Raw genomic sequence first — 223442 nt, 5'->3', positions numbered from 1 at the left:
CAGTCAGTCGCCGGCGCCTCCAGGTAGGCGTCGAGCACGTGCAGGGTGATGGCGTTGAAGGCCGCACCCACCTCCTGGTTGGTCAGCACCACCACGCCCAGGTCGAGCTCCGGCACGAGCGTCAGGCGCGAAACCATGCCCGGCCAGCCGCCGGTGTGCCAGACCAGCCTGCGGCCGCGGTAGTCGCTCAGGCTCCAGGCCTCGCCGTAGCCGGCGAAGTTGGGCTTCGTGGCCGCAAGCTCCGGTACCGCGGGCTCGCGAATCGGGATCGGCGTCACCAGTGACCACATCGCCTCGTGGCGCTTCGCGCTGAACAGGCGCTTCGCCCCCTCGCCCTCACCTTCAAGCACGCCGCCGTCGAGCTGCACGCGCATCCACTTCGCCATGTCGTTGACGCTGGAATAGATGCCGCCGGCGGCGGTGTTGTTCGACCACGACATCGCCGGCACCGGCTCCGGATCGCCGGTGAAGCCGGCGCGGGCATGGCCGGTGGCGACGTTGGTGTCGGTGGGGCGCAGCGCCTTGCTGTCGATGCGGGTGGCGGCCATGCCCACCGGCGTGAACAGGCGTTCGCGCACGAAGTCGGCATAGGCCTGCCCCGAAGCCTCTTCGATCACCAGCTGGGCCACGGCGTAGAGCACGTTGTCGTAGGCGTAGCGGTCGCGGAAGCCGCCCGAGATCGGCACGTTCGCGAGGCGCTCGACCACGTCGCGGGTGCTGTAGTCCGAGGGCGGCCAGAACAGCAGGTCGCCCGCGCCCAGGCCGAGGCCGCTGCGGTGCACCAGCAGGTCGCGGATGCGCATCTCGCGGGTGATGTAGGCATCGTCCATGCGGAACCAGGGCAGGTGGTCGATCACGCGGTCGTCCATCTTCAACTTGCCCTCGTCGGCCAGGATCGACAGCGAGGCCGACGTGAAGGCCTTGGTGATCGACGCGATCGAGAACAGGGTGTCGGCGTCCACCGCCTCGGGCCTGCCGACCTCGCGCTGGCCCCAGCCACCGGCGTACACCACCTCGCCGTCCTTCACCACGGCCACGGCGATGCCGGGCACCTTGAAGGCCTCGCGCACCGATTCGACCTGTGCGTCGAGGCCGGCCAGCGGCGGCGGCAGGTCCTGCGCAGCGGCGGCGAACGGCACCAGGGCCATGGGGGACAGCATGAGGGCGATGGCAGCAACGGTCGGCTTGCGCATGCAGGGGCACCTTCGGGGACAGCGGCCAGTATCGGTGCCAGCGGCGAGTGCGCCAAGCGTGCGCGCCGCCGGCTTGCCCGGCCGGCGCATTCACCGCTCCCGCGCGCGGATGCCGCGCCGCCGAAATGACGTCCGTCATGGCGCCGTGGTGGCCACTGTGCGAAGCTTGGCCAGACCCTCACGCATCCTTGGCCCACGCTCGCCAGGTGCCTGCCTGGCGAACCCGTTCCAGCAGGAGGATCCGCCATGACGTCACGACGAGAGTTCCTGTCCGTCGCCTCGCTCGCCGCCACCGGGATCGTGCTTTCGCCGCTGGTCGCATGCAGCCGCGAGGCCCCAACCACCGGCGCTGCAACCACCGCCACAGCCACGCCCGCACCCGCTACGGGCCCGATGCTGACCCGCCCCATACCCTCGACCGGCGAACAGCTGCCGGTGATCGGTGCCGGCACCTCGGGCAGCTACGAGGTCGCACTGGATTCGCAGGAATACCAGACGCTGAAGGACGTGGCGCGGATCTTCTTCGAAGGCGGTGGCAGCGTCATCGACACCTCGCCCAACTACAGCAACGCCGAGGACGTGGTCGGCGCCCTGCTCGATGAAGGCGGTTGGCGCGAACGCTGCTTCCTCGCCACCAAGCTCGCCGCCGACAGCCGCGCCGAACTGGAAGCACAGTGGGCCGACTCGCTGCGCCGCCTGCGCACCGATCGCGTGGAGCTGCTGGCCGTGCACAACCTGCGCAACCTGACCGAGGCCATGCCCTTCGCCCGCGAACTCAAGGAGCAGGGCCTGGTGAAGTACATCGGCCTGACCCACTACCTGACCAGCGCCCACGGCGAACTGCTGCAGGCGATGCAGGACGAGCAGCCGGACTTCATCCAGGTCAACTACTCGGTGAACTCGCCGGCCGCGGCCTCGCGACTGCTGCCGGCCGCGGCCGACCAGGGCGTGGCGGTGATGATCAACCGCGCCTTCGACGACGGCCGGCTGTTCGCCCGCGTCGGCGGGCGCGCACTGCCAGGCTGGGCGGCGGAGGCCGGCGTCACCTCCTGGTCGCAGATGTTCCTGAAGTTCGCGATCAGCCATCCTGCGGTGACCGTGGTCATCCCTGCCACCGGCAAATCGGACCGCCAGGCCGACCAGCTCAACGCCGGCCACGGCGAACTGCTGACCGCGGCGCAGCAGGAGGAACTGGTCGGGATGTTCAGCTGAATGATGGCGAACGGCATCCAGCGCTGGCTGCAGCGCGCGTTCAACGTGGAGGAAGACGAAGCCGGCGCAGTGGTCGCCGGCTTCGTCATGTTCTTCCTGCTGTTCGCGGGCTACTTCATGCTGCGGCCGGTCCGCGAGACCATGGGCATCGCCGGCGGCGTGCGCAACCTGCAGTGGCTGTTCACCGGCACCTTCGTGGCGACGCTGGCGGCGATGCCGCTGTTCGGCTGGATCGCCGGCCGCGTGCGCCGGCGGCACATCCTGTACTGGGTCTACGCCTTCTTCGTCGCCAACCTGCTGGCGTTCGCCGCCTGCTTCGCGCTGAAGCCCGGCGATCCCTGGATCGCACGCACGTTCTACATCTGGCTGTCGGTGTTCAACCTGATCGCGATCTCGGTGGCCTGGAGCGTGCTGGTGGACGTGTTCACCACGGCGCAGTCGAAGCGGCTGTTCGCGCTGATGGCCGGCGGCGCCAGCCTGGGTGGCCTGGTCGGGCCGATGCTGGGCGTGTTCCTGGTCGGCCCCCTGGGCTATACGGGGCTGTCGGTGCTGTCCGCGGCACTGCTGGCCGCGGCCGCGGTCGCGGCCAGGCGCGTCCACGCCTGGCGCGACGCACGCCCGCTACCCGCGGGCGCGGACATGCCCAGCCAGCGCCCGCTGGGCGGCAGCCCCTTTGCCGGCGCGGTCGACGTGCTGAAGTCGCCCTACCTGCTTGGCATCGGCGTCTTCGTGCTGCTGCTGGCCAGCGTCACCACCTTCCTCTATTTCGAGCAGGCGGCCCTGGTGGAGGCACGCTTCCCCGACCCCAAGGACCAGACCCGCGTCTTCGGCATCATCGACACCGTGGTGCAGACGCTGGCGATCGTGTCGCAGCTGTTCATCACCGGCCGCGTCGCGCGCAGCCTGGGCGTGGGCGTGCTGCTGGTGGCGGTACCGCTGGTGGTCGCGGGCGGCTTCCTGTGGCTGGCGTTCGCGCCCGTGTTCGCGGTGCTGGCGGTGGTGATGGTGGTGCGTCGCGCCGGCGAATACGCCTTCGTGCGCCCGGGCCGCGAGATGCTGTACACCGTGGTCGCGCCGGAAGCGAAGTACAAGGCCAAGAACTTCAACGACACCGTGGTCTACCGCGGCGCGGATGCGGTCAGCGGCTGGGTCAAGGCGGGCATCGACATGGTCGCGCAGCAGCCGGCGGTGGCGATGGTGATCGGCTCGGGCATCGCCCTGGTGTGGGCGGCGAACGGCGCCTGGCTGGCCCGTGCCCAGCGCCGACTTTCCTCCTGAAGGGCGGATGGGGCGGAACTTGCGGGGAAGAAGGTCGGCGGATCCGGGATAATCACGCTCCCGTCCACGGCGCCACGCCATGACCCCGACTGCCAAGGCCCAGCTGCAGATCCACCTCTGCGTCCTGCTCTGGGGCTTCACCGCCATCCTCGGCAAGCTGATCACGCTGCCGGCGCTGCCACTGGTGTGGTGGCGGATGCTCCTGGTGGCCGCGGCGCTGGCCCTGCTGCCGCGGGTCTGGCGCGGGCTGCGCGCGCTGCCGCGGAGGCTGCTGCTGTCCTACGCCGGCATCGGCGTGCTGGTGGCCCTGCACTGGCTGACCTTCTACGGCTCGGTGAAGCTGGCCAACGCCTCGGTGGCGGCGACCTGCATGGCGCTGGCCACGGTGTTCGTGGCGATGATCGAGCCGAAGCTCGCGAAGCGGCGTTTCTCGCGTGCCGAACTGGCGCTGGGGATCGGCGTACTCCCCGGCGTGGCCCTGGTGGTCGGCGGCATTCCCGACGGCATGCGCATCGGCGTGGCCGTCGGCGCGCTGTCGGCGCTGTTCGTGGCCCTGTTCGGTTCGCTCAACAAGCGCCTGGTCGAACACGCCGACCCGCTGGTGGTGACGGCGGTGGAGCTGGGCGCCGGCGCCATCGCGCTGACCCTGCTCGCGCCGCTGATGCCCTACCTGTTCCCGGCCCTGGCCGGGCCGCTGTTCGTGCTGCCCGGCGCGGCGGATGCCGGCTACCTGCTGCTGCTCGCCTTCGCCTGCACCCTGTTTCCGTTCGCGTTGTCGCTGGTGGCACTGCGGCACATGAGCGCGTTCTCGGCGCAGCTCGCGGTCAATCTGGAGCCGATCTACGCCATCGTGCTGGCGATCGTGCTGCTGTCCGAGCAGCAGGAGCTGAGCCTGCCCTTCTACCTGGGCGTGGCGATCATCCTCGGCGCGGTGCTGCTGCACCCGGTGCTGGCGCGGCCGCGACGGATCACGCACCCGGAAGCCCTGGCCGTCGGCGAGTCGCGCGACGTGACAGACTGAGCGCATGTACCTCGGGCACTACGGGCTCGCCGAGCCGCCGTTCTCGATCACGCCGGACCCGCGCTTCGTCTTCCTCGGCGAACGCCACCGCGACGCGCTCGCGCACCTGCTGTTCGGCATCACCCAGGGCGGCGGCGGCGGTTTCGTGCAGCTGACCGGCGAGGTCGGCACCGGCAAGACCACGCTCAGCCGGCTGCTGCTGGGCCAGCTGCCGGACAACGCGCGCGTGGCCCTGGTGCTCAACCCTCGCCAGGATCCGGTGCAGCTGCTGGAAACGGTGTGCGAGGAGCTGCACATCGACATCGACGGCCGCCGCGGCAACGCCAAGGCCCTGGTCGATGCGCTCAACGCCCACCTGCTCGAGGCCTACGCCCAGGGCCTGCGCGTGGTGCTGGTGATCGACGAGGCGCAGGCGCTGCCGGTGGAGACGCTGGAACAGGTGCGCCTGCTGACCAATCTCGAAACCGACACCCAGAAGCTGCTGCAGATCATCCTGGTCGGGCAGCCCGAGCTGCGCGACATGCTCGCCGAGCCGGGACTGCGGCAGCTGGCGCAGCGCATCACCGCGCGCTTCCACCTGACACCGCTCGACGTTGCCGGCACCACCGCCTACCTGCGCCACCGCTTCCGCGTGGCCGGCGGCCAGCATTTCCCCTTCGACGACGGCGCGGTGCAGCGCATCCACCTGCGCAGCGGCGGCATCCCGCGGCTGGTGAACGTGATCGCCGAACGCAGCCTGCTCGCCGGCTACGCGCGCGATCGCGCCGGCATCGACGCGGCGCTCGTCGAGGAAGCCGCGCGCGAGGCGCTGCCGCCCTCGGCGGCCACGGGCGCACGCGGACGGCGCTGGCTGCCGGTGGCCGCGGGGCTCGGGATCACGGCCGCGCTGGCGGTGGGTCTTGCCGCACTCCTGTCTCCGCCGAACGGCAGCGATGACCACGCCGACGGCGAAACAATGCCCGCGCCTGCGGAATCTGACGCCGCCCGGGCGGCTGCGGCCGCTGGCGGTGGCGGTGGCGTCGCAGACGCTGACGGCCACACATCCGGGACCATGCCCGAGGCAGGCGCCGCGACAGCATCGGCGCCCTCGCTCCCGGTCGATCCCGAGGGTTTCGACGTACGTATCCGTGCCGCCACCCACCCAGCGGCCAGCGAAGCCGCCTGGCAGGCGATGCTTGCCGCCTGGGGCCTGCCGCAGACGCCCGACGATGCACGGGCCGCCAGCGCCTGCTCGCCGGTGCTCGCCGCCGGCACCTACTGCGTCCGCGGCACGGCGCACCTGGATCGGCTGCTGGCGATCGGCCGCCCCGCCCTGCTGGAGCTTTCGGCGGATGGCGAAAGCGCACGCGCCCTGCTGCTGGGCAGCGACGGCCGCAGCGTGCGCCTGCTGCTCGACCACTCACTGATCGACGTCGAGCGCGCGAGCCTGCAGCGCGCGTGGAACGGACGCTACGCCGCGGTCTGGCGCGCCTCGACCGATCTGGTGCCACCGCCCGCCCGCGGCTCGCATGGCGAGGCCATCGACTGGCTGCGCGAGCGCCTGGTGCGCGAGGGCGTCGCCAGCCCCATGCCTGCGGGTACGCCCTTCGACGCTGCCCTGGCCGACTCGGTGCGCCGCTTCCAGCGCGCGCGCGGCCTCACCGTGGACGGCGTGGTCGGCCCCGAGACCCTGTTCGCGCTGGCCGCCGGCGACGCCGGCCCGCGCCTGGCCCGACGCCTGGACTGAGGCCCGCGCATGTCCCTGATCCTCGAAGCCCTGCGCAAGTCCGAAGCCGAGCGACGTCGCGGCGACGCACCCGACCTGCGCGTGGAACTGCCGCCAGCCGCGGTGCCGAAGCGCCGCACCCTGCCGGCGCTGGCCTGGATCACCGGCGTCGCGCTGCTGGCGCTGTTCGTGCTGGCTTTCCTGTGGCCGCGTGACGGCGGCGAAAGCGGCGCCGATGCACCCGTCGACAGCGCCCCCCGCATCGCGGAAGCCCCCAACGCCTCCGCGGCCGGAGTACCGGACGGCGCGCCCGCCATCGATGCCGACGCCTTCCCGCGCGTCGACCGCATCCAGCCGTACGACGACACGCCTCCCGCCCCACCGCCCACCGCCGTGCGCACCGAGGCCGGCGCGGCTGCCGAAGCCGAAGACGAGGCCGGAACCACGCCGCTGGCCGGATCGCCCCAGGCCGTGCCCCCTGCCGCCGCGCCCACGCCGGCACCGGAAACCGTGGCTCCCCTGCCCGCTCCCGCACCCGGCACTGAACCCGGGCCCGCCACTCCCGCTCCGCCACCGCGGACCACCACCATCCCGCGCATCGCCGAACTCGTCCCCAGCCAGCGCCAGCGCCTGCCGGCGATGAAGCTCAGCATGCACATGTGGAACGAGGACCCATCGCGCCGCTTCGCCGTGGTCGACGGCCAGCGCAAGGTGGAGGGCGACCGCGTCGGTGACGCCACCATCACCGCCATCGACCGCGAGGGCCTGCTGCTGGACCTCGACGGGCAGGCCGTCCGCGTCCCGATGCCCTGATCCGGCCGACACCACGCCATTGCACCCGCTGCGCTACGCTTCCAGCTGGACAGTCCACGGAACCTGCATGCACGCCATCGATTTCGAGCTGGAAGGCGACTACGTCGAACTCAATCAGTTGCTCAAGCTCGCCGGCCTGTGCGACAGCGGCGGCGCCGGCAAGGCGCTGGTCGCCTCGGGCGCGGTGCGCGTGGACGGCGTGGTGGAGTCGCGGAAGACGGCCAAGATCCGCGCCGGCCAGGTGGTAGTGCTGGGCGATGCCGAGGTGCGCGTCCACGCGGAGGCCGCGACGTGACCGCCCTGCTGGTCGCGGCGCTGCTGCTGGCTGCGCTGGTCGCCTGGGCGGTGGTTGCCTACAACCGCCTGGTACGGCTGCGCAACCAGGTCGCCACCGCCTGGTCGGACATCGACGTGCAGCTGCAGCGCCGGCATGACCTGGTGCCGCAGCTGGTCGCCGCGGTGAAGGGCTATGCCGCGCACGAGAGTGCGGTGCTGGAGGCGGTGACAGCGCTGCGCAGCCGCGCGCTGGGCCTGCAGGACCCGGCCGAGCTGGGCCAGGTGGAGGCCGAACTGGAGCAGGCGCTCGGCCGCCTGCTGCTGCTGCGCGAGGCCTATCCCGACCTCAAGGCCAACGAGAACTTCGCCCGCCTGCAGGCCGACCTGGGGGACGTCGAGGAACACCTGCAGTACGCGCGCCGCTTCTACAACGGCGCCGTGCGCGACCTCAACGACGGCGTGCAGCGGGTGCCCGACGTGCTGGTGGCACGCAGCTTCGGCTTCCGCGAGGCCGCCTTCTTCCAGGCCGCGGCCGACAGCCGGGCGGCGCCCGTCGTGGAACTGCAGCGATGAGGCGCGCGGCCACGACCTGCCTGGCGTGGCTGCTTGCCGTGGCGCTGCTGGCGCTGCCTGCGCTGGCCGCCGCCAGCGAACGGATCCTTTCCTACGACATCACCGTCGACATCCAGGCCGACGGTTCGATCGACGTCACCGAACACATCCGCGTGCGTGCCGAAGGCCGCAACGTCCGCCGCGGCATCTACCGTGATTTTCCGACCCGCTATCGGGACGCCCGGGGCAACAACATCGTGGTCGGCTTCAAGGTGGTCGGCGTCGAACGCGACGGCCGCCCCGAACCCTGGTTCACCGAGGGCCGGCACAACGGTGTGCGGATCAACACCGGCAATGACGACCTGCTGCCGGTGCCTGTCGACACCACCTACACCCTGCGCTACCGCACCACCCGCCAGCTGGGCTTTTTCGAAGACCACGACCAGCTGTACTGGAACGCCATCGGCCAGGGCTGGGACTTCGTGATCGATTCCGGCAGCGTCGAAGTGCGCCTGCCGCAGCCGGTGCCTGCGGACCAGTTGGCGAGCGACGGCTACTCGGGGCGCTATGGCACGCGCGGGCGCGACTTCGAGGCCCGCGTCACCGGACCGGGCGTGGCGCGCTGGACACTCACCCACCCGCTGCAGGCGCGCGAAGGCCTGACCGTCGTGCTGTCCTTTCCCAAGGGGATCGTCACCCCGCCCACGCAGGCGGAGAAGATCGCATGGCTGCTGCGCGACAACCTCTCGCTGCTGGCCGCGCTGGCCGGCCTGCTCGCGCTGCTTGCGTACACGATCGTGCGCTGGCGGGCCGTCGGGCGCGACCCCGCGCCGGGCGTGGTCATCGCCCGCTACGAGCCGCCACGCGACGAATCACCGGCGGCCCTGCGCTACATGGTGCGACGCAGCTACGACACCACCTGCATGTCCGCGGACCTGCTGGCCTGTGCGGTGAAGGGCGCGCTCTCGATCGAGCACAGCGAACGCGCCCTGCTCGGCGACCGCTGGACCCTGCGCCGCAGCGGCGTGCCGGCCTCGGCCATCGGCAACGACGACGAGCGCCGCCTGCTCGAGGCCCTGCTGCCGCCCTCGCGCGCGCGCCTGGAGCTGGACAAGGACAACGCCAGCCACATGCAGGCGGCGATCGGCAAACACAGCCGGGGCCTGTCGAAGCGCTTCAAGCCGGCAATGTTCCGCCACAACGGCGGCAGCATCGCGGTGGCGGCGGCGATCTTCATCGTAACGTTCCTGGCGACCCTGCTGATGGCCGCGGCGAGCAACGGCGGCGGCATGCCCTGGGCGATCGCGCCGCTGGCGCTGTCGCTGGTGGTGCTGATCGTGTTCGCGCTGCTGATCGGCGCGCCGACGCCCGAGGGGCGCCGGCTGCTGGACGAGATCGAAGGCTTCAAGCGCTACCTGTCGGTGGCCGAGCAGGACGACCTCGCACGACTCGAAGGCCCGTCCGGTGACCGCCCGCCGCCGCTGGACGCGGCGCGCTTCGAGGCCCTGCTGCCCTATGCGGTCGCTCTCGGCGTGGAGAAGGCCTGGACCGCGAAGTTCACCGCCGCCGTGGGCACCGCCGCAGCGGCCGCGGCCACCGCGGGCATCGCCTGGTACCACGGTGGCAGCGGGCGGATGACCGACATCGGGCGCTTCACCAACTCGATCGGCAGCACGCTGAGCTCGCAGATTTCCTCCTCGTCCACGCCGCCGGGCAGCAGTTCCGGCTCGGGCGGTGGCGGCTTTTCCGGCGGCGGTGGCGGCGGTGGAGGTGGCGGTGGCCGCTGAGGACCCGCGACGCCGCGGCCTGTTCGGCTGGTTCGAGTCGCGCCTGGAGCCCTTCCCCGACGCGCCGCCGCGGCAGCCGCCGCAGGGCCTGGTCGCGTTCTGCCTGCACTACACCCGCGGCGCCGGCGGCTGGCTGGCGCTGATGGCGGTGCTCGGCGCGCTGATCGCGGTCGCCGAGCTGGGGCTGTACGTCTACCTCGGCGCCATCGTCGACCGCCTGGGCGAACACACCCCGGCCACCTTCCTGGCAGCCGAAGGCACGCGCCTGGCGTGGATGGCGCTGCTGGTCGCCGTCGGCCTGCCGCTGCTGGTGTTCGTCGACAACCTGGTCCAGCTGCAGGTGCTGCTGGGCAACTTCCCGATGCGCATCCGCTGGAACGTGCACCGCTACCTGCTGCGGCAGTCGATGGGCTATTTCCAGGACGAGTTTGCCGGCCGCATCTCCACCAAGCTGATGCAGACCTCGCTGGCGGTGCGCGAGACCGTGATCAAGCTGCTCGACGTCGGCGTGTACATCTGCGTCTACGTCTTCGGCGCGATGGTCGCGGTGGCCGCCGCGGACTGGCGGCTGATGCTGCCCTTCGCCGGTTGGGCGATCGGCTATGCGCTGCTGATGTACTACTTCGTGCCGCGCATGGAGCGCGTCTCGCGCGAACAGGCCGACGCCCGCTCGGACATGACCGGGCGCATCGTCGACAGCTACACCAACATCGCCACCGTGAAGCTGTTCTCGCACTCGCGGCGCGAGCAGGCCTACGCGCGCGAGGCCATGGACGGCTTCCTCGGCACCGTCTACCGGCAGATGCGCCTGGCCACGCGCGTGGGCGCGGGCAACTACGCGCTCAACATGGCGCTGGTGTTCGCGGTCGCCGGCATCGGCCTGTGGCTGTGGATGGACGGCGCCATCGGTGCCGGCGCGGTGGCGGTGGGCGTCGCGCTGGCGCTGCGCCTGGTCGGCATGAGCCAGTGGATCATGTGGGAGCTGTCGGCGCTGTTCGAGAACATCGGCACCGTGCAGGACGGCATCAACTCGATCTCGCTGCCGCCGACCGTGGACGATGCGCCGGGCGCACCGGAGCTTCCCGCAGTGTCGGGCGACATCCGCTTCGAGGGCGTGGGCTTCCACTACGGCAAGGGTTCGGGCGTGATCGAACGCCTGGACCTGCACGTGCGCCCGGGCGAGCGCATCGGCGTGATCGGCCGCTCCGGCGCGGGCAAGTCGACGCTGGTGAACCTGCTGCTGCGCTTCCACGACGTCGAGAGCGGGCGGATCCTGGTCGACGGCATCGACATCGCCAGCGTGCAGCAGGACAGCCTGCGCGCGCGCATCGGCGTGGTCACCCAGGACACTTCGCTGCTGCACCGCTCGGTGCGCGAGAACATCCTCTACGGCCGGCCGGACGCGGACGAAGCCGAACTGGTCGAGGCCGCGCGCCAGGCCGAGGCCCACGACTTCATCCAGGAACTGGTGGATTCGAAGGGCCGGCGCGGCTACGACGCCCAGGTCGGCGAGCGCGGCGTGAAGCTGTCCGGCGGCCAGCGCCAGCGCATCGCCATCGCCCGCGTGCTGCTCAAGGACGCGCCGATCCTGGTGCTGGACGAGGCGACCTCGGCGCTGGATTCCGAAGTCGAGGCCGCGATCCAGGGCAACCTGTACCGGCTGATGGAAGGCAAGACGGTGATCGCCATCGCCCACCGCCTGTCGACGATCGCGGCGATGGACCGGCTGGTGGTGATGGACCGCGGCGCGATCGTCGAACAGGGCACGCACGAGGAACTCGTGGCGCAGGGCGGCATCTACGCGCAGCTGTGGCGGCGGCAGTCGGGCGGATTCCTGGCCGATTCGGATCCCGGCTGAGTCTGGATCCTGGCGACGTCAGTGCGTGCCGCTGGCCGCGGCGGCCGGCAGCTCCGTGGCCGGCAACGCGACGGCGCTGCTGTCCACCGACACCGCATCCCCGCCCACCGGCGCCTCGGCCTCGGGCGCCGGCGCGCGGCGCTGGAAGAACGCGCTGCGCACCGCGTCGAACTCGCTCATCGGGCTGTCGTCGGGGCAGGTCCCGTCCGGGAAGCCGAACTGCTCACGCAGCGCCAGGCCGCAGTCGTTGAGCTCCTCGAGCTCGCGGTCGGGCATCTTGCACTGGCGGTCGAAGCTGCGCTGGAAGGCATCGCGGCGGCGCACGAAGTCCTCGCCACACTTGCGCATCAGCTGCAGCCGGTCGAGGTCGTCCTGCGCAGGATTGGTGCCGTCCAGGCCATATTCCAGCAATTCTTCGGCCGTGAGCAGGCGCAGGTTGCGGTTGGGCACCGCCATCATCATGTCGGCCACCGCCACCGCCACGCCGTTGCGCGCCAGGTACTCCTTGACCCGTCCGTAGACGGCCTGAAGCTCCTCGTTGAGCTGCGCGCGCGAGGTCGCCGTGGAGCTCATGCGGATGATGCGGTGGATGCCGACCGGCCCCGAGATCATGCGCACGTCGCCGGCGCCGAGGATCAGGACGCAAGCGCTGTGGCAGCTCGCGCCCTCGCGCACCCAGATCGTCCAGCCCGAGGCGCCGATGGCGTCGCCGGCCTTGATCGCGTCCTCCACCTGGCCGCCGCTGGAATCGATGTCGAGCACGCGCTTGCCGATCTCCATGCGGTCGGCGATCGCGGCCACGCGCTCGACCAGCGCGTGGAAGCCGGCGTTGATCTTGCCCTGGTAGCGCAGGCGCAGCAGGCCGACCTCCTGGCAGGGCTTGAGCGCATCGGCGACGCTGAGGAAGGACAGGTTGGTGAGCGCCTCGCCGTCGCCCGCGCTGGCGTAGTCGAGCTCGCAGCTGATCGCGGCGCTGCCGTCGGCCAGCGCGGCTTCGGGCCAGTCGGTGCCCTTGCGCACGTCATAGGGCCTGGGCGCGGCCTCGACCGGGGCGGAGATGAACTCACCGGCGCCATTGGCCTCTGTGACCTCCGCCTCCACCGGCGCTGCAGGCGGCTCGGGCGGCTGCGCGGTGCAGCCGGCCAGCAGAACGCACAGGACGATGGCGCGGAGCGGGAGCGGCATGGACGGTGACGGCACGGGCATGGCCCCACAGTCTATGGCCTGTCCGGCACCGCGAAACCAACGCCGCGTGAACCCCTGTCCCGGCGCAGCGCTCCCGGCGGCATGCTCCCGCGCCTCAGTGGAAATCCCGGGATTCCGCACGCAGGCCGCCCAGCAGCGGCGACAGGTCCTCCAGGTGCGCGGCCACCAGGTGGTCCACGCCGTCCACCCGCTCCCAGCGGCCGCGCACGGCCAGCAGGGTCGAACCCAGCAGCGCCCTGCGCCCGCGCTCGGCCACCCGCGGCCAGACGATCACGTTCACCATGCCGGCCTCGTCCTCCAGGGTGACGAAAATGGTGCCACTGGCGGTCTGCGGCCGCTGCCGCTGGGTGACCAGGCCTGCGATGGCGACGTGGCTGCCGTGGCGGCGGTCGCGCAGGGTCTGCGAATCGAGGAGCCGGCGCGCACGCAGCTGCCCGCGCAGCAGGGCCAGCGGATGCTGGCGCAGGCTCAGGCCGAGCGCGCGGTAGTCGGACAGCACGTCCTCGCCGCTGGAAGGTGCCGGCAGCGCGACCGCATCCTCCTCCGGGCTGCCCGGCAGCAGCGGCCGCTGGCGCTCGATGCCGGCCACGATCCAGCGCACCTCGTTGCGATGACCGGCAAGTGACTGCAGCGCGCCGGCTTCGGCGAGCGCGGTGCGGGATTTTTCGTCGAGGCCGGCGCGGCGGCAGAGGTCGGGGATGTCGCGGAAGGGGGATTGGGCGCGGGCGGCGAGGACGGCCTGGGCGGCGGCTTCGGAGAGGCCCTGAATCATGCGCAGGCCGAGGCGGAGGGAGAGGGGGAAGGTGCCCGAAGGGCGGATGGGGGCAAGCCCGCGGGAAATCTCCAGCGTGCAATCCCACCCGCTGCAGGCCACATCCACCGGCCGCACCTCCACGCCCGGCCGCGCGGCCTTGCCGCGGCGCGCGTCCTGCACGATCTGGCTGGGCGAATAGAACCCCATCGGCTGCGAGTTCAGCAGCGCGCAGGCGAACGCCGCCGGCTCGTGGCGCTTCAGCCAGCAGCTGGCGTAGACCAGCACCGCGAACGAGGCGGCGTGGCTCTGCGGGAAGCCGTAGGAACCGAAGCCCTTGATCTGCTCGAAGATCTGGTCGATGAACTCCGAGGCGTAGCCCTGCTTCTCCATCAGCTCGCGGATGCGCTGGCGGTGCGGTTCCATGTCGCCGCCGTGGCGCCACGCGGCCATCGAACGGCGTAGGCCGTCGGCTTCCTCGGGCGAGTAGCCGGCGTGGATCACCAGCTCCATCACCTGCTCCTGGAACAGCGGCACGCCCAGCGTGGGCCCGAGGATCTCCCTGATGCCCGGCGAGGGGTACACCACCGGCTCCTGGCCCATGCGCCGGCGCAGGTAGGGATGCACCATGTCGCCCTGGATCGGGCCCGGGCGCACGATGGCCACTTCCACCACCAGGTCGTAGAAGGTCGCAGGCTTCAGCCGCGGCAGCATCGCCATCTGCGCGCGCGATTCGATCTGGAACACGCCGACGGTGTCGGCGCGCTGGATCATGGCGTAGGTCGGGGTGTCCTCCTTCGGGATCGTGGCCAGTTCCAGCGCGCGGCCGCGGTGCACGCGCACCAGGTCCAGCGCCTTGCGGATGCAGGTCAGCATGCCCAGTGCCAGGCAGTCGACCTTGAGCAGGCCCAGGGCTTCGAGGTCGTCCTTCTCCCACTGGATGATGGTGCGGTCGGCCATGGCCGCATTCTCCACCGGCACCAGGTTCCACAGCGGCGCGTCGGAGATCACGAAGCCGCCAACGTGCTGCGACAGGTGCCGCGGCTTGCCGCGCAGCATCGTGGTTACCGCGAGGATGCGTGCGACGAGCGGGTTGTCGATGTCGAAGCCGGCATCGGCCAGGCGCGTCTCCATCGGCGTCTCGCCGTTGCCCCAGCCGAAGCAGCCGGCCAGCAGCGCCACCTGGTCGGGCGGCAGGCCGAAGGCCTTGGCCACGTCGCGCACCGCGCTTTTTCCCCGGTAGCGGATCACGGTCGCGGCCAGCGCGGCGCGCTCGCGGCCGTACTTGGCGTAGACGTACTGCATCACCTCCTCGCGCCGCTCGTGCTCGAAGTCGACGTCGATGTCCGGCGGCTCCTTGCGCTCCTTCGACAGGAAGCGCGCCATCAGCAGCCGGCTTTCGGCGGGATCCACCGCGGTGATGCCGAGCGCGTAGCAGACCGCCGAGTTGGCCGAGGAGCCGCGCCCCTGGCAGAGGATGTTCCGGCTGCGCGCGAAGCGGACGATGTCTTCCACGGTGAGGAAGAAGGCTTCGTATCCCAGCTCGGCGATCAGGGCGAGCTCCTCCTCGATCTGCGCCACGACCTTCGGCGGCGTGCCCCCGGGCCAGCGCTGCGCCATGCCGGCCCGGGTGAGCGCGCGCAGGTGGCTGGCCGGCGTCTCGCCCGGCGGCACCAGCTCGGCCGGATAGGTGTAGCGCACTTCGGCCATCGAGAACCGGCAGCGCCGCGCCAGCGCGGCGGCGTTGTCCAGCAGCACGCGCGGGAAGATGTTGCCCAGCGTGTAGCGGTGGCGCAGGTGGCGCTCGCCGTTGCGGAACAGGTGGGCCCCGGCCTCGGCCAGCGGCAGGCCGTGGCGGATCGCGGTCACGGTGTCCTGCAGCACGCGCTGGCGGCGGGTGGCCATGTGCACGTCGCCGGCGGCGAGCGGCACGAGGTCGAGCGCTTCGGCCAGCGCGAGCAGGCGCGCGAGGCGCGCGGCATCGTCGTCCTCGCGGTGCAGCTCGACGGCGAGATGCGCGCGTTCGCCGAAGACGCGGCGCAGCCAGGCGCCCTCGGCCGGGTCGGGATCACGGCCGGGCAGCCAGAGCGCGAAGAGTCCGCAGGGGGATTCCGCGCCTGTTGTGCCCGCTGCGTCTGATGCATCGGCGGCCCCTGCAGGAGCGGCGGCGGTGGCGGCGGAAAGCGCGGCTTCGACGTCGGGGCGGGAGAGACGGTACTCACCCTTCGGCGCCGCGCGGCGCGCGATCGTGATCAAGCGGCACAGCTGCGCGTAGCCCGCGGCGTCCTCCACCAGCAGCACCAGGCGCAGGCCGTCGTCGAGCCGGAACTCCGCGCCCACCACCAGCCTCACCCCGGTGATCTTCGCCGCCTCGTGCGCGCGCACGATGCCGGCCAGCGAACACTCGTCGGTGATCGCCAGCGCCTCGTAGCCGCACTGCGCGGCGCGGGTGAACAGTTCCTCGGCGCTGGCCGCGCCGCGCAGGAAGCTGAAGTCGGACAGGCAGTGGAGTTCGGCGTAGGACGGCAGTTCCTGCGTCGTCCTTGCAGGAGCGGCTATGGCCGCGAAGCTTTTGGCGCCGTCCGGGTCGTTCGCGGCCTGGCACCGCATTTGCAACTGCATCTGCCGCTGCATGCGCACGATGCGCGGCGCACGTGCACCCGGCGTATCCGGCGCCACGCCCGGGGGCAGGTCGTCATGGTCGTCATCGCGGCTCATGGCGGGCCGCTCACGCGAACCACCCGTGCAGCATCCAGCCATTGCGCTCGCCCGGCGGCGCGAAGGCCCAGGCGCGCTGGCCGCGCGAGGTTTCCAGCACGTAGTAGTCGCGGCGCGCATCCTCGCCGTCCCACCAGCCGCTTTCCAGGCGCTCGGGGCCGGACATGATGCGCAGCTGCGCATCGCGCAGCGGCACTGGGCGCGGCAGCAGCCAGGCCGGCCGCGGCGGGCGCGGCGGCGCGGGCATGGCGCAGGCCGCGTCGCCGCCCTCGCCGGCATCGGCGCGTCGCCAGGCACGTTCGGGACGCGGATCGCCGGAGGGCGCCACGCGATGCACCGCCTCGTCGCCCAGGCGTGCGCGCAGGCGCTCGCGCAGCTGCGGCCAGGGCACGGCCTGCGCCGGGCGGGTGTCGAACAGGTCGCGCTCGGCCGGCACGAACGGCGGCAGCTCGCGCGCCAGCAGGCGCAGGCCGATCACCGGCGCCGGCAGCGCCACCTGCTCCAGTCGGTTGCGCGTGAGCTCGAACAGCAGCCCGGCGTCGCGCTCGGCGGCGAGCAGCCCGACCGGCACCTCGGTGAAGCGCACCGCGTCCTGCTGCACCTGGTCGGCTTCGTGCGAGGGCAGCGCGTGGCGCGCTTCGTGCTCCAGGCGCAGGGTGAAACGCTGCACCCCGCCGTCGCGCGCGGAGAGATACGTGGCGAGGTCGGCGATCAGCCGGCGCAGCGGGAACAGCAGCGCCTGGTGGCTCTCGACCTCGAAGCCGAGTTCGATGCGGCCGTCGAAATGGTCCGGCGGCGCGTACAGCTGCAGCGGATCATCGGCATCGCCATGCAGGCGGTCGAGATGCTCGAGCAGTTCGACGCCGAAGCGCCGCCGCAGGCTGTCGCGCGGCAGCGCGCGCAGGGCGCCGAGCGTGCGCACGCCCATGCGCTGCAGGCGCTCGCCGGCGTTGCCCGCCAGCGCGGCGCGGCGCACCGGCACCCGCGCCAGCGCCTCGCGCATCGCGTCCGCGCTGGTGACCGCGAAGCCGTCGCGCAGGCCGGCGAACACCCGCGCCGCGCGCGGCGTTGGCGCCAGCGCGATGCGGTGGCTGAAGCCGAGGCCGTCGAGCTCCTCGCGCAGCCGCGCCTCGAAGCGTGGCCACGGCCCGAACAGGCGGAAGCTGGCGCGCACCTCCAGCACGATCGCGCCCGGCCACTGTGCGCTCACCTGCGAACTGTGGCGGTAGGCCCAGGCGGCGAGGAAGCGCTGCCAGCGTGCTTCGGACGCGGGATCGTGGTCGACCATCGCCACGTCCGCCAGCAGCGCGTGTGCAGCCGACAGGCGCATGCCGGCCTTCAGCCCGGCTTCGGCGGCGGCGGCGTTGACCGCGTGCAGGTGGCGCAGCTGCGCGGGGCCGGACACCAGCGCCAGCGGCCGCGACGGATCCGGCATGCGGCGGAGGACGGCGTCCAGCGCCAGCCGCGGCAGCGCGATGCAGGCCCAGAGCATGGCGGCTCAGCTCGCCGTTGCAGAAGCAGTTGCGGGCAGCTTGAACGGCCGCGCCGGCGGATTGGCACCGCGGCATTTGCGGACATGCCAGCCGCCCTCGCCCACTGCCGCGTATTCCAGCCGCAGCGCCGCCGGCGACGGGTTGGCCGCATGCTTCGCGTCGCGGAAGGCAAAGCCCAGGCAGTCGCCGCTGTCGGCCGCGACCTGCAGCCGCCGCAGTGCCGGGCCGTCGGCCTGCAGCGGCCAGCCCAGCACCGCGGCGCAGGCCGCGCTGCGCAGGCACTGTTCGAAGGCCCACAGCGCGCCGCGCGCGTCGGCCTGGATGATTTCGAGCTGACGCAGGTCCACGTCCGCCGCCTGCCACGCCGGCGCATACGGCAGGTAGGGCGGCGCCACCAGCGCCACGACGCCGCCGGCCCGGGTCAGCCGCGCGAGCGTCGGCAGCAGCAGCGACAGCTCGCCCACGCCGTCGGCCGGCAGCAGCAGCTCGGTCAGCGCCGCGCGCGGCCAGCCGCCCTGCGGCAGCAGCGCGTCGAGCGCATCATGGCCCGTGGGCTCGCCATCGTCGGCCACCGCCGGCGCCCGCGCCGCGCGCCAGACCGTGCGCGCCGACAGCATCGCGTCGAGGTCGGGCGGCGCCGCGGGAGCGGGCATCGCAGGCGCACGCATCGCAGGGGCCGGCACGGCGTTCATTCCGCGCGCACCAGCCCGCAGTAGATGCCTTCGATGGCGAAGTCGCTGCCCGGCGGCACCTCGATCGGCGCGTAGTCGGGATTGCGTGGCAAGAGCCGCAGCCGCGAGCGCGTGCGTTCCAGCCGCTTGATGGTGATCTCGCCGTCGATGCGCGCCACCACCACCTGGCCGTTGCGCGCATCGCTGGCGCGCTGCACCGCCACCAGGTCGCCGTCGAAGATGCCGTCGTCGCGCATCGAATCGCCCTTCACCCGCAGCAGGTAGTCCGGGCGGCTCGAGAACAGCGCGCGGTCGAGCAGCACATGGCGCTCGACGCCGGCATCAGCGCCGATCGGCGAACCCGCGGCCACCCGGCCCAGCACCGGCAGGTCCAGGCGGTCGTCGCGGAGCTTCAACCGGGTGCCGGGAACGCCCACCACGCGGATCCCGCGCGCCTCGTTGGGTCGAACCTCCAGGTAGCCCGCCTGCTGCAACCGGCGCACGTGCTTGTGCGCAGCGCAGGCCTGGCGGAAGCCGAAGGCGTCGGCGATCTGCTGCAGCGTGGGCGGCGCACCCTCGACCCCGGCATGGGCCTGGATGAAGCCGAGCACGTCACGCTGTCGGGGAGTGAGGTCGTCGGTCATGGGTAAAAATCTATTTACCTTTGCAGGCAAGGGCAAGCCCGGCTGTCGGATGGATTCCGGCACCGGGCGGTCTCAGAAGGTGAGAGGGGTTTCAGATCAAAGAGTTGGACTGACAACAGAAAGCGGGATCGCACTCTTCTCCGTGCCGGGTCAAGGTGGATCTCGTCGCTCGCTGATCAGTTGACAGCCACCACCTCGGATACCAATATTTGGTACAAACCGGAGACAATCCATGGCCAAGAACACGAGCGTCAGCCTGGGTGAGCATTTCGAAGAATTCATTGGCAGCCAGATCGACAGCGGTCGATACGGATCCGCCAGCGAAGTCGTCCGCGCGGGTCTGCGCCTGCTCGAAACAGCCGAAAGCAGACTCGAAGTGCTGCGCCATGCGCTGCGCGAGGGCGAGCGCAGCGGGCGTGCCGACTACAGCTACGACTCGCTGGTTTCCGAACTGGATGCCGAGCGGCCGTGAGTTCCTTTGGCCTCACCTGGGCCGCCCGCGCTGATCTCAAGTCGATTGCGCGCCACACGGAAGCCCGGTGGGGTGTACGACAGCGCAATGCGTATCTGAAGGAAGTCGACCGGATCTTCCATGCCCTGGCCAAGAATCCCGCGATGGGGACTGCATGCGATGAGATCCTGCAGGGCTACAGAAGACTCCCCCATGGGGCGCACGTCATCTACTACAGGCAGATCGCTGGGCAGGATGTCCTGATCGTCCGCATCCTGCACGGCGCGATGGACGCAGAGGCGTATCTGGGCACCTGAGCGCTGCCGCTCAACAGTTCGCCTACTTCCAGTTCCGGGGCTTCCCCTCCGCGATCCACTCCACCGCCTGCGCCACGCGCCGGGCGCGCATGTCCGCGCCCTTGGCGCTGGTGATCCAGTCGGCGTACTCGCGCTGCTTGAGCGGGCGATCGTGGCCTGCTTTGACGGGGCGCTTTGACGGCGCGTTCCTTCACCACGAGCGATAGTGGCCGGCCACCCGGGAGTCCACGCATGCCCCGCTCAACCAGATCCCGCGGATCCGCCCCCACCAGCGCCTTCGTGCAGGTCCGCGGCGCCCGCGAGCACAACCTCCGCGACGTCGACGTCGACATCCCGCGCGACGCGCTGGTCGTGTTCACCGGCATCTCCGGCTCCGGCAAGTCGTCGCTGGCCTTCGGCACGCTGTTCGCCGAGGCGCAGCGGCGCTATCTCGACTCGATCTCGCCCTATGCGCGGCGCCTGATCGACCAGGCCGGCGTTCCCGACGTCGATTCCATCGAGGGCCTGCCGCCTGCCGTCGCCCTGCAGCAGCAGCGGGGATCGCCCAGCACGCGCTCCTCGGTCGGCAGCGTCACCACCATCTCCAATTCGCTGCGCATGCTGTACTCGCGCGCCGGCCTGTATCCGCCGGGCCAGGACATCATCCATGCCGACGGTTTCTCGCCGAACACGCCGGCGGGCGCATGTCCGGAATGCCATGGCCTGGGCCGGGTCTACGACGCGACCGAAGCCTCGATGGTGCCCGACCGCAGCCTCAGCATCCGCGAGCGTGCCGTGGCCGCGTGGCCGCTGGCCTGGCACGGGCAGAACCTGCGCGACATCCTGACCACGCTCGGCCACGACGTGGACCTGCCCTGGCACCGGCTGCCGAAGAAGACCCGAGACTGGATCCTGTTCACCGACGAGCAGCCGGTGGTGCCGGTGTACGCGGGCTTCACCCTGGCCGAGACCCAGCGCGCGCTGAAGCGGAAGATGGAGCCCAGCTACATGGGCACGTTCACCAGCGCGCGCCGCTACCTGCTGCACACCTTCGCCAACACGCAGAGCCCGCTGATCAAGCGACGCGTGTCGCAGTACCTGCTGAGCACCGTTTGTCCCACCTGCGACGGCAAGCGCCTGCGCCGCGAGGCGCTGTCGGTCACGTTCGCCGGCCTCGACATCGGCGCCCTGTCGCAGCGGCCGCTGACCGAGGTGGCCGGGCTGCTCGAGCCCGCTGCCAACGGAAAGACCGGCGCCACGAAGCAGCATCCGGAGCAGGCGGTGGCGGCGCAGCGCATCGCCGCCGACCTGCTGGCGCGCATCCGCATCGTCGAACAGCTGGGCCTGGGCTACCTGACGCTGGAGCGCACCACGCCGACGCTGTCGCCGGGCGAACTGCAGCGCCTGCGCCTTGCGACGCAGATCCGCTCGCACCTGTTCGGCGTGGTGTACGTGCTCGACGAACCCTCCGCCGGCCTGCATCCCGCCGATACCGAATCGCTGCTGCGCGCGCTGCACGCGCTGAAGGAGGTCGGCAACACGCTGTTCGTGGTCGAACACGAGATGGACGTGATCCGCGATGCCGACTGGATCGTGGACGTCGGACCGGGTGCCGGCGAACACGGTGGGCGCGTGCTGTACAGCGGGCCGCCGGCCGGGCTCGCGCAGGTGGAGGCGTCCAGCACGCGGCGGTACCTGTTCGACAGCGCACCGCGGCCGGCGCGCGCGCCGCGCACGCCCACGGGCTGGCTGCGCATGCGCGAGGTCACCCGCAACAACCTCGACCGGGTCGACGTCGACATCCCGCTGGGCGTGCTGGCCACCGTCACCGGCGTGTCCGGCTCCGGCAAGTCCTCGCTCGTCAGCCAGGCCCTGGTCGAACTGCTCGCGGCCCACCTCGGACACGCACCGGGCGATACGGAAGAGGAGGTCGATCCGCTGGAACGCCGCGACGCGCAGGACGCCACGGGCCGCATCGAGGGCCTGGAGCAGGTGCGCCGCCTGGTGCAGGTGGACCAGAAGCCCATCGGCCGCACGCCTCGCTCCAACCTCGCGACCTACACCGGCCTGTTCGACCACGTGCGCAAGCGCTTCGCGGCGACGCCCGCCGCGCGCAAGCGCCGCTACGACGCCGGCCGCTTCTCGTTCAACGTCGCCAAGGGGCGCTGCGCGACCTGCGAGGGCGAAGGGTCCGTGTGCGTCGAACTGCTGTTCATGCCGAGCGTGTACGTCCCCTGCCCCGACTGCCACGGCGCCCGCTACAACGAGGCCACGCTGGCAATCACGCTCGAGGGCCGCAACATCGCCGAGGTGCTGGCCATGACCGTGGCCGAGGCCGCGCGGTTCTTCGCCGACGATGCGGCCGTGCTGCGTCCCCTGCAGGTGCTGGAGGAAGTTGGCCTGGGCTACCTGCGCCTGGGCCAGCCCGCCACCGAGCTGTCGGGTGGCGAGGCGCAGCGGATCAAGCTCGCCACCGAGCTGCAGCGCGCCCAGCGCCGCGACACCGTGTACGTGCTCGACGAGCCCACCACCGGGCTACACCCCGCCGATGTCGACCGGCTGATGCAGCAGCTGCAGTCGCTGGTCGATGCCGGCAACACGGTGCTGATGGTCGAGCACGACATGCGCGTGGCCGCCGACAGCGACTGGATCATCGACATGGGGCCGGGGGCCGGGCAGGACGGTGGCCAGGTCGTGGTGGTTGGGCCGCCGGCCAAGGTGGCGGGCCACCGGCGCAGCAGGACGGCGCGGTTTCTTGCCGCCGAACTGGCCCAACAGGCCTGACGCGCCCGGCGGTAACGCCTGCCGTCCGACTCAGCGCCCCGCCAGCCCCACCAGTTTCAGGCCCAGCCACACCGCGGCGATCCCCAGCACCACGCTGCCGCCGGCGTACAGCGCGGCGGTGGCCAGCTCGCCGCGACGCAGCAGGTGCACCGCTTCCAGGCCGAAGGCAGAGAACGTGGTGAAGCCGCCGAGCAGCCCGGTGAACAGGAACAGCCGCGCCTCGGGGCCGAAGGCGTGGTGGCGCTCGGCCAGGCCCGCCAGCACGCCCACCGCCAGGCAGCCGAGCACGTTCACCGCGAAGGTGCTGTACGGGAAGCGCTCCTGCACCGTCAGGTGCAGCACCAGCCCGCCGAGCGTGTAGCGCGCGACCGCGCCGAGGAAGCCGCCGAGGCCGACCAGCAGGACCGGAGGCATGTCAGGGCTCCACCGCCAGCGGCCGCACGTGTTCCAGCAGGGCCAGCAGCGTCCGACCCGGCTCTTCCCACGGGATCATGTGCGCGGAGTGCTCGAACCACACCGCGCGCCTGTAGGGCGCCCGCACCTGGTCCAGCCACTCCGCGGTCGGCGCCGAGGGCGTGGTGTAGTCGTGGCGGCCGAGGAACATCACCACCGGAATCGGGAACTCGCGCACGCCGCTGAAATCCACCTGCAGGAACTCGTCGAGCACGTGTTCGAGCGTGAACACGTTGCCGGCGAAGAAGGCGCGCCGGTCCTCGCAGTCGTAGTCCGGCGCCAGCAGCGAGGCGCCGTAGTAGTAGTCCTGCTCCGCGTCGCGGTACGCATTGAGGCCGCCGTAGTGCTGCGGCCACTTGCGCGCGATGATGATGCGATCGCGGGTGATCGGCGCATCGCCCGGATAGGGCGCGATCGACTCCAGCTCGGCGACCGCCGCGGCATTGCCGTCCGCGCGGGCCCGCTCCAGCCCGTACTCGAAGCTCAGCCGCTCGTTGCGCCGGGTGTCGATGACCTGGCCGATGCCGACGTAGGCGTGGAACAGGTCCGGCCGCCGCAGCGCCGCGTGCATCGCCACCACCGTGCCCCAGCTGTGCCCGACCAGCACCAGCTTCTCCTTGCCGTAGCGCGCGCGCAGGTGCTCGGCCACCTCGATGGCATCACTGACGAAGCGATTGATGGCCATGTCCCCGGCCACCGCGTCCGGATCGTTGGCGCGGTGGGTCTTGCCGGCGCCACGCTGGTCGTAGTGGGCGATGGTGAAGAACTCCTCCACCGGCCGCTGCCACTGCCACCCGCTCGGCATCGCCGGCGACGACGGCCCGCCGTGCACGAACAGGATCATCGGGTTCGCACGGTCCTTGCCGCGCACCTGGATCCACTGCTCGATGCCGCCGATGCGCTCGGCGTAGGTGTCCTGCACGCCGGCGGGGGTGACGATGCGCTGCAGGTCGGCGACCACGGCGCGGGCCTTGTCGAAGGATTCGCCGGTGGGACAGGCCGGCTGGGCGTGGGCGAGGACGGGGAGTGCGAGGAGCAGCAGGGCGGCGGACAGGCGCGTCATCATCTGGTTCCTTTGCGTCGAAGCAGTGGCCCTACTGTCCCTGCACCCTGAGGAGCTGCAACAGCCCCGATGGTCACGCCACGCGTGACGGCGACCACGCCAGGTGGAACGTGTCTCCGGCCTCCGCCTCGACCACGAAGCCGAGCCGCGTGTACAACGCCCGCGCCGGGTTCTCCGCATACACGCGAAGCTGCAGGCGTGGGTGGCCGCGTTGCAGGGCGATCGCCTGGGCCTGCCGCACCGCCCAGCCGCCGATGCCCTGGCGATGGCGTCCCGGCACCACCTGCAGATCGCGCAGGCCCAGCGCCTCGCCTTCAGGCAGCAGCCGCAATATCCCGACCGCCTCGTCGCCGGCCAGGATCATGAGGTTCTCGAACTCCGCCCAGCTGGCGCGGAAACGTTCGGGATCCCAGGCGGTGCCGCGCGCGGCGCGGTAGCCGGCCATGTTGGTGCGGCTGAGGTGTTCGCAGAAGGCGAGGTCGTGCGCGGTGGCGGGACGGAGGCGGAGTGTCATCGAGCGCGGGGGGCGGGATCGTGGTCCCGGTAGACCGCGTGCGGATCCGGCAGAAGCCCCAGTTCTGGCGTCGTGTCCTGGATGACCCTCATCGCCTCGTCGGCCCTGCGCTGCGCTTCGCGGGCGTCGATCCCGGGAGAGGGATTCGCCACCGGCGTGCTGTCGGGCTGAGGCACTTCGGGCCTTGAACGGTTCTGCGGATGGACTGCGCGCGGCTCGACCATCGGCGCCGCCGGCTCAGGCGATGCCACGCGCTCGGGATCGGAGCGGGACGAGCATTGCCAGACAACGACCGTGACCAAAAACGCAAGTGCGACCAGCGCCTTGACGCCGTTCGAGTCCCTCTCATTGCGTGCGGCGCCATACCTGACGCTACCCGGGGCAGGCCGGGACAATGGCCCGGACAGCGGCCAATCGAGCGGCGCCCTGCCATGCGGACTGCCGGAAGCGGGGACATCGACTACGGCGTACTCGGGGAGCATCTCGCGCAGCTTGTCGCCATCGATGAGCTGCAGGCGCGGGTCCTTGCGCGCACTTTCCCACGCATAGGGCGTGAACTCGCCGGTGTTGACGACGATGGCCTGATCCGCATTCTCCGTGAGCATGATCCCCAGGAGTTCGTGGCCGACGTTGTGCGTGACCTGGCGCGCGTTCTCCCGTTTGCACTGGACGACGATGCACCGTCCATCGCGGTACATCTTCAGGTCGATGCCGCCATCGAACCTCCCCCCGACTCCCCCGGTGCCGCGGTGTTCCACCATGAAGCCGATGCGCCGGTAGTAGTCCGCCACCACCCGCTCGAACTCGAGTGGATCCAGCGCTGAAAGGCGATCGTAGCGGCGGTTGCGGACGGCTGGACGTCCCCAGCCTCGTCCTCCCGAAGAACTCATGGGGCGTCAGACCTCGAGCGAATCATTTTTACGAGTTCTTCCACCGTGGCGTCTGCCCTTGCCATCCCTACTCCCCCTTCTCCATGCATTGCCGGCAGTACGTTGCCGGCCGTGAATAACGGCTCGCCAGGTCGCGCTCGAGCGCTTCCAGGTCGACGGTACAGAACTTCAGGTAGTCGTCCTCGCGCCCGTCGAAGCGCTCGACGTCCATAGTGAATTTCATGGGCCTTCCCGATTCAGCTGTGCGGCCATGGAGCCGGCATCTTCCCGGCGCAGGAACAGGTGCCGGAGCGTGCAGCTGCCGAACTCCCCTTCCAGCTCGTGCATGCGCACGGGATGGTTTCCGTATCTGAATCGCCTCGTCCCGGTCGCCGAGGCGGGCAGCTCGTACACCCCGAAGCTTCGGGGCGAGGTCAGCGGGCCGTCCGGCCGGACCGCGTTCGGAGGTATCGCCCTGCTCTCCAAGGTGTCCAAGGCAGCGCCCCTACTCGGAGGCGACGGGCTGCGGATGCCGCGGGTCGACAATGACCCGCGCCGGGTTGCCATACAGCACGAGGACGCGCTGCCCGACGCCCAGCGCTGGCTGCTCGCCCTGCACGATGGTCATCAGCGCGCCATTGGACGTTTCGACCACGTATTCCCGTCCCTCCTGCGAAGACACACCGCGCTCCATGGCGGCGCCGGCAACCGCGCCAACCACCAGTCCACCAATGGCACCCACGGCTCCTGCGGCATCGCTGCCACCAATCTGGGAGCCGGCCACTGCACCCGCTGCACCGCCCGCCATGGCTCCCCCACCCCGGGAGCCGTCGATGTGGACAACCCGGGAACTGACGATAACGCCTCCAACCGACCGATTGACCTGGCCGACACTTCCCACGGAATAGCTGTCCGGTCGCACGTTTGGCGTACATGCGGCAGCCAGCAGGACGCACAGGACAGCGACTGGGAACTTCATGGCGAGACGGCCGCTTCGTTCGCCGGGAACATGGGTCGAGTCACGTCCACGGTTTCCAGCGCCTGCAGGAACTGTCCGATGTTGTTCTGGACCGAACGGTTGATCGACTCGCGCGCGCGGATCACGCCAGCGAAGGCGTAGCCGGCAGGCACCACGCCTTCAGCGGACACATCCTGGGTGTAGATGATTGAACCGTCCTTGCGGTCGATCAGCTCATACCGTGCCGTGGTCCGGGTGGTCATGGATGCTCCAAAGGCGGGAACATCGAGTTCGAGAACCTTGACGGAGAGGCTGACCTTGCGAGCCGATTCGTCGGAAAAGATCGCCATCCGGTTCAAGGCTTCCGTCAAAGCGGCCTGCCACATCTGCGGAACTTCGTGCTGCGCAGCAGCCGGAATCTTTCCCGTGGCCTCGTCCGGACGCGCCAGCGATACCGTCAAAGACCTCATGTCGGCGTCGATCTTGGTCTGCACATGACCAACGTTCGGCACCGAGAAATTCAGCGGCGGGTTCGACGCACAGCCCGTCATGGCCAGAACCGCAAGAATCGCCCAGAAATACTTCTTCATTGCTACTCCCCCTGTTGGATTGAAATTGGTCAATCGGCGCTCTTTCCGGAATCGTCCTCGGCGGGATTCACCCGGATACATAACCCCCGTCCTGCTCCCGCGCTCGCCCCAGCGCCACCAGCATTTCCACCAGCTTTGGCAGGCGCTTCTTCCACGGGCCACGCGCAGTAAACCGCGCGGCAATCTCATCGAGTGAGAGCGGCACCGGGCTGGCGGTGACGACGTCGGCGACGGCACGGACCTGGTCGACCGTGTCCTTGGGCCAAGGCTGGGGCTTGCCCGCAAGTACAGGCGCCGAGTCGTCGCCCGTATCGCGCTGCTCCGCGGCACGCCCGGAGGCGAAGTCGGCCTGCTCGGGTTCGCGCTCGCGCGGGAGGTCGGGATTCTGGAACTGCGGCCGCAGCCAGCGGATGTGGCCGCGGGCTTCCTCCGCGGCGCGCTCGGCGTTGAGGGCGACCAGGCGCTCGAGGATGGCTTCATCGAAGGCGCGCTTCGCTTCCTCACGCGTGGATGCGGGGCCGCCATCGACATGGCGCTCGGTCGGTCGCAGGTCGCGTTCCGCATCGGCGAGCTGCTGCAGCGTGTCGGGCGACTCGTTGCCGTGGGCGACGCGCAGCAGCGGAATCAGGTCGCCCCAGTTGTAGGCGTAGAGCACGGCCTCATCGAGCTCGTCGTGCAGCTGGCGCAGCACGGAGACCAGGCCCTGCTCGTGGATGGTGCGCTCCTTGGCGGTCAGCACCTCGCCGCTGCGCAGCTTGTCCAGCACGTTGTACATGCCGGTCAGAGTCAGGCCGGGATGCGCGGCCTGCTGGCGCTTGCGGTGGGCGTCGAGCTGTTCGGCGAGGTTGCGGATGCGGTCGGAGGGGTACTCGCCGAGGGTTGTGAACTCGCCCGGACGGCTGTTCTCGTCTTCAAGGGCGTAGCTGATCGGGCCACCGAACTTGTCGGCCGAGTCGAGGTCGGGGAAAGGGAAAGGATCGAAGCAGCGTGTTTTGTTGTATCGCGGGTCGTTGCCGACACCGAGACGACCGCCGGCTGCCAACGCCCATGTGGTGTGGACCTTGCTGGACAGCACGCCAAGGACGACCGCATCGTCGCTTGCGATGGTGATAAGCATGTTGTCCGGCAGCGTCTTATCGCCGAGAAAACTGAAAATCCTGTGCTTGGCCGTCTCGACGGTCGCGATGTATCGACCGAGGCCCTCCATCGCGGCACGCATGACGGGACGCTCCCAGCCGAATCGCCACCACTTGTCCCGAATCGCCGCTCGACGGTTCAGGTCACGCTCCGGCTTGACGTAATCGAGCACACGCTGATACGCCATCGGATGCAGTCGCGCCGCTTCTTCGCGTTCCAGCCCAAAGAAGTCGATCACGAATGCGTCGCGGGAAACCTGCATCAGGTCGCGACCATTGACGTATGGCCGCACAACGCGCCGTGCGCCCTCATCCATGACGTCTTCGAGCATCCTCCCAGCGAGTTCACGATCCACGATGAAGCCCGACCCATAAAGCTGCACGCCTGGCGACGACAGTCCGCCATTCGATTGCAGTCGGCGAGCCGATGCGACGTCGGCGCCTAATGACAAGTCGGAGTTGATCACGCCGCTACGGCCCGACAACGTCACCCCTGCGTCTTCCGCCTCTTCCGTTTCGGCGATGACTTCCACACGCCTGCCGGTCGACCCGTCTGCGCGACCCACGGTCATGGCGATCCGGACAGCAGCGCCGTCGCTCGCATCCACCCACGGATGGTCAGGCAGTGCGAAGGCCAGGTTCAAAGGGTTCGATCTCGCGGTGACGTGCTTGTCGATAACTCGTCTCTGGAACACCTGCGAGATGCTGTTGGTGGTGATGAATCCGAAAGCACTGGCTTTGCCTGCCCGGACAGCTTCCGCGGCTCTGTCCCACCAGAACATCACGTAGTCGGCTTTGGGCGGCATGTCTGCATACACGGACCACAATGCGTCCACGTAGCCGTCGCCGAGCGCGGAGCGAAGTCGCCAGCCACCAATAAACGGCGGATTCCCCACCACAAAATCCGCCTCCGGCCACGCCGCCTTCCTCGGATCCAGATACCGCTCCACCGGCCTCCGCACCGCTTCGTCCGGCACCAGTTCCCCCGTCACCGGCGACACCTTCATCGTCTCCCCGTCCCACCGCGTCACCGGCACGCCGCGTTCGTCGGTCACGAACTCCACGCCGTCATGCGCCAGCACCGCGTCCCGGTTCTCGATGTTGCGGAAATCCCGGATCACCGGCTGCGGCGGGTGCACGTCGCCGCGGGTGCGGTAGTGCCACTGCAGGTAGCCGATCCACAGCACCACTTCGGCAATCGCGGCGGCGCGCGGGTTGAGCTCGATGCCCAGCAGGTTGTGCGGGTCGACGGTCTCGCCGGCGGCGGCGTCGGCGCGTTCGCCGCCCAGGGCCAGGCCGGTCTGGCGGTCGCCGAGTTCGTCCAGCGCGTTGAGCACCTCGCCTTCCAGGCGCTTCAGGTGCTCCAGCGTCACGTACAGGAAGTTGCCCGAGCCGCAGGCGGGGTCGAGCACGCGCACGGTGCACAGGCGGTGGTGGAAGCGCTTGAGTTCGGCGATCGCGTCATCCGCCTTGCCTTCGTCGGCCAGGGTGCCGGCGGCGGCCTGGGCGTCGCTCCATTCGCGCCGCAGCGGTTCGATCACGGTCGGCAGCACCAGGCGCTCGACGTAGGCGCGCGGGGTGTAGTGGGCGCCGAGCTTGTGGCGGTCCTTCGGGCTCAGCGCGCGCTCCAGCAGGGTGCCGAAGATGGCCGGCTCCACGTGCTTCCAGTCGGCGCGGGCGGCGTCGAGCAGCAGGGCGATCTGGGCCGTGTCCAGCGGCAGGGTGTCGGGCTGCTTGAACAGCTTGCCGTTGAAGCGCAGCACGTTGCCGGCCAGCACGGCGGAGAAGCCGCCGGCGTCCATGTCGCGCCACAGCTGGGCGAGCATGCGCATGGCCACATCAGGTGTGTCGCCATGGCGGGCCAACAGGTCGCGGAAGCTGTGGGCCGGCAGCAGCTTCACGTCCTCGGCGAACATGGTGAACAGGCAGCGCATCAGGAACTGGGCCACCGCTTCGGCATCGAAGCCGCCCTGCTCCAGGCTGCGCGCCAGCGTGGCCAGGCGGTCGGCGATCTGGCGGGTGACGCGGGCGGATTCGCGGCTGGGGTCCAGGCCCAGCGGGTCGGTCCAGACGCGGCGCAGGCGCTCGCGCAGCTCCGGGCGGCGCAGGTCGGCCAGGGCGATGCGGTGGCTGCGCGGGTCCGGGAACGGGACGTAGGTGCCGCCGGAGCGGCTGAACTCGGAATACAGCTCGATCCGCTGGCCGACGTCCACCACCACCACGAACGGCGGCCGGCCCTCGTCGGCGGGCAGCGCGCGGGCATAGGCCTCGGCCTGGCTGCGGGCGCGCAGCAGGGCGTCGTCGAAACCCTTGGTATGCGCGCCCAGGCGCACCTTCTTCGACTCGAGCACGAAGGCGCCGCGGCGGTACAGGTCGATGCGTCCGGCGCTGCGGCCGCCATCGCCGTGGCGGAACGTGATCGGGCGCTCGAACATGTAGTCCTGTTCGGGCGTGGGGTGCGGGACCTCCACCTCGAGCAGGCGGCAGAGGTCGATCAGGAAGCTCTGCGAGGTCGAGAGCTCGGAGGCGGTGACGCCCTGCCAGCGGTCGATGAAGGCGTCCGCGGCCGCGTTTGCGGCGGCCGTATCGGCGGCCGGTGTCTGTACTGCGTCCTGCACGCGCCCCCCTTGCACTGCGCGTCCTGCGTACGGTCAAGCATACCGCTTCGGCGCGGGAGACCGGACCTGCGGCACGGCGCTCCGCTTGACCGCGGTCAAGGTGCCCCGGTCGAGATGGGCGCATCGTGCGGTGCATGCTCCGGACGGTCGCCCTGGTCCGGCGCGAGACACGTCCGGAGGCCCCCATGTTCCCGCACTGCACGTGCCCTGCACGAAATCCCACCCGGACGCCGCGCCTGCTGCCCGTGCTGGGCGCGACGCTTCTGCTCGTCGCCGGCACCGCCCACGCCGGCGACACCTGGCGGGCAAGCGGCGACGTGCGCTTCGGCTACGTCGCCTCCGAAACCCGCGCCCGCAGCGGGGGCGAGTCCGATGCCGACAGCTTCCGCGCGCGCGTGCGGTTCCGCCTGCGCGGCGACCTCGGCGGCGGCTGGCATGCCAGCGGCCGCATCGCGGCGCGCCTCGACAGCGAGCAGGACGACGACACCTTCTGGATGCGCACCTACGCGCCCGATCCGACCGGACTCGCCAACGGCCAGGCCACCGTCGACGAGGCCTACCTGGAGTACCGGCCCGCGGAGGCGCCATGGAGCCTGCGCATCGGCCGCTTCCAGGCTGCCTGGGGCCTGGACGACGTGATGAAGAAGTCGCTCGACCAGAACGACAGCACCAACTTCGACGTCACCTGGACCGACGGCGCCTGGCTGCAGTGGCGCCCAAGCGAGGACTGGACCACGCACCTCATCGTCCGCCACAACGACCGCCGCGGGCCGACGGGCACGCTACGGCGCCCGCTGGCGTTCGGCGACGGCGACTCGCGCATCGGCGTGTTCGCGGCAGTGGAGTCGAAGACCGCGATCGGGCCGCTGGTGCAGCGGATGGTGACGCTCAACTGGCTGCCGTCGGCGCTGCATCCCTACGGCGTTACGGATCCGCGGACCCGGGACTACCTGGCGGTGACCGCCAAGGCCACCGCGGCGTGGCCCCTGGGCGCGCGCGGCACGACGCTGCGGCTGGGTGGCGAGCTGGGCTACGCACCGGACACGCCCCGCCGGGAGGCGATGAACACCGGCACCGGCCGCGCCGAGGCGCTGTCCTGGCAGGCCTCGCTCAACCTCATGGACATCCTGCCCGACCACGACGTCGGGCTGGTCTACGGTCGCGTCGCCGACGGCTGGCTGCTGTCGAGCGACTTCCGGCCCAACGACGAACTGGCCGAGGTGCGCTGGGTCTGGCAGGCGACGCCCGAATGGCAGCTGGATGCACGCCTGCGCCGCCGCAGGGAGATCGACCTGCCGGCCGCCGCCGCCCGCCCGCGGCGCGACGACGACCTGTACCTGCGCGCGACCTACCGCTTCTGACGCGCGCCAGGAGGTGTCAGGTGCGTGCCATTTGCCGTCGACCAGCAGGCCCATGGGACGCTCCCGAGCGGTGTCAGGGCGTGTTCACGACGATCGCCCGTCCGCCGATCCCAGCAGGCGAAGGTCGGCGATGAACCCGCGCCAGGCATCGGGGCGTTCGCGATCGGACAGCCGCAGCAGCCACGAGGGATGCACGGTCGGCAGCACCCGCAGGCCGTCGTCGAGGCGGTACCAGCGTCCGCGTCCGGACAGCAGCGCGAAGCGGCGGCCCAGCAGCGCCTGCCCGGCGGTGGCGCCGAGGCACAGCACCATGCGCGGCCGCACCGCGGCGAGCTCGGCCTCGAGCCAGGGCCGGCAAGCGGCCTGCTCGGTCGCGTCCGCGCGCACGTGCAGGCGGCGCTTGCCGGCGGGCCTGAACTTGAAGTGCTTCACGGCGTTGGTGAGGTAGAGCGTGGCGCGGTCGATCCCCGCTTCGGCCAGGGCGCGGTCGAACAACTGTCCCGCCGGCCCGACGAACGGACGGCCGGCCAGATCCTCCTGGTCGCCGGGCTGCTCGCCGATCACCATGATGCGCGCGTCCGCCGGCCCCTCGCCGGGCACGGCCTGGGTGGCGGGCGCCCAGAGCGGGCAGGCGCGGCAGGCGGCGACCGATGCGTGGATCGCCGGCAGTCCGGGCGACGCGCCGACAGGCGCGGCGGCACGTGCGCCGGGCGTGTCGCGCGGTGCCGGGAACGCCTTCCGCGCCACGGTCGGGGCGGCGTCGACCATCGCGTGCATGCGCGCGCCGGCATCGCGCACAAGCGCCGGGATCAGCGCGGCCTCGGGCATGTTCTTCCAGTAGCGCACCGGCATCTCCTTCACCATCGCGCCGACCTTCAGGCGCGCGGGGTTGAAGATGTTGGCGTAGTACACGCGCCAGAGGTCTTCCAGCGCATCGCCGTCGGGCGCGTCGCCACGCCGGGCGCCCTCGCCCAGGTGCAGCGCCTGGCCGTCCCAGTGCGCGCTGCGCGCGGGCGTCAGGATCGACCAGCGCATGCCCGCGAAGCGGCGCACGAAGAACGGCGCGACCTGCGGCAGCACGTCGTGCTCGGGTTCGAACCAGGCCACGTAGACGCTGCCCTCGCCGTCCACCACCTCGCGGAAGCGGACGAAGGCCTTCATCTTGTGCTTCTCGCGGCTGACCGCCTTCGCCGCGTGCCGCGCCCAGGCGACGTCGTCGTCGGTCGCCATCGCGAGCAGCGCGCGCTCGCCGCGGGCGATGCGCCAGAGCAGCCGGTAGAGCAGCGCGTGGCGGCGCGGATCGGCGTGGGCGACGACCAGGCCGGCCAGGTCGAGGAAGTCGCGCGGGACGCGCAGGCCGGCAGGCGAGCCGCCGCGGCGCATCGCGTCGCCCACCTCGCCCAGGAGGTCGCGCTGCGCCCCGACCTGCCACAACACCTGCTCGGGCGGCACGCCGTCGGCCAGCAGCGCGCGCGCCGCGTCCCGCCACTGCGCGAGGTCCGCGCCATCGGCGAGTTCGACGCGTTGCATCAGTGGCCGAACAGGTCCGGCTGCTTCGGCGGCGGCGCGACCGCCGCGCGCAGCACCGCGCCGTCGACGTCGGCGCGCGGGCGATGGTCGAGCGTGGACACGAACGGCGCCACCTTCGTCACCGACACGCCCAGCTTCACCAGGTCGGTGTAGCGCAGGCGGCGATGGCGGCGCATCGCGAGCAGCCGCCGCACCGTCTTCACCCCCAGGCCCGGCACCCGCAGCATCAGCTCGCGCGGCGCGGTGTCGAGGTCGACCGGGAACTGCTCGCGGTGGCGCAGCGCCCAGGCCAGCTTCGGATCGATGTCGAGGTCGAGCATGCCGTCGTTGCCCGCGGGCGCGATCTCGCCGACGTCGAAGCCGTAGAACCGCATCAGCCAGTCGGCCTGGTAGAGGCGGTGCTCGCGCATCAGCGGCGGTGGCCGCAGCGGCAGCGCGCGCGAAGCGTCGGGAATCGGGCTGAAGGCGGAGAAGTAGACGCGCTTGAGCCCGTAGCTCGCATACAGCGTGCTGCTGGTCTCGAGCACGTCGCGGTCGGTGGCGGGATCGGCGCCGATGATCATCTGCGTGCTCTGGCCGGCGGGCGCGAAGCGCGGCGCCTTCTTTTCGGCCTTCGCCTCCTCGATGCCCAGGCGCAGCCGGCCCATTGAGCGGCGGATGTCCCGTGCGTCCTTCTCCGGCGCCAGCGCCTTGAGCCCGCCCTCGGTCGGCAGTTCGACGTTGATGCTGAGCCGGTCGGCCCAGCGGCCCGCGGCCGCGAGCAGCTCGGGCGAGGCGTCGGGAATCGTCTTCAGGTGGATGTAGCCGCGGAAGCGCTCCTCCACGCGCAGCCGCCGCGCCACTTCCACCAGCATCTCCATGGTGTAGTCGCCGGAGCGGATGATGCCCGACGACAGGAACAGGCCCTCGATGTAGTTGCGGCGATAGAAGTCCATGGTCAGCCGCACCACTTCGTCGACGCCGAAGCGGGCGCGCTGCACGTTGGAGCTGCGCCGGTTGATGCAGTAGGCGCAGTCGTAGATGCAGAAGTTGGTGAGCAGGATCTTCAGCAGCGAGATGCAGCGGCCGTCGGGGGCGTAGGCATGGCAGATGCCGGTGCCTTCGTTGGAGCCGATGCCGCCGCTTCCGCGCGAGTCCCGCCTGGCGCCGCCGCTCGAGGAGCAGGAGGCGTCGTACTTGGCCGCATCGGCCAGGACGGCGAGTTTTTCGGCGAGTTGCATCGCGCGATGCTGGCAGGCGCGCGTCTCGGAATCCGAGACGGCCAACTGAATGCGCGGAGCGGCGAGGGTTGCTTACCCACCCTCGCTGCATCGGTCTTCAGGGCAGCAGCACTACCTTGCCCTCGTGCCGGCCGCTCTCCAGCCAGGCGTGCGCCGCGGCGGCTTCGGCCAGCGGGAAGGTCCGATCCACCACGGCGCGAACGCGTCCGGCTTCGATCCACGGCCAGACCACGCGCTCGACCTCGGCGGCCAGCGCGGCCTTCTCGTCGGCGCTGCGCGGCCGCAGCAACGAGCCGGTGACCACCGCGCGCTTGCGCATCAGCGTCGCCAGCGGCAGCTGGAGCGTGCCGCCGCCCTGGGCGGCGATGTAGACGATGCGACCATCCTGGTTCAGCGCATCCAGCGTGGCTCCGAGATAGGGCGCGCCCACCATGTCGAGGGCGACGTCCACGCCACCGGCCGCCATCGCGGCCGCGCCGAAATCCTCGGCCGTGCTGTCGATGGCGATGTCCGCGCCCAGGCGCCGCGCCGCGGCCGCCTTCTCCGCACCCCGGCTGGTGGCGATGACGCGCGCGCCGGCGGCCTTCGCCATCTGGATCGCGGCGACGCCGATGCCCGACGTGGCGCCGTGCACCAGCAGGGTCTCGCCCGCGGCCAGCCGGCCGTGCATGAACACGCTCGAGTACACGGTGAACACGGTTTCGGGCAATGCCGCGGCCCGCACGAAATCCAGGCCTGCGGGGATCGGCAGCGCGTGCCGCGCATCCACCACCGCGAAGCCAGCATAGCCTCCGCCGCCCAGGAGCGCGCAGACGCGGTCCCCCGGCGCCCAGCGGCCCGCTCCCACCACCACCTCGCCGGCCACCTCCAGGCCCAGGCGCTCCGGCGCACCGGGCGGCGGCGGATAGTGTCCTTCGCGCTGCAGGATGTCGGGCCGGTTCACGCCGGCGGCACGCACCCGGACCAGCAGCTCTCCCGGCCCCGGCACCGGCCGCGCCGCCTCCTCGAGCGCAAGCGCCCCGGCGGGTCCGCTGCCGCCGCGGATGCCGATGGCCTGCATCGAGGCGTCCATCAGCCGCCGCCCTGGTACTGCTTCTCTTCGATGAAGGCCGAGCCGGACATGCGGTTGATGCCGTTCTTGATCGCCACCCGCTCGCCGTTGCGCACGGCCACCGCGCGTGCCAGCTGGATGAAGCCGTCGTCGAAGGCCTTCGCCGCTTCGCGGGCGCGCAGGCCGTCCTGCACGTCCCACATCTGCTCGTTGACCGCCTTCAGGCGATCGTATTCCTCCGCGAGGGCCGGGTTGGCAGCCACCACCCGCTCCCAGATCGGGCGCAGGCCTTCGAGTTCCACCAGCACGTGGGCGCGCTTGCCGGCGTCGTCGATGCGCTCGGACTTGATGTGCAGGATCGAGAGCTTGTCGGCCAGTTCGCCGACGGACACGGGGACGGAGATGGTCTGCATGCCGGTCGCGGCTTCCGGAATGGGGGGCCGTCATCTTCGTGCCGTGGGCCGGAAGCGGCAAGCCCGCGGCATGACGCGGCGTGAACACAGCCCGGCCGAGACTGGGGCCGAGGGGCGCACCGCGCGCCCGTGACCGCACCGGAGGCATGACGATGACCCGCACCACCACTGGCCATGCGGCCGATGAATTCCGCGATGTCGCCCGCGATGCCCTCAAGCTGGGCGGCCGCTGCGTGGGCGCGGCCCGCGACTGGCTGGGCGAGAAGCGCGAGGAGTTCAACCTCGGCCGCGCCGCCGGCGCCGGCGTGTCCGCGCACGGCTACCGCGGCATCGGTCCGCGCGGCTACCGGCGCGACGACGCCCGCGTGCGCGAGGACGTGTGCGACGCCCTCACCGAAAGCGACGCGCTGGACGCCAGCAACATCGACGTCAGCGTGCAGGACGGCGTGGTCAAGCTGTCGGGGAGCGTGCCGCACCGGCTGATGAAGCGCCTGGCCGAGGACCTGGCCGACGCCTGCACCGGCGTGCGCGACGTCGACAACGCGCTGCGCGTGGGGCCTTCGGCCACGGCCGGCTTCGCCTCCGGCGCCACCGCAGAACCCCTGGCCTGAGCCTGGTCCGCGCGGAGCCGGCGCCCGGGCGTGGCGCCGGCTCCGCTGCGTTCAGTCGCGGCTTGCGCTGCGCGCCTGCCTGCGGCTGGCGATGAAGCCGCGCATTTCCTCCTCCAGCACCGGCAGCGGCACCGAGCCCAGCGCGAGGATCGCGTCGTGGAAGGGGCGCTGGTCGAAGTCCGCGCCGAGTTCGCGCTCGGCCTCTTCGCGCAGGTCGCGGATCGTGCGGTAACCGATGTAGTACGACAGCGCCTGCCCCGGCCAGGAGATGTAGCGATCGACCTCGTTCTCGATGTCCGCGCGCGACAGCGCGGCGTGGCGCGCGAGGTATTCGATGGCCTGCTCGCGGCTCCAGCCATAGGCGTGGATGCCGGTGTCGATCACCAGGCGCGCCGCGCGCCACATCTCGAAGCTCAGCCGGCCGAAGTCCTCGTAGGGCGTCTCGTAGATGCCCATCTGCGTGCCCAGCCACTCGGTGTACAGCGCCCAGCCCTCGCCATAGCCGGAGAAATAGGTGCTCTGGCGGAAGGCCGGCCGCTCCGGCGCCTCGAGCGCGAGCGCGGCCTGCAGGCTGTGGCCCGGCGAGCACTCGTGCAGCGTCAGCGCCGGCAGGTTGTACAGCGGCCGCGACGGCAGGTCGTAGGTATTGAACCAGCAGGCGTCCAGGCCGCCGCGGCCGGCGGTGTAGTTGGGGGCGATGTCGTCGGCCACCGGCAGGATGGTGAAGCGGTAGCGCGGCAGGGTGCCGAGCACGTGCTTGAGCTGGCCGTCCACCTTCTTGGCCACGTAGGCCGCGGTGGCGAGCAGTTCGCGCGGCGTGTCGGCGTAGAACTGCGGATCCGAGCGCAGGTAGGCCAGGAACTCCTCGAAGCTGCCCTCGAAGCCGGCGCGCGCCATGACCTCGTGCATCTCCGCGGTGATGCGCGCCACCTCGGCCAGGCCGAGCTCGTGGATCACGCGCGGGTCCATGTCCCGGGTCACGTACTCGCGGATCTGGGCGCGGTAGAAGGCCTCGCCGTCGGGCAGCGCGGTGACGGCGATGCTCGTGCGGGTGCGCGGCAGGTAGTCCTCGCGCATGAAGGCGAGCAGCCCACGGTAGGCCGGGACCACCTGGCCGAGCACCACCGCGCGGCCTTCCTCGCGCAGCCGCGCGCGCGCTTCGGCCGGGATCCCGGCCGGGATGGTGTCGAAGGCGGCGAGCAGCGGGTTGGCCGCGTCCTCGCGCGTGTAGGGCACGATGGTGTTGTCGCGGCCGCCGAGCGATGCGCGCGGCACGCTCCAGCCGCGCGCCAGGCCGCGCTCCATGTTGGCGATCTGTTCGTCGAAGTGGCGCGGCAGGTCCGCCAGGCGGGAAATGAAGTCGCGCCACTCCTGCTCGGTATGCCAGGGCTGGCGCGGGGCGAAACCGGCCCAGAAGAAGGTGTCGCTGTTGAACGGCGCCTCCCAGGTGCGGCGGCGGGCGTTGTCCAGGCTCGCGTCCATGGTGGTGCGGAACACGGCCAGGTTGATCCGGTCCTCGCGCGACAGGGCGTCGACCGGAATCGCATCGAGCGCGGCCAGGGTGCGCGACCAGTAGGCGATGCGCCCGTCCCAGGCCTCCGGCGTCACCGACGGCAGGCGGCCGGACTGGCGCCAGCGGCCGTCCACCAGCGCATAGCCGTATTCGCGCTGCCGCCACTCGGCGTCGGCGGCGAAGATCGCGTGCAGTGCCTCCGACGCCGCTGCCGCCGCCGCATCCGCACCGGTGGCCACGGCCGCGGGCGCGTCGCCGGACTGCGCCAGCGCCGCGCCGGGCAGACCGGCGGAGGCTGCCAGCAGGGCCAGGCCGAGCACCGGAAGGTGCAGGAGTGAACGATGGGGACGGATCGGCATCTGCTGCTCTCCTCGCGATCAGGCCGGCGCGCGGGCGCCGCTCGGGAATGGGACCGCCAGCGGCGGCCCACCGGATTCTCCGCGAACGCCGCCAGCGCGGCCACCTGCCTCCCGGGGCTTGCGCGCGGCGAAACCCGCGCCATGGCCGCTACCCCGGGTTCGAGTACGAGGCGTTGCCCAGGCCCGTGCCGATGGTGAGCACGCCCCAGCGCCGCGCGGCGCGCATGCGCGGCCGCTCGCTCAGGCCCTGCACCACGGCGTCGTTGTGCAGCAGCACGCGCGGCACGCGGCCCTTGACCGGCGACAGCCAGGCGCGCAGCGCCTGGGCAGGGAAGAAGTCTTCGGCCTCCCAGTCACCGGGCAGGTTCTGCGCGCCGCAGCGCAGATGGCCGCGCGTGTCGACTTCGCCGGGGCAGGCGATGCCCACGAAGGGCGCGAGGTCGATGCCGCGGGTGCGGGCGTGCGCCGCCACCGCCAGGTGCACCACGTGCGCGGCGTCGGGATCGCCGCCCAGCAGCACCATGTCGATCTCGCGCTTGCCGAGCCCGGTGGTGGGCGTGCTTCCGAACGGGTCGCGCGGGCCAGTGGCATGCGCGCGCCGGGTGGCATGGCCGGCACGGCGCCGGGTGCCGCCTTCCCGCAAAACCCCGCCCTGCGCCATGCCCCGCTCCTTCCGCCGACGGCCCACGCCAGCCGCGCTGCCGTCGCGCCGCGGTCAAGGCGGCGCGCGCCGCCAGGGCGCGTCGCGGTGACCGGCGAACTCGCCGTGCGCACAGGCGATCCAAGCCTGGCGATCGTCGAGCAGGCGCCCGCCGGTGAAGGCCGAAAAGGCCGGCAGGATGGTCTGCCCCGGCTCCAGCACCAGCGCCGGCCAGCGCCCCGGCAGTCCCGGCAGGGCGGCCACCGGATGCACGTGTCCGCACAGCACGTGGCCCGCTCCGGGGCCGCCCTCGCCGCCCGCCGCCGGCAGCGGATGGTGGCGGAACCGGAACGGACCGTCGTGCACGTCTTCGGGCAGGTGCACCACCCCGGCGGCGTCGGGCACCAGGGCGCGGTCGTGGTTGCCGGCGACCACGCCCGCGCTGCAGCCGGGGTGGGCGGCCAGCAGGCGACGCCACTGCGTCTCGAAGCGCGCGTGGCGGCGCCCGTGCAGGAAGTCGCCGAGCACCCAGAGTTCGCGCGCGCCGGTGCTGCGCAGCAGCGCGTCCAGGCGAGCGAGGTCGTGGCCGGTGCCGCCGCTGGGCACGGCGATGCCGGCCGCACGCATGATGTCGCCCTTGCCCAGGTGCAGGTCGGCGATGAGCAGGCGGCCGCGCGCGGGCCAGTACAGCGCCCGGTCGGCCATCAGCTGCATGTGCTCGCCGGCCAGCTCCAGGTCAAGCGCGGCGTGCATGGCGCGCCTCCAGCTGTTCGGCCGCCCGGCGCACGCGGGTGCGCCAGTCCTCTGTGCTGAGCTGGCCGCGCAAGGACTCCGCCCACAGCGGGAAAGCCAGGGGCGTCAGCCCGCGCGGCCGGTGCAGCGCCAGCCGGCGCCGGGCGCAGCGCTCCAGCGCCGCGCGCAGGCGCACCGCCTCCAGCTGCGACTCCAGCACCTCGCGTTCGGCCTGGGCGAGCAGCACGTGGCCGGGGTCGTGTCGCCGCAGCACGTCGAACAGCAGGCTGCTGGAGGCCTGCAGCTGGCGCAGCGACCGGATCGCGCGCCCCGGGAGCGAAGGCGCGAGCAGGCCGGACACGCGCGCGATCTCGCGGAACTGGCGGCGCGCGAGCTCGGCCAGGTTGAGGCTGGCGTGCAGGTCATCGACCATGCCGTCGACGGCGAGCAGGCGCGCCAGCAGCGCCTCGTCCGGCCAGGCCTCGGCCTGCGCGCTCAGCGCCAGGCCGTAGTCGTTCACCGCCCAGGCGAAGGTGTTGGGCCGCTCGCGCGCCCAGCGCAGCGCCAGCAGCGGCGCCAGGCCTTCGTGCACGGCGCGTCCGGCGAACGGGAACAGGAACAGGTGCCAGCCCTCGCGCGTCTTCACCGCCTCCGCCAGCAGCCGGCCCGGAGTCGGAAGCTCGGACAGCCGCTGCTGAAGCGAGAGCAGCGGCGCGAGCGCGCGCATCTCCGCGCTCTCCGGGGGCCGGGCCAGGATCGCCTCCACCTCCGCGGCCAGCTCGCTCGACAGCGGCATGCGCCCGCCCTGCCAGCGCGGCACGCTGCCGTCGCGCTGTTTCGACAGGCGCACATAGGCGGTCATGTCGCGCAGCTGCACCAGTTCCAGGGTGCGCCCGGCGAACTGGAAGCGGTCGCGCGGGCGCAGGCGCGAAACGAAGGACTCCTCCACCGCGCCGAGCGCGCCGCCCTTGGCGAAGCGCACCTGCACGCTGCCGTCGCTGGTGATGGTGCCGATGGACAGGCGGTGGCGGAACGCGACGCGGCGGTCGTGGACGCGGTAGCGGCCGTCGTCGTCGCGCACCACCCGGCGGTAGTCGGGATAGTGTTCCAGCGCGCTGCCGCCGCGCACGATGAAGTCGAGCACCGCCTGCCATGCCGCGTCGGGCAGTCCGGCGAAGGCATGCGTGCCGCGCACCTCCCCGAGCAGGGCATCGGCGTCGAAGCCGCCCCCGAGCGCGAGCGTGACGCAGTGCTGGGCCAGCACGTCGAGCGAGAGCCGCGGCGGCGTGCGCGCCTCGATGCGCCCGGCGTCGATGGCCACCCGCGCGGCCGCGTATTCGGCCAGCTCCAGCGCATGGGTCGGCACGCAGACCACGTGCCCGGCCTCGCCGGGGCGGTGGCGGGCGCGGCCGCCGCGCTGCACCAGGCGTGCCATGCCCTTGGGGCTGCCCACCTGCAGCACCTGGTCCACCGCCGGGAAATCGACGCCGAGGTCGAGGCTCGAGGTCGCGACCACGCAGCGCACGCGGCCGTCGCGCAGGCCGGCCTCGGCCTCGGCACGCAGCGACGCATCCAGCGACCCGTGGTGCAGCGCGAGCGTGGCGGGATCGTCCAGCCAGACCGCCTGCAGCGCGCGGTGCCAGAGTTCGGCCTGTGAGCGGGTATTGGTGAACAGCAGGCTGCTGCGCGCGCGCTGCAGCACCGCCGCCACCCGCTCGAGCTGCGACAGGCCGAGGTGTCCGGCCCAGGGGAACCGTTCGCCTTCGCCGGGCAGCAGGGTTTCCAGGCTGAGCCGGCGTGGACGCGGCGCGGACAGGATCGGCGCGTCCGGCTGTCCAGGCAGCAGCACGTCGCGGGCTTCCTCCAGGTTGCCCAGGGTGGCCGAGAGGCCCCACGTGCGCAGCGCGGGGGCAATGGCACGCAGGCGCGCGAGGCAGAGCTGCAGCAGCACGCCGCGCTTGTTGCCGAGCAGCTCGTGCCACTCGTCCACCACCACCGCGCGCACCCCGCCGAGCAGGGCGGCGGCATCGGGATAGGACAGCGCGAGCGCGAAGGATTCCGGCGTGGTCACCAGCACCTCGGCCTGGCCCTGGCGGGCGAGGCGGCGGTCGCGCGCGCTGGCGTCGCCGGTGCGCATGGCCACGGTCCAGGGAATGCCGAGCGCCTCCACCGGCGCGCGGATCGCACGCGCGGTGTCCACCGCCAGCGCGCGCAACGGCGTGATCCACAGCAGGCGCAGGCGCGACGGTGCACCCGCGGCGCGGCGCTTCCGCGCAGGCGCGTCGCCCAGGCGAAGGGCCTCGAGCAGCGGCCCGCCGAGCGCGGCCAGGGTCTTGCCGCTGCCGGTGGGCGTGACCAGCAGGCCGGATCCGCCGGCCAGGTAGCGCCGCCAGGCTTCGCGCTGGAACGGTGCCGGCTTCCAGCCCTGCCCGGCGAACCAGTGCGCCAGCGGCGCATCGGCCCGCGTGCGCGCCCGGGGACGTGCATCGGTGCCGGTGCGCGACGGCCGCGCTGCGCCTCCGGACGCGCTCACCGTGCCAGCGCCCGCAGCGCGTCCACGCGGTCGGCCTCCTCGGCCGGCTTGTCCTCGCGCCAGCGCAGGATGCGGGGGAAGCGCACGGCCACGCCGGACTTGTGCCGCGTGGACCGGTTCACGCCCTCGAAGCCGAGCTCGAACACCTGCACCGGATCCACCGAGCGCACCGGGCCGAAGCGCTCACGCGTATGCGCGCGGATCCAGCGGTCCAGCCGCAGGATCCCGGCATCGTCCAGGCCGGAATAGGCCTTGGCCACCGGAACCAGCACCTCGCCATCCCAGAGGCCGAAGGTGTAGTCGGTGAACAGCGTGCTGCGGCGGCCGCTGCCCGACTGTGCGTAGATCAGCACCGCGTCGATGCTCAGCGGGTCGACCTTCCATTTCCACCAGTCGCCGCGCCGGCGGCCATGGCGGTAGGGCGAGTCGAGGCGCTTGAGCATCAGGCCTTCGACGCCGCGGGCACGCGAGGCCTCGCGAAGGGCGGCGGCCTGCGTCCAGTCGGCCGCCTCCACCCGCGGCGACAGCGCGATGCGCGGCGCATCCGCCGGGTCCGCCGCATCCAGCGCGCCCGCGCCCTCGCGCGCCGCCTGCACAGGCCCTGCTCCGCCGGCCTGGCCGAGCAGCTCCGCCAGCAGCGCCCGCCGTTGCCGCAGCGGACGCGCTCGCAGGTCTTCTCCATCCAGTTCGAGCAGGTCGTAGGCCAGCACGCGCGCCGGCGCGGCGGCGAGCGACTTCGGCCCCGGCTTCAGGCGCTGGATGCGGGTCTGCAGCGCGCTGAAGGGCATCGGCGCATCGCCGCCGGGCATCCACGCCAGCAGCTCGCCGTCGATCACGCAGTCACGCGGCAGGCGCGCGGCGGCGGCCTCGATCTCCGGGAAGCGTCCATCCATGCGCTCCTCGCCGCGCGACCACAGCGCGATTCCGCCCGGGCGCCGGATCAGCTGCAGGCGGATGCCGTCCCACTTCCACTCGAGCAGCCAGTCGCCGACCGGCCCCAGCGCCTCGGGCCCACCGTCCAGCGGCGAGGCGAGGAAGAAGGGATAGGGCAGCGCGGCGTCACCGGGCTGCGCCTCGGGCGAAAGCAGGCGCGCGAGAAAGCCGGCATCCGGCGTCCAGCGCCCCAGCATGCGCTGCGCGATCAGGGCGATGTCCACGCCCGAGAGCTCGGCCAGGGCCTGCTGCACCAGGCCCTGTGACACGCCCACGCGCAGCGCGCCGGTCAGCAGTTTGTTGAAGGCCAGCCGTTCGCGGAAACAGAGCGCGCGCCAGGCCTCGACCACCACCGCGCGGCGCACGTCCGGCTCCGCGTTGGCCACCGGGGCCAGGCGCGTCTCGATCCAGTCGGCCAGGCCCGGTCCACCCGCCTGGTCCGCAACGTCCGCCGCCGTGGTAGCGGTCGAGCCCCGCGGCGGATCGTCGAGCAGCAGTGCGAGGGTTTCTGCGAGGTCGCCGACCTGGTGGTGGCAAGCCTCGACCAGCCAGTCCGGCAGGCCGGCTTCTTCGCCCACCCAGGCGCGCAGCTCGCCGGTGGAGGCGATCCTGGCGCGCGCGCCGCCCACCTTGCCACCCGACAGCAGCCACAGCGCCCAGGCGGCATCGCGCGGCGGCGCGTCGCGGAAGTAGTCCACCAGCGCGCGCCGGCGATCAGCGGTGCCGGTGCTGCGGTCGAGCCGCTCGTAGAGGGCGGCGAAGCGCTGCATCAGTCGTCCTCGCCGTAGCCGGTGGCGAAGGTGCCGGTCTCGATGCCCTGGTCGTTGAGCACGCGCACCAGCGCGTCGGTGTCGCCGTGGGTGGCGATCACGCGGCGCGCGCCGGTCTCGTGCGCGGTGCGCAGCAGCGCCGGCCAGTCGGCGTGGTCGGACACCACGAAGCCGCGGTCGTAGTTGCGCCGCCGGCGGTTGCCGCGGATCCGCATCCAGCCCGAGGCGAAGCCCTGCTGGGCGCGGCGGAAGCGCCGGATCCACGGGCTGCCCGCGGCCTGGGGCGGCGCGATCACCAGCTCGCCGGCGAAGTCCGCGCCGCGCGCCTCGTCGGCCACGCGGCGCGTGTCGAGCATCGCGATGCCGGCCGCGCGGTAGACCTCCACGCCGGCATCGATCGCTCCGTGCACGAAGGCCGGGCGCGCGGTGTGCGCGGCCAGCTCGGCCAGCACCCGCTGCGCCTTGCCCAGCGCGTAGCAGTACAGGATCGCCGCCTCGCCGTTCGCCGCGCACTCCTCGCGCCAGGCCACGATGTCGCGCGCGACGTCCGCGGCCGCCGGCCAGCGGTAGACCGGCAGCCCGAAGGTGGACTCGGTGATGAAGACGTCGCAGGGCACCACCTCGAACGGTGCGCAGGTGGGATCGGGGTCGCGCTTGTAGTCGCCCGAAGCCACCCAGACCTCGCCGCCGGCCTCGATCCGCACCTGGCTGGACCCCAGCACGTGGCCGGCGGGGTGGAAGGACAGCGTGGCGCCGCCGATGCGGAAGCGCTCGCCGGCGGCGTGCACGCGGTAGTCCTGCTCGCCCAGGCGCCAGCGCAGGATCGGCAGGCCCTCGGCGACCACGTGGTAGCAGCCCATGCCACCGCGCGCATGGTCGCCGTGGCCGTGGGTGATCACCGCCCGCGGCACCGGTCGCCAGGGGTCGATGTGGAAGTCGCCGGCGGGGCAGTACAGCCCGTCCGGCGTGGCCACCACCAGGTCGCCCGCCGTCATCGCGCCCGCTCAGCGCAGGTCGACGTCGCCGACCTTGTCGCGGTAGTCCTTCTTCGGATCGATGCCGAGTAGCATCTTCACGCCGGCCAGCATGCTGTTGGCGTCGATCCAGACCTCGGCGTCTTCCGCGTCCAGACGCAGCAGGCGGATCTTCGGATCCTCCTTGCCCTCGTACCAGGCGGCGACGAAGGGGTTCCACAGCCGCTCCACCACCGCGCGGTCGGTGTCGACGCGGAGGTTGCCGCGGATGCTCGCGAACAGGTCATGGCCCTTGGACGCGAAGCCGGCGATCGCGCGCCCGCTGCCGCTGCCCAGCTGCCGGACCAGCTGGTTGTCGGAGGAGGTGAAGAACCAGATCGGCGAGCGGCGCCCTTCGGCCTGCGCGGTCATCGGGCGCGCGTGGCCGTCCTCCTGGCCGTCGAGGCCGAGCATCACGGTGCGGTCGCTTTCCAGCGCCTTCCAGAACTTTTCTTCGAGTTCGCGGGGATCGGTCATGGCGTGCTCCAGCTGCGGGGGGACCCATATGCAAGCATCCGGCGGGTGACAGCGACGTTGGCAAGGCACCCGGACGGCCGGGGCGGCCGTCGCGCGGCGGACCGTTCACCTGGCGCGGACCGGGCCTGCCGGATGATCGCCGCCTCCGTCGCCCCGAAAGGCAGGCCCGTCCATGAATCCGGACATCATCGGCTGGGCCGCTTCGGCCATCCTGCTCGCCACCCTCAGCCGGCAGATCGTCACGCAGTGGCGCGACAAGGACGCCAAGGGCGTATCGCGCTGGCTGTTCGTGGGCCAGATCGCGGCGTCGACGGGCTTCGTGGTCTACAGCTGGCTGCTGGACAACTGGGTGTTCATCGTCACCAACGCGCTGATCCTGCTGACGGCAGTGGTGGGCGAAGCGGGGCTGCTGCTCCGCCGCCGGCAGGCCGCCCGCGCCGACTGAACCTGCCGCCGCTCAGGCGACGGCCGGCAGCGGGCAGATGGACGAATCGCCGTCGGCCGCGTCCTGCAGCGCCTCGAGCAGGCCGCACAGGCTGCGCAGGTCCTGGGCATTGTGCAGGCCGACGCGGCGCAGCTTGCCGGCACTGCCGCCGCGCAGGTAGGCCAGCCACGCGCCCGGCGCCTCCGAACCCGGCAGGTCGTCCTCGCGCAGCACGCCGAGCAGTTCGCGCTCGACGGTGGCCAGGCGGCAGTTGGCCCACACGCCGCGGTAGCGGCGCCGCACCGGATGCAGCAGGTCGACGTGGCGGAGCGCGGGCAAGGGGTCGTGCTGCCGCGCGAGCCGGTAGCGCGTGGACAGCAGCGGGCGGTCGTAGCTCTTGCCGTTGTAGCTGACCAGCACCGTCGCGGGCTCGAGCCAGCCGGCGAAGGCCGCGAGCATCGCCTCTTCCGCCGCCAGCTTCGTGATGCACAGCTGGCGGATGCGCAGGCCGCCGTCGCGCCAGTCGGCGGCACCGATCATGAAGGCGCGGGTGCCGGTGCCGCCGGCGAGGCCGGTGGTTTCGGTGTCGAAGGCGAGCAGATGCTGGCGGGGAATGTCGTCCTGGCCGATGCCGTGGAGCGGCAGCGTGGCCTCGCCTGCGGGCCAGGGGGTCCATTGCTCATGCAGGCGCAGACCCGGTGCGATCTCCTCGCCGGGGAGTGCGCGGTCGAGGCTGCGGGGAGCCGGGGGCGGCGCGGCACGGAGTTTCAGGAGGTTGCGGAGGTGGTCGATCTTGGCCTGGTGGGGGTCTCTTGGCGGGGCTGCCGCGGGCTTGCCCCCCACCCCCGCCTCCCCGCGCAACCGTGCGATCTTCTCCGCCAGCGCGCTCACGCCGCCACCAGCAGGTCGAGCACGCGCAGGGCCAGCTGGCGCGGCGTGCCAGCGGCCCCCTCGTCGGCTTCGAGGATCGGCCCGACGCAGGCCGGGCAGCCACCCTGGCAATCGCAGTCCGCGACCACCGTGCGCGCCTGCGCCAGCAGCTCTCCGCGCCGCTCGTACAGCGGCGAGGAGAGGCCCACGCCGCCGGGATAGTTGTCATAGAGATAAATCGTGGGCGTGAAGCGCCCAGGACCGCCAAGCAGCATCGCCCCGCCTTCGCTACCAGGCAACGGAATCCCGTCCTCTCCGTCCACGAAGGCATCGCTTTCACCCTCCGCCAGCAACGCGCCGTCGGCGCCGCGCAGCTGCCCGCGTCCCCTTGCGTCGCGCCCGGCGAACCAGGCGCCGTCGCCACTGCCCACCGCCTTCAGCAGGTCACGCGACTCCGCCATCACCGCCACCTGCGCCACCAGGTGCAGCGCGTGCGCGGCGCCGAGGAAGCCGTCCAGCGCCTCGTGGCGCATCGCGAAGGCATCCTCCAGCACCCGCTGCGGCAGCTGCCACCACACCGCGCTGGTGTGCATCTCCTGGTCGGGCAAGGTCACCGGGCCGTAGCCGATGTTCTCGTGGGTGTGGAAGCGGATCTTCTTGTAGCCCGACACGCGGCGCAGCACGTGCACCTCCCCCAGATGCGCGGAGCCCCGCCCGGCCGGCGCCTGTTCGGCATCGTCGAGCACCTTCAGCTTCGTGTAGTCGATGGCGTCGGTGTAGTAGTCGACCTGTGTGCGCCGCACATAGGCCTTGCGGCCCTCCCAGTCCAGGCGCTCGACCTGGAAGGGCTCGGACTGGACCATGTGGATCGCGCCCTCATACAGCGTCAGCGCCGCGGCCGAATAGTCGACCTCGGCGATGATCTGCTGGCGCCCGTCGGTGCGGTCGACCACCACGAAGTTGCCGTCGGCCACCGAGCGCAGGTTCACCGCCTGCGCCGGGTAGCTGTCGGCGATCCACTCCCAGCGCTCGCCCTCGTGGTGCAGCACGCCGCTTTCGGCCAGCACCTCCAGCCACGGGCCCGGCTCCACCGGCCCGAAACCGTCGCCGTCGCGGAAGGGCAGCTCGAAGGCCGCGCAGCGGATGTGGTCGAGCAGGATCAGCGGCTGGTCGGCCTCGATGCGCGCATGTTCGGGGCTGGCCGCGGCGAAGAACTCCGGATGCCGCACCACGTACTGGTCGAGTGCCTCCGAACTCGCCACCAGCACGCCCAGCGAGGGCTGTTGCCGGCGTCCGGCGCGGCCGAAGCGCTGCCAGATGGCCGAGATGCTGCCGGGATAGCCGTTGAGCACCACCACGTCGAGGCTGCCGATGTCCACGCCCAGCTCCAGCGCCGAGGTGCTGACGATGCCGTCGATGCGCCCGGCGCGCATGTCCTGCTCCACCGCGCGGCGCTCGGTCGGCAGGTAGCCGCCGCGGTAGGCGCGGATCCGCCGCGGCTTGCGCGGGTCGTGGTCGAAGACTTCCTTCAGGTACTTGGTCAGCACCTCGACCATCGAACGCGACTGGCAGAACACCAGGGTCTTCAGCCCGCCGCGGATCGCCAGCCGCGCGATGCGGTTGGACTGCGAGCGCGCGGACGCACGGATGCCGAGGTCGGGATTGACCACCGGCGGGTTCCACAGCAGCACGTGGCGGTCGCCTCGCGGGGCGCCGCTGTGTTCGATCACTTCGACGTCCTCCGCCGCCGTCTCGATCAGCGCGCGCCCGTGGTCGCCGGCGTTGCCGATCGTCGCCGAGCACAGGATGAAGGTCGGTTGCGCACCGTAGAACGCGCACACGCGCTTCAACCGGCGGATGAGGTTGGCGACGTGACTGCCGAACACGCCGCGGTAGGTGTGCACCTCGTCGATCACGACATAGCGCAGGTTCTCGAAGAACTGCGCCCACTTGGTGTGGTGCGGCAGGATGCCCTGGTGGAGCATGTCCGGGTTGCTGACCACGATGTCGCCGCTGACCCGGATCGCGCGGCGCGCGTCGCCCGGGGTGTCGCCGTCGAAGGTGGCGGCGCGCAGGCCCAGCCCGCCGGCATGGTTGAGTTCCAGCAGTTCCGACACCTGGTCCTGGGCCAGGGCCTTGGTCGGGAACAGGTACAGCGCCTTGCCGCGTTCGCGCAGGGCGCTGGCAACCACCGGCAGCGTGTAGCACAGCGACTTGCCCGATGCCGTGGGCGTGGCCACGACCAGGTGGCGGCCGGCCTGCGTCGCCTCCCAGGCGCGGGCCTGGTGGCTGTACAGGCGCTCGATGCCGCGCACGCGCAGCGCGCGCACCAGCGGCTCCGGCAGGTCCCCGGGGAACGGCGCGTACTCACCTCCCTGCCCCGCCTGCACCAGGCTGCCGGTGATCCGGCCCGGGTACTTGGCTTCGAGCTTCGCGGCGAGCGTGCTGCTGCCGGTGGCGACGGCAAGGCCCGTCGCGGGCTTGAGGATGGCGTTCAAGGTGACGGGCTCCGGCGGCGGGACCCCGGATGCTGTCCGGCCGCCGTCTCAACCACTGCGACGCGGCCGCCGGTGCCAGCCCCTTTCCGCCAGGGCGCATGGCGGAGCCTGCGCTAGCAGCCGTGTGCGACGGGGAGCAGCACGACGCGCGTGGCCGACCCGGCTTCGGCTACGCTGTCCGCACCCCGGTCGCCCTGCGAGCCACCTTGACCCCGACCCGCCCACCCGGAGCCCTGCGCGATACCGGCATCGACTTCGACTGCAGCGCGCGGGCCAGCGCGCCGGACGCCGGTGCGGCCACGCTCCGCTTCCGGGCGACCACCCGCCCGGACGAGGTGTTCGACCGTTTCCATGCGGCCTACGACCGCGCCTTCATCCTTCCCGACGAGAAGGAGGATCGCGACGGCCTCATTCAATGCCTGGCGCTGAACCATGGTGCGCGCTACGAAGCACTGGCCGCGCGATACGGGCCGTATCGGGAATGGGTGGCCGTGCTCGAGGAAGACGGCGAGGTCGCCGGCGGCGCCAACCTCGTCTGCCATCCCCTGCGGGGCGGCGGCGGGGCATCCGGGCCATGGCTGCTGGCCGCCAACCTGAATTACGTGTTCGTCACGGCCAGCCATCGCGGCCGCGGCCACCTGCACCGCCTGGTGGCGGCCTGCCGGCGGCTGGTGGAGGCCTCCTTCGTCCCGGCCCCGGGAACCGCCGACCCGGCCACCATGCCACTGCTGCTGTTCTTCGAACTCAATGACCCGCTGCGCATGGATCCCGAGGACTATGCGCTCGACTCCGCCCATGCCGGGGTCGACCAGTTCGACCGCGTGGCCATCTGGGGCCGTCTCGGCGCGCGGATCATGGATTTCCCCTACCTCCAGCCCCCGCTGTCCGCCGGACAGGCGGCCGACGACGGTCTGCTGCTCGGCGTGATCGGTGCACCCGACGCCGGGCTGGATGCCTGCACCCTCGGCGGCCACCTCGAGCGCTTCTTCTCGATCTCGGTGCTCAAGGGCCTCGATGCGCGCGGATCGCCGGCATCGCGCGGACAACTCGAACTGTGCGAGGCTGCCTGCGCGGAAGGCAGGCCGTTCGCGCTGCTGGATCCGCAACCGCACCTGGACGCGCTGCGCCGGATGCCGGCAGGCGGAAGCACGCGGACGGGGCTGCGCGCGGCGCTTTCGCGCGGCAGGGGCTGAACAACCACCGCCAGAAGGGGGAAGGGGATGGACGGGGAACCTGGTACGGCCGGCGAGGACATCTTCGCCGCGGCCCTCGAACGCCGCGACGAAGGCGGCACGCTGCATCTCACGCTCTCCTTCATGGTCGAGTACGAACGGCTGCAGCAGGCAGTCGCCGATGCCGGCGGCGCCAGCCTGTGGGACCGGGACCTCGTGCGCCAGCTCCGCGACCATGAAGACAGCCGCCGCCTGGGCAACGCCATCGAGCCGCTGTTCAACGACATCGCCGACCGCAAGCGTGGCCTGTTCATGGAGGAGTTCCTGATCGACACCCCCGGCGGTGGCGATACTCCCCACGACCAGAACACCTGCGACGACATCGAACTGGTGCTGCCACCGTCCATCCACTGGCGCACCGAAGGCGAGCACTTCGGCATCGAGCTGGCGGAGCCGCCGTGCTTCCAGGCGCGCTGCCGGGCGTTCTGGGTGGCCCACTCCAACACCTCGCTGACCTGGCACCTGTCGCTGGAGCTTCCGTACGCGCATCACCACGCGCATTACTACGGGCTGTCCCTGCTGCAGAAGGCGGTTTTCCCGACCGAAGGCACCCGCTGGCTGTACGACGGCGGCGCCGAGGGCATCGCCGTGCGCTCGCGCGCCTTCCCGGCCGATGCGCCGCGGTCGCTGCAAGCCTACGTGACCGCCCTGTTCGACCTGCACGCCGCCGACCTGCTCCAGGCGGTGGACGCGCTGATAGCGCGCGACGGCCGGGGCCGCAGGCCGCGACCGCGCCCGGCTTCGCTATGGCAGACACTGCTGGCGCCGGCCGGCACGCGCCCGGAGGACGGGATTCCCGCGCTCGGCGACATGCAGTGCCGGGCCATGTTCCTGCTGCAGGATCCCTGCTTCTTCGACCTCCTGAAGGGGAATGTCCGCAGCGCGCTCCCGCGGCTGGAGGAGTTCGCCACGCGCTGCGCGCCCGACGGCCGCTGCACCTACGACGAAGCCGACTTCGCGCCCGCGCGCTGTCCGCCGGCCCACCTTGACTACTATTTCCTGTCGGGGTTCCTGCAGAACATCATCGACTTCCTCCGCCAGGACGTGTCCGAAGTCCAGGACGGCACCGACCCGATCTATCCGCCGCCGGACCTGCCCGAGGGCGACAGCCATTTCATGGTCTACACGACGCAGACCTCGCTGTACGAGATCGTTTCGGGCTCCCGCAGCCTCAACGTCGGCCGCGGCTGGATCGGCACCTGCCCCTATCTGTTCCTCGTGCACCTGATGACGCTCCACAACGAGAACCTGGTGCAGCGCTACGAAGGCATGGTGCGCAGGCTGATCGAGGATCTGGACGGACGCCTGCTCGAGGCGGACTTCGAAGGCGACTATCCGGCGCATGCCGCCGACCGCGCCTTCGAACGCTTCCGGCGCTTCCGGCTGCAGACCTTCACCCGCATCGCCAAGCACCGCTATTTCAACGTGCTGCGCTACGACACCGAACGCACCTTCTACGAGTCGATCGAGCGCGTCCGCGGCATCGCGCAGCGGCAGGACTACTGGGCCGAAGTCGTCACCGACCTCGAGAAGACGCTCGACGACGTGCGCCAGAACGAATCGCAGAAATCGGACAAGTTCCTCGAGCGGGTGCTGTTCTACGTGACCTTCCTGGGCATCGCCCAGGTACTGTTCCAGATGGTGGAATTCTGGTTCGACGGTGAACGCGCGAAGTTCCCCCTCGGCCTGGGTTCGGTGGCCCTGGTGGCGCTGCTGATGCTGGTGATGTTGCGAAGCCGCGGACTGCTCGGCACGCGCCTGCTGAGGCTGCTGCGCATGCGCTGAAGCGGCCGGACGCCGGCGTCAGCGTGGGTCCACGCCGCCGCCGGGCCCGGCCAGCCCCACCCGCGCATGCCGCCGCCCGTAGGCGAAGTAGATCGCCGTGCCCACCGCCAGCCACACCGCGAAGCGCACCCAGGTCAGCGTGGTCAGGTTGAGCATCAGGTAGAAGCACAGCAGGGCCGAGACGATCGGCAGCACCGGCGAAAACGGCACGCGGTAGGCGCGCGGCAGGTCGGGACGCCTCCGGCGCAGCACCACCACGGCGATGCTGACCAGCACGAAGGCCGACAGCGTACCGATGTTGATCATTTCCTCCAGGATCTCGACCCGGGTGAAGCCGGCCAGCAGCGCCACCGCGGCGCCGGTGATGATCTGCAGCCGCACCGGCGTCTTGCGGGTTTCCGAAGTGACGCTGAGCCAGCGCGGCAGCAGGCCGTCGCGGCTCATCGCCAGCAGCACGCGCGACAGCCCCATCAGCAGCACCATGATCACCGTGGTCAGGCCGACCAGGATGCCGACCGAGATCACCTGCGCCGCCCAGCCGGCGCCGACCGCGACGAAGGCGGTCGCCAGCGACGGATTCTCCGCCTCGGCCAGCAGCGTGTACGGCACCATGCCGGTCAGCGCGAAGGCCACGCCGATGTACAGCAGCGTGACCAGGGCCAGGCCGCCGAAGATGCCCAGCGGCAGGGTGCGCTGCGGATCCTTGACCTCTTCGGCGGACGTCGCGACCACGTCGAAGCCGATGAAGGCGAAGAACACCAGCGCCGCACCCGACAGCACGCCGGCGATGCCGTAGCGCGCGGGCTCGGCGCCGGTCATCCACGACAACAGCGACTGCGACCAGGCATCGGCGGCGCCACCGTCGGTGGGCATCGCCGGCGGCACGAAGGGCGTAAGGTTTTCGGCGTTGAAGTAGGTCAGGCCGACCACGATCACGAACACCACGATGCCGACCTTGATCACGGTGAACACGTTGTTGACCCGCGCCGACATCTTGGTGCCCATGATCAGCAGTGCCGTGAACACGCCGACGATGAACAGCGGGCCCCAGTCCACGCCGATGCCGAGCACGTCGATGGTCGTGGGTATGTGCACGTCGAACAGCTCGAACACCATTGCCAGGTAGATGCCCCAGTACTTGGCGATCACCGCGCCGGCGGTGAGCAGCTCCAGGATCAGGTCCCAGCCGATGATCCAGGCGATGAACTCGCCCAGGGTGGCGTAGGTGTAGGTGTAGGCACTGCCGGCGACCGGGATGCTGGAGGCGAACTCCGCGTAGCACATGATCGCCAGCGCGCAGGCCAGCGCCGCGAGCAGGAACGACACCGACACCGCCGGCCCCGCGAAGCTGCCCGCCGCGCGCGCGCCCACCGAGAAGATGCCCGCGCCCACGGCCACCGCCACGCCCAGGATCATCAGGTCCCAGGCGGTGAGCGAACGCTTGAGCTCGCGGCCGGGCTCGGCGGCGTCGGCGATGGTCTGCTCGATGGACTTGGTGCGGAACAGGCTGCGCGACGGGCGGGCCTGGGGGCTGGGCGCTTGGCTCATTCGGATACGGCTCGATTGGCTGAAGGATGGAACGCGCGTCGGCCAGGGCGGCTACGCGGGACATTCGCGCCAGACTACGCCGCCCGCGGGAACCCGGACACTGCCGAAAGGACCACCCCGGCGCCCGCCACGTGTCCAGCCCCCGCACCCGCATCACGCCCTGCCGCCGCCGGACGTTATCCTTGCCCGATGCCGCGCACCGTCACCGCCACCCGCTACGTCACGCCCCTGCGCGAAGGCGGCTCCATGCCCGCGATCGTCGAGGCCGACGACGACGGCATGTACGTGCTCAAGTTCCGCGGCGCCGGCCAGGGGCCGCGTGCCCTGGTGGCGGAGCTGATCACCGGCGAAATCGCCCGTGCCCTGGGCCTGCCCGTGCCCGAGATCGTGTTCATCGAACTGGACCCGGAGCTTGCCCGCACCGAGGGCGACCCCGAGATCCAGGAGCTGATCCGTGCCAGCGGCGGCCTGAACCTGGCGCTCGACTACCTGCCCGGCGCCGCCAACTTCGACCCGGTGGCCGAGCAGCCTTCGTCGCAGCTGGCTTCGGAAATCGTCTGGCTCGACGCCTACACCAGCAACGTCGACCGCAGCGCGCGCAACCCCAACCTGCTGGTCTGGCATGGCGAGCTGACCCTGATAGACCACGGCGCGTCGTTGTACTTCCATCACGGCTGGGACGGCGACACCTCGGGCGCCGGCAAGCCCTTCCCGCTCGTCCGCGACCACGTGCTGCTGCCGCTGGCCACCGGGCTGGCGCAGGCCGACCGGGTGCTCAGCGCGCGGCTGCCGGACGACCGGATCGCCGAGATCGTGTCGTGGATCCCGGACGTCTGGCTGGACGGCCCCGATGCCTTCGGCACGCCCGGGCAGCAGCGCGCCGCCTACGCCAGCTACCTGCAGCAGCGCCTGACGCTGCCGCACGCCTTCGTCGAGGAGGCCGAACGTGCGCGCGCATGACAGCTACGACTATGCGGTGATCCGCGTGGTCCCGCGCGTCGAGCGCGGCGAGTTCATGAACGTGGGCGTGATCGTGTCCTGCGAGAAGACCGGCTACCTCAAGGCCGCGGTCGAACTGGACGAAGCGCGGCTGCGTGCGCTCGACCCGCGCGTGGACCTGGCCACGCTGCGGCGCCACCTCGAGGCGATGCAGCGCATCTGCGCCGGCGGCCCGGATGCCGGGCCGATCGGCCTGCTGCCCCAGCGCGCCCGCTTCCACTGGCTGACCGCGCGGCGCAGCGCGATCATCCAGACCTCGACCGTGCACATGGGCCGCTGCGGCGACATGGACGCGATCGTCGAGCACCTGATGGACCGCATGGTGCGGGTGGCGGCCGCCTGAGCCCGTGGCCGCCGCTCACGCGGCCGACGCCGGATCCCACTCGAAGACCTCGGCCAGCGGCGCGCCCAGCGCGTGCGCGATGCGGAACGCCAGTTCCAGCGACGGCGCATAGCGGCCGGCCTCAAGCGCGATGATGGTCTGGCGGGTGACCTGGCAGGTCTGGGCCAGCGCTTCCTGCGTCATCCCCGTGCGCTCCTGGCGCAGGCGGCGGATGTGGTTGGTGACCGCGGTGCGCGCCACGCGGCTCAGCGCCGGTCCAGCCAGTGGCGCACGGCGCTGGCGCCGTTGTCGACCAGGCAACCGACCATCAGGACCAGCACCAGCAGGTTGGCGATCATCGGCAAGCTGGCCCACTGCAGGCGGTCGGCGGGCGAGATGCCCAGCAGCACGGCCAGGACCACGATCATCCCGGTGACCGCATGGCGGGACCAGCCGGCGGCTTCGCGCTCGATCTCGCGGTCGCGCTCGTCCTCCTGGACGCGGTCCTTCCAGCGCCTGCCGACGGTGGACGACAGCACGGTCCACGCCACCAGCAGCATCACCAGGTTGCGGCCCACCTGCTGCGCCTCGGGACTGTCGGCGAGGTTCGGGGTCTGGAACACATGCATGCGGGCGACGAAATAGGCCACCGCCGCGGCCATGAAGGCGGTGCCGATCCACGCCTTCCATTCCGCGGGCGAGACCTGCAGCTCGGCGTCGGTCAGCGACAGCCGCCAGACCCCGTGGAGCGCGCCCCAGGCCGACAGCACCAGCACGGCGAATCCGATGGAGCCGAGATCCAGGCCGAACAGGGACTCCGCGCCGGCGAGCAGCATCCAGAGACCAAGTCCGGCGGCGGCGAGCAGCATGGGCAAGGCAAGGCGGCGCATGTCCATCGGAAACTCCATGCAGGGAATGTAAAAAACAACTTACATCCGCCTCTGGAGCGATGTCAAACTTTCTTTACATGCCGGCGCCGCCCGCCCGGCCGGAGGTCAGCCGATGCGGAAGATGGGCTGGTGGCGACGCAGGTCGTGGCGTGGATGCGGGAGGTAGCGGCTGCGCGTGTAGCCGGGGAACTGTCGGGCGCTCCGGCGGCGCGAGTTGCCGTGCGGATCACCGCGCTCCATGGGATGGACATGCGGCAGGCCAGCCTGGATGCGCGTGATGCTGGTGGCCGGCGTCGATCGACGTCGCGAATGGGCGCCGCGGGACGTGTGGGCGGGAAACAGGGACAGGATGGTGTGCTTGAAATGCCTGGTAATGGTGATCCTCCATAAATTCAATTAAAACAGTGCGTTACGGTCGTAATTGTAACATATTCGCGTATTCAGGTAAGCGAATGACGGCCCGGACTCACGGTGCACGCACGCTTGACCCCCGTCATGGCAGGCGGCTGCCGGCGAATCGATGATGCTGCGGACATCCGCACACGGCCCCCGACCAAGGAGTTGCCATGAAGACCGCCCCCGCCGCCCTGCCCACCATCGTGCTGGCCCTGTTGATCGCGCCCGGCCTGGCCATGGCGCAGCACGACCACGCCATGCATGCCGCGCACGCCGGGCCTTCCGACCTTGCCGCCCCGGCCGCGATTCCGTCCGGCCACGTGCGCTGGACGCCCGATGCGCCGCTGGTGGCCGGCATGGGCCAGGTCCGCAGGGCCGTCGCCACCCTCGCCCATCTCGAAATGGGCCATCTGGACGAAGGCCAGGTGCTCACGCTGGCCGGCGACGTCGATGCCGCCATCGAATCCATGTTCGCCAACTGCAGGCTCGAGCCCGAGCCCGACGTGGCGCTGCACGGCATCCTCGCCCGGCTGATGGCCGGGTCGAAGGCGCTGCGCGATGCTCCCACCGACCCGGCGCCGGTGGGCGCGATGCGCGATGCGGTCGCCGACTACGAACGCCTGTTCGACGATCCCGCCGCAACCGGGCGCTGATCGCCCGCCCTCACCGCCGGGCTGCGGCTGCGCCCGGCGGCACGGGCGGCACTCAGCGGGGCGCCGGCGCCCGGTACATGGCGGCGCTGATGCACGAGAACAGGCTGACCACGAACCAGCCGAACGGGAACAGTGAGAGCGTCAGCAGCCAGGTCACGGCGCCGGCGATGCAGCCGGCGACGAACCAGAGAATTGCCGACAGCACGCGCCCCTGCACCAGCTGGCCGAGGCCCGGGACGATGAGGCTGCAGATGGCGGCAATGACGTTGCCGGTGGAACCTTGCCCAGTACCCATCGTTCAATACTCCTGTAGACCAGTGTCGCGGACCAGGCGTCCGCATCAATGTACAGGACGGACGCTACACCCGATTGTGACGCTCAGGCCATCGGGAGCTTCAGGCCCTGTTCCTTCGCGCATTGCTTCGCGATGTCGTAGCCCGCGTCGGCATGGCGCATGACGCCGGTACCCGGATCGTTCCAAAGCACCCGGGCGATGCGTTCGTCGGCTTCGGGGGTGCCGTCGCAGACAATCACCACGCCGCTGTGCTGGCTGTAGCCCATACCCACGCCGCCGCCGTGGTGCAAGCTGACCCAGGTCGCGCCGCCGGCGACGTTGAGCATGGCGTTGAGCAGCGGCCAGTCGGAGACGGCATCGGAACCGTCCTGCATCGCCTCGGTCTCGCGGTTGGGCGAGGCCACCGAGCCGCTGTCGAGGTGGTCGCGGCCGATCACCACCGGCGCCTTCAGCTCGCCCTTGCGGACCATCTCGTTGAAGGCCAGGCCCAGGCGGTGGCGCTGGCCCAGGCCGACCCAGCAGATGCGCGCCGGCAGGCCCTGGAATTCGATGCGCTCGCGGGCCATGTCCAGCCAGTTGTGCAGGTGTTCGTCGTCCGGGATCAGTTCCTTGACCTTGGCATCGGTCTTGTAGATGTCCTCGGGATCGCCGGACAGCGCCACCCAGCGGAACGGCCCCACGCCGCGGCAGAACAGCGGCCGCACGTAGGCCGGCACGAAGCCGGGGAAGTCGAATGCGTTCGCACAGCCCTCGTCCTTGGCCATCTGGCGGATGTTGTTGCCGTAGTCGACGGTGGGGATGCCCTGCGCGTGGAAGGCCAGCATCGCCTCGACGTGGACGCGCATGGACTTCTTGGCCGCGTCGCGCACCTTCTCCGGGTGGTGCTTCTGTTCGGTGAGCCACTGCTCCACCGTCCAGCCGATCGGCAGGTAACCGTGCACCGGGTCGTGGGCGCTGGTCTGGTCGGTGACGCAGTCGGGGCGCACGCCGCGTTCGACCAGCTGCGGCAGGATCTCGGCGGCGTTGCCGAGCAGGGCGATCGACTTCGCCTCGCCAGCCGCGGTGTACTTTTCGATCCGCGCCAGCGCGTCGTCGATGTCGCTGGCCTGCTCATCGACATAGCGGGTACGCAGCCGGAAGTCGATGCTGGCCTGGCGGCATTCGATGTTGAGCGAACAGGCGCCGGCCAACGAGGCCGCCAGCGGCTGCGCACCGCCCATGCCGCCCAGGCCCGCGGTCAGGATCCACTTGCCGCGCAGGCTGCCGCCGTAGTGCTGCCGCCCCATTTCCACGAAGGTCTCGTAGGTGCCCTGCACGATGCCCTGGCTGCCGATGTAGATCCACGATCCCGCGGTCATCTGGCCGTACATCATCAGGCCCTTGCGGTCGAGCTCGTTGAAGTGCTCCCAGTTCGCCCAGGCCGGCACCAGGTTGGAGTTGGCGATCAGCACGCGCGGGGCGTCGGCATGGGTCGGGAAGATGCCGACCGGCTTGCCGGACTGCACCAGCAGGGTCTCGTCGTCGCGCAGACCGCGCAGCGATTCGAGGATGGCGTCGTAGCTTTCCCAGTCGCGCGCGGCGCGGCCGATGCCGCCGTACACCACCAGATCCTCCGGGCGCTCGGCCACGTCCGGGTCCAGGTTGTTCTGGAGCATCCGGTACGGCGCCTCGGTCAGCCAGGAGCGGCAGCTGAGGTCGGTGCCACGGGGGGCGCGGACGGTGCGGGAGGGGTCGTGACGGGTGGACATGGGCGGGGCTTCACCATGGGAACGGACCCCGGATTATCGCATCGCCCGGAAAGAAGACGCCCGGCACGATGGCCGGGCGTCGCGGGGGCCAATGACTGGCCTCCAAACCGCGGGCGCCCGGCATCGCCGGGCGCCCATGTGACACGGGTGAGGCTCAGCGGATCGAGGGATCCAGCCGGCGCAGCGCATCCCGGAGATCGACCGAACCCGTCTTCTCGATGTCCTCGCGGGTATAGACGCGGCCACCGGCGGCGACGCATTCCTTCTGGTCGCTGCGTGAACGGGCGTTGCGCGCGGCCGTAATGCGCGAGCCGGTCTGCTCGATGCAGAAGCGGTCATCGGCCTTGCGCGCATCCTTGGCGCGGCTGCGCGCGGCCTCTTCCGGCTCGTCCTGGGCGTGGACGGCGACGGGTGCCGCGACGAAGGCCAGGGCGGCCACGATGGCGGTGGTAATGAAGGCGTGCTTCATGGGTCACCTCGCAGTGATGCTGGGGGAGCAGCCACCAACGATACGCCGCCCGCGCCCGCGTGCGCGAGATCCGCATACCGGCGTTTACCGCGTCGTCAGGCTTGTGGAGAGCGGCGCGACCACCACCGGTGGCAGCAGGCGCGCGCGGTAGCGGCCCTCGGCGTAGTAGCGGATCTTGCGGCAGCGCACCGCGTGCGCCATGCCCTCGCAAAACAGGATCTCCCGCTCCGGCCCCATGGCCTTGAGCTCCTGCGGCAGCATCAGCGCGCGCCGCTCCTCGCTCTCGCTGCGGCTGACATCCCGGCGGCGGCGGCCGCGGGTCAGGCTGCGCCGGCGCAGCGTGGTGTAGCCCAGCATCTCCGAATAGTCGTTGGCGTCCTGCTGCTCGCGGGGGGCGAACACCACCTGCATGGCGTGGTTGGTGACGATGGCGCGCGCCACGTCCTTGCCGTAGACCGCGTCGAGCTGGGCCATGCTCTGGATCACCGGCAGCAGGCGCAGGTTGTAGCCGGCCATGTAGGCCATGGCGGTGGCGATGATGTCGACGCGCCCCAGCGCGGTGAACTCGTCCATCAGCAGCAGGCACTGCTGGCGCAGGCAGGGATCGTCCTGCGGCAGCGTCCTCGTGTTCAGGTTGATCAGCTGGCTGAAGAACAGGTTGAGCAGCGGCCGCGCCTCCGCCAGGCGGTGCGGCTGCACGCCGACGTAGACCGTCATCGGCCGGCGCCGCAGGTCGTCGAGCAGGAAGTCGTTGCCGCTGGTGGCGGCATCGAGCACGGGATCGATCCAGGGATTGAGCGGCTCGCGGAAGCTGCCCAGGATCGAGGCGAAGGTCTCCTCCGCCTGCGACAGCAGGTTGCCGAAGGCGCGCCGCGCGTGCTCGCCCAGGAAGGGCCGCGCGGCCAGCTCCTGCAGGTGCTGGCGCGCGGACGTGCCCTCCGACGAAGACAGCCGGAACACATGGCCGATGGTCGGGAACAGCTGGCATTCTTCCGGCACGCCATCCCGGCGCTGCGCCTCGTAGTGGTCGAACAGGTACAGCGCGAAGGCCATGAAGGCGTTGCGCGCCTGGCTGGTCCAGAACTTCTGCTCCGGGCCCGCATCGGGATACAGCAGGTTGGCGATGCCCTGCAGGTCGGACACCCGCTGCAGCGGCTCGGTCGAGACATACGACAGCGGGTTCCAGCGGTGCGTGCGCTGGTCCTCTGCGAAGGGATTGAACAGGTACACCGCCTGCCCCTGCGCCGCCCGCCAGCCGCTGGTGAGCGCGAAGTTCTCCTGCTTGATGTCGAGCACCACCACCGAGCCGCGGTAGTCGAGCAGGTTGGGCACCACCACGCCCACGCCCTTGCCCGAGCGCGTGGGCGCGGCCAGGACCACCGACTGCTGGCCGTCCAGGCGCAGCAGGCGCCCGCACCAGCGGCCGACCACGATGCCGTGGCCGGAGCGGGTGAACAGCCCGCGGCGCGCAATGTCGAAGACGTTGGCGAAGCGCGCCCTGCCATGCGTCGCGCGCCGCGCCGGCCGCAGCAGGAAGAACACCGGCACGCTGGCGGCCAGCAGCGGAAGGCCGATGCCGATGCCCCCGGCCAGCCGTATGCGGCCCGCGTACGGCGCGACCTCCGGATGCGATATCACCCGCAGATAATCGAAATACGTGACCCAGCCTGAGGCCATGCCGTCAATGCCGATCAGCTTCAGCACGAGCACGCCCGAGAGCCACATTCCCGCGGCCAGCGCCGCGCACAGGCACGCGAGTGCCAGCGTCATCCTGATCCTGTCCATGTCACCTTCCGTGGTGTCGCCGATGTCCGGCTGCCGCGCAGCTTAGCGTAAGCTGCGGCCCGGACCCACGGGAGGAGGCTTGCCGATGCGCTGGCCCGGATTCCGCGAAGATGGCAGCCTCGCGCTGCCCCTCGATCCGCAGCCGCTGCTACCGCCGGGCATGCCGCTGCGGCTGCGCCTGGACGGGCACGTGCTGGAACGCAAGCGCGAACTGCACATGACCCTGCTCGGCCGCGACGCCGGCAGCGCGCTGCGCTCCCAACTGGGCGAAGACCACGTCCGCGGCCTGTTCGATGCCGTCGAATGGCAGCCGCACGGCACCGGCCGCTACGCCCTGCTGCACAAGACCAAGCAGGAATGGAACGGCCCGGTGCAAGCCTGGTCGCTGGTGGAACACCTGCAGGCGCCGGGCTTCGCGGAGTTCCGCCACCTGCTGGCGCGCGACAGCGGCCTGGGCATCGACTGCGGCGTGCCGCACGCGACCCTTTACGTCGCCGGCGACCCCTACGGCATCGGCCTGCCCGACCTCGCGGCCTATCGCGCCTGCTTCGTGCGCGAAGTAGCCGCGTCCGAGGTGATGCCGGTCAGGTGACCTTTTTGTAGACGGTCACGCCCAGCAGGAACAGCACCACCGCGATGATGATCGCGGCGAAGAACAGGAACTTGGCAATGCCCATCGCGGCACCCGCGGCGCCGGTGAAGCCGAGCGCACCGGCGATGAGGCCGATGACGGCGAAGATGATGGCCCACTTGATCATGGAAGGACTCCCGCGCCGCGGACTGCGGCGCGGCGCAAGTTATCCTTCGCGCGGTGTGACCCATGTGAAGCGGACCTGCAAATGAAGTGGCCCAAGAAGGGAATCCTCCGGGCGATGCTGGTCGGCGTGTGCGGCCTGCTGGTCGTCGCCGCCACCGCCTGGGGCTGCCTGCTGCTCAGGTTCCAGTTCCCGGGGCCGCTCCCGCTGCGCACGGCCCTGATCGCAGCGTGGTGCCTGCTGGGGATGGCCACCTGCATGGCGCTCGCGTGGAGCCGCCCGCGCTGCACCCGGCGCCCGCTGCTGGCCGCGTTCACTGCGGGGCTGGCCGCGCTGTTGCTCTGGTGGTTCTCGCTCACGCCCTCGCACGAACGCGACTGGGCCGACGACGTCGCCCGCCTGCTCGATGCCGATGTCCGGGGCGACCGCGTGGTCCTGCGCAACGTGCGCAACTTCGAATGGCGCAGCGAAACCGACTACACGCCGCGCTGGGAAACCCGCGAATACGACCTCGCCCGGCTCGCCACCGCCGACCTGGTGCTGTCGTACTGGATGGGCCCGCACATCGCCCACACCCTGGTGTCCTTCGGCTTCGACGACGGCCAGCGGATCGTATTCTCGGTCGAAATCCGCAAGGAGCGCGACGAGGAGTTCTCGGCGCTGGGCGGGTTCTTCCGCAGCTTCGAACAGGTGCTGGTGGCCGCGGACGAGCGCGACATCATCCGCACCCGCAGCAATGCCCGCGGCGAGGACGTCCACCTGTACCGCCTGCACATCCCGCCCGAGGCCCTGCGCCGGATGTTCCTCGGCTACGTGGTCCAGGCCGACGCGCTGCAGCAGCGACCGGCCTTCTACAATTCGCTGACCAGCAACTGCACCACCGTCATCTTCGACATCGCCCGCCACGTCGCCCCGGGACTGCCCATGGACCATCGCCTGCTGCTGTCGGGCCACTTCGCCGAATACGTCTACGACCAGGGCGGACTCGTGCCCGGCCACGGTTTCGACGAACTGGAGTCCCGCAGCTGGATCAACCCGCGCGCGCTCGCGGTGCCCGCGGACACCGCGGACGAGACCGCCTTCTCGCGCGCGATCCGCCAACAGGTGCCCGGCATCCCGGCCGCGGAGCTGGAGCGGTGACCTGCGTGGAGCGCCTCGCACGGCCACTGCTTGCGGCCAGCCTGATGTTCCTGCTTGGCGGCTGCGCGATCCTGAAGGAGTTCGCGCCGCGGGTGGAGGCCGAGCCCCTGGGGCCGGGCGAGTACATCGCCATGAAGCGCGGCGACATCCTCACCGCCGACCGGCTGAGCGCCGCCACCCAGGAAACCCTGCGCGTGGCCGGGCTGGACGAGGGCGAGTGTGCGAACCCACCGGTACCCGCGTGCATGCCCGCGCTGGCCGGCGTTGCCGGCATCCTCGAAGAGCGGCGGCTGGCCGCACTGGCCGAACTCTGGACGCAGCAGGCGATCGCGCTGACCCCGGCCGACGCCGTGCCCGTCGATGACGCGCAGCTCGACGCCTGGCTGGAAGCCGCGCGCCACGCCTACGCCTACCTGTTCTTCAGCGAGCGCGCCCCGGGCGAGCGCGCCTTCGAGGACCGCCAGACCCAGGTTCGCGACTACTACAACTACGCCGTGCAGCAGGCGGCCAGCGGCATGTTCGCGCGCTGGCAGGCGGGCCGCGGACAGGCGACGGAGGGCTCGGCCCCGGCGGCCACCGCCGGCCTCGACGCATCCGGCGAGGCCACGCTCGACATGGCCGGCTGGACCGTCCACAGCGACATGGCGCGCGTGCGCATGCCCGAGGGCGTGGACATGCCGAAGGAACTGGTGCCGGCCTCGGCGCTGAACTTCGCCGGCCTGCGCAGCATCTACCGCCGCGACGGCTTCGGCGCCGAAGTGGTGGCGGTGATGGGCGACGACCCGGTGACCACCGTCGCCACGGCCGACGACGACGCCCAACCCGGCCACGACGGCGACGGTGAAGGCGACGGCAGGCCCGAACGCCGCCGCCCGCGCCCGCGCGCGTACAGCGAGATGCCCTCGCCGGCCCTGACCCTGCTGGTCCGCTTCGCCGGCGACGACCTGGACAGCCTGCTCGCCACCCGCGAGCTGACCATCAGCGCGCACGACCCCTACGACGAGCACGCCATCGAACTGCACGGCCTGGACGTGCCGCTGGCGGCCAACTACAGCGCCGGCTACGGCCTGTGGCTGGCGCGCTCCGGCTTCAACCGGCAGTCGCTGCAGACCCTGTTCGGCCGCGAGCAGGGCATCACCCGCCCGCACCTGTACCTGATGCAGCCCTACGATCCCGACCGCCGGATCCTGCTGATGATCCACGGCCTGGCCAGCAGCCCCGAGGCCTGGGTGAACGTGGCCAACGAAGTGATGGGCGACGAGACCCTGCGCCGCGAATTCCAGATCTGGCAGGTCTACTACCCCACCAACGCTCCGCTGGTGCTGAACCAGGCCGCGATCCGCCGCGTGTTCACCGACACCCTGCGCCACTTCGACCCCCAGGGAACTGCGCAAGCCTCGCGCGACATCGTGCTGATCGGCCACAGCATGGGCGGCGTGCTGTCGCGGCTGCTGGTGTCCACGTCCGACGAGCAGCTGTGGGACTGGGCCCGCGCGAACTATGAACTCGACGATGGCCGCCTTCAGCGCGCGGGGCCACGGCTGGACCGGATGCTGCGCTTCCAGCCGCTGGCGGGCGTGGAACGGGTGATCTTCATCGCCTCCCCGCACCGCGGCACCGTCGTGGCCGGCAGCCGCTTCGGCCGCTTCCTCGCGCGCCTGGTGCGGCTGCCGCTGACCGTGCTGGAGGAAGTCGGCGAAATCGTCACCGGCGAGGACGCACCGCCCGACGGCCTGGCCATCCCCAACAGCATCGACAACCTGAGCGAGAACGACCCCTTCGTGCGCGCCGCCGCCGACCTGCCGATCTCGCCGCGCGTGCGCTACCACAGCATCATCGCCCAGGCCGATGGCTCGGTGGCGCTGGAAGACTCCGACGACGGCCTGGTGCCCTACCGCAGCGCCCACCTGGCGGGCGCGCTGTCGGAGAAGGTGATCATCTCCGGGCATACCGTGCAGGAAAGCGCGGCGGCGATCCTGGAGATCCGGCGGATCCTGCACAGGGACGTCGAGGAGCGGGGGCAGCCGGGCGCGACGGAAGGCGAAGGCACGGCGAATTGATGGGCCGGAGCCCGGATTTTGCTCAGGGCAAACGCCCGCTCGGCGCTCCGTCGCGCAGGGCCAGGCGCTCGGGCGACAGCGCTCCGCTGAGGTAGGCGATTTCGACCATCTCCTCGAAAAAATCGACCTTGGCCGCCACCGGGAGCGCCACCCAGGCCAGCAGTTGCTCGTGCTCCAGCGCTTCGAAGTCGATGGGTGCTTCGTCCATCATCCGGAACCTCCCACCGCAGCATCGCGGATCTCGCGCAGCTTCGCGATGTCCTCCATATCCCGCGGACGGCCCACATCCGCCTTCATCCGGATCAGGTGGTCGATGCTGGCCACCGGGATCGACAGCCCGTCGAGATCCTTGCGCACGGCATCACGCAGCAGCTCCTCGAAGGCGACAGGCTCGTCGATGAACACGTCGACCGACCGCAGCGGGTTCGATGGATCCCACAGCGGGAACACGGACATGTTGCGCTTGCCCCACTCGCCACGCTTTGCGGGGTCGGCGAAATCCGCCATGGGAACCGGCAGGCGGGACTGGAGGCCGATCGCGGCCAGGGCCTCCATCGCACGCGCCGCGTTCTCCGGCGACAGCCCGACCGCCAGGTCGAGATCGGCCGTTGCGCGCAGGTAGCCATGGAGGATCACGGCGAAGCCGCCAACGACCACGTAGTCCGCGTCGGCGTCGTTCAGGGCTGCGAAGATCTGGCGGATGTTGAAGGACATGCCCGCCTCAACGTCCAAGGGGATGCCGCTTCGGGAGCCACGCCGTCCGGCGTGGTGGGCGGTACAGGGTTCGAACCTGTGACCCCTACCATGTCAAGGTAGTGCTCTACCGCTGAGCTAACCGCCCCGAAGGGACGCGAATTCTAGCCGCTGGCCGGCCCCGCGGCAAGCCTCAGCGGGCGGCCAGCATGGTCTCCCTGAGGGCCTGGATGCGGTCGCGGACGGAGGCGGCCTCCTCGAACTCCAGGTCGCGGGCGTGCTGGTACATCTGCTGCTCCAGCTCCTTGAGCCTCGCCGCGGCACGGGCCGGGTCCATCCGGGCGTAGTCCTCGCCCTGCTCGGCCACCTTGCGGCCCCGGCCGCGACCGCTGGCGCGGGCCTCGGCGGCGTCGCTGCGGGCGCCCTCCATGATGTCCATGACCGGACGCGCCACCGAGCGCGGGGTGATGCCGTGCTCGGCGTTGTATTCGACCTGCTTCTGGCGCCGGCGGTCGGTCTCCTCGATCGCGCGCTTCATCGAATCGGTGACCTTGTCCGCATAGAGGATCGCCTTACCGCGCAGGTTGCGCGCCGCGCGGCCGATGGTCTGGATCAGCGAGCCGGTCGAACGCAGGAAGCCCTCCTTGTCCGCGTCCAGGATCGCCACCAGCGACACCTCGGGCATGTCCAGGCCCTCGCGCAGCAGGTTGATGCCCACCAGCACGTCGAACTGGCCCAGGCGCAGGTCGCGGATGATCTCCACCCGCTCCACGGTGTCGACGTCGGAGTGCAGGTAGCGCACGCGCACATCGTGCTCGCCGAGGTATTCGGTCAGGTTCTCGGCCATGCGCTTGGTCAGCGTGGTGATCAGCACGCGGTCGCCCATGGCCACGCGCTGGTGGATCTCGCCCAGCACGTCGTCGACCTGGGTTGCCACCGGGCGGATCTCGACCTCGGGATCGACCAGGCCGGTGGGCCGCACCACCAGCTCCACCACGTCGTCGCCGGAGTGCTCCAGCTCGTACTTGCCGGGCGTGGCCGAGACGAAGATCGTGCGCGGCGCGCGATCCTCCCACTCTTCGAAGCGCAGCGGCCGGTTGTCCAGCGCCGACGGCAGCCGGAAGCCGAACTCCACCAGCGTCTCCTTGCGCGCGCGGTCGCCGCGGTACATGCCGCCGATCTGCGGCACGGTCACGTGCGATTCGTCGACCACCAGCAGCGCGTCCGGCGGCAGGTAGTCGAACAGCGTCGGCGGCGCCTCGCCGGCCGCACGCCGGGTCAGGTGCCGCGAGTAGTTCTCGATGCCGTTGCAGTAGCCGACCTCGGCCATCATCTCCAGGTCGAACTGGGTGCGCTGCGCCAGGCGCTGGGCCTCGACCAGCCGGTTTTCCGCGTACAGCTTCTCGAGATGGCCTTTCAGCTCGACCTTGATGGTCTCGATGGCGTTGAGCACGCTCTCGCGGGTGCTGGCGTAATGGGTCTTCGGATACACGGTGTAGCGCGGCACTTTTCGCAGCACTTCGCCTGTGAGCGGATCGAACAGACTCAGGTTCTCCACTTCGCCATCGAACAGCTCGATGCGCAGCGCCTCGCTTTCCGACTCCGCCGGATGCACGTCGATCACCTCGCCGCGCACCCGGTAGGTGCCGCGGCGCAGCTCGGTGTCGTTGCGCGTGTACTGCAACTCGGTGAGCTGGCGGATCAGCTGGCGCTGCTCGATCAACTCGCCGCGGGCCAGGATCAGGCGCAGCTTCAGGTAGTCCTCGGGATCGCCCAAGCCGTAGATCGCCGACACCGTGGCCACGATCAGCGCGTCGGGCCGCGACAGCAGCGCCTTGGTCGCCGACAGCCGCATCTGCTCGATGTGCTCGTTCATCGAACTGTCCTTCTCGATGAAGGTGTCCGACGAGGGCACGTAAGCCTCGGGCTGGTAGTAGTCGTAGTAGCTGACGAAGTACTCGACCGCGTTGTGCGGGAAGAAGGACTTGAATTCGCCGTAGAGCTGGGCGGCCAGCGTCTTGTTGGGCGCCATCACGATGGTGGGCTTCTGAACCGCCTCGACCACGTTGGCGATGGTGTAGGTCTTGCCCGAACCGGTGACACCTAGCAGGGTCTGCGCGGCCAGGCCGCCCTCGAAGCCCGCCACCAGGCGCTCGATGGCCTGCGGCTGGTCGCCGGCGGGCCGGTAGGGGGAAACGAGCTGGAAGCGGGGGTAGTCCGGAGCAGTCATCCTCCCATTGTAGGAGGGGCTGCAGCCGGGACCGCCCCACCGCCTCACCCGCCAGACAGCTTTCTCCGACCCGAACCCCACCCGTCAGGCCGATTCCAGCGCCATCAGGCCCTGCAGGCGGCTGCCCCGACCCGGTCCGCCTTCGGACCCGGCCTGTCCCTGAACCGGAAAGCCGCGCCCAATCCTTGACCCCGGCGGCGCAAACACTAAAATGTGCGTCCCCGCCCGAATAGCTCAGCCGGTTAGAGCACTTGACTGTTAATCAGGGGGTCGTTGGTTCGAGTCCAACTTCGGGCGCCAAAAAATTCAAGGGCTTGCGGAACAATCCGCAAGCCCTTTTTGCTGGACACGCCTCAGCGCGCGGCTACCGGTTCGGCAACCTCGCAGTCCGGCCCGCGCACGCCACCATCAGCGCTCACGCACAGGCTGAAATCCCGCAGGCCGGTGATCTGCCGGCTGTCGCCGCTGGCGACGATGAAGCGCCGGACCGGCTCCGCGGGGCACGCGCCAGCCTGTCCCGCCGCGGCGACGTCGGTCCCCGCCACCGCAGGCGCGCAGCCCTGCGGATAGACCGTGTAGTAACACTGCCCGCTTTCACTGCGCAGGCATTCGAACCGGGCCACGCCGGCCTGCACATGCGCCTTGCTGTAGAGCGCATCAGTGCCATCCACGCTGGTGCGGTGCACGAAGGTCGTGCCGCCCACCTCGCAGCCGAACAGCGAAAGCACGAAATAGCACAGGACAATGAGCTTGTTCACGGGTCACCTCGCAGGGGTGGCGGTGCAGCAATGCAGTACTGGACGGCCCGCGGCCGCTACATGTGACGGAACAGCGGCATGAAGGTCTGGCTGACCGCCAGCGTCTCCGGCCGCGACTTCAAGCGGACCGTTCCGCGCCCGCTCTCGTCGCGCGTGATGCCGGCGATGGCCTTGAGGTTGACGATCGTCGAGCGGTGGATCTGCTTGAAGATCGTCGGATCCAGCACGCCCAGCAGCTCGCGGATCGGCGTGCGCAGCAGCGCCTCGCCCCCCTCCGTGACCACCGTCGTGTACTTGTTGTCGGCGCGGAAATAGGCCACGTCCTCCACCAGCACCAGGCGCGTCTCGCGGCCGGCGCTGGCGGTGAGCCAGGTCAGCGGCGGCGGCGCGTCCGCGCGCGGGGGCGGCGGGCCGATGCGCTCCAGCAGCTTCGTCAGCGCGACCGCGTCGCTGCCGCCACGCGCCTGCAGGCGCTGCACGGTGGCGTCCAGGCGCTCGGGCGAGATGGGTTTCAGCAGGTAGTCGATCGCGCCGCGCTCGAAGGCATCCACCGCGTACTGGTCATAGGCGGTGACGAAGACGATGCGCGTGCCCGGGCTCGCCTCGGCCGCCGCGGCCGCCACTTCCAGGCCGTTCAGGCCCGGCATGCGGATGTCGAGGAAGGCGACCTCGGGCCGGTGTCCGGCGATCGCCTCCAGCGCGCTCGCACCGTCCTCGCACTCCGCCACCACGCGCAGGGCCGGCCAGGCGCGCTGCAGCTGGTCGAGCAGCGAGCGCCGCAGCAGCGCCTCGTCCTCGGCGACGACGCAGGTCCAGGCGATGTCAGACATGGCTGCGGACTCCCTCGCTGGCGGGCAGGGTGATCGTCGCCGCCACGCCCGCCGGGAAATTGGCGACGACCGCCAGCGCGGCCTCGCCGCCGAACACCAGGCGCAGGCGCTCGCGCACGTTCTTCAGGCCGATGCCGGTGCCGCTGGTCTTGGCGCTGAAACCGTCGCCGTCGTCGGCCACCGTCACCGCCACCGTGCCTTCGCTGGCGCGGGCGCGGATCCACACCGTGCCGCCGGCGGTGCGCGGCTCCAGGCCGTGCTTGATCGCGTTCTCGACCAGGGTCTGCAGCATCATCGGCGGCAAGGGCGTGGCGCGCAGGTTTTCCGGCACGTCCACCTGCACGTCCAGACGCGGGCCCATGCGGATCTTCAGGATCTCCAGGTAGGCCACGGCGCGTTCCAGCTCCTCCCCCAGCGTCGAGAGTTCGTCGCCGGTGCTCGGCAGCGAGTGGCGCAGGTACTGGATCAGGTGGCCGAGCATCTCGTCGGCGCGCGGCGGATCGCTGCGCGCCAGCAGCTGGGCGCTGGCCAGCGTGTTGTAGAGGAAGTGCGGCTCGACCTGGGCGTGCAGCAGGCCCAGCTTCGCGACCGCGAGTTCCTTCTCGGTGGCGGTCTGCACGGCGGCGGCCTTCTCGCCGCGGCGGTGCTCGGCGACGCGGCGGCTGATGGCGCGGGTGATCGCCTCGGCGTTCTCGTAGTTGGTTCCGTCGTCAACCAGGAACCAGTCGCTCCAGGCCGGCGACTCGGACTCGCAGATCAGGGTGACGCTGCCGCTGTCGTGGCCGGGCGTGACCGTCGCCTGGATCTGGTTCCGCGGGATACCGAACCACAGCAGCGGGTTCCAGCGGCCCAGCGGATGCCCGCCATAGGTCTGCGGCCGACCAACCTTGGCGCGCAGCTGCAGGCTGTCGCGCGCTGCCTCGACCTGCTCGACCCGCGGCAGCTCGCGCACGGCGGCCTCGACCAGGTCGAAGGCCTCGCCGGCCTCCAGCGGGATCTCCACCTGCCGCCGCTGGCGGTTGGACAACACCGACTTGTCGATGTGACCCGCGATCAACCGGACCCGCCCCAGGTGCGACAGCGCACCCGCGACCACCAGCGCCATCGTCACCATGCCCAGCAACACGACCGGCCAGTCCACGCGCCCCAGCAGCGGCAGCTCGGACCACATGATGGCCACCAGCACCACCGCCAGGAACCAGGCGACGGCGAGGCGGAGGACGAAGAAGAAGCTCTTGATCACGGGAGGGCCGCTTGCGGATGGGATTGCGGCGGAGCATACCCAGCCGCCGCGCCAGCTTCGCGGGCCTTGCGACGGAACCCCCGATCCGGCGACAAAGCGCCCGTCGGCGGGTACGAGCCACCGGCCACGCCACCGCCTTGACGCCGCTCCGGCTACATTGGCGCAAAGGAGGGCCCATGGCCGCAAACAGCAGCATGGCGCGCAGCGCCCAGGTACTGAAGTTCATCCTGAAGCACCGCGGGGCCGGCGTCTTTGCCGGCCCCGACCTCGAGACCGGGGAGGACCCCGTCGAGGCCACCGAAGCCGAGGGCGACGACACCGGCCCCGAAGCCTTCGTCCGCGACCTCGAAGCCCTGGGCCCGACCTTCATCAAGCTCGGCCAGTCGCTCTCGACGCGCCCGGACATGGTGCCGCCCGCCTACCTCGCCGCCCTGGAGCGCATGCAGGACGACGTGGCCCCGGTGCCGGTCGACGAAGTGCGCGCGATCATCGAATCCGAACTCGGCGTGCGCGTGGGCAAGCTGTTCCGCGAATTCGACGAGGTCCCCCTGGGCACCGCCTCCATCGCCCAGGTGCACCGCGCCGTGCTCAACGACGGCCGCGAAGTCGCGGTCAAGGTGCAGCGCCCCGGCGTCGACGCCGTGATCCGCGCCGACCTCGACACCCTGGCCGGCATCGCCGACCGCGTCGACACCCACACCGGCATCGGCCGCCGCCTGCGCTTCTCCGACTGGGTGCACGAATTCCGCAAGTCACTGCTGGCCGAACTCGACTACCGCACCGAAGCCGACAACCTGGAGCGTTTCGCCGAACGCCTGGCCGCGTATCCCGAACTGGTGCTGCCCGCCCCGTTCCGCGACTTCACCTCGCGCCGCGTGCTCACGATGGAGCTCGTGCGCGGCACCAAGGCCACCGCCCTGGGCGGCCTGCGCCGCACCGAAAACGACTACCAGCCGCTCGCCGCCGCGCTGATGCGCGGCTACCTCGACCAGGTCTTCGTACACGGCGAGATCCACGCCGACCCGCACCCCGGCAACCTGCTGGTGACCGACGATGGCCGCCTGGCGATCTTCGACCTCGGCATGGTCGCACACGTGCCGCCGCGGCAGCGCGAGCACCTGCTGAAGCTGCTGTTCTCCGCCATCGACGGCCGCGGCGAGGACGTCGCCGCCGAATCCATCGCCATGTCGATCCGGCTGGAGGACTTCGACGAAGTCCGCTACGTGCGCGAAGTCGGCTACATGATCGCCCGCTACGCCGCCCAGGGCAGCTCGCAGGCCCTGTCCGAAGGCCGTCTGATGATGGAACTCGCCCGCCTGGGCGTGGCCTGCGGCCTGCGCACGCCGCCGGAAATGAACGCCCTGGGCAAGACCCTGCTCAACCTCGAAGGCGTTTGCGACGCCCTGGATCCCGACCTGGACGTTCGCCAGGCCGTGGAGAGCCACCTCCAGACCCTGATGCGCCAGCGCGTGCGCCAGGCCTTCTCGCCCGCGCGCTTGGCCGGCGATGCCATGGAACTGCAGGCCCTGTTGCAGGAAGCACCGCGCAAGCTGTCCACCATCCTGTCGCTGGCGTCGGAGAACAAGCTGCAGGTGCGCGTGGCTGGCATCCAGGAATCGCGGCTGACGGAGAACCTGCAGAAGATCGCCAACCGCGTGGCCGCCGGCGTGATCGTGGCCGCGCTGATCCTGGCCAGCGCGATGCTGATGCGCGGTGACGTGGCCGGGCCCAAGCTGTTCGGCTACCCGGCGGTGGCGATGGTGATGTTCCTGCTGGCGTCGGCGCTGGGGCTGGGGATCGTGGTGAGCGTGTTGCTCAGTGACCGGCGGCCGAAGGTGAGGGAGGAGCGGAGTCCGAGGGCGTGAGGACGCGAGTTTTCCCGACTCCCGGAACGCCGGCCGCCTGATCCGCACGACAGGCCCCTTGCCCGACGCTGTACCTGCCCGGCACGGACGCCGGGCCAGGAGGCGTCATGACACGGAAGGCAACCGGCTTCACCCTTGTCGAGGTCATGACCTCGGTTTCGATCCTCTCGATCCTGCTGGCCGTCGCGCTGCCGGCCTTCGCGGCTCTGCTTGAACGGCAGCGGGCGGCATCCGCCGTCGCAGCCCTCGTCAGCCACATGAGCTATGCCCGGCTGGCGGCGGTCAAGCACCGTCGCCCCACCGTGCTGTGCCCCAGCACCGATGGCCAGACCTGTCTGCGCGGCAGCGACTGGAGCCAGGGCTGGATGATGTTCGTGGACGGGGACAACACCCGCCGCCCCGCCCAGGCCTCCGACGTCCTGCAGTTCGATCCCCAGCCGCGGAGCCGGCACCTGCGCATCCTCAGCTCGGCCGGGCGCAGCTACCTGCGCTACATGCCCGACGGCCGCAGCGCGGGCAGCAACCTCACGATCAACATCTGCGACCGCGATGGCCAGCGTCTGGCGGCGGTGGTCGTCAACAATGCTGGGCGGCCGCGCAGCGAGCGCGGGCCGGGCGGCACATCCTGCCCTTCGTAGGACCCGGAAACAGGAAGGCCCGCGGCTTGCCGCGGGCCTTCCTGTACTTGTCGGGATATCCGTTGCCGACTTACCAGCAACTCGTGCCCTCGCCGCTGGCGGCCCTGGCACCCGTCTGGTTGACGCTCAGGGTGCCGCAGGCGTCTTCCGAATGGCTGCCTGTCGGGGCCGCACTGATCGTGTACTCGCGGCCGTCCGCTTCGATGTCCATGGTGTAGAAGTCCAGCGCGCTGTCCTGGCAGGTCGCGGTATAGGCGGCGAGGTTGTCTTCCGCGCCGTCATAGGTGAGGTTCGCCGTGTAGAAGCGTTCCATCTGCTGTGCCACCGCCATCGCGCATGCCCCGCCGGCGGCCCGCCGCGTCTTGCGGACGTGCTCGTTGTAACTGGGCAGGGCGATCGTGGCGATGATGCCGATGATCGCCACCACCACCATCACCTCGATGAGGCTGAAGCCGGAGGCGCGACGGCCAGCGTGGTGCTGCTTGCTATTGATAGTGGACTCCACGAATCACTCCCCCCTGATCTCGCGCCACGATACACGGTCCCAACGAGGCCTGATCGTCGGGGTCGACGCCACTTCGCCACCACCCGAGCCGCCCGTGACCAAACGGCCGCGAAGCAGGTTGGGAAGCGTGGGCATGCCAATACCGGGGTTGATGGAGCCGATCGGCACACCGCCAATGGTTTCGTCACCCGTGTTGCCGTCGCCATCCAGGTCGAAATAGGAAGTTCCGCCGCTCGTGCCCGTGAACGCGTCGAGAGCGTTGATGTAGCCGGTGCCATCGGCTTCACAGACATCACCGGTGGGCATCATGCTGGCGGTCACGAGGTAACCGGAAGCGACCTGAGCATCCTGGATGATCCGCTCCGCCGTTCCCGGCAGATCGATATACCAGCCCTGCTTGTCCGCCGGTACGGCCTCGTATTCCTGGAATCCACGGACTTCCATCCCCCCCTGCTCACCAACCGCCACGATCTCTCGCCCCACGAGATCGTCGCGGGTCCATGCGGCATCGGAAGGCTCGACAAACCCGTACATGCTCTGGGGCGTGGCGTTCTCGGGATCGGCGTCCCACGCGGTGAGGAACCGCCCGGTACCGAAGAAGACCCAACGTTCGAAGGTGCGCGGATTGATCGACAGCGCCAGCCCGCCCGTGATGGGCTGCGGAGTCTCCTCCGCATCAACGGCGGTAAAGAGTCGCGTCACGCTCCACGAGCCTGCATTCTGTGCACTCAGGTCGAACTTCCACACATTGCCAAGCATGTCGCCGGCGTAGACATACGCGATCGTCCGGCCGTCGTAACCGAACACCGCGGTCGGCGCCGACAGGCCGTTGGGAGCGTCGGCGGAACCTGCTCCCGTATCGATCTCCCCGATAACCGCACCGGTATCAAGGTTGAGGACGACCAGGGCGGCCCGGTTGCTCTGGCTGTTGACGCCATTGGCAACGATCACCGCATTGGTGCCTCCCTGCAGACGGCCCAGGATCGGTTTGCCCATCACCAGTCCCATGTGGTTCCCGGGCGTTTCCGCACGCTCCCACTTCACGTTGCCGGCACCGAATTCACCGGCGCTGGTGACGTCGAGGGCGAACAAGCCCTTGCCGCCCTTGCCGAGCGAACCCACGAGAATATTGCTGTCCGGGGTCAGGCTATCCGGGCTGACCACGACGGGGCCGTCGACGAAGAACCTGTGCGCGTAATCAGGGCGGCTGATGTCTGCCAGCCTGGAAATGTCTATGAGACCCGGCACATAGGCAAAGACCTCGCGGCCATCGCTGGCGTCGAACGCATGCAGCATGCCGTCGTTCGCACCCACGAACACGAACTCGCCGTTGTCGTTCTTGAGATAAGCGGGGGAAGAACCGACGATGTCTCCGAGCAGCGATGTCCTGTTTCTCAGGGAACCCGTTCCAAGGCGCTCCTCGAGGCTGGTGTCGCCCTTGATGTAGTTGGCGTTGTTGGCGCCACTGACAGGATAGTTCGCCGCCCCGCCGGTCCTGGCCAGCAAGGTGGTCTGTCCCGTGGTGGGGAAGCTGGCACCCGCTGCACCGGTGAACGTGAAGACCCGGTTCCGTCGTGTCGCGAAGGACGGCACCGAGGATGTCCAGAGACTCTCGGCAGAAACGCCGGCCGCGGAGACCGAGCGGGCCGTGATCGAACCTGTCCAGATGCCCGAGACATAGCTGGCGTTGAACACCTTGGTGCCGGCATCCAGCGAAACCGAGTTGGTCGCGACGTTGGAGTATGAACTCGTCCGCTGCGTGATCGCCGCAAGAGCGTTCCTGAGGCCTTCCACGAATTCGTCAGGATTGTTCGCCTGGTAGAACTGTCCACGACTGTTCACGGCTGCGTGCCAGAGATCATCGATTCTCCCGGCAACTGCAGCAGAACCGCTATCGTTATTCGGAGCGATACTCGGCCAAGAAATGGCGCCCGAAGTCAGTCTGGGCAGGTCCGTAGCCGGATTGAGTTCACCCCTGGCACCGATCGAAATGCCGAAGGTCACCATGTGCTGCCAGAATGCCGGATTGGCGGCCGAAGACGGAACGACATTGCTCATGTCAGGGCGGAGGTCGCGCTTCCAATAGCGCATTGCGACGTCCGCCAGGGTGTCGGTCTGACTGTCGCGGTAAGGCCTCGCTCTCTCATAGGTGTACGACTGGTTCCTCGGACCGGTGATCGCGGTTCCATCCGTGTTGTCCGAGTTGCCGGGTGCCGTGAAGGAATACCCGGGCAGCGCATTGGTACTCATGACACCGGCATTGAGGTCGTTCCAGAAGCCGTCTGTGGTCAGGATGGAGAAGTTCTGCCGGCACGCGTAAGCCAACTGGTCAGCGCCGGACAAGGGACCGTAAGGACCCTCCGCATCGGTCCGCTCGAAATACTTGCCAGCCTGGTCCAGCGCGCGGCGCAACGGTGTGCCGTCCCTCGAGGTGGCCGCAAACAGACGCGAATACCATGTCGTTCGACTGTTTGTGGCCGCAACTCCGTCTCCACCCGGTGTGTCCACGAAGCGCCCGTCGTTTCCGTCACCCACCGGAATGAGGAAGTTGCTGCGGTTGTGGATGGTCTGGTAGCCCACCCGGACGGCGCTGCCATCCAGGCCTGCGAACGCGGCGCTGGAGCCAGCCTTGGCGGCCTTCATACGTGTCCGGTGGTAGTGGTACCAGTTGGCGAAGTTCTGCCGCTCCTCCGCTTCGGTCCTTCCGGTGGGCGTCACGAACTCGCAATCGATCCAGTCATTGGTCCCGGTCCCCGTACCACAGCGGTTGCTTCCCTCGTACGTCACGGAAAGAGTGACATTCGAGAAGGCCGCATAGGCGTTGATGCCGATGTGGTACGTCCCCGATAGATCGCTGTTGAAGGTGCAGGTCTCGTTGTTCCCGCCGTTATAGGGCCTGCAAGCGTAATTACTGCCCGAAGGCGCGTTGTTCCTTCTCACGTACAGGTCTGCATCACCGGAGCCGCCGGAAATCGAGATCGTCAGCCGGGTGGCCCCAGACGGCACCGGGAAGCTGTATCGCAGCCAACTGTTTGTGTTGGCAGCAAGACCGCTGATGGGATAGCCGGCCACCGCCTGTGAACTGCTTCCCTGCACCCGTCCGTACACGGCCCGATCGACCTCACCATTGGTGAGGATTCTGTAGCGATAATAATCGCTCTGACTGGTCGTCACCGTGCCGGGCGTGATCGGAACATAGAACTCCTGATCACTGCTGGACAGATTGGTGGAGCCAGTCAGCAGGTCGGCATGCGTGGAGACCGACGTATAGCTCGCGGGATCCATCAGGTCGCCATCGGCCTTGGTCCAGGGCCGGTAGGTGTTCGCTGGATTGTAATAGACGGAATTGTGCGAGTAGGAACGGAACCGCCAATCATTGAAATTGGCGTTGTCCGGCATGTAGTCGAATGCCATCGATCCCGAGTCGTCTAGGATGAAAAGGACGTTCGGCGCCACCCGGCTGGCGGTCGTCAATGGCTCGTTCGGAATCGGGAAATTGGCGCTCGCCTGCGATGACAGCAGGGCCAGGAAACAGGCGGCCGGAGCCACCCACCACTGTCGCTGGGAATGCTGGCGCTTGTAGCCACTCGTTCGTCTGGATTCCACGTGCTTCTCCATGACTCAGCTCCCCGAAACCGGAATTCGGCTGATGATGTTCGCCTGCAGCACCACGTCCGCCCGCCCTTCCGCGCGGCTGCGCGCGGTGACGCGATAGATCGGGTTCTGGCAGTTCAGTTCCCTCGCCGGACCGGTGTCCTCGCAACCGCCAGGCACCGCCGGGCCCATGCCCAGGTATTCGATCCAGTACTCGGGCGCAGCCGCCAGGCCGGCCCTCCGAAAATCGAAGTCGGCCTCTGGGACCGAACTCCATACCGGATCCGAGCCTGCCGGGCAGACGCTCAGGCCGACCACGCAATCGCTCGCGAGGGGTTCGCGGATGTCCCAGGCATCCTCGGGGTCGGCGGGCACGGCACCCAGCACGCCTTCCTGCGCGTAGCGAAGTGCTGCCTCGGCCGCCTGGAAGGCGATTCCACGGTCGCGCATGTTCGCGCTCATGCGCTCCTGCATCGCCGAGCTGCGCAGCACCGCGATGCCCAGCAGCGAAGTCGCCACCAGCAGCACCAGCACGATCACCAGCGAAACGCCGCGCTGCCCTTGCATGCCCCGCAGGCTATGCGTGATACGAAGGTTCATAGCGTCCGGCTCCTCATGCTGACCACATGCGATGATGTTCTGCTCAGGGGATCACCATCGATGTCGTCACCGGTCAAGGTCATTGAAATGCGTACGGCGATGACGTCGATGCCCGTTGGCGATGCCTGGTAGTTGCCGCTCATGGCATCCAGGTACTCGAAATCCAGATCCTCGACGCCTTCGGCCACTTCCTCCGCGGCCCCGCCCATCCGCGACACATACAGCGAATTGCCGCCACGCGGGTTCCCCTGCACGAACCAGCTCACGTCCCGGTAGCGAGCCAGGACCACGGCGGTCGGCGGTGCGAATTCATCGTTCGCAGGATCGTAGCTGCCCGGCAGTTCGTCGAAGTCCACCGTATTCGCAGAAACCCCGGTGGCCTCGACGACGAAGGTCTTGCGCGCGTTGCACAGCAGCAGGAAGTCGCCCTCGCTGAAGGCCTCGGTGGCATCGGCGATCTGGTCTGAATCCAGTTCCACCGAGGTCGACGTGGAATCGACGATGCGATAGGCGGTGTCATCACCGGAGCGCACGGTGAGGGTGCTCGCGTCGCCGGCCACCGGCGAACCCCTGAACTGCAGCGAGGTCGTGCCGGTGTTCTCGATCATCGACGCGTTCGAACACGCCGAGCCACCGGCAGCGCGGATGTCGCGCGCCATCAGCTCGAACGCCACTCGCGCGTTCTCCTGGATGCGGCTGAGGCCTTCGCTCGTGCGGAAGGTGCTCTGGTTGGACATGAAGATCGCGAAGGCCGCGCCCATGACCACCAGGGCCAGCACCATCGAGATCATCAGTTCGATCAGGCTCAGGCCCGTCGAATGGCGCGGGAACGCGGGACCGGAACCGGACCGCGGATGGCTTTTCCTGCTCATATGCGCGTCTCCGTCACCACCTGGCGTTCCCCGCCGCCGCCGGCGCGGCCATCGTCCCACTGCACGGTCACCGTCCAGGTTCCGGCTGCGTCGACGGCGATCTGGCCGCAGGTGCTCTCATCGTCCTCGACACCCATCGTGCCTTTCAGCGACTCGATCCAGCTCGCCAGATCTTCCTCGGCCAGGGCATTGGCGGCGGACGCCTCGCCGGGATCGCACAGCATGCCTCCGGTGGCATACGCCCCCGCGTTCGCGCGATTGGCCCGCATCGACTCCAGGATCGACTGCGTCTGCATCATGGCCTGACTGCTTTCCAGCGAGCTCTGCCCGCCGCGAAGCGCCATCGACTGCATCGCCGCGATGCCCAGCAGGCCGATGGCGACGATCACCACCGACACCAGGACCTCGATCAGGCTTACGCCCCGCATGTTGCGGCGGCTGTTCATCAGTCGCATTCCGCTCCTCCCGCACTTCTGGTGGTCGTGATGTTCCCGCTGATCATCACGGTGATATCGCGCTGGTTTTCCTCCAGCGCCGAGGTGGGCGCGCAGAGGGTCACGTTGGCGGCGGCGTCGATCAGCCCGGAGGGTCGGAACACGATGCCGTTCTGTGGCCCGGTGACCTGCACGCTTCCTTCCGCGAGACGGGCGACAATGACTTCGTCAGGCGTGCCTGCCGCCGCGGCGTTGTCCGGGCCCGTGACGATCCAGCTGCTCCAGTCGGTGCTGGACGCGCACTCTTCGCCGTCTTCGCTGGCGCAGATGGTGACCCGGGCATTGCGGCGGATGGCTTCCGAGCGCGCAAGCTGCAGTGAGGCCGCCATCTCGCCGGAGGCGCCGGCCAGCCGGTTGCCGGCAATCATCCCGGTAAGCGCCGGTGCCGCGACTGCGGCCAGGATGCCGACCACGGCCAGCGTGACCATCAGCTCGATCAGCGTGAAGCCAGGCTGCGCGGCCCATGGCCGCCCCTCGCAGCCGGCGAGCATTGTTCTGGTGTTCGACATACCACCCCCCACTCTGGAAGCCACACGCTAGTCGGCCCGCGCGCCCGGCTCCAGCGCCGGGTGGACGAGCGGCACTATCCGGGTCCCGGGTGGCTAAACTCGCGCCATGGAACCGCCCCGCCCCGCCGCGCACGCGCCTGCCCTCCGCCCGCTGGACACGCTGTGGCAAGCGGGGACGGTCATCCGCATCGTCCTGGCCGGCGAGGCCCTGGCAGTCGTCCTCGCACTGGCGCCGGGCGTGGAAGGCGACCGGTTGGCCTACTTCGGCATGGCCTCTTTCGCGATCCAGTGGATCGCGCTGATGGCCATGGGCCTGCTGTTCCTGGGACGCAGGCGCCTGGCCCGCGCCAGTCCGGTGCAAGTGGCGCGCGTCGCCCTGGGTGCGCTGCTCCTCAGCACCTGGCTGGTGAGCGGGCTGGCCTGGCTGTTCCTGCACGATCTCTGGCCCGTACCCCCGGGGGGCTGGCCCATCCTCGCGCTCAGGCTCACGGCCATGTCGCTGACCGTGGGGCTGCTGGCGCTGGCCGCTTTCCGCGGGCACTGGCACATCCGGCAGATGGCGGTGCGCGCCAAGCAGGCGGAGCTCGAGGCGCTGCAGGCGAGGATCCGGCCACACTTCCTCTTCAACACGCTCAATACCGGCGTCGCCCTGCTCCACGGCCGGCCGGAAGAGGCCGAGCAGCTGCTGCTGGACCTGTCAGACCTGTTCAGGGCGGCGCTGTCGGGTCCGGCGGAAGTGACGCTGGACGAGGAACTCTCGCTGGCCCGGCGCTACCTGGAGATCGAGTCGCTGCGCTTCGGGCCCCGCCTGGAGACGCACTGGCAGGTGTCCGCCACACCGACGGAACTCGCCACCACCCTGCTGCCCTCGCTGTCGGTGCAGCCGCTGGTCGAGAACGCGATCCGGCATGGCATCGAGCCCGCCGGGCTCGGCGGAACCATCACCATCGATGTGGTCACCGACGGGGACGCCGTGGTCGTGACGGTGCGCAACCCGATGCCCGGGAATGGGCGCCCGTCAGCGCAGGGCCACGGGATCGGGCTCGCGGCGGTCCGGGCGCGGCTGGAGGCCATGCCCGGCGACGCGGGCACGCTCGACACCTCGAGCGCACCCGGCGAGTTCATCGCCAGCCTGCGGATCCGCAGGCCTCAGGCCGGCTGATCAGCCGGCTCAGGTCACCACTTCGTAGCAGGGCCGGTATTCCCCGGCAATCTTCATCCGCCGCTGCTCCACGAACGCCCGCAGCAGGTCGTCCAGCGCCCGCATCATGTCCTCGGCGCCGTGGATCTGGAACGGGCCGAACTTCTCCACCCGCCGCATCCCGTCTTCCTTCACGTTGCCGGCCACGATCCCCGAGAACGCCCGGCGCAGGTCCGCGGCCAGCTCGTGCGGCTTGCGGCCGTGGTGCAGGTCCAGGCCGGCCATGGCCTCGTGCGTGGGCACGAAGGGCTGCTGGAACGGCAGCGGGATGTCCAGGCCCCAGTTGAAGTAGAACGAGTCCTTGTTCTGGATCCGGGCCTCGCGCACGCGTTTCACGCCGGCGGTCATGCGGCGGGCGACGGCCTGCGGGTCGCCGATGATGATCTCGTAGCGGCCGGCGGCATCGTCGCCCAGGGTCAGGCGGATGAAGCGGTCGATCTGCTCGAAGTACGGGGCCGAGGCCACCGGGCCGGTCAGGATCAGCGGGAACGGCAGGTGGGCGTTCTCTTCGCGCAGCAGCAGGCCGAGCAGGTACAGGATCTCCTCGGCGGTGCCGACGCCGCCGGGGAACACGATGATGCCGTGGCCGACGCGGACGAAGGCCTCCAGGCGCTTCTCGATGTCCGGCATGATCACCAGCTGGTTGACGATCGGGTTCGGCGATTCGGCGGCGATGATGCCCGGCTCAGTGATGCCGATGTAGCGCGGGCGGCGCTTGCGCTGCTTGGCGTGGGCGATGTTGGCGCCCTTCATCGGGCCCTTCATCGCGCCCGGGCCGCAGCCGGTGCAGATGTCCAGGCCGCGCAGGCCCAGCTCGTAGCCCACCAGCTTGGTGTATTCGTACTCGACGCGGTTGATGGAGTGGCCGCCCCAGCAGACCACCAGGTTGGGCTCCGCCGGCTGTAGCAGGCGCGCGTTGCGCAGCAGGCCGAAGACGGCGTCGGTGATGCCGGCGGACGACTCGAGGTCGGCGGCGTATTCGGGGCCCAGTTCGATGGCCATGTAGGCCAGGTCGCGCACGGTGGCGAACAGCAGTTCGGCCACGCCGCGGATGATCTCGCCGTCGACGAAGGCCATCGCCGGGGCCTTCTTCAGTTCGATGCGCAGGCCGCGGTCCTGCTGCATCACCTGGATGTCGAAGTCGGGGTACATCTCCTGCGCGGCGCGCGGGTCGTCGTTGGCGCTGCCGCTGGTCAGTACCGCCAGCGCGCAGCGGCGCAGCAGATCGTGCAGGCCGCCGGAGGAGGCGTCCTTGAGGCGGGCCACTTCCTCGCGCGAGAGGATGTCGAGGCCGCCGCGCGGGTAGATGCGGGCGTCCACGGTGGGCAGGGTGGTGGCGTCGGGCCGGGCGGCGTCGGTCATCGGGCTTCTCTTCTTCTCTGTCGTCATCGTCTTTTCGGCCAGCGACTCTAGCGCAACGCGGCCCGCAAACGGAAACGGCCGGGGCGATGCCCCGGCCGTTCCTTGATGCACTCAGGTGGTACCGATCAGAACTTGTACTTCAGGCTCAGCATGACCGACCAGCGGGAGACGGCGGTGTTGATGCCGTCGCCGTTGTTCTCCTGGATGCCGGAGTTGTCGGTCGAACCGCTGAAGTTGTAGACGTACTTGCCGGTCTCCGGGTTGATGCCCGCGTAGTTGGCCACGCGGCGGGTGGCGTAGAAACCGTAGTCGTCGATCAGGCCCCAGTCCTTGTTGATCAGGTTGCCGATATTCATGATGTCCAGGGCGACCTCAGCCTTGTGGCCATCGAAGAACATCGGGATTTCCTGGCTCACGCGGACGTCGAAGCTGTTGGTCCAGCCGGCGCGGAAGGCGTTGGCCGGGGCCACCTGGCCCTGGTAGCGACGCAGCTCGGGAGCGTTGGCGTCCATCCAATCGAAGAACTGCTGCTCCATGGCGGCGCCGCCCACCCACTCGACGTCACCAGGGCCGGCGGGCACGTAGAACAGGTCGTTCGTGCCGGCGCTGTCACCGTTGAAGTCGTTGTAGTAGATGTAGCTGAACGGACGCCCCGAGCGGCCTTCATAGAACAGGCCGGCGGTGGTCATGTTGTCGCCGAAGAGCGCCTTCTGCCAGGTCAGGGCCGCGGTGAAGCGGTCCTTGATGGCGTAACGGCTGTTGTAGGCCACCGGGTCGTTGGAGTTGAACACCATGGTGTTGTTCCAGTTCGACGAGTTCTGCGAGCTAGTCGCCGGGCTGAACTCGGTGGCGTCGGTGTAGGTGTAGCCCACGGTCCAGCCCCACTGGTCGACGACCGGCTTGGACAGCGCCAGGGTCAGCTGGCGGGCCGAACCCTTGTCGGTGTTGCGGATCACGATGGCCTGGTCGACCTCGGCGTGCTTGTTGGCGCGGTTGCTGGCGTTGTTGCGGCCGTGGGTGATGCCAAAGCCCGAGATGTTGTCCGGGTTGTAGCCGGCGTCGTTCCAGTACATGGCGCGGCCGTCCTGGCCGTAGCGGGTCGCGTCGCCGATGTCGATGCGATCGAACCACAGCGCGTTCTTGTTCTTGGTCAGCAGCAGTTCGGCCGAAGCCACGACGCCGTACCACGGCAGCTCGTGGTCGAACGCGATGTTCGCCTTCCAGATCGACGGCAGGGCCAGGCCCGGCTCCATGATGTCGGCGGTGATGCGCGGGGCGCTGGCGCCACCGCCGCCCGGAACGGCCGGAGGCACGGTCGGATCGAAGTCCGGCACGTTGTCGCCGGTCAGGCTGTAGGTGGCGAAGTTCAGACCGGTGTTCTGGAACGGACCGGCCAGCCACACGTTCGGGTTGCCGCCCTGGAACAGGCCGATGCCGCCGCGCACCTGGGTCGGACGCTCGCTGTCGAAGGTGTAGTTGAAGCCGAAGCGCGGCTGCCACAGCTCCTTGTCCAGGGTGACGCTGTTGTCGAGGCCGTAGATCTCCTCGATGCGCGGGTTGTAGATCGGCGAGTTGCCGAACTCGGGCATGTCGACGCGCAGGCCGAACATCAGGGTCAGGTTGTAGTTGACCGCCCAGGTGTCCTGCACGAACAGGCCGAGGTTCTCGAAGTTGTACGCGGCCGGAATGTCCGAGCGGCTGCCGCCCGCGCGCGGGGCACGCAGGTCGTAGCGCAGCGCGTTGCCGGCTTCGAAGTCCTCGAGGCTGTCGAAGGTCCACACGCCGTTGAGGTCGCGGCCGTAGAAATTGAGGATGTCGTTGTCCTCGTAGTCGAAGCCGAACTTCAGGGTGTGGTCACCGGCATAGAAGGTGCCCGCACCGAAGACCGTGGTCTGCTTGGTATCGACGACGTTGACGTGGCGGTTGCGCTCGGTGCCGATGTTGATGCTGTCCTGGCCCGCGCCGACGTTGTTGATGAAGATCGTCGGCAGGTCCGCGTAGGTCTGGGCGATCGACGAATAGTCGCGCTGCGAGACCTTGAACTCGGTCGAGAAATTGTCGCTCCAGTCGCTGAACAGCTCGGCGACGGTACTCTCGAAGGTCTTGTTCTGGTTGTACCAGTAGCTCGACAGCGAGATGCTGCTGCCACCGAAGCCGACCAGCTTGGGCACGATCTCTTCGGTCTTGCTGTAGCGCAGCGCGGCGCGGTGGTTGTCGTTGATGTTCCAGTCGAGCTTGACCGCGTATTCCTCGATGTCGGTCTCGGCGATGCTCGGCGGGTTGAAGCTGCCCGGGTCGAAGCCATGGCTGTTGGCCGCCGCGATCACGCGCTGGATGTCGGTATCGGTGATGTCGCCATCGCCGTACGGGGTACCCGACAGGCTGGTGCCCGGGCGGTCGCGCTTGAACTGCTCGTAGTTGGCGAAGAAGAACAGGCGGTCCTTGATGATCGGGCCACCGAAGGTGAAGCCGTAGGTCTCTTCCTTGTCGAAGCCGTTGAACTCGATGCCGCGAAGGTTCTCGCGCACCCAGTCACCGTCGCGCAGCGAATAGTAGGCGCTGCCATGGAATTCGTTGGTACCCGACTTGGTCACCGCGTTGACCACCGCGCCGGTGCCGCCGGAGATGGTGGTGTCGTAGTTGGCCAGGTCGATCTGGATTTCCTCGATCGCGTCCATGGAGACCGGCTGGCGCTCGGTCGGCATGTTGTTGGCCTCGAGGCCGAACGGGTCGGAATTGCTGACGCCGTCGATGCGGATCACGTTGAAACGCGAGTTCTGGCCACCGGCCGAGATCGAACCGTCGGCCTTGCTGACCTGCGAGATGCGCGGGTCGAGGCGGATGTAGTCCTGGATGTTGCGCGACGCCGAGGGCAGCGCCTCGATCGTGTCGTTGGTCAGGTTGGTGCCGGTGCCCATCTTGTTGGCACTGAAGATCTCCGAGCCACCCGCGACGCCAACCGCGGTCACGGTGGCAAGCGTGGTGACGTCGCCGGTCAGCTGGGCGTTGACCGTGTTGACCTGGTTCAGACCGAGGAAGACGTTGTCTTCGGTCTTGGTGCCGGCGCCGGCCTTGGTGATGGTGATCTCGTACGGACCACCCACGCGCAGGCCGCGGGCACTGTAGCGGCCGCTGGCATCGGTGGTCACGCGGCTGGTCGTGCCCGAATCGACGTGGGTGATGGTGACTTCGGCGTTGGTGACCGGCTGGCCGTCACTTCCGAGGACGACACCACCAACGCCAGCGGAGGTGGCGCTCTGGGCGAAGACGGGTGCGGCGGCAAGCGCGGCGATCAGGCCGAGCGAAAGTTTCGACACACGGAAGGCGTTGCGACGGGTCATGGCTTCTGGGCTCTATGGAGTGGCAAAAGATGAAACGCGCGCCCGGACGTCCATGTGGGCACTGCATTTGAATTCGGGGTATCCCCACACACGCCGCGACCGCCGGAGCGGCAGCGGTTAACAACAGATTAACACGGTACCCGGGGCATATTACAGCCGGATGACGATTTCACGCCGCCGGGAGCGACCCCAGGTAGCCGGCCAGCCCATCCAGCAGCATCTGCACCGAAATGGCCACCAGCAGCATGCCCATGAGGCGCTCGACGGCAGTCAGGGCGCGGGCGCCCAGCAGGCGGTACAGCCAGGGGGCGCAGAACAGGATCGCAGCGGTCGCACCCCAGGCCACGCCCAGGGCCAGGCTCCATTCCCAGAGCCGCTCGGGCTCCCGGCTGCCCATCAGCATCACCGCGGCCATGCCCGAGGGACCGGCCACCAATGGCACCGCCAATGGAACAATGAAGGGTTCGCCGCCCGGAATCTCGCCAAGAAGCCCCTCTGGCGGCGGAAAAATCATCCGCAAGCCGATCAGGAACAGGATGATGCCGCCGGCGATCGACACCGATTCCTGCCGCAGGTGCATGACCTCCAGGGCGTACTTGCCGGCCCAGAGGAACAGCATCAGCACCGCCAGGGCGATCAGGAGCTCGCGCGCCAGCACGATCCGCTGCCGCTTCGGAGGCAGGTGGCGGAGGATGCTGAGGAACACCGGGACATTGCCCAGCGGGTCCAGAATCAGGAACAGCAACAGGGCCGCGGAAACGATGGTCATGGCGCCGGCGCCCAGGCCTCGCCTCGGTGCGGCGCACCGGCAGGCGACAGCAATGTGACACAGGCGGCGGCCGCGGCGGCCGGGTCGCGGGCGCGGCGGTCGTCCTCCGAAACATGGGCGCGCGCGCGCAGCGGGGTACGCATCGGGCCCGGACGCAGGCCGTGGAAGCGGACCGGGCCGCTGCCATGCTCGGCGTGCAGGGTGTCGAGCAGGGCGTGCTGGCCGTGCTGGGCGATGCCGTAGGCGCCGCGGTAGGCGGCCGGGAGATCGTCGTCCAGCACGAACACCACGGCAGCGTCAGGCGCCTGGCGCAGCAGCGGCAGGCAGGCCTGGGTCAGCCACCAGCGCGCGGTCAGGTCCACGTGCAGGGCGCGGGCGAAGTCACCGGGATCGGTATGCTCCAGCGGCGTCAGCCCGGCGAAGTCTGCGGCGCAGTGCAGCAGGCCGTCGAGGCGGCCGAGCTGTGCGCCGATGCGTTGCGCCAGCTCCGCGTGGTCCGCGAAGTCCGCTCCGGCGAGATCGAAGGGATAGTTGACCGGCTCCGGCAGCCCGGCCGGATCCTTCGCGATCGCGTCATAGACGCGGTTGAGCTTCGGCACCTTGCGGCCGAGCAGGACCACGGTCGCACCCGCCCGCGCGCAGGCCTGCGCGGCGGCCGCGCCGAGGCCGCCGTGGGCCCCGGTCACCAGGACCACGCGACCAGCCAGTGCGGCCGGCGCGCCCGTGGCGGCCGCGGGCGTGCTCACGCGGCCTGTGTCTCCGCGATCATGCGCGCGAGCTCGCCAGACTCGAACAGCTCGAGGGTAATGTCGCAGCCGCCGATCAGTTCGCCGTTGATGAAGAGCTGCGGGAAGGTCGGCCAGTTCGACACGCGCGGCAGGTTGGCGCGGACCTCGGGGTCTTCGAGCACGTTGACGCTGTGCAGGGTCGCCATGTCGGCACCGGCCTCGCGCAGCGCGCCCACGGTGCGGCTGGAGAAGCCGCACATCGGGAACTGCGGCGTGCCCTTCATGAAGAGGACGATGGGATGGCCGGAAATTTCGGCCTGGATGCGTTCGATGATGGCCATGTCGGCTCCGGCGTGGCGCGGCGGGCGGATGGCCGCGCTGCGCGTGATGGGGATCGCGGTATTGTAGCGTCCATGGCCATCGAACTCGCCGCCCTGCCCTGGGACCGCACCGCTCTCGAACCGCATGTTTCGGGCGACACCCTAGACCTCCACCACGGCCGCCACCACCGCGCCCACGTCGACGCGGTCAACGCGCTGGCGCCGGCTGCCGGGATGGGCTCGGCCAGCCTCGAGGAGATCGTGCGCGGGACGCAGGGCGCGCTGCAGGCGCACGCGGCGCAGGTCTGGAACCTGGCGTTCCAGTGGCGCGGCCTGAAGCCGGCCGCGGCCGGCGGCGGTGGCGAGCCGCAGGGCGCGCTGGCCGAGGCGATCGCGCGCCGCTTCGGCGACTTCGCGCGCTTCCGCCAGCGCTTCGCCGAGACGGCCACCGCGCTGCAGGGCTCGGGCTGGATCTGGCTGCTGCAGCGGCCGGACGGCTCGGTGACCCTGGCGGTGACGGCCAACACGGCCTCGCCCATCACCGGCGAGGATCGCCCGCTGTTCGGACTGAGTCTGTGGGAGCACGCCTACGTGCTGGACTACCGCGAGGCGCGGGGGCGGTACATCGAGGCGATATGGAACGTGGTGGACTGGAACTTCGTCGCTTCGAACATGAAGTGATCGGCAAGCTTCGCCCCCATCCCCCGCTGCGCGGGCACTTCCCCGCCTGTGGGGGAAGGTGCCCGAAGGGCCGATGGGGGCGAAGCTTGCGAAAGACTATTCCTGCAGCCGCGCCACGACCGGCGCAACCTGCGATTCGCGACCAAGCGCGGCACCCACGCGCTCCAGCGCCTCTGCCAGTTCCTCCGGCGTATCCGCCCGCAGCGTGGCATGCCCGACCTTGCGGCCTTCGCGCGGGGTCTTGCCGTAGTCGTGCCAGTGGCCGCCAGCCTCGGCCAGCACCGGGGCGGCGGCCGGCATCTCGCCGATCCAGTTGAGCATGCAGGCCTGGCCCAGGGCGCGGGTGCTGCCCAGCGGCAGGCCGAGCACGGCGCGCAGGTGGTTGCCGAACTGCGAGGTTTCGGCACCCTCGATCGTCCAGTGGCCGGAGTTGTGCACGCGCGGTGCCAGTTCGTTGGCCAGCAGTTCGCCGTCGCGGCAGAACAGCTCGAGCGCGAACACGCCGACGTAGTCCAGGGCCTCGGCCAGCGCGCGCGCGTGGGCGACCGCACGCGCCTCGAGTGCCGGATCGACGCGTGCGGGCGCAAGGCTCGCCGAGAGCACGCCGTCGACGTGCCAGTTCTCGGTCAGCGGCCAGGTGCGGAACTCGCCGTCGCGGCCGCGCACGGCGACCACGCTGAGCTCGCGCTCGAAGGGCACGAAGGCCTCGAGGATCAGGCCGCCGATCTCCGCCTGCGCGCCCAGCGCCTCCCAGGCCGCGCCCGCGTCAGCCGCGGCGCGGATCCGGAACTGGCCCTTGCCGTCGTAGCCGAGGCGCCGCGTCTTCAGGATGCAGGGCACCCCCAGCTTCGCGACCGCGGCGTCCAGGTCGGCGCGCGTGTCGACCGGCGCATAGCCCGGCACCGGGATGCCGAGCTTGCCGAACAGGGTCTTCTCGGCCAACCGGTCCTGGCTGGTGCCCAGCGCGCGCGGATTGGGGAACATCGGCACCCGCTCGCTCAGCCACTGCGCGGACTCGGCGGGCACGTTCTCGAAGTCGAAGGTGGCGATGTCGATGCCGGCGGCGAACTGCGCGAGTGCGGCGTCGTCGCGGTAGTCGCCCACCACCAGCGGCGCGAACTGCCCGGCGCAGGCCTCGGCGCTGGTGTCCATCACCGAGAAGCGCAGGCCCAGCGGCGCGCCGGCCAGGGCCATCATGCGCGCCAGCTGGCCGCCGCCGAGGATGCCGACGGTGGTCATTGGCGCGGGTCGTCGTTGCCGGCGACCTCGTCGGTCTGGCGCTTGCGGAAGGCGTCGAGCGCCGCGGCGACCTTCGCATCGCCCGCGGCGGCAATCTGCGCGGCGGCGAACAGCGCGGCGTTGGCGGCACCGGCGTTGCCGATGGCGAAGGTGGCGACCGGGATGCCAGCCGGCATCTGCACGATCGACAGCAGCGAGTCCAGGCCGTTGAGCGCCTTCGACTGCACCGGCACGCCCAGCACCGGCAGCGGCGTCTTCGACGCCAGCATGCCCGGCAGGTGGGCGGCGCCGCCGGCACCGGCGATGATCGCCTTCAGGCCGCGCTCGCGCGCGGTGGCGGCGTATTCGAACAGGACGTCGGGCGTGCGGTGCGCGGAGACCACGCGCACTTCGTGCGGCACGCCGAGCTCCTCGAGCTTCTGCACCGCGTGCTGCATCGTGTCCCAGTCGGATCGCGAACCCATCACGACGCCGACGAGCGGCGGGCTGGTGGTGGCGGTCATGGCCGTCCCCTGTGGCAAAGACGTATTCTAGCGATCCCACGCGCCGACCGTACCCCGCCATGGACCGCAAGCTGCTCGACATCCTCGTCTGCCCCGCCAGCCGCCAGCCCCTGGCCCTGCTGGAGCCCGCCGGGCTGGAGGCGCTGAACCGGGCCATCGCCGCAGGTGGCGTGAAGCGCGGCGACGACGCGGCCCAGGCCGAGCCGCTGCGCGAGGCCCTGGTCACCCGCGACCGCCGCACCGTCTACCGCGTCGACGACGGCATCCCGGTGCTGCTGGCCGAGGAGGCCATCGCCACCGCGCAGGCCGACGGCTTCCCGGGCGCATGAGCGCCGCGGTCGTCGCCCCGCCGCCCGCGGACGCCGTCGCCGCCGACGTCGAACGCGCGCTGGCCGAAGACCTGGGGACCGGCGACGTCACCGCCGCCCTGCTCCCCGACGCCCCGGAATCCGCCTACCTGCTGTGCAAGGAGGATTCGGTGATCTGCGGCCGACCCTGGTTCGACGCCTGCCACCGTGCGCTCGACCCCGATGTGCGCATCGACTGGCGCGTAGCCGAGGGCGATCGCGTCCGGGCCGGCAGCGTCCTCGCCACCCTGCAGGGCCGCACCCGCGCCCTGGTCAGCGCCGAGCGCAGCTCGCTGAACTTCCTGCAGACCCTGTCGGGTACGGCCACCCTCACCGCCGCCCACGTCGAAGCCGTGCGCGGCACCCGCGCGCGCATCCTCGACACCCGCAAGACCCTGCCCGGCCTGCGCCAGGCGCAGAAGTACGCCGTGCGCGTGGGCGGCGGCGACAACCACCGCATGGGCCTGTACGACGCGGTGATGCTGAAGGAAAACCACGTCCGCGCCGCCGGCTCGATCGCCGCCGCCATCGCCGCGGCGCGCGCGCAGCAGCCTTGCCTGCCGCTGATCGTCGAGGTCGAGACCCTGGACGAGCTGCGCGACGCGCTGGATGCCGGCTGCGACCGAATCCTGATCGACGACTTCGATGCCGCGACCCGGCGCGAGGCCGTGCGCATCGCCGGTGGGCGCATCCCGCTGGAGGTGTCCGGCGGCGTCGACCTCGCGTCGCTGCGCACGATCGCCGCCGACGGCGTCGACTGCATCTCGATCGGCGGCCTGACCAAGCACGTGCAGGCGGTCGACCTTTCGCTGAAGCTCGGCCCGCCGCCGTCGAACTAGGCACGCGCGGGGCTTGCCCGGGCGCCGGGATGGCCCCAGATTGACGGCCATGCCCAGCCTGATCCTGCTGATGATTGCCGGCGCCTTCGCCTATGCGTGGTGGAACTCGGCACGCGCCGCGAGCGAACACGCCATCGTGATCGGCCGCTCCGCCTGCCGTGCCGCGGGCGTGCAGCTGCTGGACCAGACTGTTCACGCCATCGGGCTGAAGCTGCGCCGCCGCGACGACGGCCGCCTGGGCCTGGAGCGCAGCTTCCGCTTCGAGTACTCGTACGACGGTGCCGACCGCCACCGCGGACTCATGGTCTTCCATGGCGAGCGCCTGGTGTCGTTCACCGGGCCGGCGCCGGCAGTGGCCGCGTCGCTCTCGGCCGGGGACTGAGCGCGGGCTACTTCACCACGCGCAGGTGCGCGCCGCGCTTCGGCACCGGCGAACCATCGCCGTCATCGCCGCCGTCGTCGTCACCCTCGCCGGGCTCATCGTCGTCGATGCCACCGGGCACCACGCCCAGCACCACTTCGTGACCGCCCGTGCCCGAGGCTTCAGGGGTGGCATCCGACTCCGCCGCTTCCCCACCATCGCTCCCCGGTGCCGCGTGCTCCTCGGGAAGCGCCATGCCCTGCCCGGTCTCGCGCGCATAGATCGCGAGCACCGCCTCCACCGGCACCAGCACCGGATGGCTGACGCCACCGAAGCGCGCGGTGAACGCCACCGCGTCGTTGTCCATCTGCAGGCGGGCGACGGCGCGCTCGGCCACGTTCAGCACCACGCGGCCTTCCTTGACGGTATGCGGCGGCACGCGCACGCCGGCGCGGGTGGCGTCGACCAGCAGGTGCGGCGTCATCCCGTTGTCCACGATCCACTCGTACAGCGCCCTCAGCAGGTAGGGGCGGTGGCTGGTCATCCGGGGTACGTCGTTCATGCCCCGATTCTAGCGCGCACGCGCCTCAGCCCGGCAGTTCGCGCAGGTTGCGTTCCTGCGGGGTCAGGCTGCGCGTGAACCCGGGATTGCGGAAGATGCGGTTGCCGTAGTCCTCGATCGCCTTGCCGTCCTTCGGCAGCGGGATGCCCAGCGCCTCGAGGCGCCAGATGATCGGCGCCATCGCGCAGTCGGCGAGGCTCATCTCGGGATTGAGGAAGAACTTGTAGGCCTTGAACAGCGGCACCGACGTGGCCAGCAGTTCCTTCAGGCGCTTGCGCGCGGCATCGGCCTGGGCCTTGGTACCGGTCTGGATCGCGCGCACCTCGGGCACCCAGTCGTGCTCCAGGCGCAGCATCGCCAGGCGCAGCCGCGCCCGCGACAGCGGGTCGACGGGCATCAGCGGCGGGTGCGGATAGCGCTCGTCGAGGTATTCGGTGACCACCGTCGCCGCGTACAGCACCAGGTCGCGCTCGACCAGGGTCGGGACCGAGTGGTAGGGATTCAGGTCCAGCAGGTCTTCGGGCGGATCCTTGGGATCGACGGTGATCAGGTCGTAGGTCACGCCCTTCGCCGCAAGCACCAGCCGCACACGATGACAGAGGACATCGTCGGCGGAGGAAAAGAGCGTGAGTGCATTACGCATGCGCGGACTCGCTGCCATCATCGAACAACTCTCCCGTGGCCGGAATCCGCCGGCCGCATCGGCGCCGCCCGCCCCTCGCGGGCGGCTGCCCGGTTTCCTTTCTTACGCCGTCAGTGCACGTCCTTCCAGTATTCCTTCTTCAGCAGCCACGCGAGGAAGGTGAAGAATGCGAGGAACAGCATCACCCACACGCCGATCGACTGGCGCTTGATGGCAATCGGTTCGCCGGCGTACTCGAGGAAGGCGGTGATGTCGCGCGCGGCCTGGTCGAACTTCGCCGCGTCGAGGCTGCCCGGCGTCGCGATCTCCAGGCGGTCGATCAGCGGCTCGCTGGTGGCCTCGTCCACGCCGCCGTAGACCGGCCGCTGCACGCCCTGCAGTTCCCACAGCACGTTCGGCATCGACGCATTCGGGAACACGGTGTTGTTCCAGCCCAGCGGACGCTCCTCGTCGATGTAGAACGACTTGAGGTAGCTGTAGATCCAGTCGCCGCCGCGCACGCGCGAGGTCAGGCTGAGGTCGGGCGGCGCGGTGCCGAACCACTTCGCCGCGCCCTCGGCGGGCATCGCGGTCAGGATCTGCTCGCCGAACTTGGCGCCGGTGAAGTTGAGGTTCTCCATCACCTCGTCCTCGGTCAGCCCGAGGTCTTCGGCCATGCGCGAGTAGCGCAGGTACTTCAGCGAGTGGCACGACGAGCAGTAGTTCATGAACAGCTGCGCGCCGCGCTGCAGCGACGCCTTGTCGCTGAGGTCGGTGCCAGCGTGCTGCACCGGGCCACCGGCGGCGGCCAGGGCGGAGAACGAGAGCAGCATGGCGGCCGCGAAGACCGTGGCTCGGCTGATGAGGGTCATGGGCTTAGTCATGCGTCGTCACCCGTTCCGGCACCGGCTTGGTCTTGTCGAGCTTCGTCCACAGCGGCATGGTGATGAAGAAGGCGAAGTAGAAGAAGGTCAGGAAGCGGCCGACGATGGTCTCGACCGGATCGGTGCCAGGGCCGGCGCCGATCTTGCCCAGCCACACGAAGCTGAGCGCGAACAGGCCCAGCAGCACCTTCGACAGCAGGCCGCGGTAGCGGAAGGAGCGGACCTTGGCGCGATCCAGCCACGGCACCAGGAACAGGATCGCGATGGCGCCGAACATCACCATCACGCCGCCGAGCTTGTCGGGGACCACGCGCAGCATCGCGTAGTACGGGGTGTAGTACCACACCGGCTTGATGTGCTCGGGCGTCACCAGGCGGTTGGCCTCGGTGAAGTTGTCGTGCTCGAGGAACCAGCCGCCGAAGGCCGGGGCGAAAAAGATGATGAAGGCCGCGATCATCAGGAAGAAGCCCACGCCCACCAGGTCCTTGACCGTGTAGTAGGGGTGGAACGGGATCGCGTCCGCAGGCTTGGTGGCATCCCAGCGGTTGCCCTTCGGCCCCTTCTTGACGTCCACGCCGTCGGGGTTGTTCGACCCGACCTCGTGCAGCGCGCCCAGGTGCAGCACGACCAGCAGCAGCAGCACCAGCGGCAGCGCGATCACGTGCAGTGCGAAGAAGCGGTTGAGCGTGGCGTCGCTGGGCAGGTAGTCGCCCATGATCCACTCGACCAGGCCGTTGCCGATCACCGGGATGGCGCCGAACAGCGAGATGATCACCTTCGCGCCCCAGAACGACATCTGGCCCCAGGGCAGCACGTAGCCCAGGAAGGCCTCGGCCATCAGCACCAGGTAGATCAGCATGCCCAGGATCCACACCAGCTCGCGCGGCTTCTGGTAAGAGCCGTACATCAGGCCGCGGAACATATGCAGGTAGACGACGATGAAGAACAGCGAGGCACCGGTGGAATGCATGTACCGGATCAGCCAACCCCACTCGACGTCGCGCATGATGTACTCGACCGAGGAGAAGGCCTCGGCCGCGGACGGCTTGTAGTGCATCGTCAGGAAGATGCCGGTGACGATCTGGTTGACCAGCACCAGCAGGGCCAGCGAGCCCATGTAGTACCAGAAGTTGAAGTTCTTCGGCGCGTAGTACTCGGTCATGTGCTTCCGGTACATGGGCATCAGGCCCGGCGCACGGTCGTTGACCCAGTCCATCACCGAATTGGCGGTACGCACGATCACGTTCGACATGGCTTACGCGGCCCCCTGCGGATCGACGCCGATGACGACGGTGTTGTCGTCGACGAAATGGTGCGGAGGCACCACGAGGTTGGTCGGCGCCGGCACGCCCTGGTAGACGCGGCCGGCCATGTCGAACTTCGACTTGTGGCAGGGGCAGAAATAACCGCCCTTCCAGTTGGCGTCGAACGGCGCCGGGCGGATCTCGGCGACCATCTCGGGCGAGCAGCCCAGGTGGGTGCACAGGCCGACGAGCACGGAGATCTCCGGCTTCAGCGAGCGCAGCTCCGGGTTGGCCTCGCGGATGTAGTCGGGCTGCTGCTCGACGTTCTCCGACTTGGGGTCGCGCAGCTGGTCGTCCAGGGTCGGCAGCGCCTGCAGGATCGCCTGCGAGCGCTTGACGATCCAGATCGGCTGGCCGCGCCACTCGAGGATCATGCGCTCGCCCTCGGCCAGCGCGCTGATGTCCGCGGTCACCGGCGCGCCGGCGAGCTGGGCGCGCTGGCTCGGGAACCAGGTCTTGACGAATGGAACCACGGCCACGCCGGCGCCAACGGCGCCAACCACCGCGGTGGTGGCTGTCAGGAAGCGGCGGCGGCCGTTGTCGACCGTGCCCCCCTCGACAGGATCCAGAACCCCTTCATTGCCCATCGCCACTCCGGAAATCGTACGGTCGCTTGTGTGAACTGGCTGCCGCGGGCGCGGCCTCCGCTGCCGGAGGCGCGCCGCAAAGACGCTGAAGTGTAGCGGAACGCCGATTCAGGGGACAACGTGGCGCGTCCCCGTGGCGCTCAGTTCGACGCCAGCTGGGTCCGGTAACGGTCGGCCAGCACGCCCACGCGCTCCACGTAGCGCCGGGTTTCGTTGTACGGCGGCACGCCCTTGTGGCGGTCCACCGCGCCCTCGCCAGCGTTGTAGCCGGCCGCGGCCAGGGTCAGGTCGCCGTTGAAGCGCTTGAGCAGCCAGGCCAGGTACTGCACGCCGCCGCGGATGTTCTGCGCCGGGTCGAAGGCGTTGGTGACCCCGAAGCGGCTGGCGGTGGCGGGCATCAGCTGCATCAGCCCCTGCGCCCCGACCCGCGACAGCGCGTTGGGGTTGTAGGCTGACTCGGCGTGCATGATCGCGCGGATGATCGCCTCCTCGACCCCGAACTCGCGCGCGGCAGCCTTGACCTCGGCATCGTAGGCGCTGGTGTTGAGGCGGACGTTGCCGAAGTTGACCCCCGGCGAGCCGCAGGCATAGCAGGTCTCGAAGAAGCTGTAGTTGATGGTGCGCACCGCGCTGGCACCGCTGCTGCCGGCCGGCTTGCGGCTGGTGTAGTGGCGGACGCCGTCCTTCACATAGGAATAGACCTGGCCCTGGACCAGGCGCCGCGAACCCGAGCTGGACGATGGCGCCGAGGGCACCTGGGCCGTGGTGCTGGCAGGGGCACTGGAACTGGCACTCGCCCCGCCCCCCATGAAGGTGGCCGGTGCGCCGGCGTTGCTCGGACCCGATGCTGCCGGCGCGACGCTCGCGGCCTGCCCGGTGCCGGGCGTGGTGGATGGCCGGCTCGGGCGCGAGGGCCGATAGGTGGTGGCCACCCGGCAGTCCGCACCCTTGACGCGCTTGCTGACATAGCTGGTCACGCCGTCCGCGCCTTCGCAGCGGTAGATGGTGCCGCCCACGGCGGGGCCGGCCACGGCCATGCAGGCCAGGCCGACCATCGCCATCCCGGCGAAGCCCACGATCTTCCCGAAGCGATTCATCCCCGCCCCTCCATATCGCGCGCAGTCTCCACTGCTTGCGGGGGCTTGCCAAGACCCGGAACCGTGACCATGCCCAAGGAAACGGCCCCCCGCGCCCTCCACGGCCGCCGGGTTTACACTGCGCCACCCGCCACCCAAGCCATCCGGCCCGGATTCACCGCCGCGCCCCGGAAACGCCATGACCACCAAGCCGACCCCGGGCCCCGCGCCCGACGCCCCTGCCCTGCCTGCCCGCGGCAAGCTCTACATCCAGACCCACGGCTGCCAGATGAACGAGTACGACTCGGCCCGCATGGCCGACGTGCTGGCCGCGTCCGACGGACTTGAACTGACCACGAACGCCGAAGAAGCCGACGTGATCCTGGTCAATACCTGCTCGATTCGCGAAAAAGCCCAGGAGAAGGTTTTCAGCCAGCTCGGCCGCTGGAAGGGCCTCAAGCAGGGCGACCGCCCGGTGCTGATCGGGGTCGGCGGCTGCGTCGCCAGCCAGGAAGGCGCGGCCATCGTGAAGCGCGCGCCCTACGTCGACCTGGTCTTCGGCCCGCAGACCCTGCACCGGCTGCCGGAGCTGCTGCGCGGCCGCCGCGAGACCGGCCTGCCCCAGGTCGACATCAGCTTCCCGGAAATCGAGAAGTTCGATCGGCTGCCCGAGCCACGCGCGGAAGGCCCGAGCGCCTTCGTGTCGATCATGGAGGGCTGCAGCAAGTACTGCTCCTTCTGCGTGGTGCCCTACACCCGCGGCGAGGAGGTCAGCCGGCCCTTCGAAGACGTGCTGGTGGAGGTCATGCAGCTCGCCGCCCAGGGCGTGCGCGAGGTCAACCTGCTGGGCCAGAACGTCAACGCCTACCGCGGGCCGATGGAGGGTTCGGCCGAGGCCGCCGACCTCGGCCTGCTGATCCGCACCATCGCCGAGATCGAGGGCATCGACCGCATCCGCTTCACCACCTCGCACCCGTTGGAGTTCTCGGACTCGCTGGTGGAGGCCTACCGCGACGTGCCGCAGCTGGCCAACTACCTGCACCTGCCGGTGCAGTCGGGCTCGGACCGCATCCTGTCGGCGATGAAGCGTGGCTACACGGCGCTGGAGTTCAAGCAGAAGATCCGCAAGCTGCGCGCGGTGCGCCCGGACATCTCGATCTCGTCGGACTTCATCGTCGGCTTCCCGGGCGAGACCGACGCCGACTTCGAGAAGACCATGAAATTGATCGAGGACGTGGGTTTCGACCAGTCGTTCTCCTTCATCTATTCCCGCCGCCCGGGCACCCCGGCGGCCGACCTCGACGACAGCGTGTCCAACGAGGTGAAGCACGCGCGACTGTCGCGGCTGCAGGCGCACATCAACCAATATGCCGCGGGCATTTCGCAGGCGATGGTCGGCAGCGTGCAGAAGGTGCTGGTGACCGGGCCCTCGCGCAAGGATCCCCGGCAGCTGACCGGCAAGACCGAGAACATGCGCTCCGTGAACTTCGAAGGCCACCCGCGCCTGATCGGGCAATTCGTCGAAGTGATGATCACCGAAGCGCTCAGCAACTCCCTGCGCGGGCGCGTGGCCACCACCGAAGCGCCGGCGGTGGCCTGAGGCGGCACGGCGTGACGCAGAAGCCCCAGCCCGGGGGGATTCCGGCGCCGAGCAAGCGCCTCGATCCCCTCGGGCTGTGGCTCTGCGGCCTGGCCGTCCTTGGCCTGGCACGCAGCTGGATGTACCTCGTTCGCGACGGCGGCGCCGCAGGCGCCGTCGGCTGGATCTGGTTCGGCGGATCGCTGCTGATGGCCGCGATCGGCGCCGCATTGCTCGTGCGGGGTCTGCTGCGCCACCGGCGCCGCTGACCCGCACGGGGAGCCGGTGATACCGGCGCCGCCGGCACGCCGCCGACGGCACCGGCCCCGACTCACCGGGTCAGGGAACGCGCACCAGGGACACGTCGTCGATCTTCAGTCGCACGCCCGGCGCCGGGCCCATGAAGTGCAGCGAGACCGACTGCACCTGCCCGACCGGCTGGAAGGCGAATTCGTCGACCGCCAGCGTGGCCCACTGGCCGTTGCCGGCATTCACCCACCCGATGCGCTCCCAGTGCCAGCCGCTGGCGTCCTGGATCAGCAGCCAGAGCGAGACAGTGTCGTTCGCACCCTCGACCTTGACCTGCGCATTGGCGCGGTAGCGCGTGCCGGGCACCAGGCCGGTCAGCTCCTGGGCGATGCTGTCGTACCACTGGCCGCGGTTGACCAGCTGCAGGCTGTAGCCGTTGCGGTAGCCGTCGCTGCTCACCTGCAGCTGGCCGCCGAAGCCGAGGCCCCAGGAGGCCGCGGTGCCGGTCTCGAAATCGCCGTTGCGTATCTGGTTGTCTTCGCGGCCGTCGTCGCCGGCCGGGTTCAGGCTGAGGCTGTCGAGATGGAAGCCCACGCCCGCCGCCGGGCCGTACACCAGCAGGCGCACGCTGGCATTGGCCGGCAGCGCATGGGTGAACGAGCCGCTGATCCTGCTCCACTGGTCGGTGGCGCCAAAGCGGCCGAGGTCGACGTAGCTCTGGCCGCCGTTGACCTCCAGCACCACGCGCGCGGTGTCGCTGGCACGGCCCTGCAGGCGCATCCACAGGCTGAACTCGTAGTCGATGCCCGCCTGCAGCTTGCCGGTCACGTCCTGGGCCACGCCCGATGCGTAGGAGGTGCGGTTGCCCACGGTCAGGCCCTGCTGGCCGCCGTAGCGGCGCTGGCTGCTGAGCGACAGGCTGCCGTCGAACACGCCGCTCCAGTTCGACAGGCTGCCTTCGAAGCTGGGGTTCTGCAGCACGTTGCCTGCCGGCAGCTCGATCGTGCGCACCGGATCGGCCGGGCCGCCCGGCTCGCCGGGATCGCCATCGCGCGACGGGCGGTAGGTCGGGTACTGGTTGGCCATCAGCGACAGCGAGCGCGAGGCGTCACCGGTCGTGGCGTTGCCGCAGGCGTAGCCGTTGCAGTTCTGCCGCGGATTGGAGAAGCGGTAGACGTAGTTGGTGTTGAACAGGTAGGCGTAGGCCATCAGGGTGGCGAACGAGTTGTCCACGCCGTAGCCCATGCCGTAGACGTGGTGCCCGCCGGAGGTGTCGCCCTGGCGGCGGCTGTGCATCAGGCCCATGTTGTGGCCGAGCTCATGGGTGAAGGTGAGGTAGCCGCAGTCGATCGCCGAACTGCTGTAGGCCAGCGCCTTCGACTGCGCGGTGATGGTGCCGCCGCTGCTGGTGCCCAGCCAGCCCAGGCCGCACAGGCCGCCCGGCGACATGTTGAGCAGGCCGACGAAATCCGCGCCGTGGTCGTCGCGCAGGGCGTGGATCGCGCCGTCGTTGTAGGTGATGTGGTTGAGCGCGTTGTTGTTGGTGTAGTAGTAGCTCGAGTGGTTGCTCTGCACGCTGTGCACCATGCGCAGAGCGATGTCGACGCCGCTGACCTGGTAGGCCTGGTTGGACTGCGCGATGTACTGGTTCAGCCGCGTCTGGATGTTGCCCGCCCACTGCGCCGCCTGCGGCGTGTAGACGAACATGACGTCGACCTGGTTGCTGGCCGCGGGGGCCTGGCCGGCGGCCAGCAGGCCCACCGCCAGCGCGGCCATCGACGTACGCAGGCGGCGCACGGCGCCTCCCCTGTTTCCCTGGGTTGCCATCGTTCTTCCTTGTGGTTTGAGGTGACTGGTGTGGCGGTCGTGTGCGGGCTTCAGCGAACGCCCGGGATGGGGCCGCGGCCCTCGCCGGGGCCGGGCTCCATCACGTCGGAGAGGTCGAAGTCCTGGTGCCTGCGCAGGTCGTTGACGTTGGCGATCCAGCCCAGGCGGCCCTCGGCCTCCAGGCTGTAGGTGCCGCCGCCGGTGGTGATGCTGCCCAGGGTCGAGTCCACGCCCTGGGTGAACACCGCGGGCAGGATCTCGCCGGAGCCGTCGACCACGCGCGCAAGCCACGACTTGTCGCCGTTGGCATGAACCTGCACGTCGTACACCCGCAGCAGGTGTTCGGCGCCGTCGTCGGGCGTGCGCAGCGAGAGCTCGGAGCCCACGTCCAGGCCGGCCAGCGCGGCGCGGTTGAATTCGATGTAGTCGCGGTCGTCGACGCCGAAGGGCAGCTTCTGCGCGAAATGCCCGCGCGCCTCCGCATCAGGCAGGTACAGCACGTCGTCGGGCAGGCCGGTGGCGTATGCGGGCGGGTCGACCAGGTCCACCGGCGGCAGGCCCGGCGGAATAGCCGCGGCGCCCGGCACAGCCGCCGCCGCCCCGAAGGCCCTGCGCGTGACCGTGGCCTGGGCCCCTTCCGTGCCCGACGACCCCATGTCCGGACCCTCCGGACGCGCGCCGGAAACCATGCCGGGCGCACCCGGACCGGATGCGAGATGGACGATCGCAGCCACGCAAACCAGCAGCACGGCAGCGCCGGCGCCGACGCGCCAGTACGGGAGCTTCATGAAGGGACGACCTTATCTGAATACGAAAAATCAGGTGCGGCGAAGTCTAAAGTGACTGCCAAGGTCATATTGTGACACAAATAACGTACTAAACAACCACATACCGTATGGATAGCCGAAGGCCCCGGCCCGCGCCGAAGGCCTCAATCCAGCCGCTTGCGGAAGCGCGCGATCGCCACCGCCATCGTCACCGTGGTGAAGGCGATCAGCGCGGCCACCGCCGGCCACAGGTCCCAGAGGCTGGCGCCGCGCAGCATGATCCCGCGGATCAGGCGCAGGAACTGGGTCATCGGCAGCACCTCGGCGCCCCACTGCACCATCTCGGGCATGCCCGCGAACGGGAACATGAAGCCGGAGATCAGGATCGACGGCAGGAACACCAGCATCGCCACCTGGATGGCCTGGAACTGGGTCTTCGTGTGCGTGGAGATCAGCAGCCCCATCGACAGGTTGGCCAGGATCAGCAGGGTCGCGGCCAGGTAGACGTCGAGCAGGCTGCCGCGCAGCGGCACGTCGAAGAACCACACGCCCAGGGCCAGGATCAGGGTGGTCTGGATGAGGCCGATCGCGGCGTACGGCAGCACCTTGCCGACCATCAGCGCGCTGCTGCTCAGCGGCGTGGCGATCAGCAGCTCCATGTTGCCGCGCTCGCGCTCGCGCACCGCGGCCATGGCGGTGAACATCATCATCGTCATGGTCAGAATCAGGCCGATCAGGCCGGGCACGATGCTGACCGCGGAGCGGCGTTCGGGGTTGTAGAAGCTCACCACTTCGATCTGCGGCGTCCGCGGCGCCGCGCGCGCGCCACCGGGCGCCTCCAGCGGCAGCTGCGCGAGCTGGTTGGCCGCGGCCTGGACCACGGTGTCGGTGCCGTCGACCATCACCTGCACCGCGGGGCGGCCGTCGGCGAGGCGGCGCTCGTAGTCAGGCGGCACGGCGATGCCGACGCTGACCTGGCCGCGACGCAGCATGTCCACCAGTTCCTGCGGGCTGTCGGCCACGCGCCGGACGTCGATGATGCCGGTGGCGTTCATGTCCATCACCGCCGCGCGCGAGGCCGAGGTCATGGCCTGGTCGGCCACGGCCGTGTGCAGGTTGCGCGGGTTGTAGTTGATCGCATATCCGAACAGCAGCAGGTCGACCACCGGGATCATCACGATCATCACCACGCTGATCCGGTCGCGGCCCATCTGCCGCAGCTCCTTCAGCGCGACGGCCCACATGCGGCGCACGTTGTTCATGCCGCGGCTCCTTCGCCCTCGTCGGTGCGGCCACGGGTGGCGGCGACGAAGACGTCCTCGAGGTTGGATTCCACCGGCGCGACGTCGGCATCCAGCCCGGCTTCGCGCAGCGCGCCGCCGATCGCGTCGGCGGCTTCGATGCCCGGCGCGGACAGCACGCGCAGGCTGTTGCCGATCTGGGCCACGCTGAGCACGCCCGGCAGGTCGGCCAGCGCGCGCTGCGCCTGGCGCGGGCGCGCGGCGCGCACTTCGACGCTGCGGCCACGCAGGTCGCCGGCCAGTTCGCCCGGTGCGCCGTCGGCCACCAGCACGCCTTCGTCGAGGATGGCGATGCGGTGGCAGCGCTCGGCCTCGTCCATGTAGTGGGTGGACACCAGCAGGGTGGTGCCGGCATCGGCGAGTTCGAACAGCTTCTCCCAGAAGTCGCGACGCGATTCCGGGTCGACCGCGCTGGTGGGTTCGTCCAGGAACAGCAGCTCGGGCTGGTGGATCACCGCGGCGGCCAGCGCCAGGCGCTGCTTCTGGCCGCCGCTCATGGTGCCGGCGAGCTGCTTCTGGCGGTCGGCGAAGTGGTAGAGCTCGACCAGCTCGTCCACCCGCGCGCGCGCCTGCCTGCGGTCCAGGCCGTAGACGGCGGCAAGGAACTCGAGGTTCTCGCGCACGGTGAGGTCTTCGAACAGCGAGAACTTCTGGGTCATGTAGCCGATGCGCAGGCGCAGGGCGTCGGCTTCCTCGGGCACCTTCAGGCCCAGCACCTCGATCTCGCCCTCGCTGGGCGTGAGCAGGCCGCAGAGCATGCGGATGGTGGTCGACTTGCCGGAACCATTCGGGCCGAGGAAGCCGTAGACGTGCGCGCGCGGCACGGTCAGGTCGACGTGGTCGACGGCGGTGAGGCCGCCGAAGCGCTTGACCAGGCCGCGGGCGCGGATGGCCGGCTCGCCGCCGCCCTGCTCAGCGGCCGCCATCGAACACCACCTTCAGCGGCAGGCCCGCGGGCAGGTCGCCGGCCTCTTCCAGCTCGACTTCGGCCAGGTAGCTCAGGCGCGAGGCGTCCTCGCCAGCCAGCGCGTAGTAGGGAGTGAAGGCGGGCTCGCTGCGGATCATGCGCACGCGGCCGCGATAGCGGCGTTCGCCCTCGGCGCCGACCAGCACGGTGGCGGCGTCGCCCACTTCGACGTCGGCGCGCAGGGGCTCGGGCACGTGGACGCGGGCGTAGGGGGTGTCACCGACCAGCATCACCGCCAGCGGCGAGCCCGCGGGGGCTTCGTCGCCGAGCCGGTACGGCAGGCTGTCGACGCGGCCGGCGCGCGGTGCGACCAGGTCGAGGCGGCCGGTGGCATAGGTCTGCGCGTCGAGCTGCGCCTGCGCCGCGGCCAGCGCCGCTTCGGCCTGCGCGACCTGCTCCGGGCGCACGCCGTTTTCAAGTTCGGCCAGCGCCGCCTGTGCGGCCGCGACCTGGGCCTGCGCGTTGCCGGCGGCGGCGCGGGCGCGGTCGACGTCGGCGGCGGACACCAGCTGCTGCCGGCCCAGCGGCTGCAGGCGCTCGTGGTAGGCGCGGGCGTCGCGGGCCTGGGCCTGGGCGGCGGCGAGGTTGGCGCGGGCCTGCTGCAGGGTTTCCGGGCGGGCGCCGTTGCGCGCCTCGTCCAGGGCCTCGCGTTGGCGCGCGACCTCGGCCTGGGCGGCGGCCAGCTGCGCGTCGCCGCGGGTGTGTTCCAGGCTGAGGATACGCGCGCCGGCTTCGACGCGTTCGCCTTCGCGCACGGCGATGTCGACGATGCGCTCGGCGGCCGGCGCCGGCAGGGTGATGCGGTCGTATTCCAGGGTGCCCAGGGCGTAGCCGCCGTCGCGGCTGCAGGCGGCGAGGAGGATGAGGGCCGCGGTCGCAAGCAGCGCGCGGGCGTGGACAGGCGTGTTCATGGGGAAGGCTCCAGGCCGGATTCGAGCAGGGCCAGCGCGTGGCGGCGGATGTCGGGAACGCCGAGGGCGTCGTCGCCCAGCAGCTGGCGCCAGATCGGCAGGCCCGAGGCGAGGAACAGGGTCAGGCCCACCAGGGACACCATCAGCAGGCGCGGGTCGAGGCCCGGGTTGAGGCGTCCTGCTCCCTGCTCGGCCGCGATGTGCGCGACCAGCCGCCGCGACAGGTCCGGCGCCAGCTGGCCGACGATCCAGTCGCGCAGCGCGCCGCCGTCGGTCACCACTTCGCGGATCCACAGCGGCGGCAGCCATTCGTGGCGTTCGACCACGGCGCACATGCGCTCGACGAAGGCGTTGAACAGGCCGCTCCCGGATTGCGCCGCGCCCTCGACCAGCAGGCCCTGGACCTCCCGGAACACCGGCAAAAGGCGCTCGGCCAGCACCGCTTCGCGCAGGCCGGCGGCGTCGTTGAAGTGGTAGTGCAGCGATGCCGGAGTGACGCCGGCATCGCGGGCGATGTCGCGCAGCGAGGTCGCGGCGATGCCCTGGCGGGCGTAACGCGCCAGGGCGGCGTCGAGCAGGCCTTCGCGGCTGCTGGCTTCGCCGGCGGGGCGGCCGCGCGTGCGGACAGCGGTGGTGGCATCCGGGTTGCGCTTGCGGGGCATGGGCCGTGTTCCGAGGGTCAAGGCGCACATTTAATTAATCAATCAATTAATATTCCGTGAAAGCCTGCCGACAGCCCGGCGGACACGCCACAAGCCTCCATTCCGCCCCATCCGCCGCAGGTCGATGCGACCGCGACCGCGGTTGGCCCGATCACGCCACCGCGCTACGCTTCCGCGATGCCTTCCCCCCACCAGCGCGACTTCGCCCTCGAACCCGCCGACACCGAACGGCTGGCCAACCTCAGCGGCCCCTTCGACGGCCACCTGCGCCAGATCGAACTGGCGCTGGGCGTGGAGATCGCCAACCGCGGCAACGTCTTCCGCATCACCGGCGAGGACGCCGCGCGCGTGGACGAGGCCGAGCGCCTGCTGCGCGACCTCTACCGCGAGGCCGCCAGCGAGACCTTCGACGGCCACGCCATCCACCTGCGCGTGAACGCCTCGCGCGCCGCGCGCGAGGACCAGGAGGCGACCCGCCACGTCGCCGCCGCCCGCGCCGCCGACGCGGACTACGTGCCGCAGGACGTGGCCATCCGGGTCAAGCGCGGCACCATCCGCGGCCGCGGCGCGAACCAGCAGAAGTACCTGCACGCGATCGCCACCCACGACATCAACTTCGGCGTCGGCCCGGCGGGCACCGGCAAGACCTACCTGGCCGTGGCCAGCGCGGTCGAGGCGCTCAACGAATCGCGGGTGCAGCGCGTGGTGCTGGTGCGCCCGGCGGTCGAGGCCGGCGAGAAGCTCGGCTTCCTGCCCGGCGACCTGTCGCAGAAGGTCGATCCCTACCTGCGGCCGCTGTACGACGCGCTGTACGAGATGCTCGGCGTGGAGACGGTGCTGCGGCTGCTGGAGAAGAACGTCATCGAGATCGCGCCGCTGGCCTACATGCGCGGGCGCACGCTCAACGACGCCTACGTGATCCTGGACGAGGCGCAGAACACCACCATCGAACAGATGAAGATGTTCCTGACCCGCCTGGGTTTCGGCAGCACCGCGGTGGTGACCGGCGACCTCACCCAGATCGACCTGCCCAAGCAGGTGAAGTCGGGCCTGCGCGACGCCGTCGAGGTGCTGCGCGATGTCGACGGCGTCAGCTTCACCTTCTTCGAATCACGCGACGTGGTCCGCCATCCGCTGGTGGCGCGCATCGTCAACGCCTATGAACGCCGCGACGCGCAGGACGCGTCGACCGGCCCGGCGTAGACTGCCGCGCATGACCCAGGGCCCCGTCCGCCTCGACGTAGCCGTCGGCTATGCCCTGCCCCGCGCCGGGCTGCCGGCCTCGGTGAGCTTCCGCAAATGGGTGTCCGCGGCCCTGGCCGGGCGCATCCGCGAGGCCGACCTCGCGATCCGCCTGGTCGACGCGAAGGAAGGCCGTGCGCTGAACCGCCACTACCGCGGCAAGGACTACGCCACCAACGTGCTCAGCTTCCCGACCGACCTGCCCGAAGGCCTGCCCGAGGGCGTGCGCCTGCCCCTGCTCGGCGACCTGGTGCTGTGTGCGCCGGTGGTGGCCCGCGAGGCCCGCGAGCAGGGCAAGCCGCTGGCCGCCCACTACGCCCACCTGACCGTGCACGGCACTCTGCACCTGCTGGGCTGGGACCATGGCGACGACGTCGAGGCCGAGGCCATGGAGCAGCTCGAGCGGGAAATCCTCGCCGGCCTGGGCATCGACGACCCCTACCGCGCCGGCTGAACGCGCGTGCCGAACGGACGCGCTAAACTGCGCGGGCCGCCCCATTCCCCGGGGCGACGATACGAGCGAGATGTCCGAGGACGACAGTAGTAGCACCGGCGGCCCAGGCGCGTCGCCGGAACATCACGAACGCCGGCGCAGCTGGCTGGATCGGCTGAGCTCTGCCATATCCGGCGATCCCAGTTCGCGCGACGACCTGGTCGAACTGCTGCGCGACGCCCAGGGCGACGGCCTGATCGAGGCCGACACCCTGCGCATGATGGAAGGCGCCATCGCCGTGTCCGACCTGACCGTCGGCGACGTGATGGTGCCGCGCTCGCAGATGGTCTCGCTGCCGGTGGACGCGCGCTTCATCGACCTGATGAAGGAGGTGGTCGAATCCGGCCACTCGCGCTTCCCGGTGCATGGCGAGGACAAGGACGAGATCCTCGGCATCCTGCTGGCCAAGGACCTGCTGCGCGGCGTGGTCGCCGACAACGGCCCGGGCACGGTGCGCGAACTGCTGCGCCCGGCGGTGCTGATCCCGGAGTCGAAGAAGCTCAACGTGCTGCTGCGCGAGTTCCGCCAGTCGCGCAACCACATGGCGATCGTGATCGACGAATACGGCGGCGTGGCCGGCGTGATCACGATCGAGGACGTGCTGGAGGAGATCGTCGGCGAGATCGACGACGAGCACGACGATGCCGAAGACCCCGAGGCACTGATCGCCGCCCAGGCCGACGGCCAGTACGTGGTCGACGCCCTGACCCCGATCGACGACTTCAACGAGCGCTTCGGCGCCGACTTCGACGACGACGAATACGACACCATCGGCGGCCTGGTCACCGCGGCCATCGGCCACCTGCCCGAGGCCGGCGAGGAGTTGACGCTGGGCCGCTTCAGCTTCCGCGTCGCCAGCGCCGACGCGCGCCGGCTGCACGCGCTGCACCTGTCGATCCATGGCGACTGAGGCCCGCGGGGCCCGCGCAGGCACGGTCGCGGGCCTCGTCGCCCTGCTGGTGTTGCTCGCCTGTGCCCTGCCGGCGCTGGCCGCGCCGCGGATCGGCGTGGCCACGATGCAGCCCGGCGAGATCTTCTTCGAGCGCTTCGGCCACAACGCGATCGTGGTCGACGATCCCGCCGCGGGCCCACCGCTGTCCTACAACTTCGGCTTCTTCGATCCCGACGAGCCCGACTTCCACCTGCGCTTCGCCCGCGGCGAGATGCGCTACCGGCTGGCGGTGCTGCCGTTCGCGCAGGACCTGGCGTACTACGAAAGCGTCGGCCGCGGGGTGTCGATCCAGTGGCTGGACCTCGACGATGGCGACGCCACCGCGCTCGCCGCACGCCTGGCCTGGAACGCCTTGCCGGAAAACGCCGCCTACACCTACGACTACTTCACCGACAACTGCAGCACCCGGGTGCGCGACGCGATCGACGGCGTGCTCCGCGGCCGCCTGGCGCGCGGACTCCAGGGCCGCTCGCAGGGCAACACCTTCCGCAGCGAAGCCGTGCGCCTGGCGCGGCCCGATCCGCTGATGGCGCTCGGCTTCGACCTTGGCCTCGGGCCGGCCTCCGACCGCCCCAACTCGCTCTGGGAAGACACCTTCGTGCCGATGCGGCTGGCGCAGTCCCTGCGCGAAGCGCGCCTGGCCGACGGCCGGCCGCTGGTGGTCGCCGAGGAAGTGCTGCTGCCCCACCGCCTCGCGCCCGAACCCGAGCCGCGGCCGGTGGCGTGGTGGCCCTGGCTGCTGGCGGGCCTGGCCCTGGCCGCGCTGGCCTGGTCGCTGCGCGGCCGCCCGCGTGCGGTCGCCGCGGCGGCGATGCCGGCCTGGCTGCTGTGCGTCGCCGCCGGCGCGACCATGCTCTACATCTGGCTGGGCACCGCGCACCGCTTCGGCTGGGCCAACCACAACCTGCTGCTGTTCAACCCGCTGTGCCTGCTGCTCCTGCCCGGTGCCTGGCGGATCGCGCGCGGCGGCGACGGCGGCCCGGTGTTCCGCACGCTGCTGGCGGTGGTCGCGGCTGGCGTGGTGGTCGCCCCCTTCCTGCTCTGGATGCCGCTGCAGTCGCAGCGCAACGGGCACTGGGTCGCGCTCATGCTGCCGCTGCAGCTGGCGTTCGCCGCGGTGCTCTGGCGCCCGCGGCATAGACCAAAGTCTTAGCCGTCCGGCGCGTTTGTGCGCCGCAATATCATTGACCCTGCCCGGCCCAGGCGCGAACCTGTCCGCCTCGTGAATCCGGCATTTGGAGCAGGTGATGAAGGGTGCGGCAAGCAAGTTGGCATGGGCGGCCCTCGCCCTGCTCGGTGCGTTCTGTCTGGGCACGGTGGCACTGCGCCGCGGTGAATCGATCAACGCGCTGTGGATCGTGGTCGCCGCGGTCTCCATCTACCTGGTGGCCTACCGCTTCTACGCGCGCTTCATCGCCGACCGGGTCTTCAACCTCGACCCGACCCGCGCCACGCCGGCGATGGTCCACAACGACGGCCTGGACTACGTGCCCACCAACAAGCACGTGCTGTTCGGCCACCACTTCGCCGCGATCGCCGGCGCCGGCCCCCTGGTCGGCCCCGTGCTGGCCGCGCAGATGGGCTACCTGCCCGGCACCCTGTGGCTGATCGCCGGCGTCGTGCTGGCCGGCGCGGTGCAGGACTTCATGGTGCTGGTGGTGTCCAGCCGCCGCGACGCCCGCTCGCTCGGCGACCTGGTGCGCGAGGAGATGGGCCAGGTGCCCGGCACGATCGCGCTCTTCGGCGCCTTCCTGATCATGATCATCATCCTCGCGGTGCTGGCGATGATCGTGGTGAAGGCCCTGGCCGAAAGTCCCTGGGGCATGTTCACGGTGATCGCGACGATGCCGATCGCGATCTTCATGGGCATCTACATGCGCTACATCCGGCCCGGGAAGATCGGTGAGATCTCGGTCATCGGCCTGGTGCTGCTGATGCTGGCGATCTGGTTCGGCGGCCAGGTGGCCGCGCACCCGACCTGGGGCCCGGCCTTCACCTTCACCGGCACCCAGATCACCTGGATGCTGATCGGCTACGGCTTCGTGGCCGCGGTGCTGCCGGTGTGGCTGCTGCTCGCCCCGCGCGACTACCTGTCCACCTTCCTCAAGATCGGCGTGATCGTCGGTCTGGCCATCGGCATCCTGATCACGATGCCGATGCTGCAGATGCCGGCGCTGACCCAGTTCACCGACGGCAGCGGCCCGGTGTGGAAGGGCTCGATGTTCCCGTTCCTGTTCATCACCATCGCCTGCGGCGCGGTGTCGGGCTTCCACGCGCTGATTTCTTCGGGCACCACGCCGAAGCTGATGGCCAACGAGCGCCACGCGCCCTACCTGGGCTACGGCGGCATGCTGATGGAGTCGTTCGTGGCGATCATGGCCATGGTCGCGGCCTCGATCATCGACCCGGGCGTGTACTTCGCGATGAACAGCCCGGCGGCGCTCATCGGCACCGATCCGGTGCAGGTCGCGCAGACGGTTTCGAGCTGGGGCTTCACGGTCACGCCCGAAGTGCTGGTCCAGACCGCCGAGGATGTGGGCGAGGCCTCGATCATCTCGCGTGCCGGCGGCGCGCCGACGCTGGCGGTGGGCATCGCGCAGATCTTCCACGCGGTGATCCCGGGCGAAGGCATGATGGCCTTCTGGTACCACTTCGCGATCCTGTTCGAGGCGCTGTTCATCCTCACCGCGGTCGACGCCGGCACCCGCGCCGGTCGCTTCATGCTGCAGGACCTGCTGGGCAACTTCATCCCGGCGATGCGCAAGACCGAGTCCTGGGGAGCGAACCTGGTCGGCACCGCCGGCTGCGTGGCGCTGTGGGGCTACTTCCTGTACCAGGGCGTGACCGACCCGCTGGGCGGCATCAACATGCTGTGGCCGCTGTTCGGCATCGCCAACCAGATGCTGGCGGGCATCGCACTGATGCTGTGCACGGTGATCCTGTTCAAGATGAAGAAGGACCGCTACGCCTGGGTGCCGATCCTGCCGACGGTGTGGTTGCTGGCCTGCACGCTCAGCGCGGGCTGGATCAAGCTCTTCGACGGCAACCCGGCCGTGGGCTTCCTGGCGCAGGCCAACCGCTACCGCGATGCGATCGCCGCCGGCGAGCTGATCGCCCCGTCGAAGGACTTCGGTGGCATGCAGCAGATCATGATCAACAACTACGTCAACGCGGGCCTGACGGCGCTCTTCATGTTCGTGGTGCTGGCGGTGCTGTTCTACTCGGTCGGCGCGATCCGCAAGGCGCGCGCGAACCCGGCGCGCACCGACCGCGAGACCCCGCACGTGGCGCTGACGCCCGAGCAGCAGCAGGTCTGGCTCTGATGGCCGGCGCGCTGGTCCCGCTGGACTACTTCGCCACGCACAAGCGTGTGTGGCGGAGGATGGTGCAGACCGCGCGCCTGTGCTGCGGCATCCCGGACTACGACAACTATGTCCGGCACATGCTGGAGAAGCATCCCGACCGGGAGCCGATGGACTACAAGACCTTCTTCCGCGAACGCCAGGAAGCCCGCTTCGGCGGGCGCAGCGGGTTCCGCTGCTGCTGAAACGGGCTTGCGAGGGACGGATACGCAACGGCCGCGGCAGTGATGCCGCGGCCGCTTCGTATCCGGGGATCGCTGCCGCTGGCGGTCAGGCGCCTGCCATGATCCGCAGCACCTGGCCCAGGCCATACGCCAGCACGGTGCCCGTGGCGTAGCCCACGGTTCCCAGCAGGACGCCGACTGGCGCGAGGTTGGGATGGAACGCCGCCGCGACCACCGGTGCCGAAGCCGCCGCGCCCACATTGCCCTGCGAGCCCACGCCGAAGTAGAACAGCGGCGCCTTGACCAGCCGGGCGGCGTACCAGATCACCGCCACGTGGATCGACATCCACAGCAGGCCGATGACGACCAGCTCCGGCCGGTTGGCGAGCTTGAGGAAATCCATCTGCATGCCGATGCAGGCGATCAGGAAGTACAGGAAGACCGTGCCGACCCTGGACGCGCCTGCATCCTCAAGCCGACGCACGCGCGTGAAGCTCAACATCAGGCCACCCAGGGTGGAGAGCACCACGATCCAGACGAACGGTGCGTCCAGGCTGAACTGCGAGGACCAGGGCGCATTGGCCTTGAACCAGGCGGATGCCGGCTCGGCAATGGCATGCGACAGGCCCACGATGCCGAAGGCCCAGGCAACGATCACCATCAGGTCGGACAGCACGGGAATGCGCGCGTTCGCGGCCTCGTGGGCGGCCATGCGCTGCTTCATTTCGTCCAGCGCGCTGGTATCGGCCCCGCTGCGTGCATCGATGGCGTCGGCGCGGTTCGCGAGGAACAGCAGGGTGGCCATCAGCAGGCTCGCGATGGCCACGTCCACCACCGCGAACTGCCCGAACAGCGTCGCGTCGACCTCGTAGATCTCGCGGATCGCCACCATGTTCGCACCGCCGCCCATCCAGCTGCCCGACAGCGCGGCCATGCCCTTCCAGGTGTCGCCGGCCACCGCCGCAGGCCACGTCCACTCCAGGATCTGGAAGGTGGCGACGGCGCCGAACAGGATGCCGAACGTACCCGCGCAGAACACGAACAGCAGTTTGGGCCCGAGTTTCAGGATGCCCTTCAGGTCGATCGACAGCGTCAGCAGCACCAGCGCCGCCGGCAGCAGCACGCGGCTGGCCAGGTGGTAGAGCGCGCTGCCCTCGCCATCGATCAGTCCCGCGGTGTTGTAGAACGCGGGCACGAAGTAGCACAGCAGCAGCGCCGGCACCCAGGCGAAAAACTTCTTCCAGAACGGCGTCGGGCCGGAGGCCAACCAGAAGATCAGGCCCAGGGTCCCCGCGATCAGGCCGAAGACCACGATGTCGTTGGTGAGCAGCGGCGCGGTGGTCTCGACCACGTCGGCGACCGCTGTCGGATCCATGGCGTCGATGGCCGCGGCTTCGGTGGGGGCTTCGGGCGCGGCGGGAGCGAGGGCCATCATCGGCAGGGTTCCTGTCGGTTCGGAAATCGGGTGCGGGAGGAAAAGGCCGCGCGCGGCCGGCCGCGGTCGGGCCGGTCGCGCGGGAGGCTGGGGTTACTGGCCGATGTGCTGCTTCAGCCAGTCGTTGACGGTGTCGTGCCAGAAGACGCTGTTCTGCGGCTTCAGCACCCAGTGGTTCTCGTCGGGGAAGTACAGCAGCTTCGACTCGATGCCCTGGCGCTGCAGCGCGGTGAAGCTCGACAGGCTCTGGTCGATCGGCACCCGGAAATCGTTCTGGCCGGCCACCACCAGCATCGGCACGCGCCACTTGTCGATATGCCGCGCGGGGTTGTGCCGCTCGTAGGCTTCAGGGTTGTCATACACGGTGCCGCCGTTCTCCCACTCGGTGAACCACAGCTCCTCGGTCACCAGGCCCATCGAACGGGTGTCGAAGACGCCGTTGTGGTTGACCAGGCACTTCCAGGGCTCGTTCCAGTTGCCGGCGATCCAGTTGACCATGTAGCCGCCGTAGCTGGCTCCCAGCGCGCAGGCCTTGTCGCCGTCGAGGAAGGGATACTGCTGCTGCGCCGCGGCCCAGCCCTTCTGCAGGTCCACCAGCGGCGCATCGCCCCAGTCGCCGCTGATCGCGTCGGTGAAGGCCTGGCCGTAGCCGGTGGAGCCATGGAAGTCGATCATGACCACGGCATAGCCCTGGCCGGCGTAGGTCTGCGGGTTCCAGCGGTAGCTCCAGCCGTTGCCGAAGCTGCCCTGCGGGCCGCCGTGGATCAGGAAGGCGACCGGGTACTTGCGGCCTTCCTCGTAGTTCCAGGGCTTGACCACGTAGCCGTGGACGGTGGCGTTCTTCGCGCCCTTGAAGCTGAACTGCTCGAAGGCGCCGAAGTCGACGCCGGGCAAGCGTTCGGCGGCGGTGGGCGTGATCGCGCGCTCGCCCTGGCCATCCAAGGAAGCCACGTGGATGACGTCGCTGGTGTCGATGGCGTTGCGGCTGAACATCAGGGTCTCGCCGGCCACCTCGTAGGAGGAGACGCTGCCGCCGCCGACCAGCTTCGTGACCTCGCCGGTGGCGACATCGACGCGGAACAGCGGGTACTCGCCGGTGTCCTGTGCGGCCACGTACAGGGCGCTGCCGTCGGCCGAAGGCTGCAGGCTGCTCGGCGAGCGGTCCCAGCGCGGGGCGATCTCGCGGCGCTCGCCGCTGGCCAGGTCGAGCGCCATCAGCGCGAAGCGGTCGGCCTCGAAGCCCGGGCGCGCCATCGCGCGGTAGAACAGGGTACCGCCATCGGCGCTGAACACCGGGCCGGCATCCCAGGCCTTGTTGTCCTCGGTCAGGTTCACCGGCGCCGCGGTGCCGGCGGCGTCGAGGCGGTACAGGTCGAAGTTGGTGGTCCAGGCCTCTTCGCGGCCGGCGACCTTCACGCTGGCGACCACGCTCTGCCCGTCCGGTGCCCAGGCGTAGTCCTCGGCGCCGCCGAAGGGCTTGCCCGGCACGTCACCGTCGAGGGCGCCGCTGATCGCGGTGGCGGTGGACACCGGCTTGCCGCGCGCCGCCGGCAGCTCGGCCACGAACAGGCGGTTGCGGCGGCCGTCGGCCCAGGTGTCCCAGTGGCGCACGAACAGCTGCTCGTAGACCACGCCGGAGACCTTGGACGCCTTGCGCTCGTCCAGGCGCTTGCCCGTGCAGGCGAAATCGGCACCACAGTCGCCGAAGACATCGGCGCTGAAGGCGATCCGGCCGCCGTCGGGCGAGACGTGGTAGGTGCCGACGTCGGAGGCGAAATCGGTCAGCTGGCGCGGCGTGCCGCCGGACAGCGGGATCGCGTAAAGCTGCTGCGAGCCGTTCTTCGCGCTCAGGAAGTAGACCGTCTTGCCATCAGGCGAGAACGAGGGCGAATTCACGTTCCAGCCCTCGGGCGTCAGCCGCTTCGGCGGCGCCATGTCGCGGGTGACCAGGTTGCGCAGGTACAGCGCGCTGGTGCCCGAGTTGGCCTCCAGGTCGATGCTGCGCTGCGCGAACACCAGCTGCCGGCCATCGGGCGACAGCACCGGCGAGGAGACGCGCTCCAGGGCGGCGAGATCACGGCCCTCCAGGCCTCGGGCTTCGGCGACCGCGGGCAGCGCGGCGATCAGGCACAGGGTCAGCAGGGCGGTACGCGGCATGGATCGGAACTCCGGGCGGAAAGGCCCGATGGTAGGCGGCGCGCGGCGGCGGCGCAAAGCCGGAAGGTCCCGGCGCGCCGTGATCCGCCACCCGCGCGGCCAAGTCGCCCCGGGCGAGCCTACTGCGGTCCCGGCTCCACCGGCGCCGCGGTCGTGTCCTGCTTCGCCCCGCTGCGGTACAGCAGCCAGCCGACCACGGCCAGCACCGCCAGGCCCACGACCTGGTTGAAGTGCAGGTAATCCGGCAATGCCAGCACGTCGGCACGCTTGGTGACCACGATCGGCACCGCGATGGCGATGCCCATCAGCGCCTCGCCGGTGATCAGGCCGGCGGCGAACAGGGTGCCGGGGCGGTGGATTCGGTCGCGCGCGGCCTCGTCGCTGCGGTCGATGCGGTGCCTGCGCTCGACCAGATGCGCCAGCAGGCCACCGAGGAAGATCGGCACCATCAGCTCCAGCGGCAGGTAGATGCCGATGGCCGCGGCCAGCACCGGCACCCGGAAGCCCGAGCCGCGCGCCTTCAGCCACTCGTCGAAGGCGATGATCGCGGCGCCCACGCCGGCGCCGATCGCGATCATCGTCCACGGCAGTTCCCCACCGAACATGCCCTTGGCGACCGAGGCCATCAGCGTCGCCTGCGGCGCGGCCAGCGACTGCGGGCGCTCCGCGGTCGGCGCGCCGATGCCGTAGGCCTCGGCCAGCAGGTTCAGCACCGGCGCCATGATCAGGGCGCACGAGAAGGCGCCGATGGCCAGCATCAACTGCTGCTTCCACGGCGTGGCGCCGACGATGTAGCCGGCCTTGAGGTCCTGCAGGTTGTCGCCGCCCACCGCGGCCGCACAGCACACCACCGCACCGATCATGATCGCCGCCACCGCGCCGATCGGCGACTCGCGTCCGAGCAGCAGCACCAGCACCACCGACGCGAACAGGATGGTGGCGATGGTGATGCCCGACACCGGGTTGTTCGACGAACCCACCAGGCCCGCCAGGTAGGCCGACACCGACACGAACAGGAAGCCGGCCAGGATCATGATGATCGTCATCAGGATGCCGATCGCCCAGGGGCTGGACACGGACGGGTCGGCGGCGACGATCGCGTGGTACAGCAGCGCCAGCGGCAGCACGAAAGCCACCAGCGCCACCAGCATCCACTTCATCGGCAGGTCGCGGTCGGTCTCGGCGACCGGGCCGCCCGAGCCCTTGCGCGCGGCGGCGATGCCGCTCTTCACGCCCGACAGCAGCGACTTGCGCAGCGAGAACAGCGTCCAGATGCCGCCGATCAGCATAGCGCCCACGCCCAGGTAGCGGATCTTCGCCGACCAGATCGCCCCGGCGGCATCGGCCGCGGGCGCGCCGGCGATCGCCGCGGCCAGCGCCGGGTCGCTGTCGAGGAACATCGCGTGGTAGAGCGGGATCGCGATGTGCCAGGACAGCACGCTGCCCGACAGCACCACGATGCCGATGTTGAGCCCGACGATGTAGCCCACGCCCAGCAGCGCCGGCGACAGGTTGGTGCCCATGTAGCCCAGGTACTTGCCCATGAAGCCGGCGCCCACCGCGTTATCCGGGATCATGCGCATGCCGCTCTCGGCGGCGACCTTGACCAGGGCGCCGATGCCCGCGGCCAGGCCCAGGATCCTGAGGCCCGGGCCGGGGTTCTCGCCGGCCTTGAGCACTTCCGCCGCGGCCTTGCCCTCGGGGAACGGCAGCGGGTCCTCGACGATCATCGTGCGTCGCAGCGGCACCGAGAACAGCACGCCGAGCAGGCCGCCAAGGCCGGCGATCGCCAGCACCCAGGAATAGCGGAAGTCCTGCCAGTACCCCAGGATCACCAGCGCCGGGATGGTGAAGATCACGCCCGCCGCGATCGACGAACCGGCCGAAGCGCCGGTCTGGACGATGTTGTTCTCGAGGATGGTGCCGCCGCCGAGCAGGCGCAGCACGCCCATCGACACCACCGCCGCCGGGATCGCGGTGGCGATGGTCAGGCCCGCGAACAGGCCGAGGTAGGCGTTGGCGGCGGAAAGGATCACCGCCAGCACGATGGCCAGCAGCACGGCGCGGAAGGTCAGCTGCGGAACGGATCCGCTTGCCGGGTTGGCCATTGCATGAGACTCCCTGGTGGACGCGCAAAGCTAATCGCCTTGGTGCCCTCCCGTCCACAACCTCGGCAGGGCGCGGGCGACGACGCCGGGCGCCCACGCGACGCGCCGGCGCCTACTTGCCGCTGCCGGCGGTCTTGCCACCCAGGTGCTGGCCAAGGAAGGCCAGCAGCTTCGTGTAGTACTCGCGCCGGTTGGCCTCGACGTAGAAGCCGTGGCCTTCGGTCGGGTAATACAGGGCTTCCACCGGAACGCCGGCGGCCTTCAGCGCGCGCTCCATCTTGCGGGTGTGCTCGACCGGTGCGACTTCGTCCTTGCCGCCGGCCGCCAGCAGCACCGGCACCTTGATGTTGCCGGCCAGGCGCGTCGGCGAAGTGGCGGCCAGGCGCGCCATGTCGTCGCCCACCCAGTCTTTCGACCAGCGGCCGAGGCGGCGGCTGTCACGCTGGGTTTCGGACTGCATCGCAGGCAGGTCGTAGACGCCGACATAGCCCGATGCGCAGCGATAGAGGTCGGGCTCGCGTGCCACCCCCATCAGCGCGGCGTAGCCACCGTAGCTTCCGCCGTGGATGCAGATGCGCGAGGCGTCGGCGATGCCCTGCTGCACCGCCCAGCGCGTGGCATCGGTCAGATCGTCCTGCATCTTGCCGCCCCACTCGCGTGCACCCGCCTGCTGGAAGGCACGGCCGTGGTTGCCGGAGCCGCGATAGTTCACCTGGAGCACGGCGTAGCCGGCCGCCGCGAGCAGCTGCGCGTCGGTATCGAACGACCAGCGGTCGTAGATGCCGTACGGCCCGCCGTGCGGCATGACCACCATCGGCAGCGACTTCCCGGACGATCCCGCGGGGATGGTCACGTAGCCCGACAGCTGCAGGCCGTCGCGCGCGGCCAGCGTGATCGGGCGCATCTCCGCCATCATCGAGGGGTCGTGCCAGCCGCGCGTGCTCAGCACGTGGGCCGCCTTGTTGTTGACGGTGTCGAACGTGTAGTAGTCGCCGGCGTTGCGATCGCTGGAGACATGGACCAGGACCACGCGGCCGTCCTTGGTCGAGGACGTGATCAGCGGCGCTTCGCCAGCGAACGCGGCCTCCAGGCTGCGGTACTGGCGCTCGGCGGCGGAGCCGGACTTGAAGAAGGCGGTGCGCAGCTTGCCATCCATGTAGCGCACGCCGACCGGCTCTCCCGTGACCGGCTCGTAGATCACGATCTCCGGCTCCGCTTTCTCATCGGCGAGGACCACCGCCCGCTTGCCCGTGGCCATGTCGTACGCTTCGACCACCGACGTGCCGGTCTCGCGGTGGGCGAGCATGTACATGGTCCCGCCGTCGCTCGAGAACCCCACCGGCAGCAGGGACACGCCACTCGATTCCTCGTCGTTGATCTGGATCCATTCGCCGCCATCGCGCTCGCGGATGAAGGTCCTGACCGAGTTGTCCAGGTTGAAGCCGTACGCCGCACGGACCACGCCCGAGGTATCGGTCACGTAGCGGCCATTGCGCACGGGGGCCTTGGTCACCGGAAGCCGGCGGCCGTTGACCACGTTCAGGCGCTCGGCACGGGTATACGGATCGTTGCCGAAGCCGCCGACGGAGATGATGGCTTCGTTGTCGTTGTCGCGCAGACCGTCCACCAGGCGCGCCCAGACCATCTCCGCGCGACCACCTCCCAGACGCGTGCTGCCCTGCGCTGGCAGCACGTCCTGGCCGACCAGGATCGGCGCCCGGTGCTCCGTGGCGGTGGTCGTGTACAGGTTCCCGGTCAGGCGCGGCTCGTCCAGCAGGCCCATCTTCTCCGCGGAGGAGAACAGCAGCCGCTCGTCGTTGACCCACCACATGTCGGACACGTGCCGGTTCTCACCGAGGGTGCCTCCGCCGGTGACCTTGTTGTCGGCCGTCCGCACGACCACCAGCGCCGTGGTGTCCTCGAGCGGAACCAGGGCTGCCAGATACTCGCCGGTCGGCGAAATCTTGACGCTGCCGAATTCGGACTTGCGGATGAAGGGTTCGATGTCCAGCTCCGCCGCGGGCGCGACGGAGGCCACGGCCAGCAGCATGGCGGCCGTGAACCGGATGATGTTGTTGCGCATGTGCATCCCCGTATGCGTGGTTTTCTCACAGGCCGCGCATCCCCTGCGGCCGAGCCCCTGGCACCCGCATCGGGGCGCTGCGGCATTGTTCCAGACTCAGCCGGTCGCGGCCACCTCGTCCAGCACGCTGGACAGCGCGTCGTGCCAGTCCGGGAACGAAGTCCCGAAATCCGCCTGCATCCGCCCGATGTCCAGGCAGGAGTACGCCGGCCGGCGCGCCGGCGTGGGGTATTCGCTGGTGGCGATGGGCAACACCCGCGGCGCCTTAGGCAGCAAGCCGCGGGCCTGCGCGCCGGAGAAGATCGCCTCGGCGAAACCGTGCCAGCTGGTGCTGCCCGCGGCGGTGAGGTGCCAGAGGCCGCTCGCGCCGGGGTCTGCCGCCAGTGCCTGCGCGGTGGCCTGTGCGATCAGCCGCGCCGGCGTCGGCGTACCGACCTGGTCGGCGACCACGCGCAGTTCGTCGCGGTCGGCACCCAGGCGCAGCATGGTGCGCATGAAGTTGTGGCCATGTGCGCCGTAGACCCAGGCGGTGCGGAACACCATGTGGCGCGCGGCGCTGCCGCGGACGGCGTCCTCGCCGGCCAGCTTGCTGGCGCCGTAGACGCCCAGTGGCGCGGTGGCATCGTCCTCGCGCCAGGGGCGCGTGCCGTTGCCGTCGAAGACATAGTCCGTGGAGTAATGCACCAGCAGCGCGTCGCGACGCGCGCAGGCCTCCGCCAGCGCGGCCGGCGCCTCGGCGTTCGCGCGGAAGGCCGCGTCGCGCTCTTCCTCCGCGCGGTCGACGGCGGTGTACGCGGCGGCATTGACCACCACGTCCGGGGCGATGCGTTCGACCAGGGCCGGCAGGGTCGACGGCTGGTCGAAGTCGGCGCGCTCGCAGGCCGTGCCGTCGGGCAGGGTCCCGCTGCGCGTGGTGCAGACCACCTCGCCCAGCGGCGCCAGCTCGCGGCGCAGGGCATGGCCGACCTGGCCATTGGCGCCGAGCAGCAGCAACCTCACGGCAGGTAGACCGGCAGGCGCTCCTCGGGCACGTCGGCCAGGAACGGCGCGCGCGCGTCCTTCTCCGACAGCACCGGATCGGCCACCGGCCAGTCGACGGCCAGGTCGGCATCGTTCCAGCGGATCCCGGCGTCGGCCTCGCGGTCGTAAGTGGCGGTGCACAGGTAGGTGAACACCGCGCGCTCGCTGAGCGTCACGAAGCCGTGGGCGAAGCCCTCCGGGATCCAGAAGTGGCGCTTGTTCTCCGCGTTGAGCAACACCGCCGTCCACTTCCCGAAGGTGGGCGAACCGCGGCGGATGTCGACGGCGACGTCCCAGACCTCGCCTTCGATCACCGAGACATACTTGCCCTGCGGCTTCGGCCACTGGTAGTGCAGGCCGCGCAAAACGCCGCGCGAGGACGAGGACACGTTGCCCTGCACGAAGGCGGGCGTGAGCCCGTGCTGCGCGAGCTTGTCGGCGTTGAAGGATTCGTAGAAGAAGCCGCGGTCGTCGCCGAACACCTGCGGCTCGATCACGACGCAACCCGGCAGGCCGGTCTCCACCACCTTCATCGCACCACTCCACGCTTGGCCAGCGACAGCAGGTACTGGCCGTAGCCGTTCTTGGCCAGCGGCGCGGCCAGGCGCTCGAGGTCGGCGTCACCGATCCAACCGTTGGACCAGGCGATCTCCTCGGGACAGCACACGCGCAGGCCCTGGCGCGCCTCGACGGTCTCGATGAAATTCGAGGCCTCGATCAGCGACTGGTGGGTGCCGGTGTCGAGCCAGGCGTATCCGCGGCCGAGCTGTTCGAGGTGCAGGCTGCCCTCCTCGAGGTAGCAGCGGTTGAGGTCGGTGATCTCGAGCTCGCCGCGCGGCGAGGGCTTGAGCGAACCCGCGAAGTCGCTGGCGCGGCCGTCGTAGAAGTACAGACCGGTGACCGCATAGTTCGAGCGCGGGTTGGCCGGCTTCTCCTCCAGCCCGACCACTTTGCCGTCGGCGTCGAAGTCGGCCACGCCGTAGCGCTCGGGGTCGCTGACCCAGTAGCCGAACACGGTCGCGCCGTCCTCGCGCGCATCGGCGCGCTTGAGGATTTCGGTGAAGCCGTGGCCATGGAAGATGTTGTCACCCAGCACCAGGCAGCTCGGCTTGCCGCCGACGAAGTCGCGGCCGATCAGGTAGGCCTGGGCCAGGCCGTCAGGACTGGGCTGCACGGCGTACCGGATGTCCATGCCCCACTGCGAACCGTCGCCGAGCAGCTGCTGGAACAGCGCCTGCTCGTGCGGGGTGTTGATGATCAGCACCTCGCGGATCCCGGCGAGCATCAGCGCGCTCAGCGGGTAGTAGATCATCGGCTTGTCGTACACCGGCAGCAGCTGCTTGCTGATGGCCTGGGTGATCGGATACAGCCGGGTGCCGGAGCCGCCGGCCAGGATGATGCCGCGGCGCGCGGTCATGCCGCCGCCCCGATCCGCTCCAGGCGGTAGCTGCCGTCGAGCACGCGCTGCACCCAGGGCTGGTTGTCGAGGTACCAGTCGACGGTCTCGGCGATGCCGCGCTCGAAGCTGTACGCAGGCTCCCAGCCCAACTCGTCGCGCAGCTTGGAGGCGTCGATCGCGTAGCGGCGGTCATGCCCCGGGCGGTCGGCGACGTGGGTGATCTGCGATTCACGCGGCTGGCCGTCCTCGCGCGGCCGGCGCTCATCCAGCAGCGCGCAGATCGTCTTCACCACCTCGATGTTCTGCTTCTCGGCGTTGCCGCCGACGTTGTAGGTCTCGCCCACCCGGCCCTTCGCCAGCACGGTACGGATCGCCGCGCAGTGGTCGGTGACGAACAGCCAGTCGCGCACCTGTTTGCCATCGCCGTACACCGGCAACGGCTCGCCGGCCAGGGCCTTGGCGATCACCAGCGGGATGAGCTTTTCGGGGAAGTGATAGGGCCCGTAGTTGTTGCTGCAGTTGGTGGTCAGCACCGGCAGCCCGTAGGTGTGGTGGAAGGCGCGCACCAGGTGGTCGGACGCGGCCTTCGACGCCGAATACGGCGAGTTGGGCGCATACGGCGTGGTCTCGGTGAACAGGCCGGTCTCGCCGAGCGTGCCATAGACCTCGTCGGTGGACACGTGCAGGAAACGGAAGGCGTCCTTCGCGTCACCCTCGAGCGCTTTCCAGTAGTCGCGCACGGCCTCGAGCAGCGCCAGCGTGCCGACCACGTTCGTCTGCACGAACGCCGCGGGACCGTCGATCGAACGGTCGACGTGGCTTTCGGCGGCGAAGTTCACCACCGCGTCCGGGCGGTGCTCCGCCAGCAGGCGCTCGACCAGCGCGCGGTCGCCGATATCGCCATGCACGAAGACGTGGTCCGGGTTGCCTTCCAGCGAAGACAGGGTGTCGAGGTTGCCGGCATAGGTGAGCGCGTCGAGGTTGACGACGCGAACGCCCGCCGCGACCGCCTCGAGCACGAAATTGCCGCCGATGAAACCGGCACCGCCGGTGACCAACCAAACTGGCATGTGGGGAATTCCTCCAGGAACTGCTGCTACCGCGGGCAGCGGTCAGAACGGGATATCGTCGTCCGAGAAGCCGCCGTCATCGAACTGTGCCGCCGCCGGGGCCGCCGCGGGCGCCTGTCGGGCCGGGCCGCCGGACGACTCGCGCGGACCGCGCTGATAGTCGCCGCCACCGCCACGCTGGAAGTCACCGCCGCCACCGCGCGAACCGCCCTCGCCGCCACCGCCGAGCATCTGCATCTCGTTGGCGATGATGTCGGTGGTGTAGCGCTCGACGCCGTCCTTGCCGGTGTACTTGTCGGTGCGCAGCGAGCCCTCGATGTAGACCTGGCGGCCCTTCTTCAGGTACTCGCCGGCGATCTCCGCCAGGCGGCCGAAGAACTTCACCCGGTGCCACTCGGTGCGTTCCTGCTGCTGGCCGGTCTGCTTGTCCTTCCAGGCTTCGGTGGTGGCCACGCTGATCGTGGTGATGGCGCTACCGCCCTGGGTGTACTTGACATCGGGGTCGTTGCCGAGGTTGCCGACGAGGATGACCTTGTTGATTCCGCGGGCCATGGGTATGGGTTCCTTGCGCTCTCCGCCGGGATTGGCGGAGTAAAAGAGTGATTATACCCGCCGCCCCGCAGCCATCCGGTGGAGGCCCGGCCGGGGGTGGGACTACGCCGCCCCGGGCCCTGGGCCTGGCGCCGGACACTATAATGACGCTCCCCAGAACCGCACCCGAGCATGCCTCCCACCGCCCAGGCCACCCCGGCCAGCCCCGCCCTGCCGCTGCCCGAGGTCCAGGCCTGTGCCGCCGCCGACATGGCCGCGGTCGATGCCCTGATCCGCCGCCGCCTGGCCTCCGACGTGGTCCTGGTCAACCAGGTGGCCGAGCACATCGTCGCCGGTGGCGGCAAGCGCCTGCGCCCGATGCTGCTGCTGCTCGCCGCCCGCGCCCTCGGCCACCAGGGCCCCGACGCCCACCAGCTGGCGGCGGTGGTCGAATTCATCCACACCTCCACCCTGCTCCACGACGACGTGGTCGACGAGTCAGACCTGCGCCGCGGCCGCAGCACCGCCAACGCCGTCTTCGGCAACGCCGCCAGCGTGCTGGTCGGCGACTTCCTGTATTCGCGCAGCTTCCAGCTGATGGTCGAGCTGGGCTCGATGCGGGTGCAGGAGATCCTGGCCGACACCACCAACCGCATCGCCGAGGGCGAGGTGCTGCAGCTGCTGCACGTGCGCAACCCGGACGTGGACGAGGCCGCCTACCTGCGCGTGATCGAGCGCAAGACCGCGATCCTGTTCGCCGCCGCCACCCGCCTGGGCGCGCTGCTGGCCGGCGCCGACGAGGCCACACAGCAGCGGCTGCACGACTACGGCCTGAACCTCGGCATCGCCTTCCAGATCGCTGACGACGTGCTCGACTACAGCGCCGACGAGGCCGCGCTCGGCAAGCACCTCGGCGACGACCTGGCCGAGGGCAAGATGACCCTGCCGCTGATCCACGCCATGGCCCACGCCGACGAGGCCCTGCGCGCGCGCCTGCGCACGATCGTCGAGGCAGGCGACGTGGCCGCGCTCGACGAGGCGATCACCGCGATCCGCGCCAGCGGCGGGCTGGAGTACAGCATCCAGCGTGCCCGTGAGTACGCCGCGCTGGCCGAGGCCGCGCTGGACGGGCTGGAGGCCAGCGACGCCGAAGCCATCGCCGCGCTGCGCGGCCTGGTGCGCCACGCCGTCGACCGCGGCGCCTGATCCCCCGGCGATCAGCCGGGATTCGACGAGGCGATGCCCAGCCCCGGGATCGCCGCGATCGCGTCCGGATCGAAGCCCCCGAGCCGGGCGAAGTCGCGGCCGCGCTCGACGTAGTCGCGGTAGGTGCCGAAGCTCGGGGCGCCCGGCGACAGCAGGATGACGTCCCCGTCCCCGTCCGTCCGGCGCGGGCTCGCCGCCAGCGCATCACGCGCCGCCGCCACCGCATCGCCCAGACCGGCCGCCGCGCGCAGCATGAATCCGGCCTCCTCCGCCACCGGCTCCAGCAGCGCGTGGATGCGCGGCCCGTTGTTGCCCATGGTCACGATCACCGCCGGCGCGCCGCGGCGCATCTTCGAGGCGAAGTCCGACCAGTCCAGTCCGCGGTCGTGGCCGCCGACCAGCAGCGCCACGCGCCGGTCGCGGTAGACATCAAGCGCGGCCAGGGTCGCGTGCGGCGTGGTGCTGATGGAGTCGTTGACCCAGGCCACACCGTCGCGCTCGCCCAGCGGCTGCAGGCGGTGCGGCAACGGCCGGAACGAGGCTGCTGCCGGCGCCAACGCCGCGGCGTCGTGGCCCAGGGCCTCGATCGCGGCCAGCACCGCGCACAGGTTGCCGCGGTTGTGCCGCCCGGGCAGCGGCAGGCCGCGGGTATCGAACAGCGCCTCTTCGCCACGGTGGAGCACGTCGTCGCGCAGGTGCCAGCCGTCGGCACGCCCGTACCAGCGCACTTCGGTCGAAGGATCCAGGCGCCCGCCCAGCGCCGCCAGCCGCGGGTCGGCGGCGTTGAGCACCGCCACCCTCGGGCGCGCGCGCGTCACCAGCGCCAGCTTGTCCTCGACGTAGCGTTCCTCGCCGCCGTGCCAGTCCAGGTGCTCGGGGAAGACATTGGTGACCACCGCCACTTCCGGGCGCACGCCGCCGGTGGCGACGTCGCCGGTCTGGTAGCTCGACAGTTCGATCGCCCAGGCCTCGGCGCCTTCGTCCAGCAGCTCCAGCAGCGGCAGGCCGATGTTGCCGGCCAGCGCGGTGCGGTGGCCGCCGGCGCGCAGCAGGTGCGCGAGCAGCGCGGTGGTGGTGCTCTTGCCCTTGGTGCCGGTGACGCAGGCGACGCCGCGGGCGACGTCGCCTTCGGCCGCGCGCTCACCGAACCACAGTGCGGTGCCGCCGACGAACAACGTGCCCGCGCGCGCGGCGAGCAGCGCTTCCGGCCGGTAGGGGCTGATGCCCGGCGACTTCACCACCACCTCGAACGCCGACAGGCGGCCGGCGCTGGCCTCGGTCTCGACCGACAGCAGGCCGTCGCCGATCGCGTCCGCCGCCGCGGCCTCGTCGACGCCGCAGAACAGGGTCAGCGGCTGCGACGGCAGCCGCGCGCGCATCGCCCGCCAGGCCGCGCGGCCTTCGCGTCCCCAGCCCCAGAGCGCGACGCGACGGCCTTCAAGCTGCGAAATGCGCATGCAGCCGGCTCCAGACGGCTTCGGGGATGTCGTGCTCCGGATCGGGCACCAGCAACGGCGCGATCCCGAGCTCGCCGGCGTCGATCTGCGGCAGGATCTCGTCGCGGAAGCGCGTGACCACCGCGTCCTCGCGCCATTCCGGGCGCGCGGCCAGCGCCGCCATCGCCGCCCGTGACTCGCGCGCCTCGCCCACGCATTCGAAGGGCTTGTGGTCGCGGTATTCCATCAGCGCGTCGAAGCCGGGCACCTGCGCCGCGTCGTCGAGCAGGTTGCGGCCAAAGATGCCGACCAGACGCGGCTTGGGCATGAACGGCGCCAGCGCCAGGAACACGAAGTGGCACTTCGGGCAGACCCCGCACCAGCGGCTGGTCGGGCGCTCGCCGAGCAGGTGGAAGTTGCGGTTGCAGCTGGAGAAGTGCGCGTCGTAGCGGTCGATCTTCGCGAACTGCCGCGCCACCGCCAGCTCCGACAGCGGCCGCAGCAACGAGTAGTAGCGCAGGTCGGCGGCGACGTGGCGGCGCAGGTGGGCGGCGAAGGCCTGCTCGAAGGCCCAGCCCTTCGACCACTGGTGGTTCACCTCGCCGGTGCCCTCGATCAGGCTGCCGTAGCTGGCCGAACGCTCGTTGGAGAACACCACCTGGTCGACGCCGAGCAGCACGGCGGCGAAGGCCAGGATCGCCGAATTGATCGCGGTGACCGGAATATGGCCGTTGTATGCGCCCTGGCGGTTGTACTCGAACAGCTCCGCCGCCAGCTGGCGACCGATGTTGAGCGTCGGCAGCCCGGTGCGCGCGGCGCATGCGGCGATCAGCTGCGAGCCGCCGATCCAGCTCACGGTCTGTTCGATGCCGGCGGCGCGCAGGGCTTCGATCGAGACCAGCGAATCCTTGCCACCGCCGATGGCGACGAGGGCGTGGCGACGGAGGCCGAGGACTTCCGCGGGGTTGTTCCCGTCCGTCCCGTCCCCAGCTGTCCGGGGAAAGGCGATGCGGCCATGCAGGTCGAGCCCGTTGCGGTAGGCAAATTCGCCCAGCCCGTGCAGGTACACGTCTTCCAGGAATGCAGCAGTGTCGTCGTCGATGGCATAGCCGTCGATGCGGATCTCATCGGGTACCGCGGCCTTGTAATAGCTCACGCCCGCGACCAGGTGCAGCAGGCGCAGCGCCTGCTCCGCGGCCGCGGCGCGCGCGGCGTCGAGGGCGAACGGCGCCCCCGGCACGGTGACGGTCTCGACCAGGTGCGGGCCGTCGTCGAAGGCGTACACCAGCCGCGCGACGCCCGTGGCGGCGTCGAAGCCGCAGTCGACGAAGCGGAAGCACTCCACCGCGTCGCGATCGAACACGATGCTCATTCCTTGCTCTCCACGAGCACGCTCTCGTCCGGCAGCGCGCGCAGGTTGTAGGTATTGGCCATGACCATGCCGTAGGCGCCGGCGTCGGCGACCAGCAGCACGTCGCCCGGCGCGGTGTCGCGCGGCAGCGGGCGCTGGTGGCCGAGCACGTCGCCGGATTCGCAGATCGGGCCGACGACGTCGAAGGGCTCGACGTCGCCATCGTCCGCGCGCGACAGGTTGTGGATGTCGTGCCAGGCCTCGTACAGCGTCGGGCGCATCAGCGCGTTCATGCCGGCGTCGGCGCCGACGCGGCGGATGCCGCCCTTCTCCACCACCTGGGTGGTAGTGAGCAGCAGCACGCCGGACTCCGCGACCAGGAAGCGGCCGGGTTCGATCGCGAACCGGTACCCGGGGTACGCGGCCTTGACCTCGGCCAGGCCCGTGGCCCAGGCGTCGATGTCGAAGGGTTCGTCGTCCTCGCGGTAGGGAATCGGCAGGCCGCCGCCGATGTCGATGGTGTCGATGCTGCCGATGCGTCCGGCGATCCCGCCCAGCTCGTCGCAGACCTCGCGCCAGTGGTCGGGCGTATCGACGCCGCTGCCGAGGTGCGCGTGCAGCCCGCTGATACGCACGCCCAGCGGGCGGGCGGCACCAAGGAAGGCCTCGATGCGGTCGACCTGCAGGCCGAACTTCGAGGCCAGGCCGCCGGTGACCACCTTGGCATGGTGGCCCTGGCCGCGGCCAAGGTCGACGCGCAGCCACAGCGCGCGGTCGCGGAACGCCCCGGGCCAGCGCTGCAGGGCTTCGACGTTGTCGAGCGTCACCGTCACCCCGAGGTCGAACGCGGCCGCGTACTCGTCGATCGGGGCGAAGCTGGGCGTGAACAGCACGCGCGACGGATCGATGCCCGGCACGGTGGAGAACACGTGCTCCAGCTCGCCCAGCGACACGCACTCCAGGCCGAAGCCCTCCTCCACCAGCAGGCGCAGGATGTCCGGATGCGGATTGGCCTTGATCGCGAAGAAGCGGCGGTCGACCGCGGCCACCGAGGCCAACTGGCGTGCACGCGCGCGCACCATGCCCGGGTCGTAGGCGTAGCGCGGCGTGCCCTGCGCGGCCAGCGCCAGCAACTCGTCGCGCCGGCCCTGCCACCACGGTGCCGGGCGCCGGCGCAACCGACCTTCAATCTCGCGCCAGCGCGGACCGAAGACCCCGGCCTCGCGCACCGGCATGGCGCCGCCGGCGATCAGTTCGTCGTGGATCTCCTGCAGCAGGCCGTCGGCGTCGGCCTCGTCGATCACGAAGGTCAGGTTGAGGTCGTTGGACGACTGCGAGATGAGGTGCACGCGCTCGCGGTCGAAGGTCGCCCAGACGTCGGACAGCTTGTGCAGCAGCGAGCGCATACCGCGGCCGACGAGAGTGATCGCGCTGCAGGGCGCGATCACCTTCAGCCGGCAGCTGCGCGCCAGGTCCTCCGACAGTCGCGCCAGCACGTCGGTGCTGACCAGGTTCTCGCTCGGGTCCAGCGACACGGTGACGTTGGTCTCCGACGAACCGATCAGGTCGACCGAGAGTCCGTGGCGGCGGAAGATCTCGAAGATGTCGGCCAGGAAGCCGACCTGCTGCCACATGCCGATGGTTTCCATCGACACCAGCACCACGCCGTCGCGGCGGCTGATCGCCTTCACGCCGGGCACGGTGGCGGCGCTGCCGTCGATGCGCGTGCCCGGCAGCTCCGGCCGCGCGGTGTCGAGGATCGCCATCGGCACGCCGGCGTCGCGGCAGGGCTTGATCGCGCGTGCATGCAGCACCTTGGCGCCGGTGGTGCAGATTTCCTGCGCCTCGGCGTAGTCCAGGCGGGTCAGCAGCCGGGCGTCAGGGACTTCGCGCGGATTGGCGCTGAACATGCCCGGCACGTCCGTCCAGATCTCCACGCACTCCGCGCCGAGCAGGGCGCCGAAATACGCCGCCGAGGTGTCGGAGCCGCCGCGGCCGAGGATCGCGGTGCCACCATCCTCGTGACGGGCGATGAAGCCCTGGGTGAGCAGGATGCCGGCCGGCTGTGCGTCGAAGCGGCTTCGCCAGTCGCCTCCTGCTTCACCCCGGCAGGCGACGGACAGCCGCCGTGCCCAGTCATTCTGGTTCGGCAGCGCGACCGCCTGCAGCCAGTCGCGGGCATCGCACCAGCCGAAGTCCAGGCCGGCAGCGTGCAGGTAGGCGGCGCCCAGGGTCGAGGACAGCAGTTCGCCCTGGGCCAGCACTTCGGCCTGCCAGTCGAGCGGGCGCGTGACCGCCCGCGGCTCCGCGACCAGCGTGCGCAACGCGTCCAGCCGCGCGCCCACGACCGCGGTCGGCGCCAGGCCGAGCGCGGCCGCGAAATCGAGATGGCGTGCCACCAGCGCCTCGACGCGCGCCGGCGCATCGGCCGCGCCATCGGCGATCGCGGCGAGTTCGTTGGTCACGCCCGAAAGCGCCGACACCACCACCAGCACGCGCCGCCCCTGCGCCGCATGTTGCGATGCCAGCCGGCCGATGGTGTCCCAGCGCTCGCGTTTCGACACCGAGGTCCCGCCGAACTTGAGCACGACCCAGGGGACGGTTTGAGCGGTGGGATGCATGGGGCTTCCGGCCTGCCCGGGGATCGGGCGCGGCCTGCGATTCTAGCGAGTCCGAAGGATCCGACCACCCCGCGCGGCTACACTGTCGCGCCCCCGCGAACGGATGTCCCGATGTCCCCCTGCCCCTACGTCCAGCTCGACGTCTTCGCCGACCGCCCCGGCGCCGGCAATCCGCTGGCCGTCGTCCCCGACGCCCGCGGCCTGAACGACGCGACCATGCAGGCGATCGCTCGCTGGACGCGGCTGCCGGAAACCACCTTCGTGTTTCCGTCGCCCACGGCCACGGCCGACTACGCCGTGCGCATCTTCAGCCCGCGCCGCGAGGTGCCCTTCGCCGGCCACCCCAGCGTCGGCACCGCGCACGTGCTGCTCGACCGCGGCCTGGTCACGCCGCGCGATGGCGTCCTGGTGCAGTCCTGCGCGGTCGGCGAGCTGCCGCTGCGCGTGGACGGCGAAGGCCGCACGCGCACGGTCGCGGTGCGCACGCCGCGCGCGAGCGTGGTCGAAGTGGCCGACGCCGCCGACCCGCGCCTGCGCGACGCGCTGGCCGGCCTCGCCACCGGTGCCCTGCCGCCGGCGCTGATGGACGGCGGCCGCCGCTGGTGGCTGGCCGAGCTGCGCGACGAGGCCGAGCTGCGTTCGGCCACGCCGGACTGGAACGCCATCGGCGCCCTGGCCGAAGCCACCGGCACCATGGGCCTGTGCGTGTTCGCGCGCAGCGACGACCCCGTGTACTACCTGGCGGTCCGCGCCTGGGTGGGCTCGACCGGCCACTTCGAGGACGTCGCATCGGGCGCCGCCAACGCCACCCTGGCCGCCTGGCTGGCCGAACGCGACGCCCTGCCCGGCGACGACGGCTTCTACCGCATCAGCCAGGGCCGCGAGGTCGGCCACGACGCCATCATCGAACTGCGCGTGGACGAAGCTGGCGAAGTCTGGTCGGGCGGCCGCGCGCGCACGGTCGTGAGCGGCGAGATCGACTGGTTCTGAAGCCTGGCGACAGCGGGACCTGTTGGGGCTGTGGGACCTGTGGGAGCGGCTACAGCCGCGATCCCGGCACCACGATCGCGGCTGTAGCCGCTCCCACTGTTGTCATTCGGCCTCGAAGACCGGCCGGCCGTCGACCCAGGTGGAGCGCACCTCGAGCTGGTCCAGTTCGTTCGCAGACACCGCCAGCGGATCCTGGCCCAGCACCACGAAGTCCGCGCGCAGCCCCGGCGCCAGGCGCCCGACCTCGTCCTCGTCGAAGGCCGCCCAGGCCGCGCCGGCGGTGAAGCCGTGCAGGGCTTCGGCGGCGGTCAGCACCTGGTCCGGGCGCCAGCCGCCCGGCGGCTGGCCGTGCACATCCTGGCGCGTCACCGCCGCCAGCAGGCCCAGGCGCGGATCGGCAAACTCCACCGGAAAATCCGAACCCAGCGCCAGCGGCACGCCGGCCCCGACGAAGCTGCGCCAGGCATAGGCACCCGCCAGTCGCGCATCGCCCAGGCGATCGCCGGCCCAGCCCATGTCCGAGGTCGCATGCGTGGGCTGCATCGAGGCCACCAGCTTCAGCTCGCCAAAGCGCGCGATGTCACCCGGCGCCATCACCTGTGCATGCTCCACGCGCCAGCGATGGTCGCCCGACGCGGCGTCGCCGAGCGCGCGCCGGTAGGTGTCGAGCACGATCCGGTTGCCGCGGTCGCCGATCGCGTGCGTGGCCACCTGCAGGCCGCATCCGTGGGCACGGCGCACCGCGGCGGCGTAGTCCTCCTCGCCCTGCACCAGCAGGCCGCGGTTGCCCGGGTCGTCGCTGTAGTCATCGATCAGCGCCGCGCCGCGGCTGCCCAGTGCGCCGTCGATCATCAGCTTGACGCCACGCATGTCGAGTCGCCCGGAAGCATGGCGGTAGGCGCCTTCGCGGCAGCGCGCGTCGATCGCATCGGCCTCGCGGTGGGCGTAGGCGCGCACGCGCAGGCTGAGCGCGCCGCGGTCGGCGAAGCGCTGCATCAGCGCGAACCCGTCGTCGCTCGTGCCCATGTCGTGCACGCCGGTCAGGCCGAGGCTGGCGACATGCTGCAGCGCGCGTTCGAAGGCGCGCTCCTGCCATTCCGCATCCGGCGCCGGCGCGGCGGCGTAGAGCAGGCGCGCGGCGGTATCGATGAAGACGCCGGTAGGCCGGTCTTCCTCGCGCAGCACCCGACCGCCGTCGGGCTGCCAGTCGCCGGACAGATCGCGCTCCACCGCGCGCATCGCCGCGCTGTTGGCCCAGGCGGCGTGGCCGTCGATGCGCTCCAGCACGACCGGTCGCTCCGGGAACGCCGCATCCAGCACCGCCGCGGTCGGGAAGGCGGTGTCGGGCCAGAGGTTCTGGTCCCAGCCGCGCCCCATCAGCCAGGCATCGGCCGGCAGGTCGCGCGCGAAGGCCTGCAGGCGCTCCACGATCTCGCCGGTGCTGCGCGCGCCCACCAGGTCGGCCTGCATCAGCGCGTGGCCGAGGTCGACCAGGTGCGCGTGCGCATCGATCAGCCCGGGCACCACGGTGGCATCGCCGGCGTCGATGCGCTCAGCGTCGGGAAAGCGGGTCGCCAGCTCTTCGGCATCGCCGACGGCGATGATGCGGCCCTCGCCATCCCAGGCCATTGCCGTGGCGACCGGCTTGCCGGCGTCCGAAGTGTGGATGCGCGCGGCGGTCAGCAGGCGCTCGCCGTCGGCCTGCGCGGCCGCGGAGACGGCCAGCAGGACGCCTGCGGCGAGGACGTGGATCGGAAAGGCGGGGAATCGAGGCATGCGGCGGGTTTCCCGGTGGAAGACCGCGCCGACTATGTCGGTCGTCGCGCGGCGAGGCAATGCTGCGCCGCCGCGCACGACGCCGCCCGGCCTCAGGACAGCAGCTCGGCCTCGAGCGTGATCGGCACCGCCGACAGCGCCTTCGACACCGGGCAGTTGGTCTTGGCGTCGTCGGCGATGGCGCGGAACTTCGCCTCGTCGATGCCGGGCACCTTCGCCTTGGTGAAAAGCCGGATCGCGCTCAGCTGCGGACCGCCGTCCAGCGACAGGTCGACCTCGGCGCGCGAATCGACCGAGTCGGCGACGTGCCCGGCCTCGGCCAGCGCGTTGGCAAACGCCATCGTGAAGCAGCCGGCATGCGCGGCCGCGATCAGCTCCTCGGGATTGGTGCCCTTCTCGTCGCCGAAGCGGCTGTTGAAGCCGTAGCGCGTGTCGTCCATCAGGCCGCTGGCGGGGGTGCTGATCGTGCCGCGGCCGGACTTGAGGTCGCCTTCCCAGTGCGCGGTGGCCTTGCGCGAGATGCCCATGTCGTTGCTCCGGTTGCTGTATGTGGAACGGCCAGCCTAGGCCGGGCTCCGTTACGCCGGCGTGGCGCGGACCGGGATGCTGCGTCGCAACGCGACGCCCGCGCGGGGGCCGCGCTAAGGTTCCACTCCGCCATGACCGCCCGCCGCGAGCAGGCCCGGTCGCAGCATGCGACGGACAGCCATGACGTCCTTTCCACCCAGCCAAGGGAGAAACGGACCCATGTCCCACTCGACGGAACAGATCCGCAACGTGGCCTTCGCGGGCCACCCGGGCGCCGGCAAGACCATGCTCTTCGAAGCCCTGCTGCATGCCGGCGGCGCGATCCAGGCGGCAGGCAGCATCGAACGCGGCAGCACCGTGTCCGACTTCGACCCGCTGGAGCGATCCCGCGGCCACTCCATCGACGCCGCCATCGCCGGGCTCGACCATCGCACGGCCGATGGCACGCACGCGCGCCTCAACCTGCTCGACACTCCCGGCTACCCGGATTTCCGCGGCGCCGCACTGTCGGCGCTGTCGGCAGTGGAGACCGTCGCAGTCGTGGTCGACGCCGCCGACGGCATCGGCCACGGCACGCGGCGGATCATGGAGCACGCGAAGCAGCGCGGCCTGTGCCGCGCGATCGTGGTCAACCGCATCGACGCCGAGGGCGCCGACTGCGCGAGCCTGCTCGACGAACTGCGCGAGGACTTCGGCCCCGAAGTGCTGCCGGTGAACCTGCCCGCCGACGGCGGCAGCCGCGTGGTCGACTGCTTCGCGGGCGGGGCCGGCGACAGCGACCTCGGTCCGGTGGCCGACTGGCACCGGCGCATCCTCGACCAGGTGGTGGAAATCGACGAGTCGGTGATGGAGCACTATTTCGACGGCGGCGAAGCCTCGCTCGGTCGCCAGGAACTGCACGACGCCTTCGAGCAATGCCTGCGCGAAGGCCACCTGGTGCCGGTCTGCTTCGTCTCCGCGCGCACCGGCACCGGCCTGCCGGAACTGCTCGACGCCATCGCCGGCCTGTTCCCGCATCCGGGCGAGGCCAATCCGCCGCCGTTCACCCGCGGCAGCGGCGACAGCGCCGAGCCCGTGGAATCGCGCCCCGACCCGGAAGCGCACGTGATCGCCGACGTCTTCAAGATCGTCAACGACCCCTTCGTCGGCAAGCTCGGCATCTTCCGCGTGCACCAGGGCACGGTGCGGCGCGACCAGCCGCTGTTCGTCGACGACGGCCGCAAGCCCTTCAAGGTCACGCACCTGTACCGGATCCAGGGCAAGGACCACGTCGAGGTCGAACAGGCCGTGCCCGGCGACATCGCCGCGGTGGCCAAGGTGGAGGAGCTGCACTTCGACGCCGTGCTCCACGACAGCCACGACGAGGACCACATCCACCTGGCGCCGATGGCCTACCCGCGGCCGATGTTCGGGCTGGCGGTGGAGGCCGGCAGCCGCGGCCAGGAGCAGAAACTGGCCACCGCGCTGCACAAGCTGTCCGAGGAAGACCCCTGTTTCCAGGTCGAACACGACGCCGACACCAACGAGACCGTGGTGCGCGGGCTGTCCGAACTTCACCTGCGCATCCAGCTCGAGCGCCTGCGCGAGCGCCACGGCGTCGAGGTCGAGTCGCGGCCGCCGCGCATCGCCTACCGCGAAACCGTCGCCGCGGCCGCCGAAGGCCACCACCGGCACAAGAAGCAGACCGGCGGCGCGGGCCAGTTCGGGGAAGTCATGCTGCGCGTCGAACCACTGCCGCGCGGCGGCGGTTTCGAGTTCGTGGACGCCGTCAAGGGCGGCACCATCCCGGGCCAGTTCATTCCCGCGGTGGAAAAAGGCGTGCGCCAGGCCATGGCCACCGGTGCGGTGGCCGGACACCCGATCCAGGACGTGCGCGTGACCGTGCACGACGGCAAGCACCACCCGGTCGACAGCAAGGAGGTCGCGTTCGCGACCGCCGGTCGCAAGGCCTTCCTGGATGCCGTATCGAAGGCGACGCCGAAGGTGCTCGAACCCATCGTCGACCTGGTGGTGACCGCGCCCGAAGCGCACATGGGCGACATCAGCGGCGGCCTCGCGGGGCGTCGCGCGCGCATCCTGGGCACCGATTCCGCGCGCGGCGGCGACATCGTGGTGAAGGCCCAGGTGCCGCTGTCGGAGCTCGACGGCTACCCCGCCGAGCTGCAGTCGGTGACCGCGGGACGCGGGCGATACTCCCTTGATTTCAGCCACTACGAGCCGGTTCCTGCACAACTGCAGCAGAAGCTGGCCGAGGCCTGGCACCCTGGCCAGGAGGACGATTGACGATCGCGACGGGGGCCATCCGCGGAAAACTTGCGGTTTTTCTGCGCTTTCCCACTTGGCGCGGCCCCGGGCATGCCCTACATTGCGCTTGCCGACGGGGTCGGCCGACATCCCATCTACCGAATCAAACGGAATCACACTCACATGGCGAAGAAAGCAACCAAGGCGGTGAAGAAGGCCGCCCCGAAGAAGGCCGCCGCTGCGAAGCCGGCCGCTCCGAAGGCGATCAAGGAAGCCCTGACCAAGTCGGGCCTGGTGTCCCACATCGCCGAGTCCACCGGCGTGGCGGCGAAGGACGTCCGCGCGGTGCTGGCCTCGCTCGAAGGCGCGGTGCACGGCTCGATCAGCAAGAAGGGCGTTGGCAGCTTCACCCTGCCCGGCCTGCTGAAGATCACCTCGGTCAAGGTCCCGGCCAAGCCGAAGCGCAAGGGCATCAACCCCTTCACCAAGGAAGAGCAGTGGTTCGCCGCCAAGCCCGCCTCGGTCAAGGTCAAGGTGCGCCCGCTGAAGAAGCTCAAGGACGCCGCGGCCTGATCGCGCATCCTGCCTCACCGGAAAGCCCCGCACCCGTGCGGGGTTTTTCATTTCCAGCCCAATGATGTCCAGCCATCCACCTAAGCGCGACTACTCCGCGGCACTGAAGTCGCTGCTCAAGTCCGTCCTGCTGCTCGCACTGCTCGCCGCTGGCGCGCACTGGGCCTGGCACCAGCCCTTCATGGCCCGGCCGCGGGCGCTGTGGGAACTGTCGCGGATGCCGGTTCCCACAGCGGTGGCGATGCCCGTGGAGGGCGTGCAGGCGCGCCAGGTCGCCGACACCTTCGGCGCGCCGCGCGGCCGCGACCGCAGCCACCAGGGCGTCGACATCTTCGCCAGCCGCGGCACGCCGGTGGTCAGCGCCACGCGCGGCGTGGTGTCCTCCGTGCGCGAGGGCGGCCTCGGCGGCCGCCAGGTCTGGGTCTTCGGCCCCGGTCGCCAGCGCCACTACTACGCGCACCTCGACGACTGGGAACCCGGCCTGTCCGAAGGCGACGTGGTGGTCGAGGGCAGCGTGCTCGGCATCGTCGGCGACACCGGCAACGCGCGCGGCACACCGCCGCACCTGCACTACGGCATCTACGGCGCAGGTGGCGCCATCGACCCGCTGCCGCTGCTGCGCGCGGGCGCCGCGGCTGGAAACGCGGCGGCGACGGACGACGCGCACTGACCGATCCCGCGTGGTGATCGACGCCGCAAGCACAGGGCGCTAGGCTCTGCCGGGTCGCGCATATGCGCCGGGGGTGGATGCAACATGGACAAGCGCTTCTGGATCTGCGGGATCGTGGTGGCCGCGGCGGCACTGATCCTCGGCTTCCTCGTCCACGGCGTGCTGCTGCGCGCCGACTACCAGGCGCTGGCATCGCTCTACCGCAGCCAGGACGAGGCGAATGCGCACGCGGCCTGGATCCTGCCGGCCTACCTGATGCTGGGCCTGGCGATGACCTGGCTGTACCGGCGCATGCCCGCCAGCGACGGCGTGGACCTCGCGCGCGGCCTGCGCTTCGGGCTTGCGGTGGCGCTGGTGTCGTTCGTGCCCTGGCATCTGCTGGCCTTCGTCGGGCAGCCCTTGCCGGTTTCACTGATGCTGCGCCAGGTGGCCTTCGACCTGGTCTCGATGCTCCTGCTGGGCATGCTGCTGGCCTGGCTGCAGCCGCACCGGCGGGTGCTGGCCGACCCGCCGTGAGCCCGCGCTGACGGTACGTTCATCGGCGGGGCGTATGTTCCTGTCCTGGTCCACGACGCCCGGTCCGAGCATGTCCCAGCTTCGCCTTGCCCTTCCCTGCCTTCTGCTGCTCGCGGTCGCGGCCTGTGGCGACGAAGCCGTTCCCGCCGCCGCGGACGATGCCGCCACCGAAGCCCTGCCGGCCCCCGGCCAGCCGTCGGGCTCGATCACCGGCATGCCCGACGGCCCCGGCCCGGGCGACGTGCCGCTGGGCGGGACGCCGCCACCGCCGCCGCCCGGGTTCGAGGATCTCGTGCCACCGCCGGGCGAAGGCCTGGAGCCGCTGCAGGACAATCCCGAGGCCGGCTTCGGCGTCGATCCCCTGGCCGGAGGGGAGGCCAGCGCAACCGCCGCAGACACCGCACAGGAAGCCGTCGCTGCGGTGCAGGCCTACTACGAAGCGGTCATCGCCGGCGACTACGGCCGCGCCTACGCAGCCTGGTCCGATGGCGGCCGCGGCAGTGGCCGCACGCCGGAGCAGTTCGCCGCAGGCTTCCAGGGCGTTGAGATCCTCACGGTATCGATGGGCGAACCGGGCCGCGTCGAGGGCGCCGCCGGTTCGCGCTACGTCGAGATCCCGGTGACCCTCACCAGCCGCGGCGCCGATGGCCGCGAAGTGCGCCAGGTCGGCGCCTTCACCATGCGCAGCTCGCAGGTGGAAGGCGCGGCGCCGGGCTGGCACATCGCCTCGGCGGAGATGCACGAACTGCGCCCCTGATCCGGGGCGCAGCGACGATCCTCAGCGCTTGGGCTGGAGCATCGTCCCGGTGCATTCCGGGGCGCCGCAGCGGCAGCCCCAGAGCTTCTTCAGCTTCGGCGTGTGACGCTCGTCGAGCGTGATGCCGTAGTTGTAGGTGAGTTCCTCGCCGGCCCTGATGTCGCGGATGGCTTCGATGAACACCTTGTCCTTGTGCGGGCGACCCTTGTCGTCCTCTTCCACCACCGCCTCGCAGTTGGGCGCGCAGCTGTGGTTGATCCAGCGCGCGACGCCGCCCTCTATGTTGGCGTCGATCACGTAGTCGTCGTTGAGGGTGAACAGGAAGGTGTGGCCGTTCTCCTCGAGTTCGCCGTAGTCGGCATCGACCTGGTCGTGGGTGCGCAGCGCGCCCTTGTAGCGGATGATGCGCTCGCCCTTGGCGATGGCTTCGGTGGCGAAGACGCCGTTGCCGTGGATCTCGGACTGGCGGGCCTCGATCTTCTTTTTCTTCTTGCCGGGCTTGTCCTTGCTGCTCTTGGCCATCTGCGGCGCGGTCTCGCGGTGTGGAAAGGTTCATTGTGGTGCAAGCGCCGGGGATGTTCCATCGCGGCGCCCGCTGCGGCACCTGCCGGGCGTGCCGCCGCCGCTGCCGGGATTCTTCGTTCAGCGGACCGGCTTGGATGCGCTGCAGCAAAAGCGTACAATTTCGGTCCTGATTGAAGGACTCCCGCCCCGATGCTCCGCGTCACCCGCCTCACCGACTACGCCACCGTGGTGCTGACCGTGCTTGCCGCGGAGCCCGACCGCGTGCTGAGCGCGGCCGAGCTGGCCGAGCGCGCGGGGCTGGAAGCCCCCACGGTGAGCAAGCTGCTCAAGCCCCTGGCCCAGGCCGGGCTGCTCGAGGCCTTCCGCGGCGCGCACGGCGGCTACCGCCTTTCGCGCCCGCCGGAGGAGATCAGCCTGATCGCCATCGTCGAAGCCATGGAAGGGCCGCTGGCGATGACGGAGTGCAGCCTGGAGGATGCCAGCTGCGGCATCGCCAGCCAGTGCACCGCGCGCGCCAACTGGCGTCGGATCAACGACATCGTCGCCGACGCGCTGCGCGGCGTCAGCCTCGCGCAGATGCTCGACGCGCCACCCCATTCCGAGTCCGGGAGCGGAGCGCACAAGCGCATCCCCGCCCGCCTCGCCACCGCATGAACATCAGGCAGCCCGCAATGGCCACCCAGATCGAAACCCCCATCGAAACCCCCGTCAACGAGACCGTCGCCAACCGGGAGATCCACGAGCAGCTCGGCCGTCGCTACGACGCCGGCTTCGTCACCGACATTGAATCGGACTCGCTGCCGCCGGGCCTGGACGAGGACACCGTCCGTGCCCTGTCCACGCTCAAGGGCGAGCCCGAGTGGATGACCGAATGGCGCCTGGCGGCCTACCGCCACTGGCTGACCATGCCGGTGCCGCACTGGGCCAAGCTCTCGATCGCGCCGATCGACTTCCAGGCGATCAGCTACTACTCCGCGCCCAAGGGCCCGAAGTACGCCTCGCTGGACGAGGTGCCGAAGGAGCTGCTCGACACCTACGACAAGCTCGGCGTGCCGCTGCACGAGCGCGCCAAGCTCGCCGGCGTGGCCGTGGACGCGGTATTCGACTCGGTCTCCGTCGGCACCACCTTCCGCAAGGAACTGGCCGAGAAGGGCATCATCTTCTGTTCGATGTCCGAGGCCATCAAGGACCACCCCGAACTGGTGAAGCAGTACCTCGGCACCGTGGTTCCGGTGGGCGACAACTACTTCGCAGCACTCAACTCGGCGGTGTTCTCGGACGGCAGCTTCGTGTTCATCCCCAAGGGCGTGCGCTGCCCGATGGAGCTGTCCACCTACTTCCGCATCAATGCCGGCCACACCGGCCAGTTCGAGCGCACCCTGATCATCGCGGAGGAAGGCTCGCACGTGTCCTACCTCGAGGGCTGCACGGCGCCGATGCGCGACGAGAACCAGCTGCACGCGGCCGTGGTCGAGCTGGTCACGCTCGACGACGCCGAGATCAAGTACTCGACGGTGCAGAACTGGTATCCCGGCGACGAGAACGGCGTCGGCGGCATCTACAACTTCGTCACCAAGCGCGCGGAGTGCCGCGGCGCGCGCAGCAAAGTCACCTGGACCCAGGTCGAGACCGGATCGGCGATCACCTGGAAGTACCCGAGCTGCGTGCTGCTGGGCGACGACTCCACCGGCGAGTTCCACTCGGTGGCGCTGACCCACCACCGCCAGCAGGCCGACACCGGCACCAAGATGATCCACGTCGGCAAGCGCACCAAGTCGAAGATCATCAGCAAGGGCATCAGCGCCGGCCGCGGCCAGAACACCTACCGCGGCCTGGTCAAGGTCGCCAGCGGCGCCGACGGCGCGCGCAACTACACCCAGTGCGACAGCCTGCTGATCGGCAAGACCTGCGGCGCCCACACCTTCCCCTACATCGAGGTGAAGAACCCGGGCGCCACCGTCGAGCACGAGGCCACCACCTCGAAGATCAGCGACGACCAGCTGTTCTACTGCCGCAGCCGCGGCATCTCCGAAGAGGACGCGGTGAGCCTGATCGTCGACGGCTTCTGCAAGCAGGTCTTCCGCGAGCTGCCGATGGAGTTCGCGGTGGAGGCGAAGAAGCTGCTCGAGGTGAGCCTCGAGGGCTCCGTCGGCTGACTCCCTTCCCCCGCCCGCGGGGGAAGGTGCCCGAAGGGCGGATGGGGGCAAACCCCGCGACCATTTCCCAAAGAATCCAGAACACACACATGCTCAAGATCACGAATCTCCACGCCACCGTCGGCGACGACCGCGAAATCCTCAAGGGCCTCTCGCTGGAGGTGAAGCCCGGTGAGGTGCACGCCATCATGGGCCCCAATGGCGCCGGCAAGTCGACGCTGGGCAACATCATTTCCGGCCGCGACGGATACGAGGTGACCGACGGCAGCGTCGAGTTCGAGGGCGCCGACCTGCTCGCGCTGGAGCCCGAGGAGCGCGCCGCGGCCGGCGTCTTCCTCGCCTTCCAGTACCCGGTCGAGATCCCGGGCGTGAACAACACCTACTTCCTGCGCAGCGCGCTCAACGCCCAGCGCAAGGCCCGCGGCGAGGCGGAGCTGGACTCGATGCAGTTCCTGAAGCTGGTGCGCGAGAAGCTCGGCGTGCTGCACCTCGACGACAAGCTGCTGCACCGCGGCGTCAACGAGGGCTTCAGCGGCGGCGAGAAGAAGCGCAACGAGATCTTCCAGATGGCGGTGCTGGAGCCGAAGCTGGCGATCCTGGACGAGACCGACAGCGGCCTGGACATCGACGCGCTGAAGAACGTGGCCGAAGGCGTCAACGCGCTGCGCTCGCCTGATCGCGCCTTCATCGTCATCACCCACTACCAGCGCCTGCTCGACTACATCAAGCCCGACGTGGTGCACGTGCTGGCCGACGGCCGCATCGTCGAGAGCGGTGGCCCGGAGCTGGCGCTGCAGCTGGAAGCCCACGGCTACGAATGGCTGCGCGAGCGCAAGGTACCGGAGGCCGTCGCGTAATGGCCACCCTGCTCGACTCGCTGGCCGCGGACTTCAGCGGCGACGGCGCGCGCCAGGCCGCGATGGAGGCCGCGCTGCGCGACGGCCTGCCGCACGCGCGCAGCGAGGCCTGGAAGTACACCTCGCTGCGGGCGCTGGAGCGCCGCGCCTTCTCGCCCGCGCCGCTGCCGCAGGCCGGCGTCGACCCCGCGCTGGTCGCCGGCGTCCCCGCACCGCGCCTGGTCTTCGTCAACGGCCGCCACGATGCCGCGCTGTCCGACACCGCCGGCCTGCCGGAAGGCGCGCGCCTGCTGTCGATGGCCGAGGCCCTGGCCGACCCCGACCCGCGCGAGAGCAACGTGCTGGCGCGCAGCTACGAGCGCGCCGACGAGGTCTTCGCCCGCCTCAACGCCGCGCTGGCCGACGACGGCGCGGTGCTGCGCATCGCCGAAGGCGTGGCCGTGCAGGCCCCGGTGCACCTGGTCTTCATCGGCCAGCCCGCCGAAGGCGACCTCGCCTGGCACTCGCGCCACCTGGTCGAACTGCGCCGCGGCGCCTCGGCGACGGTGATCGAACACCACGTCGCCGCCGGTGACCACGCCCATCTCGGCAACGCCATCGCCCATGTGCATGTCGCCGCCAGTGCCTCGCTGCGCCACGCGCGCGTGCAGGACGAATCCGGTCGCGCCACGCTCATCACCCGCACCGACGCCGTGCTCGCCCGCGAGTCCAGCTACCGGCGCCTGGATCTCGAGCTGGGCGGCGCGCTGTCGCGCCACGAGCTCAACGTGCGCCTTGAGGGCGAGAAGGCCGAGCTGGTCGCCAACGGCGTGCTGCTGGCCTCGGGCCGCCGCCACCTCGACACCCGCCTGGGCATCGACCACATCGCGCGCGACACCCGCTGCGAGCTGGGTTGGCGCGGCATGGCCGCCGGCCGCGGCCGCGCCGTCTTCCACGGCGGCATCGAGATCCGCGAGGGCGCCGACGGCACCGACGCGAAGCTGTCGAACAAGAACCTGCTGCTGTCCGACACCGCCGAGATCGACACCCAACCGGTGCTGGTGATCCATGCCGACGAGGTGACCGCCGCCCACGGCGCGACCGTCGGCCAGCTCGACGACAACGCCATGTTCTACCTGCGCTCGCGCGGCCTGCCCGAGGCCGAGGCACGGGCGCTGCTGACCGCGGCCTTCGTGCGCGAGCCGCTGGTGTCGGTGGTGACCACGCCGGCGATCCGGGAGCTGCTGGAGGGATGGCTGGACCGGGCGATCGCCGCGCAGGTGCTGGCGTGAGGGAGTCGCAGGTGGAGGAAGGCGAGCCGGCTTCGGGCGTGCACTGGGCCAGGGTCCGGGAGGACTTTCCGCTGCTTGCGCGCGAGGTCCACGGCAAGCCGCTGGTGTATCTCGATTCCGCCAACACCGGGCAGAAGCCAGCGACGGTGATCGAGGCGGTCGACGGCTTCTACCGCCGCCACAACGCCAACGTCAGCCGCGCCGTGCACCAGCTCGGCAGCGAGGCCACCGAAGCCTACGAGGGCGCGCGCGCGAAGCTGGCGCGCTTCATCAACGTGCGCGCCGACGAGCTGGTGCTGACCAGCGGCACCACCTTCGCGATCAACCTGGTGGCCTATTCCTGGGCGCTGCCGCGGCTCAAGGCCGGCGACGCGATCCTGCTCACGCGCATGGAGCACCACGCCAACATCGTGCCCTGGCAGCTGGTGGCGCAGCGCACCGGCGCGCGCATCGAGGTCGTGGATCTGCTGCCCGACGGCAGCCTCGACCTCGACATGCTGCGCGCGAAGATGACCGGCGACGTGAAGCTGCTCGCCGTCAGCCACGTCAGCAACGTGCTTGGCACCGTCAACCCGGTGGCCGACATCTGCCGCGAAGCGCGCAGGCGCGGCATCGTCACGGTCGTTGATGGCTCGCAGGCGCTGCCGCACCGCCCGGTCGACGTCGCCGCCATCGGCTGCGACTTCTATGCGCTCACCGGCCACAAGATGTGCGCGCCCACCGGCACCGGCGCGCTGTGGGCGCGGCGCGAGCACCTGGAGGCGATGCCGCCCTTCATCGGCGGCGGCGAGATGATCAAGGAGGTGCGCCTGGACGGCGACACCGTGTTCAACGACCCGCCGCGCAAGTTCGAAGCCGGCACGCCGAACATCGCCGGCTTCGTCGGCATGGGCGCGGCCGTGGACTACCTCTCGGCCCTGGGCATGGCCCGGGTCGAGGCCCGCGAGCAGGAGCTGCTGGCGCACCTTTCGGAAGAGTTCGCGAAGGTCGACGGCCTCCGCGTGTTCGGCACCGCACCGGGCAAGGCCGCGGTGGTGTCCTTCGCCATCGACGGCGTGCATTCGCACGACCTCGCCACCCTGCTCGACCTGGAAGGCGTGGCCGTGCGCTCCGGCCAGCACTGCGCGCACCCGCTGCTGGCCTGGCTGGGCGTCTCGGCCACCTGCCGCGCCTCGCTGGCCTTCTACAACACCCACGACGAGATCGACACCTTCATCGCCGCGCTGCGCAAGGTGCGCAGGCTTCTGGCGTAGGGCGGGCGGCCAGCGGCACAATCGCGCGATGGCAGACCTCCAGTTCCGCAACGCCACCGAAGCCGACGTCGACGCCATCGTGCGCCTGGTCACCCGCGCCTACCGCGGCGAGGCCAGCCGCGCCGGCTGGACCACCGAGGCCGACCTCCTCGACGGCGAGCGCATCGACCCCGACGTGCTGCGCGCGGACATCGCCCGCCCCGCCAGCCGCGTGGTCCTGGGTCTGAACGATGGTGCGCTGCAGGCCTGCGCCCACGTCGCCGACCTCGGCGGGCGCGGCTACTTCGGCATGTTCGCGGTGGAGCCGACCTGCCAGGGCGCGGGCACCGGCCGCGCGATGGTCGCCGAGTGCGAGCGCATCGCCCGCGACGACTGGCGGCTGCCGAAGATGCAGATGACGGTGATCGACCTGCGCGAGGACCTGATCGCCTGGTACGAACGCCTCGGCTACCGCCGCACCGGCGTACACCACCCCTTCCCCTATGGCGACCCCCGCTTCGGCATCCCGAAGCGCGACGACCTCCGTTTCGAGGTCCTGGAGAAAGCGCTGTGAGCGAGACCTGGACCTTCGTCTGCGCGAGCACCGAACTGCTGCCCGGCGAAATGCAGACCACCTTCGACGAGGTCACCGGCGTGCCGATCCTGGTGCTCAACCTCGACGGCGAGCTCTACGCGCTGGAAGACGTCTGCAGCCACGAGGACTTCGAGCTCTCCGCCGGCGCCTTCGACCCGGCCGAAGGCACGATCGAATGCGTCCTGCACGGGGCGAAGTTCGACATCCGCGACGGCCGCGCGCTCTGCGCCCCGGCCTACGAACCGGTGGCCAAGTTCCCGGTGAAGCGCGAACACGACGGCATCTGGACCCGCGACGACCGCGACTGAGCCCGCGGCAACGATATTAAGAATCCGTTGCGTTTGTAAATCGTTCTCATTAACATGGCGCCCGCTGAATTGGGCGCCCTGGGCCAAGAAGGACCGGCGTCCGTTCGACCCGTCCAGCCATCGCCAGAGACGTGGGCCCCTCACCCGAACCCGCCCGGAGCTAGACTTCCATGGCCACCCACGCCGCCCGCACGCTTGCAGGCCGTACGCCTGCGCGCACCCTCCTCTTCGCCTCGATCGCCGCCCTGCTGCCGCTGTCGCACGCCCTGGCGCAGGACGCGATGCCCGACGGCAGCGCCGACGCCACCGACTTCGACGCGATCGTGGTGACCGCGGCCGGCTTCGAGCAGAAGATCACCGACGCCCCGGCCAGCATCAGCGTGGTCACCCGCGAAGAGCTGACCACCCGCCCGTACATGACCCTGATCGACGCCGTGCGCGACCTGGAAGGCGTGGACGTGGGCGAGACCTCGGACAAGACCGGGCAGAAGACCATCAGCATGCGCGGCATGGGTTCGGACTACACCCTGATCCTCGTCGACGGCCGCCGCCAGAACAACCACGGCGACATCTATCCGAACAACTTCGGCGGCAACCAGTTCAACCACATCCCGCCGCTGGACATGATCGAGCGCATCGAGGTCATCCGCGGCCCGGCGTCCACGCTGTACGGTGCCGACGCCATGGGCGGCGTGATCAACATCATCACCCGCAAGGTCGGCCAGCGCTGGAGTGGTTCGGCCACCGCCTCGTACAACTACCAGGAAAACGACGACTTCGGCACCGACAGCACCTTCGATTTCGCGCTGTCCGGCCCGCTGGTCAAGGACCGCCTCGGCCTCGGCGTGCGCGGTTCCTGGTACGAGCGTGATGCCTCCACTCCGGAGTACGAGACCATCACCGCGCCCGACGGCACCCTGTTCGAGCGTTCGCTGGGCTTCGGCGGCGGCGGCAAGACCGTCGACAACACCAACAAGACCGCCGGCGTGACGCTGAGCTGGACGCCGAGCGACTTCCAGAGCGTGGTGTTCGAGTACGACACCTCCGAGCAGGTCTACGACAACACGCCCTACATCAACAACCTCGGCACCGAGACCTATCCGCTGGGCACCGTGGACGGCATCAACGGTATCTGGGCCGCGGCACCGCGCGTCGGCTATTCGGCCGACCAGGAGTTCACCCGCGACCAGTGGTCGCTCACCCACCAGGGCCAGTGGGAGTGGGGCAACACCTTCGTGTCGCTGGCGCACATCGACACCGCCAACCATGGCCGCACCCTGCCCTTCACCGTGGCCGAACGACTGCTGCACCAGGACATCTACTGCGGCAACGCCGAGGTCTGCGCCGCCGGCCCCTATGCCGGCATGGGCCGCGACGAGCGCCGGCAGCTGGCCGAGGCCACCTTCCTGCCGCGCCCCAAGCGCAACATGGAAAGCAGCCAGTACACGCTCGACGCGAAGGCCGACTTCGCCCTGGGCGCGCAGCACCACGTGATCGTCGGCGGCCAGCTGATCGACGGCGAACTCGACGATGGCGTGTTCGGCATGGAAGGCGGCGGCGACGGTGCCGGCGCGGTGCAGGACCACGAAATGTGGTCGCTGTTCGCCGAGGACAACTGGAGCCCCACCGAAGCCCTGACCATCACCTTCGGCCTGCGCCACGACGACCACAACGTCTTCGGCAGCCACCTCAGCCCGCGCGCCTACGCGGTGTGGGACGTGGCCCCGAACTGGACCCTCAAGGGCGGCGTCAGCACCGGCTACAAGACGCCCAAGACCACCGACCTGTACGACGGCATCACCGGCTTCGGCGGCCAGGGCACCTCGCCCTTCGTCGGCAACCCGGACCTGCAGCCCGAGACCAGCGTCAACAGCGAGGTCGCGCTGTACTGGACGTCGGCCGACAGCCGCCACAACTTCAACGTCACCGTCTTCCGCAACGACTTCGACGACAAGATCGCCCGCGGCGAGACCAGCCTGAGCTGCGAGCAGACCGGCGGCGTGCGCCCCTGCGCGAACCTGGGCGACTACGCGCTGCTGGGCTACACGACCTATGCGCAGAACATCAACATCGACGAGGTCCGTGTGCAGGGCGCGGAGCTGGCCGGCCGCTGGGGCATTTCCGAGGCCTGGTCGCTGCGCGCCAACTACACGTACACCGACAGCGAGCAGATGAGCGGCGCACAGAAGGGCCTGCCGCTGACCAACACCGCCGAGCACATGGCCAACGCCAGCCTCAACTGGCAGGCCACCGACGCATTCAGCATGCAGCTGGCGGCCGAGTCGCGCTCCGAGCGCTACCGCGGCAGCGTCGATGCCGACGGCAACCCGCAGTACTACGAGGACTACGTCGTCTTCCATCTCGGCGCGCGGTACCGCCTCAACGACAACGTCAGTTTCAACGCCCGCATCAACAACCTGCTGGACGAGGACTTCACCTCCTTCCAGACGGTGTGGGTGCAGAACCCCGACACCCTGGCGTGGTCGCCGAGCTACCTGGACGACTACAACAACAAGGACAAGTCGCGGAACCTGTGGCTCAGCGTGAACGTGTCGTTCTGAGGATGCCCCGCGGGATTGCTCCATCCGATGAGAATGCTTCTCATCACCAGCTATGTTCCAGGAACTTCCGCCCCGGCCCCGACGTGACCGCACAGCCATCCCCCACCACCAGCGCGGCCGCCCTGCAGCGGCGCGGCTTCTGGCTGCGCACGCTGCACCAGTGGCACTGGATCAGCTCCGCCGCCTGCCTGGTGGGGATGCTGCTGTTCGCGGTCACCGGGATCACGCTCAACCACGCCTCGAAGATCGAGGGCAGCCCCGAAGTCGAGAACCGGCAGGTCGAACTGCCGGCCGACCTGCTGCCCGCCCTCGAGGCCCACGCAGAAGGCACCGCGCCCCTGCCCGCCGCGCTCGCCGACTGGCTGCGCGGCGAGCTGGGCGCGCCGATTGGCGGACGCGAGGCGGAGTGGTCCGAGGACGAGGTCTACCTGTCCATGCCCGGCCCCGGCCGCGACGCCTGGCTGGCGATCGACAAGGCCAGCGGCGAAGTCGAGTACGAGCGCACCGACCGCGGCTGGATCTCCTACCTCAACGACCTGCACAAGGGCCGCAACAGCGGTCCGGCCTGGGGCTGGTTCATCGACGTCTTCGCCATCGCCTGCATCGTGTTCACGGTGACCGGCCTGTTCCTACTGCAGATGCACGCGCGCCAGCGCCCCGGCACCTGGCCCTGGGTGGGCCTGGGCCTGGTGGTGCCGGTGCTGCTGGCGCTGCTCTTCATCCATTGACCTTCGATCCCGAGAGGCCACACATGCGCATTCCCCTGACCATCGTCCTCGGCGGCCTGCTGGCCACGCCGGTGTACGCCGCGGAGCTGACCGTCGAGGTCGAGATCCCGTCCATGACCGTGGCCGAGTACCACCGCCCCTACGTCGCGGTCTACGTCGAAGGTGCCGACGGCAAGGCCGCCGCCGACCTTGCGGTCTGGTACATGCTGAAGGACACCGCCGAGGGCCATGGCACCAAGTGGCTGCCCGACCTGCGCCAGTGGTGGCGCAAGTCCGGGCGCACGCAGCAGCTGCCGGTCGACGGCGTGACCGGGCCGACGCGCCCGGCCGGCCGCCATGCGCTGAAGTTCGACGGCAGCGACCCGCGCCTGTCCGGCCTCGCCCCCGGCCGCTACGCCGTGGTGGTCGAAGCCGTGCGCGAAGTCGGCGGCCGCGAACTGCTGAAGATGCCCTTCGACTGGCCGGCGAAGGCCGTGCAGTCGGGCAAGGCCCAGGGCGACAGCGAACTCGGTGCCGTCAGCCTCGCCATCAAGCCCTGAACCAGCCGTCCCTGCAGCACGCAGGCCAGCCCCGCATCACACCGCACGCCACCCTTTCCGGAGACCGACGATGAAGAAGACCCTCGTACTCGCGCTTGCGCTCGCCGCCGCGCTGCCCATGACCGCGTCCGCGCACAAGCAGTGGATCATCCCGTCACAGGCCGTGGTCAACGGTGCCGACGTGTGGGTGACCTTCGACGGCGCGATTTCCAACCAGCTGTTCTTCCCCGACCACTTCCCGATGCGTCTGGACAACGTCACCGCCACGGCACCCGACGGCAGCCAGGTCGAGCTGAGGAACACCAGCGTCGGCAAGTACCGCAGCACCTTCGACGTGCAGCTCGAACAGCAGGGCACCTACCGCATCGCCAACGCCAACTCCGGCATGTCCGCACGCTGGGACACGCCTGAAAGCCTGGCCGCCAAGGCGAAGGCCGAAGCCGAAGGCAAGCCGGTCAGCGGCCCGGGCGCGCCGCCGGAAACGCGTGGCGGCTTCCTGCGCAACGCCACCCCCGAGGACCTGGCGACCAAGGTGCCGCAGGACGCACGGAACCTGCAGGTCACCCAGACCGCCAGCCGCGTGGAAACCTTCGTCACCAACGGCGCGCCGGACACCACCGCGCTCGCGCCCACCGGCAGCGGCATCGAAATGGAGCCGGTGACCCATCCCAGCGACCTCGTCGCCGGCGAAGAGGCGACCTTCCGTTTCCTGGTCGACGGCCAGCCGGCGGCGGGCCTCGAGTTCGAGATCGTCCGCGGCGGCACCCGCTACCGCAACGCCCAGGACGACATCGCCGCGACCACCGACGCCCAAGGCCTGCTGAAGGTCACCTGGCCGGAAGCCGGCATGTACTGGCTGGAAACCAGCGTCCAGGACGACAAGGCCAGCGTGCCGCAGGCCACCGGTCGCCGTCTGGGCTACGTCGCCACCCTGGAAGTCCTGCCGCAGTAATGGATGCGCCCGGCGCCACCGGCGCGCGCCCCGCCCACGCGGTGCACGTGCTGGGCGGCGCCACCATGGGCACGCTCTGGCAGGCCTCGGTGTCGGCGCCTGCCGGCGTCGACCTGCATGCCATCCACGACGGCATCCAGGCCTGCCTGGATCGCGTGGTCGCGCAGATGAGCACCTGGGAACGCGAATCCGACATCAGCCGTTACAACCGGGCGCCGGCCGGCAGCTGGCAGGCGCTGCCACAGCCGTTCTTCGACGTGCTGCGCGACGCGCTGGCGATCGCCGCCGACAGCGCCGGCGCCTGCGATCCCACGGTCGGGCCGCTGGTCGAGGCCTGGGGTTTCGGGGCGGGCGGCAATGGCGGCCGCGTGCCCGATGCCGGCACGCTCGCGGCCGCGCGCGCGCGCGTGGGCTGGCGGCGGGTCGAGCTCGACGTGGAAGGACAGCGCGCACTGCAGCCCGGCGGCGTCGGCCTGGACCTGTCCGGCATCGCCAAGGGCCATGGCGTGGATGCAGTGGTCGACTGGCTGCGCGCGCGCGGCGTGCCCGCGGCCCTGGTCGAGGTCGGCGGCGAACTGCGCGGCTACGGCCGCAAGCCCGACGGCAGCGCGTGGAAGGTGCTGGCCGAAGCCTGGCCGGAAGAAGAGCCCGACCTGCCCGGGGGCCACCACGGGGGTGGCGGCGGTCCGGACGGCTACGGCGCTGGCGGGCGCGATGCGGACGACGCCCGTGGCGAGGGCATCGTTGCCGATCGACGCACGCAGCCGCCCTGCATCGTGGTCCTCGACGACGCCGCGGTCGCCACCTCCGGCGACCACTGGCACCGCTTCGAACACGACGGCCGCCTGTATTCGCACACCATCGAACCGCGCAGCGGCGCACCCGTCGACCACGCGCCCGCGGCGGTCACTGTGGTCGCCGAGCGCGCGCTGGCCGCGGACGCCTGGGCAACCGCCCTGACCGTGCTCGGCGCCGACGAGGGATACGCGCTGGCGGAAGCGCGCGACATCGCCGCGCGCTTCGTGGTGCGCACCGCGGACGGCGTTCAAGAACGCTGCACCGCGGCCTTCCAACGCTGGCTCGTACAGTGAGCGGCACCGCCTCTTCCGGCACCGCGCGCACGGCGCAGGGCATCGTCCTGCTCGCCCTGGCCATGGCGGCGCTGGCCTTCGTGCCACTGCACGACGAAGCCTGGTGGCCGGGCGCACCCACGACCGCCCACGGCTGGCTGGCCGCCCTGCTGGGGATTGCCTATGTCGGCGCCAGCGCGGCCACGCTCCTGCGCGCGCGCCGCGGCGAACGCGCGCAGGCCGCCGCCGAGGCGGCCGAAGCCGGCATCCCCGACGCCGACGAATGGCTCGTCGTCCACGCCAGCCAGACCGGCCAGGCGGTCGAATTCGCCCAGCGCACCGCCGAATCGCTGCGCGCCGCCGGCCGGCGCGCGCGCCTGCGCGCGATCTCGACGCTGGATGCCGACACCCTGGCCGCCGCGCGGCAGGCCCTGTTCATCGCCAGCACCACCGGCGAAGGCGACGCCCCCGACTCAGCCGCCGGTTTCATCCGCGACACCATGCATGCCGGTGCCACCCTGCCCGACCTGCGCTACGCCGTGCTCGCGCTCGGCGACCGCAGCTACCGCCACTACTGCGCCTTCGGCCACGCGCTCGACCAATGGCTGCGCGGCGCCGGCGCCAGCCCGCTGTTCGACCTCGTCGAGGTCGACAACGGCGACCCGGCCGCGCTGCGCCACTGGCAGCACCACCTGGGCGTGGTCGCCGGCGCGCCGGAACTGCCCGACTGGGCGCCCGCCGCGTACGCCGCCTGGACGCTGGCCGGCCGCCGCGAACTCAATCCCGGCAGCGCCGGCGGCGCGGTGTACGAGGTCCGCATGTCGCCACCGGCGGAAGGTGGCGCGCACTGGCATGCCGGCGACATCGCCGAAATCGGGCCGCGCCAGGCGCCGGACGCGGTCGATGCCCTCCTCGCCGCGACCGGACTCGATCCCGAAGCCCGCGTGGACGCCGGCGATGCACCCGCGACCCTGCGCGACCTGCTCTCGCGCTCCCACCTCCCCGCCGCCGACGAAGTCGACGGCCTCGACGCCCGGGCGCTGGCAGGACGCCTCCAGCCGCTGCCTGCACGCGAATACTCGATCGCCTCGGTGCCCGGCGAAGGCAGCCTGCGCCTGCTGCTGCGGCGCATGCTGCGCCCCGACGGCAGCCCCGGCATCGGCAGCGGCTGGCTGTGCGACCACGCCCCGCAGGGCGGCAGGATCGACCTGCGCATCCGCACCAACCCCGGCTTCCATGCGCCCGCCGCCGACGCACCGCTGGTGCTGGTCGGCAACGGCACCGGCGTCGCCGGGCTGCGCGCGCACCTGGCCGAACGCATCGCCGCGGGCCGCCACCGCAACTGGCTGCTGTTTGGCGAGCGCCACGCCAGCCGCGATTTCCACCAGCGCGAAGACCTCCTGCAGTGGCTCGACGCGGGCGGACTGGCGCGCCTGGACCTGGCCTTTTCCCGTGACCCCGAGGGCACTGGCCTGCCCACGGCCGCGACGGGTGGCGGACGCGCAGCCGTGCACCGCGGCTACGTCCAGGACGCGCTGCGCGCCGAGTCCGCGCGCCTGCGGCAGTGGGTCGACGACGGCGCCGCGATCCTGGTCTGCGGCAGCCTGCAGGGCATGGCACCGGGCGTGGACGCCGCGTTGCGGGACATCCTCGGCGGCGAGCGCGTGGACGAACTGCTGGCCGCCGGCCACTACCGCCGCGACGTCTACTGAGCCACCGGCTCCACGCGCACCAGCAGAAGGTCGCCGCTGCCTTCCAGCAGGTGCCGTTCACGGCCCTCGCGGGCCTCGAGCAGGGCGCTGTCGCCCCTCTCCAGCAGCGGCAGCACGCGGCCACCATCAAGCATCGCCTGGCCTGCCATCACGTGCACCGCCCAGGTGCTGCCGGGATCGACGAACAGCAGCATCGAATCCACCAGCGGCCGGTGCCACAGCTGCGCCGCCACCTTCGCCGGACGCCACATCAGGTTGAACACCTCGACCCGGCCGGCGTGAAGGCGCGCCAGCAGCGCATCGCCACCGCCGAAGCGCTGCCGCCCGTGCGGTGGCTCCAGCAGGCGCTCGCCGCCCTGGCCGAAATCCAGCACCAGGCCTTCGCCCGACAGCAGGACCTGCTCCCGCTCGACGCCGGGAAAGGCCGAATACGGCCCATCGGCCTCGATCTCGGCGATCGACAGCCGCCAGTCCCAGTCGTCGCCACCGTCGTCGGAGACCGATGCGGCATGGATCTCGCGCGTCCAGCCAAGGCCATTGCGCCAGCGCAGGCGGCGGTAGCCGTTGGCCGGAAGGTGTCGGACGCTGGCCGCGGTGATGGACATGCCCGCAGTCTAGCGCCGGGGAAGCGGCGACCGGGGCGCGTCCCTGCGCCCCGGCTGGCCGCGACGGTGGCCGGATGCCAATCGCTTCGGGAGCGATGGCCGCCGCCCTCCCTGGCGCATCCATGCGCCAGGGCGTGACGGGCGGGCTCAGGGCCTCCCGGCGGCGGCAGCAGGCTTCGCCGCAGCGGGCTTTGCCGCGGCCGGCGCGCTTGCGGCCGGCTTTTTCGCGGCGGCTGCAGGCCTGGCGGGCGCGGCAGCACCGACCACGATGCGATCACGATTGCGCTCCACCGTCTTAAGGCCCACGCCCTTGACGTTGACCAGCTCGTCGGCGCTCTTGAAGGCACCGTTGGCCTGGCGGTAGGCGACGATCGCCTCGGCCTTGGACATGCCGATGTTGACCAGCGTGCGCTCGATGGCGGCGGCGTCGGCGGTGTTGATGTTGACCTTCTCGCTGGCGAAGGCGCTGCCAGCGAAAAGCAGCGACGCGAGCACGGTTGCAAGCACGGATTTCAGGGGAATCATGACGCTCTCCTTGCGTTGTGGATGCCGTTGCAGCCGGGCCGTCCTGGCACCGGCAGGGCCAGTCTCGACCGCAGCCGCCAGGCACCGGCATCGCCATGCCACCCGTCCGCGCCCCGGCGCGCTGCGCGTGCCCGCGTCCGGAAACCCTGACGCGAGAGGCGTAGAATCAAGGGTTCACAGCCGAACACAGGGGTTCCGCCATGGACACCAGCTTGATCGATCCCACCCGCGCAGAGCGGTTCGTGTCGTCGAAGTGGGACGACGAAATCGTCCCGCAGCTGGTGGAATACATCCGCATCCCCAACAAGTCGCCGATGTTCGATGCCGACTGGGTCGAGCACGGCTATATGGAGGACGCGGTCAGGCTGATGGAAGGCTGGGCCCGCAAGCAGCCGATCCCCGGGATGCAGCTGGAGGTGGTGCGCCTGGAAGGCCGCACGCCGCTGATCTTCATCGACATCCCGGCCGCCAATGGCGGCAACGGCGACGACTGCGTGCTGCTCTACGGCCACCTCGACAAGCAGCCTGAAATGACCGGCTGGGACGACGACCTCGGCCCCTGGAAGCCGGTGCTGCGCGACGGCAAACTCTACGGCCGCGGCGGCGCCGACGACGGCTACGCGATCTACGGCTCGCTGGCCGCGATCATGGCGCTGCAGGAGCAGAAACTGCCGCACGCGCGCTGCGTGGTGCTGATCGAGGCCTGCGAGGAATCCGGCAGCTACGACCTGCCCGCCTACGTCGACCACCTCGCCGACCGCATTGGCCAGCCGTCGCTGGTGGTGTGCCTGGACTCGGGCTGCGGCAACTACGACCAGCTGTGGTGCACCACCTCGCTGCGCGGCCTGGCCGGTGGCAACTTCACCGTGAAGGTGCTGGAGGAAGGCGTGCATTCGGGCGACGCCTCCGGCGTGGTGCCGTCGAGCTTCCGCCTGCTGCGCCAGCTGCTGTCGCGCATCGAGGACGAGGACACCGGCCGCATCCTGCTCGACGGCCTGCACGTCGACATCCCCGCCGAACGCCTGGACCAGGCGAAGAAGTGCGCCGAGGTGCTGGATACGGCCGTGTTCGACAAGTTCCCCTTCCTGCCGGGCATGACCCCGATGAGCGACGAGCTCACCGAACTGGTGCTCAATCGCACCTGGCGCCCGGCGCTGTCGGTGACCGGCATCGGCGGCATGCCGCAGCTGGAATCGGCTGGCAACGTGCTGCGCCCGCACACCGCGGTGAAGCTGTCGCTGCGCCTGCCGCCCACGCTCGACGGCAAGCGCGCCGGCGAGCTGCTGCAGGAAGCACTGCTGCGCGACCCGCCGAACGGCGCGCAGGTCACGCTGGAACTGGAGAAGGCCTCCAGCGGCTGGAACGCCCCGGCGATGGCACCGTGGCTGGAGAGCGCGGTCGATGCCGCCAGCCAGGCCTTCTTCAAGCGCCCGGCGATGTACATGGGCGAAGGCGGCTCGATCCCGTTCATGGGCATGCTCGGCGAGAAGTTCCCCGGTGCGCAGTTCATGATCACCGGCGTGCTCGGCCCGCATTCCAACGCCCACGGCCCCAACGAGTTCCTGCACATCGAGATGGGCAAGCGCGTCACGTCCTGCGTGGCCCAGGTGATCGCCGCCCACCAGGCCGCCAGCAGCCGCGGCGAGACCACGGGCTCCGCGGTGGCCGCAGACAGCGGCACCCGCCACGGCGACCACGGCTGCTGCTGAAGTCCGGCCCCTGCTAAGCTCGGCGGATCATCCACGCAAGAGGGGGCGTCATGGAAGGTGTATTCGGCGGCAGCTGGCTCTGGATCATCCTGGTGGGCTTCGTGGTCGGCGTGCTCGCGCGCCTGATCAAGCCCGGCAAGCAGGACATCGGCATCATCCTCACCGTGGTGCTCGGCATCGTGGGCGCGCTGTTCGCCGGCTGGATCGGGCGCCTGCTGGGCTGGTACGCGGAAGGCGAGAAGGTCGGCTTCATCGCCTCGCTGGTCGGCGCGATCGTGATCCTGTTCATCGCGGAAGCGATCAACGGCAAGCGCAGGCGGCGCTGAGTCCGGGCCCCACCAATGAAAAAGCCGGGTTTTCCCGGCTTTTTTTGGTTCTTCGCCCAGATCCGGGGACGAGCGCTTCGGGAAAGGCTGCACTGCCCACCCTGGATGAAGGATTCCCGTCCTGGCATGTCTATCGCGTGGCCATGCCTCCACCCTCCGGTTGAACCGCGAACTCCGCCGCCGCAAACCACATTCCATTCAGGAAACGGCTGGCAGCCTGTCGAGCTTTCGTGAACGAAGGCGGCTTCCGGCATGACGTACCGAGCGGGATCCACTGTTGTCGATGCCCACTCCCCACTGCCGAACGCGCGCGGCCGGAGTGACGAAGCGTGACGCTGCCGGCCTGGCTGCTGGCCGCCTGCCTGCTTCTCCTGATGGTGCTGCTGCTGGCCTCCCCCGGCCGCGCGCGGCCGCAAGCGGCACTGCTCAGCGCGCTGCTGCTGGCCCTGAGCCTGTGGTGGTTCGTCGACCAGCTCAGCGGCGACGGCATCAATGCCGCGACGATCTACCACCTCGCCAGCGGCGTCGAAGGCGCCGGCATCGGTGACTTTGCCCGGCCGATCCTGGGGCTGGTCGCGCTGTTGCTGCTGTCGCTCCTGCCGCTGTTGCGGATGCGCCTGGCGCAGCCTCCACTGCGGTGGCGCGGCAGGAGCACAATCGCGGTCTTCGCGACGGTCTTCGCCATCGCCGCGCTGGGCAATCCGCTGGCCAACGACACACTGCGCCTTTACCGCGATTCGCGGCCAGTCGACCCCACCCGTGTCGCCTCCGAATACGTGGTGCCCGCCCATCCCCTGCGCGAGCGAAAGAACATCGTCTGGATCTACGGCGAAAGCCTGGAACGGACCTATCTGGATGCGGAAGCTTTTCCGGGGTTGATGCCGAACCTGTCACGCCTGGCCGGCGAAGCCCTGGACTTCCGCGGCATCGCCTCGCCCGCCGGCAGCGGCTGGACCATCGCGGGCATGGTGGCGTCGCTGTGCGGCGTACCGCTGACCACCGCCCGCGGCGACGAGAACAGCATGGGGCGGATGGACACGTTCCTGCCAGGCGCACACTGCCTGAGCGACTACCTCAAGCAGCAGGGGTATGCGCTGCATTTCAGCGGCGGCGCGGATTCCGCGTTCGCCGCCAAGGACAAGTTCCTCGCCAGCCATGGCTTCGACGCGGTCAAGGACCAGCGCCACTTCCGCGCCAGCGGGGTCGCGCGCAAGCATTTCTCCAACTGGGGCGTGCACGACGACGTCCTGCTGGACGACGTGTTCGACGACTTCCTGCGGCTGTCCGCCGCCGGCCAGCCGTTCATGCTGACCGCACTGACCATGGATACCCACCATCCCGCCGGGCACCTCCCCGTAGCCTGCCGCGATGTCCGCTACGAAAGCCGGCACGGCGACATCGGCCTGCTGAACGCGCTGGCCTGCACCGACCGGCTGATTACCGGGCTGATCGACAGGATCCGCCAGAGCGACTACGCCGACGACACCCTGATCGTGCTGGCATCCGACCACCTGGCCATGCCCAACGACCTCAGCCACGTGCTGGCCGGGCTGGAGCGCGAGAACCTGCTGCTGTTCCTGGGCACCGGCCTGCCCCCGCGGCAACTGGCAAGCACCGGGAGCACCCTGGATTCGGGCGCGACCCTGCTGCAACTGCTCGAGCCGAAGCTGGAGAAACTCGGCTTCGGCCGCTCGCTGCTGTCACCGGCACCGAAGCCCAGCGCGAGCATCGCCGCGCTCACCGACGACGGCGAGCGCTATCCGCTGTACCTGGGCTTCGCCCGCCAGCTGTGGACCGGTACCGAGACCCGCACGCTGCGGATCGAGGACGACCAGGTGGTGGCCGGCCTGCAGCGGATCCGCCCGCCGGTGATGCTGGAGTACGACACCGGCTGGAACATCAAGTCGATCGTGCTGGAGGATGCGCCGCGCCAGTTCAACGACAGCGACCCGGACAACATCTTGGCCTACGTCGACCGCTGCACCGCGTTCCTGGACGATCCCTCCAGCGGCGAGTGGTGCGCGGTGGTGGTGGACCGCGGCAACGGCCTGACCCTTTACCCGGACTGGCAGCTGCAGCAGGGGATCCAGGTCGATGCGCCGCTGGAGACGGTCGCCGACGAGCGCCCGCGTCCGCGTCGGCCGCTGAATCTGGAGCGCCGGCCGGTGGCCGCCGGCGAGTACGAACTGCAGCTGCGCACCCGCAGCCCGCCGGGCAGTGCCTTCTGGCTGGAAGCGGTCTCCGACGATGGCAAGGTCATCCGCGCCCGCGAATGGGTCCAGGTCGAACCACGCGGCCGCGGCGGCCACGTCGGCCTGCCGCTCCGGCTGGATTCGGCCGCGGAAGACCTGGTGATCCGGGTATGGCTGGACCACACCGAAGTGATCGAGGTCGAACGCATCGCGCTCGTGCCGGCGCCGGGCGAGGTCCGGTCCTGAACCCCGCCCCAGGCCGCCACGCCTAGTCGAGCAGTCGGGCGATGACCTGCTCCGCGAGCACCTGCGGGCTCGCGGACATCGTGTCGAGCACCAGTTCCGGCGCTTCCGGCGGCTCGTAGGGCGAGTCGATGCCGGTGAAGTTCGGCAGCTCGCCGCGCCGGGCCTTGGCGTAGAGGCCCTTCACGTCGCGGCGCTCGGCCTCGGCCAGCGGGGTGTCGACGAAGACCTCGATGAAATCGCCCTGTTCGAACAGCGCGCGCGCCGAGGCGCGCTCGGCGCGGAACGGCGAGATGAAGCTCACCAGCACGATCAGGCCGGCGTCGGTCATCAGCCGCGCGACGTGGGCGATGCGGCGCAGGTTCTCCACCCGGTCCTCGTCGGTGAAGCCGAGGTCGCGGTTGAGGCCGTGGCGGACGTTGTCGCCGTCGAGCAGGTAGGTGTGGCAACCGCGCGCGACCAGGCCGCGCTCGACCAGGTTGGCGATGGTCGATTTGCCGGCGCCCGAGAGACCGGTGAACCACACGCAGCGCGGGCGCTGACCCTTGAGCGCGGCGCGCACGCCGCGGTCCACGTCCAGCGCCTGCCAGTGGAGGTTGTCGGCGCGGCGCAGGCCGTGGCGGACCATGCCGGCGCCAACGGTGGCGCGAGTGAGCATGTCGACCAGGATGAAGCTGCCCATCGCCGGCTCTTCGGCGTGGGGCGCGAACGGGATCGGCGCGTCGAGCGCGATCGCGACCTCGCCGATGTCGTTGGCCTGCAGGCGCTTGGCGGCCAGCGGCTGCAGGGTTTCGGGATCGAGCAGGTGCTTGATATCGCCCACGCGCGCGCCAACCTCGCGGGTGCCGGACTGCAGGCGGTAGCGGCGGCCCGGGAGCAGCGCGGCCTCGTCGAACCAGAGCAGGTCGGCGACGAACTGGTCGGTGGCGGCCAAGGGTGCGTCGGCGGCAGCCAGCACGTCGCCGCGGGCGGCATCCACGTCCTCGGCCAGGCGCACCGAGACCGCGTCGCCCGCCTGCGCGGTGTCGGCCTCGATACCCGCCCGCCGCAGGGCGGCGACCGTCGCGTCCACGCCGTGGGGCTCGACGCGCATCGCCTCGCCCTTACGCAGCGTGCCCGAGGCCAGGGTGCCGGCCAGCCAGCGGCCGCCGCCGCCGTCGCGTTGCACCAGCTGCACGGGCAGGCGCGCCGGCAGCCCGATGCCGCGTGCTTCGACCTGCACCGATTCGAGATGCTGCAGGACGGTCGGCCCGGTGTACCAGGGCATGTCCTCCGAGGCAGCGGTGACGTTGGCTCCGCTGGCCGCGGCGAGCGGGATCACGGTGACGTCGGCGATGCCGAGCTTCGCGGCATGCTCGCGATATGCGCCGGCGACGCCGTCGAACGTCGCCTGGTCGTGATCCACGCGGTCCATCTTGTTCACCGCCAGCAGCACGTGGCGCACGCCGAACATCGAGGCGATGGCGGTGTGGCGAAACGTCTGCGGCAGCAGCCCGCGGGTGGCATCGACCAGGACGATGGCCAGGTCCGCGACCGAGGCGCCGGTCGCCATGTTGCGGGTGTACTGCACATGCCCGGGGCAGTCCGCGATCAGGAAGCGGCGTCGCGGTGTCTCCAGGTGTCGCCAGGCGACGTCGATGGTGATGCCCTGCTCGCGCTCGGCCTCGAGGCCGTCGAGCAGCAGGGCGTAGTCGATATCGCCGCCGCGGGTGCCGTGCACGGCGCTGGCCTTCGCCAGTGCCGCGCGCTCGTCGTCGGGCACGCGCCCGGCGTCCGCCAGCAGACGGCCGATCAGGGTGCTCTTGCCATCGTCGACGCTGCCGCAGGCGACGATGCGCAGGAAGTCGCGCGCCATCAGAAATAGCCCTCGCGCTTCTTCTTCTCCATCGAATCGCCCTCGGCGTGGTCGATCAGGCGGCCGGCGCGTTCGGACTGCGTACCCGCCTCCATCTCGGCGATGATCGCGTCGAGGTCTGCGGCATCGGACTCGACCGCGCCGGTCAGCGGATAGCAGCCCAGCGTGCGGAAGCGCACGCGACGCATCTGCGGCGACTCGCCCGGACTCAGCTGGAAACGATCGTCGTCGACCATCACCAGGGTGCCGTCGCGCTCGACCACCGGGCGTTCGGCGGCGAAGTACAGCGGCACCACGGGAATGCCTTCGCGGCGGATGTAGCGCCACACATCGAGTTCGGTCCAGTTCGACAGCGGGAACACGCGCGTGCTCTCGCCCGGATTGACGCGCGCGTTGTACAGGTTCCACAGCTCCGGCCGCTGCCGGCGCGGGTCCCAGCGGTGGTTGCCGTCGCGGAAGGAGAACACCCGCTCCTTGGCGCGCGATTTCTCCTCGTCGCGGCGGGCGCCACCGATCGCGGCGTCGAAGCCGCCGGCGTCCAGCGCCTGCTTCAGCGCCAGGGTCTTCATCACCTCGGTGTGGCGGCTGGCGCCGTGGCTCTGCGGGCCGATGCCCTCGCGCACGCCGTCGGGATTCACATGTACCCGCAGCTCCACCCCGGTCTCCTCGGCGCGGCGGTCGCGGAAGGCGATCATCTCGCGGAACTTCCAGGTGGTGTCGACGTGCAGCAGCGGAATCGTCGGGCGTGCGGGCGCGAAGGCCTTCAGCAGCAGGTGCAGCAGCACCGAGCTGTCCTTGCCGATCGAATACAGCATCACCGGCCGCCGGCACTGGCCCGCGACCTCGCGCAGGATGTGCAGGCTTTCCGCCTCCAGGCGGTCGAGCTGGCGGTCGATGGCGTCCCTGTCGATCATGAGCGGCCGTAGACGTCCTCGTAGCGGACGATGTCGTCCTCGCCGAGGTAGTCGCCGGACTGCACTTCGATCAGTTCCAGCACCTCGGCGCCGGGGTTCTCCAGCCGGTGCTTCGCACCCAGCGGGATGTAGGTCGACTGGTTGGCATGCAGTTCGAAGACGTCGTTGTCGCGGGTCACGCGCGCGGTGCCGCGGACGACGATCCAGTGTTCCGCGCGACACTTGTGGGACTGCAGCGACAGGCGCCCGCCCGGCTTGACCTTGATGCGCTTGACCTGGAAGCCCTCGTCCTGGTCGATGGAGTCGTAACTGCCCCAGGGGCGGTGCACCTCGCGATGGAGCACGGCGTGGCTGCGGTCGTCGGCCTTCAGTTTCGCCACCACGTCCTTGACCTGCTGCACGCGGTCCTTGCTGGCGACCAGCACGGCGTCGTCGGTCTCGACCACCACCAGGTCGTCGACGCCGACCAGGGCCACCATGCGCCGCGACCAGACGTAGCTGCCGCGGCTGTCGATGGTGACGACGTCGCCGTTGTGGGCGTTGCCGTCGGCGTCCTGTTCGCTCACCGCCCACAGCGCCGACCAGGAGCCGACGTCGTTCCAGCCGATGTCCACCGGCAGGACCATGGCGCGGTCGGTCTTCTCCATCACCGCGTAGTCGATCGAATCCGAAGGCGAAGCGGCGAACGCGTCGCGGTCCAGGCGCACGAAGTCGCCGTCACGCGCGGCGCCGTCGAAGGCCTTGCGCACAGCGTCGAGCATGTCGGGGCGGAAGCGGCCCAGCTCTTCCAGGTAGCGCGAGGCCCGGAACAGGAACATGCCGCTGTTCCAGTAGTAGCCGCCGGCGTCGAGGTATTGCTGCGCGGTGGCGGCATCGGGCTTCTCCACGAAACGCAGCACCTGGCGCACGCCTTCGCCGGCACCGGCCTGGATGTAGCCGAAGCCGGTTTCCGGTGCTTCGGGCACGATGCCGAAGGTGACCAGGGCGCCGGCCTCGGCGGACGGCATCGCCTCGCGCACGGCCGCCTGGAAGGCGGCCGCGTCGCGCACCACGTGGTCGGACGGCAGCACCAGCAGCAGCGGGTCGCTGCCGTCGGCGCCCGCCTGCAGGGCGGCCGCGGCGATCGCCGGCGCGGTGTTGCGGCCCACGGGCTCGAGGACGATCGCTGCGCCGTCCACGCCGACCTGGCGCAGCTGCTCGCCGGCCAGGAACCGGTGCTCTTCGTTGGCGACCACGACCGGCGCCAGCGAGGCGAGCGGCGCGACCCGCAGCCAGGTGTCCTGCAGCATGGTGTGCCCGCCCGACAAGGCCAGGAACTGCTTGGGATAGGCCTCGCGCGACAGCGGCCACAGGCGGGTACCGGAACCGCCGGACAGGAGCACGGGTAGCAGCTGGGTCATGGTGCGATAGGCCTGCGCTGTCGTGGGGGAAGCGCGGAGTTTACCCTGTGCGCGACGCCGCCCCGTCGGCCCGGAGACCGCATGACCACAGCCATTCACGACACCCGTCCGGCCGAACGCCTGGACTGGGCCCGCACCGCCGCAGGCATCCCCGGCCTCACGCTCGAGCGCGCCTCGGCGGACGCCGGCTTCCGCAGCTACTGGCGCGCCAGCGGCACCGGCGGCGACAGCCTGGTGGTGATGGACTCCCCGCCCGATCTGGAGGACGTCCGCCCCTGGCTGCGTATGCGCGACCTGCTGGAGGGCGGCGGCGTGCGCGTGCCGCAAGTGCTGGCGCGCGACGTTGAACGCGGCTTCCTGCTGCTGGAGGACCTGGGCGCGGACACCCTGCTCCACGTGATCGACGCCGGCAACGCCGATGCGCATTTCGATGCCGCCATCGACCAGCTGCTGCGCATCCAGGCCATCCCCGCGCCCGGAGACCTGCCGCGCTACGACGAGGCCCTGCTCGCACGCGAGCTGCGCCTGTTCGACGAATGGTTCCTCGGCCGCCACCTCGGCGTGGAGCCCGGCTGTGGCGACCTCGAAGCGCTGGATCTCGTCTACCGCGTCCTCATCGACAGCGCGTTGACCCAGCCGCGCGTACTGGTGCACCGCGACTTCATGCCGCGCAACCTGATGCCGGCATCCGATGGCCTGGCCGTGCTGGACTTCCAGGATGCGGTGCTGGGTCCGGTGGCCTACGACCCGACCAGCCTGTTCAAGGACGCCTTCCTCAGCTGGCCGGCGGAACGCGTGGAGGCCTGGCTGCTGCGCTACCACGCCCGCGCGCTCGACGCCGGCGTGCCGGTGCCCGCCGCGCCAGAGCGATTCCTGCACGACGCCCGCCTGATCGGTATCCAGCGCCACCTGAAGGTGCTCGGCATCTTCGCGCGGCTGAAGCACCGCGACGGCAAGCCGAAGTACATCGCCGATGCGCCGCGCTTCCTGGCCTATCTCGACGAGGCGCTGCCGCGGCACCCGGAGCTGGCGCCACTGGCCGGCGTGCTCGACCGCCATGTGCGCCCGGCCCTGGCCGCCGCCGGCGAACGGCCGGGCGAGGCGACGTGAAGGCGCTGATCCTCGCCGCCGGGCTCGGCGAGCGCATGCGCCCGCTGACGGACACCACGCCCAAGCCGCTGCTTGCGGTGGGCGGCAAGCCGCTGGTGGCCTGGCACCTGGAGAAGCTGGCGGCGACCGGCGTGCGCGAGGTCGTGCTCAACACCTCGTGGCTGGCCGACCGGTTCCCGCCGGCACTCGGCGACGGAGCCCGCTGGGGCCTGCGCATCCACTATTCGTACGAAGGACCGACGCCGCTGGAGACCGGCGGCGGCATGTGGCAGGCGCTGCGCCTCCTCGGCGAGGCCCCCTTCATCGCGGTCAACGGCGACGTCTGGACCGACTTCGACTTCGCGCGGCTGCCGGCCTCGCCGGAGGGCGACGCGCACCTGGTGCTGGTCGACAGTCCGGAGCACAACCGCGGCGGCGACTTCGCGCTCGGCGCGGACGGCAGCGTCGCCAGCCAGGGCGCCGAGCGCCTTACTTTCGCCGGCATCGGCGTGTACCGGCCGTCGCTGTTCGATGGCTGGCGTGAGGTGGTCGGCGACGCGCCCGGCAGCGGCGAAACCCCGCCACGCTTCAAGCTGGCGCCGCTGCTGCGCGCGGCGATGCCACGCGCGCGGGTGACCGGCGAACACCACCGCGGCCGCTGGACCGATGTCGGCACGCCGGCGCGGCTGGCGACGCTCGACGCGGAACTGCGCGACGCCGGGCACGGCGGGGCCGCCTGAGCCGAAAATGGCGGAAAACCTCACTTTCGCCCCGAAAAACGTGAACTTCATCACGGATTTTGTCGCGCCGCACAAGACACTCTCAGGGACACGGGGCGCATGCTCAGGCGCTACCCAGGGGGACACGATGAAAACCAAGACTCTGCTGGCTTCGGCCATCCTGCTCATGGCGGGCCATGCCCATGCCCAGTCGACGGGCAGTTGCCCGACGCTGCCGGCCAACAGCGGCACGGCGTGGGAGCGGCTCGAAGGCAACGGCTACACGTTCTGCAAGGCCATCCGCGACAGCGACGGCCACCAGGTGCTGGCGGTGATGATCACTGGCGACGCGCCGTTCAAGCCGCGACGCGCCAACCGCATCCAGGAAGCCCGGATCGACGGCGACCAGAACTGGTGGTACCGCAGCGAGCTCTCGGGCAGCGTCGGCATCGAGGTGCGCGAGACCCTGGTCGAACTCGACTCCAGGCACGTCGCGCACATCTCGGCGCGCGCGACCAACGAGCAGGACATGTCGCAGGCGATGTCGCTGGCCGAGGCACTGCGCTTCGACGACGTGCGCGTCTCGATCAACTGAGCCGGGCGGCGGCGCCCGGCCTCAGAAGCGGCCTTCCTGGAAATCGACGAAGGCCTGCATGATTTCCTGCTTCGTGTTCATCACGAAGGGGCCGTGGCGAACCACAGGCTCGCGCAGCGGGCGGCCGGCCACCAGCAGCAGGCGCGCACCGGCCGCGCCGGCCTCGATGCGGAGCATGTCGCCGCCGCCGAGGATGGCCAGTTCCTGGCTGGACAGGGCACGTGCGTCCTCGCCGCTGCCCAGCACAGCATCGCCCTCGAAGGCATAGGCGAAGGCGTTGTGGCCTTCCGGCAACGCGTGCTCCCAGGCCACGCCCGGGGCCAGCGTGATGTCGAGGTACAGCGGCGAGGTGGCCGGCTGGTCGATCGGACCACGCACGCGGCCGCCGTCGCCGGATGCGACCTCGCCGGCCACCACCCGCACCTCGACGCCGTCGGCCGGGCGGCCCAGCGGGATCCGGTCGGGCGCGAATTCCTGGTAGCGCGGCGCGCTCATCTTGTCCTTCGCCGGCAGGTTCACCCACAGCTGGAAGCCGCGCATGCGGCCTTCCTCCTGCTCGGGCATCTCCGAATGCACCAGGCCGCGGCCGGCGGTCATCCACTGCACGCTGCCGGGGACCAGCAGGCCCTCGTTGCCGTGGTTGTCGCGGTGGCGCATGCGCCCGTCGAGCATGTAGGTGACGGTCTCGAAGCCGCGGTGCGGGTGGTCCGGGAAGCCGGCGAGATAGTCCTCGGCGCGGTCGGTGCCGAACTCGTCGAGCAGCAGGAACGGGTCGAGGTCGGGCAGGTCGGGGCCGCCGATGACGCGCGTGAGCTTCACGCCGGCGCCATCGGACGCGGCACGGCCGCGCAGCTTGCGCACGACGCGGGCGGAGTCGAACGGACGGGTGGTCATTGCGGCTTTCTCCTGGGGACTGCCCACATCATGGTGCCGCCACCGCGCCAAGGAAGCGCCGCCGCTGCAACGCTGCGATCCCCTGCCCGCGGCCGCCCCTAGAGGCGCTGCAGGCGCCAGGCGCGGTGGATCCGCGGGTTGCGGGCGAAGTCCGGCGGGATGGTCTCAGCGGTGATGTCCTCGCAGCGGGCGAACGCCGCCACTGCGGCTTCATCGAGCCGGAAGCGGCGGTAGTTGTTGGAGAAATACAGCACGCCGCCAGGCGCCAGCCGCGCCACCGCGGCCTGCAGCAGGCGCACGTGCTGGCGCTGCATGTCGAAGTCGTCGGCGCGGGCCGAATTGGAGAAGGTCGGCGGGTCGCAGAACACCAGGTCGTACTCGCCCGCCTCGGCCTCCAGCCAGGCGACCGCGTCGGCCTGGACCATGCGGTGGGCGCTGCCGCCGATGGGCTGGCCGTCGATGCGGTTGCCGCGGAGGTTGTCCGCGGCCCACTGCAGGTAGGTCGCCGACAGGTCGACGCTGGTGGTACTGGCGGCGCCACCCACGGCGGCATGCACGGTGGCCGCGCCGGTGTAGCAGAACAGGTTGAGGAAGCGCTTGCCGCGCGCCTCGCGCTGCAGGCGCGCGCGCAGCGGACGGTGGTCGAGGAACAGGCCGGTGTCGAGGTAGTCGAACAGGTTCACGCGCAGGCGCGCGGCGCCCTCGCGCACCACGATGGGGTCGGCGCCGCGCTCCGCGCCCGGCGCCGCGTACTTGCTGCCACCCTTGCCCCGCGCGCGGACCTTGGTGGCGATGCGCTCGCGTGGCACCCCGAACACCTCGCGCGCGGCTGCCAGCACCTCGCCGAAGCGGCGGCGGACGTCGGCGTCGGGGATGTCGGCGGGCGCGGCGTATTCCTGCACGTGCAGCCAGCTCGCATCCGGATCGTCGGCCTCGGTGTAGACGTCGATCGCCACCGCGTACTCGGGCAGGTCGGCATCATAGGCACGGAAACAGGACACGTCCTCGCGAACGCGCCAGGACTTGGACGCGCGCAGGTTCTTGCGCAGGCGGTTGGCCAGCATCTGCGCGCCGGGCGTGAGCGGGCGCGGGCCGGCGTCCTCGCGCAGCGGCGGCTGCACCGGATCGGCGACCAGCAGCGCACATTCCAGCGCACCGTTGAACACCTGGTAGACCTTCTGCGGGCGCAGCCCGGTGGCGCGCGCGAGCTCGACGCTGCCGCAGAGCAGGCTGGCCCGCCAGTACGGCGCGATGCGCTTCAGCGCGTCGCCCAGGCCACGGTAAAGCTGGGCGTCGGCGGACAGGCGGGCGTCGTAGGGCGGGTTGCTGGCGACCAGGCCGCGCACCTGCTGCATCGGCCGCAGCGCCGCGACCTGGCGTTCGTCGAACTCGATCACATCGGCGAAGCCCGCCGCTTCCGCATTCCCCCGCGCCGCGCGCAGGGCCGCGGGATCGATGTCGCTGCCGAAGAACACCGGGCGCAGGGCCTCGCGGCCAGCCTTCTCGCGCGCGAGCGCCTCGGCGCGCAGCGCATCCCAGGCCGTCAGGTCGAACCCGCTCCAGCGCGACGGCGGGGCCGCGCCGTGGCGCAGCAGGCCGGGCGCGACATCGGCCGCCATCGCCGCGCCTTCGATCAGCAGGGTGCCGCTGCCGCACATCGGGTCGAGCAGCGCCCCGCCCTCGGCGTGGACCTGCGGCCAGTGGCCACGCAGCAGCACGGCCGCGGCCAGGGTCTCCTTCAGCGGCGCGTCGCCCTGCGCCCGGCGCCAGCCGCGGCGGTGCAGCGAGCCGCCGCCAAGGTCGACGGACAGCACGGCGCGGCCCTTGCGCACGACCAGGTTGAGGCGCAGGTCCGGCGACTCGAGGTCGACGTCGGGCCGCGCGCCGGTCTCCGTGCGCAGGGTGTCGACCACGGCGTCCTTCACGCGCTGCGCGGCGTAGCGCGCGTGGGTGATGGCATCGCCGGCAACGCGGGCATCGACCGAAAGCGTGCGCCCGGGCGCAAGGTGGGTGGCCCAGGGCAGCGCGGCGACGTTGCGGTAGAGCGCGTCCTCGCTGTCGCAGTAGAACTCGGCCAACGGCCACAGCACGCGGCTGGCCAGGCGCGACCACATGACCGCGCGCTGCGCGTCCGCCAGTTCGCCTTCGACGTTGACGCCGGCCACCGTGGCGGTGGCGCGCGCACAGCCCAGCGCGACCAGCTCGTCGGCCAACAGGTATTCCAGGCCCTTGCCGCAGCTCGCGAAGAACTTCACGGCGCGAGCGAGGCCAGCAGCTCCGCGAACATCGCGGCGGAGGCTTCGACGTGGCCGGACAGGCGGTGTCCGTCGTCGACCAGCAGCACGCGGTCGCGGCGCGGCGCGGCCCAGGCGACCACGTCGGCGGCCGGGATCAGCTCGTCGTCCCAGCCGTGGATGATCGCGGTCGGTATGTCGGCGGCCTCCAGCGGGTATTCGCCGCCGCGGTTGATCGGCGGCGCCATCAGGAACAGCGCGCGCACCTGCACCTGCAGCGACATCCGCCCGGAGATCCAGGCGCCCAGGCTGGAGCCCGCGAGCACCAGCGGGCCCTCGGCCGCGCGCGCGGCAGCCAGTGCCTGCAGCTGCGCCAGCCGTCCGGCGACGTCGCCGTGCCTGCCCATGTCCAGCTTCGCGTCGAAAGCAGTGTAGTCGGGGCGCTCGTGGCTCCAGCCCAGGCGTTCGGCGACCTCGGCCAGCGCCGTGACCTTGGTCGCGTCGGGGCCGCTCTCGAAGCCGTGGGACAGGATGCAGTGGCCGCGAAGGCTCATGGTGTCGCCGGTACCGGGGGAACCCTGAATGCTAGCATCGCGGCCGACCCCTGCCCCGGCCGCGACGTGCGCATCGACCCCCTGCCCTACGAACGCCTGCTGGAGCCGCGGCCGCTGTCGCAGGTCGACCTGGTGGTCATCCACTGCACCGAGCTGCCCGACCTCGCCACCGCGCGCGAATACGGCGAGCGCGTGCTGTATCCCGCCAGCGGCACCGGCAACAGCGGCCACTGGTATCTCGACCGCGACGGCCGCGTCGAGCGCTGGGTCGATCCGGCGCGCGTCGCCCACCACGTCCGCGGCTACAACCCGCGCTCGGTGGGCATCGAACTGGTCAACTCCGGCCGCTGGCCCGACTGGCTGGATTCGCGCCGCCAGGCGATGGACGAGCCCTACCCCGACGCCCAGGTCGAGGCGCTCGCCGGCCTGCTGGAGGCCCTGCGGCGGGAGCTGCCGGCCCTGCGCTGGATCGCCGGCCACGAGGACCTGGACACGGACCAGGTGCCGGCCAGCGACGACGCGACCGTCCAGGTGCACCGCAAGCGCGATCCCGGCCCGATGTTCCCGTGGTCGCGGATCCTGGCCGGCACGACGCTCCAGCGCCTGCCCGCGTCGGCGCAACCCTAGCCCCAGCCGTCGCCGGGGCGGCCGACGCCGACGGTCCGTACAGGGCCGGGCGCCTATAATCCGCCGATGCCCGACCACGCCCCCGCCCCCGCTTCCGAACTCCTCGAACTGCTCACGCTCGAGCGCCTCGAGGACAACCTGTTCCGCGGCCAGAGCCGCGACATCGGCACCAAATACGTCTTCGGCGGCCAGGTGCTGGGCCAGGCGCTCAGTGCGGCGCAGGCGACCCTGGCGCAGCCGCGCGCGGCGCATTCGCTGCATGCCTACTTCCTGCGCGCGGGCGACATCGAGCACCCCATCGTCTACGACGTCGACCGCACCCGTGACGGCGGCAGCTTCTCGGTGCGCCGGGTGACCGCGATCCAGCACGGCAAGGTGATCTTCTTCTGCGCGGCCTCCTTCCAGGATGCCGAGGACAGCGCCGAGCACCAGCTGTCGATGCCGGAGGTGCCGCGGCCGGAGGACGTCGAGCCGGCGTCCGCGATCCCGGACAAGGTCCTGGCCACGCTGCCGACCAAGATCCAGCGCTGGCTCGACCGCAGCGGTCCCTTCGAATTCCGCCACGTCTACCCGCGCGACGAGCTCAACCCGCCCAAGCGCCCGCCCTACCAGCAGGTCTGGTTCCGGCTGGCGGAGAAGGTCGGCGACGCGCCCGAGCTGCACCGCGCGCTGCTGGCCTATGCCTCCGACTTCCACCTGCTGGGCACCGCCACCTTCCCGCATGGCATCAGCTACTACCAGCCGAACGTGCAGATGGCCTCGCTCGACCACGCGCTGTGGTTCCACCGCCCCTTCCGCGCCGACGACTGGCTGCTCTACTCCATCGACAGCCCCAGCGCGCAGGGCTCGCGCGGGCTGGCGCGCGGCATGATCTACGACCGCAGCGGCCGCCTGGTGGCGAGCACCGCGCAGGAAGGCATGATCCGCGTCGTCGGCGCCGGCGCGACCGGGCAAGTCCCGGCCAAGGACTGACGCCGTGCGCCAGCTGTTTTCCAGCCCCCGCATCGAGAACGTCGAAGCGGTCGCCCGGATGCTCGAAGAGGCCGGCATCGAGATCCGCATCAGCAACGGTCGCTCCTACCGCGGCGCGATCCGCGGCAATTTCAGCTACCGCGACGACGGCGGCGGCGCGCCGCGCCCGGCGGTGTGGGTGATCCGCGCCGACCAGCAGCCGGAGGCCCGCCGGATCCTGCGCGAGGCCGGCCTGCTGCGCGATGCGCCGATCCGTGGGGAGAGCTTCCTGCCGCCGCCCGCGACCCTGGCCGGCGGCGACCGCGGCCTGCTCGCCGCCCGCGGTGGCGGCCGCTTCCGCTACGGCATGCTGCTGGCCGTGGGCGTGATGGCGGCGCTGGTGATGCTTGCCTGGCGCGCCGCCCACCGCGACGGTGGCGAGGCCCAGGGGCTGGCCGGCGCAGCATCCACGACGCAGACCGCGGCACCCCGCGACACGGCAGCCGCAGCGCCCCTGCCCGGCATGCCCGAAGTCGCGAGCCTGCCGACCGAAGCCTTCGTGGTCGCCACGCCGCCGGCGCTGGCGGCGACCCTGCTTCGCGACGAACTGGCCGCGGCCGGCACCCGCCGCGGCTGCCTCGCCATCGACGGCGCCGACCCGAATCCCGCCCTGCTGCAGGCGCTGGCCGCCGAAGGCCTGGACGTGGCCCCGGCCTCGGCCTGCCCCGAGGGGGCGCTGGCCCTGTCGGTGGCGGCCTGGACCACCGACGGCTCGGGCAGCGGCACCGTGCAGCTGGCCGTCGGCGACGCGGACGCGCGCGAGGTGGCCGCTCGCCGCGAAGGCCGCGACTGGCGGCTCGACGCCACGGACTGACGCCGGGCGCCCTCCGGCGCAGGCCCGGTGCCACTGGTCACATTCCCCGCGCCACCGCGTCTGGATAGGATGGCGCCTGCCCTGCGCCGCCACCGCGAGCCGCCCATGTCCAGCTGCGCCATCGACGCCCTGATCCACCGCGAACTCCCGGCCGCCGCCGGCGGCTGCGAGCAGGCCTATACCCGCATCATCGTCGCCAGCCAGAACACGGTGACCGCGGTCGCCCTGGCCATCACCCGCGACCCGACGGCCAGCGAGGACATCGCCCAGGAGGCCTTCCTCTCCGCCTGGCAAAACCTCAGGCGCCTGCAGAACCCGTCGAGCTTCCTGCCCTGGCTGCGCCAGATCACCCGCAACCTCGCCTACGACCACCTGCGCCGGCACCGCAACCGCGCAGTCGGGGGCGAAGTCGCGGAGATCGCGATCAGCCACGCCGCCGATCCCTCGCTGCTGCCCGAGGAGCAGCTGCTCGACGCCGAGCGCGAGCGCATGGCCGCCGAGCTGATCTCGGAGCTGCCCGAAGAAAGCCGCGAAGTGCTGCTGCTGTACTACCGCGAAGGCCAGAACTCGCGCCAGGTGGCCGAACTGCTCGGCCTGTCCGATGCCGCCGTGCGCAAGCGCCTCTCCCGCGCGCGCAAGTGCCTGCGCGAGGACCTGCTCACCCGCTTCAGCGACTTCGCCCGTGCCACCGCGCCGGGCACGGCCTTCGCCATCGGCGTCACCGCGATGCTCGGCTTCAGCCGCCCGGCGGCCGCGGCCGGCTTCGCCAAGGTCGGTGGCAGCGTGCTCGGCAGCGTGTTCGGCAAGGGCGTGCTGGGCACCGCCGGCGCGCTGGGCGGCGGCCTGCTCGCCGGCCTGGTGACCGCCTGGCTGTGCCGCAAGATGCTTGTCGCCTATGCCGACAACGAGTCCGAGCGCGCCGACATCCTGCGCGTCTACCACACCTACATCTGGACCTCGCTGCTGGCGGTGGGCCTGACCCTGGCCGCGGCCTTCGTGTTCGACAGCCTGGTGCCGACCTATGCTCTGGCGCTGGCGGCGATCGCGATCCTCAACTACCAGCTGCTCGGGCCGCTGGCGCGCACCATGCAGCCGCTGCTGCGCCGCGACGCCATGCGCAACCCCGAGGGCGCGCGCATGCGCCAGCTGCTGTACCGGCTGACCTTCGGGCCCAGCGGCGTGGCGATCAGCAACCTGGCGATCATCGGCGGCCTGGTGCTGCTGTACCTCAAGGGCTGAGGTCTGCGCCACGAAAAAGGGCCCGCGCCGTGAAGCGCGGGCCCCGGCGCCGGTCCGACCGGCGCCACCCCATCATCGTGGCCGCTGCGCTCAGCGGCGCTTGCCGGCCTCGAGTTCAGCGCGGCTGAGGAAGCCGTCGCGGTTGTCGTCCATCCACGCGAAGCGCTTGGACAGGCGCGGCATCTTCTCGTCGACCTCGACCCGGCTCAGCTTGCCGTCCTTGTTGAGGTCGGCGGCGGCGAAGGCCTCGGCGAAGCGCTTCTCGCCCGCCTCGCGCATCTGCGTGCGCATGCGCTCCTGGTGCACGGCGACCTCGCTGCGGACGATGTAGCCGTCCTTGTTGGCGTCGATGGCGTCGAAATCGAAGCCCATGCGCGGGCCGGCCGGCTTGCCCTCGCGGACGGGACGCTCGCCGCGATCGGCGCGCTGCGGCCTGTCGACGCCGGCTTCCGCACGCTTTGCGATGCGGGCTTCACGAGCCTCGTCTCGCGCGGTCCTGGCGGCATCGAACTCGGCGCGGCTGACGCGGCCGTCGCCGTCGGTGTCCATGCGCTCGATGCCACCGTGCATGGCGTGGCCGCGGTGGCCGAAGTGGCCCCGGCCGTGGCGCTTCGCGCGTTCGCCACCGGCGTCGGCACGCGCGGCCTGGGTGGAAGCATCCGCCTTGGCGGCGGGTGCGGACTGGGCCACCGCCAGGCCGGCGGTACCAAGGGAAGCCACGGCGATGGCGGTGGCGAAGAACAGGGCATGACGCTTCATGCGTGACTCCTTTGCTGGCAGCAGCATTGCTGCAGGTGCATCGGTCAACGCACGGCCCGGGGCCGCGGTTGACCTGCAGTCCGAAGCGTTCAGTTTCCAGCCGGTTCGCGGCCGCTGCGACGCGGCGCAGTATCCTGCGGCCATGCACTGCGCCGCCCATGCATCGCGACCGAGGGCCCGCCATGGCTGAGCCCGCTCCGCTGCGCCTGTTCCACACCGCCGGGCATCCCTGTGGCTACTGGCCGGAGCGCACCGCGCGCGACCTCGTGCTCGATCCCGGCGACCCGCGGCTGGCCGAGTTCTACGAGCGCGCGCTGTCGCGCGGCTTCCGCCGCTCCGGCGACCTCGTCTACCGTCCGCACTGCCACGGCTGCCGCGCCTGCGTGCCGGTGCGCATTCCCGTGGATGCGTTCACGCCCGACCGTAGCCAGCGCCGTTGCCTGGTGCGCAACGCCGACGTGCAGACGCGCATCCTGCCCGCGGGCGAGGACAGCGAGCGCTTCGAGCTCTATCGCCGCTACCTTGTCCACCGCCACCCGGGCGGCGGCATGGACGACCACGGCAAGGCCGAGTTCGCGCAGTTCCTGGTCGGCAGCTGGTCGCAGGGCCGCTTCCTCGAGCTTCGCGCCGACGGGCGCCTGCTGGCGGTGGCTGTCACCGATCTGGTGGATGATGCGCTGTCGGCGGTCTACACCTTCTACGATCCCGACCAGGCCCCGCGCGGCCTGGGCACGCTGGCGATCCTGCAGCAGATCGACTGGGCCCGGCGCAGCGGGCGTCGCCACCTCTACCTCGGCTACTGGATCCAGGGACACATGAAGATGGACTACAAGCGCAGGTTCCAGCCGCTGGAACATTTCGACGGCCAGGCATGGCGGCCGCTGCCCCGCGACGGTGCCGCATGAAAACGAGCATGCGCCCCGCCTTCCTCCTGCTCTGCTGCGCCCTGCTTGCCGGCTGCGCGCGCGGCGACGTCCACCGGGATCCCGACCCGTCCATGAGCCAGTCAACGACCCTGCGCGTGGCGACCTACAACGCCTCGCTGTACTCCAACGAGGCCGGCGGCCTGCTGCGCCGGCTCGAGGCCGGCGACGACGACGCGCGCAAGGTCGCCGCGGTGCTGCAGCGGGTGCGCCCGGACGTGGTGCTCGTCAACGAATTCGACTTCGACGCCTCCGGCCGCGCCGCGGACGCCTTCCAGCGCGACTACCTGGAAGTGCCCCAGCCCGGCGGCGGCGAAGCGCTGCGCTATCCGCACCGCTACTTCGCGCCGGTGAACACCGGCGTGGCCAGCGGCCTGGACCTCGACCGCAACGGGCGCATCGGCGCGACGGCGCCGGTGCCGGGCGAGGACGCCGCCGGCGCACGCGAGCGCGGCGACGACAGCTGGGGCTTCGGCCTGCACCCGGGGCAGTACGGGATGCTGCTGCTGTCGATGCACCCGATCGACGCCGGTGCCGCGCGCACGTTCCAGCTGCTGCCATGGCGCGCGCTGCCCGATGCCGCACGCCCGGTCGATCCCGATACTGGCGCGCACTGGCACGACGAAGCGGTCTGGTCGCAGCTGCGCCTGTCCTCGAAATCGCACTGGGACGTGCCGGTGCGCACGCCGCTGGGCACCGTGCACATACTGGCCTCGCACCCGACGCCGCCGGTGTTCGACGGCCCCGAGGACCGCAACGGCGCGCGCAACCACGACGAGATCCGGCTGTGGCGCGAGTACATCACTCCGGGCGAGCGCCCCTGGCTGTGCGACGACGCCGGCCGCTGCGGCGGACTGGCCGAAGGCGCGCGCTTCGTGATCCTGGGCGACCTCAACAACGACCCCGCCGACGGCGATGGCCGCCACGAGGCCATCATCGAGCTGCTCGAACACCCGCGCGTGCTGCGCATGGCGACGCCGCGCAGCGAGGGCGCGGCGCACGCCGAAGGCGCCGACCGGCCCGGCCGCAAGGGCAGCGTGGCCCATGCGACCGGCGACTTCGGCCCGCGCGTGGGCCCGCTGCGCCTGGACTATGCCCTGCCCTCGACCGGCTTCCGCCTGCGCGATGCCGGGGTGTTCTGGCCCCCGCCGGGTACGGACGGTGCCCGGATCGTGACGGGGACGGACCACCGCCTGGTGTGGGTGGACCTGACCGACTGAGGAGATGTTCCGCGCGGCCGGGTCAGGGCGCGGGCTTGCCTGCCGTGTCGCCAGGGGGCTCGGCGTCGACGGCGGGCGACTCCGTCGCTTCGCTGTCGGGCACCGCCTGCGCGGGTTCGCCGGCCGCCGGCGCCGAGGCGCCGATCGCGGGCAGGATCACGCTGGGCGCCGCCGCCTCGTAGCTGCGCGGCCCGAAGCCGAACATCCCGCCGCTCTGCCGCGACACGATCATCCGCACCATCGACGTCGGCACCATCAGCTCCAGGGTCACGTCTTCGCCGGTGGGCATGCGGCCCTTCATCGTCAGCTCGATCAGCGCGCCCCCCGTGTCGACCTCGTCGCAGGGCACGTGCGGCCCGACCACCGGGCTGTCCTGGATGTAGGGCTTGATCGCATCCCCCAGGGCTTCGATCGCCTGCGGGAAGAAGAACACTGCATAGCCGTCGCGGCCTTTCATCGATGGTCGGCTCCAAGGGAATCAAGGCCGACATCTTCGCAGGTCGGGGATGAGAGACCGTCGCTTGGCCGGGAGGCACTGGCAAGCGCCCCACATTGACAGATTGATATCATTTAGATATCACTATCGGCATTCACCCACACACCGCTGGCCTCCCGGAGACCGCCATGAAGGAAAACCCCGTCCGCTCGCTTCCCGGTATCCCGATGCTGCTCGTCCTGCTTGCGGTCGCGCTCGCCGGCGGCTGGTTCTTCTTCCAGGCGCTGACCTCGGGGGGGGCCGGCCTGCAGCTCGCCGCCTCGATCATCGTCACCGGCATCGCGCTGTTCTGCCTCGCCGGCCTGTACATGGTCGAGCCCAACCAGTCGGCGGTGCTGAGCCTGTTCGGCAAGTACGTCGGCACCGTCCACGACAACGGCCTGCGCTGGAACAACCCCTTCCTGACCAAGCGCAAGGTCAGCCTGCGCATCCGCAACTTCGAGAGCGGCAAGCTCAAGGTCAACGAGCTCGACGGCAGCCCGATCGAGATCGCGGCGGTGATCGTGTGGAAAGTGGTCGATTCGGCCGAAGCGGTGTTCAACGTCGACGACTACGAGAGCTTCGTCCACATCCAGTCCGAGGCGGCGCTGCGCGGCATGGCCACCAGCTATCCCTACGACCAGCACGAGGACGGGCAGATGTCGCTGCGCAGCCATCCGGTCGAGATCTCCGACGAGCTGAAGCGGCACCTCGACGAGCGCCTGGGCTCGGCCGGCGTCGACGTGCTCGAGGCGCGCATCAGCCACCTTGCCTATTCGCCCGAGATCGCCCAGGCAATGCTGCAGCGGCAGCAGGCCAATGCGGTGGTCGCGGCGCGCGCGCGGATCGTCGCCGGCGCCTGCGGCATGGTCGAGATGGCGCTCGCCGAACTCGAGAAGAGCGGCGTGGTCACCCTCGACGAGGAGCGCAAGGCCTCGATGGTCAGCAACCTGCTGGTGGTGCTGTGCAGCGACCGCGGCGCGCAGCCGGTGGTCAACTCCGGCTCGCTGTACTGATGGCGCGCCGTGGCTGAGAAGAAGGCCTATCCGCTGCGCATCAATGCCGGGATCCTCTCGGCGGTGCAGGCCTGGGCGGACGAGGAGTTGCGCAGCGCCAACGCGCAGATCGAGTACGTGCTGCGCGAGGCGCTGCGCAAGGCCGGTCGTCTGCCGCGGGCCGACGGGCAGGAAAAGAAGGAGGAGAACAAGTGAATCCAGTGGATACCGCCCGGCTTGCCCTCGTGCCGGCATCGCCACGCGCCCGGTCCTGGCTGTTCGGCCTCGTCTTCGGACTCCCGGTGGCGCTTGTCGCCGGGACCGAACTCGCCCGCGGCGCGGAGACCGGGATCGCATGGCACGCCATCGGCGGCGTGGCCGGGTTCTGCCTGCTGCTGTGGGCGGTGCTGGCGACCCTGCTGCGCCGCCACCGCCTGGATTTCCACAGCGAGGGCATCGAGGTCGCGACCACCTTCTACCGCCGCCGCTTCGCCCTGTCCGACCTGGACCTCGGCAGCGCGCGTGTGGTCGACCTGGCCGAGCGCCCCGACTACCGGCCGATGCTCCGCACCAACGGCCTGGCCATTCCCGGCTTCCGCAGCGGCTGGTACCGCCTGCGCAATGGCGACCGCGCCCTGGTCGCCACCGCCGGCGGGCAGCGCCTGCTGTGGATCCCGACCCGCGCCGGGCACGACCTGCTGCTGCAGCCCGGGGACCCGCGCGCCCTGCTCGAACAGCTGCGCACAATGGGCGGCGGCGAGCGGTAAGCTGGCCGCGCCTCCCTGCCCGACCAGATGCACGTGACGCAGCCGACCATGCGCGGACGCACGACCAGCCTCCTCAACACCGCCGACATCGAAGTCTGGCCCGGCGGCCTGCTGCGCGCCCGCGCCAACCACGACGCACGCATCCTCGCCCGCGCGCAGTGGGTGCTGCGGCGCAAGCGCGACGGCCGCTACCTGGCCGCGGTACTGCCCGAGGGCCTGATGCCGCTGCTGCCGCGCTGGAACCGCGAATCCGGCCTGGACGAAGCGCTGGACGCCCTTGATGTCCATCCCGGCCACCTGCGACCGGGTATCGAGCGCGTCGGCGAATTGCCCCTGCACCGCCTTCAGGAGCGCCTGGAGGCCCTGGGCATCGACGCCGACGCCTACGAGGCACGCACCGGCCTGCGCCTCGTCGCCGAACCCGACTGGCTGTCACTGGCCGGCCGCGACCGCTACCGTCGCCCGCTGTGGCTGCACGTGGACGCCGCCCGCGCCTGGGCCGGACTGCGCGACGCCGCCGCTCGCGACGGCGTGGTGCTCGAGGCGATCTCCGGCTACCGCAGCCATGATTACCAGCTCGGCATCTTCGAGCGGAAGCGAGCCCGCGGCCTGGACGTCCCCGCGATCCTGGAAGTGAATGCCGCCCCGGGCTACAGCGAACACCACTCCGGCCTGGCCCTGGACATCGGCGCCCCCGGCGAGCCCCCCGCCGAGGAATCGTTCGAGGCGACGCCGGCCTTCGCCTGGCTGCAGGCCCATGCCGGGGGCCACGGCTTCGGCATGAGCTACCCGCGCGGCAACCCGCACGGCATCGTGTACGAACCCTGGCACTGGCGCTTCCACAGCCCCGCCGGACCGGATTGAGATCGGCGCGCGCTGCCGCTACATTGGCGGTCAGGCAACATCGCAGCCAGCAGCACACCCCGCGCCCCGGACGACGCGAGTCGCCCGGGGCGCGTTGCTGCGGCAGGAACGCATCGCAGGAGACGCACGCGTGGACACCCGACCCAAGATCACCATTTCGACGCTGGACGCCGAGCGGCTGGAGAGCCTGCTCGAATCCCTTCCCGACGGCAGCTTCCCCGGCCGCGACGCGCTCGAGGCCGAACTCCTGCGCGCCGAGGTGGTGGCGCCGAAGGAGATCCCGCCGACCACGGTGACCATGAACTCGACCGTCCGCTTCCGCGTCGGCCCGGACGAGACCTTCCAGCTGACCCTGGTGTACCCCCGCGACGCCGACGGCAGCCCCGACCGCATCTCGGTGCTGGCGCCGGTCGGCAGTGCCCTGCTCGGGCTGTCCCAGGGCGACCAGATGGAATGGCCCAGGCCCGGCGGCGGCAGCATCCAGGTGCTGATCGAGGAAGTGACCTACCAGCCCGAGCGCGCCGGCGAGCTGCACCGCTGAGCCACAGCAACCGCGCGGGCCGGTTCAGCCGCCCGCGCCCCCGAAGACTTCGCGCAGGAACGGCACCGTCACCCGCCGCTGCGCCGCCAGCGAGGCCCGGTCCAGGGCATCGAGCGTAGCGGCAAGCCCCGCCAGGTCGCGCCCAGCGCGCTTGAGCAGCCACGCGATCGCGGCCTCGTCGAACTGCAGGCCGCGGCGGCGTGCGCGCAGCCGCAGCACTTCGGCACGGCCATCGTCGTCCAGCGGCAGCAGCGCGATGCGCGCGCACTGCGCCAGGCGCGAACGCAGGTCGGGCAGGCCCAGGGGCAGCACTGCGGGCGCGGCGGTCGCGGCATAGAGCACGCCGGCGCCGGCGACGCGTGCACGGTTGTGGAAATCGAACAGCGCCAGCTCGTCGTCGTGGCCGCCGGCGATGGCTTCAAGCCCGTCGATAGCCACCAGGTCCATGCCGTCCAGGGCTTCCAGCGCCTGCCCCAGCCGTCCGGCCGCGGCGGCCAGCGGCAGATAGGCCGCGCTGCGCCCCAGGGCCTCGGTCGCGGCGCAGGCCGCCAGCGCCAGATGGGTCTTGCCCGTGCCCGGGCCGCCTTCGAGGTAGAGCCAGCCGCCCATGCCCGCGGCCAGCGCGCGCAGTTGCGCCAGCGCGCCCGGCGGCGCGTCCACGAAGGTCTCGAAACGCTGGTCGGGCGGGTAGCGCAGCGCCAGTGGCAGCTGCCTGCTCACGGGCGTCCGCGACCGGGCGCCGCCAGCGTGTGGAAGCCCACTGCGCGGCCTCAGCGCAGCTGGAACTCGGGCGGCAGGCCTTCGATGTTGGCGCCCGACTCCACCAGCACGGACTCGTCCAGCACGCGGCGGAAGCCGGCCAGGCCGGTCAGCAGGTCGAGTTCGACCTCCAGGCTGTTGGGCGTCGCGCGCAGCGGGCGGATCCCGCGCACCACCGAGGTCGACTGCAGCCAGGCCGACAGCCGCACGTAGTCGCTGGCGCTGTTGATGCCGGTGACCACGATGCGCTGCACGCCGGGTTCGCCCACCGGGCTGGCCTTCGCATAACGGCGCACCAGGGCGTTGGCCGCGCCGTCGGCGCCCGAGGCGATCACTGCGCGGGCCTGCACGCCCTCCTCGGACCAGTTCGACAGCACGCGGCCGTTGTCGACGAAGGTCCAGTCGGCCTTCCAGCCCGAACCGTCGCGGTAGAGCTTGCCGATCAGCTGCATCGGCGGGTTGTAGCGGGCCGACAGGCGGGCGATGGCGGCGGTGTCCCCGCGCCAGATCGCGCCCACCGCGGCGCGCTCGGCGGCGCTGCCGCCAGGCAGGCCGAGGCGGAAACCACGCTCCAGGGCGCGATCCAGCACCGGGCGCGCGACGTTGTTCTGGCCCAGCGCCACCAGGCGCGGGCCGCTGCCATCATCGATGGCCAGCCACAGCACCGGCTTGGGGCGTGGCTCCGGCCACACCGGCAGGCCGAGCGCGCCGGCGATGGCGTTGACGTCGGCCTCGCGGAAGCGAACCACCAGCATCGTGGTGTAGGTCGGCGAACCGGCCGCCGAGCGGCCCTCGTCCTGGCGGTAGTCGTAGTGCTCGACGAAATCGTCCGCGCGGCGCAGTTCACGGGCCACGCCCGGGCGGCGGGCCACGGCGGAGTCGCCGGACAGTTTGCCCAGCACCTGGGCCAGCGCGCGCTGGAAACCGGACTGGCGGGCGGATTCGGTCTGGCTGCCGACCGCGACCTCGGCCTCGTACAGGCCGCTGGCGCCGGCGCGGTCGCCCTCCATCCGCTGGGCGTGGGCCCAGCCGGGCAGCAGCAGCGCGAGGATCAGCGTGAGCAGCAACGCCTTGGGCATCGTCGTTCCTGGGACCGTGTCAGGCGCAAATGGTGCCGCACGGGCCGCTTCGCGTCCATGAAGACGGCCCCGGGACTGCTAAAATCGCCGCTTTCCCGCGCCGCGAGCCCGCCGTGACCCGCCCCACCCCGCTGACCTACCGTGACGCCGGCGTCGACATCGACGCGGGCAATGAAGTCGTCGAACGCATCAAGCCGCTGGTGAAGCGCAGCTTCCGCCCGGAGGTGATGGGCGGCCTGGGCGGCTTCGGCGCCCTGTTCGACCTGTCGGGCAAGTACCGCGAGCCGGTGCTGGTCTCGGGCACCGACGGCGTGGGCACCAAGCTCAAGCTCGCCCAGCAGTTGGGGCGCCACGACAGCATCGGCATCGACCTGGTCGGCATGTGCGTCAACGACGTGCTGGTGCAGGGCGCGGAGCCCCTGTTCTTCCTCGACTACTTCGCCACCGGCAAGCTCGACATCGACACCACGGTGGCGGTGGTCGGCGGCATCGCGAAGGGCTGCGAGCTGGCCGGCTGCGCCCTGATCGGCGGCGAGACCGCGGAAATGCCCGACATGTACGGCCCCGGCGAATACGACCTTGCCGGCTTCACCGTCGGTGCGGTGGAAAAGTCCGAGCTGCGCGACGGCGCCCGCGTCACCACCGGCGACGTGCTCATCGGCATCGCCTCCAGCGGCCCGCACTCCAACGGCTATTCGCTGATCCGTCGCATCTACGACCGCGCCGGCCGCCCCGGCGACACCGACGTCGGCGGCGTTCGCCTGGAGGACGCGCTGATGGCGCCCACCGCGCTGTACGTGAAGCCGGTGCTGGCACTGCTGCGCGGTGACGAAGGCGCCTCGATCCACGCCATGGCGCATGTCACCGGCGGTGGCCTGACCGAGAACATCATCCGCGTGGTGCCCGAGGGCCTGGGCCTGGACATCGATGCGGCATCGTGGCCGCTGCCGCCGGTGTTCGAGTGGCTGCAGCGCGAGGGGGCGGTGGCGCCGGACGAAATGTGGCGTACCTTCAACTGCGGCATCGGCTTCGTGCTGGTGGTCGATCCGGCGCGCGCGGCCGCGGTGGGCGCGGCGCTGGACGCGCTGTCGCTGGCGCACTGGACGATCGGTTCGGTGGTGCCCGCGGCCGGCGATGCGTCGCGCGTGCGCATCGGCTGAGGATCGTGGCCGACCACAGCCCGCGCCTGGCCGTGCTGGCCTCGGGCCGCGGCAGCAACCTGCAGGCAATCATCGACGCCGTCGCCGACGGGCGCCTGGACGCGCGCGTGGCCGGCGTCTTTGGCGACCGACCCAAGGCCTTCGCGCTGGAGCGCGCACGCGACGCCGGCATCGAGGCCCGTGCCCTGCGTCCGCGGGACTTCGCCGACCGCGACGGCTTCGATGCCGCCCTGTTCAACGAGGTCGCCTCGGTACAGCCCGACTTCATCGTCTGCGCCGGCTACATGCGCCTGCTCGGTGCAGCAGCCCTCGAACCCTGGGCGGGGCGGATCATCAACATCCACCCGTCGCTGCTTCCCGACTTCAAGGGCCTGGACACGCACGCGCGCGCGATCGCCGCCGGCGTGGCCGAACACGGGGCCAGCGTGCATTTCGTCACCCCGGACCTCGACGGCGGCCCGGTGATCGCCCAGGCCCGGGTTCCGGTGCTGCCAGGCGACGATGCCGACACCCTGGCCGCACGCGTGCTGGAGACCGAGCATCCGTTGATGCTCGCGGTGCTGCAGCTGCTCTGTGCCGGTCGCATCACGCTGTGCGACACGGTCGTGGAGCTCGACGGCCAGCCGCTCCCGGCCCCTCTTCAGCTTGCATCCAAGCGCCTGCCTGCATGATCCGGGCGGCATGAAGACCGCCCCCAAACTCCTGATGGCGACCCTTGCGGCCGCGCTCTTGGCCACGCCCGCGCTGGCCGCGGGCAGCGACCCCGCGACGGCCAGCGCGCCGGCATCGACGACCGCCGCCACCGCGCCCGCGGCCGCCGACGATCCGGCGCCCGTCGCGCTGCAGCCGTTCGTCGCCACCTACGACGCCTGGAACGCCGGCAAGCATGCCGGCACGGCCAGCATGCACCTCACCCGCGCCGCCAACGGACAGTGGCGCGTCGACCTCGACATCACCGGCACCCGCGGCCTGGCCCGCTGGGTGCGCCTGGACATCGACCAGGGCACCGTCTTCGACGAGGCCGGCGGCGATTACCGCCCGCTGCGCCAGGACACCCGGCGCAAGGCGCTGTTCATGGGCCGGAAGATCGAGGGCGTCTACGACTGGAACGCCGGCACGGCGCAGTGGAGCGGCGACCTCAAGGCCGAGCGCCGGCAGCCGGTGGCGCTGCGCGAAGGCGACAAGAGCGGCCTGCTGATCAACCTCGCCATCGTGCGCGACGCGGTGCCCGGCCGCAGCCTGAGCTACCGCTTCGTCGACGGCGGCCGCGTGCGCGAGCACGAATACGCCGTGGCCGAAGCGACCGAGTACGTCGAAGTCGACGGCCTGTCCTACGAGGCCATGCGCGTTTCACGTACCAATGGCGGCAATGATGAAACCATCTTCTGGGTGGCGCGAGGCGTGCCCACGCCGATCCGCATCCTCCAGCGGGAAAACGGCGAAGACGCCATCGACCTGCGCCTGGTCGCATACGAAGGAGCCAACTAGATGCTGAACATGAAGTCCCTCCGCGGCCACGCCGCGGCCGCCGCCGCGCTGCTGGCGCTGGCTTCCGCGCCCGCGAGCGCGATCGAGCCCTTCAACGCCGACTACCAGGCCAACTACATGGGCATGGAGGCGACGGCGAAGATGAGCCTCGCCAGCGCCGGCAAGGACCGCTGGGAATACCGCATCGACATCGGCGGCATGGGTGCCGAGCTGCAGCAGAGCACCACCTTCGAGGTCGACGGCAACCAGTGGCGGCCGCTGAAGAGCGTCGACAGCCAGCGCGGCACCAGCGGACTGGCGGCGATGCTGGTCAAGCGCAAGTCGGTCACCGCCGACTACGACTGGGGCCGTGGCCAGGCCCGCTGGAGCGGCGACGTCAAGGCCGACCGTGCGGGCCCGGTCGATCTGAAGGCCGGCGACCTCGACGGCATGCTGATGAACCTGGTGCTGGTGCGCGACGTCGCCGCCGGCAAGCCGCTGGACTACCGCCTGGTCGAGGACGGCCGGGTCAAGCGCCAGCGCTTCCAGATCGCCGGCAAGGAAAGCATCCAGGTCGCCGGCAAGTCCCGCGAGGCCACCCGCGTGGTGCGCAGGGACGGCAGCCGCGAGATCGTCGCCTGGGTCGTCGAAGGCCTGCCGGTGCCGGCGCGCGTGCTGCAGCGCCGGGACGGCAAGGATCACATCGACCTGAAGCTCACTTCGGTCAACTGATCCGCCGGATCCTCGCCCCCAGCCCGGACAGCTTGCGCTCAATGTGCTCGTAGCCGCGGTCGAGGTGGTAGATGCGGTCGATCACCGTCTCGCCGTCGGCCACCAGCCCCGCCAGCACCAGCGAGGCCGAGGCGCGCAGGTCGGTGGCCATCACCGGCGCGCCGCTCAGGCGCTCGACGCCGGTGACGGTGGCGCGGTTGCCTTCGATGTGGATGTCCGCGCCCAGCCGCATCAGCTCGTTCACGTGCATGAAGCGGTTCTCGAAGATGGTCTCGTCGATCGTCGACACGCCCTCTGCGATGCAGTCCAGGGCCATGAACTGCGCCTGCATGTCGGTCGGGAAGGCCGGGTGCGGCGCGGTGGTGATGTCGACCGCACGCGGGCGCCGGCCGCGCATGTCGGCGGTGATGCGGTCGCCGTCGATGGCGATGTCGGCGCCGGCCGCGGCCAGGCGCTCGAGCACCGCGTCCATCGTGTCCGGGCGCGCGTGCGTCACGGTGACGCGGCCGCCGGTGATCGCGCCGGCGACCAGGAAGGTGCCGGCCTCGATGCGGTCGGCGACCACGTCGTGGCGGGCGCCGTGCAGGCGGTCGACGCCACGGACGACGATGCGCGACGTGCCCGCGCCCTCGATGTCGGCGCCCATCGCCAGGAGGCAGTCGGCAAGGTCGACGATCTCGGGCTCGCAGGCGGCGTTGTCGATCACCGTGGTGCCCTGGGCCAGGCTCGCGGCCATCAGCAGGTTCTCGGTGGCGCCCACGCTGACCGTGTCGAAGGCGACGTGGCCGCCCCGCAGGCGGCCGGCGCGCGCATTGATGAAACCATGCTCGACCGTGATCCGTGCGCCCAGCGCTTCCAGCGCGCGGATGTGCAGGTCGACCGGGCGCGAACCGATGGCACAGCCGCCCGGCAGCGCAACCTCGGCGGCGCCGTGGCGGGCCACCAGCGGGCCCAGCACCAGCACCGAGGCGCGCATCGTGCGCACCAGTTCGTAGGGCGCAACCTGGCTGTCGACGCTGCGCGGGTCGACCACCACATGGCTGCCGTCGGCGTCGTGGGTGACGCCCGCGCCGAGTCCGCCCAGTACCTTCGCCGTGGTCACCACGTCGTGCAGGTGGGGGACGTTGCCGATCTCCACCGGCTCGTCTGCCAGCAGGGTCGCGCACAGGATCGGAAGCACGGCGTTCTTGGCGCCGGACACGCGCACGTCACCCTCGAGGGGCACGCCGCCGGTGACCACGATCTTCTGCATCAGCCGGGCCGGTTCTCGTCGGGGGTCAGCGTGCGCAGGGCCAGGGCGTGGATCTCGTTGCCCATGAGCGTGCCGAGGGTCGCGTAGACCATGCGGTGGCGCGACAGCGGCAGCTTGCCGGCGAAGTCGGGATGCACCACGACCGCCTCGAAGTGCACGCCGTCGTCGCCGCGGACCTCGACTTCGGCGCCGGGCAGGCCCTGTTCGATGAGTTTGCGGATGGTGTCTGCGTCCAAGGCGTGGTCCCGGTGATGAAGGCCGAATGAGCGGCTGTCCGGGACCGGCGCGGCGATGCGCTGGCGGCTGGACAATCCGCGTAAGATGAACGGGTTAGCCTAACGGAAAAGGGTCCGGCCCGGAATGTCCGGCAGCAACGACCAGACCGCCAGCGCCCCCGGCGCCCACGACTTCGCCGCCAGCGGCCGCCACGTGTTCGAGATCGAGCGCGAGGGCCTGGCGGCGGTGGCCGCACGCATCGACGGCGACTTCTCCCGCGCCTGTGCCCTGCTGCTGGCCTGCCGCGGCCGCGTGGTCTGCACCGGCATGGGCAAGTCCGGGCACGTCGCGCGCAAGATCGCCGCCACCCTGGCCTCCACCGGCACCCCGGCGTTCTTCGTCCATCCCGGCGAGGCCGGCCACGGCGACCTCGGCATGGTCACCGACGCCGACGTGGTGCTGGCGCTGTCCTATTCGGGCGAATCCGACGAAGTGCTGCAGCTGCTGCCGGTGCTCAAGCGCCAGGGCAACCCGCTGCTCTCGATGACCGGCCGTCCCGGCTCGACGCTCGCCCGCGCCGCGGCCGTGCACCTCGACGTCAGCGTGCCGAAGGAGGCCTGCCCCCTGCACCTGGCGCCGACCTCCAGCACCACCGCCTCGCTGGCCATGGGCGACGCCCTGGCCGTGGCCCTGCTCGAGGCCCGCGGCTTCACCGCCGACGACTTCGCGCGCTCGCACCCCGCCGGCGCGCTCGGTCGACGCCTGCTGCTGCACATCGCCGACGTCATGCACACCGGCGATGCCGTGCCCGCGGTGCCGGCCGGCGCCACCGTCAGCGAGGCCCTGGCCGAAATCAGCCGCAAGATGCTGGGCATGACCGCCGTGGTCGACGACGACGGCCGCCTGCTCGGCCTGTACACCGACGGCGACCTGCGCCGCAGCCTGGACGCCGGCATCGACGTGCGCACGACAGCCATCGCCGAGGTCATGACGCGCGGTCCGCGCACGATCGGCGCCGACGCGCTGGCCGCCGAGGCCGCGCAGCTGATGGAGGCGCACAAGATCGGCGGACTGGTCGTGGTCGACGCCGAAGGCCGCGTGGTCGGAGCGCTCAATATTCACGACCTGTTGCGCGCACGCGTGGTCTGATCCCGCATTCATGCAGACGCCCGCCCGCCCCGCTCCGTCCCCCGAACTGCTCGCGCGCGCCGCGCGCGTCCGGCTGGCCTGCTTCGACGTCGACGGCACCCTGACCGACGGTCGCCTGTACATCGCCGCCGACGGCACCGAGACCAAGGCCTTCCACGTCCACGACGGCCTGGGCCTGTCGCTGCTCAAGCGCGCCGGCGTCACCGTGGCCTTCGTCACCGCGCGCACCAGCGCCGCGGCCGAGATCCGCGCCCGCGACCTGGGCGTGGAGGCGCACACCGGGATCAAGGACAAGCTCGCCTGCGTGGAAAGCCTGCGCACGCGCCTGGGCCTGGCCGCCGACGAGGTCGCGTTCATGGGCGACGACCTGACCGACCTGGCGGTGCTGGCCGCCGCCGGCCTGGCCGCGGCGCCCGCCGATGCGCAGCCCGCGATCCTGGGCCACGTCCACTGGCAGTCCTCGCTCCGCGGTGGCGAAGGCGCCGCGCGGGAGTTCTGCGACCTGCTGCTGGCCGCGCGCGACGCCGGCGCGCAGGACGCATCGGGAGCCAGGCAGTGAGCTGGCGCGGCGCACTCTTCGCCGTGCTGCTCGTGGCCGCGATCGCCAGCGGCTGGTCGGCCTGGCACCAGCGCGCCGAGACGCCGGCACCCGCCGCCGTCAGCGACCGGTCCGACTACGTGCTCGAGGACTTCGAACTGGTCTCGCTGGACAAGGACGGCCAGGAGGCCTTCACCCTGCGCGCCCCGCACCTGCACCGCGATCCCGCGGACGAAACCATGTCCCTGCGCGAACCGGTGTTCCTGCTGCCCGAAGAGGAAGGCGGGCACTACTGGGACCTGCGCGCGGCCACCGGCTGGATCAGCGCCGACAGCGAGGAGATGCGCCTGGACGGCGACGTGGTCGCGGTGTCCGACCCCACCGGCGACCGCGGCATGCGGATGGAAACCCAGGCGCTCCAGGTCTTCCCCCGCCAGCGTCGTGCCCGCAGCAACGCCGCAGTGACCATCACCCAGCCCGGGACTACAATGCAGGGCATCGGAATGGAAGCCGACCTGGCCGACAAGCGCTTCCAGCTCACCTCCAAGGTCCAGACCCGCTATGTCCCCACGCGCCGCTAGCCTCACGACGGTCCTCACCCTGGCCGCGGCCCTGGCCGCCGCGCCCGCCTGGGCGAAGTCCAGCGACCGCAACCAGCCCATGGACCTGACGTCCAACACCCAGGACTGCATGCTCGCCGACGACGGCGGCCCCTGCGTGTTCACCGGCAACGTGCGCATCGTGCAGGGCACGCTGGACGTGCGCGCGGCCAAGGCCGACGTGCGCCGCGGCGGCGGCGACATCCAGCGCGTGGTCCTCACCGGCTCGCCGGTGCGCCTGAAGCAGCAGCTCGACGACGGCGGCACCATCGACGCCACCGCCAACACCGTCGACTACGACCTGCAGACCGAGACCGTGGTGTTCACCGGCAACGCCGAGATCAACCAGCCCGGCCGCGGCACCATGGCCGGCGGTCGCATCGTCTACAACATGGCCACCGGCCGCGTGCAGGGCGGCGGCCAGGACGGCGGCCAGATCCGCACCCGCATCCTGCCCAAGGGCGCCAAGGCCGACCAGGGCGGCAACTGATGCTGGTCGCCGAAGGCCTTCGCAAGAGCTACCGCCAGCGCGAGGTGGTGCGCGAGTTCGGGCTCACCCTCGACGCCGGCGAAGTCGTCGGCCTGCTCGGCCCCAACGGCGCCGGCAAGACCACCTGTTTCTACATGATCGTCGGCCTGGTGCCGGCCGACGCCGGACGCATCGTGCTCGACGGCCGCGACATCACCGGCGAGCCGATGTACCGCCGCGCCCGCCTCGGCGTGGGCTACCTGCCGCAGGAACCCTCGGTGTTCCGCAAACTCACCGTGGCCGACAACATCATGCTGGTGCTGGAGCTGCGCGAGGACCTGGACCGCAAGGGCCGCGAGGCCGAGCTGGCCTCGCTGATGGACGAGCTGCAGATCACACACGTCGCCGGCCAGGCCGGTGCCAGCCTCTCCGGCGGCGAGCGCCGCCGGGTCGAAATCGCCCGCGCGCTGGCCGCCCGCCCGCGCCTGATCCTGCTCGACGAGCCCTTCGCCGGCGTCGATCCGATCTCGGTCGGCGAGATCCAGCGCATCGTCAGCCACCTCAAGAACCGCGGCATCGGCGTGCTGATCACCGACCACAACGTCCGCGAGACCTTGGGCATTTGCGACCGCGCGTATATCCTCAACGACGGCGGCGTGCTCGCGCAGGGGGCTCCGGACGCGCTGCTGGCCAACCCGGACGTGCGCCGGGTGTACCTGGGGGATTCCTTCCGGCTGTAAGGGGAGGTGCGTCCCCGCCTGACCGGGAACGCCGTGAAACCTCGCCTGCAGACATCGCTGGGACAGCAACTGGTACTGACGCCGCAGCTGCGCCAGGCCCTGCACATGCTGCAGCTGTCGATGCCGGAGCTCGAGGCCGAGATCAACGACGCCGTCGAGAGCAACCCGTTGCTGGAGTGGGACGAATCCACACCGCTGTCCGCCTCAGGCGAGGTACGCGACACCGGCGACGGCCCGGATGGGGCGCCCGCCGACGACCGCATGGACACCTCTGCCGACCCCTGGGACGACCATCGCGAAGCCGCCTGGGGCGAAGGTGGCCGCGGCGGCACCGACGAGGACGGCGACGCCTCCGAACGCATCCCCCAGTCCGAGACCCTGCGCGACCACCTGTCCTGGCAGCTCAACCTGAGCCACCTGTCACCGCGCGAGCTGGCGATCGGCGAAGCACTGGTCGACGCCATCGACGACGACGGCTACCTCCGTGAGCCGCTGCTGGCCATGGCCGAGGCACTGGCGCCGGCGATCGTGTGCGACGAGGCGGAGATCACCGCGGTGCTGCGCCGGGTGCAGTCCCTCGACCCCACGGGCGTGGGCGCCCGCGACCTCGGCGAATGCCTGCTGCTGCAACTCGACGCCCTGTCCTGCGACACCCCCGGGCGCGACATCGCGCGGCGCGCGGTGGCGACCCTGATCGAGCGCCTGGCCAGGCTGGGCGAGGCCGGACTCGCCGAGGCCCTGGGCTGCAGCACCGAAGAGGCCGCCACCGCCCTGGCGCTGATCCGCAGCCTCGACCCGCGTCCCGGTTCGCGCATCGGCGGCATGCCTCAGGACACCTATGTCGTTCCCGACTGCAGCATCTACCGCCAGGGCGGCGTATGGAAGGTGTCGCTGGCCGGCGGCCGCCACAGCAGCCTCACCATCCACCGCGGCTACGAGCAGATGCTGCAGCATGCCGCCGGCACCGACGCCGGCTACCTGCGCGGCCGCCTGCAGGAGGCGCGCTGGCTGCTGAAGAACATCGAGGCCCGCGGCGAGACCCTGCTCAAGGTGATGCACTGCCTGGTGCGCGAGCAGTCGGGCTTCCTCGAGTTCGGGCCCAAGGCCCTGCGCCCGCTGACCCTGCGCGAGGTCGCCGCACAGATCGGCATGCACGAATCCACGGTCTCGCGCGCGGTCGCCCGCAAGTACGTGCACACTCCGCGCGGCACCATCGCGCTGCGGGCCTTCTTCGCCTCGGGCATCGACACCGGCGGCGGCGGCGAGGCCTCCAGCACCGCGATCCAGGACATGATCCGCCGGCTGGTGGAGGCCGAGGACCCGCGCAAGCCGCTTTCCGACGCCCGCCTGGCCGAGCAGCTGAAGGAAGGCGGCGTGCCCGTCGCTCGCCGCACCGTGGCCAAGTACCGGGAGGCCCTGAACATCCCCTCCTCGCACGAGCGCGTGCGCATCGCCTGAACCGCGGCCTGCCGCTTTCCGCCCCCGTGGGGCTGGGTTAACCTGTCCGTGACAACCACCGCGCCGCCCTGCGCGATGCTGTGGTCCCCACGAAGAATGGAGGTTGCGATGCTCATCGAGACCCACGGCCAGCAGATGGATGTCACCCCGGCCCTGCGCGAGTACGTCGAGACCAAGCTCGGCCGCCTGTCGCGGCTCTACGATCCGCCGCTCCAGGTCCGCACCCAGCTGAGCATCGACAAGCCCGACCACGTCGCCGAGGCGACCGTCAGCGTCGCCGGCAAGACCCTCCACACCGACGCGCGCGCCGTGGACATGTACGCGGCCATCGACCTTCTCGCCGACAAGCTCGACCGGATGCTGGTCAAGGAGAAGAAGAAGATGATCGACCAGCACCGCCGCGGCGGGAATCCCGTCCGCGACGGCGAGTTCGGCTGACGCAGCAAAGGCCGGGGGCATGCCGTACACCGATCTGCTGTCCGCCGGCCGCATCGTGCAGGTGGTCGAACCGGGCCACCGCGACCAGGTACTCGACGCGGCGGCGCGCCTGCTCAGCGGCGGCTCCCCCGAGTGGACCCAGGCGATCGCCGACGGCCTGCGCGCGCGCGAGGCCGTCGGCAGCACCGGCATCGGCCGCGGGGTGGCCATCCCGCACTGCCGCAGCGCCGCCTGCCGCGAGCCGGTGGCTGCCTTCCTCAGGCTGAACCATCCGGTGGACTTCCGGGCCCATGACGGCCAGCCGGTCGACCTCGTGTTCGCCATGGCGGTTCCCGAGGACCGCGCCCAGCAGCACCTCGACACGCTGTCCGAACTGGCCGGCCAGTTCGCCGACACCGGTTTCCGCGAAGCGGTGCGCGACGCCCCCGGCATCACCGCGCTGCGCACGCTGCTGCTGCGCGCCGGTACGCCGGCGCAGGCGCGCCGCGCATGAATGCCGCGATCACCGCGCAGCAGCTCTTCGACCAGCTCCGCGAGCGGCTCGGACTGCGCTGGGTGGCCGGCCAGGCCGGCGCTTCGCGCCAGCTGGAATCGGTGGAAACCGTCTCGCGCCGGCCCTCGCTGGCCGGCTACCTCAACATCATCTATCCGAACAAGGTGCAGATCCTCGGCACCGAGGAACTCGCCTGGCTCGATGGCCTGGAGCCTCGGCAGCGCTGGGAGACCCTCGAGAAGATCCTGCAGTTCCGTCCGCTGGCGCTGGTGGTCAGCAAGGGCCAGGCCTGCCCCGAGGACCTCACCGAGATGGCCGAGGAATCGGGCATCGCGCTGTGGTCGTCGCCGCGCCGGGGGCACGAGCTCTACAACGTGCTGCAGTACCACCTCGCCGGCGCGCTGGCGCCGCGGGTCACGCTGCACGGGGTGTTCATGGAGATCTACTCCATCGGCGTGCTGATCACCGGTGAATCCGGCACCGGCAAGAGCGAACTCGCGCTGGAGCTGGTGACCCGCGGCCACCGCCTGGTCGCCGACGACGCGCCGGAGTTCGCGCAGATCGCTCCGGACGTGCTCGACGGCACCTGCCCCGAACTGCTTCAGGACCTGCTGGAACTGCGCGGCCTGGGCGTGCTCAACATCCGCGAGATGTTCGGCGATACGGCGGTGAAGCGGAACAAGTACCTGCGCCTGATCGTGCACCTCGCGCGCCCGGGCGACAGCCGCGAGGCGAATGACGCCAGTGGCATGGTGCGCCTGACCGGCGACCTCGGCTCGCGCCACGTGCTCGACCTCGACGTGCCGATGATCACCCTGCCGGTGATGCCCGGCCGCAACCTGGCCGTGCTGACCGAGGCCGCGACCCGCGTGCACATGCTGCGCGCGAAGGGCGCCGACCCGGCGGCGGCCTTCCTCGCCCGCCACTCGCACTTCCTCGAACAGGGCACGCCATGAACACCGCCAGCAACGCCCTGATCATCGTCAGCGGCATGTCCGGCAGCGGCAAGAGCGTCGCGCTGAACACCTTCGAGGACCTCGACTTCTACTGCGTCGACAACCTGCCGGCGGAGCTCCTGCCCGACTTCGTGCGCAGCGCGACCCATCCCGAGCGCAGTTCGCAGAAGCTGGCGGTGGGCATCGACGTGCGCAGCCGCGGCGACCTCGCCAACCTGCCCGAATGGCTGTCGGCCGTGGGCGCGATGGGCTTCGACCCGAAACTGGTGTTCTTCGACACCAATGACAACCTCCTGCTCAAGCGCTACGCCGACACCCGTCGCCGGCACCCGCTGACCCGTCTCGGCCTGGCGCTGTCGGACGCCATCGCGCTGGAACGCCAGGTGCTGCGCCCGCTGCGCTCGCTGGCCGACGTCATCATCGACACCAGCGAACTCAACGTGCACCAGCTGCGGCACCGGGTGCTGACCGAACTCGGCCTGGCCATGGATTCGTCGCTGTCGCTGCTGTTCGAATCCTTCGCCTACCGGCGCGGCGTGCCGCCGGACGCCGACTTCGTGTTTGACGCCCGCGCCCTGCCCAACCCGCACTGGGACCCTCGCCTGCGCCCGCTTTCGGGCCGCGACGGCGCGGTTCGGGAATACTTCGAAGCCCCGGAGCAGGCCGACGTCGGCGAGTTCCTGCGCCAGGTCAACGCCTTCCTCGATGCCTGGCTGCCGCGGATGCGCGCGTCCACGCGAAGCTACGTCACCGTGGCCTTCGGCTGCACCGGCGGCCGGCACCGCTCGGTCTACCTGGCCGAAGCCGCCGCGGAGCACGCCCGCGCGCAGGGCTGGAACGAAGTCGCGACCCACCACCGCGAGCTGGATTGACCGGCGGCCGGGCGCGCGGCGCTTCCTGAGCGTCATGCCGCTCTGCTAATTTGTGCCGATGGCCGTCGGAATCCTCCTCGTCACCCACCTGGGCATCGGCACCGCGCTCGCCGCGGTGGCGGGCCGCCTGCTGGGCACCCTGCCCTTGAAGGTCGAGGTGTTCGAGATGGCCTACGACGCCGATCCCGAAGCCGCGCTGCCGTCCGCCAGCGCCGCCCTGCGCCGCGCCGACGGCGGCGACGGCGTATTGGTCCTGACCGACATGTACGGAGCCACGCCTGCGAACCTTGCCGCACGGCTGGCCCACCTGGGCACTCCGGTGCGGCGGGTATCGGCGCTCAGCCTGCCGATGCTGCTGCGGGTCCTGAACTATCCCGAGCTGCCGCTCGACCAGCTGCCCGCGGTGGCGGCCGCTGGTGCACGCAATGGAGTGGTCCACGATGATGCATGAGGCAACCCGGCCATGATCGAACGCGAACTCGTCGTGTCCAACCGGCTGGGCCTGCACGCCCGCGCGACCGCGAAACTGGTGCAGCTCCTGTCGGGCTATGACGTCAACGCGACCCTGACCGCCAAGGGCCGCGAGATCAACGCCAAGAGCATCATGGGGGTGATGCTGCTCGCGGCCGGCACCGGCACCGCGGTGACCCTCAAGGTCGAAGGGGCCGACGAGGCCGCCGCCGCCGATGCCGTGTGCGCGCTGTTCGAGCGACGATTCGACGAGGACAGCTGATGCGCCGGCTGTTCCCCGGCCACGGCGTATCGCGGGGCAATGCCCTGGGCCGGGCGCGCGTGCGCCAGCCGCATGCGCTGGAAGTCGCCGAGGAACGCATCACGCCGGGCGCCGTCCGCGCCGAGGTCGCGCGCCTGCACGAGGCCATCGACATGGTGCGCGCCGAACTGCGCGACATGCGCACACGCCTGCATGGGGCGCTGGCCAGCGAGATCGGCGAGTTCCTGGACCTGCACGCCCTGCTGCTCGACGACCCCGAGCTGCTGCAGGGCCTGGACGCGCTGATCGCCAACGACCTGTACGGTGCCGACTATGCCCTGCGCGTGCAGCGCAACCGCCTGGCGGCGGTGTTCGAAGGCATGGACGACCCCTATTTCCAGAGCCGGGTCGAGGACATCGACCACGTCATCGGCCGCATCCATGCCGCCCTGCACCGGCACGACGCCCAGGTCACCGGCGTCGCCGGCGAGATCCTGGTGTCCGACAACCTGGCGCCGTCGGAAGTCGCGCGCCTGCATGCGCGCGGCGTGCTCGGCATCGTGACCGGGGGCGGCAGCATGCTTTCGCACAGCGCGATCCTCGCGCGCAGCCTGCACCTGCCGCTGGTGGTGGGCGCGCCGCAGGCCCTGGCCCAGGTCAACGACGGCGACGTGCTGATGATCGACGGCGCCACCGGCCTGGTGATCGTCGATCCCGACGCCGACGACCTGCGCGCGCACCGCGAGCGCGTGCGCGAAGGCAAGCGCGAGCGGCGCCAGCTGCACCGGCTGCGCCGCGAGCCTTCGCGCACGACCGACGGCGTCGACATCCGCCTCTACGCCAACGCGGAGACCCGCGAGGACGTGGCCGAGGCGCACGCGCTCGGTGCCGCCGGCGTGGGCCTGTACCGCACCGAGTTCCTGTTCCTGCAGCGCGACGAACTGCCGACCGAGGAGGAGCAGTTCATCGCCTACCGCGACCTGGTGCTGGGGCTCACCGGGCGCATCGCCACCATCCGCACCCTGGACATCGGCGCCGACAAGGCCGACGGCAGCGGGCTTGCCCTGCCCTTCGAGCCGAACCCGGCGCTGGGCGTGCGCGGCGTCCGCCTGGCGCTGCGCCGGCGCGACGTGTTCACCACCCAGCTGCGCGCGATCCTGCGTGCCTCCGGCTACGGCCCGCTGCGGATCCTGCTGCCGATGGTGGCGCGCCGCGAGGAACTGGTGACCGCGCGGCGCCTGGTGCGCACGGTCGCCGCGCGCCTGCGCCGCGAAGGCCATGCGGTCGCCGACGGCATCGCGCTGGGCGCGATGATCGAGGTGCCGGCGGCGGCCATCGCGCTGCCGGCGATCATCGACCTGGTCGACTTCGTCTCCATCGGCACCAACGATCTGGTTCAGTACCTGCTGGCCGCCGACCGCGGCAACGACGCCCTGAACGAGCTGCACAGCCCGCTGCACCCGGCAGTCATGCACCTGCTGCACCAGGTGATCACGACCGCGAAGTCGCAGGGGAAGCCGGTGGCGGTCTGCGGCGAGATGGCCGGCGACGCACTGTTCACCCCGCTGCTGCTGGCACTGGGGCTGGAGGAGTTCAGCCTGCACCCGGGCACCCTGCTGGAAGTGCGCCGCGCGGTGCGCGACCAGGATCTGGCCATGCTGCGCAGCCGCGCACCGGCGCTGCTGCGCGCGCGCGACCAGGCCGGCATCGAGCGCTGGCTCTCGGCGGTGGCGGCAACCTAGGTATCGCGCACGGGGTGTGCAGCAGCGTCGGCGCGGGCGATAATCCACGCATGAACACCTGACCCTGTCGCGCATCCCGTCGCGCGACGCGCTCCCGGAAGCATTCCATGGCCGAAGCCGTCCGCCACGACAAGACCGCGCGCCAGCTGCGCCTGCTGTCCGATGCGCTCGACAGCGGCCGCCTCGGCCCGGTGCGCCGGCTGATCAACACCCTGGCGCCGGCCGAGATCGGCAACCTGCTGGAGTCGCTGCCGCCCGACCGCCGCATGGTGGTCTGGGGCCTGGTCGATCCCGAGGACGACGGCGAGGTGCTGGTCCACGTCGGCGACGAGGTGCGCGAAAGCCTGATCGCGGACATGGATCCCGACGAGCTGGTCGCGGCGGTCGAGGACCTCGACATCGACGACCTCGCCGACCTGGTCGAGGACCTGCCCGAGGCCGTCACCGGGCAGATCCTGCAGTCGATGGACCGCGAGAACCGCGAGCGCCTGGAGCAGGCGCTGTCCTACGAGGAGGACACCGCCGGCCGCCTGATGAACCCCGACGTGGTGACGGTGCGCGCCGACACCACGGTCGACGTGGTGCTGCGTTTCCTGCGCCTGCGCGGCGAGCTGCCCGAGAACACCGACCACCTGTACGTGGTCAACCGCCGCCACCAGCTGCTGGGCTGGGTGGCGCTGCAGAAGCTGGTGACCAGCGAGCCCGGGACGCCGATCAACAAGCTGATCGACGACGAGCTGACCGCGATCCACGTCGGCGACTCCGCCGAATCGGTGGCGCGGCAGTTCTCCGACCATGACTGGGTGTCCGCGCCCGTGGTCGACGAGGGCAACGTGCTGCTGGGCCGCATCACCATCGACGACGTCGTCGACATCATCCGCGACCAGGCCGAGCACCAGGCGCTGGGCGCCGCCGGCCTGGACGAGGACGAGGATCTGTTCTCGCCGGTGAAGCGCGCGGTGCGCGGCCGCATCGTGTGGCTGGGCGTGAACCTGGCCACCGCGTTCCTGGCGGCGGCGGTGATCGGGCGCTTCGAGGCCACGATCGAGAAGATCGTCGCGCTCGCGGTGCTGATGCCGATCGTCGCCGGCATCGGCGGCAATGCCGCGATGCAGGTGCTGACGCTGATGGTGCGCGGCCTCGCGCTGGGCCAGGTCGGCGCCAGCAACGCCAGCGTGCTGCTCTGGAAGGAAGTGCGGGTGGCGCTGATCAACGGCGTGCTGATCGGCGGCTTCGTCGGCCTGGTGGCGTTCGCGTGGTTCCAGGACTGGCTGCTCGGCGTGGTCATCACCGCGGCGCTGGTGATCAACTTCTCCTGCGCGGCGCTTGCCGGCGTGCTGGTGCCGCTGGCGATGAAGCGCGCCGACGTCGACCCGGCGGTGGCCGGCGGCGTGGTGGTGACGGCGGTGACCGACGTGGTCGGCTTCTTCAGCTTCCTCGGCCTGGCGACCGTCATCCTGCTGCGCTGAGCCGCTCAGGCGAGGAGTGTCTCCAGGACGGCCATGCGCACGGCCACGCCGTTCGCCACCTGCTTCAGCACCAGCGACTGCGGGCCATCGGCCACCTCGTCGCTGATCTCGACACCACGGTTCATCGGGCCCGGATGCAGCACCACGGCGTCGGGCGCGGCGCGGCGCAGGCGCGCGGCGGTCAGGCCGTAGTCGCGGTGGTAGCCCTCGAGCGAGGGCACCAGACCCTCCTCCATGCGCTCGCGCTGCAGGCGCAGCATGAACACCGCGTCCACGCCGTCCAGCGCGGCATCGAGGTCGTTGCCGACGATGCAGCCGTCGAGCGTGGCGTCGTCGGGCAGCAGGCTGGCCGGGCCGCAGGCGCGGACCTCGCCGATGCCCAGCGTGCGCAGCGCGTGCAGCTCCGAACGCGCCACCCGTGAGTGGCGGATGTCGCCGACGATGGCGACCTTCAGACGCGAGAAATCCGCACCCTTGGTCTGGCGCAGGCTCAGCACGTCGAGCAGGCCCTGGGTCGGGTGCGCGCTGCGGCCGTCGCCGGCGTTGACCACGGCCGTGCCCGGCTGCGCGGCGGCGGCCAGCATCGCGGCCGCGCCGTCCTCGCGGTGGCGCACCACGAAGCCGCGCACGCCCATGGCCTCGATGTTGCGCAGGGTGTCGAGCGCGGTCTCGCCCTTGCTGGTGGACGAGGTGGAAGCATCGAAGCCGAGCACGTCCGCACCCAGCCGCTGCGCCGCGCGCTGGAAGGACAGCCGCGTGCGCGTGGAGGGTTCGAAGAACAGCGTGCACACCGCCGTGCCGCCCAGCGCACTGCGCGGGTCGGCGCCACCGCGGTGGTCCAGGAAGGCCTGGGCGCGGTCGAGCAGCGCCACCAGCGCGGCGCGCGGAAGCGTTTCGAGGCTGAGCAGGTGGCGCAGGCGGCCGTCTTCGGTGGTCTGCAGGGTCATGCGGGGGCGTCGGGCGGGGAAGTTTCGGGATTGGTGTCGATGGCGACGGCGTCGCCCGGCGAGGCCAGCCAGCGTTCGACGATGATCGCCGCGGCCACGGCATCCAGCGCGGCGGCGTCGCGGCGGCGGCGGCGGCCTTCGGCGCGGTCGACGGCGAAGCGCTGCGCGGCCTCGATCGAACTCGAGCGCTCGTCGATCATCACCACCGGCAGGCGGGCGCGGCGCGCGAGTTCGACGGCGAAGGCGCGGGCGCGCTGGCGGATCGGCTGGTCGCCGCCGTCGAGCGTCATAGGATCGCCGACCACGCAGCCATCGGGACGCCATTCCTTGAGCAGGCGCTCGACCGCGGCCCAGTCGACCTGGTCGGCATGCACGTCGACCACGGCCAGCGCGCGCGCACCGTGGCCGAAGGCGCTGCCCACGGCCACGCCGATGCGGCGCGCCCCGACGTCGAAGCCGAGCACGGTGCCATCGCTGCGGATGCCGGCCATCAGGCGTGCCCGGCGTAATCCGGCATGTGCGCCATGTCGACGCCGATGCGGCCGGCGGCGGCCTGCCAGCGGGCCTCCAGCGGCAGCGCGAACAGGATCTCGGCGTCGGAAGGCACGGTCAGCCAGCTGTTCTCGCCCAGTTCGGCCTCGAGCTGGCCGGCGCTCCAGCCGGCGCAGCCCAGGGCGACCACGACCCGGGACGGGCCCTCGCCGCGCGCCATCGCCTCGAGCACGTCGCGCGAGGTGGTCACACGCAGGTCGTCCGCGATACCGAGGCTGGAGTCCCAGTCGCGCTCGCCGTCGTGGATCACGAAGCCGCGCTCGGGATGCACCGGGCCGCCGGCGAGCACCGGGGTCGCGCACAGCGCGGCGTCGTCGCAGGCGATGCCCATCTGCGCGAAGATCTCGCCCAGGGTGTAGTCGGAGCGGCGGTTGACCACCACGCCCATGGCGCCGCCGGCGTCGTGCTGGCACAGCAGCGACACGGTGCGCTCGAAGTTCGGGTCGGCCAGCGACGGCAGCGCGACCAGCAGCTGGTTGGCAAGCGGTGTGGGCTGCGTGGACATGGCGCCATTCTAGCCAGTGCCGCGGGATCGCGCCCGGCCGCGGCTACCATGGCGGCACCGACTCCCTTGCTGGAACCCGCCATGTCCGCAGCCGCCCCGCTCCCACGCAACGAGCGCGCCTTCATCGTGCTGCTGGCCGTGCTCCAGGGCGGCCTGATGTACCTGGCGGAAAAAGGCCACGACCTCGGTTGGTGGCCCTTCGCGGGGCTCGCCGGGCGGGTCTGCTGGTACACGCTGGTGCTGACCGTGCCGACGATGATGGCGCTGAGCCTGGTGCGCCTGCGCGACCCGCGCTTCTGGCAGCACGCGGTCGGCGCCAGCCTCGCCTTTGCCGGGCTCGCGGCCTGGGCGGCGTGGAATGCCACCGGCGGCCCCGGGATCCGTGCCGGCGAAGTGCTGGGGCCGTTCGGCGCGTCGATCGCCATCGGCCTGTTCGTCGCCCTGCCCTGGCTGCAGTGCCGCCTGGCCCACGGCCACTGGCACGCGCCCTACCCCTGCCTGTTCGAGCACGCCTGGCAGAACGCCCTGACCCTGGCGCTGGCGGCGCTGTTCACGGGCATCTGCTGGCTGGTGCTGTGGCTGTGGGGCGCGCTGTTCGCGCTGGTGAAGATCGACTTCTTCCGCGAACTGTTCCGCGAGGACGCCTTCATCTATCTCGCCACCGGCGCGATGGCGGGCCTGGGCGTGCTGATCGGGCGCACCCAGCACCGCGCGGTGCAGGTGGCGCGCCAGGTGCTGTTCGCGATCTTCACCGGCCTGCTGCCGCTGCTGGCCTTCATCGCCGCGCTGTTCGTGGCCAGCCTGCCCTTCACCGGGCTGGAGCCGCTGTGGGAGATGCGCTCGGCGGCCACCACCCTCATCGCCGTGGTCGCGCTGCTGGTGGCCTTCACCAATTCGGTGCTGCAGGACGGCGAAGGCGAGCGCCCCTATCCGGCCTGGCTGCGCCGCCTGGTCGACGCCGGCCTGGTGCTGCTGCCGGTGTTCGCGCTGCTGGCGCTGTACGCGCTGTGGCTGCGCATCGACCAACACGGCTGGACCACCGACCGCGTGTGGGCGGTGCTGCTGGCGCTGCTGGTGGCCGGCTATGCCTTCGGCTACGCCTGGGCGGTGCTGCGTCATGGCCGCGAGCGCTGGCTGGGCGCGATCCGGCCGGTGAACCGGGCGCTGTCGCTGGCCGTGGTCGCGGTGGCGGTGCTCGCCAACACGCCGCTGCTGGATCCGCACCGGATCGCGGTCGGCAGCCATTTGCAACGGCTGGCCGACGGGCGCACGGACATCGACGATTTCGACCTCGCCTGGCTGCGCCACGACAGCGGCCGCCGCGGCTACCGGGCGACGCTCGCCCTGCGCGACGTCCCGGCCTGGTCCAGTGACGCCGAACGGCTGGCCGAGCTGGAGCGCGTGATCGCACGGACCAGCCGCTGGGGCGACTGGCGCGACCCCAGTGCTCCGCGCCCGCCGCGTGACGCGGCCCAGCTGCGCGCACAGGTCCAGCTCGCCGCGGGCGCGACTGCACCCGATGACGCCTGGTGGGACGCACTGGCCGCGCGGCGCGACGACCGGCAGGCCTGTGCCCACGCCGACGACGACTGCATCCTCCTGACCCCGGACCTCGACGGCGACGGGACCGCGGATCCACTGCTGTGCACGCTCGGCGGCGGCTACGGCGCGAACTGCAAGCTCCACGCCCGCGACGCCGACGGTCGCTGGATCGTGGCCGCCACCCTGGGACTCTGGCCGCAGGGCACGCCGGAGCAGGCCTGGCGACGGCAGCTGCGCCGCGACCTGCTCGACGGCCGCCTGCAGGCCGTGCCGCAGCGCTGGCCCGACCTCCGCATCGGCGACGGCAGGCCGCAGCGGCTCGAACCGGTCAGCGAACCGCCGCGCCCGACCCCTGCCGGCGCCGATACGCCCTGAGCTGCGCGTCCGCCGCGTCATCGGGCAGGCGGGTGCCCAGCCAGCGGTCCATGAAGTTGAACAGGAAGCCGTAGTTGCCGTGGTAGCAGGCGTGGTGCAGGTGATGGCGGCGGCTGGCGGCCAGCCAGTGGTCGTTGCCCACCCGCGGCGCGTAGTCGTAGTTGCCGTGGCCGAGGTTGTTGAGCAGCAGGCTGGCCACCGGCAGCGACAGCAGGGCGAGGAAGCTGAAGTCGTGCAGCAGCATCGGCAGCAGGATCACGTTGCCCAGCAGCGCCGCTTCCAGCGGATGGAAGCTGTAGGTCGCGAAGGGCGTGGTCACCTGAGACTGGTGGTGGTGCTGGTGGTAGCGACGCAGCGGCCGGGTGTGCAGCAGGCGGTGGTTGGCATAGAAGTGGATGTCGTTCCAGACCAGCAGCACCGCGATTTCCGCGGCGATGCGCAGCGGCCCCGCATCCTGCGCCAGCCGCGCCCAGCCGCGCTGCAGGAACCACCACACCAGCACGCTGCCGATGCCGAAGACCAGGATCGACACGCTTGACCAGCCGATCTCGCGGCGCAGCTGCCCGGGGCGCAGCGGGCGCGGGTCGATCCTGTGGCCCCAGCCAAGGGCCGGCAGCAGGTACTGCGTCAGCAGCCAGTTGCCGCCGCACAGCAGCAGGTAGATGGCGGCGAAGAACGCGGTGCCCCAGGCGACCGCGAGGTGTGCCGGCAGCGTCGCATAGGCATTGCCCAGGGCAACGAACGCATCCATCCCGGGCGCGGTCGCGGTCAGCCCAGGCCGAACTGGATCTCGTCCGGCGTGGGCACGCGCACCGACAGCACCTCCAGCTCGGCGCGGAAGCGGCGCCCGGCCAATGGGTGGTTGCCGTCGACGGTGAGGGTGTCGGGGCCGACCGCGGTCACGACCACCTCCAGCGGGCCCTTGGCCGTGGTGGTTTCCAGCTTGTCGCCGACCTTCGGCTCCGAGGGCGCACGCCACATCGTGCGCGGCAGGGTCTGCACCAGCGCATCGTGGCGGGGACCGAAGCCGTCCTCGGGCGAGACCACCACATCAACGCGATCGCCGGCCTTGCGGCCCTCCAGCGCCTGCTCCAGCCCGCGCGCGATGCCGCCGGCGCCGTGCATGTAGGTCAGCGGCTCGTGGCCGCGGGTGCTGGTGATCGTGTCGCCGCTGTCGGCGTCGGTCAGCGTGAAGTGCACGGTGGCGATGCGGCGGTCTGCGATGTCCATCGGCGGCGCGGGTCCTGGTTGGGTACCGCGGCATCCTTGACCAGCGCCGCGCCATGGCGCAAGCCCGGGCGCCTCCCAGCGTGACCGCAATCCCTTCCCCCGCCTGGGGCATCCCGACCCGAATCCGATAAACGCCACAGCCCGTCCCGTGCACAGGGGGTGTGCGGACAGCCGGCCATGGATGGCCGGCGGCCGGCTTCCGTAGCTGGACGCGGAGGCGGCCGGGGGAGCACACCCCCTGTGCACGGGACGGGCAGCGCGCGCTACAACGGAGTCGCTCCATGAAAAAACCCCGCAGGAATGCGGGGTTTTCCTTCCGGGGCGGCCTCAGCCGGCGACGGCTTCCTGGTAGCGGCGCTCGACCTCGTTCCAGTCGACCACGTTGTAGAACGCGGCGATGTAGTCGGGGCGGCGGTTCTGGTACTTCAGGTAGTAGGCGTGCTCCCACACGTCCAGGCCGAGGATCGGGGTGTTGCCCGAACCGATGCCCTTCATGAGCGGGTTGTCCTGGTTGGCGCTGCTCTCGACGGCGAGCTTGCCGGACTTGTCCACGCTCAGCCACGCCCAGCCGCTGCCGAAGCGGGTCAGCGCGGCCTTGGTGAAGGCGTCCTTGAAGGCGTCGAAGCCGCCCAGGTCGCTGTCGATGTGCTTCGCCACCTCGCCCACCGGCTCGCCGCCGCCCTTGGGCGACATCACCGTCCAGAACAGCGAGTGGTTGGCATGGCCGCCGGCGTTGTTGCGCAGCGGGCCGCGCTTGTCCTCGGGCAGGGCGTCGAGGTTGGCGATGATCTCCTCGGCGGACTTGTCGGCCCACTCCGTGCCTTCCAGCGCCGCATTGGCGTTGTTGATGTAGGTCTGGTGGTGCTTGGTGTGGTGGATTTCCATCGTCTCGGCGTCGATATGCGGCTCGAGCGCGTCGTAGGCGTAGGCAAGCTTGGGCAGGGTGAAGGCCATGGGGATCTCCGGGAATGGTGGATCGGGCCTGCCATTGTCGCCGCTGGCAGGTAAAAAGTGCGCAAAGGAAAGGGCGCCGCGAAGGCGCCCTTTCCCTGGATCGCGGAACGCTGCGTCTCAGTTGACCTCGGCGACCTCGACCCCGTCCAGGCCCTGCGACAGCGTGCGCGCGTCGCCGCCCTGGGCGAGCTTGATGCGCAGGCGCACCTCGTTGGCGGAGTCGGCGTAGCGCAGGGCGTCCTCGTAGGAGATCTCGCCGGCCTGGTAGAGCTCGAACAGGCTCTGGTCGAAGGTCTTCATGCCGAGGTTGGTCGACTCCTTCATGATTTCCTTGAGCTTGTGGATCTCGCCGTCGCGGATGTAGTCCTGCACCAGCGGGGTGCCGAGCATGATCTCCATCGCCACCCGGCGACCCTTGCCGTCCGGGGTCGGGATCAGCTGCTGCGCGACCACGCCCTTGAGGTTCAGCGACAGGTCCATCAGCAGCTGGCCGCGGCGGTCCTCCGGGAAGAAGTTGATGATGCGGTCCATCGCCTGGTTGGCGTTGTTGGCGTGCAGGGTGCACAGCACCAGGTGGCCGGTCTCGGCGAAGGCGATGGCGTGGTCCATGCCCTCGCGGGTGCGCACCTCGCCGATCATGATCACGTCCGGCGCCTGGCGCAGGGTGTTCTTGAGCGCGTTCTCCCAGGTGTCGGTGTCGATGCCGACCTCGCGCTGGGTGATGATGCAGCCCTCGTGCTTGTGCACGAACTCGATCGGGTCCTCGATGGTGATGATGTGGCCCGTCGAGTTCTGGTTGCGGTAGCCGATCATCGACGCCAGCGAGGTCGATTTACCGGTACCCGTCGCGCCGACGAAGATGATGATGCCGCGCTTGGTCATCGCCAGCGTCTTGATGATCGGCGGCAGGTTGAGCTCCTCGATCGACGGGATCCTGGTCTCGATCCGGCGCAGCACCATGCCGACCTGGTTGCGCTGGTAGAAGCAGCTCACGCGGAAGCGACCGACACCGGACACGCCGATGGCGAAGTTGCATTCGTGGGTGCGCTCGAACTCCTCGCGCTGCGGCGGCGTCATCACGTTGAGCACCAGGTCGCGCGACTGTTGCGGCGTGAGCGGGTTCTGGGTGATCGGCGAGATCTTGCCGTGGACCTTCATCGACGGCGGCATGCCGGCGGTGATGAACAGGTCCGAGGCCTTCTGATGGGCCATCAGCTTGAGGTAGGAAGTGAAGTCGATGGCGCTCATAGGGTGCTCCGGTTACTCGAACAGCCGCTTGTCCTTGGCATAGTCGCGCGCCTGCTGGCGGGTGACCATGGAACGCTTCACCAGGTCCTGCAGGTGCTGGTCGAGCGTCATCATGCCGTGCTGCTGGCCGGTCTGGATCGCGGAATACATCTGCGCGACCTTGTCCTCGCGGATCAGGTTGCGGATGGCCGGGATGCCGACCATGATTTCCCAGGCCGCGGTACGGCCGCCGCCGACCTTCTTCAGCAGCGCCTGCGAGATCACCGCGCGCAGCGACTCCGACAGCATCGAGCGCACCATCGGCTTCTCGCCGGCGGGAAACACGTCGATGATGCGGTCGATGGTCTTGGCCGCCGACGAGGTGTGCAGGGTGCCGAACACCAGGTGACCGGTTTCCGCGGCGGTCAGGGCCAGGCGGATGGTCTCCAGGTCACGCAGCTCGCCGACCAGGATGTAGTCGGGGTCCTCGCGCAGCGCCGACCTGAGCGCCTCGTTGAAGCCGTGGGTGTCGCGGTGCACCTCGCGCTGGTTGATCAGGCACTTCTGCGCGGTGTGCACGAACTCGATCGGGTCCTCGATGGTGAGGATGTGCCCGTACTCGTTCTTGTTGACGTGGTCGACCATCGCCGCCAGCGTGGTCGACTTGCCCGAGCCGGTCGGGCCGGTGACCAGGATCAGACCCTGCGGCTGGTCGATCAGCTCCTTGAAGATCCGCGGCGTGCCGAGGTCCTCCAGCGTCAGCACCTCGGATGGAATCGTGCGGAACACCGCGCCCGCGCCGCGGTTCTGGTTGAAGGCGTTGACGCGGAAGCGCGCCAGGCCGGCGATCTCGAACGAGAAATCGACCTCGAGGAATTCCTCGTAATCGCGGCGCTGCTTGTCCGACATGATGTCGTAGACCAGCGCGTGGACCTGCTTGTGGTCCAGCGCCGGAATGTTGATCCGGCGGACATCGCCGTCGACGCGGATCATGGGCGGCAGGCCCGCGGACAGGTGCAGGTCCGAGGCCTTGTTCTTGACCGAGAACGCCAGAAGTTCGGCGATATCCATGCATGCTCCCCAGCGGCAGTGCACAAGTTGGTGTCAGGGCGCCGGGCCGATGGCCGGCTGGCGCCAGAGTACTCCCCGGGGGCAGTATAGCCCCGTATCCGCGTCACATATCCAGCGGTGCCGGAGGAGCAGCCAGATGCCGACCAGTCCCCTCGCGCGCGTCCTTGCCGCAATGGAAAACGCCAATCGCCACGAGGCTCGGCCAGCGCCGCGCCTGGTCGCGGTGGGCAAGACCCGGGAAGCGGGCGAGATCGCGGCGCTCGCCTCGGAATGGACGGACCTGCGGCCCGGAACCGCGCTCGCCTTCGGCGAGAACTATGTACAGGAGGCCGCGGCCAAGGTCGCCGCACTGGAAGGCAGCGGGATCGAGTGGCACCTGATCGGCCACCTGCAGTCGAACAAGGCCGGGCTGGCGGCGTCGCTGTTCGACTGGGTGCAGTCCGTCGACCGGCCAAAGCTGGTGGCGGCGCTGGCCGACGCCCGCGATCCCGCGCGTCCGCCGCTGAACGTGCTCATCCAGGTCAACGTCGAGGCCGAGGCAGGCAAGCACGGCTGCGCGCCAGCCGAGGTGCCGGCGCTGGCCGCAGCCATCGCCGGGCGGCCGACGCTGGCGCTGCGCGGCCTGATGGCGATCCCGGAGCCTCACCCCGACCTGGAACAACGCCGGGCCGCGTTCGCGGCGATGCGCGGTCTGCACGAGGCCCTGCTCGCCGACCACCCGGGCGCGGACACGCTGTCGATGGGCATGAGCGAGGATTACGAACTGGCGATCGCCGAGGGCGCGACCATGGTCCGCATCGGCACCGCGCTGTTCGGGCCGCGCACCGCGGTATAGACGCAGGCGCGTCCGGCAGGCGCATGCGCCGTGCCCTGTCGCGATGGCGATCACGGTCGCGGCGGCCGGCGTGCTCGGCCACAATGGCCGCCCCGTTTCCGAGGACACTCGCGCCATGACCCGACCCGCATCCGGCACCACGGACAGCATCGCCTTCATCGGCGGCGGCAACATGGCGCGCAGTCTCATCGGCGGCATGGTGGCGCGCGGGGTGGAGCCGGCCTGCATCCACGTCGCCGAACCGGTGGATGCGCTGCGCGAGGCGCTGGCCCGCGACTTCGGCGTCCAGGTGCATGCCGATGCCGCCGACGCGGTCGAAGGTGCCGGGACCTGGGTGTTCGCGGTCAAGCCGCAGGTGATGCGCGCGGTCTGCGAAGGCCTGGCCGACCGCGCGCGCAAGACGCGGCCGCTGGCGGTCTCGATCGCGGCCGGCATCACCGCCGGCCAGCTCTCGGCGTGGCTGGGCGGCGACGCCGCCGTGGTCCGCGCGATGCCCAACACCCCCGCCCTGCTCGGCGCCGGCATGACCGGCCTGCATGCCAATGCCGCGGTCGACGCTGCCGGGCGCGAGCGCGCGCAGGCGCTGCTGGCCGCCGCCGGCGAGACCGTCTGGGTCGACGACGAGGCGCTGATGGACGCGGTGACCGCGGTGTCCGGCAGCGGCCCGGCCTACGTCTTCCTGCTGGCCGAAGCCATGGAGGACGCCGGGCGCGCCCAGGGCCTGCCACCCGAAGCGGCGCGCGCCCTGGTGCAGCAGACCCTGCTCGGTGCCGCGCGCATGCTCACCGGCTCCGACGAAGCGCCGGCCGAACTGCGTCGCCGCGTCACCTCGCCCGGCGGCACCACGCAGGCCGCGATCGAGGCCTTCGAGGCCGGCGGCCTGCGCAAGTTGGTGGCCACCGCCATCGAGGCCGCGACCGTGCGCGGCCGCGAGCTGTCCGCGGCCAACGACTGATCAGCCCTGGTTGATCCCGTAGCGGCCCGGGCCGAGCAGGGCGATCGCCACCGCGGTGGCCAGGAACATGCCCTGCAGCTCCAGCGCCCAGCCACCGGTCGAGTTGAGCTGGCCGAGCTGGCCGATGTGCGCCAGCGCGATCGCGAACAGCATGTTGATCGCGACCAGGGCGGCACCGATACGGGCATGGAAACCTGCGATCAGCATCAGCGGCGCCAGCACCTCGCCGACCAGGACGCCGTAGGCGAGGAAGCCCGGCAACCCCTGGGCCACGACCATGCCCTCGATGCCCGACATCCCGCCGCGCAGCTTGGCGATGCCGTGCAGCAGGATCAGCACGCCCAGCGCGAGGCGCAGCAGCAGCCGTCCGAAGTCCTGCATCGCAGCCTGGTTCATCCCGTGTCCCCGCCTCGTTGGTCGAAGCGGGGATGATCGCAGACGCGCCCTGTCATCGTCAGCAGGCCGACGCCGCGATCAGGCCTGCGGATTGCCGCGCCGGCTCGTACGCTCCGCCCAGCCGTGGACGATGTCGGCCAGCGCGCGCACGCCATCGGTCAGGGCCGCCGGCCCCGGCTGCAGGATCAGGGGCGACTTCACCTCGTGCAGTTCGCCGTCGCGCACCGCGGGAATCGCGTCCCAGCCCGGGCGGGCGGCGACCCGGTCGGGCCGGAACTTCTTGCCGCACCAGGATCCGATGATGATGTCCGGCGCGCGCCGCACCACTTCGCCCGCATCGGCGAGGATGCGCTGCTTCGCCAGCGGCTCGGCGGCAAGCTCCGGGAAGACATCGTCGCCGCCGGCGATGCGCAGCAGTTCGGCCACCCAGCGGATGCCGGTGATCGGCGGCTCGTCCCACTCCTCGAAATAGACGCGCGGCCGCCGCGCCAGTGTCGCGGCGCGCGCCTCGACCTCGTCGAGGCCGCGCTGCAGTTCGTCCGCATACGCTTCGGCCCGCGCCGACGCGCCCACCAGGGCGCCGAGCCTGCGCACGTAGTCGAGGATGCCGTCGACGCCGCGGTGGTTGCTGATCCAGACCTCCACGCCACGGCGCACCAGTTCGGCGGCGATGTCGGCCTGGATGTCGGAGAAGCCGATCGCCAGGTCGGGCTCCAGCTTCAGGATCTCGTCGATCTTCGCGCTGGTGAAGGCGCTGACCTTGGGCTTTTCCCCGCGCGCCCGCGGCGGCCGCACGGTGAAGCCGCTGATGCCGACGATGCGGTGGTCCTCGCCCAGGGCGTACAGGGTCTCGGTCGGCTCCTCGGTCAGGCAGACGATGCGCCGCGGGCCGCGCGCGGGCGCGTCGCTCACGGGTACAGCATCCGCTTGCTGCAGCCGCCGGCGAGGTCGCGCTCGTACAGCCAGCGCTCGTGCCAGCGGTATTCGGCGGCGTACCAGAACTCGATGCGCTCGGGATCGACGCGCAGGCCGGTCCAGCGCGGCGGCCGCGGCACCTCGCGGCCTTCAAACTCGCGTTCGCTCTCGGCCAGGCGCTGCTCGAAGGTTTCGCGCGACTCCAGCGGCTCGGACTGCAGCGACGCCCAGGCACCGAGCTGGCTGCCGCGCGGCCGGCTGGAGAAATAGGCGTCGGCCTCGGCCTCGTCGACGATCGACACCCCGCCCTCGATGCGCACCTGCACCCCCAGACGCACCCGCGGCCAGTGGAACAGCAGCGAAGCGCGCGGGTTCGCTTTCAACTCGCGGCCCTTGCGGCCGTCGAGGTGGGTGTAGAAGACGAAGCCGCGGGCGTCGTGCGCCTTCAGCAGCACGGTGCGCAGCGAGGGCCGGCCGTCGGGGGTGGCCGTGGCCAGGTACATCGCGGTGCGATCGGGCTCGCCGGCGGCCAGGGCCTCGTCGAACAGGGTGTCGAAGGTGGTGAGGGCTTCGGCGTACAGGTCGGTCATCGGTGGAGGTGCTCCGCGGTCGTGCCATGTCGGGCGCGCGGAATCCCCGCGCGGCTGCGCTATCGTGCCCGGATGGCGACGCCGATGCACATGCCGGTCGATGGCTTCGACCACGGCTTCGTGTCCACGATCCTGGACGATGCGCTTGATGCCGCACCGGCACGCGGTGCCCGCGTGTACGGCATCAGCGGCCTGCAGGGCAGCGGCAAGTCGACCCTGGCCGCGCAGCTGGTCGCCGAGGCCGCGCGCCGCGGCATCCATTGCGCCCTGCTGTCGATCGACGATGTCTACCTGCCGCGCGCGGCGCGCCTGCGTCTCGCGCACGAGGTCCATCCGCTGCTGGCCACGCGCGGGCCGCCGGGCACGCATGAGGTCGCGCTCGCGATCGAGGTGCTCGACGCCCTGCGCGACGGCCGCGGAACCGCCCTGCCGCGCTTCGACAAGCTGGCCGACGACCGCCTGCCGCACGCGGACTGGGCGCGCGTGGATGGCGTCGACCTGGTGCTGTTCGAAGGCTGGTTCCTGGGCACACCCGCCGAGTCGGACGTGGCGCTGGCCGCGCCGGTCAACGAGCTGGAGCACAGGGAGGATCCCGACGGCCACTGGCGGCGCTGGTGCAACGCCGCCATGGCGCGCGACTACCCGGCACTGTGGCAGCGGATCGACCGCCTGCTGTTCCTGCAGCCGCCGGGCTTCGACATCGTCCCCGAATGGCGCTGGCAGCAGGAGCAGGCGCTGGCCAAGGTCGATCCACAGCGCCGCGGGATGGACCGCGCCGCGGTCGAACGCTTCACGCAGCATTTCGAGCGGGTCAGCCGGCAGGCGCTGCGCAGCCTGCCGGCCATCGCCGACGTCACCGTGGCGCTGGACGCCCGGCGCCGGCCGCTCCGGGCCTGAGCGCCGCAGCGGTGCCCGCCGTCAGCGGATCAGGTCGCCGATGTCGTTGTCCCGGTACTCGGGCGACATGGCCGACTGCTCGCAGTGGCGGGCGCTGGTCTGGTAGCCATCCTCGCTGGTCACCGTGTAACTGGTTCCGTCCGGTATCTCGTACGTTGAGGTGAGCGTCTCGACCTGATCCTCCCGGCCCCAGGCGGCACCGCCGTGCGAGCACTCTTCCGTTACCCGATAGGTCGTGGCACCCGCCCTTTCGATCCGCTTGAACGTGCAGTCGAGGTTCATGCCGGTCCGCGTCACCAGCGAGAACACGTCCGCCCTCGATGCCTGGCCGCAGGGCGTTTCCGATCTCACGTAGTAGCCACGGCGCAGCGGCAGTTCGTCCACGACCCCGGCGGCTGCCGGTTCCGCCGCGGCCTCCACGACGGATCCGCCATCGACCGCCGCATTGCAGGCCGTCCCCAGGGCCAGCAGGCTGCCCATCAGCAACCGTCCTTTCGTTCCTGCGCTCATCGTCCGCTCCCGTTGTCGTGCATACGGCAGCCAGAACGCATTCGGCGGCGCCACGCGGCCGCCGCCCTCGAAGGACCAGGTGCCAGGCGCCAGCGCCAGCGCCGCGAACCGCCGGCGCCGCCAGCCCGTGAGCGCCGCGATCAGTCGACCACGAAGCTGATCCGCAGGTTCACCCGCCACTCGGTGATGTTGCCGTCGCCGTCGGTGACGACCTTGGTTTCGTTGATCCAGGCGCCCTTGATGTTCTTCACGGTCTCGGCGCACTTGGCGAGCCCCTTGCGCACGGCGTCTTCGACGCTGGTGGGCGAGGAGGAATTGAGTTCGATGACCTTGGCGATCGCCATGACAGGCTCCTTCTGAAAGCGCCGCCCGCGGCGGCAGGAACCGCCACCTTCGGCGCTGTGGCGTTAACGCCGCGCCTTCGCCGCGTCATTGCCGCGTCATCGGCGATGCGCCGGACTGCTAGCATCGCCGTGTCCCCCAGCGAACGCGCCTGTCCGATGAATCCCGCCCGCCACCTCGTGCTCGTCGGCCCCATGGGCGCCGGCAAGACCTCGATCGGGCGCTGCCTGGCGCGGCATTTCGGCCTCGACTTCGCCGACAGCGACCACGAGGTGGAGGTCCGCACCGGCGCCGGCATCCCGACGATCTTCGAATGCGAGGGCGAGGCCGGCTTCCGTGCCCGCGAACGCGAAGCGCTGGCAGTGCTGCTGGCTGGACCCGACGCGGTGCTCGCCACCGGCGGTGGCGCGGTGCTCGATGCCGGCAACCGTCAGTTGCTGGCCGACCACGGCTTCGTGGTGCACCTGCGCGCCGACGTGCCGGCGCAGCTCGAGCGGCTGGCGCGCGACCGCAGCCGCCCGCTGCTGGCCACGGGTGATCGCGAGGCCACGCTGCGCCGGCTCGCCGCCGAGCGCGATCCGCTGTACGCCGAAGTCGCCGACCTGGCCTTCGACACCCGCCATCTGCCGGCCGCGGACGCCGCCCGCAGGCTGGCCGGCCTGCTGGAATCGCAATGGCGGCGCGAGGCCCTCGGGCAGCCGCGGCCGGAGCCGGCGGCATGAGCGCGCGTCAGCGCATCGAGGTCGGCGGCGCGGCGCCCTACGCCATCGACATCGGCCCCGGCCTGCTCGCCGACGGCGCCGCCCTGGCCGCGCCGCTGCGCGGCCGCCAGGCCCTGCTGGTCAGCGACAGCCGCGTCGCCCCGCTGCTGGCCGACGGCGTCCGCGAGGCCCTGCTCGCCGCGCGCCCGGAAGCGCGCGTCGAGACCTTCGTCCTGCCCGCCGGCGAGGCCAGCAAGACCCTGGCCTGTTTCGGCGGCGCGATCGACGCCCTGGCCGCGCTCGGCGCCCGGCGCGACGCGTGTGTGTACGCGCTCGGCGGCGGCGTGGTCGGCGACCTCGCCGGCTTCGCCGCGGCCTGCTGGATGCGCGGCATCGACTGCGTGCAGCTGCCGACCACCCTGCTGGCGATGGTCGACTCCTCGGTCGGCGGCAAGACCGCAGTCGACCTGCCGCAGGGCAAGAACCTGGTCGGCGCTTTCCACCCGCCGCGCGCGGTGCTGGCCGACACCGCCGCGCTGCGCACCCTGCCCGACCGCGAACTGCGCGCGGGCCTGGCCGAAGTCGTGAAGTACGGCGCCATCGTCGACGCCCCCTTCCTCGACTGGCTGTGCGGCCATGCCGGCGCCCTGCTGGAGCGCGAGGACGCCGCGCTGGCCGAGGCCATCGCCCGCAGCTGCGCGCACAAGGCGGCGATCGTCGAGCGCGACCCCTTCGAGCACGGCGAACGCGCCCTGCTCAACTTCGGCCACACCTTCGGCCACGCGATCGAGACGGAGCAGGCCTACGACGGCCTCAACCACGGCGAAGCGGTGGCCGTGGGCATGGTGCTGGCGGCGCGGCTGTCGACCCGGCTCGGGCTCGCACCCGCTACCGACGCGGACACGCTGCAGCGGGTGCTGGAGCGCTTCGGCCTGCCGGTCGAACTGCCGCGCGGCCTCGATCCCGCGGCCCTGGTCGCGCACATGCGCCTGGACAAGAAGGCGCTGGCCGGGGGCCTGCGCTTCGTGCTCTGGGACGGCACCGGCCGCGCCCGCGTGGTTGCCGACGTGCCTGAAACCGAGGTTCTGGCGGTGCTGCAGCCGCGCTGAAGGCGGCGGCGGGCTTCAGGGTTCGTCGACCGACTGGCCGAGGCGTCCGGCGCCCGCGCCGGCCCCCATGCCCATGCCCATCCCCATGCCCATTCCGCCGCCGGCGCCGCCTCCGCCACCACCACCGCGGCCGGCCCCGCCGTCCTTGCCACCGCCCTTGCCGCCGCTGGAAGCGACCCGCAGCGGACCCTGGTCCGGGATCGGCAGCGCCTCTGGAATCGGGTCCAGGTCCAGGGCATGGCGGACGAAGTCGCGCAGCGACACCACCAGTTCGGCCGTCCGCACCGTGCGCCCGGCCGCCATGTCGCCGGCCGCTGCGGCGGCCAGGCGCACCTGCTCGTCGGTGCCCAGCAGGATCACGTCCGACAGCGCGGCCTCCACCGCGTCGCGGATCCTGCGGCGGCGGTCGGAGCCTTCCTCGTCCGCGGCCGCGGCGGCCGCCATCGCCCCGGCCGCGTCCTCGCCCGCCGCCCGCTCCGCCATCCGCGCGCGCAGCTGGCGCAGGTGGGTGGGATCGACGTCGAGGTCGCCGGTGAACGAACCGCCCAAGGTCTTGTAGGCCGCGATCAGGGTCTTCAGGCGCTCGTTGATCTGCCGGTTCTCGCGCTCGCGGCGGCGCTGCAGGGTCTGCATGAAGACCAGGCGGATGCCGATCGCCACCAGCGAGAACAGCACCAGCCCGAGCAGGGTGGTGCCCGCCGCGCTCCACGAACTGAAATCGAAACCACGCATGCGCCAGGCCTTGCCGGGGGAAACGGCAGGTATAGCCGCCACCCCCGCCACAGACAAGGCGGGAAGCGGCCGCCAGGGCCGACCGTGGCGTAGAATCGGCGCCCCATGCGCCTGCTCCTGCAACAACGCCCCGATGGCCACGAAGCCCCCCGCTTCGTGCAGCTGATGCTGCAGCCCGACCTGCTCGGCGGCTGGACCCTGCTCCGCGAAAGCGGCCAGATCGGCGGCCGCAGCAGCGTCCGCCGCGAGCAGTTCATGGACCAGGCCTCGGCCGTCGCCGCGCTGGAGCAGGCACGCGACCAGCAGCTCAAGCGTGGCTTCCAGCTGATGTTCGCGCAGGGCGCCGACGGCCCGCGCGGCTGATCCACGGCTCCACCCACCGCATCCCAGGACCAGAGACTTGCCCCAGACCCTTCGCAACGACCGCTTCCTCCGCGCCCTTCGCCGCGAGTCCGTGGACTGCACGCCGGTCTGGCTGATGCGCCAGGCCGGGCGCTACCTGCCGGAATACCGCGCCACCCGCGCCAGGGCCGGCAGCTTCCTGGCCATGGCCAAGAACCCGGAGATCGCCTGCGAGGTCACGCTGCAGCCGCTGGAGCGCTTCGACCTGGACGCGGCGATCCTGTTCTCCGACATCCTCACCATCCCCGACGCCATGGGCCTGGGCCTGCACTTCGTCGACGGCGAGGGCCCGAAGTTCGAGCGCCCGCTGCGCGACGCCGCCGCGATCGCGAAGCTGGGCGTGCCGGACATGGAAACGGAGCTGGGCTACGTGATGGACGCGGTGCGCGTGATCCGCCGCGAGCTCGACGGCCGGGTGCCGTTGATCGGCTTCTCTGGCAGCCCCTGGACCCTGGCCTGCTACATGGTCGAGGGCGGCGGCAGCAAGGACTTCGCGCGCATCAAGGCGATGGCGTACAACGATCCCAAGGCGCTGCACGCGCTGCTGTCGGTCAACACCGATGCGGTGATCGCTTACCTCGCCGCCCAGCGCGCGGCCGGCGCCCAGGCGCTGCAGGTCTTCGACACCTGGGGCGGCGTGCTGTCGCCGGCGATGTACCGCGAGTTCTCGCTGCCCTACCTGACCCGCATCGCGCGCGAGCTCGAGCGCGGCGAAGGCGCAGGCCGCACCCCGCTGATCGTGTTCGGAAAGGGCAATGCCGCCTGGCTGGGCGACCTGGCGGAATCAGGGGCCGAAGGCGTAGGCGTGGACTGGCTGATCGAACTCGGCGACGCCGCGCGCCGCACCGGCGGCAAGGTCGCGCTGCAGGGAAACCTCGACCCGGCCACGCTGTACGGCTCGCCCGAGGCGATCCGCCGCGAAGTGCGGCGCGCGCTCGACAGCTACCGCGACGGCAACGGCGGCTCGCGCGAGGGCCACGTCTTCAATCTCGGCCACGGCATGTCGCCGGACATGGATCCGGAGCACGTGCGCGTGCTGGTCGACGAGGTGCACGCCTACAGCCGGCGCTGAGCGGCGCCGGCTCAGCCCGTGCCGCTGCGCGCGGGCGCGAGCCGCCAGCCGCCGTCGCGCCGGGCATCGGAAGGCGCGCGGTATTCGAAGCGGATCTCGCGATGCCCCTCGGGCACCTCGGGATTGTGCGGATCGGCACCGACGCAGCCCGGGTACAGCCGCCCCTGCATGGCCATCGCCAGCACCGAAAGCGTCTGCGCCGCTTCGCCCGAGGGGTCGCGCGCGAGCACGCGGTCGCCCACCAGCCAGGCGCCGCCGCCCTGGTCCGACGTGGCCGACATGCTGGCGTCCGCGGGCTCGTCCGCCTCCGCGGCCAGGGCGTCCACCGGCACCGGCGACCAGCAGCTGCCGGTGCTCCCGATGTAGGTGCCGGCGACCAGTTCGGCCATGAAGGCCTCGAGCGTGCGCCTCACCGCGTCGCGCTCCATGGCGCCGGCGGCGACGCTGTGGCGACCCTTGACGTAGTACAGGCGGTCGACCAGCAGCGCCATCGCCGAGTGGTAGGTCCCTTCCTCGCGCTGCAGGGCCATGTCGGCCGAGCGCGCCGGGATCGGTCCGCCCTTGCCTACGCCCGGCGCCACCTCGAAGGCGCGCACCGGTCCGAACGTCGCCTCGACATAGCCGCCATCGACGCCGACGTTGGATTCGATCTCGGCCAGCGTCGCCTTCGCGGCCTGGTCGAGACGCGAGGCCGGCACCACGCCCACGGGATAGAAGTAGACGTCGATCCAGCGGTCGCGCCGCTCGCCCGACTGGTAGCGCACCGAGGCGCCCAGCTCGGCGGCGTCGTACAGCTTCTCCCCGGCCGCTTCCCAGCCGGCGACCTGCAGCGGGTACACCACGCGGGTCTCCTTCAGGAAGCCGCCCAGGAAGGGCTCCGCGGCCGCAGCCTTGCCCTCCGCGACCTCGGCGACCTCGGCGACCACAGCGCCTGCACGCGCCGACGCGCTTCCAGCCGGCAGCGCCGCGAGCAGCGCGCACGCCAGCACCGTTCCACGCCATCCCGATCGTGCATCCATCATCCCGCCTCCCCCTGTCGCAATGAATCGATCGCCTCACCCAGCATCGCGGCGGTCACCGGCTTGCGCAGGAAGCCGTTGAAGCCGGCGTCCCGCGCCAATGTTTCCGCCTCGGCGTCGGCGCGCGCGGTGACCGCAAGCAGCGGCGCTTCGAAGCCCTGGGCGCGCAGCTGGCTGGCCAGCGCCAGACCGGTGATGCCCGGCAGGTCGAGATCCAGCAGGGCGATGTCGAAACCGCTGCCGGAGACTTCCGCCAGCGCCGCCAGGCCATGCGGCACATGGACCACGTCGTGGCCGAGGGTACGCAGCAGGCCCACGATGACCTCGGCCACGGTGGCATCGTCTTCGACCAGGAGCAGGGACAGCCCGCCGCCACCGGCGCGCTCCCGCGGCAGGACCGCGGCATCGTCCCCGGCCGCGGCGGCAGGCGCCGCCACCTCGCGCAGCGGCAGGTCCACGGTGAAGTCGGTGCCCTGCCCCGGCGTGCTGTCGAGTTCGATACGGCCGCCCATCGCCACCGCCAGTTCCTGGCAGATCGCCAGGCCCAGGCCGCTGCCGCCGTAGCGCGCCGTGGTGCGCGCGCCGTCGGCCTGTTCGAAGCGGCGGAACAGGTGCGCCTGCTGTTCCTCGTTGAGACCGGGTCCGGTGTCGGACACCACCAGGCGCACGCCGCCGGACTTCATCGGCGCGGCCTGCAGCGCGACGCTGCCGGTCTCGGTGAACTTGACCGCGTTGCCCAGCAGGTTGAGCAGGATCTGGCGGACGCGGCCAGGGTCGCCCAGCAGCCAGCGCGGGGTATGCGCATCGACGTGGCGTCGGAAGGCCAGGCCGCGTTGCCGCGCGAGCGGCTCGACCAGGCCGCCGACCTCGTCCAGCAGGGCCAGCAGGTCGAAAGGCTGCACAACCAGCTCCAGCTTGCCGGCCTCGATCCGCGCCAGGTCGAGCGCATCGTTCACCAGCCGCATCAGGTGTTCGCCGGCGCCGCGGATGGCGTTGGCATAGCCGCGCTGGCGCGCGTCCAGGCCGGTCCCCAGCAGCAGTTCGCTCATGCCGAGCACGCCGGTCATCGGCGTGCGCACCTCGTGGCCGAGGGTGGCGAGGAAGCGGGTCTTGGCCAGCGACGCCTGCTCGGCGAGCTCGCGCTTCTCCTCGTTGAGCTGCCATGCATGCCGCTGCTTCAGTCGCTGCCGGTATCCGTAGACGATCCACAGCAGGCCCAGGGCACCGATGATCGTGAACGCCGCCACCGCCCAGGGCGCCTGCCACCACGGCGGCTCCACGCGCAGCTGCATCACCTGCACCGGCGTCCATTCGTGGTCGGCGGTGCGCGCCTGGATATGCAGGCGGTACGGACCCGGCGCCAGCCGCGCGAACACGCGCTCGCCCTGGGCGCCGGTCTCCACCCATCCCGGGTCGTAGCCATCCAGGCGGAAGCGGTAGCGGTGGGCATGGGCGTCGGTGAAGGACAGCAGGCGCGCGACCACGCGCAGGTCGCGGTCGTCGTGCCGCAGCGCCAGCGAGGATTGCGGTGCCAGCGACACGCGCCCGTCGCCGCGGCGCAGGTCGACCGACTCGATCGCAAGCGTAGGCATGCGCCCGCTCCACTGCACCGTGCGCGGATGGAACAGCAGCAGGCCGTCGGCGGTGCCCGCGGCCATGTAGCCCTGCGTCGAGGCGGCCATCGGGAACTCGCTGAACTCGTGGCTCGGCAGGCCGTCGCGCACGCCGTAGACGCGCAGGCGCCCGTTCTCCGGGTCGAAGCGAATCAGGCCGCGCACGGTCGTCAGCCAGATCACGCCGGCCTCGTCCACGATCACGCCGCCGGGCGCGACCATCGGCAGGCCATCGGACGCATCGACGGTGCGCAGCCTGCGCAGGGAGGCACCGTCCCATTCGTAGGCACCGAGTTCGCCGAGGCCGGCGATCCAGACCAGGCCGTCGCCGCCGACGGCCACGCTGTAGGCGGCCGCATCGCCCGCGCCGGGCACGGGATGGAAGCGGCGCTCGCCGTCGTCCCACTGCAGCAGGCCGCCGGTCGTGGCCGCCCACAGCCCGCCATCGGGCGCCTGCAGCAGGTGTTCGACCATGTCCAGCGACGCGAGGCCGCGGCCGTCGCCGCGATGGATGGTGTCGAGCACGCGCCCGTCGGCGGACCGCCGCTGGATGCTCTGGTGGCTGGCCAGCCACAGCGTGCCGTCCCGCAACTCCACGAACTGCGCGATCCGCCCGGGCGGCGCGCCGTCGGGGCCCGCTCCCGCCATCCAGCGCTGCACCCCGCCGCTGGCGGGATCGAAGCGAAGCAACTGGTCCTGGCAGCCCAGCCACACCCGGCCATCAACTGCCTCGAGCACGCCGAGCACGAACAGCGTGCCGCAGGCCGCCGGCAGGTGGTGCTCGATGTGGCCGGTCGCGGGATCGAGGTGGTCGAGCACGCCGCCGCTGCCGACCAGCCACATCCCGCCTCCGTCGCCGAACGACGAGGGCGCCACGCCGTAGACGAAGGCGTTCGCCGGCGACGACGGATCGCTGATGCGCCGCTGCAGCACGCTGAAGTTCCGCCAGTTGGCCGGCAGGTGCCACAGCCCGGAATCGGAGCTCGCGAACCACAGCCCGCCCTCGCGGTCCTCGTAGGCGGTCGACCACGCCGGCCGCACCCGTCCGCGGCTGGTGGTGCTGTACAGCGGCACGTTGTCGACGACGCCGTCGTGGACCCACGCCAGGCCGCTGCGGGTGTCCAGCCAGCGGGCACCGCGCGAATCCTCCAGCAGCATGTTGAGCGCGCGTTCGCCCAGTACCGGATCGATCCAGGGCAGGCGTTCGATGCGACCATCCGCATGGCGCACCATGCCCGCGCCGTGGATGCCCATCCACAGGCTGCCGGCATCGTCGAGTGCCATGCCGTCGAGCATCAGCGTACCCAGCCGGTCCGCGGGCAGGCGTTCGAAGCCGTTCCCGTCCCAACGCGCGACGCCGCCCTTGGTGCCCACCCACAGCGAGCCGTCGTCATCCACCACCAGGTGGGACACCCCGTCCGAAGGCAGGCTCGAGGGATCGTCCGGCTGATGCCCGAAGCGCTGCATCCGGTCATCTTCCGACAGCCGGTGCAGGCCGCCGTCGGAGGTGCCGAACCAGATGTCGCCGTCGGGCGTGCCGGCGATCGACCAGATGTCGTTGCTGGCCATCTCCGGCCGGGTCGCACGGTCGTACCAAGTGAAGCTTTCCCGGTCGGCGTCGAGACGGGCCAGCCCGGCGGAGGACGTCCCGATCCAGACGCGGTCGCGCCCGTCCACGTGCACCGACCACACGAAGTTGTCGCGCAGGCCCTCGCCGACGCGCCAGACGCGGAAGCCGACGCCGTCGTAGCGCGCAAGCCCGTCGCGGGTGGCGATCCAGAGGTAGCCCTGGCGATCCTCGGCGATCGCGTTGACGCGGTTGGAAGGCAGGCCGTCGAACACGCTGACCTGCCGCGGCTGCGGCAACTGCGGCCCCACGGCGAAGCCAGGGCACGCCGGCATCCACAGCAGGCACAACCAGAAACACATCGCCCAGCGCCGCATCGGTCTCCCCGTCCTGCCGGCAGCGCCCCGCACACCGCTCGACCCGGCGGCATCGTCGCAACGCGGCGGCGATGGCGCAAGCTTCGCCAGTCGCGCGGCGCGCGCCTAGAATCGATGCGAAGACCGTCCAGGCGTACATGGGAAGCCCGCATGCGAGTCCGCCGCCATCCACCCTTGCCGCTGCGCCTGCCTGCGCTGGCCGCGCTGTTCGCGATCGCCTGCGCGTGCTCGCAGTCGCCTCCGCGCGGGGCCGTCCCCGCCGCAGCCGGCGCGGAACCGCCGCATCCCGACGCGCTGGCCTACGCCCTGGACCCGGTGCATACCCGCATCGCCATCGCCGTCGACCATGCCGGCTTCTCGAAGGCGATCGGCACCGTGTCCGGCACCACCGGAACCCTGCACCTGGTGCCGGGCTCGTGGGAGGGTGCGCGCGTGGAAGCCGCCATCCCGCTGTCACGGCTGGACTTCGGCGACGGCGACTGGAACCGCGCGGTCGCCGGCGGCGGCCTGCTCGACAGCGGGCGCCATCCCGTCGCCAACTTCCGCTCGCTCCGGGTCGAAGCGCTCGACGCAGGCCGCGCCCGCATCCACGGCGAACTGGAACTGCGCGGAACCACCCGTGCCGTGGTACTGGATGCCGTGCGCAACGCGGAGAAGCGGCACCCGTTGCCGCCGTTCCGGCACACCGTGGGCTTCTCCGCCACCGCGACGCTCAGCCGGGCGGAGTTCGGCAGCACCGCCTGGGCTTCGATGATCGGCGACGCGGTGGAGGTGCGGATCGAGGTGGAGGCGACGCGGTAGAGGCTTCCCGCAAAGCTGCCCCCTTCAACCCCTTCCCAGGAATCTCCCCAGCGCCTCCACGTCGAACGGCCACTCCAGCTCGCGTCCATCACCCTCTTCGCGCAGCACCGGCACCCGTTCCCCGTAGCGCGCCTCCAGCCCGGAGTCGCCATCGATGAACACGCTCTCGAACTCCGGTGCCCGGGCCGCAGCCAGCACGTCCAGCGCCAGGTCGCAGAGGTGGCAGTCATCGCGCTGGAACAGGATCAGTGGCATCGCGAGGGCAACTCCGGAAGGTACGCCAGGGCATGGGGTCGGCCGCGGACGGCGGCTATCATAGGCGATTCCCACCAGCCCCCGAGCGGGACGCCATGGCCGTCAGCACCTTCGACCTCTACAAGATCGGCATCGGGCCGAGCTCCTCGCACACCGTGGGGCCGATGCGTGCGGCCGCGCGCTTCGTCGAGCACTGGCTGGACGAGCCCGGCCGCCTCGGCGACGTGGCGCGCATCCGCGCCGAGGTCTTCGGCTCGCTGGCCCTGACCGGCCGCGGCCACGGCACCGACAAGGCGGTGCTGATGGGCCTGGAGGGCCACCACCCCAACGCCATCGATCCCGACATCATTCCCGATGCCCTGGAGCGCATCCGCGGCGAGAAGCGCATCCGCCTGCTCGGCCGCCACGAGGTGGCCTTCGACGAGAAGCGCGACCTGGTGATGAACAAGCGCCAGAAGCTGCCACACCACACCAACGGCATGCGCTTCACCGCCTACGACGCCGACGGCGAAACCATCGCCACCCGTGACTACTACTCCGTCGGCGGCGGCTTCGTGGTCAACCAGGACGAGGCCGCCGAGGATCGCATCGTCGCCGACACCACCCCGGTGCCCTACCCCTTCGCCAGCGGCCGCGAACTGCTGGCGCACACTGAGGAGCACGGCCTGTCCATCGCAGCGCTGATGATGGCCAACGAGACCTGCTGGCGCAGCGAGGACGAAGTGCGCGCCGGCCTGCGCGAGATCCACGATGCGATGCAGACCTGCATCCAGCGCGGCATCGGCAGCGGCGGCACCCTGCCCGGCGGCCTGCGCGTCCCGCGGCGCGCACCGGTGCTGCACGCCGAGCTGTCCGAGCGCCCCGAAGCCGGCATGCGCGACCCGCTGACCGTGCTCGACTGGGTCAACCTGTACGCACTGGCGGTGAACGAGGAAAACGCCGCCGGCGGCCGCGTGGTGACCGCGCCGACCAACGGCGCCGCCGGCATCCTGCCCGCGGTGATGCGCTATTACGAACGCTTCTGCCCGGGCGCGAACGAACAGGGCGTGTTCGACTACCTGCTCACCGCCGCCGCGGTCGGCATCCTCTACAAGGAAAACGCCTCGATCTCCGGCGCCGAGGTCGGCTGCCAGGGCGAAGTGGGCGTGGCCTGCTCGATGGCCGCCGCCGGCCTGACCGCCGCGCTCGGCGGCACCCCCAGCCAGATCGAGAACGCCGCCGAGATCGGCATGGAGCACAACCTTGGCCTGACCTGCGACCCGATCGGCGGCCTGGTGCAGATCCCCTGCATCGAGCGCAACGCCATGGGCGCGGTGAAGGCGATCAACGCCTCGCGCATGGCCCTGCGCGGCGACGGCAAGCACAAGGTCACGCTGGACGAAGTCATCAAGACCATGCGCGACACCGGCCGCGACATGCAGGACAAGTACAAGGAAACCAGCCGCGGCGGCCTGGCGGTGAACGTCATCGAGTGCTGACCCCCCCGCTGGACCCTGCGCCACCCCAAACCGCCATGATGATCGCCGCTGCACCTGCGAGTGCAGCGGCGACCCTGGTCAGCCGCGGACGATGGTCAACACGTCGTCCAGCAATCCCGCCGCAGTGACCTCCGCGCCGGCACCCGGGCCCTGGATCACCAGCGGCTGCGCCTGGTAGCGGCAGCTGCGGATCGCCACCCGGTTGACGGTGCCGCCGCCCGCGCACAGCGGATGCTCCGGCGCCAGCGCGCGCAGGCCGACCGCGGCGCCCTCGCCGTCGAAGCGGGCGACGAAGCGCAGCCGGGCGCCGTCGGCCTGGGCGCGGGCGTGCAGGGCTTCCAGCGGCGCATCGATCGATGCCAGCGCTTCGTCCAGCCCGTCCGCGGCGGCCACCGCCAGCGCTTCGGGCACCAGCGATTCGACCTTGACCGCATCGGCCTCCAGCGGGATGCCCGCCGCGCGCGCCAGGATCAGCAGCTTGCGGCGCACGTCCTCGCCGGACAGATCGATGCGCGGATCGGGCTCGGTGTAACCCAAGGCACGCGCCTCGCGCACCAGGGCCGAGAACGGGCGCCGGCCATCGTGGCGGTCGAACAGCCAGGCCAGCGACCCCGAGAGCAGGCCTTCGATGCCGTGGATGCGATCGCCGCCGGCGACCAGGCCGCGGATCGCATGTAGCACCGGCAGCCCGGCACCGACGGTCGCCGCATCGCCGTAGCGCGCGCCGGAACCGGCCGCGGCCTCGGCAATGGCCTGCGCGCGCGCCAGTTCGCCGCCGCAGCCGAGCTTGTTGGCGGTCACCACGTGCACGCCACGGGCCAGCCATTCGGCATGCCAGCCGGCCACGGTGTCGCTGGCGGTGGCATCGACGACAACGTCGCCGCGCTGCAGGCCCGTGGCCTCGGCCCACGGCGCCCAGGGGCCGCTGCGCGCCGGCGCCGCGTTCACCAGAGCCAGCGCGATCGCGGGATCGTCCACGCCCTCGGTCAGCGTGCGCGAGTTGCCCAGCCAGGCGAAGTCCGGTACCTCCACGCCCGCCGCGCGCAGCCGTCCGCATCGCGCGACGAAAGCGCTGCCGACCACACCGGTGCCGAGCAGGGCGATGCGCGGTGCCGCCTGTGCGCGAGGCGCATGCCGGC

216 protein-coding genes, 2 tRNA genes and 2 pseudogenes (2 of these 220 cut by a window edge) are annotated in these 223442 nt (G+C 70.8%); 104 read left to right on the top strand and 116 right to left on the bottom strand.

The features are described from left to right. Positions 1–1193, bottom strand: partial view of a serine hydrolase gene (locus tag E2170_RS03645; RefSeq protein ID WP_484496900.1) — the 5' portion only. The gene continues 409 nt to the left of window position 1, outside the view; 1193 of the gene's 1602 nt are visible here — the first part of the coding sequence; it begins with the start codon at positions 1191–1193; its stop codon lies beyond the left edge, outside the window. A 246-nt stretch (positions 1194–1439) separates the two neighbouring features. On the opposite strand from E2170_RS03645, the gene E2170_RS03640 reads away from it, so the two are divergent. The 9 genes from E2170_RS03640 to E2170_RS03600 all read left to right on the top strand — a co-directional run bounded on the left by E2170_RS03640 (position 1440) and on the right by E2170_RS03600 (position 11695). Next, positions 1440–2405: an aldo/keto reductase gene (locus E2170_RS03640; protein WP_132999268.1), complete on the top strand. Its 966-nt coding sequence runs from the start codon at positions 1440–1442 to the stop codon at positions 2403–2405. After that, positions 2406–3683, top strand: coding sequence for an NTP/NDP exchange transporter (locus tag E2170_RS03635; RefSeq protein WP_207914910.1), 1278 nt, complete (start codon positions 2406–2408; stop codon positions 3681–3683). Positions 3684–3762: 79 nt separating this feature from the next. Continuing rightward, the gene (locus E2170_RS03630; protein ID WP_132999267.1) at positions 3763–4704 is read left to right on the top strand and encodes a DMT family transporter; all 942 of its coding nucleotides are present in this window, start codon (positions 3763–3765) and stop codon (positions 4702–4704) included. Positions 4705–4708: 4 nt separating this feature from the next. After that, positions 4709–6430, top strand: a complete 1722-nt coding sequence (locus E2170_RS03625; protein ID WP_132999266.1) for an ExeA family protein — start codon at positions 4709–4711, stop codon at positions 6428–6430. A gap of 9 nt (positions 6431–6439) precedes the next feature. Continuing rightward, positions 6440–7222, top strand: a complete 783-nt coding sequence (locus tag E2170_RS03620; RefSeq protein WP_132999265.1) for a general secretion pathway protein GspB — start codon at positions 6440–6442, stop codon at positions 7220–7222. 67 nt (positions 7223–7289) lie between these two features. After that, a complete protein-coding gene (locus E2170_RS03615) occupies positions 7290–7517 on the top strand; it encodes an RNA-binding S4 domain-containing protein (protein WP_132999264.1) in 228 nt (75 codons plus the stop codon). Beyond that, on the top strand, positions 7514–8071 hold the full coding sequence (locus E2170_RS03610) for a LemA family protein (protein WP_207914909.1): 558 nt from the start codon (positions 7514–7516) through the stop codon (positions 8069–8071). Before E2170_RS03615 ends, E2170_RS03610 begins: the two co-directional genes overlap by 4 nt. After that, positions 8068–9837, top strand: a complete 1770-nt coding sequence (locus tag E2170_RS03605; RefSeq protein WP_132999263.1) for a DUF2207 domain-containing protein — start codon at positions 8068–8070, stop codon at positions 9835–9837. Before E2170_RS03610 ends, E2170_RS03605 begins: the two co-directional genes overlap by 4 nt. 19 nt (positions 9838–9856) lie before the next feature. Continuing rightward, entirely contained in the window at positions 9857–11695 is a 1839-nt protein-coding gene (locus tag E2170_RS03600) for an ABC transporter ATP-binding protein (protein WP_132999993.1), read from the top strand. Positions 11696–11713: 18 nt separating this feature from the next. Here E2170_RS03600 and E2170_RS03595 read toward each other — a convergent pair whose 3' ends face one another. The 5 genes from E2170_RS03595 to lexA form a co-directional block, all read right to left on the bottom strand. After that, on the bottom strand, positions 11714–12880 hold the full coding sequence (locus E2170_RS03595) for a COG3904 family protein (RefSeq protein ID WP_132999262.1): 1167 nt from the start codon (positions 12878–12880) through the stop codon (positions 11714–11716). Positions 12881–12995: 115 nt separating this feature from the next. Then, positions 12996–16370: an error-prone DNA polymerase gene (locus tag E2170_RS03590; RefSeq protein WP_132999261.1), complete on the bottom strand. Its 3375-nt coding sequence runs from the start codon at positions 16368–16370 to the stop codon at positions 12996–12998. 10 nt (positions 16371–16380) lie between these two features. Further along, positions 16381–17862, bottom strand: a complete 1482-nt coding sequence (locus E2170_RS03585) for a Y-family DNA polymerase (RefSeq protein WP_132999260.1) — start codon at positions 17860–17862, stop codon at positions 16381–16383. A gap of 6 nt (positions 17863–17868) precedes the next feature. Further along, positions 17869–18531: a translesion DNA synthesis-associated protein ImuA gene (imuA, locus tag E2170_RS03580; RefSeq protein WP_243708096.1), complete on the bottom strand. Its 663-nt coding sequence runs from the start codon at positions 18529–18531 to the stop codon at positions 17869–17871. A 20-nt stretch (positions 18532–18551) separates the two neighbouring features. After that, positions 18552–19178: a transcriptional repressor LexA gene (gene lexA / locus E2170_RS03575; protein WP_132999258.1), complete on the bottom strand. Its 627-nt coding sequence runs from the start codon at positions 19176–19178 to the stop codon at positions 18552–18554. Between the two features lie 232 nt (positions 19179–19410). Between lexA and E2170_RS03570 the strand changes: the two genes are divergently transcribed. Both E2170_RS03570 and E2170_RS03565 read left to right on the top strand, forming a co-directional pair. Continuing rightward, positions 19411–19650, top strand: a complete 240-nt coding sequence (locus E2170_RS03570) for a type II toxin-antitoxin system ParD family antitoxin (RefSeq protein ID WP_132999257.1) — start codon at positions 19411–19413, stop codon at positions 19648–19650. Then, the gene (locus E2170_RS03565; protein ID WP_132999256.1) at positions 19647–19946 is read left to right on the top strand and encodes a type II toxin-antitoxin system RelE/ParE family toxin; all 300 of its coding nucleotides are present in this window, start codon (positions 19647–19649) and stop codon (positions 19944–19946) included. Before E2170_RS03570 ends, E2170_RS03565 begins: the two co-directional genes overlap by 4 nt. Positions 19947–19968: 22 nt before the next feature. On the opposite strand, the pseudogene E2170_RS03560 reads toward E2170_RS03565, so the two are convergent. Then, positions 19969–20079 (bottom strand): annotated as a pseudogene (locus tag E2170_RS03560) (YdeI/OmpD-associated family protein); the annotation flags it as partial. A gap of 98 nt (positions 20080–20177) precedes the next feature. Between E2170_RS03560 and E2170_RS03555 the strand changes: the two are divergent. Then, positions 20178–22709: an excinuclease ABC subunit UvrA gene (locus E2170_RS03555; RefSeq protein ID WP_132999255.1), complete on the top strand. Its 2532-nt coding sequence runs from the start codon at positions 20178–20180 to the stop codon at positions 22707–22709. 30 nt (positions 22710–22739) lie between these two features. Here the strand turns inward: E2170_RS03555 and crcB are convergent, their stop codons facing one another. The 8 genes from crcB to E2170_RS03515 all read right to left on the bottom strand — a co-directional run bounded on the left by crcB (position 22740) and on the right by E2170_RS03515 (position 30910). Beyond that, the gene (gene crcB / locus E2170_RS03550; protein WP_132999254.1) at positions 22740–23123 is read right to left on the bottom strand and encodes a fluoride efflux transporter CrcB; all 384 of its coding nucleotides are present in this window, start codon (positions 23121–23123) and stop codon (positions 22740–22742) included. 1 nt (position 23124) lies between these two features. Next, on the bottom strand, positions 23125–24225 hold the full coding sequence (locus E2170_RS03545) for an alpha/beta hydrolase (RefSeq protein WP_243708039.1): 1101 nt from the start codon (positions 24223–24225) through the stop codon (positions 23125–23127). A gap of 73 nt (positions 24226–24298) precedes the next feature. Further along, positions 24299–24739, bottom strand: coding sequence for a GNAT family N-acetyltransferase (locus E2170_RS03540; RefSeq protein WP_132999252.1), 441 nt, complete (start codon positions 24737–24739; stop codon positions 24299–24301). Then, entirely contained in the window at positions 24736–25629 is an 894-nt protein-coding gene (locus E2170_RS03535) for a restriction endonuclease (RefSeq protein ID WP_132999251.1), read from the bottom strand. The genes E2170_RS03540 and E2170_RS03535 overlap by 4 nt, the downstream gene beginning before the upstream one ends. A gap of 67 nt (positions 25630–25696) precedes the next feature. Next, a complete protein-coding gene (locus tag E2170_RS13750) occupies positions 25697–25852 on the bottom strand; it encodes a hypothetical protein (protein ID WP_165942141.1) in 156 nt (51 codons plus the stop codon). Positions 25853–26113: 261 nt separating this feature from the next. Continuing rightward, entirely contained in the window at positions 26114–26290 is a 177-nt protein-coding gene (locus E2170_RS13980) for a hypothetical protein (protein ID WP_243708038.1), read from the bottom strand. Between the two features lie 293 nt (positions 26291–26583). Continuing rightward, complete coding sequence (locus E2170_RS13865; protein WP_207914908.1) at positions 26584–27156, bottom strand: putative periplasmic lipoprotein; 573 nt, start codon at positions 27154–27156, stop codon at positions 26584–26586. Between the two features lie 67 nt (positions 27157–27223). Next, a complete protein-coding gene (locus E2170_RS03515) occupies positions 27224–30910 on the bottom strand; it encodes a class I SAM-dependent DNA methyltransferase (protein WP_132999248.1) in 3687 nt (1228 codons plus the stop codon). 185 nt (positions 30911–31095) lie between these two features. Here E2170_RS03515 and E2170_RS03510 point away from each other — a divergent pair, with 185 nt between their 5' ends. Next, positions 31096–32271: a porin gene (locus tag E2170_RS03510; protein ID WP_165942140.1), complete on the top strand. Its 1176-nt coding sequence runs from the start codon at positions 31096–31098 to the stop codon at positions 32269–32271. 84 nt (positions 32272–32355) lie between these two features. Here the strand turns inward: E2170_RS03510 and E2170_RS03505 are convergent, their stop codons facing one another. From E2170_RS03505 to E2170_RS03490, 4 genes are all read right to left on the bottom strand, one after another. Next, positions 32356–33801, bottom strand: a complete 1446-nt coding sequence (locus E2170_RS03505) for a UdgX family uracil-DNA binding protein (protein ID WP_132999246.1) — start codon at positions 33799–33801, stop codon at positions 32356–32358. After that, the gene (locus E2170_RS03500) at positions 33801–35021 is read right to left on the bottom strand and encodes a putative DNA modification/repair radical SAM protein (RefSeq protein WP_132999245.1); all 1221 of its coding nucleotides are present in this window, start codon (positions 35019–35021) and stop codon (positions 33801–33803) included. Before E2170_RS03500 ends, E2170_RS03505 begins: the two co-directional genes overlap by 1 nt. A gap of 97 nt (positions 35022–35118) precedes the next feature. Further along, positions 35119–36093 carry an NAD(P)H-quinone oxidoreductase gene (locus tag E2170_RS03495; RefSeq protein ID WP_132999244.1) on the bottom strand — a complete coding sequence of 325 codons (975 nt, stop codon included), beginning with the start codon at positions 36091–36093 and terminating at the stop codon, positions 35119–35121. Beyond that, entirely contained in the window at positions 36093–36485 is a 393-nt protein-coding gene (locus E2170_RS03490; RefSeq protein ID WP_132999243.1) for a DUF6165 family protein, read from the bottom strand. Before E2170_RS03490 ends, E2170_RS03495 begins: the two co-directional genes overlap by 1 nt. A gap of 152 nt (positions 36486–36637) precedes the next feature. Here E2170_RS03490 and E2170_RS03485 point away from each other — a divergent pair, with 152 nt between their 5' ends. Continuing rightward, the gene (locus E2170_RS03485; RefSeq protein ID WP_165942139.1) at positions 36638–37096 is read left to right on the top strand and encodes a BON domain-containing protein; all 459 of its coding nucleotides are present in this window, start codon (positions 36638–36640) and stop codon (positions 37094–37096) included. A 51-nt stretch (positions 37097–37147) separates the two neighbouring features. Here E2170_RS03485 and E2170_RS03480 read toward each other — a convergent pair whose 3' ends face one another. The 7 genes from E2170_RS03480 to E2170_RS03450 all read right to left on the bottom strand — a co-directional run bounded on the left by E2170_RS03480 (position 37148) and on the right by E2170_RS03450 (position 46066). Beyond that, positions 37148–38968 (bottom strand): DUF885 domain-containing protein, encoded by a 1821-nt coding sequence (locus E2170_RS03480; protein WP_132999241.1) that lies wholly within the window; start codon positions 38966–38968, stop codon positions 37148–37150. Positions 38969–39116: 148 nt separating this feature from the next. Next, entirely contained in the window at positions 39117–39629 is a 513-nt protein-coding gene (locus E2170_RS03475; RefSeq protein WP_132999240.1) for an ROK family protein, read from the bottom strand. Between the two features lie 54 nt (positions 39630–39683). After that, the gene (pdeM, locus tag E2170_RS03470; protein ID WP_132999239.1) at positions 39684–40361 is read right to left on the bottom strand and encodes a ligase-associated DNA damage response endonuclease PdeM; all 678 of its coding nucleotides are present in this window, start codon (positions 40359–40361) and stop codon (positions 39684–39686) included. Then, positions 40345–42873 (bottom strand): ligase-associated DNA damage response DEXH box helicase, encoded by a 2529-nt coding sequence (locus E2170_RS03465; protein ID WP_132999238.1) that lies wholly within the window; start codon positions 42871–42873, stop codon positions 40345–40347. Before E2170_RS03465 ends, pdeM begins: the two co-directional genes overlap by 17 nt. Further along, on the bottom strand, positions 42870–44576 hold the full coding sequence (locus tag E2170_RS03460; protein WP_132999237.1) for an ATP-dependent DNA ligase: 1707 nt from the start codon (positions 44574–44576) through the stop codon (positions 42870–42872). Before E2170_RS03460 ends, E2170_RS03465 begins: the two co-directional genes overlap by 4 nt. Next, a complete protein-coding gene (locus tag E2170_RS03455) occupies positions 44576–45571 on the bottom strand; it encodes a ligase-associated DNA damage response exonuclease (protein WP_132999236.1) in 996 nt (331 codons plus the stop codon). Before E2170_RS03455 ends, E2170_RS03460 begins: the two co-directional genes overlap by 1 nt. A gap of 9 nt (positions 45572–45580) precedes the next feature. Then, positions 45581–46066, bottom strand: coding sequence for a pyridoxamine 5'-phosphate oxidase family protein (locus E2170_RS03450; protein ID WP_132999235.1), 486 nt, complete (start codon positions 46064–46066; stop codon positions 45581–45583). Between the two features lie 172 nt (positions 46067–46238). Between E2170_RS03450 and E2170_RS03445 the strand changes: the two genes are divergently transcribed. Continuing rightward, positions 46239–46511, top strand: a complete 273-nt coding sequence (locus tag E2170_RS03445; RefSeq protein WP_132999234.1) for a hypothetical protein — start codon at positions 46239–46241, stop codon at positions 46509–46511. Between the two features lie 12 nt (positions 46512–46523). Here the strand turns inward: E2170_RS03445 and E2170_RS03440 are convergent, their stop codons facing one another. Both E2170_RS03440 and E2170_RS03435 read right to left on the bottom strand, forming a co-directional pair. After that, positions 46524–47381 carry a ribonuclease H-like domain-containing protein gene (locus tag E2170_RS03440; protein ID WP_132999233.1) on the bottom strand — a complete coding sequence of 286 codons (858 nt, stop codon included), beginning with the start codon at positions 47379–47381 and terminating at the stop codon, positions 46524–46526. After that, positions 47378–49858, bottom strand: coding sequence for a DEAD/DEAH box helicase (locus E2170_RS03435; protein WP_132999232.1), 2481 nt, complete (start codon positions 49856–49858; stop codon positions 47378–47380). Before E2170_RS03435 ends, E2170_RS03440 begins: the two co-directional genes overlap by 4 nt. Positions 49859–50064: 206 nt before the next feature. On the opposite strand from E2170_RS03435, the gene E2170_RS03430 reads away from it, so the two are divergent. Together E2170_RS03430 and E2170_RS03425 are read left to right on the top strand one after the other, a co-directional pair. Then, positions 50065–51051, top strand: coding sequence for a GNAT family protein (locus E2170_RS03430; RefSeq protein ID WP_132999231.1), 987 nt, complete (start codon positions 50065–50067; stop codon positions 51049–51051). A gap of 27 nt (positions 51052–51078) precedes the next feature. Continuing rightward, positions 51079–52875, top strand: coding sequence for a hypothetical protein (locus E2170_RS03425; protein ID WP_132999230.1), 1797 nt, complete (start codon positions 51079–51081; stop codon positions 52873–52875). Between the two features lie 18 nt (positions 52876–52893). On the opposite strand, the gene E2170_RS03420 is transcribed toward E2170_RS03425, so the two are convergent. Continuing rightward, positions 52894–54423, bottom strand: a complete 1530-nt coding sequence (locus E2170_RS03420; RefSeq protein WP_132999229.1) for an amino acid permease — start codon at positions 54421–54423, stop codon at positions 52894–52896. Positions 54424–54612: 189 nt separating this feature from the next. On the opposite strand from E2170_RS03420, the gene E2170_RS03415 reads away from it, so the two are divergent. Both E2170_RS03415 and E2170_RS03410 read left to right on the top strand, forming a co-directional pair. Continuing rightward, positions 54613–55383, top strand: coding sequence for a HipA family kinase (locus tag E2170_RS03415; RefSeq protein WP_132999228.1), 771 nt, complete (start codon positions 54613–54615; stop codon positions 55381–55383). Next, on the top strand, positions 55370–55765 hold the full coding sequence (locus E2170_RS03410) for a DUF3037 domain-containing protein (RefSeq protein WP_132999227.1): 396 nt from the start codon (positions 55370–55372) through the stop codon (positions 55763–55765). Before E2170_RS03415 ends, E2170_RS03410 begins: the two co-directional genes overlap by 14 nt. A gap of 15 nt (positions 55766–55780) precedes the next feature. On the opposite strand, the gene E2170_RS13975 is transcribed toward E2170_RS03410, so the two are convergent. The 3 genes from E2170_RS13975 to E2170_RS14125 all read right to left on the bottom strand — a co-directional run bounded on the left by E2170_RS13975 (position 55781) and on the right by E2170_RS14125 (position 56874). Then, the gene (locus E2170_RS13975; RefSeq protein ID WP_132999226.1) at positions 55781–56005 is read right to left on the bottom strand and encodes a helix-turn-helix transcriptional regulator; all 225 of its coding nucleotides are present in this window, start codon (positions 56003–56005) and stop codon (positions 55781–55783) included. A gap of 5 nt (positions 56006–56010) precedes the next feature. After that, positions 56011–56640 carry a hypothetical protein gene (locus E2170_RS13970; RefSeq protein WP_132999225.1) on the bottom strand — a complete coding sequence of 210 codons (630 nt, stop codon included), beginning with the start codon at positions 56638–56640 and terminating at the stop codon, positions 56011–56013. A gap of 99 nt (positions 56641–56739) precedes the next feature. Then, the gene (locus tag E2170_RS14125) at positions 56740–56874 is read right to left on the bottom strand and encodes a hypothetical protein (protein WP_279432852.1); all 135 of its coding nucleotides are present in this window, start codon (positions 56872–56874) and stop codon (positions 56740–56742) included. Between the two features lie 326 nt (positions 56875–57200). Between E2170_RS14125 and E2170_RS03395 the strand changes: the two genes are divergently transcribed. Next, a complete protein-coding gene (locus E2170_RS03395) occupies positions 57201–57683 on the top strand; it encodes a DnrO protein (protein WP_132999224.1) in 483 nt (160 codons plus the stop codon). Positions 57684–57735: 52 nt separating this feature from the next. Here E2170_RS03395 and E2170_RS03390 read toward each other — a convergent pair whose 3' ends face one another. The 4 genes from E2170_RS03390 to E2170_RS03375 form a co-directional block, all read right to left on the bottom strand. Beyond that, a complete protein-coding gene (locus E2170_RS03390; RefSeq protein ID WP_132999223.1) occupies positions 57736–57978 on the bottom strand; it encodes a hypothetical protein in 243 nt (80 codons plus the stop codon). An 83-nt stretch (positions 57979–58061) separates the two neighbouring features. Further along, complete coding sequence (gene hutU, locus E2170_RS03385; protein ID WP_132999222.1) at positions 58062–59726, bottom strand: urocanate hydratase; 1665 nt, start codon at positions 59724–59726, stop codon at positions 58062–58064. A gap of 154 nt (positions 59727–59880) precedes the next feature. Further along, the gene (locus E2170_RS03380) at positions 59881–60195 is read right to left on the bottom strand and encodes a hypothetical protein (protein ID WP_132999221.1); all 315 of its coding nucleotides are present in this window, start codon (positions 60193–60195) and stop codon (positions 59881–59883) included. A gap of 84 nt (positions 60196–60279) precedes the next feature. Continuing rightward, complete coding sequence (locus E2170_RS03375; RefSeq protein ID WP_132999220.1) at positions 60280–61980, bottom strand: type IV secretory system conjugative DNA transfer family protein; 1701 nt, start codon at positions 61978–61980, stop codon at positions 60280–60282. Between the two features lie 85 nt (positions 61981–62065). Between E2170_RS03375 and E2170_RS03370 the strand changes: the two genes are divergently transcribed. Next, positions 62066–62572, top strand: a complete 507-nt coding sequence (locus E2170_RS03370) for a hypothetical protein (RefSeq protein ID WP_132999219.1) — start codon at positions 62066–62068, stop codon at positions 62570–62572. Here the strand turns inward: E2170_RS03370 and E2170_RS03365 are convergent. After that, the gene (locus E2170_RS03365) at positions 62565–62738 is read right to left on the bottom strand and encodes a DUF1328 family protein (protein ID WP_132999218.1); all 174 of its coding nucleotides are present in this window, start codon (positions 62736–62738) and stop codon (positions 62565–62567) included. The genes E2170_RS03370 and E2170_RS03365 overlap by 8 nt on opposite strands. Positions 62739–62819: 81 nt before the next feature. Between E2170_RS03365 and E2170_RS03360 the strand changes: the two genes are divergently transcribed. Both E2170_RS03360 and E2170_RS03355 read left to right on the top strand, forming a co-directional pair. Beyond that, positions 62820–63875, top strand: coding sequence for an Lnb N-terminal periplasmic domain-containing protein (locus E2170_RS03360; RefSeq protein ID WP_132999217.1), 1056 nt, complete (start codon positions 62820–62822; stop codon positions 63873–63875). 44 nt (positions 63876–63919) lie between these two features. Continuing rightward, entirely contained in the window at positions 63920–65935 is a 2016-nt protein-coding gene (locus tag E2170_RS03355; RefSeq protein WP_132999990.1) for a lipase family protein, read from the top strand. Between the two features lie 22 nt (positions 65936–65957). Here E2170_RS03355 and E2170_RS03350 read toward each other — a convergent pair whose 3' ends face one another. From E2170_RS03350 to uvrB, 4 genes are all read right to left on the bottom strand, one after another. Continuing rightward, a complete protein-coding gene (locus tag E2170_RS03350; protein ID WP_132999216.1) occupies positions 65958–66143 on the bottom strand; it encodes a hypothetical protein in 186 nt (61 codons plus the stop codon). Next, on the bottom strand, positions 66143–66649 hold the full coding sequence (locus tag E2170_RS03345; RefSeq protein WP_132999215.1) for a hypothetical protein: 507 nt from the start codon (positions 66647–66649) through the stop codon (positions 66143–66145). Before E2170_RS03345 ends, E2170_RS03350 begins: the two co-directional genes overlap by 1 nt. Before the next feature lie 52 nt (positions 66650–66701). Next, positions 66702–66776 (bottom strand) — tRNA-Val (locus tag E2170_RS03340). A 45-nt stretch (positions 66777–66821) separates the two neighbouring features. After that, positions 66822–68858, bottom strand: a complete 2037-nt coding sequence (gene uvrB / locus E2170_RS03335) for an excinuclease ABC subunit UvrB (protein ID WP_132999214.1) — start codon at positions 68856–68858, stop codon at positions 66822–66824. A gap of 223 nt (positions 68859–69081) precedes the next feature. On the opposite strand from uvrB, the gene E2170_RS03330 reads away from it, so the two are divergent. Then, a tRNA-Asn gene (locus E2170_RS03330) sits at positions 69082–69158 on the top strand. A 53-nt stretch (positions 69159–69211) separates the two neighbouring features. Here E2170_RS03330 and E2170_RS03325 read toward each other — a convergent pair. From E2170_RS03325 to E2170_RS03315, 3 genes are read right to left on the bottom strand one after another with little or no spacing between them, the layout of a single operon-like run. Next, a complete protein-coding gene (locus E2170_RS03325) occupies positions 69212–69616 on the bottom strand; it encodes a hypothetical protein (RefSeq protein WP_132999213.1) in 405 nt (134 codons plus the stop codon). A 56-nt stretch (positions 69617–69672) separates the two neighbouring features. Further along, on the bottom strand, positions 69673–70446 hold the full coding sequence (locus tag E2170_RS03320; protein WP_132999212.1) for a LytR/AlgR family response regulator transcription factor: 774 nt from the start codon (positions 70444–70446) through the stop codon (positions 69673–69675). Next, entirely contained in the window at positions 70439–71689 is a 1251-nt protein-coding gene (locus E2170_RS03315) for a histidine kinase (RefSeq protein ID WP_243708037.1), read from the bottom strand. Before E2170_RS03315 ends, E2170_RS03320 begins: the two co-directional genes overlap by 8 nt. 176 nt (positions 71690–71865) lie before the next feature. On the opposite strand from E2170_RS03315, the gene E2170_RS03310 reads away from it, so the two are divergent. Both E2170_RS03310 and E2170_RS03305 read left to right on the top strand, forming a co-directional pair. Further along, positions 71866–73554 (top strand): ABC1 kinase family protein, encoded by a 1689-nt coding sequence (locus tag E2170_RS03310; RefSeq protein WP_132999211.1) that lies wholly within the window; start codon positions 71866–71868, stop codon positions 73552–73554. Between the two features lie 107 nt (positions 73555–73661). Beyond that, positions 73662–74192, top strand: coding sequence for a GspH/FimT family pseudopilin (locus E2170_RS03305; protein WP_132999210.1), 531 nt, complete (start codon positions 73662–73664; stop codon positions 74190–74192). Between the two features lie 70 nt (positions 74193–74262). On the opposite strand, the gene E2170_RS14120 is transcribed toward E2170_RS03305, so the two are convergent. The 6 genes from E2170_RS14120 to E2170_RS03275 are packed head-to-tail and all read right to left on the bottom strand — an operon-like array spanning position 74263 to position 80766. Further along, positions 74263–74697 carry a type IV pilin protein gene (locus tag E2170_RS14120; RefSeq protein ID WP_279432851.1) on the bottom strand — a complete coding sequence of 145 codons (435 nt, stop codon included), beginning with the start codon at positions 74695–74697 and terminating at the stop codon, positions 74263–74265. Positions 74698–74700: 3 nt separating this feature from the next. Next, the gene (locus E2170_RS03295; RefSeq protein ID WP_132999209.1) at positions 74701–78315 is read right to left on the bottom strand and encodes a PilC/PilY family type IV pilus protein; all 3615 of its coding nucleotides are present in this window, start codon (positions 78313–78315) and stop codon (positions 74701–74703) included. A 3-nt stretch (positions 78316–78318) separates the two neighbouring features. Further along, positions 78319–78891 (bottom strand): pilus assembly PilX family protein, encoded by a 573-nt coding sequence (locus tag E2170_RS03290; RefSeq protein ID WP_207914907.1) that lies wholly within the window; start codon positions 78889–78891, stop codon positions 78319–78321. Beyond that, positions 78888–79763 carry a PilW family protein gene (locus E2170_RS03285; protein WP_132999208.1) on the bottom strand — a complete coding sequence of 292 codons (876 nt, stop codon included), beginning with the start codon at positions 79761–79763 and terminating at the stop codon, positions 78888–78890. Before E2170_RS03285 ends, E2170_RS03290 begins: the two co-directional genes overlap by 4 nt. Further along, on the bottom strand, positions 79760–80209 hold the full coding sequence (pilV, locus tag E2170_RS03280) for a type IV pilus modification protein PilV (protein ID WP_132999207.1): 450 nt from the start codon (positions 80207–80209) through the stop codon (positions 79760–79762). Before pilV ends, E2170_RS03285 begins: the two co-directional genes overlap by 4 nt. Then, positions 80209–80766 (bottom strand): GspH/FimT family pseudopilin, encoded by a 558-nt coding sequence (locus E2170_RS03275; protein ID WP_132999206.1) that lies wholly within the window; start codon positions 80764–80766, stop codon positions 80209–80211. Before E2170_RS03275 ends, pilV begins: the two co-directional genes overlap by 1 nt. A 106-nt stretch (positions 80767–80872) precedes the next feature. Here E2170_RS03275 and E2170_RS03270 point away from each other — a divergent pair, with 106 nt between their 5' ends. Further along, the gene (locus tag E2170_RS03270) at positions 80873–81928 is read left to right on the top strand and encodes a sensor histidine kinase (RefSeq protein ID WP_132999205.1); all 1056 of its coding nucleotides are present in this window, start codon (positions 80873–80875) and stop codon (positions 81926–81928) included. 9 nt (positions 81929–81937) lie between these two features. On the opposite strand, the gene ppnN is transcribed toward E2170_RS03270, so the two are convergent. From ppnN to grxD, 5 genes are all read right to left on the bottom strand, one after another. Next, on the bottom strand, positions 81938–83329 hold the full coding sequence (gene ppnN / locus E2170_RS03265) for a nucleotide 5'-monophosphate nucleosidase PpnN (protein ID WP_132999204.1): 1392 nt from the start codon (positions 83327–83329) through the stop codon (positions 81938–81940). Between the two features lie 125 nt (positions 83330–83454). Beyond that, positions 83455–86670, bottom strand: coding sequence for a TonB-dependent receptor (locus E2170_RS03260; RefSeq protein ID WP_207914906.1), 3216 nt, complete (start codon positions 86668–86670; stop codon positions 83455–83457). Positions 86671–86839: 169 nt separating this feature from the next. Beyond that, a complete protein-coding gene (locus E2170_RS03255; protein ID WP_132999203.1) occupies positions 86840–87439 on the bottom strand; it encodes a YhgN family NAAT transporter in 600 nt (199 codons plus the stop codon). Next, on the bottom strand, positions 87436–88185 hold the full coding sequence (locus E2170_RS03250) for an SDR family NAD(P)-dependent oxidoreductase (protein WP_132999202.1): 750 nt from the start codon (positions 88183–88185) through the stop codon (positions 87436–87438). Before E2170_RS03250 ends, E2170_RS03255 begins: the two co-directional genes overlap by 4 nt. Next, the gene (grxD, locus tag E2170_RS03245; RefSeq protein WP_132999201.1) at positions 88182–88508 is read right to left on the bottom strand and encodes a Grx4 family monothiol glutaredoxin; all 327 of its coding nucleotides are present in this window, start codon (positions 88506–88508) and stop codon (positions 88182–88184) included. Before grxD ends, E2170_RS03250 begins: the two co-directional genes overlap by 4 nt. Positions 88509–88580: 72 nt before the next feature. Here grxD and E2170_RS03240 point away from each other — a divergent pair, with 72 nt between their 5' ends. Beyond that, on the top strand, positions 88581–89168 hold the full coding sequence (locus tag E2170_RS03240) for a superoxide dismutase (protein ID WP_132999200.1): 588 nt from the start codon (positions 88581–88583) through the stop codon (positions 89166–89168). Between the two features lie 96 nt (positions 89169–89264). Here E2170_RS03240 and E2170_RS03235 read toward each other — a convergent pair whose 3' ends face one another. Both E2170_RS03235 and purE read right to left on the bottom strand, forming a co-directional pair. Further along, positions 89265–90407 (bottom strand): 5-(carboxyamino)imidazole ribonucleotide synthase, encoded by a 1143-nt coding sequence (locus tag E2170_RS03235; protein WP_132999199.1) that lies wholly within the window; start codon positions 90405–90407, stop codon positions 89265–89267. Further along, positions 90404–90910: a 5-(carboxyamino)imidazole ribonucleotide mutase gene (purE, locus tag E2170_RS03230; RefSeq protein WP_132999198.1), complete on the bottom strand. Its 507-nt coding sequence runs from the start codon at positions 90908–90910 to the stop codon at positions 90404–90406. Before purE ends, E2170_RS03235 begins: the two co-directional genes overlap by 4 nt. 59 nt (positions 90911–90969) lie before the next feature. Between purE and E2170_RS03225 the strand changes: the two genes are divergently transcribed. From E2170_RS03225 to E2170_RS03215, 3 genes are read left to right on the top strand one after another with little or no spacing between them, the layout of a single operon-like run. Next, a complete protein-coding gene (locus E2170_RS03225) occupies positions 90970–91239 on the top strand; it encodes a Trm112 family protein (protein WP_132999197.1) in 270 nt (89 codons plus the stop codon). Beyond that, the gene (gene nadC, locus E2170_RS03220; protein WP_132999196.1) at positions 91236–92096 is read left to right on the top strand and encodes a carboxylating nicotinate-nucleotide diphosphorylase; all 861 of its coding nucleotides are present in this window, start codon (positions 91236–91238) and stop codon (positions 92094–92096) included. The genes E2170_RS03225 and nadC overlap by 4 nt, the downstream gene beginning before the upstream one ends. Positions 92097–92145: 49 nt before the next feature. Next, positions 92146–92478 carry a DUF3301 domain-containing protein gene (locus tag E2170_RS03215; protein WP_132999195.1) on the top strand — a complete coding sequence of 111 codons (333 nt, stop codon included), beginning with the start codon at positions 92146–92148 and terminating at the stop codon, positions 92476–92478. A gap of 7 nt (positions 92479–92485) precedes the next feature. Here E2170_RS03215 and E2170_RS03210 read toward each other — a convergent pair whose 3' ends face one another. The 6 genes from E2170_RS03210 to E2170_RS03185 all read right to left on the bottom strand — a co-directional run bounded on the left by E2170_RS03210 (position 92486) and on the right by E2170_RS03185 (position 97513). Further along, positions 92486–93019, bottom strand: a complete 534-nt coding sequence (locus E2170_RS03210) for a ClpXP protease specificity-enhancing factor (RefSeq protein WP_243708036.1) — start codon at positions 93017–93019, stop codon at positions 92486–92488. A gap of 25 nt (positions 93020–93044) precedes the next feature. Next, the gene (locus E2170_RS03205) at positions 93045–93680 is read right to left on the bottom strand and encodes a glutathione S-transferase N-terminal domain-containing protein (protein WP_132999984.1); all 636 of its coding nucleotides are present in this window, start codon (positions 93678–93680) and stop codon (positions 93045–93047) included. Between the two features lie 92 nt (positions 93681–93772). Continuing rightward, complete coding sequence (locus tag E2170_RS03200; protein WP_425477821.1) at positions 93773–94513, bottom strand: cytochrome c1; 741 nt, start codon at positions 94511–94513, stop codon at positions 93773–93775. Positions 94514–94517: 4 nt separating this feature from the next. Then, positions 94518–95777: a cytochrome b gene (locus E2170_RS03195; protein ID WP_132999193.1), complete on the bottom strand. Its 1260-nt coding sequence runs from the start codon at positions 95775–95777 to the stop codon at positions 94518–94520. A gap of 3 nt (positions 95778–95780) precedes the next feature. After that, entirely contained in the window at positions 95781–96416 is a 636-nt protein-coding gene (petA, locus tag E2170_RS03190; RefSeq protein ID WP_132999192.1) for a ubiquinol-cytochrome c reductase iron-sulfur subunit, read from the bottom strand. A 140-nt stretch (positions 96417–96556) separates the two neighbouring features. Further along, positions 96557–97513, bottom strand: a complete 957-nt coding sequence (locus E2170_RS03185) for a lytic transglycosylase domain-containing protein (protein WP_207914905.1) — start codon at positions 97511–97513, stop codon at positions 96557–96559. Positions 97514–97691: 178 nt separating this feature from the next. On the opposite strand from E2170_RS03185, the gene miaB reads away from it, so the two are divergent. Both miaB and E2170_RS03175 read left to right on the top strand, forming a co-directional pair. Next, a complete protein-coding gene (miaB, locus tag E2170_RS03180; protein WP_132999191.1) occupies positions 97692–99092 on the top strand; it encodes a tRNA (N6-isopentenyl adenosine(37)-C2)-methylthiotransferase MiaB in 1401 nt (466 codons plus the stop codon). A gap of 11 nt (positions 99093–99103) precedes the next feature. Further along, the gene (locus E2170_RS03175; protein WP_132999190.1) at positions 99104–99340 is read left to right on the top strand and encodes a hypothetical protein; all 237 of its coding nucleotides are present in this window, start codon (positions 99104–99106) and stop codon (positions 99338–99340) included. A 70-nt stretch (positions 99341–99410) separates the two neighbouring features. Here the strand turns inward: E2170_RS03175 and E2170_RS03170 are convergent, their stop codons facing one another. The 6 genes from E2170_RS03170 to E2170_RS03145 all read right to left on the bottom strand — a co-directional run bounded on the left by E2170_RS03170 (position 99411) and on the right by E2170_RS03145 (position 105755). Then, complete coding sequence (locus tag E2170_RS03170; RefSeq protein WP_132999189.1) at positions 99411–101147, bottom strand: carbohydrate binding domain-containing protein; 1737 nt, start codon at positions 101145–101147, stop codon at positions 99411–99413. A 50-nt stretch (positions 101148–101197) separates the two neighbouring features. Beyond that, positions 101198–101935 carry a hypothetical protein gene (locus tag E2170_RS03165; RefSeq protein WP_132999188.1) on the bottom strand — a complete coding sequence of 246 codons (738 nt, stop codon included), beginning with the start codon at positions 101933–101935 and terminating at the stop codon, positions 101198–101200. A gap of 143 nt (positions 101936–102078) precedes the next feature. After that, positions 102079–103176, bottom strand: coding sequence for an ABC transporter permease (locus E2170_RS03160; RefSeq protein ID WP_132999187.1), 1098 nt, complete (start codon positions 103174–103176; stop codon positions 102079–102081). Beyond that, the gene (locus tag E2170_RS03155; RefSeq protein WP_132999982.1) at positions 103173–104105 is read right to left on the bottom strand and encodes an ABC transporter ATP-binding protein; all 933 of its coding nucleotides are present in this window, start codon (positions 104103–104105) and stop codon (positions 103173–103175) included. Before E2170_RS03155 ends, E2170_RS03160 begins: the two co-directional genes overlap by 4 nt. A gap of 22 nt (positions 104106–104127) precedes the next feature. Next, a complete protein-coding gene (locus tag E2170_RS03150; protein WP_132999186.1) occupies positions 104128–105093 on the bottom strand; it encodes an HlyD family secretion protein in 966 nt (321 codons plus the stop codon). Next, complete coding sequence (locus E2170_RS03145) at positions 105090–105755, bottom strand: TetR/AcrR family transcriptional regulator (RefSeq protein ID WP_132999185.1); 666 nt, start codon at positions 105753–105755, stop codon at positions 105090–105092. Before E2170_RS03145 ends, E2170_RS03150 begins: the two co-directional genes overlap by 4 nt. 177 nt (positions 105756–105932) lie before the next feature. On the opposite strand from E2170_RS03145, the gene E2170_RS03140 reads away from it, so the two are divergent. The 6 genes from E2170_RS03140 to E2170_RS03115 all read left to right on the top strand — a co-directional run bounded on the left by E2170_RS03140 (position 105933) and on the right by E2170_RS03115 (position 111989). Continuing rightward, a complete protein-coding gene (locus E2170_RS03140) occupies positions 105933–106958 on the top strand; it encodes a PhoH family protein (RefSeq protein WP_132999184.1) in 1026 nt (341 codons plus the stop codon). Positions 106959–106968: 10 nt separating this feature from the next. Next, on the top strand, positions 106969–107451 hold the full coding sequence (ybeY, locus tag E2170_RS03135) for an rRNA maturation RNase YbeY (protein WP_132999183.1): 483 nt from the start codon (positions 106969–106971) through the stop codon (positions 107449–107451). Between the two features lie 70 nt (positions 107452–107521). Further along, positions 107522–108400: a CorC family transporter gene (locus E2170_RS03130; protein WP_132999182.1), complete on the top strand. Its 879-nt coding sequence runs from the start codon at positions 107522–107524 to the stop codon at positions 108398–108400. After that, complete coding sequence (locus E2170_RS03125; RefSeq protein WP_132999181.1) at positions 108390–109595, top strand: lipoprotein N-acyltransferase Lnb domain-containing protein; 1206 nt, start codon at positions 108390–108392, stop codon at positions 109593–109595. The genes E2170_RS03130 and E2170_RS03125 overlap by 11 nt, the downstream gene beginning before the upstream one ends. A gap of 94 nt (positions 109596–109689) precedes the next feature. After that, complete coding sequence (locus tag E2170_RS03120; protein WP_132999180.1) at positions 109690–111765, top strand: carbon starvation CstA family protein; 2076 nt, start codon at positions 109690–109692, stop codon at positions 111763–111765. Next, positions 111765–111989, top strand: coding sequence for a YbdD/YjiX family protein (locus tag E2170_RS03115; RefSeq protein WP_132999179.1), 225 nt, complete (start codon positions 111765–111767; stop codon positions 111987–111989). The genes E2170_RS03120 and E2170_RS03115 overlap by 1 nt, the downstream gene beginning before the upstream one ends. 85 nt (positions 111990–112074) lie before the next feature. On the opposite strand, the gene E2170_RS03110 is transcribed toward E2170_RS03115, so the two are convergent. From E2170_RS03110 to ssb, 9 genes are all read right to left on the bottom strand, one after another. Beyond that, a complete protein-coding gene (locus tag E2170_RS03110; protein WP_132999981.1) occupies positions 112075–113343 on the bottom strand; it encodes a DUF819 family protein in 1269 nt (422 codons plus the stop codon). Between the two features lie 153 nt (positions 113344–113496). Further along, positions 113497–115560, bottom strand: a complete 2064-nt coding sequence (locus E2170_RS03105; protein ID WP_132999178.1) for a S9 family peptidase — start codon at positions 115558–115560, stop codon at positions 113497–113499. Between the two features lie 119 nt (positions 115561–115679). Beyond that, positions 115680–117668, bottom strand: coding sequence for an OPT family oligopeptide transporter (locus tag E2170_RS03100; RefSeq protein ID WP_132999177.1), 1989 nt, complete (start codon positions 117666–117668; stop codon positions 115680–115682). Between the two features lie 112 nt (positions 117669–117780). Continuing rightward, positions 117781–119751 carry an alpha/beta hydrolase family protein gene (locus tag E2170_RS03095; RefSeq protein ID WP_165942138.1) on the bottom strand — a complete coding sequence of 657 codons (1971 nt, stop codon included), beginning with the start codon at positions 119749–119751 and terminating at the stop codon, positions 117781–117783. 96 nt (positions 119752–119847) lie between these two features. After that, complete coding sequence (rfbD, locus tag E2170_RS03090) at positions 119848–120750, bottom strand: dTDP-4-dehydrorhamnose reductase (protein ID WP_132999176.1); 903 nt, start codon at positions 120748–120750, stop codon at positions 119848–119850. Continuing rightward, positions 120747–121304: a dTDP-4-dehydrorhamnose 3,5-epimerase gene (gene rfbC / locus E2170_RS03085; protein WP_132999175.1), complete on the bottom strand. Its 558-nt coding sequence runs from the start codon at positions 121302–121304 to the stop codon at positions 120747–120749. The genes rfbD and rfbC overlap by 4 nt, the downstream gene beginning before the upstream one ends. Further along, entirely contained in the window at positions 121301–122188 is an 888-nt protein-coding gene (rfbA, locus tag E2170_RS03080; RefSeq protein ID WP_132999174.1) for a glucose-1-phosphate thymidylyltransferase RfbA, read from the bottom strand. The genes rfbC and rfbA overlap by 4 nt, the downstream gene beginning before the upstream one ends. Then, entirely contained in the window at positions 122185–123240 is a 1056-nt protein-coding gene (gene rfbB, locus E2170_RS03075; RefSeq protein ID WP_132999173.1) for a dTDP-glucose 4,6-dehydratase, read from the bottom strand. The genes rfbA and rfbB overlap by 4 nt, the downstream gene beginning before the upstream one ends. Before the next feature lie 42 nt (positions 123241–123282). Next, the gene (gene ssb / locus E2170_RS03070; protein ID WP_132999172.1) at positions 123283–123792 is read right to left on the bottom strand and encodes a single-stranded DNA-binding protein; all 510 of its coding nucleotides are present in this window, start codon (positions 123790–123792) and stop codon (positions 123283–123285) included. A 171-nt stretch (positions 123793–123963) separates the two neighbouring features. Here ssb and E2170_RS03065 point away from each other — a divergent pair, with 171 nt between their 5' ends. Then, positions 123964–124977 (top strand): polyprenyl synthetase family protein, encoded by a 1014-nt coding sequence (locus E2170_RS03065; protein WP_132999171.1) that lies wholly within the window; start codon positions 123964–123966, stop codon positions 124975–124977. An 11-nt stretch (positions 124978–124988) separates the two neighbouring features. Here the strand turns inward: E2170_RS03065 and murD are convergent, their stop codons facing one another. Genes murD through E2170_RS03050 form a run of 3 tightly spaced genes read right to left on the bottom strand, consistent with a single transcriptional unit; the run spans position 124989 to position 130385 of the window. Further along, positions 124989–126434 carry a UDP-N-acetylmuramoyl-L-alanine--D-glutamate ligase gene (gene murD / locus E2170_RS03060; protein WP_132999170.1) on the bottom strand — a complete coding sequence of 482 codons (1446 nt, stop codon included), beginning with the start codon at positions 126432–126434 and terminating at the stop codon, positions 124989–124991. Further along, complete coding sequence (gene murL / locus E2170_RS03055; protein ID WP_132999169.1) at positions 126415–127785, bottom strand: UDP-N-acetyl-alpha-D-muramoyl-L-alanyl-L-glutamate epimerase; 1371 nt, start codon at positions 127783–127785, stop codon at positions 126415–126417. Before murL ends, murD begins: the two co-directional genes overlap by 20 nt. Continuing rightward, entirely contained in the window at positions 127782–130385 is a 2604-nt protein-coding gene (locus E2170_RS03050) for a bifunctional aspartate kinase/diaminopimelate decarboxylase (protein WP_132999168.1), read from the bottom strand. The genes murL and E2170_RS03050 overlap by 4 nt, the downstream gene beginning before the upstream one ends. 111 nt (positions 130386–130496) lie before the next feature. Here E2170_RS03050 and E2170_RS03045 point away from each other — a divergent pair, with 111 nt between their 5' ends. Continuing rightward, positions 130497–131375, top strand: a complete 879-nt coding sequence (locus tag E2170_RS03045) for a PhzF family phenazine biosynthesis protein (protein ID WP_132999167.1) — start codon at positions 130497–130499, stop codon at positions 131373–131375. 102 nt (positions 131376–131477) lie between these two features. Here E2170_RS03045 and E2170_RS03040 read toward each other — a convergent pair whose 3' ends face one another. After that, on the bottom strand, positions 131478–133151 hold the full coding sequence (locus E2170_RS03040) for an amidohydrolase (protein ID WP_132999166.1): 1674 nt from the start codon (positions 133149–133151) through the stop codon (positions 131478–131480). Between the two features lie 92 nt (positions 133152–133243). Continuing rightward, on the bottom strand, positions 133244–133678 hold the full coding sequence (locus E2170_RS03035) for an OsmC family protein (protein ID WP_132999165.1): 435 nt from the start codon (positions 133676–133678) through the stop codon (positions 133244–133246). A 220-nt stretch (positions 133679–133898) separates the two neighbouring features. Here E2170_RS03035 and fusA point away from each other — a divergent pair, with 220 nt between their 5' ends. The 5 genes from fusA to E2170_RS03010 all read left to right on the top strand — a co-directional run bounded on the left by fusA (position 133899) and on the right by E2170_RS03010 (position 138439). Further along, on the top strand, positions 133899–135962 hold the full coding sequence (fusA, locus tag E2170_RS03030; RefSeq protein WP_132999164.1) for an elongation factor G: 2064 nt from the start codon (positions 133899–133901) through the stop codon (positions 135960–135962). A 144-nt stretch (positions 135963–136106) separates the two neighbouring features. After that, the gene (locus E2170_RS03025; RefSeq protein WP_132999163.1) at positions 136107–136496 is read left to right on the top strand and encodes an HU family DNA-binding protein; all 390 of its coding nucleotides are present in this window, start codon (positions 136107–136109) and stop codon (positions 136494–136496) included. A gap of 64 nt (positions 136497–136560) precedes the next feature. Beyond that, positions 136561–137166, top strand: a complete 606-nt coding sequence (locus E2170_RS03020) for a M23 family metallopeptidase (RefSeq protein ID WP_243708035.1) — start codon at positions 136561–136563, stop codon at positions 137164–137166. An 84-nt stretch (positions 137167–137250) separates the two neighbouring features. After that, complete coding sequence (locus tag E2170_RS03015; protein ID WP_132999161.1) at positions 137251–137682, top strand: hypothetical protein; 432 nt, start codon at positions 137251–137253, stop codon at positions 137680–137682. Positions 137683–137752: 70 nt separating this feature from the next. Further along, positions 137753–138439 carry a hypothetical protein gene (locus E2170_RS03010; protein ID WP_132999160.1) on the top strand — a complete coding sequence of 229 codons (687 nt, stop codon included), beginning with the start codon at positions 137753–137755 and terminating at the stop codon, positions 138437–138439. A 21-nt stretch (positions 138440–138460) separates the two neighbouring features. On the opposite strand, the gene E2170_RS03005 is transcribed toward E2170_RS03010, so the two are convergent. Next, a complete protein-coding gene (locus tag E2170_RS03005) occupies positions 138461–138961 on the bottom strand; it encodes an SET domain-containing protein (RefSeq protein ID WP_132999159.1) in 501 nt (166 codons plus the stop codon). 192 nt (positions 138962–139153) lie between these two features. On the opposite strand from E2170_RS03005, the gene E2170_RS03000 reads away from it, so the two are divergent. The 13 genes from E2170_RS03000 to E2170_RS02940 all read left to right on the top strand — a co-directional run bounded on the left by E2170_RS03000 (position 139154) and on the right by E2170_RS02940 (position 152945). After that, positions 139154–139618 (top strand): SUF system Fe-S cluster assembly regulator, encoded by a 465-nt coding sequence (locus tag E2170_RS03000; RefSeq protein ID WP_132999158.1) that lies wholly within the window; start codon positions 139154–139156, stop codon positions 139616–139618. A 17-nt stretch (positions 139619–139635) separates the two neighbouring features. Beyond that, a complete protein-coding gene (sufB, locus tag E2170_RS02995) occupies positions 139636–141120 on the top strand; it encodes a Fe-S cluster assembly protein SufB (protein ID WP_132999157.1) in 1485 nt (494 codons plus the stop codon). Between the two features lie 89 nt (positions 141121–141209). Next, a complete protein-coding gene (sufC, locus tag E2170_RS02990) occupies positions 141210–141977 on the top strand; it encodes a Fe-S cluster assembly ATPase SufC (protein ID WP_132999156.1) in 768 nt (255 codons plus the stop codon). Beyond that, positions 141977–143248 (top strand): Fe-S cluster assembly protein SufD, encoded by a 1272-nt coding sequence (gene sufD / locus E2170_RS02985; protein ID WP_132999155.1) that lies wholly within the window; start codon positions 141977–141979, stop codon positions 143246–143248. Before sufC ends, sufD begins: the two co-directional genes overlap by 1 nt. Before the next feature lie 11 nt (positions 143249–143259). Further along, entirely contained in the window at positions 143260–144501 is a 1242-nt protein-coding gene (locus tag E2170_RS02980) for a cysteine desulfurase (RefSeq protein ID WP_243708092.1), read from the top strand. A 28-nt stretch (positions 144502–144529) separates the two neighbouring features. Beyond that, positions 144530–145054 carry a GNAT family N-acetyltransferase gene (locus tag E2170_RS02975; protein ID WP_132999153.1) on the top strand — a complete coding sequence of 175 codons (525 nt, stop codon included), beginning with the start codon at positions 144530–144532 and terminating at the stop codon, positions 145052–145054. Continuing rightward, the gene (locus E2170_RS02970; RefSeq protein WP_132999152.1) at positions 145051–145383 is read left to right on the top strand and encodes a non-heme iron oxygenase ferredoxin subunit; all 333 of its coding nucleotides are present in this window, start codon (positions 145051–145053) and stop codon (positions 145381–145383) included. The genes E2170_RS02975 and E2170_RS02970 overlap by 4 nt, the downstream gene beginning before the upstream one ends. Before the next feature lie 170 nt (positions 145384–145553). Beyond that, positions 145554–147944 carry a TonB-dependent receptor domain-containing protein gene (locus E2170_RS02965; protein WP_207914904.1) on the top strand — a complete coding sequence of 797 codons (2391 nt, stop codon included), beginning with the start codon at positions 145554–145556 and terminating at the stop codon, positions 147942–147944. Positions 147945–148027: 83 nt separating this feature from the next. Next, positions 148028–148672, top strand: coding sequence for a PepSY-associated TM helix domain-containing protein (locus E2170_RS02960; RefSeq protein WP_243708034.1), 645 nt, complete (start codon positions 148028–148030; stop codon positions 148670–148672). A gap of 23 nt (positions 148673–148695) precedes the next feature. Beyond that, positions 148696–149211 (top strand): DUF2271 domain-containing protein, encoded by a 516-nt coding sequence (locus E2170_RS02955; protein ID WP_132999150.1) that lies wholly within the window; start codon positions 148696–148698, stop codon positions 149209–149211. A 70-nt stretch (positions 149212–149281) separates the two neighbouring features. Further along, entirely contained in the window at positions 149282–150163 is an 882-nt protein-coding gene (locus E2170_RS02950) for a DUF4198 domain-containing protein (RefSeq protein WP_132999149.1), read from the top strand. After that, positions 150163–151254, top strand: coding sequence for an FAD:protein FMN transferase (locus E2170_RS02945; protein WP_132999148.1), 1092 nt, complete (start codon positions 150163–150165; stop codon positions 151252–151254). Before E2170_RS02950 ends, E2170_RS02945 begins: the two co-directional genes overlap by 1 nt. A 62-nt stretch (positions 151255–151316) precedes the next feature. Then, a complete protein-coding gene (locus E2170_RS02940; protein WP_132999978.1) occupies positions 151317–152945 on the top strand; it encodes a sulfite reductase subunit alpha in 1629 nt (542 codons plus the stop codon). Here the strand turns inward: E2170_RS02940 and E2170_RS02935 are convergent. Next, positions 152939–153550, bottom strand: coding sequence for a HutD/Ves family protein (locus E2170_RS02935; protein WP_132999147.1), 612 nt, complete (start codon positions 153548–153550; stop codon positions 152939–152941). The two genes, E2170_RS02940 and E2170_RS02935, sit on opposite strands and share 7 nt — an antisense overlap. Before the next feature lie 147 nt (positions 153551–153697). Beyond that, the gene (locus E2170_RS02930) at positions 153698–154075 is read right to left on the bottom strand and encodes a ComEA family DNA-binding protein (protein WP_132999146.1); all 378 of its coding nucleotides are present in this window, start codon (positions 154073–154075) and stop codon (positions 153698–153700) included. A 200-nt stretch (positions 154076–154275) separates the two neighbouring features. On the opposite strand from E2170_RS02930, the gene E2170_RS02925 reads away from it, so the two are divergent. From E2170_RS02925 to E2170_RS02915, 3 genes are all read left to right on the top strand, one after another. Beyond that, on the top strand, positions 154276–155784 hold the full coding sequence (locus E2170_RS02925; protein WP_425477820.1) for a M20 family metallopeptidase: 1509 nt from the start codon (positions 154276–154278) through the stop codon (positions 155782–155784). A gap of 50 nt (positions 155785–155834) precedes the next feature. Further along, positions 155835–156110, top strand: coding sequence for a GlsB/YeaQ/YmgE family stress response membrane protein (locus E2170_RS02920; protein ID WP_132999145.1), 276 nt, complete (start codon positions 155835–155837; stop codon positions 156108–156110). A 374-nt stretch (positions 156111–156484) separates the two neighbouring features. Beyond that, complete coding sequence (locus E2170_RS02915; protein ID WP_132999976.1) at positions 156485–158548, top strand: phosphoglycerol transferase I; 2064 nt, start codon at positions 156485–156487, stop codon at positions 158546–158548. Between the two features lie 22 nt (positions 158549–158570). Here the strand turns inward: E2170_RS02915 and cysC are convergent, their stop codons facing one another. The 3 genes and pseudogenes from cysC to E2170_RS02900 all read right to left on the bottom strand — a co-directional run bounded on the left by cysC (position 158571) and on the right by E2170_RS02900 (position 162714). Beyond that, positions 158571–160559: an adenylyl-sulfate kinase gene (gene cysC / locus E2170_RS02910; protein ID WP_425477837.1), complete on the bottom strand. Its 1989-nt coding sequence runs from the start codon at positions 160557–160559 to the stop codon at positions 158571–158573. Then, positions 160463–161314, bottom strand: a pseudogene (gene cysD, locus E2170_RS02905) (sulfate adenylyltransferase subunit CysD); the annotation flags it as partial. The gene cysC and the pseudogene cysD, both read right to left, overlap by 97 nt. Then, positions 161311–162714 carry a mannose-1-phosphate guanylyltransferase/mannose-6-phosphate isomerase gene (locus E2170_RS02900; protein ID WP_132999142.1) on the bottom strand — a complete coding sequence of 468 codons (1404 nt, stop codon included), beginning with the start codon at positions 162712–162714 and terminating at the stop codon, positions 161311–161313. The gene E2170_RS02900 and the pseudogene cysD, both read right to left, overlap by 4 nt. A gap of 81 nt (positions 162715–162795) precedes the next feature. On the opposite strand from E2170_RS02900, the gene E2170_RS02895 reads away from it, so the two are divergent. The 3 genes from E2170_RS02895 to E2170_RS02885 all read left to right on the top strand — a co-directional run bounded on the left by E2170_RS02895 (position 162796) and on the right by E2170_RS02885 (position 165117). After that, positions 162796–163824 (top strand): aminoglycoside phosphotransferase family protein, encoded by a 1029-nt coding sequence (locus E2170_RS02895; protein ID WP_132999141.1) that lies wholly within the window; start codon positions 162796–162798, stop codon positions 163822–163824. Then, complete coding sequence (gene murU / locus E2170_RS02890) at positions 163821–164543, top strand: N-acetylmuramate alpha-1-phosphate uridylyltransferase MurU (RefSeq protein ID WP_132999140.1); 723 nt, start codon at positions 163821–163823, stop codon at positions 164541–164543. The genes E2170_RS02895 and murU overlap by 4 nt, the downstream gene beginning before the upstream one ends. A gap of 127 nt (positions 164544–164670) precedes the next feature. After that, positions 164671–165117: a hypothetical protein gene (locus E2170_RS02885; protein WP_132999139.1), complete on the top strand. Its 447-nt coding sequence runs from the start codon at positions 164671–164673 to the stop codon at positions 165115–165117. Positions 165118–165138: 21 nt separating this feature from the next. Here E2170_RS02885 and E2170_RS02880 read toward each other — a convergent pair whose 3' ends face one another. The 3 genes from E2170_RS02880 to E2170_RS02870 all read right to left on the bottom strand — a co-directional run bounded on the left by E2170_RS02880 (position 165139) and on the right by E2170_RS02870 (position 168799). Further along, positions 165139–166011 (bottom strand): pirin family protein, encoded by an 873-nt coding sequence (locus tag E2170_RS02880; RefSeq protein ID WP_132999138.1) that lies wholly within the window; start codon positions 166009–166011, stop codon positions 165139–165141. Positions 166012–166109: 98 nt separating this feature from the next. After that, positions 166110–168266: a bifunctional 23S rRNA (guanine(2069)-N(7))-methyltransferase RlmK/23S rRNA (guanine(2445)-N(2))-methyltransferase RlmL gene (gene rlmKL, locus E2170_RS02875; protein ID WP_132999137.1), complete on the bottom strand. Its 2157-nt coding sequence runs from the start codon at positions 168264–168266 to the stop codon at positions 166110–166112. Then, positions 168263–168799 carry an alpha/beta hydrolase gene (locus E2170_RS02870; RefSeq protein ID WP_132999136.1) on the bottom strand — a complete coding sequence of 179 codons (537 nt, stop codon included), beginning with the start codon at positions 168797–168799 and terminating at the stop codon, positions 168263–168265. The genes rlmKL and E2170_RS02870 overlap by 4 nt, the downstream gene beginning before the upstream one ends. 66 nt (positions 168800–168865) lie before the next feature. On the opposite strand from E2170_RS02870, the gene E2170_RS02865 reads away from it, so the two are divergent. The 4 genes from E2170_RS02865 to E2170_RS02850 all read left to right on the top strand — a co-directional run bounded on the left by E2170_RS02865 (position 168866) and on the right by E2170_RS02850 (position 172490). Continuing rightward, positions 168866–169426, top strand: a complete 561-nt coding sequence (locus tag E2170_RS02865) for an N-acetylmuramoyl-L-alanine amidase (protein WP_132999135.1) — start codon at positions 168866–168868, stop codon at positions 169424–169426. Positions 169427–169492: 66 nt separating this feature from the next. Beyond that, the gene (tesB, locus tag E2170_RS02860; RefSeq protein WP_132999134.1) at positions 169493–170398 is read left to right on the top strand and encodes an acyl-CoA thioesterase II; all 906 of its coding nucleotides are present in this window, start codon (positions 169493–169495) and stop codon (positions 170396–170398) included. Between the two features lie 4 nt (positions 170399–170402). After that, positions 170403–171251, top strand: coding sequence for a putative signal transducing protein (locus tag E2170_RS02855; RefSeq protein ID WP_132999133.1), 849 nt, complete (start codon positions 170403–170405; stop codon positions 171249–171251). Positions 171252–171356: 105 nt separating this feature from the next. Then, positions 171357–172490, top strand: a complete 1134-nt coding sequence (locus E2170_RS02850; protein WP_132999132.1) for an RNA polymerase sigma factor — start codon at positions 171357–171359, stop codon at positions 172488–172490. A gap of 90 nt (positions 172491–172580) precedes the next feature. Here the strand turns inward: E2170_RS02850 and E2170_RS02845 are convergent, their stop codons facing one another. Then, positions 172581–173249, bottom strand: coding sequence for an EF-hand domain-containing protein (locus E2170_RS02845; protein ID WP_165942137.1), 669 nt, complete (start codon positions 173247–173249; stop codon positions 172581–172583). A 182-nt stretch (positions 173250–173431) separates the two neighbouring features. On the opposite strand from E2170_RS02845, the gene E2170_RS02840 reads away from it, so the two are divergent. Together E2170_RS02840 and E2170_RS02835 are read left to right on the top strand one after the other, a co-directional pair. Beyond that, positions 173432–174154, top strand: coding sequence for an arginyltransferase (locus tag E2170_RS02840; RefSeq protein ID WP_132999130.1), 723 nt, complete (start codon positions 173432–173434; stop codon positions 174152–174154). Positions 174155–174162: 8 nt separating this feature from the next. Beyond that, entirely contained in the window at positions 174163–175392 is a 1230-nt protein-coding gene (locus tag E2170_RS02835) for an endonuclease/exonuclease/phosphatase family protein (RefSeq protein ID WP_132999129.1), read from the top strand. 22 nt (positions 175393–175414) lie between these two features. Here the strand turns inward: E2170_RS02835 and E2170_RS02830 are convergent, their stop codons facing one another. Beyond that, complete coding sequence (locus E2170_RS02830; RefSeq protein ID WP_132999128.1) at positions 175415–175849, bottom strand: hypothetical protein; 435 nt, start codon at positions 175847–175849, stop codon at positions 175415–175417. 167 nt (positions 175850–176016) lie between these two features. Between E2170_RS02830 and E2170_RS02825 the strand changes: the two genes are divergently transcribed. From E2170_RS02825 to rnk, 5 genes are all read left to right on the top strand, one after another. After that, on the top strand, positions 176017–176883 hold the full coding sequence (locus E2170_RS02825; protein WP_132999127.1) for an SPFH domain-containing protein: 867 nt from the start codon (positions 176017–176019) through the stop codon (positions 176881–176883). Positions 176884–176892: 9 nt separating this feature from the next. After that, the gene (locus E2170_RS02820; protein ID WP_132999126.1) at positions 176893–177078 is read left to right on the top strand and encodes a type II toxin-antitoxin system antitoxin; all 186 of its coding nucleotides are present in this window, start codon (positions 176893–176895) and stop codon (positions 177076–177078) included. Continuing rightward, positions 177075–177629 (top strand): hypothetical protein, encoded by a 555-nt coding sequence (locus tag E2170_RS02815; protein ID WP_132999125.1) that lies wholly within the window; start codon positions 177075–177077, stop codon positions 177627–177629. Before E2170_RS02820 ends, E2170_RS02815 begins: the two co-directional genes overlap by 4 nt. Before the next feature lie 48 nt (positions 177630–177677). Continuing rightward, complete coding sequence (locus E2170_RS02810) at positions 177678–178493, top strand: M15 family metallopeptidase (protein WP_132999124.1); 816 nt, start codon at positions 177678–177680, stop codon at positions 178491–178493. Between the two features lie 130 nt (positions 178494–178623). After that, positions 178624–179034 carry a nucleoside diphosphate kinase regulator gene (gene rnk / locus E2170_RS02805; protein WP_132999123.1) on the top strand — a complete coding sequence of 137 codons (411 nt, stop codon included), beginning with the start codon at positions 178624–178626 and terminating at the stop codon, positions 179032–179034. Positions 179035–179058: 24 nt separating this feature from the next. Here rnk and hda read toward each other — a convergent pair whose 3' ends face one another. Further along, a complete protein-coding gene (gene hda, locus E2170_RS02800; RefSeq protein ID WP_243708032.1) occupies positions 179059–179754 on the bottom strand; it encodes a DnaA regulatory inactivator Hda in 696 nt (231 codons plus the stop codon). A 50-nt stretch (positions 179755–179804) separates the two neighbouring features. Continuing rightward, complete coding sequence (locus tag E2170_RS02795) at positions 179805–180872, bottom strand: DUF2066 domain-containing protein (protein ID WP_132999122.1); 1068 nt, start codon at positions 180870–180872, stop codon at positions 179805–179807. A 29-nt stretch (positions 180873–180901) separates the two neighbouring features. Between E2170_RS02795 and purM the strand changes: the two genes are divergently transcribed. From purM to E2170_RS02775, 4 genes are read left to right on the top strand one after another with little or no spacing between them, the layout of a single operon-like run. After that, on the top strand, positions 180902–182032 hold the full coding sequence (gene purM, locus E2170_RS02790; protein ID WP_132999121.1) for a phosphoribosylformylglycinamidine cyclo-ligase: 1131 nt from the start codon (positions 180902–180904) through the stop codon (positions 182030–182032). 2 nt (positions 182033–182034) lie between these two features. After that, on the top strand, positions 182035–182703 hold the full coding sequence (gene purN / locus E2170_RS02785; RefSeq protein ID WP_132999974.1) for a phosphoribosylglycinamide formyltransferase: 669 nt from the start codon (positions 182035–182037) through the stop codon (positions 182701–182703). A gap of 10 nt (positions 182704–182713) precedes the next feature. After that, positions 182714–183520, top strand: coding sequence for a DUF3108 domain-containing protein (locus E2170_RS02780; protein ID WP_132999120.1), 807 nt, complete (start codon positions 182714–182716; stop codon positions 183518–183520). 9 nt (positions 183521–183529) lie between these two features. Further along, a complete protein-coding gene (locus tag E2170_RS02775; RefSeq protein WP_132999119.1) occupies positions 183530–184231 on the top strand; it encodes a DUF3108 domain-containing protein in 702 nt (233 codons plus the stop codon). On the opposite strand, the gene murA is transcribed toward E2170_RS02775, so the two are convergent. Then, positions 184224–185483, bottom strand: a complete 1260-nt coding sequence (gene murA / locus E2170_RS02770) for a UDP-N-acetylglucosamine 1-carboxyvinyltransferase (protein ID WP_132999118.1) — start codon at positions 185481–185483, stop codon at positions 184224–184226. The two genes, E2170_RS02775 and murA, sit on opposite strands and share 8 nt — an antisense overlap. Continuing rightward, complete coding sequence (locus E2170_RS02765; protein WP_132999117.1) at positions 185483–185719, bottom strand: BolA family protein; 237 nt, start codon at positions 185717–185719, stop codon at positions 185483–185485. The genes murA and E2170_RS02765 overlap by 1 nt, the downstream gene beginning before the upstream one ends. Before the next feature lie 124 nt (positions 185720–185843). Between E2170_RS02765 and E2170_RS02760 the strand changes: the two genes are divergently transcribed. The 14 genes from E2170_RS02760 (at position 185844) to mgtE (ending at position 197334) form a co-directional block, all read left to right on the top strand. Next, positions 185844–186848 carry a KpsF/GutQ family sugar-phosphate isomerase gene (locus E2170_RS02760; protein WP_132999116.1) on the top strand — a complete coding sequence of 335 codons (1005 nt, stop codon included), beginning with the start codon at positions 185844–185846 and terminating at the stop codon, positions 186846–186848. Positions 186849–186858: 10 nt separating this feature from the next. Next, the gene (locus E2170_RS02755; RefSeq protein ID WP_132999115.1) at positions 186859–187407 is read left to right on the top strand and encodes a KdsC family phosphatase; all 549 of its coding nucleotides are present in this window, start codon (positions 186859–186861) and stop codon (positions 187405–187407) included. Then, a complete protein-coding gene (lptC, locus tag E2170_RS02750) occupies positions 187404–187967 on the top strand; it encodes an LPS export ABC transporter periplasmic protein LptC (RefSeq protein ID WP_132999114.1) in 564 nt (187 codons plus the stop codon). Before E2170_RS02755 ends, lptC begins: the two co-directional genes overlap by 4 nt. After that, the gene (gene lptA, locus E2170_RS02745) at positions 187948–188475 is read left to right on the top strand and encodes a lipopolysaccharide transport periplasmic protein LptA (RefSeq protein ID WP_132999113.1); all 528 of its coding nucleotides are present in this window, start codon (positions 187948–187950) and stop codon (positions 188473–188475) included. Before lptC ends, lptA begins: the two co-directional genes overlap by 20 nt. Continuing rightward, positions 188475–189194 (top strand): LPS export ABC transporter ATP-binding protein, encoded by a 720-nt coding sequence (gene lptB / locus E2170_RS02740; RefSeq protein WP_132999112.1) that lies wholly within the window; start codon positions 188475–188477, stop codon positions 189192–189194. Before lptA ends, lptB begins: the two co-directional genes overlap by 1 nt. A 33-nt stretch (positions 189195–189227) precedes the next feature. After that, positions 189228–190652: an RNA polymerase factor sigma-54 gene (locus tag E2170_RS02735; protein ID WP_132999111.1), complete on the top strand. Its 1425-nt coding sequence runs from the start codon at positions 189228–189230 to the stop codon at positions 190650–190652. A 108-nt stretch (positions 190653–190760) separates the two neighbouring features. Then, positions 190761–191090: a ribosome hibernation-promoting factor, HPF/YfiA family gene (hpf, locus tag E2170_RS02730; protein WP_132999110.1), complete on the top strand. Its 330-nt coding sequence runs from the start codon at positions 190761–190763 to the stop codon at positions 191088–191090. A 19-nt stretch (positions 191091–191109) separates the two neighbouring features. Then, a complete protein-coding gene (locus E2170_RS02725; RefSeq protein ID WP_132999109.1) occupies positions 191110–191583 on the top strand; it encodes a PTS sugar transporter subunit IIA in 474 nt (157 codons plus the stop codon). Then, complete coding sequence (gene hprK, locus E2170_RS02720; RefSeq protein WP_132999108.1) at positions 191580–192539, top strand: HPr(Ser) kinase/phosphatase; 960 nt, start codon at positions 191580–191582, stop codon at positions 192537–192539. Before E2170_RS02725 ends, hprK begins: the two co-directional genes overlap by 4 nt. Next, the gene (gene rapZ / locus E2170_RS02715) at positions 192536–193411 is read left to right on the top strand and encodes an RNase adapter RapZ (protein ID WP_132999107.1); all 876 of its coding nucleotides are present in this window, start codon (positions 192536–192538) and stop codon (positions 193409–193411) included. The genes hprK and rapZ overlap by 4 nt, the downstream gene beginning before the upstream one ends. A 58-nt stretch (positions 193412–193469) precedes the next feature. Then, the gene (locus E2170_RS02710; RefSeq protein WP_132999106.1) at positions 193470–193862 is read left to right on the top strand and encodes a PTS sugar transporter subunit IIA; all 393 of its coding nucleotides are present in this window, start codon (positions 193470–193472) and stop codon (positions 193860–193862) included. A gap of 12 nt (positions 193863–193874) precedes the next feature. Next, positions 193875–194144, top strand: a complete 270-nt coding sequence (locus E2170_RS02705) for an HPr family phosphocarrier protein (protein ID WP_132999105.1) — start codon at positions 193875–193877, stop codon at positions 194142–194144. Then, positions 194144–195865 carry a phosphoenolpyruvate--protein phosphotransferase gene (gene ptsP, locus E2170_RS02700; RefSeq protein WP_132999104.1) on the top strand — a complete coding sequence of 574 codons (1722 nt, stop codon included), beginning with the start codon at positions 194144–194146 and terminating at the stop codon, positions 195863–195865. Before E2170_RS02705 ends, ptsP begins: the two co-directional genes overlap by 1 nt. Positions 195866–195972: 107 nt before the next feature. After that, positions 195973–197334: a magnesium transporter gene (mgtE, locus tag E2170_RS02695; protein WP_132999103.1), complete on the top strand. Its 1362-nt coding sequence runs from the start codon at positions 195973–195975 to the stop codon at positions 197332–197334. Between the two features lie 5 nt (positions 197335–197339). Here mgtE and E2170_RS02690 read toward each other — a convergent pair whose 3' ends face one another. The 3 genes from E2170_RS02690 to E2170_RS02680 are packed head-to-tail and all read right to left on the bottom strand — an operon-like array spanning position 197340 to position 199338. Beyond that, positions 197340–198281, bottom strand: coding sequence for an aspartate carbamoyltransferase catalytic subunit (locus E2170_RS02690; protein ID WP_132999102.1), 942 nt, complete (start codon positions 198279–198281; stop codon positions 197340–197342). After that, entirely contained in the window at positions 198278–198772 is a 495-nt protein-coding gene (ruvX, locus tag E2170_RS02685; protein ID WP_132999101.1) for a Holliday junction resolvase RuvX, read from the bottom strand. Before ruvX ends, E2170_RS02690 begins: the two co-directional genes overlap by 4 nt. Next, positions 198772–199338 (bottom strand): YqgE/AlgH family protein, encoded by a 567-nt coding sequence (locus E2170_RS02680; protein ID WP_132999100.1) that lies wholly within the window; start codon positions 199336–199338, stop codon positions 198772–198774. The genes ruvX and E2170_RS02680 overlap by 1 nt, the downstream gene beginning before the upstream one ends. 81 nt (positions 199339–199419) lie before the next feature. Here E2170_RS02680 and E2170_RS02675 point away from each other — a divergent pair, with 81 nt between their 5' ends. Further along, positions 199420–201255: a DUF4153 domain-containing protein gene (locus E2170_RS02675; protein ID WP_132999099.1), complete on the top strand. Its 1836-nt coding sequence runs from the start codon at positions 199420–199422 to the stop codon at positions 201253–201255. On the opposite strand, the gene E2170_RS02670 is transcribed toward E2170_RS02675, so the two are convergent. The 5 genes from E2170_RS02670 to E2170_RS02650 all read right to left on the bottom strand — a co-directional run bounded on the left by E2170_RS02670 (position 201209) and on the right by E2170_RS02650 (position 205737). Further along, positions 201209–202006, bottom strand: a complete 798-nt coding sequence (locus tag E2170_RS02670; RefSeq protein ID WP_132999098.1) for a sterol desaturase family protein — start codon at positions 202004–202006, stop codon at positions 201209–201211. The two genes, E2170_RS02675 and E2170_RS02670, sit on opposite strands and share 47 nt — an antisense overlap. Positions 202007–202023: 17 nt before the next feature. Then, positions 202024–202485: an FKBP-type peptidyl-prolyl cis-trans isomerase gene (locus E2170_RS02665; protein ID WP_132999097.1), complete on the bottom strand. Its 462-nt coding sequence runs from the start codon at positions 202483–202485 to the stop codon at positions 202024–202026. 327 nt (positions 202486–202812) lie between these two features. Further along, positions 202813–203439 (bottom strand): superoxide dismutase, encoded by a 627-nt coding sequence (locus E2170_RS02660; protein WP_132999096.1) that lies wholly within the window; start codon positions 203437–203439, stop codon positions 202813–202815. Between the two features lie 117 nt (positions 203440–203556). Continuing rightward, a complete protein-coding gene (locus E2170_RS02655) occupies positions 203557–204687 on the bottom strand; it encodes a PilT/PilU family type 4a pilus ATPase (RefSeq protein WP_132999095.1) in 1131 nt (376 codons plus the stop codon). Between the two features lie 12 nt (positions 204688–204699). Beyond that, entirely contained in the window at positions 204700–205737 is a 1038-nt protein-coding gene (locus E2170_RS02650) for a type IV pilus twitching motility protein PilT (protein WP_132999094.1), read from the bottom strand. Between the two features lie 136 nt (positions 205738–205873). Between E2170_RS02650 and E2170_RS02645 the strand changes: the two genes are divergently transcribed. Continuing rightward, positions 205874–206572: a YggS family pyridoxal phosphate-dependent enzyme gene (locus tag E2170_RS02645; RefSeq protein WP_132999093.1), complete on the top strand. Its 699-nt coding sequence runs from the start codon at positions 205874–205876 to the stop codon at positions 206570–206572. Between the two features lie 115 nt (positions 206573–206687). Continuing rightward, positions 206688–207527 carry a pyrroline-5-carboxylate reductase gene (proC, locus tag E2170_RS02640; protein ID WP_132999092.1) on the top strand — a complete coding sequence of 280 codons (840 nt, stop codon included), beginning with the start codon at positions 206688–206690 and terminating at the stop codon, positions 207525–207527. Here the strand turns inward: proC and E2170_RS02635 are convergent, their stop codons facing one another. From E2170_RS02635 to pdxH, 3 genes are all read right to left on the bottom strand, one after another. Further along, a complete protein-coding gene (locus tag E2170_RS02635; protein ID WP_243708031.1) occupies positions 207528–207923 on the bottom strand; it encodes a DoxX family protein in 396 nt (131 codons plus the stop codon). 78 nt (positions 207924–208001) lie between these two features. Further along, complete coding sequence (locus E2170_RS02630) at positions 208002–208835, bottom strand: cobalamin-binding protein (protein ID WP_132999091.1); 834 nt, start codon at positions 208833–208835, stop codon at positions 208002–208004. Further along, positions 208832–209428 (bottom strand): pyridoxamine 5'-phosphate oxidase, encoded by a 597-nt coding sequence (pdxH, locus tag E2170_RS02625; RefSeq protein ID WP_132999090.1) that lies wholly within the window; start codon positions 209426–209428, stop codon positions 208832–208834. The genes E2170_RS02630 and pdxH overlap by 4 nt, the downstream gene beginning before the upstream one ends. 90 nt (positions 209429–209518) lie before the next feature. Here pdxH and E2170_RS02620 point away from each other — a divergent pair, with 90 nt between their 5' ends. Beyond that, positions 209519–210325, top strand: coding sequence for a kinase (locus E2170_RS02620; protein WP_425477836.1), 807 nt, complete (start codon positions 209519–209521; stop codon positions 210323–210325). 21 nt (positions 210326–210346) lie between these two features. Here the strand turns inward: E2170_RS02620 and E2170_RS02615 are convergent, their stop codons facing one another. Both E2170_RS02615 and E2170_RS02610 read right to left on the bottom strand, forming a co-directional pair. Then, on the bottom strand, positions 210347–210835 hold the full coding sequence (locus E2170_RS02615) for a hypothetical protein (RefSeq protein ID WP_132999088.1): 489 nt from the start codon (positions 210833–210835) through the stop codon (positions 210347–210349). A gap of 140 nt (positions 210836–210975) precedes the next feature. Beyond that, positions 210976–211179, bottom strand: coding sequence for a dodecin family protein (locus E2170_RS02610; protein ID WP_132999087.1), 204 nt, complete (start codon positions 211177–211179; stop codon positions 210976–210978). Between the two features lie 156 nt (positions 211180–211335). On the opposite strand from E2170_RS02610, the gene E2170_RS02605 reads away from it, so the two are divergent. Continuing rightward, a complete protein-coding gene (locus E2170_RS02605; RefSeq protein WP_132999086.1) occupies positions 211336–211899 on the top strand; it encodes a shikimate kinase in 564 nt (187 codons plus the stop codon). Then, complete coding sequence (gene aroB, locus E2170_RS02600; RefSeq protein ID WP_132999085.1) at positions 211896–212987, top strand: 3-dehydroquinate synthase; 1092 nt, start codon at positions 211896–211898, stop codon at positions 212985–212987. Before E2170_RS02605 ends, aroB begins: the two co-directional genes overlap by 4 nt. Before the next feature lie 15 nt (positions 212988–213002). On the opposite strand, the gene E2170_RS02595 is transcribed toward aroB, so the two are convergent. After that, complete coding sequence (locus E2170_RS02595) at positions 213003–213719, bottom strand: hypothetical protein (RefSeq protein WP_132999084.1); 717 nt, start codon at positions 213717–213719, stop codon at positions 213003–213005. Between the two features lie 105 nt (positions 213720–213824). Here E2170_RS02595 and E2170_RS02590 point away from each other — a divergent pair, with 105 nt between their 5' ends. Continuing rightward, positions 213825–214082 (top strand): WGR domain-containing protein, encoded by a 258-nt coding sequence (locus tag E2170_RS02590; protein WP_132999083.1) that lies wholly within the window; start codon positions 213825–213827, stop codon positions 214080–214082. Between the two features lie 37 nt (positions 214083–214119). Then, positions 214120–215193, top strand: coding sequence for a uroporphyrinogen decarboxylase (gene hemE, locus E2170_RS02585; protein ID WP_132999082.1), 1074 nt, complete (start codon positions 214120–214122; stop codon positions 215191–215193). 11 nt (positions 215194–215204) lie between these two features. On the opposite strand, the gene E2170_RS02580 is transcribed toward hemE, so the two are convergent. Next, the gene (locus E2170_RS02580) at positions 215205–216215 is read right to left on the bottom strand and encodes a hypothetical protein (RefSeq protein ID WP_132999081.1); all 1011 of its coding nucleotides are present in this window, start codon (positions 216213–216215) and stop codon (positions 215205–215207) included. Continuing rightward, positions 216212–219754, bottom strand: coding sequence for a ligand-binding sensor domain-containing protein (locus E2170_RS02575; RefSeq protein WP_243708030.1), 3543 nt, complete (start codon positions 219752–219754; stop codon positions 216212–216214). The genes E2170_RS02580 and E2170_RS02575 overlap by 4 nt, the downstream gene beginning before the upstream one ends. 165 nt (positions 219755–219919) lie before the next feature. Between E2170_RS02575 and E2170_RS02570 the strand changes: the two genes are divergently transcribed. Then, positions 219920–220570, top strand: coding sequence for a YceI family protein (locus E2170_RS02570; protein WP_132999080.1), 651 nt, complete (start codon positions 219920–219922; stop codon positions 220568–220570). A gap of 24 nt (positions 220571–220594) precedes the next feature. Here E2170_RS02570 and E2170_RS02565 read toward each other — a convergent pair whose 3' ends face one another. Continuing rightward, positions 220595–220825 carry a glutaredoxin family protein gene (locus E2170_RS02565; RefSeq protein ID WP_132999079.1) on the bottom strand — a complete coding sequence of 77 codons (231 nt, stop codon included), beginning with the start codon at positions 220823–220825 and terminating at the stop codon, positions 220595–220597. Between the two features lie 95 nt (positions 220826–220920). On the opposite strand from E2170_RS02565, the gene E2170_RS02560 reads away from it, so the two are divergent. Beyond that, positions 220921–222303: an L-serine ammonia-lyase gene (locus tag E2170_RS02560; protein WP_132999078.1), complete on the top strand. Its 1383-nt coding sequence runs from the start codon at positions 220921–220923 to the stop codon at positions 222301–222303. Between the two features lie 78 nt (positions 222304–222381). On the opposite strand, the gene E2170_RS02555 is transcribed toward E2170_RS02560, so the two are convergent. After that, a protein-coding gene (locus E2170_RS02555; protein ID WP_132999077.1) for a homoserine dehydrogenase crosses the window boundary here: on the bottom strand, positions 222382–223442 show its 3' portion. The gene runs 28 nt beyond the window's last position; only the last 1061 of its 1089 coding nucleotides appear in the window; its start codon lies off the right edge, out of view; it ends in the stop codon at positions 222382–222384.

Source organism: Luteimonas arsenica (assembly GCF_004352825.1).
Classification (GTDB): Bacteria; Pseudomonadota; Gammaproteobacteria; order Xanthomonadales; family Xanthomonadaceae; genus Luteimonas; species Luteimonas arsenica.
This window is presented reverse-complemented; position numbering and strand designations above follow the sequence as displayed.

Excerpts from the sequence above, each read along its gene's own strand:
- E2170_RS03640 (WP_132999268.1), top strand. The coding sequence starts at position 1,440 with ATGACGTCACGACGAGAGTTCCTGTCCGTCGCCTCGCTCGCCGCCACC.
- E2170_RS03635 (WP_207914910.1), top strand. The coding sequence starts at position 2,406 with ATGATGGCGAACGGCATCCAGCGCTGGCTGCAGCGCGCGTTCAACGTG.
- E2170_RS03630 (WP_132999267.1), top strand. The coding sequence starts at position 3,763 with ATGACCCCGACTGCCAAGGCCCAGCTGCAGATCCACCTCTGCGTCCTG.
- E2170_RS03625 (WP_132999266.1), top strand. The coding sequence starts at position 4,709 with ATGTACCTCGGGCACTACGGGCTCGCCGAGCCGCCGTTCTCGATCACG.
- E2170_RS03620 (WP_132999265.1), top strand. The coding sequence starts at position 6,440 with ATGTCCCTGATCCTCGAAGCCCTGCGCAAGTCCGAAGCCGAGCGACGT.
- E2170_RS03615 (WP_132999264.1), top strand. The coding sequence starts at position 7,290 with ATGCACGCCATCGATTTCGAGCTGGAAGGCGACTACGTCGAACTCAAT.
- E2170_RS03605 (WP_132999263.1), top strand. The coding sequence starts at position 8,068 with ATGAGGCGCGCGGCCACGACCTGCCTGGCGTGGCTGCTTGCCGTGGCG.
- E2170_RS03595 (WP_132999262.1), bottom strand. The coding sequence starts at position 12,880 with ATGCCGCTCCCGCTCCGCGCCATCGTCCTGTGCGTTCTGCTGGCCGGC.
- E2170_RS03590 (WP_132999261.1), bottom strand. The coding sequence starts at position 16,370 with ATGAGCCGCGATGACGACCATGACGACCTGCCCCCGGGCGTGGCGCCG.
- E2170_RS03585 (WP_132999260.1), bottom strand. The coding sequence starts at position 17,862 with ATGCTCTGGGCCTGCATCGCGCTGCCGCGGCTGGCGCTGGACGCCGTC.
- imuA (WP_243708096.1), bottom strand. The coding sequence starts at position 18,531 with ATGCGTGCGCCTGCGATGCCCGCTCCCGCGGCGCCGCCCGACCTCGAC.
- lexA (WP_132999258.1), bottom strand. The coding sequence starts at position 19,178 with ATGACCGACGACCTCACTCCCCGACAGCGTGACGTGCTCGGCTTCATC.
- E2170_RS03570 (WP_132999257.1), top strand. The coding sequence starts at position 19,411 with ATGGCCAAGAACACGAGCGTCAGCCTGGGTGAGCATTTCGAAGAATTC.
- E2170_RS03555 (WP_132999255.1), top strand. The coding sequence starts at position 20,178 with ATGCCCCGCTCAACCAGATCCCGCGGATCCGCCCCCACCAGCGCCTTC.
- crcB (WP_132999254.1), bottom strand. The coding sequence starts at position 23,123 with ATGCCTCCGGTCCTGCTGGTCGGCCTCGGCGGCTTCCTCGGCGCGGTC.
- E2170_RS03545 (WP_243708039.1), bottom strand. The coding sequence starts at position 24,225 with ATGACGCGCCTGTCCGCCGCCCTGCTGCTCCTCGCACTCCCCGTCCTC.
- E2170_RS03540 (WP_132999252.1), bottom strand. The coding sequence starts at position 24,739 with ATGACACTCCGCCTCCGTCCCGCCACCGCGCACGACCTCGCCTTCTGC.
- E2170_RS03535 (WP_132999251.1), bottom strand. The coding sequence starts at position 25,629 with ATGAGTTCTTCGGGAGGACGAGGCTGGGGACGTCCAGCCGTCCGCAAC.
- E2170_RS13750 (WP_165942141.1), bottom strand. The coding sequence starts at position 25,852 with ATGAAATTCACTATGGACGTCGAGCGCTTCGACGGGCGCGAGGACGAC.
- E2170_RS13865 (WP_207914908.1), bottom strand. The coding sequence starts at position 27,156 with ATGAAGAAGTATTTCTGGGCGATTCTTGCGGTTCTGGCCATGACGGGC.
- E2170_RS03510 (WP_165942140.1), top strand. The coding sequence starts at position 31,096 with ATGTTCCCGCACTGCACGTGCCCTGCACGAAATCCCACCCGGACGCCG.
- E2170_RS03505 (WP_132999246.1), bottom strand. The coding sequence starts at position 33,801 with ATGCAACGCGTCGAACTCGCCGATGGCGCGGACCTCGCGCAGTGGCGG.
- E2170_RS03500 (WP_132999245.1), bottom strand. The coding sequence starts at position 35,021 with ATGCAACTCGCCGAAAAACTCGCCGTCCTGGCCGATGCGGCCAAGTAC.
- E2170_RS03495 (WP_132999244.1), bottom strand. The coding sequence starts at position 36,093 with ATGGACGCCTCGATGCAGGCCATCGGCATCCGCGGCGGCAGCGGACCC.
- E2170_RS03490 (WP_132999243.1), bottom strand. The coding sequence starts at position 36,485 with ATGCAGACCATCTCCGTCCCCGTGTCCGTCGGCGAACTGGCCGACAAG.
- E2170_RS03485 (WP_165942139.1), top strand. The coding sequence starts at position 36,638 with ATGACCCGCACCACCACTGGCCATGCGGCCGATGAATTCCGCGATGTC.
- E2170_RS03480 (WP_132999241.1), bottom strand. The coding sequence starts at position 38,968 with ATGCCGATCCGTCCCCATCGTTCACTCCTGCACCTTCCGGTGCTCGGC.
- E2170_RS03475 (WP_132999240.1), bottom strand. The coding sequence starts at position 39,629 with ATGGCGCAGGGCGGGGTTTTGCGGGAAGGCGGCACCCGGCGCCGTGCC.
- pdeM (WP_132999239.1), bottom strand. The coding sequence starts at position 40,361 with ATGCACGCCGCGCTTGACCTGGAGCTGGCCGGCGAGCACATGCAGCTG.
- E2170_RS03460 (WP_132999237.1), bottom strand. The coding sequence starts at position 44,576 with ATGCAGCGCTTCGCCGCCCTCTACGAGCGGCTCGACCGCAGCACCGGC.
- E2170_RS03455 (WP_132999236.1), bottom strand. The coding sequence starts at position 45,571 with ATGACGGCGGGCGACCTGGTGGTGGCCACGCCGGACGGGCTGTACTGC.
- E2170_RS03450 (WP_132999235.1), bottom strand. The coding sequence starts at position 46,066 with ATGACCGATCCCCGCGAACTCGAAGAAAAGTTCTGGAAGGCGCTGGAA.
- E2170_RS03445 (WP_132999234.1), top strand. The coding sequence starts at position 46,239 with ATGAATCCGGACATCATCGGCTGGGCCGCTTCGGCCATCCTGCTCGCC.
- E2170_RS03425 (WP_132999230.1), top strand. The coding sequence starts at position 51,079 with ATGGACGGGGAACCTGGTACGGCCGGCGAGGACATCTTCGCCGCGGCC.
- E2170_RS03420 (WP_132999229.1), bottom strand. The coding sequence starts at position 54,423 with ATGAGCCAAGCGCCCAGCCCCCAGGCCCGCCCGTCGCGCAGCCTGTTC.
- E2170_RS03415 (WP_132999228.1), top strand. The coding sequence starts at position 54,613 with ATGCCGCGCACCGTCACCGCCACCCGCTACGTCACGCCCCTGCGCGAA.
- E2170_RS13970 (WP_132999225.1), bottom strand. The coding sequence starts at position 56,640 with ATGGACATGCGCCGCCTTGCCTTGCCCATGCTGCTCGCCGCCGCCGGA.
- E2170_RS14125 (WP_279432852.1), bottom strand. The coding sequence starts at position 56,874 with ATGGAGCGCGGTGATCCGCACGGCAACTCGCGCCGCCGGAGCGCCCGA.
- E2170_RS03395 (WP_132999224.1), top strand. The coding sequence starts at position 57,201 with ATGAAGACCGCCCCCGCCGCCCTGCCCACCATCGTGCTGGCCCTGTTG.
- E2170_RS03390 (WP_132999223.1), bottom strand. The coding sequence starts at position 57,978 with ATGGGTACTGGGCAAGGTTCCACCGGCAACGTCATTGCCGCCATCTGC.
- hutU (WP_132999222.1), bottom strand. The coding sequence starts at position 59,726 with ATGTCCACCCGTCACGACCCCTCCCGCACCGTCCGCGCCCCCCGTGGC.
- E2170_RS03380 (WP_132999221.1), bottom strand. The coding sequence starts at position 60,195 with ATGAAGCACGCCTTCATTACCACCGCCATCGTGGCCGCCCTGGCCTTC.
- E2170_RS03375 (WP_132999220.1), bottom strand. The coding sequence starts at position 61,980 with ATGGACAGGATCAGGATGACGCTGGCACTCGCGTGCCTGTGCGCGGCG.
- E2170_RS03370 (WP_132999219.1), top strand. The coding sequence starts at position 62,066 with ATGCGCTGGCCCGGATTCCGCGAAGATGGCAGCCTCGCGCTGCCCCTC.
- E2170_RS03365 (WP_132999218.1), bottom strand. The coding sequence starts at position 62,738 with ATGATCAAGTGGGCCATCATCTTCGCCGTCATCGGCCTCATCGCCGGT.
- E2170_RS03360 (WP_132999217.1), top strand. The coding sequence starts at position 62,820 with ATGAAGTGGCCCAAGAAGGGAATCCTCCGGGCGATGCTGGTCGGCGTG.
- E2170_RS03355 (WP_132999990.1), top strand. The coding sequence starts at position 63,920 with ATGTTCCTGCTTGGCGGCTGCGCGATCCTGAAGGAGTTCGCGCCGCGG.
- E2170_RS03350 (WP_132999216.1), bottom strand. The coding sequence starts at position 66,143 with ATGGACGAAGCACCCATCGACTTCGAAGCGCTGGAGCACGAGCAACTG.
- E2170_RS03345 (WP_132999215.1), bottom strand. The coding sequence starts at position 66,649 with ATGTCCTTCAACATCCGCCAGATCTTCGCAGCCCTGAACGACGCCGAC.
- uvrB (WP_132999214.1), bottom strand. The coding sequence starts at position 68,858 with ATGACTGCTCCGGACTACCCCCGCTTCCAGCTCGTTTCCCCCTACCGG.
- E2170_RS03320 (WP_132999212.1), bottom strand. The coding sequence starts at position 70,446 with ATGTCTGACATCGCCTGGACCTGCGTCGTCGCCGAGGACGAGGCGCTG.
- E2170_RS03310 (WP_132999211.1), top strand. The coding sequence starts at position 71,866 with ATGGCCGCAAACAGCAGCATGGCGCGCAGCGCCCAGGTACTGAAGTTC.
- E2170_RS03305 (WP_132999210.1), top strand. The coding sequence starts at position 73,662 with ATGACACGGAAGGCAACCGGCTTCACCCTTGTCGAGGTCATGACCTCG.
- E2170_RS03295 (WP_132999209.1), bottom strand. The coding sequence starts at position 78,315 with ATGGAGAAGCACGTGGAATCCAGACGAACGAGTGGCTACAAGCGCCAG.
- E2170_RS03290 (WP_207914907.1), bottom strand. The coding sequence starts at position 78,891 with ATGAACCTTCGTATCACGCATAGCCTGCGGGGCATGCAAGGGCAGCGC.
- E2170_RS03285 (WP_132999208.1), bottom strand. The coding sequence starts at position 79,763 with ATGAGCAGGAAAAGCCATCCGCGGTCCGGTTCCGGTCCCGCGTTCCCG.
- pilV (WP_132999207.1), bottom strand. The coding sequence starts at position 80,209 with ATGAACAGCCGCCGCAACATGCGGGGCGTAAGCCTGATCGAGGTCCTG.
- E2170_RS03275 (WP_132999206.1), bottom strand. The coding sequence starts at position 80,766 with ATGTCGAACACCAGAACAATGCTCGCCGGCTGCGAGGGGCGGCCATGG.
- E2170_RS03270 (WP_132999205.1), top strand. The coding sequence starts at position 80,873 with ATGGAACCGCCCCGCCCCGCCGCGCACGCGCCTGCCCTCCGCCCGCTG.
- ppnN (WP_132999204.1), bottom strand. The coding sequence starts at position 83,329 with ATGACCGACGCCGCCCGGCCCGACGCCACCACCCTGCCCACCGTGGAC.
- E2170_RS03260 (WP_207914906.1), bottom strand. The coding sequence starts at position 86,670 with ATGACCCGTCGCAACGCCTTCCGTGTGTCGAAACTTTCGCTCGGCCTG.
- E2170_RS03255 (WP_132999203.1), bottom strand. The coding sequence starts at position 87,439 with ATGACCATCGTTTCCGCGGCCCTGTTGCTGTTCCTGATTCTGGACCCG.
- grxD (WP_132999201.1), bottom strand. The coding sequence starts at position 88,508 with ATGGCCATCATCGAACGCATCCAGGCCGAAATTTCCGGCCATCCCATC.
- E2170_RS03240 (WP_132999200.1), top strand. The coding sequence starts at position 88,581 with ATGGCCATCGAACTCGCCGCCCTGCCCTGGGACCGCACCGCTCTCGAA.
- E2170_RS03235 (WP_132999199.1), bottom strand. The coding sequence starts at position 90,407 with ATGACCACCGTCGGCATCCTCGGCGGCGGCCAGCTGGCGCGCATGATG.
- purE (WP_132999198.1), bottom strand. The coding sequence starts at position 90,910 with ATGACCGCCACCACCAGCCCGCCGCTCGTCGGCGTCGTGATGGGTTCG.
- E2170_RS03225 (WP_132999197.1), top strand. The coding sequence starts at position 90,970 with ATGGACCGCAAGCTGCTCGACATCCTCGTCTGCCCCGCCAGCCGCCAG.
- nadC (WP_132999196.1), top strand. The coding sequence starts at position 91,236 with ATGAGCGCCGCGGTCGTCGCCCCGCCGCCCGCGGACGCCGTCGCCGCC.
- E2170_RS03215 (WP_132999195.1), top strand. The coding sequence starts at position 92,146 with ATGCCCAGCCTGATCCTGCTGATGATTGCCGGCGCCTTCGCCTATGCG.
- E2170_RS03210 (WP_243708036.1), bottom strand. The coding sequence starts at position 93,019 with ATGAACGACGTACCCCGGATGACCAGCCACCGCCCCTACCTGCTGAGG.
- E2170_RS03205 (WP_132999984.1), bottom strand. The coding sequence starts at position 93,680 with ATGGCAGCGAGTCCGCGCATGCGTAATGCACTCACGCTCTTTTCCTCC.
- E2170_RS03200 (WP_425477821.1), bottom strand. The coding sequence starts at position 94,513 with ATGACCCTCATCAGCCGAGCCACGGTCTTCGCGGCCGCCATGCTGCTC.
- E2170_RS03195 (WP_132999193.1), bottom strand. The coding sequence starts at position 95,777 with ATGTCGAACGTGATCGTGCGTACCGCCAATTCGGTGATGGACTGGGTC.
- petA (WP_132999192.1), bottom strand. The coding sequence starts at position 96,416 with ATGGGCAATGAAGGGGTTCTGGATCCTGTCGAGGGGGGCACGGTCGAC.
- E2170_RS03185 (WP_207914905.1), bottom strand. The coding sequence starts at position 97,513 with ATGAATCGCTTCGGGAAGATCGTGGGCTTCGCCGGGATGGCGATGGTC.
- miaB (WP_132999191.1), top strand. The coding sequence starts at position 97,692 with ATGACCACCAAGCCGACCCCGGGCCCCGCGCCCGACGCCCCTGCCCTG.
- E2170_RS03170 (WP_132999189.1), bottom strand. The coding sequence starts at position 101,147 with ATGGCAACCCAGGGAAACAGGGGAGGCGCCGTGCGCCGCCTGCGTACG.
- E2170_RS03165 (WP_132999188.1), bottom strand. The coding sequence starts at position 101,935 with ATGAAGCTCCCGTACTGGCGCGTCGGCGCCGGCGCTGCCGTGCTGCTG.
- E2170_RS03160 (WP_132999187.1), bottom strand. The coding sequence starts at position 103,176 with ATGAACAACGTGCGCCGCATGTGGGCCGTCGCGCTGAAGGAGCTGCGG.
- E2170_RS03150 (WP_132999186.1), bottom strand. The coding sequence starts at position 105,093 with ATGAACACGCCTGTCCACGCCCGCGCGCTGCTTGCGACCGCGGCCCTC.
- E2170_RS03145 (WP_132999185.1), bottom strand. The coding sequence starts at position 105,755 with ATGCCCCGCAAGCGCAACCCGGATGCCACCACCGCTGTCCGCACGCGC.
- E2170_RS03140 (WP_132999184.1), top strand. The coding sequence starts at position 105,933 with ATGCCTTCCCCCCACCAGCGCGACTTCGCCCTCGAACCCGCCGACACC.
- ybeY (WP_132999183.1), top strand. The coding sequence starts at position 106,969 with ATGACCCAGGGCCCCGTCCGCCTCGACGTAGCCGTCGGCTATGCCCTG.
- E2170_RS03130 (WP_132999182.1), top strand. The coding sequence starts at position 107,522 with ATGTCCGAGGACGACAGTAGTAGCACCGGCGGCCCAGGCGCGTCGCCG.
- E2170_RS03125 (WP_132999181.1), top strand. The coding sequence starts at position 108,390 with ATGGCGACTGAGGCCCGCGGGGCCCGCGCAGGCACGGTCGCGGGCCTC.
- E2170_RS03120 (WP_132999180.1), top strand. The coding sequence starts at position 109,690 with ATGAAGGGTGCGGCAAGCAAGTTGGCATGGGCGGCCCTCGCCCTGCTC.
- E2170_RS03115 (WP_132999179.1), top strand. The coding sequence starts at position 111,765 with ATGGCCGGCGCGCTGGTCCCGCTGGACTACTTCGCCACGCACAAGCGT.
- E2170_RS03110 (WP_132999981.1), bottom strand. The coding sequence starts at position 113,343 with ATGGATCCGACAGCGGTCGCCGACGTGGTCGAGACCACCGCGCCGCTG.
- E2170_RS03105 (WP_132999178.1), bottom strand. The coding sequence starts at position 115,560 with ATGCCGCGTACCGCCCTGCTGACCCTGTGCCTGATCGCCGCGCTGCCC.
- E2170_RS03100 (WP_132999177.1), bottom strand. The coding sequence starts at position 117,668 with ATGGCCAACCCGGCAAGCGGATCCGTTCCGCAGCTGACCTTCCGCGCC.
- E2170_RS03095 (WP_165942138.1), bottom strand. The coding sequence starts at position 119,751 with ATGCGCAACAACATCATCCGGTTCACGGCCGCCATGCTGCTGGCCGTG.
- rfbC (WP_132999175.1), bottom strand. The coding sequence starts at position 121,304 with ATGAAGGTGGTGGAGACCGGCCTGCCGGGTTGCGTCGTGATCGAGCCG.
- rfbA (WP_132999174.1), bottom strand. The coding sequence starts at position 122,188 with ATGACCGCGCGCCGCGGCATCATCCTGGCCGGCGGCTCCGGCACCCGG.
- rfbB (WP_132999173.1), bottom strand. The coding sequence starts at position 123,240 with ATGCCAGTTTGGTTGGTCACCGGCGGTGCCGGTTTCATCGGCGGCAAT.
- ssb (WP_132999172.1), bottom strand. The coding sequence starts at position 123,792 with ATGGCCCGCGGAATCAACAAGGTCATCCTCGTCGGCAACCTCGGCAAC.
- E2170_RS03065 (WP_132999171.1), top strand. The coding sequence starts at position 123,964 with ATGCCTCCCACCGCCCAGGCCACCCCGGCCAGCCCCGCCCTGCCGCTG.
- murD (WP_132999170.1), bottom strand. The coding sequence starts at position 126,434 with ATGCGCATTTCGCAGCTTGAAGGCCGTCGCGTCGCGCTCTGGGGCTGG.
- murL (WP_132999169.1), bottom strand. The coding sequence starts at position 127,785 with ATGAGCATCGTGTTCGATCGCGACGCGGTGGAGTGCTTCCGCTTCGTC.
- E2170_RS03050 (WP_132999168.1), bottom strand. The coding sequence starts at position 130,385 with ATGCATCCCACCGCTCAAACCGTCCCCTGGGTCGTGCTCAAGTTCGGC.
- E2170_RS03045 (WP_132999167.1), top strand. The coding sequence starts at position 130,497 with ATGTCCCCCTGCCCCTACGTCCAGCTCGACGTCTTCGCCGACCGCCCC.
- E2170_RS03040 (WP_132999166.1), bottom strand. The coding sequence starts at position 133,151 with ATGCCTCGATTCCCCGCCTTTCCGATCCACGTCCTCGCCGCAGGCGTC.
- E2170_RS03035 (WP_132999165.1), bottom strand. The coding sequence starts at position 133,678 with ATGGGCATCTCGCGCAAGGCCACCGCGCACTGGGAAGGCGACCTCAAG.
- fusA (WP_132999164.1), top strand. The coding sequence starts at position 133,899 with ATGTCCCACTCGACGGAACAGATCCGCAACGTGGCCTTCGCGGGCCAC.
- E2170_RS03025 (WP_132999163.1), top strand. The coding sequence starts at position 136,107 with ATGGCGAAGAAAGCAACCAAGGCGGTGAAGAAGGCCGCCCCGAAGAAG.
- E2170_RS03020 (WP_243708035.1), top strand. The coding sequence starts at position 136,561 with ATGTCCAGCCATCCACCTAAGCGCGACTACTCCGCGGCACTGAAGTCG.
- E2170_RS03015 (WP_132999161.1), top strand. The coding sequence starts at position 137,251 with ATGGACAAGCGCTTCTGGATCTGCGGGATCGTGGTGGCCGCGGCGGCA.
- E2170_RS03010 (WP_132999160.1), top strand. The coding sequence starts at position 137,753 with ATGTCCCAGCTTCGCCTTGCCCTTCCCTGCCTTCTGCTGCTCGCGGTC.
- E2170_RS03005 (WP_132999159.1), bottom strand. The coding sequence starts at position 138,961 with ATGGCCAAGAGCAGCAAGGACAAGCCCGGCAAGAAGAAAAAGAAGATC.
- E2170_RS03000 (WP_132999158.1), top strand. The coding sequence starts at position 139,154 with ATGCTCCGCGTCACCCGCCTCACCGACTACGCCACCGTGGTGCTGACC.
- sufB (WP_132999157.1), top strand. The coding sequence starts at position 139,636 with ATGGCCACCCAGATCGAAACCCCCATCGAAACCCCCGTCAACGAGACC.
- sufC (WP_132999156.1), top strand. The coding sequence starts at position 141,210 with ATGCTCAAGATCACGAATCTCCACGCCACCGTCGGCGACGACCGCGAA.
- sufD (WP_132999155.1), top strand. The coding sequence starts at position 141,977 with ATGGCCACCCTGCTCGACTCGCTGGCCGCGGACTTCAGCGGCGACGGC.
- E2170_RS02975 (WP_132999153.1), top strand. The coding sequence starts at position 144,530 with ATGGCAGACCTCCAGTTCCGCAACGCCACCGAAGCCGACGTCGACGCC.
- E2170_RS02965 (WP_207914904.1), top strand. The coding sequence starts at position 145,554 with ATGGCCACCCACGCCGCCCGCACGCTTGCAGGCCGTACGCCTGCGCGC.
- E2170_RS02955 (WP_132999150.1), top strand. The coding sequence starts at position 148,696 with ATGCGCATTCCCCTGACCATCGTCCTCGGCGGCCTGCTGGCCACGCCG.
- E2170_RS02950 (WP_132999149.1), top strand. The coding sequence starts at position 149,282 with ATGAAGAAGACCCTCGTACTCGCGCTTGCGCTCGCCGCCGCGCTGCCC.
- E2170_RS02945 (WP_132999148.1), top strand. The coding sequence starts at position 150,163 with ATGGATGCGCCCGGCGCCACCGGCGCGCGCCCCGCCCACGCGGTGCAC.
- E2170_RS02940 (WP_132999978.1), top strand. The coding sequence starts at position 151,317 with ATGGCGGCGCTGGCCTTCGTGCCACTGCACGACGAAGCCTGGTGGCCG.
- E2170_RS02935 (WP_132999147.1), bottom strand. The coding sequence starts at position 153,550 with ATGTCCATCACCGCGGCCAGCGTCCGACACCTTCCGGCCAACGGCTAC.
- E2170_RS02930 (WP_132999146.1), bottom strand. The coding sequence starts at position 154,075 with ATGATTCCCCTGAAATCCGTGCTTGCAACCGTGCTCGCGTCGCTGCTT.
- E2170_RS02925 (WP_425477820.1), top strand. The coding sequence starts at position 154,276 with ATGGACACCAGCTTGATCGATCCCACCCGCGCAGAGCGGTTCGTGTCG.
- E2170_RS02920 (WP_132999145.1), top strand. The coding sequence starts at position 155,835 with ATGGAAGGTGTATTCGGCGGCAGCTGGCTCTGGATCATCCTGGTGGGC.
- E2170_RS02915 (WP_132999976.1), top strand. The coding sequence starts at position 156,485 with ATGGTGCTGCTGCTGGCCTCCCCCGGCCGCGCGCGGCCGCAAGCGGCA.
- E2170_RS02900 (WP_132999142.1), bottom strand. The coding sequence starts at position 162,714 with ATGACCCAGCTGCTACCCGTGCTCCTGTCCGGCGGTTCCGGTACCCGC.
- E2170_RS02895 (WP_132999141.1), top strand. The coding sequence starts at position 162,796 with ATGACCACAGCCATTCACGACACCCGTCCGGCCGAACGCCTGGACTGG.
- E2170_RS02885 (WP_132999139.1), top strand. The coding sequence starts at position 164,671 with ATGAAAACCAAGACTCTGCTGGCTTCGGCCATCCTGCTCATGGCGGGC.
- E2170_RS02880 (WP_132999138.1), bottom strand. The coding sequence starts at position 166,011 with ATGACCACCCGTCCGTTCGACTCCGCCCGCGTCGTGCGCAAGCTGCGC.
- E2170_RS02870 (WP_132999136.1), bottom strand. The coding sequence starts at position 168,799 with ATGAGCCTTCGCGGCCACTGCATCCTGTCCCACGGCTTCGAGAGCGGC.
- tesB (WP_132999134.1), top strand. The coding sequence starts at position 169,493 with ATGCCCGACCACGCCCCCGCCCCCGCTTCCGAACTCCTCGAACTGCTC.
- E2170_RS02850 (WP_132999132.1), top strand. The coding sequence starts at position 171,357 with ATGTCCAGCTGCGCCATCGACGCCCTGATCCACCGCGAACTCCCGGCC.
- E2170_RS02845 (WP_165942137.1), bottom strand. The coding sequence starts at position 173,249 with ATGAAGCGTCATGCCCTGTTCTTCGCCACCGCCATCGCCGTGGCTTCC.
- E2170_RS02840 (WP_132999130.1), top strand. The coding sequence starts at position 173,432 with ATGGCTGAGCCCGCTCCGCTGCGCCTGTTCCACACCGCCGGGCATCCC.
- E2170_RS02835 (WP_132999129.1), top strand. The coding sequence starts at position 174,163 with ATGCGCCCCGCCTTCCTCCTGCTCTGCTGCGCCCTGCTTGCCGGCTGC.
- E2170_RS02830 (WP_132999128.1), bottom strand. The coding sequence starts at position 175,849 with ATGAAAGGCCGCGACGGCTATGCAGTGTTCTTCTTCCCGCAGGCGATC.
- E2170_RS02825 (WP_132999127.1), top strand. The coding sequence starts at position 176,017 with ATGAAGGAAAACCCCGTCCGCTCGCTTCCCGGTATCCCGATGCTGCTC.
- E2170_RS02810 (WP_132999124.1), top strand. The coding sequence starts at position 177,678 with ATGCGCGGACGCACGACCAGCCTCCTCAACACCGCCGACATCGAAGTC.
- E2170_RS02795 (WP_132999122.1), bottom strand. The coding sequence starts at position 180,872 with ATGCCCAAGGCGTTGCTGCTCACGCTGATCCTCGCGCTGCTGCTGCCC.
- purM (WP_132999121.1), top strand. The coding sequence starts at position 180,902 with ATGGTGCCGCACGGGCCGCTTCGCGTCCATGAAGACGGCCCCGGGACT.
- E2170_RS02780 (WP_132999120.1), top strand. The coding sequence starts at position 182,714 with ATGAAGACCGCCCCCAAACTCCTGATGGCGACCCTTGCGGCCGCGCTC.
- E2170_RS02775 (WP_132999119.1), top strand. The coding sequence starts at position 183,530 with ATGAAGTCCCTCCGCGGCCACGCCGCGGCCGCCGCCGCGCTGCTGGCG.
- murA (WP_132999118.1), bottom strand. The coding sequence starts at position 185,483 with ATGCAGAAGATCGTGGTCACCGGCGGCGTGCCCCTCGAGGGTGACGTG.
- E2170_RS02760 (WP_132999116.1), top strand. The coding sequence starts at position 185,844 with ATGTCCGGCAGCAACGACCAGACCGCCAGCGCCCCCGGCGCCCACGAC.
- E2170_RS02755 (WP_132999115.1), top strand. The coding sequence starts at position 186,859 with ATGCAGACGCCCGCCCGCCCCGCTCCGTCCCCCGAACTGCTCGCGCGC.
- lptA (WP_132999113.1), top strand. The coding sequence starts at position 187,948 with ATGTCCCCACGCGCCGCTAGCCTCACGACGGTCCTCACCCTGGCCGCG.
- lptB (WP_132999112.1), top strand. The coding sequence starts at position 188,475 with ATGCTGGTCGCCGAAGGCCTTCGCAAGAGCTACCGCCAGCGCGAGGTG.
- hpf (WP_132999110.1), top strand. The coding sequence starts at position 190,761 with ATGCTCATCGAGACCCACGGCCAGCAGATGGATGTCACCCCGGCCCTG.
- E2170_RS02725 (WP_132999109.1), top strand. The coding sequence starts at position 191,110 with ATGCCGTACACCGATCTGCTGTCCGCCGGCCGCATCGTGCAGGTGGTC.
- hprK (WP_132999108.1), top strand. The coding sequence starts at position 191,580 with ATGAATGCCGCGATCACCGCGCAGCAGCTCTTCGACCAGCTCCGCGAG.
- rapZ (WP_132999107.1), top strand. The coding sequence starts at position 192,536 with ATGAACACCGCCAGCAACGCCCTGATCATCGTCAGCGGCATGTCCGGC.
- E2170_RS02710 (WP_132999106.1), top strand. The coding sequence starts at position 193,470 with ATGGCCGTCGGAATCCTCCTCGTCACCCACCTGGGCATCGGCACCGCG.
- E2170_RS02705 (WP_132999105.1), top strand. The coding sequence starts at position 193,875 with ATGATCGAACGCGAACTCGTCGTGTCCAACCGGCTGGGCCTGCACGCC.
- ptsP (WP_132999104.1), top strand. The coding sequence starts at position 194,144 with ATGCGCCGGCTGTTCCCCGGCCACGGCGTATCGCGGGGCAATGCCCTG.
- mgtE (WP_132999103.1), top strand. The coding sequence starts at position 195,973 with ATGGCCGAAGCCGTCCGCCACGACAAGACCGCGCGCCAGCTGCGCCTG.
- E2170_RS02690 (WP_132999102.1), bottom strand. The coding sequence starts at position 198,281 with ATGACCCTGCAGACCACCGAAGACGGCCGCCTGCGCCACCTGCTCAGC.
- ruvX (WP_132999101.1), bottom strand. The coding sequence starts at position 198,772 with ATGGCCGGCATCCGCAGCGATGGCACCGTGCTCGGCTTCGACGTCGGG.
- E2170_RS02680 (WP_132999100.1), bottom strand. The coding sequence starts at position 199,338 with ATGTCCACGCAGCCCACACCGCTTGCCAACCAGCTGCTGGTCGCGCTG.
- E2170_RS02675 (WP_132999099.1), top strand. The coding sequence starts at position 199,420 with ATGTCCGCAGCCGCCCCGCTCCCACGCAACGAGCGCGCCTTCATCGTG.
- E2170_RS02670 (WP_132999098.1), bottom strand. The coding sequence starts at position 202,006 with ATGGATGCGTTCGTTGCCCTGGGCAATGCCTATGCGACGCTGCCGGCA.
- E2170_RS02665 (WP_132999097.1), bottom strand. The coding sequence starts at position 202,485 with ATGGACATCGCAGACCGCCGCATCGCCACCGTGCACTTCACGCTGACC.
- E2170_RS02660 (WP_132999096.1), bottom strand. The coding sequence starts at position 203,439 with ATGGCCTTCACCCTGCCCAAGCTTGCCTACGCCTACGACGCGCTCGAG.
- E2170_RS02655 (WP_132999095.1), bottom strand. The coding sequence starts at position 204,687 with ATGAGCGCCATCGACTTCACTTCCTACCTCAAGCTGATGGCCCATCAG.
- E2170_RS02650 (WP_132999094.1), bottom strand. The coding sequence starts at position 205,737 with ATGGATATCGCCGAACTTCTGGCGTTCTCGGTCAAGAACAAGGCCTCG.
- E2170_RS02645 (WP_132999093.1), top strand. The coding sequence starts at position 205,874 with ATGCCGACCAGTCCCCTCGCGCGCGTCCTTGCCGCAATGGAAAACGCC.
- proC (WP_132999092.1), top strand. The coding sequence starts at position 206,688 with ATGACCCGACCCGCATCCGGCACCACGGACAGCATCGCCTTCATCGGC.
- E2170_RS02635 (WP_243708031.1), bottom strand. The coding sequence starts at position 207,923 with ATGAACCAGGCTGCGATGCAGGACTTCGGACGGCTGCTGCTGCGCCTC.
- pdxH (WP_132999090.1), bottom strand. The coding sequence starts at position 209,428 with ATGACCGACCTGTACGCCGAAGCCCTCACCACCTTCGACACCCTGTTC.
- E2170_RS02620 (WP_425477836.1), top strand. The coding sequence starts at position 209,519 with ATGCCGGTCGATGGCTTCGACCACGGCTTCGTGTCCACGATCCTGGAC.
- E2170_RS02615 (WP_132999088.1), bottom strand. The coding sequence starts at position 210,835 with ATGAGCGCAGGAACGAAAGGACGGTTGCTGATGGGCAGCCTGCTGGCC.
- E2170_RS02610 (WP_132999087.1), bottom strand. The coding sequence starts at position 211,179 with ATGGCGATCGCCAAGGTCATCGAACTCAATTCCTCCTCGCCCACCAGC.
- E2170_RS02605 (WP_132999086.1), top strand. The coding sequence starts at position 211,336 with ATGAATCCCGCCCGCCACCTCGTGCTCGTCGGCCCCATGGGCGCCGGC.
- aroB (WP_132999085.1), top strand. The coding sequence starts at position 211,896 with ATGAGCGCGCGTCAGCGCATCGAGGTCGGCGGCGCGGCGCCCTACGCC.
- E2170_RS02595 (WP_132999084.1), bottom strand. The coding sequence starts at position 213,719 with ATGCGTGGTTTCGATTTCAGTTCGTGGAGCGCGGCGGGCACCACCCTG.
- E2170_RS02590 (WP_132999083.1), top strand. The coding sequence starts at position 213,825 with ATGCGCCTGCTCCTGCAACAACGCCCCGATGGCCACGAAGCCCCCCGC.
- E2170_RS02580 (WP_132999081.1), bottom strand. The coding sequence starts at position 216,215 with ATGATGGATGCACGATCGGGATGGCGTGGAACGGTGCTGGCGTGCGCG.
- E2170_RS02575 (WP_243708030.1), bottom strand. The coding sequence starts at position 219,754 with ATGTGTTTCTGGTTGTGCCTGCTGTGGATGCCGGCGTGCCCTGGCTTC.
- E2170_RS02570 (WP_132999080.1), top strand. The coding sequence starts at position 219,920 with ATGCGAGTCCGCCGCCATCCACCCTTGCCGCTGCGCCTGCCTGCGCTG.
- E2170_RS02565 (WP_132999079.1), bottom strand. The coding sequence starts at position 220,825 with ATGCCACTGATCCTGTTCCAGCGCGATGACTGCCACCTCTGCGACCTG.
- E2170_RS02560 (WP_132999078.1), top strand. The coding sequence starts at position 220,921 with ATGGCCGTCAGCACCTTCGACCTCTACAAGATCGGCATCGGGCCGAGC.